Here is a 230,686-nt window from a genome sequence, read left to right on the forward strand (position 1 = left end):
GATAATTTAGAAGCCATTCTTCCGGTTGTAAAACAAATAGCGGAAAAGCATAGAAGCCTTGGAATTTTGCCAGAACACTATCCGATTGTTGGGAAACATCTTTTGCTAGCTATTAAGGATGTACTAGGTGATGCAGCAACAGATGAAATTATTGATGCATGGGCAGAAGCATATAATGTCATTGCCGATGTTTTTATCAGTGTTGAGGCAGAATTATATGATGAAACAGAAAATAAACAAGGAGGCTGGAGTGGCTTCCGCAATTTCATAGTTGATCGAAAAGTAGTGGAAAGTGAAGTGATCACCTCGTTTTACTTAACACCTGAAGATCATAAGGCAATTGCATATTTTTCCCCTGGACAATACATTAGTATCAAATTAGAAATTGCTGGTGAAAAGTTTACTCATATTCGTCAATACAGCCTATCAGATGCTCCGGGTAAGGGATATTACCGAATTAGTGTGAAACGTGAAGCGGGTACACAAAATCCAGATGGTATGGTATCCAACTATTTACATGATGTTGTGAATCTAGGTGACATTTTAAAAGTTAGCGCTCCAGCAGGCGACTTTGTTTTAAATACTGAAAAAAATACTCCTGTCGTGTTACTTAGTGGCGGGGTTGGATTAACACCAATGATGAGTATGTTAAAGACAGTTGTAGAAGTTCAACCAGAACGGAAGGTCACTTTTGTTCATGCTGCTGCTAATGGGAATGTCCATGCTTTAAGAAATGAAGTAGAGGATTTATCGAAATTAGACAATGTCAATTCATATTTCTTCTATGATTCACCTACAGAAGGAGACCGCATAAATAATCTATTTGATGTGGAAGGATATGTAACTCGCGATTGGCTGCAAGAAAAAGTCAATGCAAAGGTTGCAGACTTCTATTTCTGTGGACCTGTTCCATTTATGAAAGCAATTAATCGTTCATTAAAGGAAATTGGTGTAACCGAAGATAGAATTCATTTTGAATTTTTTGGTCCGATGGGGAATTTAGAAGAATAGTAAAGAAAAAAGCTGATTTCTGATGGAAATCAGCTTTTTTTGCCAATATTTTTTCTTAAGTTCCAACTAATTCATGGAAAGTGCTACTAGATTAGAGAAGAATGGATAAAATACCTATATCGATTATTGCCTTTTACTGCCATAAATCCTAAAAGAGAAAGGAGCTTTCATCATTGCATTTTTTAACCACAATTATGAGCGAGTATGGATACCTAGTCCTTTTTCTTTCAATCACGCTAGGGATATTGGCACTTCCAATCCCGATGGAAGCAGTGTTGGCATATGCAGGTTTTCTATCCTTTCTTGAACAACTCAATTGGTTCGGTAGTATACTTTCCTCAGCATTGGGATGTACCTTAGGTATGTTGCTCTCCTATTGGGTGGGATATAAGCTGGGTATGCAATTTTTTGAAAAGCATGGCAAGCGGCTTCATATAGAGTCTGAACGTTTAGCAGCCATTTCAAATTGGATAAGAAAATATGGAAATAAACTATTAATTATCTCATTATTCATCCCAGTATTTAGACATTTCATCGGATATTTTTCTGGGATCACTCGTGTTCCAATCAGGGTCTATATTTTATATACGGGAATTGGATCGACCCTATGGGTTTCAAGTTTCATTTTTTTAGGGAAAATCCTTGGACCTCAATGGGAAATATATTTTGAAGCTATCAAGCGATATGTGATAATTGCAAGTATCGTCCTTTTCTTCCTATTAGGAATCCTTTATGTAATTAAGAAGTTAAGGAATGTTGTTATGGAAGCTGGAACCAAATAAATGATCAAAGCAAAGGAATTCTCAGAGAGATTCCTTTGTTTTTATTGTAAAAGTACTATTAAAAGTTACTAATTATCGACACTTTGGAAAATTTCAGTAATGACAGGTATTGAAAGTTTGATTCAAATCGCAACTATGATTAAATGAAAGAGAGAAATGGCCAGAAAGGATGTTATTTTCATGAATAAGAATGTCATTCGTTCGATCACGGGCATAGCTGTTTTGTTTTGCCTCCTCTGGCTGGTCGGGCTTGTCTGGGCAGTTGGCGAGTATTATGCGGGAAAACCGGAGAAGGTTCCGGAAGTAAAGACCGTTTCCAAAGTAGAAAATAAAAAAGGCTTAACCATCGTGGCCTTAGGTGATTCCTTAACTCGAGGAACTGGAGATGAGACTGGAAAGGGGTATGTCGGTGTCTTGGTCGATGAAATCAAGGAAAAAACAAAACGTTCAGTTCAACTTACCAATCTCGGCATTAATGGCCAAAGGTCTGATTCACTAAGGAAACAAGTCCAGGAGACGGAAGTCGGCCGTCAAATCGGGAAAGCTGATATGGTGCTGGTCACGATTGGCGGGAACGACTTGTTCCGAGGGGGCCAAGCATTAATGGACTTTGAAACTGAAGATATTGCTTCCATTGAAAAGAAATACTTGAACAATTTAAAATTTATTTTAAAACAAATACGAAAAAACAATCCTAATGCTAATGTGTTTTTCATTGGATTGTATAACCCTTTTATTGATTTAGATCAGGGAAAAGAAATGTCAAAGGTGGTTCGCCATTGGAATTATGACAGTGCAGAAGTCAGTGCATCTTTTCCAAAAATAGTGTTTGTCCCAACTTTCGATTTGTTTGAGTTAAAGGTAAATGATTATCTATATTCAGACAAGTTTCATCCAAACTCAAAAGGGTATCGTTTAATTGCCGAACGAGTTGCCTCACTGCTCACCTGGTAAGGAGGGGAAATCGATGGAGAAAAATATTACATTAGCTGTTAAAGATTTAAAAAAGGTGATTGGAAAAAAGGAAATCATTAAAGGATTGACTTTCGATTTACGAGAAGGAGAGGTATTTGGTTTTTTAGGGCCGAATGGAGCAGGAAAAACAACAACCATCCGCATGCTTGTAGGATTAATTAAACCCACATCAGGCAGCATTCATATTTGTGGCTCTAATATTGAGGAGAATTTTCAGGAAGCAATGACCAATCTCGGTTGTATTGTGGAAAACCCAGAATTATATCCCTATTTGTCAGGCTATAATAATCTACTTCATTTTGCCAGAATGATCGAAGGGATCGGAGAAGGACGGATTAAAGAAGTTACCGAACTTGTCGGTCTAACAGAAAGAATCCATGATAAAGTAAAAACCTATTCATTAGGTATGAGACAACGTCTTGGTATTGCTCAAGCATTATTGGGAAATCCAAAAGTGTTGATCCTTGATGAGCCGACCAACGGCTTGGATCCGGCAGGAATTAGGGAAATGCGTCAATTTATTCGTTATCTCGCGGAGGAAGAAGGTTTAAGTGTTTTAGTGTCAAGCCATCTTTTAAGTGAAATCCAACTTTTATGTGATCGAGTCGCGATCATTTCCAAAGGTACAATCATCCGAACAGATACGGTACAACAATTGCTTTCCAATCGGGAACGAGTCATTTGGCATATACAACCACTGGAAAGGGGAAAGGATGTATTACGTTCTCTAACAAAAATTGAAGAAACGGATGATGGCACCATCTTGACGGAATATAATGAACAAAAGATTCCTCAATGGAATAAACAATTAGTTGAAGCTGGTGTTTCTGTCATGGAAATGAATCGAAAAATGCCAGTCTTGGAAGATTTATTCCTCGAACTTACGGGGGGTGACATGATTGAATAAATTAATTCAAAATGAAATGATGAAACTGATTGCCAAGAAACGGCTCATTGTCATTGCTATCATTATTGGTGTTCTTGTCATGTTATTTACATATGCACAATATAAACAAGTGCAAACACAACGTGAAAAACTTGGAACTAGTGATTGGCGAACCATATTACAACAGCAGATTGTTGATACGACGAATCGTTTAAGCAGCAGTCGAATAACAGATGAATGGAAAAAGCAGCTGCAAATCTCTCTTCAGCAGCAGCAATATTATCTTGACCATGATATCAATCCGTCTGAGCCAGGTGCCCCAACATTTATGAGAATCTTCCTGGAAAACTCGATTGATCTGTTTATTCCTTTAATGGTTATGGTAATAGCCAGTGATTTGGTCTCGTCTGAACATAGCTTAGGATCGATCAAGCTGCTGTTGACAAGGCCCGTTAAGAGGTGGAAAGTTCTTCTGAGTAAATATTTTACCCTGTGTTTAGCCATTTCCTTAATTATTGCGATTGCAGGGATTCTTTCCTATTTAATATCTGGCCTCGTTTTTGGTTACAAGGGGTGGGGAGCACCGATCCTAACTGGATTTAATGTGACTGAGACAGGGTTAAATACGTCAGAAGTTAAACTGATGGGTCAGTGGAAATTTTTATTAATGGACTTTGGACTAGTCTGGTTTGTATCCATTGTAGTTGGTACGCTTTCCTTTATGCTGTCAGTATTGATTCGTAGTACCGCAGCTGGCATGGGTGTAATGCTTGCTTCATTAATCTCAGGAGCTATCTTAACAAACATGGTGTCCTCGTGGGAATCCGCCAAGTACTTTTTTATGGTCAATTTGCGGTTAACGGATTATATGAAAGGAACAGCACCGCCAATAGAAGGAATGAACCTGTCATTCTCCATTCAAGTCCTTTTCGCTTGGTGGGCAGTAGCAATCTTCGTCTCATTCTTTGTATTTACCAAAAGAGATGTTTATTAAAAAAAGGCTATTTCCGGATTTGCGGGAATAGCCTTTATTATTTAGCTTTGTCAATCCCTGTGGATTTTGGCACCCTGTTGATTGAGCGAACCACATGGAGCGGAAATCAACAGGCCTTGTTCACTTGCCTATTTTTAAATCTTAATAATGAAATTTTGAACTTGAAAGAAAATTATAAAATTAATAAAATATGAGAGAGGAGAATTGACAAATGGAGGAGTGTTTATGTCATTTGCAATAAAAAAGATCGATCATATCCAACTGGCTGCCCCTAAGGGTTGTGAAGAAGCCGCAAGGGAATTTTTTGGTGGAATACTAGGGTTAATTGAAGTGGAAAAGCCTGCAGAATTAAAGAAACGAGGCGGTGCTTGGTTCGAATTTGGGACCTTTCAACTTCACATTGGTGTAGAAGAACCGTTTTCACCTGCAAAAAAAGCACATCCTGCCTTAGTTGTTGAAAATATTGAAGAATTAAAAGGACATCTCCATGAAAAGGGAGTTACATTTACAGAAGATGACCTACTTCCAGGAGCGAACAGAATTCACCTCCATGACCCCTTCGGCAATCGTCTTGAGATCTTAGAATGGGATTAGGAACCGCCTTTAAATAATAAAAAACCAGCCCCACTCCAAAATATTGGAATGGGGCTGTTTGCCTTTAATTGGGGGATTGAAGGCCATATTACATAGGGATATTCTATTCAAATTCCAGAAAGGGGGGGACCAACTGGAAGGGAAACAAGCAAAAAGTAATCGTTTGTTTATAAATTATTGTTTCGAAGTAACTTTTACTGGTTCACTGCTTACTCCAAAATGCTGTGATAATTCCGCCGTATCCTGCACCTAGGATTACGATTTTTGGTTTCATAACTTCCCACTCCTAACATCTCTCTATAATTATTGTGAATAACTTCACATATGTATGTTAAAAAATAAAACTAAAAGTTTTTATTAATATTGTGAAATGATTCACATATCTTCTATTCATATAATACTTCACTTAAAATAATTTCACAAGAGTATTTTAACTAAAAATTTGTCAAATTGGTAAATTTTTTATGAATTACTGGGAATGATAATTTCGTACCAGACATGAATTTACTAAATATCCAAGTGGAAGGAGATACTTATGAAGTTTAAATTGTTACTTTTATCATTAGGCATATTAATGTCAGTGCCTGGAATGGCAATCGCCGCGCCATCCACACCAGATACCTCCAATGGTGTACAGAGAGAAAAAGCCCCTTGTGATTGTGAGGAGAATGGGCATCGCAACATGATGCATAAAGATTGGCAAGCAAAGATGGAAGAAAGACAGAAAATGCTTTTTTCCTGGGTAGACCAATTTACACCAGAGAAAAAAGCAGAATGGACGGCAGTCCTTGCGGAGAAGAAAACACTAAGGAACCAATGGATGAGTCCTGAGAATGCCGCCAAACGTGAGCAATGGAAAAAAGAAAAAATGGCAAAAATTGTAGAACTAAAAAAACAATTGGATGCTGGAAAGATATCAAAAGAAGAATTTTTTAAACAAGCACATGGCACTAAAGAAATGTCCCATTGGAAAACGTTCCATGAACTAAAGATGGCTGTTGAAAAGAAGGATAACAAACAAGCAGCATTATTGCTAAATCAATTGTTAGAACAAAGTAAACAACATAATCAAAAAATTAAGGAATTACTAAAAAAATAATAAGTTTTAGTCAAAAAAACTAATTCAAACAGGAGAATTAGTTTTTTTATTTTCTAAAAGTAAATAATTACATTTGTTAAAAGGACATAATTAAGGGAACATTTAAGAGTGACAAACACAGAGGAGGTTTTAATATGAAGAGAAAAAATCTAATGATGACAACTGTTGCTCTTGGCGCGGCATATTTACTCCGTAATCCAAAATCCCGGAAAAAATTAATGAATCAAGTTCAATCGTTTACTAGAAAATAATGTCCAAAAAACATCCCCATCAAGTAAATGAAGGGGATGTTTTTTTAGTTTAGAATTACTTTTTTAAATTAACTGAACCTTGTTGTGTTTCTTTGATATCTTCTTTTATTTCTTCCCTTATATCATCCGCAATTCCATCTGTGGCTTTTTTAAATTCACGAATTGATCGGCCAAAGGCACGGCCAATTTCAGGGAGTTTGTTTGGACCAAAGATGACTAAAGCTACGATTAAAATCAAAATTAATCCTGGTACACCAATATTTGAAAACATATTTTCATCTCCTACTGGATTAAATCCGCCTGCACGTAATGATACAGTAGTTTTGCAGTATTTTCAATGGAAGTTTCATGTGTTCTCTCGAACGCATGCGAAGAATCGATACCAGGACCGATTAAGCCATGGACAATATCATGTCCAGAGCGGATGGCAGCTGAAGCATCTGAACCATAGAAAGGATAAATATCCAATTTATAATCGATATTGTTCTCCTCGGCAAGTCGCACTATGTTCTTCCTCAATTCAAAATGATATGGTCCACTTGCATCCTTCACACAGATGGAAACAGTATATTCATCAGTTGATTGCCCGTCGCCCATTGCCCCCATATCGACAGCTAAATATTCCACAGTTTCGGGAGTAATATTGGAGTTACCACCGTATCCGATTTCTTCATTGTTAGAAATTAAGAAATGCGTTGTATGGGGCAGGGGGATATTTTCCAACTTAATTTGTTTTATTAATTGTAGAAGAATAGCCACACTTGCTTTATCATCTAAGTGGCGCGATTTAATATAACCACTTGGTGTGATTTCTACACGGGGGTCAAATGAAACAAAATCACCGACTTCAATTCCAAGTGCACGAACTTCTTCGGCATTATGTACTTTTTCATCGATTCTAATTTCAATATTGTCCTGATTGCGCTCAGCTTTCCCCGCATCTTTATAGACATGGACAGAAGTTTGGTGCATTAAAATGGTTCCTGTGATTTTTTTTCCGCTGCTTGTTTCAATTTGACAGTATTCACCTTCAATGGAGTTAAATTTAAATCCACCAATCAAATCAATCTTTAAGCGTCCATTTGATTTTACTTCCTTTACCATCGCACCGAGTGTATCCACATGAGCTGTAACCATCCGATGTTTACTTGAATCCTTTCCTCCGATTGTCGCAATAAGCCCTCCTTTACGGTTTCTATATGTTTGAATTTGTAATTCAGCTAGGAATTTTTCAACATAGGTAATAACTTCATTTGTATTGCCAGAGGGGCTTGGAATGGATACTAAATCAGCTATTAATTTCATTGTTTCTTTCGCATTTGTTTTTACCACAAGCAACTGCTCCTTTCTAAATAACCCTTGCATCCTATTATACATAATTATGACATTCATGTGATTGTACGCAATTATGGTCAACTATTTTATAGACAATGCATAACTTAACAAATGTTAATTTTTTTCAAATGGATTAAAAAAAATAAGTTTTGGACATTAATAAAGTATTCAAACTATTTGAAAAATTATGTGTTGTATCAACAACAATTGGAGGAGAAAAAATTGACCAGAGCTGAACTATACCACCCCAAGCCGAAGCATTCCTTCATAAAAGGTTTATTTATTATAATAATCATGTGCCTTGTAGTAACTGTCGGTTTCTTTGTATTTCGTCATTATTATCAAAACACAATTAAAATTGAAGCTCCGATCGAAAACCCAGGGCCTAAGGTGGTCATTCATCTGCCAAATGGGCAGAAGGTGTATACCTATGAAAATTTACTTTTCGAAAAAGATGGAAAAACCTTTTATAAAGGTGAGCGGAACACGATTGATTTAACAGGTGGTACCGTCGAATACGAAGAGTGGAAATAATCCAGGCTTAAAAAAGTAAGGACTAGCGGGAGCTAGTCTTTTTCCATGGTTAAAACCTTTATTTAAACCATCCTTTTTTCTTAAACCAAAGAGACATGCCCATCGCAACTAAAACCATTAGAATCAGCGTGAAGAAAAAACCATATTTCGACGATAGTCCAGGCATATAGCGAAAATTCATCCCATACATTCCAGCGATAAAAGAGAGGGGCATGAAAATCGTGGTGATCACGGTTAACACCTTCATGACATGATTGGTTTGATGTGAGTTAAGTGAAATATAGCTGTCGCGGATGTCCGTGGTTAGTTCACGGTTTGCCTCAATCATTTCTGTTAACTTCAGTAAATGGTCATGAATATCAGAATAATATTCTCTTTTCCCCTGAATGGAAGTTAGTCGCTGTGAATTTAGGACTCTGTATATAAGATCACGCATTGGTGAAATGGTGTGTCTCAATGAAAGGAGATGGTGCCTTGTATCAAATAGATCCTCAAGCAATGCCTCCATGGATCTTCCTCTAGAATTCTCGTCAATTTCAGTTAATCGTTCTTCGATTTTAAAGACTTGTGGGAAATAACTATCAACTATTTTATCAAGTACCAGGTATAGAACGTGTGTTGGCTCCCACTTTTCAATGTTAGTCGACTCAGTAAATCGTTTCCATACTTCCTCGATTTCATTTGAAGGGTTAAGATGAAAGGAAACGATATAGTTTTCACCTAGGAAAAAATCAATCTCGTCTCTTGTGAGTGTTTGGTGATTCAGGGACTGTGTAATAAAAAAAGTGTGGTCCTCATAATAATCCAACTTAGGTCTTTGCAAATGATTAATACAATCCTCGATCGCCAAAGGATGAAAATGAAAAGGATCTCGTAGATATTCGATTTCCTCATCAGTTGGTAGATGAAAATCAATCCAATACCATTTATATTCCCCCTTAAGCAAATCTACGATTGCTACATCTTTAACCAATTCATAATTTTTATTTACAGCAATTGTCTTAATCATAATAACTCCTTATCTTGACTGACCATCTTCCTTTATAGGATGGTATACTTTAGGAATAAAATACCATCTAACGAGGAATTTAAAAAGAAAGAAATTGTTGAGAGGTAAAAAAATAAACATTGAGGATGAGGGGGCAGATAAAACAAAAGAGGTATTCTATAGTAGAATGCCTCTTCATAGATCTAAAAATATTACACACTTGGTGATGTTTCTTTATTCCGCATACCTAGTGGAATATAAACGCAGAACGGTTCACTTTCCATATAGTCTCCAGTCACTGCATAGGTACGTGAACGAGAGCCGCCGCACATTTTGTTATATTCACAGACGCCGCATTTTCCTTTGTAGGTATCAGGCTGACGTAGTTCTTTAAACACTTTGGCCTCACGGTAAATTTCAGCGAGCGGGGTATCACGGACGTTTCCACCGACGATTGGGAGTAAGCCGCTAGGCATGACATCTCCAATATGGGAGACAAAGGCAAAGCCGTTGCCATCATTTACACCTTTAGGTGCCCGCTTTAAACCGTCATGCATAGAAGCAAAATCAGTAGTAATTGAATCTTCATAATGAATTTCGCCTTTTTCAATCAATTGTTCTCGTGTTTTTTGTTGCAATACAACTCTGCGGTAATGCTGGGCTGCCGTTGTTTTAATATCATATGGAGCAGTTTTGCTCAATTCATATAACCAACGGAACACTTTTTCATGCTCAGCTGGAGAAATACAAGCGTCCATTTGCCCTCTGCCTGTTGGAACTAGCAAGAAAATATACCACATGACTGCGCCAAGTTCGCCGACAAGCTTTGCCATTTGTTCAAGCGAATCATAATTATAACGAGAAATGACGGTATTGATTTGGAGTGGCATATCTAATTCGTTTAAGTATTTAATTTTTTCAACAGTTAGATCAAAGGATCCAGGAGTCCCACGGAAGTGATCGTGTATCTCTGGGGTTGGACCATCTAAGCTAAAGCCCCAGCGAGAAAGTCCGACATCCTTGAACATTTTCATTTTTTCTTTGGTAACATTCGCAGTAGCACTTGGTGTCATCGAAACACGCATACCTTTTTTGATCGCATAATCAGCAAGCTCATAAAGGTCTTCTCTCATCATACAATCCCCGCCAGTAAATACGAGCATCGGATTATCCATTTCATAGATTTGATCGATTAAATTAATTCCTTCAGCATGCGATAGTTCGCGTGGATCTGGAGTAAGCTGCGCATCAGCCCGGCAGTGAACACATTTAAGTTGGCAGGCTCTTGTTACTTCCCAAATGACAATAAATGGATTCTTGTCATAATCGATTACATTTCGCATTCCATGTGGATGCCCCATAGCATGAGGATGTCCTTTACCTATTCCTTGCATCATTATCACCCAAATCAATATGATTTATAAAACTATAAAGATTGTTTCTATAGGTTTATTATAGGTTTAACAGACCAGAGTGCATGGTAGGATTGTTACAATATTTCTACATTACTCGTATGAATAATCAGATTTATATTAATCTCTTAATCATCTTTTTTATTACATTTGTGTTACAAGGATATTAATAAAAATAAAATTCCAATGCCAATCGTAACATATATAGGATTAAGGAGTAGTCCGTTTGTAATATTAAAGGTCTTCTTTACCAATCCTGTTACTTTTTCCTAAGTAAGCCATATCTTTGGGGATTCAAACAACCCTTAAAATTCGTTTATGATGTTATTACACAAACGAAATGAAAGGGTGCTACGATGAAAAAACATCTATTATCTATCGCAGCAACGGCGGGGATCCTGTTTTCTACATTTGCAGGAACGGCAAGTGCACATGAAAACATCTATACTGTCCATTCAGGGGATACACTTTGGAAAATTTCACAAGCTAATAAAGTCACCGTAGCAGACTTGAAAACTTGGAATCATCTAACATCAGATTCTCTTTCTGTAAATCAGAAGCTAACATTGTTAGCACCACACAGCCATGAAACAGCAACTGTGACCTATACCGTTCAAAAAGGGGATACATTATACCTGATTGCTGTTCGTAACAAACTATCGGTTGCTCAGCTTAAATCACTGAATAATCTTACAACTGATACAATTTATGTTGGACAAGTGTTGAAACTAACTATAAGTGATACCTCTACACCAGTGCCTGCTCCTACAGTATCAAAGGCTCAAATGGTAATGGATGAAGCCAAAAAGTACATAGGGACACCTTATTTATGGGGAGGAAATACGCCTGCTGGTTTTGATTGCAGTGGGTTAACTAGCTACGTGTTTAATAAGGTTGGAGTATCAATTCCACGAACTGCTGCCACTCAATGGTCAGGAATGAAGCCTGTCAGCACCCCAAAATCCGGAGATTTAGTATTCTTTGAAACATATGCTCCAGGTCCTACACATGTAGGGATTTATTTGGGCAACAACCAATTCATTCAAGCAGGCTCAAAAGGCGTATCAATCGCTGATATGACAAATTCCTATTGGAAGCCAAGATACCTTGGTGCGAGAACAGCATTTTAATAGATAAGCAAAAGGGCCTTTTCCACACGAAAGGCTCTTTTATTTTTCCAAAATTAAAAATATAGTATGATAGGATTAATTAAATATGAAGTGAATGGAGATGTCGGATGTTTAAAAGAATATTAAGTATTGGAATTCTATTGTTCATCATAGCACTTGGTTTATTTCAAAAGGATGAATTACTTCACCTTGTTAAACAAGGGGGAGGCTTATCTATTTTAATTAGTATGTTATTAGTAGCGATTTGTGTGTTTTTCCCCGTGATTCCATTTCCAGTTCTTGCAGGAACGATTGGTGCGGTATTTGGAACATCTCAAGGCATGATTATATCTTTAACAGGCGCCATGGCAGGAACTATGGCTTTCTTTTTCCTATCTAGGTATGGTTTTCGTGATTATGCTCAGGAAAAACTAATGAATTATCCAAAGGTTCAAGAATATGATGAGTTTCTAAACAAGAATTCCTTTGTTGCAATCTTAACATGTCGATTAATTCCAATCATACCGGCACCGGTTGTTAATATTGTGTGTGGTTTGAGTCATGTCAAATGGCTTACTTTTTTTACGGCTTCATTCATTGGGAAAATACCAAATATTCTACTGTTGTCGTACGCAGGTGCTCTATTTAGTAGCAACAAGCTCTATTCTTTTGGTTTATATGGAGTATATTTAGTTATTATTTTTATCATTAACTTTATTATTATTTATCGGAAACAAGCAAATAAATCACTGGATTAAACGACTTCTCGAATGTTTAAATCATTTTGTTTTTCAACAGAGATGACTTCCTTAAAGAAGCTTTTTAAGATGAGCCATTTAGCTGGATAACTGTAAATGAAATCTTCTATCACCTGTGAGGAATAATATAAAAAACAATCGATGCTTACTTTTTCCTTTTTTAAGTCGTAAAGAAGCGCATGTGGAATGGTGTAATAGTCATTCAATTGATAAGGATTGAACTTTACGACTTTAATTTTTTGCTCATTGATAAAATTTTTTAAGGATTGTTCTTGAATGACTATACTTTCTTCCTTGCTGAGTCCATCTAAACAAATACGATCATTAATAAAATAAATTCCCTGCAATATTAACACCCCAATTTTTTCATTGATTGGTATTGTTATTGACAGGGTTTAGAAGAAGTATACTTCTTTTTGAAAATACATATGGAGAGATAAAATATGATAAGTGCTGCAATACATGGATTTATTCTAGCTTTTGGGCTCATTCTGCCGCTTGGTGTCCAAAATGTGTTTATTTTTAATCAAGGGGCGATGCAGTCGCGCTGGATCTATGTGCTACCAGTCGTTTTGACGGCTTCTATTTGTGATACACTACTCATTTCATTAGCTGTTTTTGGTGTCTCGGCGGTTGTTTTAGGGATTACTTGGATTAAAATGGCGTTATTGCTTGGGGGAATTCTTTTCTTACTATACATGGGCTATTCTACGTGGAAAAGTGAACCTAAAGACGAGAAAACAACAGGTGATACATTTTCACCCCAAAAACAGATTGTGTTTGCTGCTTCAGTTTCATTATTAAACCCTCATGCAATCATGGATACCATTGGAGTAATTGGTACTAGTTCTTTATCCTATTCGGGCTCAGCCAAAATTACTTTCATGGTGGTATGTATTTTGGTTTCCTGGCTTTGGTTCTTTGGCCTGTCGATCGTAGGGAGATTGGTAGGCAAAGTAGATTCTTCAGGGAGATTTATTCTTATTTTAAATAAAATTTCCGCCATAATTATGTGGGGAACTGCGATTTATCTTATGATTTCTTTTTAACGGAATAGGTATTCTTATTATTATTTGGAAGAGATATTTGCGAATGCTATCGGCGGTTTATGTAGAATCTATTCTTGGGTTGAAAATTCAATCCTAATTTTCCACGATAAATAGTTTTCACATCCAAAATATTGGAGGTAACGCACACATGCAAACCATTCAACATTCGATTACACACATTAATCAATGCCGTCAACTTGCTCAGCAATTAATCCAACAGACACAACAAGCAAATCATCAATACCAACAAATGCTTCAAAATGAACAACAAAATACACAGATGCTAGAGCAAATGATGCAAAAGGAAAGAATGGCAGTTCAAACCATTCAGCAAAGCCTTCAAGGGCATGAGTTAGCAATCCAAAGATGCCAAGAGGTAATTGCGCAGTGTAATCAAATGGAGAGAGAACTATCTGGACAAGCGGGATCAGTTGGATTTCAAACCCAAACGTATATGAACCCTGTTTTCCAAGCACAGCCGTTTCAAAACTATCAGAACCCTTCTTTCCGTCAATAACGAAAGTCTAAACTGCAACAAAAGCACGCATTTAAGTATGAATGCGTGCTTTTTCCATAAGAAAAAAATTACCCAGCTATTGGCTGGGTATGCAAAACTAATCTATATTTTAAGGGGGCGGAGGTTTAAGGTTCTTCCGTGAACCTATTTATATGATAATGGATAAATATTAATAAATTATGAACGAAAGATTAATAGTATAAGAAAGGTGATAAAATGAGAGATTTTCATTGTTGCGCGACATGCAGGCATTTTAAAGCGGAGAAAAGGGCAGAGGGAATGCACTATTATTGTAGTCGTTTAGGCTTTGAAACAAAAACTTCCTATAAATTTAATTGCTGGAGTCCGAAAGAAAACATTAAGAAAATGATTGATAATGATAGAAAGGATATAGATACTCAAGGATGAATTACACTTTTTTCTATAATTAATGACAAATATACATTGTCCTCCTGTTATTATCATGTTATTTTCATCAATATCATTTAAGGTTTGATTATTGGCAGGGAGTGAATTCTAATGGCAGTAACACATGTTTTTTCAAAGAAAGAGGAAATAGCGAATTCGATCACACACGGAATTGGTGTAATGCTTAGTATTGCTGCCTTAGTAATATTAATTGTCTACTCATCCCTTTATGGAAACATTTGGCATATTGTAAGTTTTACAATCTTTGGTGTAACAATGTTTATTCTATATATGTCTTCTACGCTGCTTCATAGCTTCCCGGAAGGAAAGGTAAAGGACATTTTCGAAATTTTTGACCATTCTTCTATTTACTTTTTCATTGCCGGAACCTATACCCCGTTTCTACTAATTGTAATTAAAGGAGCACTGGGCTGGACACTTTTTGGAATTGTTTGGGGACTGGCCATTGCTGGCACCGTCTTTAAATGTTTTTTTGTGAAAAAGTACCTTTTTACCTCCACAGCTCTGTATGTTGTCATGGGTTGGCTAATTGTCTTTGCATGGAAACCTTTAGTTAATAATCTCTCGCCACAGGGTATGACCTATTTAATTATAGGTGGTGCTCTTTATACACTTGGCGCCATATTCTATGTGTGGCGAGGGTTTAAGTACCACCATGCGGTTTGGCACGTGATTGTATTGGCTGCAAGTGCAGCACACTTTTTTTGTGTTTTGTTTTATGTATTGCCAATAAATTAAAAGAAACAGCACTCAAACCTGAGGCTGTTTCCTTTTTTTTGAATGATGACGATCCTTATACATGCCGCATTTTTCTAAAATTCAACGTCTCTCGTGAAAACCATAAGCTCATTAAAAAGCTGATGATTCCTATAACCAGTAAAACCTCCCCGATGATTTTCATACTTTCCGAAGTTATGTTTTCTCCAAAAATTAATCCTAAAATGATGGAAGCTAGAATAGAGCCTAAATATCGGCAAGTTTGAAATAGGCCGGAAGTTGTCCCAATTATCGCATTTGGACTTTCCTTAACCATTGCTACTTGAAGTACCACGTTTCCAATTCCATAGCTTAAGCCCATGATTGATAAAATAATCCCGATACCAAGATAAGAGGATTGAACAAAAAACAACCTAAATGACAGCGCACCTAGGATTGATAGAAATGCCCCTACCATAATCGGCTGGTTTACACCTGAACGATCGATCCATTTTCCAGTGACAGATGAAATTATAATGCTAACACCGGACATAAATAGCATTAACATACCGCTCAATTCAACACTTAAACCCATTCCTTCTTGAAAATAACTAGGCAATCCGAAAAATAAACAATAGAAAAAGATATTCAAAAAGATAAACTGGATATACACCATTGAAAGCTTAGGATGTTTTCTGAAAATACGAATGTCGATAAATGGTTCTTTAATTCGTAATTCCCTCTGAACAAATAAACCGAAAAAGATGATTCCAACAATTCCAGAAAGATAATGAATATTCGCCTCAAAAGATAAAAGGAACCATAAAAAGAAGACCATTCCTGCAGCAAAATATCCGATTCCAAGAAAATCAAGATGGGAAAGTAATCCCTTAATATGAGACTTATCCTGTTTCATATCTTTGGGAAATATAAACCAACCTAACATAAAACTGAGGAGAATAAATGGAAAATTCACCCAAAAGATGGCTGGCCAATTCCCTAAAACGATTAAGAAACCACCGATAGTCGGCCCAAGTGCGACCATCGCAGAGGCAAATATTGATAAAACGGCAAGGGCTGAAGCTTGCCTTTCTTTAATATGGTCTCGAATTAACGCCATTCCGGATGGGTAAATGGCACTAGAGCCTACCGATTGAAGCAGCCTCATGGAAAGTAACATCAAAAAGGAGGATGCAAGCGGAGCACCGAGTGCAGACAAAGCAACTAGGATAAGTCCAGTTAAGAAGGTTTTTTTTCGGCCAAATATATCACCAAGCTTTCCCGTCACTGGCTGTGCTACTGCACTAGCTAAATAGAAACTGGATATTAGCCAGGAAACCGTTGAAAAGGAAAGGTGAAAATCTTTCTGAATGCTGTGTAATGCTAATGCTATCATTGATGAGTTAAGCGGATTTAACATCGTGCCTGTGGCAACCGCTGTTAGAAATAATGTTCGATTTTTCTTCATGACGTCTTCCTTTACTAAAAATAGAATTAATATACTTTTTGCAATATCTGTAACATCATACCAATTAATAGTATATTTCAGTAGACTAAAAAAAGAAATTGTTTGAATTTGTTGATATGTACATTAAATTGATTGATGTTAGGTTTTACACAAAATGGATATTTAGTCAGCAATAAAAAAATATATCATTCTAGGAATAGCCTCTAAATAAATATAAATAGGATAGGTAATCCACTTAAACGTGGGGGGAGGGATGATTTTGGAGGTTATTGGGAAAAGTGTTATTCGCAAAGAGGCTCTTGATAAAGTATCAGGGAGGGCAAAATATACCCATGATTACCATTCCAACCCGATGTTATCTGGCAAAATGGTCATTAGTCCTTATGGCCATGCGAAGATAGTGAAAATTGACACATCCGAAGCTTGGAAGATTAATGGGGTTAGGGCCATTCTTGCTGGAAAGGAGTATCCATTAACAGGGGAGGCCATTCGGGACCGGCCGCCTATCGCCTTTGATAAGGTCCGGTACCACGGTGAAACGGTGGCACTTGTTGTAGCTGATTCACCAGCGCAGGCTAAGATAGCGGCTGACCTGATTAAAGTCCAATATGAATTATTGCCGGTCGTAAACTCCCCTTCCCAAGCATTTGAAAAAGGAGCACCCTTAGTCCATGAAAACTTACGTAAATATAAAAAGGAGGATGACTCTCACCCGGTGCCTGACACCAACATTGCTACCCATATAAAAATTCGTAAGGGTAATATGGATAAAGGGTGGGCTGAGACTAGCACAGTGGTAGAAGCGAGTTATTCTTTTTCTCCTTCTGATCATGCGGCTATGGAAACAAGGTGTGCTTCTGCAGAGATCATGCCATATGGAAATATCTTTATAACCACTTCTTCTCAAGCTCCTTTTATGGTAAAAAGACTGATTGCTGATTACTTTGGGGAGGATATGGGGAAAATTATTGTCCGTACCCCGCTTGTAGGCGGTGCCTATGGGGGTAAGGCTGCCGTTCAATTAGAAGTTCTGGCCTATCTTGCCTCAAAGGCTGTTGGCGGTAAACCTGTAGAGATCTTCAATACGCGAGAAGAAGATATCTTAACGTCTCCCTGTCACATCGGTTTAGATGCAAAAATTAAACTTGGAGCAGACAGCAGTGGCAAAATTAAGGCAGCAGAAATCCGCTTTTTATGGGATGGTGGAGCTTATTCCGATAAAGCGATTGATCTAACAAGAGCAGGGGCTTCCGATTGTACAGGACCATATAACATACCAAATGTCTGGTGTGATTCCTACTGCATGTATACAAACCACCCCTATGCAGCCCCATATAGAGGCTTTAGTCATGCTGAACTTTCCTTTGCTATCGAACGAACATTTGATTTACTAGCCCTAAAATTAAAAATGGACCCGCTTAAACTTCGGCATATAAATGCGATTAAACCGGGGGATACGACTCCGACAAGAGTCCGTTTAAATAAAAGTAATGTCGGTAACTTACAAAAGTGTATTGAGAGAGTAAGAGATTTAATTAAGTGGGATGAAGGTACGATCAAAGAGGTAAACGAGCGGTTTGTGAGAGTAAAGGGCGTTAGCTGCAGCTGGAAAACATCGACGATTGATCCCAATGCCCCTTCGGGAGTGATATTAACATTTAATCGAGATGGAAGTATCAATTTACTTTCTGGTGTAATTGAAATTGGAACTGGAACGAAGACAGTCCTTGCTCAGATGCTAGCAGAAAGGCTGAAGATGAATGTGGATAAGATACATGTTCGGATGGAAGTGGATACACAAACAACACCAGAGCATTGGAAAACTGTCGCTAGCAGAGGAACATTTATGGCAGGAAGGGCACTGCTCGATGCGGCGGATGATGTGATCAGGCAATTAAAGGGAATTGCTTCGACCGTTTTAAGAGCACCGACAGAAGATCTTGTGGTAGCTCATAGTCGAGTCTTTCTGAGAGATGATCCTTCCATCGGAATTCCGATTAAAGACATCTGCTATGGTTATCAATATCCAAATGGTAATTCGATAGGCGGACAAATTATAGGGAGAGGGAATTATATCTTACGTCATCTAACCCATTTGGATCCTGAGACTGGAGCAGGTAAACCAGGACCTGAGTGGACAGTTGCCGCCTATGGTGTAGAAATTGAATTTGATAAAAGAGATTATACCTATCGGTTATTGAAGGCGTGTACGGTGGTCGACCTTGGGCGAGTTTTAAATGAAAAAGCGGCATTGGGCCAGGTAATGGGTGCGATGAGCATGGGATTAGCTTTTGCTGGCAGGGAAACATTTTATTTTGACGAACAAGGCCGGGTTCTTAATCCCCAGCTTCGAACCTATCGGCCACTCCGTTATGGAGAAAATCCAGAATATTTAGTGGGATTCGTTGAAACACCGCTATTAGATGGTCCGTATGGGGCCCGAGGTGTGGGGGAACATGGTTTAATGGGCATGCCTGGTGCACTCGGTAATGCTTTGTCTACGGCTGCTGGGGTTTCACTTCACCATCTGCCTCTTATTCCTGAATTAATTTGGAAAGCAAAGGAGGCGCAAAAAAATGCTTCCCTTTGAGTTTGAATATTTTAAACCAGCCACATTAAAAGAGGCAGTCGATTTATATCAGTCTTTAGATAAAGATGGAAAGAATCCAATGTTCTTTTCAGGCGGCACGGAATTAATAACGCTTGGAAGAATCGATTTAGCATTTACCGAGGCGGTTATTGATATTAAGGATATCCCTGAATCCAAGGTAATGCAGGTAAGCGGTGATCATTTGCTTCTAGGCAGTACCCTTTCACTTACAAAAATTGAAGAGGCAAATCTTTTTCCATTGCTAACTCATACAGCCAGTGAAGTTGCGGACCATACGGCACGCGGGAAAATTACTTTAGGTGGGAATATATGTGCACGAATTTTTTATCGAGAAGCGGTATTACCATTTTTGCTCTCGGACAGCAAAGTATTAATTGTTGGTCCCGAAGGAAAAAAGATGGTGCTAATCAATGAAATATTTCAAGAGCAGCTTCAATTGAAAAAAGGGGAATTACTTGTCCAATTAGCTACAGAATCCCGGTTTATTGCAGCGCCATTTATTAGTATCAAACGCCGTCAACAGTGGGACACTGGCTATCCATTAATTACAGTAGCCGCATTAAAATTGGGGCAGGACGTGCGCGTCGCAATCAGCGGCTTGTGCCCCTTTCCGTTTCGGTCAAAGGAGTTGGAGTCCTCATTAAATAATAAAGAACTGCCGTTGACTGAAAGAATTACTAATGCCCTTTCCAAGTTACCAAAGCCGATTTTAGATGATGTTGAAGGGTCAGCAGAATACAGGCTTTTTGTATTACGGAATGTCTTGTCAGATGTGTTTGCTGCATTGGGTCCTGGTTCTTGAGATTGATAGCTTAATTGGAGGAAGGGAGGAGGGTGTGGGGTGAAATCGCACACGTTTATCCTAAATATAAATGGAGAAAAGCAAAGTGTAATGGTACGGTCAGGCGATACCCTTTTATATGCAATCCGAGGTCTTGGACTGACTGGTGCAAAGCCTGGGTGTTTGAACGGGGATTGCGGCGCTTGTACAGTCAATGTTGATGGGTGGCCGATGAAATCATGTCTAATGCTTGCTGTTGAAGCGGATGGTAAGAAGGTAACAACGATAGAGGGTTTGGAGAATACACCAATCCAGCAGGCTTTTGTCGAAAATTTTGCTTTCCAATGTGGATACTGCACACCTGGGTTTATAATGAACTGTCACTCATTAATCGAGCAGCATCCAGATGCAGATGATAAAATCATCAAGGAATGGTTGGAGTCAAACATTTGTCGATGTACCGGTTATGCAGAAATAGAAAAGGCTGTGAAATCAGTGTTAAAGAGAAATGAATGAAGGGAATAACGGAATAAAAAGGATGCCATTCATTGGCACCCTAAGAATGATTATCTTTTCTTCATCTGAAAATAAGTATCTAAAACGCGGCGTCCTATTTTCAAGTTTGCCCGATTGTCTTTTTTGCCTTGGTAAGCCCATGGTACAATAACTGCCATTGCCACTTCAGGATTCGAACTAGGAGCATAACTTACCAAACTAAGATTCATAACTGGTGGTGGTTCTTTCCCAAATCGGTACCGCTCTGGTCCGTCGTAAAAAGCTTCAGCTGTACCTGTTTTTCCGGCAGGAGAGTATGGTGCATTTCCGAAATATTTATAGGCCGTGCCGCCACGTTCTTGCATAACCTTTCTAAATCCTAATTTGACGCGATACAGCCAATCAGATTTCATATCAATTGTATTTAGGACCGTTGGGGAGATTTCTTTTACAACATGCCCAAGTTCACTTGTTCCTTCTTTTGGTTCGAGCATTTGTTTGACAACATGCGGCTGCATTCGGTAACCGCCGTTTGCGATGGTAGAAACATATTGTGCCAACTGCATAGCAGAATAAGTATCATATTGTCCAATCACCAGGTCAAGCAAATATCCCGGCAGATGACTTTGGCCTTTAAATCCCGATTGCTCATTCGGTAAATCAATTCCAGTCCTGGTTCCAAGACCGAAAGAGGCAAACGAGTTGCGGATGGTATCAAATGCCTTCGCGCTAATATTTAATGGTTGATCGTATTCATAATGCCCTTTTCCAATTCGTATCGCAGTATGGAACATATAAACGTTGGAAGATAATTTTAAGGCATTAATTTCATTTAATTTCCCTAAGTAGGCATAGGATTTTTTTAAAGGAGTGGCCTTGATTTTTAATCCTGTATCATCAAAAACCGTCCCCGGCGCAATTGCGCCTGTTTTATATCCAGTCAAAATAGTTGCACCCTTGACAGTAGAACCAACATTATAGGTGGTGGTAAATGTACCGAGAGCGTCATCTTCCATTTCTACTCTGCCTGTTTGATTATTTCTCACTATTTTTTTACCAGACATGGCTAAGACTTCGCCAGTTTTTGGATTCATTAAGACCACATATGCCCGGTCAGTTAGAAAGGTTCCTGGATATCTTTTCGCAGCCCAAAGTTCCTCTTCAATGATTCGATCAACCTTCCTTTGCAAATCCATATCAATACTTAAGACAAGGTCTTTTCCTTTTTTACCATTAGATACAGGATGGTTTTCGATCACATTTCCTGTTTTATCGGTTACATTTTTTATTTTTGATTTGTAACCATGTAAGACATTTTCATATTGCCACTCAAGTTGACTTTTTCCTACTCTGTCATTGCGGCTGTAATCTCTTGCTAAAAAATATTCCAATTGCTCAGCAGGCAGTCCTTCATCGGATTTAGTTACTTTTCCTAATACCGACTTTAAGGTAGGGTTGAAAGCGTAGGATCTCTCCCAGTCCGTAGTAGTATCTACTCCAGGGAGTGATTGCAGATTTTCACTTACAACAGCCAATTCTTTCGCAGTTACGTTTTCATTTTTAATGATTTGGGTTGTATACTTGTAGCCGCTGTTAAACTCTTTATAAAGTGCAAGGACCTCTAGTCTTTCATTTGTTAATTCCTTTAATTCGCCTGTTGTGATGCGCTCTAATTTAAATTTATAAATATCATTATCTGTTAATTTCTTTGCATAATATAATTCCATTTCCTTTTTCGAGATTTTGGCATTAGCACGTTCTGGATTTGTCATAATCCAGAAATCACGTTTATCCCTTTCTGTTACCTTGTTTGTTTTTTGGGTCATCAGTTTGGCTAATTTTTCAGCTGTTTCAAGCATGATTCCTTGGCTAAACCCTTCATTGGTGTAGGAAATGGCACTTTTAGGTACATTATCAACGATGATGCTGTAATCTCGGTCAAGGATTCTTCCTCTCGGGACAGGACTACTAATTGTGATATCTTCTTTCCTTGCTAAATCTCTTTTGAAATTTTCTCCATAAACAATTTGCACAAAACCAAGCCGGAGGATTAGTATGGAAAATAAGAAAAAAACACTGAAGAATAATATATTTAAACGAAAGGGGAAGTGAGACTTATTCTTTTTCTGTTTTTCCAATTTTCCTGCACATCCTTTTTACTTAAACAAATATGATTTACATACCTATCCTGCCCATTTGTAAATAGCAGTATGATAATTATTCCAATTCATTTTTTATCAATCGACAAATTTCTAGTAAAATAAATTTTTTGTCTATAGAAAAATTTCTAATTTTTCCCCGTATTTGAAATTTTACTTTATAATCAGAAGGGATGTGTTTTTTTAAAACAAACATCTATAGAAACGAGAGATTGATTAGGAGGTCTAGATTATGGAACAGAAAGTCATTGATCCAGTGGTACTTAAGGCATTAGGGCAATTTAAGGCTTTGGATGAAAAAATCACTCATTTTTCAAGCATTATTGGTTTAGCTGACTGGGATCAAAAAGTCATGGCACCGAAAAAAGGGAGAAGTACGTTTGCCAAGGCAACGGGTACCCTACGGACGGAAATTTTTAAGCTTTCTGTTTCTGAGGAAATGGGTGAACTGCTAGCGGAGCTAACTCTTCCTGATAACTTGATATTATTAGATGAAGTAACAAGAGCAAAAGTTAGAGAATATAAAGAGTTTTACCAAAAATCAAAGACCATTCCTACAGACTTATTCCAGGAATATAGCATCTTAACGGCACAGGCCAATGATGCTTGGGAAGAGGCTAGGGAAAACAATGATTTTGGCCGCTTCCTTCCGTACTTAGAGAAAATCGTTGATTACAAGCGAAGATTTGCTGATATCTATGGGTATGAGGACCATCCGTACGATGCCCTCTTGGATGAATTTGAACCAGGTTTAACTGTGAAAAAACTCGATCCGCTCTTTGCAAAATTAAGAGATTCTAGTGTAAAGCTTTTAGAGCGCATTCAACAAAATGGAAAGCGGACACAGGCAGAAATTTTTGAACAATCGTTTTCGATTGAAAAGCAAAAAGAATTTAACCGCTATATCCTTCCTATTATAGGCTTTGACCTTGAAGCGGGTAGATTGGATGAAACGGTTCATCCTTTTGCACAAACCGTTAATACAGGTGACGTGCGATTAACGACTCGTTATTTAGAAGGAAATGTTCGCTCAGCTATATTTGGAACCATTCATGAGGCTGGGCATGGAATTTATGAGCAGCATATCAATCCACAGTTTGAGGAATCTGTTCTACAAAGCGGGGCATCCTTCGGTATCCATGAATCTCAATCGAGATTCCTAGAAAATATGGTCGGCCGCAGTAAGGAATTCTGGAAGTACTTCTACCCTAAAATTCAAGAGTATTTTCCAAAGCAGCTTGAAAATATTACTGTTGACGAATTTTATCGGGCTGTAAATACGGTGCAGCCTTCATTTATCCGTGTTGAAGCGGATGAATTAACCTATAATTTGCATATCATGCTTCGTTATGAAATTGAAAAAGCATTAATCAGTGGAGAGATCGAAGCGAAGAACCTTCCAGAAGTTTGGAATCAAAAAATGCAAGATTATCTCGGTGTAACTCCTAGTACTGACACAGTAGGCGTATTACAGGATGTTCATTGGTCATTTGGAGGCATCGGTTATTTCCCGTCCTATTCATTAGGGAATCTCTATGCAGCTCAAATTCTCCGTACGATTCAAAAAGAACTTCCAGATTTCTATAACCATATTGAAAATGGACGCTTTGATCTTATCCAAGAATGGTTAAAAGAAAAGATTCATCAATATGGAAAGCTTTATACACCTAATGAATTGATCGCTAAGGTAACGGGGGAAGAATTAAACGCGGAATATTTGGTTGAATATCTTGAAAAAAAATATACAGAGGTTTATGGATTGTAAACTGTAAAGCCGTGAAGTAGTAAATATTAAACTCTTAAACTAACATTGACATTTTATTAACAGTATAATATACTATTAATAATTAAATATTTCCTTTTTAAAGGGGAGTAGCTGCTACAATAAAGTCGTCATTCCGAGTATTGATTACTCCGGCTTTATTGGCAACATTTACGTTGTTAGCAAGACCTTTACTTTACTGTAAAGGTCTTTTTGTGTGTTATTTTAGGCCTTTACTGTAATCAGTAAAGGCCTATTTTTATGGCGTAAGGGAGTATTTTTTGAAAAAAACCAACTTTAAGGAGGAAATATTCATGGACTTAACTCTTTTACTGGAATACGGCTGGGTATTATTAATCTTGGTGGCATTAGAAGGTCTCTTAGCCGCTGACAACGCTTTAGTACTTGCGATAATGGTGAAACAATTACCCGAAGAAAAACGTAAGAAGGCATTATTTTATGGTTTGGCAGGAGCATTTGTGTTTCGCTTTGCTTCTTTGTTTGTGATTTCATTCCTTGTGGATGTGTGGCAGGTTCAAGCCATTGGAGCTCTGTATTTGCTGTTTATGGCAGGGAATCATATTTTCCGCAAGGTGGTCATTAAAGGGAAAGAGGAAGATAAAGAGGAGAAGGCAGGATCAAAAAAGAGCAATTTTTGGGTGACGGTATTAAAAGTAGAAGTGGCTGACATTGCTTTTGCCGTTGATTCGATTCTTGCTGCTGTTGCAATGGCCGTTGCTCTGCCAAACACACCGCTTCCAAATATCGGTGGTCTGGATGGTGGTAAATTTTTAGTAATCTTTGCTGGCGGGATTCTTGGATTAATTATTATGCGCTTTGCAGCGAATAAGTTTGTAAATTTACTGGAAAAACGACCAGGATTAGAAATTGCTGCTTTTACAATTGTAGGCTGGGTTGGTGTTAAGCTCGCCGTTTACACATTATCACATCCTATGTTAGCGATTCTAAACGAAGATTTTGCACATTCAACAGTTTGGAAAATAACCTTTTATGTAGTATTAGTAGGGATCGCCGCAGCTGGCTGGTTTTTCTCGAAAGAAAAAAGCGTAGAACCAGTGCGAGAAGAACCAAAGACACTATAATTATTTTTTACCTTCATAAGAAAGGCAGATTCAACCCAATCTGCCTTTCTTATGGTTTTTTACATAGCATTCAGTGGACAGTGAGGTTAGACGTTGTAGAAGATGAAGCAATGAGCATCCTATAAAGTATAATCATAAATCCAATTTTCTAGAGAGGTTTGTATTGATGAAATTAAAAACATATCTTATAATCGCATTTAGCCTAAGTGTTGTTTCCATTATTGGCTTTAGTCTGATATCCTTATTAATAAGTGACCAAAAAATCATTCAATTTGATCGTACCATAATTAACAGTGTTCAAGGAATGGAAACACCACTACTTACATATGTGATGAAATTCTTTACGTATATTGGTTCTGCTCCATTTGTCATTGTTCTGAGCCTTTTTCTTTTATTTTTTCTCTATAAAGTGCTCCATCATCGTTTAGAATTAATCTTGTTTGTTGCGGCAATTGTGGGTTCAGCGATATTAAATGGAATTTTAAAGAATTTTTTTCAACGAGTACGCCCTGAGTTTCATCGCTTAATTGAAATTGAAGGTTATAGTTTCCCAAGTGGGCATGCGATGAATGCTTTTACGGTCTATGTGATTATTTCGTTCTTATTATGGCGGCATATTACAAGCGGGTTAGGAAGATGGACACTAATCATCGTTAGTATGGTGATGATTTTAGCCATTGGAATCAGTCGAATTTATTTAGGTGTCCATTACCCAAGTGATATCATTGGCGGATATTTTGCAAGCGGCTTTTGGCTTACAACAGCTATTTTCTTTTTCCAATATTATCAGGAAAAACGTTATAATAAAAAACAGCAACGTGAAAAGAATATTTCCTAAATTTCTTATCTAGTATGGAGTGATACATATTATCAGAAACAGTATTCCTAATTTATTTACCATCTCTAATTTATTTTTCGGATATTTATCCATCATGTATTCCGCACAGGGGGATTACAAAAATGCAGCTATATTAATATTAATAGGGATGATGCTCGACAGTATGGATGGCAGGATTGCAAGAATGTTACGCGTTGATAGTGAGTTGGGAAAAGAGTTAGATTCGCTGGCAGATGTGGTAACTTTTGGTGTTGCACCGGCAATGATGGCTTATTATTCATATTTCTCTGAGTTTGGTGTGGCAGGGATGGCCATTTCAGGATTATTCCCTTTATTCGGAGCCTACCGATTAGCACGTTTTAATATTAATGCTGTTAAATCTTCAAATCATTATTTTACCGGTGTTCCCATCACGGCAGGTGGGGGATTGTTAACACTGCTAACACTGTTCCAAGGTAAGATGCCAGAGATCATCCTGCCCATTGCCTTTTTTATCATCTGTTACTTAATGGTAAGCACGATAAAAATCCCAAGTTTGAAAGATGTTCCACTGCCTAAATATGGAATTATTGTCACGCTTTTCCTAGGGTACGCGATATTTCTGGTCTTCAAAAAAGAACAGCATCGCTTTCCATATTTCATCTATGTCGCAATCCCGCTTTACATAGCTTTTATCATCTTCCAATTAGTAAGAAGAAAGAGAAAAGGTAACGGAGGAATAAAAAAATAGGAACAAAAAAGGGTGTCAGGTACCATGTGAAGATTTCACATGGTGCCTGACACCTATTTATATAAGATAAGAAAGTATAAAATTTGACTTCGAGAATTGTCCAGCTCCAGCGCCCTAGCGGCTAGTGTCCTTCGCTCTCCGCCCTACGATAAGTCAAGCACGAATGCGCCTCCGGCTCTTCGTGTTTCCTTTATCTCAGTTGAAGCGCTCCAGGCCATACGCCGCTGACCAGGGCGCTTACGCTTTTCTTATTTACATTCCGAAAGACATAACCCAGATCGATCCTGCTACGGTTACGAAAGCGATGAAGAAGCCGTAAGCGACGTTGATGATTTGGGATTTGCCGTCTTCTCCTTCGTTCATGTGCATGAACATATATAATTGAAGGGCAGCTTGGATGACCGCTAATGAACCGATGATCCAAAGTATGGTTTTAAAAGGAAGATTGGTTTTTAGCGCCACACCAAGTGCTGCAAAAGTTAGTACTAATGACATTACAAAGCCTAAAACATGTGTGAGTGGAAATCCTTTTGTATTTTTAGCCATTTATGCCACCATCCTTGCTAAGTACACAAATGTGAAAATAAAAATCCAGACAACATCTAAAAAGTGCCAATATAGTCCGATGATAAAAGTTTTACGAGCAGTTACAGGTGTTAAACCTCGTTTTAAAATTTGGATAATGACCATTGTCGCCCAGCCAATCCCCATGCTCACGTGCAGTCCATGTGTACCAAGTAAGACAAAGAAACTTGATAAGAAAGCACTTGTTTGCATAGTTGCTCCTTCGTGAACATAATGGATAAATTCAGTGATCTCCATGAACACGAACCCAGCACCTAGGAGAAGGGTAATGATGAACCATAACAATAATCCATTTCGGTTATGACGGCGCATCTCATAAATGGCAAGACCGCAAGTAAAACTACTTGTTAATAAGAGAATCGTTTCGACCATAACATCTTTTATTTCAAAAAGGTCCTTTGGAGTTGGACCGCCAGCATATCTCGCACTTAGGACAGAAAATACAGCGAAGAGGGTACCAAAGAGGATAATCTCCGCTCCTAAGAAAATCCAGAAACCGAGAATATTCATCCGGTTCTGTTCTGTTTGATATTCGAGTGGTAAGGCAGTGTTTACATTAGCTGACATTACTGTTCCCCCCTTTACCGACGTTACGCCATGCTTTTTCCGTTTCCTTTATTTCGTCAACATGTACATGGAAGCCATCGTTATAATCGAACGAACGAATGATTAACCCAATGATGATACCTACAGTGGCTACAAGAGCCGCAATTTTCCATTCAAAGACTAGGAAGAAGCCTGCGATTCCAAAGATAGCACCCATATAGATTGGTAAACCAGAATTACTTGGCATATGGATTTCTTCAATTTCGTCGTCCTTTAAAGTTAAATCTTCATTATGCTTTTTCATATACCAGAAGGAATCAACAGATTTTACCTCAGGTAGTTTTGCAAAGTTATAGAATGGAGGCGGTGAAGCTGTAGCCCATTCTAACGTTCTTGCATCCCATGGGTCGTTAGAAATATTGCGGTCTGCATAACGTGCACTCCAATAAATATTATAGCAAAGCGCGCCAAAGCCGATTGCTAAAATGACTGCGCCAATGGTAGATAGCATGAAAAGTGGTGCATACCCTGATTCAGCTGAATACGTGTATGAACGTCGTACTGCTCCGTCAAGTCCTAGGAAGAACATTGGCATAAAGGTTAAGTTAAATCCAATTGTAAAGAACCAGAAATGAATTTTTCCGATTTTTTCATTTAACATATGGCCGAACATTTTTGGCCACCAGTAATAAAGTCCAGCAAATACCGCAAACACAACACCAGGAATTAATACATAGTGGAAGTGAGCGACAAGGAATAGGGTGTTGTGATATTGATAATCGGCCGCACCCATGGCAAGCATAACCCCAGTTACACCACCAATAATAAAGCATGGAATGAACGCAAGTGCCCAAAGCATCGCGGTCGTAAATTGAATACGTCCTTTTCTCATCGTAAATAACCAGTTAAACATTTTGACTCCCGTAGGAATGGCAATCATCATTGTCGTAATGGAGAAAACAGAGTTAACTCCTGGTCCAGCTCCCATTGTAAAGAAGTGGTGAACCCAAACTAGCATACTTAAAAACGCAATTCCCACAATCGAGAATACCATTGATTTATAGCCAAACAGCATTTTTCTAGAAAAGGTTGAAATAACCTCAGAGAACATCCCAAATGCGGGAAGGACAACGATATATACTTCAGGGTGACCCCATAACCAGAAAAGGTTTGCCCACATCATATCCATACCGCCACCCGCTAAGGTGAAGAAGTGAGTTCCAAAGATCCGATCAAACGTCATCAATGCAAGCGCAACTGTGAAAATTGGAAATGAAGCAACAATAATCACTGACGCAATGAATGAAGTCCAAGTAAACATTGGCATTCTCATCAGTGTCATGCCTTTGGTTCTCATTTTTAAGATAGTGACAATAAAATTAATACCCGTCATTAGGGTACCAATCCCAGCAATTTGCAGGGCAATGGCGTAATAGTTATTCCCAATTCCAGGGGTAAATTCTTTACCAGCAAGAGGGAAGTAAGCAGTCCAACCAGCATCCGGTGACCCACCGACAACAAACGAAATATTAAACAGCATCGCACCACTAAAGAACAGCCAGAAGCTTAACGCGTTAAGTTGTGGGAATGCTACGTCACGAGCACCGATTTGCAGTGGGATTACCACGTTCATTAATCCAATTAATAATGGCATCGCAGCAAACAAGATCATAATAACACCGTGTGTAGTAAAAATTTCATTGTAATGCTGTGCATCTAAAAATTTCATCTCTGGACGTGAAGTTTGAGCCTTCATTAAAAGGCCGTCCACACCGCCACGGAAAAACATCAATACACCAGAAAGGATGTACATAATCCCAATCCGTTTATGATCAACGGTTGTTAACCATTCTCTCCAGAGCCATTTCCATTTCTTTAAATAGGTAACTCCAGCTACAATTCCGATCATTGTTAAGAGAATAGCAATCTGGGAACCTAGTATTAATGGGTTGCCAACTATAAAAAAGTCATGCCAATTAATGTTCATCCTTCTCACCTCCAACTGATTGCTCACTCATGTCCATAGAATGACTATTTGTTTCTTTCTCTTCAAAAATCTTTCCTTTAACGCCATGTACTTCGTACAATTCAGGATTTGTATAAGTTTTAGAATTCATATCCGCATGGTTTACCCAGGCGAGATGAGTTCCAAGGAATGTTTCACGTCCTAAGTGTGTAGGCTTAAGAAGTTGATTGTATTTCTTTTCTGTTAACTTAGGAGCAGTTTCTTTAACTTCTTTTACCCATTTTTCAAAGGCTTGTGGGGATTTTGCTTCAACTGTAAATTCCATTTCAGCATAGCCCTTACCGTTAAAGTTGGTATTTCTTCCTAAAAATTCACCAGGTTTGTCAGCTGTAAGGTACAGCTCTGTCTCCATCTTGTTCATGGTATACTTTTGACCACCTAAAGCAGGAACCCAGAAAGATTGCATTGTACCAGCAGAGGTTAACTTAAACTGTACCGGTGTGCCAGCAGGAATATTTACGTAGTTCACTGTTTCAATCCCTTGTTCCGGATAACTGAAAATCCACTTCCAATCGGCAGAAGTCACATTTATGGTAATTGGTTTTTTATTTTCATACCCAGCAGGTACTTTTTCTAGCTTATAGATTGTTTTAACAGTAGGAATCGTTAAAGCAATGACAATAAGAATAGGAATGACAGTCCAAATTATTTCTAATTTTGTGCTTCCATGTTCTTCAGGTGGTTCGTAATCTGCATTTTCAGGTTTAGCACGATATTTCCAGATGATATATCCAAATAAACCAAATACAACGACAACCACTAGTAACATAAAAATAAGTGACCAGTTAATTAAATCTAGAATGTCACGAGCGGCAGGCCCTTTTGGATCAAAGACGACCATATTCGTACATCCGCTTAAAAGCAAAGTTGGTACTAAAGCTAATAGTGGGATTAAGTAGCTTTTTTTAAACATGAATTTTTCTCCCCTCCAAAATGTTCACTTTTACGATTATAATCGTGAAACCTTTCACAAACAAGACTGAATTACTTCTTTTTTTGCTCCAATGTAGTAATTGAGCCTAAATTAAATCAGTTATTATTTAATAGTAATTAGTCTGTTAGTATTTTCTAAACCTATATTAACAATAATGCTGTGATGTTTATACACGTTTTTCGATTAATTTGTGACAAATTTGTTAAGGTTTTAAAATCCCTATCGAGGAAAAATATGTATGTATTTTTTTACCTGGTAATTTAGTCCTTTTTGTTCGAAACTAATAATTGTCTATTTTTGCAAAAAAGTGGGATAATACGAAGGAATACATAAATAGAGGAGAGCAAAAAATGAAGGTAAAAGTGAATCGTAACGCAGCAAAAGCTTTGAAAAAAATGTTAGAACAAGAAGAAGCACAAGGAAAACTATTCCGTGTTTATGTCACAAGTATTCATGGGGACCATGCCCATTATGATTTAAGGCTAGATACCCCAACCGAAAACGATGTGGTAGTCACAAGTGATAAAGAAATTGATTTCATTCTTGATAAAAATGAACCAACTTTAAATAGCATCTGGATCCAATATTTCCAATTACCGAAAGAAGAATGGCTAATTACTAACCCAACCATGGGTGTTCATCACCATCATTAATTTGACCACATGAAAAGCGCTTGTTATTGACAGGCGTTTTATTTATAGAGAAGCAGGATTACCCTTCTATGATCATAGAAGGGTAATCCTTTGCACTAAGCCTTTATGAAATTAGAGTAGAAGATAACTCCAAAGTTCTTATATATCTATAATCAACATTTATTTCGAGGGTATGATAAATGAAGTAGTCCATTATTAATTTGTAAATGTATTAAATAAGCCTGTGTTGGTTCTGGAAGGTCAATTACTCGTTCAAAATCTCCATATACACGCTCTCTCTTCATTTCCATTTCTAATGGTAAAACCGGTTTTATACTGCCATTTATTTTTAATTGTGTGTTTGAAATTAAGCTAAGCGAAACATCTTCTTGATTTACCCCAGGTATTTCAAAAATAATAAAGTTATAATAATCATTTTGATATACGTCAAATTTTGGATTAAACGAAACTTCTCTAAAAAATTCCTCGGGTTGTTTTTGCTTGAGTACACTAGACCAAAAATTGCTTTCTCTATACTCGTTTGTAATCTCTAGCCACTTTCTCATTTTTTCTATATCCATATTACTGCTCCCTTAAAGTTGATTGGCAATAGGCATAGAAGGGTTAGCTATTTGATCCTGATCACTAACATCTGTATCTATATTGCCTGAGTTCATAAGCGAACAAGCTGGTGAAAAATCACCTAAAGAGAAATTTGCTCCAATAAACTTACTATTAGCTGTATGGCTATTATGCACAGTAGGACCTATATCAACATTCCCGTTTTGGGCAGCTCCATTTAACTTGAAATTAAAAATATTTATTTGATATGGCATATCAGAAAACTCCTATAATTTAAATTGGTGGTACAGGTGAAATGGCTCTATTTACATTCGCAACATCAGTAGTTCCAATGGAAGTTTGATCATTCACATCTGGGTCGTTCAATAGGTTTTCCATCATCGCCTCAGTCGGTGATGTATCTCCATATGAAGCATTAATTCCTTGTGATTTAGTATTGGAAGTGGGACTATTATGAGATGCCTCCCCTATAGTTATGGAACCATTGCCCGAAATACTGTTGATTTTTAAATAATATAAATTGATAACAACCGATGGCATCTTTAAACACCTTTCTATTCTTGGCTTATGGGTACTATATGCAATAGAGTGCCTATATGTTACTTAATAAAGGCTCCTACGGAAAATCGCAGGGACCTTGTATTATTATTTATTATAACGATATTATGTAAACTTAAGAGTTTGATTAGTTTTTAGTAATGATGTTAATCTAATAATAGGAAAAGTCGAAGGGAGCATGTGTTTACAAATGGATAAATTTAAAAATGGCATTGAAGTCAAGCTAGTTGCACTCGATATGGACGGTACACTATTAAATAATAAAGGACAGGTTTCGGATGCAAATCGCCAAGCCATCAAAGCTGCTAAGGACAAAGGAATATATGTGGTTCTAAGCACAGGCCGTTCGCTTTTGACAAGCCGTGAGCATGCTGACTCATTGGAGCTAGATTCTTATTTGGTCACCGTTAATGGAAGTGAAATATGGGATGATCAACGTGAATTAGTGGAGAGGAACTTGGTAAAGTCCGACCTTGTAGAATGGATGTGGAAGTTATCGCAGCAGCATAAAACAAAGTTTTGGGCGATTAGCACGGAACGTAATTGGCATAATGAAATGCCAGGGGACTTACATACCTTAGAATGGATGAAATTTGGCTTTAATATCGATGATGACGAAACAAGAGAGATAATCATGAATGAACTAAAGGCAAAGGGTGAATTTGAACTTAGTAATTCCACGTTGAAAAATATCGAAGTGAATTCGGCCGGCATTAATAAAGCGAAGGGTCTGGAGATTGTATGTAACAGGCTCGGATTGGATATGAAAAATGTAATGGCGGTTGGTGATAGTCTAAATGATTTGGCGATGATCAAGGCAGCCGGCCTGGGAGTTGCGATGGGAAATGCTCAAGATCTTGTAAAAGAGTCTGCAGATTGGGTAACTGCCACAAACGAGGAAGACGGAGTTGCAAAAGCAATCTACAAATGGGTTTTATAAACATTGTTCATTTCTAAGTAAAATTTTTGAAATTCTCATGGTATAGGTAAAAAGGAAATGGGTAAAAATAATTATGCAATCAATTTGCAATTTACATGTAATTGTTACATGCTAGGAGGCTACAAAGAATGGAATCAGGTAAAGTAAAATGGTTTAACAGTGAAAAAGGTTTTGGATTCATTGAGCGTGAAGGTGGAGAAGATGTATTTGTTCACTTTTCTGCAATTCAAGGCGAAGGATACAAAACATTAGACGAAGGTCAAGAGGTAACGTTTGAAATTGAAAGTGGCCAACGTGGACCACAAGCAGTAAACGTCCGTAAATCATAATGACCCGCCAATAAACAGACCCAGTCATTTGGGTCTGTTTTTTTATGAATAGAGATTCTTGCGATTTGCTGATAAGGGTAAAAAAATATCCGAACAGTAGATGAAAGGGTGCTTCATTTCCCTTAAAAGGGGAAAAAACTTCTAAGTGGTAAATGAAAGGCTGCTCCATTCCCGATAGGTGGAAAAAATGGTCGGAGTGGTAAATGCAAGTGTACTCCATTTCCCGATAAGTGGAAAAAATGGCCGAAGCGGTAAATGCAAGTGAACTCCATTTCCCGATAGGTGGAAAAAATGGCCGGAGTGGTAAATGCAAGTTTACTCCATTTCCCGATAAGTGAAAAAAATGGTCGGAGTGGTAAATGAAAGTGAGCTTCATTTACTGATTGGAGGAAACCATAATTAGTCATATATGGACTGTGAATCATTGACAGTTGATTTTAAATCATAATACCACTTATTTATGACGGTAACCTATAATTATATAGTAAAAAAAGGTAAAATTCCCTTAACAATAAGGAATTATACCTTTTTTAATTTAAGCCTAAAATAAGAACGTGATGATTGGAGCGGAAGGAGGCGAAGACTCCTGCGGGAGTATGGTGCCGGGGAGATCCTGCAGGCGCTATAGCGCCGAGGAGGCTCCCCGGCACGCCCGCGGAAAGCGAAGCCGCCTGGAGCGGAAATCAACAGCCAATTTAAACACACAACCTTATATTAAGGAACTATTTTAGTGCCCTCATATCTACAGGGGGTTATTGCTATCAACTAATTATTTATTTCCTTAACTCTTCCAACTTGTCCGTCAGTAAGCCTGACCTTTATGCCATGAGGATGAAAGCTGGACTTGGTTAATATATCCTTGACGGTCCCCTCTGTAAGTTTCCCACTTCGTTGATCCGCTTTTAGGACAATTTTGACGAGTGCGCCTGGGGAAATATCTACTCGATTTTGCCCACTAGACACCCATTTTTCTCCGTGAATTACTTACTTTTTTCGTCTGCTGGCTTTGCAGCTTTTTAGTTGCCATCGAGTTGTTTGAACTTGATGTTCCTCCGGCAGATTTGTTCTTCTTATTTTGCAGTTGTTGTTTCATCGCTTCTTGCAGACTTATTTTCTTCTTGGGTTCTTCCTGTGGATTGGTTTGATTTTCATTACTCATAGTAAATCCTCCTATTAATGTGTTAAGTCCATTATAATCTATTTTCATCATAATAATAAAATTTACCTCATAATTTAAATAGACAGTTAATTTCGGGATAGGAAAAGGCCGTTCAATTTCATGGGCGGCTTTTTTGAATGATTTAGTCGAATTATTTTTGCAGGATTTTAATAGTGAGGGTGAGAATTATATTAATATGATAATTCAAAAGGGGGATTAGCATGAGTATCCAAGTAATAGAAAAAGAAGAAATGAAGGTCGTTGGGATTTCATGGAATGGAACTTACTCACAAATTAATACACTTCCAACTCTCTTTAAAAAGATGGTAAATCGACTAGCAGAAGTATCTTATCAAACGAATGAACCTGTTTTAATCGCACCTTTTCATAGCAGGGAAACAGAAATTACTTATTATGTGACAACACCTGTTGAAAAAATTGAGGCAATTCCAGATGGAATGGTTGGTTTTACAATTCCAAGTAAAAATTATGTTTACGCTACACATCGAGGAAGTCATGAAGAAGTGGAAAATACATATAAACAAATTTATTCTTGGATGGAAGAATATGGGTATGAACAGGATTACAATGCATTAAGTATAGAAGTATTTAAAGAAGAGCATAAACATCAAAATGAGAATGGCGAACTTTATTTTGATATTTATTTACCTGTAAAGACTTATAAACAATAACTAAGACGGGAAAATTAAGAGGGTAAATAAGCCTAGAGTATTAATATCGTCTATAGTAAAGACTAGTTAGAGCGAATTACTTTACTATTAGAATGAAATATCATAACATATAGATATATATTCAAATAATTTCCTTCGGGGTCAGGTGAAATTCCTAACCGGCGGTGATGAAGCTAAGCTTCTTAGTCCGTGACCCGGTTAACATAATTATGTTAAGCGGTGGATCTGGTGAAACTCCAGGGCCGACAGTTAAAGTCTGGATGGGAGAAGGAAAAGACAGGATTAACAGTAGGGTGAAGTGTGCCTATTTTTAAGCCTTTATTTTCTATTGCCTTTTTACTGACCCTGATGACTTATTGTTATCAGGGTCTTTCTTTTTTTAGAGTAAGAATTAAAGGGAAACATAGTAAGGAGTAGGAACAATATGTTTACTGGAATTATTGAAGAAATTGGCGTAGTTGCAAACATCCAGCGGACGGGCGAATCGTTTGTATTAACCATTGAAGCGAAAAAAATACTGAACGATGTCCATCTTGGTGACAGTATTGCTGTTAATGGGGTTTGTCTAACCGTTACATCCTTTACTGGAAGACTGTTTACGGTAGATGTTATGCCGGAGACGGTCAGAGCCAGCAGTTTAAACATGGTAAAACGGGGTTCGAAAGTAAATCTTGAACGGGCGATGGCAGCGGGTGGCAGGTTTGGCGGTCATTTCGTTTCAGGTCATATTGACGGAACAGGTGTAATAAAAAGTAAACAATCACTTGAAAATGCGATTTACTATGAGATTGAAGCCGAAGAGGAATTATTGAAATATGTAATCTTAAGAGGGTCAATTGCGGTTGATGGGACAAGCTTAACCGTATTTTCCGTTTCGGAGAATAGTTTTACATTATCCATTATCCCGCATACGTTGTCAGAATCGATTCTAGGGCTTAAGGGTTCAGGGGATATTGTAAACTTAGAATGCGATATGATAGGAAAATATGTTGGTCATTTTATTAATAATTTTTCTAATCAACTTCCGCAAAAAAGCAACAAAGGGATAACCGCTAATTTTTTAGAAGAGAATGGATTTTTTTAAACAATGATCGTTACATAATGATCGAAAGGAGAGATACCCGTGTTTAATTCAATTGATGAAGCACTATCGGATTTAAAGGAAGGTAAGGTGGTCATTGTCTGTGATGACGAGGATAGGGAAAATGAAGGGGACTTTATTTCCCTAGCTGAAAAAGCAACACCCGAGGTCATCAATCTTATGGCCACTCACGGCCGAGGTCTAATCTGTGTGCCTATTGCCGAGGATTTAGCTAAGAAGCTTGACTTACATCCAATGGTTACAAACAACACAGATCCGAAACGAACTGCTTTTACTGTCAGTATTGATCATAAATTCTCGACCACTGGCATTTCTGCATTTGAAAGATCCGCAACCGTTTTGAGTATGGTTGACCCAGAATCAGAAGCCGCTGATTTTTTAAGACCAGGGCATATTTTTCCACTCATTGCTAAACAAGGTGGAGTTCTAAAGAGAAATGGACATACAGAAGCAGCGGTGGATCTTGCCAAATTATGCGGCGCTAAGCCTGCTGGGGTTATTTGTGAAATTATGAATGATGATGGAACGATGGCCCGGGTTCCCGATCTTTTCAAAATTGCTGAGAAAATGAATCTTAAAATGATTACGATTAAAGATTTAGTTGAATACCGAATGAAAAAAGAAAACTTGGTTAAGCGTGAAGTTTAACTAAAAAAATTGCTAATACACAAAACAATCGATGGAGGTATACACATGGGAAATATTTTCGAAGGAAATTTAGTTGGCTCTGGTTTAAAAATTGGAATTGTTGTTGGACGTTTTAATGAATTTATTACCAGTAAGTTATTAAGCGGTGCACAGGATGCACTTAAAAGACATGGCGTTAGCGAGTCAGACGTTGACCTTGCGTGGGTTCCCGGGGCATTTGAGATTTCATTAATCGCCCAAAAAATGGCCAATAGCAATAAATATGATGCGGTAATTACGTTAGGAACAGTCATTCGCGGTTCAACTCCACATTTTGACTTTGTTTGTAATGAAGTAGCAAAAGGTGTTTCTGCAATCAATTTAAAAAGTGGCATTCCTGTTATTTTTGGAGTGTTAACAACGGATTCAATCGAACAAGCAATTGAGCGTGCTGGAACAAAGGCAGGTAATAAAGGTTGGGACGCAGCAACGGCTGCAATTGAAATGGCAAATTTATGCAGAAGTATTGAATCATAAATTATTGTAAAAAAACATATACAATTCATTCCACTTTTTCTATAATTAACGTAACAAAAAATATTCTTAAAATTAGGTGCTAAAATCTCAGATTTTAAGCTTAAAAGGGAAGTTGGTAGAAGCCAACGCGGTCCCGCCACTGTAAATGGGAGCAACCTATAATATGTCACTGTCAATTACGATGGGAAGGCATAGGAAGCGATGATCATGAGCCAGGAAACCTGCCTAATTCTTGTGCGCCAAGTAACCTACGAGGATAGGAAGGTGTTGAAGGCTAGACTCCTTTTACTTTTGCTAGTAATAGAATCTATTCATACCAACATCTCCATTAAACCGTGGAGATGTTTTTTTTGTTATCCAAGCCATTTTGTTTGCACAAGAAAGATTTATTTTTTTGTTACATACAAGATATACCACAGAAAGCAGGGAGAAAAATGAAAAAATTGTATTCATTGCTGTTAGTAGTATTATTGACAGTAGGAGTGTTAGCGGGTTGTGCTGAAAAGAAAGATCAGGTAAAGGAAGAACCAAAAACTAGTGTAGAGAAGAAAACAGCGGAAATAACCTATCCATTAACGCTTACGGATGCAACCAAGGCAAAAGTTACTATTGAAAAGAAACCGGGAAGTATTGTTTCTCTGATCCCAAGTAATACTGAAATTGTTTTTGCCTTAGGTCTTGATAAAGAAGTAGTGGGAGTAACTGATTTCGACAATTATCCAGAAGCGGCAACCAAGAAAGAGAAAATTGGCGGACAAGAAATAAACTTAGAAAAAATCATTTCCTTAAAGCCAGATTTAGTGTTAGCGCATGCCTCTTGGGCTTCTAGTTCTAAAGCAGGGCTTCAGCAATTAAAAGATGCAGGGATTCCTGTTTTAGTCGTTAATGATGCGCAAAACTTTGATCAAGTGTTTGATTCTATAGAATTGATTGGGAAAGCTACTGGTGAAACAGCAAAAGCTGATGAAATCATCACTGGGATGAAAAATAAATTAGCAGAAATTAAAGAAAAGGCTGGAGAGATAAAAGAAAAGAAAAAAGTATTGGTCGAGGTTTCACCAGCTCCAGAAATTTATACGCCTGGGAAGAATACGTTTATGGATCAAATGCTTAGTGTAATAAACGCTGAAAATATTGCTAATGATCAAGAAGGCTGGATTAAAATTGACCAAGAAGCAATGATTAAACGCAATCCAGATGTTATTGTCACAACCTACGGGTACTATGTGAAAAATCCAGCTGAACAAGTGTTAAGCAGAAAGGGCTGGGAAGCAGTCAACGCTGTAAAAAATAAGCAAGTAGTCGATGTAGATTCTGATCGTGTCACTCGCTCAGGACCTAGGATCATTGAAGGAGTAGAAGATCTTGCAAAGGCTGTCTATCCTGAAGTTTTTAAATAACAAGTATTTAGCCTTTTGTATAGCTGGAATTTTCCTAGTTCTTTCTATATTAATAGGTATTTCGATTGGAACGGTTTCGGTTCCAATCATAACCATTATAAAGGTAATAAGTGCAAAATTATTTGGGTTCATTTCCTTGGAGACCTTTGACCCAATGTATACGAGTATTGTCTTAAATATTCGTTTACCTAGAGTAATCTTATCAGGTCTTGTCGGGGCTTCCCTTGCTATTGCAGGGGCAGCCTTTCAAGGTCTGCTTAGAAATCCGTTAGCAGATCCTTATACATTAGGTGTATCCTCGGGAGCGTCTGTGGGGGCAGTTTTGACCCTGTTTTTTCAGCTCTCCATTCCCTTCATAGGATCCTTTACATTACCATTGCTAAGTATCCTATTCTCTTTTTTTACAATCTTCTTAGTACTCATGTTTGCGAGTAAAATCGAACGATCAATGCGAGTAGAAACCATTATCTTAACAGGTATTATTTTCAGTTCCTTTCTAGGAGCCATTATTTCGCTCATGATAGCACTGACAGGGGATGAACTTCGGCAGATCATTGGCTGGCTTTTGGGAAGTGTTTCCATGAGAGGCTGGGATTACATAAAAATCATTTTACCATTTTTCATCATAGGCTCATGTTTGCTTCTTTTCAATGCAAAGGAACTAAATGCGATGTCATTTGGGGAAGAAAGGGCACAACATTTAGGAGTTAATGTACATAAGAGAAAGCTCATAGTTTTGACGGCCGGCTCGATATTAACAGGGGCAGCCGTTGCAGTGTCAGGCACCATTGGTTTTGTTGGTCTGGTCATTCCACATTTGTCGAGATTATTATGGGGGCCCGATCATCGCCATCTTCTTCCTTTGTCGATTATAACGGGGGCAGGTTTTTTAATTTTAGCTGACCTGGTTTCAAGAACGATCATTTCTCCTACAGAATTACCAATTGGTGTCATCACAGCTTTAATTGGTGCTCCGGTATTTGCAATAATCCTGCTACAAAGAAAAAGAGAAAGAAGTGGTTAAAGGATGCTTAGTGTTCAAATGGTTTCTGGTGGATACACGAATGAAGCGGTTCTGGAGGATATTTCTTTTGAAGTGGAAAAGGGAGAACTTTTCGGAATCCTCGGTCCGAATGGAAGTGGAAAAACAACCCTTTTAAAAATGCTAAGCGGCATTTTACCAATTCAAAAAGGTGAGATTCAAATCAACGGAAAACGGCTCCAGCATTACAATGCAAAACAATTGGCCAAAATAATAGCTGTTCTCTCCCAACATTCATCACAGTCTTTTTCTTACTCGGTGAAAGAAACCGTATCGCTCGGACGTTATGCCCATCAAAAGGGGTTGTTTCAATCTTGGGGTCCAGCTGATGAAGAGGTTGTCCAAAGAGTAATGAAACAAATTGGTGTATCCAGTTTTCAAAATAAAAATATTCAGGAGTTATCAGGAGGGGAAAAACAAAGAGTTTTTCTCGCCCAAGCTCTAGCCCAAGAGCCTGAAATCCTTTTATTAGATGAACCTACAAATCATTTAGATTTATCCTACCAGAAGGAATTGTTAGATTTCTTAAAACAATGGACTGCAGAAAATCGGTTAACGGTCATCTCTATTTTTCATGATTTAAACCTTGCTGGGCTTTATTGTGACCGACTGCTTCTCCTTGAAAACGGACGGATTAATATCAATCACATTCCTAATGAGGTGCTTCGTGAAGAACGGATCAGAGACGTGTACCATGCCGACATTCAAAAACACCCTCATCCTAGAGTCGCTGCACCACAGATGGCATTATTACCAAAAGTAATTCACAACGAGGTCATGTTTACAATAGATGAGTCAAGGTTACATATATCAAAAGAAATGATTGAATTAACGTCTCCTATGCCGCTAAGAACCATGTCCTCAGGAGTAATTGGTTCCGGTACAGGATGGCATCAAACGTTTGTGAATCGACATGTCAACAAGGATTACAGATGTAATGACCACCGCAGCGAGATGGCCTTATTTTTGAAATCAAAAGGGTTTGAACCGTCAGAAACTGTGGGCATGATGACAGCAGTCATCTTGGAAGATGTTGTTCACAAAAGATACACCGGTACTGGTTTCTCAATATTTGTGGTGGTAACAGCTGGGGTTGGAAATGCGATTGATGCTTCGAAAAGTGAACTACATTCATTTGAAATGATTCCTGGAACTATCAATACATGGATTTATGTCGAGGGAGAGTTAACAGAAGAAGCCTTTATCCAGAGCATCATGACTGCCACTGAGGCAAAAGTTAAGGCATTGAATGATCTAATGGTAATGGATGAAGTGACAGGAACCTTCGCGACCGGAACATCGACTGATAGTATTTTAATTGCTGCTACACAAACAGGCTCGGTGCTGGAATTTGCAGGAACGATTACTCCGTTAGGAAAGCTCATAAGCAAAGCTGTTTATCAGTGCACCACAGAAGCGATTCAAAAATCAAGCAAAAGGAAACGAAAATGTTAGTTAATCATTTATCTGCGATAACAATTGCGTATATTATCGACATGTTTATTGGTGATCCACCCAACTGGCCTCATCCTGTAAAATGGATTGGTACAATGATTTCATTTTTTGAGAAACGCTTAAATACGGGGAAGTTTAAAAAATGGAAAGGGGTAGGAATGCTCCTTTTTATTTTACTCTTTGTTTATTTCATTGTATTCGTTTTAATTTTGGTCGGTTATCGTGTTCATCCATTTGTAGGTATATTAGTAGAAAGTATCATAATATCAACAACTATTGCTCAAAAGAGTTTAAAGGGAGCGGCCCTAGAGGTTTATCGACCATTAAGAGAAGGGAAACTTTCTGAAGCGAGGAAAAAACTATCCTATATTGTTGGCCGTGATACTGAAAACCTTGATGAAGGTGAAATTGCAAGGGGTGCGATTGAAACGGTGGCTGAAAATACAAGCGATGGGGTGACAGCCCCAATGTTTTGGGCACTCATTGGCGGGGCACCACTGGCGATGGTTTATCGGGCAACGAATACATGTGACTCGATGGTGGGCCACATGAATGATAGATATAAAGAGTTTGGATGGGCATCTGCAAAATGGGATGATGTAATGAATTGGATACCGAGTCGATTAACAGGAATGACGATGCTGATTGGAAAACGACCAGAAAAGACAGGTTTCAGGCGTGCTTGGATGATTTTGTTCCGTGATGCGAAAAAGCATCCCAGTCCAAACAGCGGTTGGGGAGAGGCGGCTGTTGCAGCTATTTTAGGGATCCAGCTAGGCGGTATCAATTATTACAAAGGGATTCAATCGAACCGCGCAAAAATGGGTGATCCAATTCAAATAATCCAAGCAGCGCAGATCCTTGGAGCCAATTCTATTCTTAGCCGAACGGTTTTTCTGTTTTTACTACTATTATGGATAGGGGGAATATTCCTTGAGTTGGCCGTCACATGGATCGAATCCTCAATATTTATATAAAGCTATGGGATTAGCGCTCCCAAAGGAGTTTATCGATTTTAGCGCAAATATTAATCCATTGGGTCCACCAACTGCGCTAAAGGAAAAGTGGGTGGATTTTTTTCGAGAAATTCATGTGTACCCAGATCCGTTTGCCACAAAGCTTACGGACATGATTTCAAACGTAGAACAGATCAAGAGTGATTCCATTTTAATTGGTAATGGCGGAGCAGAACTGATTACACTGCTTGGACGAATGCTTGCTCGCAAAAGGGTCCTCATTGTCGAGCCGACTTTTTCAGAATATGAAGAAGTATGTCGGGCCAATCAATGTGAAATTGTTTATCATCAATTAGCGGAGCCGGACTTTACATTGAATCTAACTGATTTACGCTCTAATTTAGAAGATGTGGATGCTATGTTTTTGTGTAACCCTAATAACCCAACCGGAATTCACTATCCTCCATCAACGATAATCTCTATGGTAGAAGAGTGTGAAAAACGAGGTTGTCTCGTCATCTTAGATGAAGCTTTTTTTGATTTTTTAATCGAATATGAATCATTTGTTCCATACATAAACCGATTTTCAAATTTAATTATTATTCGCTCGCTGACAAAGATGTTTGCGATACCAGGAATTCGCTTGGGATATTTAGTCGCACAACCTGCGATTGTTTCAGAACTGAGCAAGCAGCAATCCCATTGGAGCACCAATACCATTGCGTTACTAGCAGGGGAGCTTTGCCTGCAAAACAAAGGTTTTATTAAAGAGACACAGGAATTTATTGGTTGTGAGCGAAAGAGGCTATTTGCTTTTTTTCATCAAAATAACTATATTGCTTCGTCATCTCATGTGAATTTCTACTTACTACAGGATCCACTTTTACAGGATCAATTCACATTATTTGAGTTTCTTGTTCATCAGGGCATCATCCCACGACATACTTTTAATTTCCCAGGCTTGGAGGGAAGATGGCTGCGATTTGCTATAAAAGGTTATGAAGAAAATAATCGATTAATGGAGGTGTTAACTCAATGGCGGCATCAACACTCATCTTGATAATGGGTGGTGTGAGGAGCGGAAAGAGTAGCTTTGCGGAGAGGACAGCAATAGAAATGGCAAGTAAAACTGGAGGTCGACTTAACTATCTGGCTACGGGTGTTGCTTCAGATCCAGAAATGAAGGAACGAATTGAAAAACACCAACGGGATCGCTTAACAGGAGCCTGTCAATGGCAAACATATGAACAGTCCGTTCAAATAGGGAAGATAGCGGATGAATTTAAATCCGAGGATGTGGTTTTACTAGATTGTCTCACCACACTATTAAATAATGAACTTTTTTCTTCTGATCAAGAGTGGGATGAACGATTCTTAACCACTATTAAAGATACTATTCTCACCGGGATTACTACTATAAAGAAACGTGTCGGAACCATGTTAATCGTTAGTAATGAAGTTTTAAATGAATCTTTACTCGGCAATGAATTGGTGTTTACATATGGCCGTTTACTTGGACAAATCCATCAATACATAGTCAGGGAGGCGGACCAAGTATTTTTAGTGGAAGCAGGGATTCCAATCGTTTTGAAGGGAGCAATAAAATGAAAGGAATCATGATTCAGGGGACAGCTTCAGATGTGGGCAAAAGTTTAATCGTAACAACCCTGTGCCGAATCCTTTCCAACGAGGGAGTAAGGGTCACTCCGTTTAAATCCCAGAACATGTCCAATAATTCTTACGTGACAAGCGACGGAAATGAGATTGGAAGAGCACAAGGAATTCAAGCAGAGGCTGCTAGAATAGAGCCCTCTGTATGGATGAATCCGATTCTATTAAAGCCGCGTTCCGCACAGGACGCTGAAATTGTTTACTTAGGGAAAGCAATCGAGACGCTTTCAGGGAGCGGGTATCGTGATCACTTTTATGAGAAGGGGTTAGCAGTAATTAAGGAATCACTTCAACAACTTGCAACTGAATATGATGTAGTCGTCATTGAGGGAGCAGGCAGCCCAGTTGAAATTAATTTAAAGGACCGCGAACTTGTTAATATGAAGGTGGCCGAATTGGCGGATATACCAGTTGTTTTGGTTGCTGATATTGACCGCGGCGGAGTGTTTGCAAGTATCGTTGGCACGCTTGATTTACTGGAGCCTAACGAAAGGGAAAGAGTAGTTGGTGTAATTATTAATAAGTTTCGTGGCGATCTCAGCTTATTTGAGGATGGAATTCAGTGGCTCGAAGAAAAAACAGGTGTCCCAGTACTAGGTGTATTGCCGTTTGTGGAAAATCATATGATTGATGGCGAGGACTCATTATCGATCAGGACCCAATTTTCCTATCCGAAAAAAGGGACACTAGATATTGCTGTCATCCACCTCCCGTTTATTTCAAATTACAGTGACTTGGAGCCATTCTTATATGAGGAGGATGTAACAATCCGCTGGGTCAAAAATTCAAGTGAATTCGGACAACCGGATGCGATTATCCTACCTGGTACAAAAAGTACGATCAGTGACATGCAAAATTTACGAGATAAACAGTTAGATATTTTAATCAAAAAACATGTGGCCAATGGCGGTTTTATTGTAGGTATCTGTGGTGGGTATCAAATCCTCGGTGAAGAATTGATTGATAAAGAAGGAAGGGACACAAACATTCCTAACTACAAGGTTAAAGGATTAGGAATGATCCCAGCGACGACTACTTTTTATCAAGATAAGGAAACCAATCAAGTCAATGCTCAGTATCACAAAGCTACGGGATTACCTGCATTTCAAGGGCTAGAGGGCTATGAAATTCATTTAGGAAAGACTACCGTTTCTAAAGGTGGTATTCCATTTTTAACCTTTGCTAATGGGGAAGATGATGGGTATTTCGGAAATGACGGACATATCATTGGAACATATCTTCATCATCTTTTTCATAATGATGAGTGGAGAAATCACTGGTTAAACATGATTCGGAAAAAGAAAGGTCTGCCTGTCCAAGAAATTAAATCTATTAGCGAGTATAAAGATAAACGATTTAATATTTTAGCAAATGAGATGAAAAGTCACATAAAATGGGATCTGATGAAAAAGCTCATCCATCAATGGGGTTCAAAATGATGATGTTCTGGAAAGGTTTTTTAATCGATATTCAATTTTTTACAGCAATCCCGATCAGAAGAGAATTGCCTATGGATAAGGAACACCTTAAAAAGGCAGTGCAAACATTCCCGCTCGTAGGATTAATGCAAGGGATTATTTATTCAGCGCTCTTATATCTTTGTCTGGAATTTACTCCTTTTAGCCACCTTGCTTCAGCCTTCTTGCTCTGGCTGGCAACAATTCTCTTGACGGGAGGAATTCATCTCGATGGCTGGATGGATGCGAGTGATGCTTTTTTTTCCTATCAAGATCAGGAGAAAAGGCTTGAAATTATGAAGGATCCTAGAACAGGTGCCTTTGGCGTTCTGTCCATATTGGTTTTATTAAGCTGTCGGTTTCTTTTTATTTATGAAAGTATAGCGAATGTTGAAAACGTCCTATTTATCATTATTGCACTTATTCCTTTTTTAAGTAAAAATGTCATGGGAGTTCTGTTGTTAACTGTGAAGACCGCCAAAAATGAAGGACTCGGCGCATTGTTCCAAAATGCGGCGAAACCGCAGTCACTATGGCTGTATCCCATTTACTTAATCTGTCTGCTCATTTTAGTTAGTTTTTTTAATAAGCAATTCTTCAATATAGGTATATTAATTCTGATTTCCGCATGCTGTATATTTCTGTTTCGCCGAAAAGCTGTGAAATGGTTTGGCGGTATTACTGGGGATGTCTTAGGCGCTGCGGTGGAAGGGACTGAGTTATTACTGTGGATGACCGTGTGGTTATTGCATTATTTCGTCATGGTGTAACCGAAGAGAACAAACGCAAAGCCTATTTGGGCTGGAATGATTCACCCTTATCTCCTGAAATAAAGGATTTAGTCATTTCAAAAAGTTATGAGCAGTATTATTCTAGTGATTTGCAAAGATGTGTTCAAACAGGAGAAAGATTATTTTCAAATGCTCAGTTAAATCTTGTCAAAGAATTACGAGAAATGAATTTCGGTAAATGGGAAGGGAAAACGTACGAAGAATTAAAAGAAAATGTTCACTATCGCAACTGGCTGAAAGCTCCTACTTTACATCTTCCGCCGGAAGGTGAATCATATCATGAATTCACCATAAGGATTGATTCTGGCTGGACTAAAATTGCCGACGAGATATTTATGTCAAACCTTAGGAGCTGTGCGGTAATTACTCATGGAGGAGTTATTCGCTATCTGTTATCAAGGTTTGCTCCGGTCAAAAAAGAATTTTGGGCGTGGGAGGTAAATCATGATCAAGGGTACGAACTCATTTTTGAAAGGGAATCATTAAGGAGAGGTGAACGATGCATTTTATTATTGGAGGTGCCTTTAACGGCAAAAGGGCATGGGTAAAGGATACCTATAACCGTTTCAAGAATAAACATTGGGTTTCAGCTTACGATGGCCACTCTCTCCCGATAAATCTAATTGATTTCGACGAGGGTGTGGTAATTCTTGAGGGACTAGAAATTTGGCTGAAAGATTTAACAGCGACATTTGATGCCGATAAGTGTCGGAAGATCTGGGTCAATTATTTAGAGGAATGGACTACTTGGGAAAATGCGAGCGAACAGCGAAAGTTAGTTGTGATTGGAACTGATATAACAAAAGGAATTGTTCCAATGGAGGTAGAAAATAGACGATGGCGGGATGTAACCGGTTGGGCATATCAAGATATCGCCTCCAAAGCCGAAAAAGTTGACGTCATATGGTACGGATTAAACCAAACTATAAAGTAAAGGGGAATATGACAATGAGAATTTACACAAGAACAGGTGACAAAGGAAAAACAAGCATCATCGGTGGACGGGTAGATAAAGATGACACCCGTGTTGAAGCATACGGTACCGTGGACGAAGTCAATTGCTTTGTCGGTCAGGCCATTCAAGAACTGGACCCAAATTTATTTAAGGACGTTCTGGCAGATCTTGAAAAAATCCAACATGAATTATTTGATTGTGGTGGGGACCTTGCAAATGTGACGGCAAAGCGGGAATTAAAACTTCACCAAGAGTCAATTGATTACCTTGAAAAGAAAATCGACGAGTACATTGAAGAAGCGCCTGAGTTAGAGCGATTTATTTTACCAGGAGGAACCAAACCATCTGCTTCCATTCATATCGCTAGAACGGTGACAAGACGAGCAGAACGATTAGTTGTTAAGTTAGTAAAAGCTGATCCGAAAACATCTGAAATAGCTTTGATGTACCTTAACCGCCTTTCAGACTATTTCTTTGCGCTGGCAAGAGTGATTAACTTCCGCTTACAGGTCAGCGATGTAGAATATGTTCGCAGTGCGAATGTGTTCAGGGATGGGAAGCGTAAGGAGGAAAAGTGAATGAAAGGAAAATGGATTAGCGGACTAGCGATGTTAACGGCATTGTCTGTGGTCGGAGCTATGATTAAGATTCCAGCTATTGTCGGCAGCGTCGCATTGGATGCATTCCCTGCACTTTTGGCAGCAGTCTTGTTTGGGGCAGGGGCAGGTGCATTAGTGGGGGCATTTGGGCATCTATTATCGGCATTGATCGGTGGGTTCCCACTAGGGCCCTTGCACTTTTTAATTGCTGTCGAAATGGCTGTGCTGGTTTGGGTTTTTGGGCACATGTATAAAAATAATAAAATTTTAGCAGGTGTGGTTTTTATCATTGGAAACTCATTGATTGCCCCGTTACCATTTATTTATTTAATGAATGTAGGATTTTATTTGGGAATTATTCCTTCCTTGCTCATTGGTTCCATCATCAATACGGTCTTCGCAATGGTCGCAATTCCACGACTAACATCTCTCGTAAAACATGGATTACCCAATCGGGATGTCAAACAATGAGGGATATCGTAACCATTCCTTTTAGCGGTGGGGACTCCCTCATTATTACTTGTGATAATAGCGGGGCCATTGGAATGAGGGAGCAAGACCATGTTCATGTTCCCTATGAAATCGTAGCTTATTATGCATTCAGAGTTGCCGCGATGGAATGTATCGCAGCAGGAGGGGAGCCTATTTCAGTATTGCTTCATAACTTTTGTGGGAATGAACCATGGGATGAGCTAGTTGAAGGGATCGAACTGGGACTTTCCGAACTAGAGTTATCAGGAGTCAGTATTTCTGGAAGTACAGAAAGTAACTTTCAGCTTCTGCAATCTGCGGTTGGGTTGGTTGTTCTTGGCAAAAAATCAACGGCTCAAATAACCGACCGAACTTTCTCAGAACAATTGAAATTGGCTGTTGTCGGTTTACCTCTAGTTGGAGATGAAGTGATCGAACTAAAGGATCAGGTTGCACCTCTACATATATTCAAAGAGGTCAGCAAGATTAATGATATTATGCTATGGCCGGTTGGTTCTAAAGGGATTCTGTATGAACTCAATCAAATGTTTCCAAATGAAAAGATAACACAAGACAGGGTGAGCACTACTGTTGATATAATCAAATCTGCTGGCCCATCCACCTGTTTCATGGCGTGCTTTCAACCCGAACAGGAAGAAATCCTCCGAAAAATCACAGGGGACTTGTTCCATACCTTAGAAATAAAAAAATAGCACCGACATTGGTGCTATTTTTTATTACTGCTGAATTCTTTCAATGAGAGAATTAACTCCCTTGCCAACCTTATATAAAACTTGATCCAACTTTTCTTTCCAACCTGGAGCATTTTCTTTGATCGTTTGCCCGATTTTCTGAGCATTTTCATTTAATTCCTTGCTAATTTTCTTCGCCTGTTCATTGATACTTATTTTTGTCGAGCGTTTACCAGCTAGTTGGTCATTTATAGAAACCACATCAAAGCTTTGTTTTGGAAGATGTTGCACAGATTTCTTCATAATCTCCTTAAAAATCGGTACAACATTGGCAGAACTTGGACTAGGCAGGTAATGTTCGCGGTCGGTTTGATCAAACCCAATCCAAATGGCGCCGACAAGATTTGGCGTATAACCGACCATCCATTGATCCTTCGTTCCACTAATATCACTATATGGTAACTGGGTTGACCCCGTTTTTCCAGCAATTTGCACATCAGGAATTCTGGCACGCCTAGCAGTACCTGTTTCAACAACGTTTAAAAGCATCGATGTCATTTCATCTGTGACTTCTTCTGACGTTACTTTTGTGGATTTTGCTTCATGCTCCGCAATCACATTTCCAGTTGGGCCGACTATCTTAGTAATTAAATGACTGTCTTCCCGCTTTCCGCCATTCGGGAAAGCTGAAAAGGCGTTAGCCATTTGAAGGGGGGAGACCCCTGTACTCATCCCGCCCAGTGCAATGGCTAGGTTCTTATCTGCTTTTTCCACAGGGATACCGAACCTCTTCAAGGAATCGATCCCCTTATTTAATCCAATCTCATTTAACAACCATACTGCTGGGATATTCAGCGACTTCTCTAGCGCTTTGTACATTTCAACCTTTCCTTCATAGGTCTTTGAAAAATTCTCTGGTTTATAGTTTCCGAAGTTTGTTGGTTTATCAACGAGTTCAGATGAGTATTTATAACCTTCTTCAAGGGCCGGTGTATAAACGGCCAGTGGTTTAATCGACGACCCTGGCTGTGCTCGTAATTGGGTCGCACGGTTAAAGCCGCGGAATATATGCTCACCACGTCCGCCAACTAGAGCACTTACTCCGCCTGTAGCTGGGTCCATCAGAACCGAGCCACTTTGAACAAGTTTTCCCCCTCTACTGCGTGGGAACAAGTAGTCTTCACTATACACTTTTTCAAGATCAGACTGAAGATTTTGATCCATTGCCGTGTAAATTCGATACCCTCTAGTTAGGATTTCTTCTTGTGTTAAACCATATTTATTGATTGCTTCATTCAGGACTGCATCCACATAATATGGATATTTTCGTTCCACATTGCTTCCGCCGCCATCTTTAAGGCGAATTTTTTCTTTTTTAGCTTTGTTATATTGCGAGCTAGTAATCATCCCTAGTTCTTTCATTTTACTTAATACAGTATTTCTTCTTTTCATGGCTAAGTCATAGTTATTGTAGGGATCTAGGTAATTCGGTGAATGGAGCAATCCAGCAAGCATAGCTGCTTCACTGACAGTAACATTTTTGATATTTTTATCAAAGTATTTTTTTGATGCATTGCTGATTCCCCAGGACCCGCTTCCAAAATAAACTTGATTAAGGTACATTTGTAAAATCTCGTTTTTGGAATAAACCTTTTCGATTTTTACCGCTAAAAAAAGTTCCTCCGCTTTTCGCTTATAGGTTCGTTCCGGTGACAAAAGGGCATTCTTCGTTAATTGCTGGGTTAACGTACTGCCGCCGCCTGTTATCCTGCCTGCAAACAAGTTACTGAAAAAGGCACGAGCAATCCCTTTAATATCAAAGCCGCCATGCTCATAGAATCGTTCATCTTCGATTGCCACGACCGCATTGGGGACATACTTTGGCAGCTCCTCGATTTTTATACCTTTGGTCCGATTGGTGGCAACATTACTTGCGATTTTCCCTTTTTTATCATAAATAACGGTCGGTTGACTGAGCCCTTGCTTCAGTGATTCTACATTCGCTCTCATCGCAATCCAGCCAAAGTAGAGAATGGTTGATAAAACAACGACTAGGATTAGTAATAATAATATTTGTGTTAAATGTTTATTTTTCCAGAAACGAACAATCTTTTCCCAATAAGGATGCAATTTCTCCATGTGATCTCCTTACTTTCAATAAGTAATTTTCAATCCATTATAAATATTATCTATTAAAAAGACTAGTAAAAACCCATATAGCAAGTAATATTTCCATATGTAACCAAAAAAACTTAAGAGACGGCTAACCATTTGTAAAAAAAATATATAAACTTTGTAGGGGGTAACCGAGTTTGCTTCGTCTATTATGGTGAAGTGATTGGAAAACAGGAGGATATTATGATAACAATAAAAAACCTAAGCCATGACTTTGTGATTGGAAAAAAAGGGAGACAAACGATCATACCGGTACTTAGAGATATTTCTTTTAGTGTCGAGGAGGGTGAAATCGTCACTATTGTTGGCAGAAGCGGGTCCGGAAAGTCTACGCTCCTTAACTTAGTTAGTGGTTTTATTCATCCGAAAGAGGGTGAAATTTGGATTAGCGGGGAAAAAGTATCAGATTTAAATGAATCAAAATTTTCGGACTTTCGAATCAATTATTTAGGATTTATTTTTCAAAGCTTTCAATTGATACCGAGCATGACCGCTTTTCAAAATGTAGAATTGCCGTTGATATTAAAGGGTGTGCACGAGAAGGAAAGAAAAATGCAGACCGAAGCGATGCTGCAAAAAGTGGGATTGCTAGATTACCAGGATCATTATCCTGGAGAGCTGTCAGGAGGGCAGCAGCAGCGGGTAAGTATCGCCCGGGCCTTAATTGTCAATCCCCCGATTATTCTTGCCGATGAACCAACAGGCAGCCTTGATAGTGAGACAGAGGAAGAGTTATTGAAATTCATTAAAGAATTAAACAGGGATTTGGGCATCACCTTTTTGATTATCACTCATGATGACAAGGTCGCTGATATCGGGAACCGCAAGATTGAGTTAAAAGATGGCCGAATTGTTGAGGAGGTGCTTGTATGAAACTAAGAGACCAATTCCGCTTCGTCCGCCAGAATATGAAGAAAAATAGAACAAGAGTATTTATGACGATTCTTGCAACCGCAATGGGTTGTGCCTTCTTAATTGTGCTCGCCTCTGTAGGGTTTGGTTTACAGAAATCAGTGGTCAAGGAAATTACCGAACGGAGGGTCATTACCCAAATAGATGTTCATGGTAAGGAAACAAAAGATGAAGGGGTGTATCGCCCTTTAAATGATAAAGATGTGAAATTATTTGAAAAGATAAACGATGTAAAAGCGGTGACAAGAAGAAAAATGTTACAACAGGAAGGGGCTTTTACAATTGGGAAATACCAAGAATCGGCGCCAACCTTTGTGGCAAATTTTCCGGCTGAAATAAGAGCTGGTTTTGAATTATCGGAAGGCCATTTGCCAAAGGGAAAAAATGAAGTGGTCGTTGGCTATAATTTCTTAACTAATCTCGCTGACAAGGCTGCGGGGGATGATCTGTATGATGAAAAGGGGCAGATTAAAGCAGAGTATCTTTATAAAGGAGAATTACTTGGAAAAGACATTGTATTAACAGTCCGGCAGTTTAAAGACGGAAAACAAATAGAAAAAACGTTCCCATTAAAAGTAGTGGGTATCTCTAAAAAGCCAACAAAAGAATGGGCACAGGATAGTAGTGTCTTTATTTCCGATGAGATGTTAACTGAAATTGAAAGGTTTACGGGGACACCGAAAGGATACATGTTGGATGTAAATACAAAAGAGGTACCAGATGATCTTGTAACCAATAAAAATATGTATGATGAAGTGAAAATTTACGCAAAAAACATGGAAGCAGTCCAAAGTATTTCTGACCAATTAAAAGAAAAGAATTATGCTACCTATTCTGTTGTCAATGAACTAAAAGAAGTAAACATGGTTTTTATGATTGCCAAGGCAGGATTAATCTTTATTGGGACCATCGCGATACTGATTGCTTCCATTGGTATTTACAATACGATGACGATGGCGGTGACCGAGCGGGCCCCTGATATTGGAATTATGAAAGCAATCGGTGCCAATCCGAAAACCATTAAACGAATCTTTCTGCTTGAAAGCAGTTATATTGGGCTAATCGGTGCCCTTATTGGGACAATCGTTTCTTATGGGATTAGCTATACGGTTAATTTTGCGATTCCATTAATAATCAAACAGGCATTTGGCCAAGAGACAGATTTAAACCTAATTTTTAGTGATATTCCGCTTGTTTTACCAATTATCTGTGTTGTGATTTGTTACGCTGTAACTATCATTTCAGGATTACGCCCAGCACAGCGCGCAACAAAGGTCGATGTCTTAAAAGCTATGAGAAGAGAAGTGTAATGGGTAAAAGATAAAACCCATGATACTAGCGGACAACCATTTCCTCGTCCAAGCATATGTTAATAGAAAGATTGTTTAACAAAAATGGAAGGGGATGGGGAAATGATCAACTGGAAAGTCCGATTAAGAAACAAGAACTGGGTAATCGCATTTGTATCTCAAATTATGATTGTAGCTCAGATGCTGCTAGCGTGTTTAAATTCCTTTGGAATCATTGATTTTCAACTGTCAGATGCCATTCAGAATGGTGTGTTAACCTTTGTTAATGCCGTCTTTGTTGTGTTGTCGATGTTAGGAATTGTACAGGATCCAACCACAAAGGGGTATAAGGATAGTGAACGGGCGTTGACTTACAAAGATCCAAACTAATGTATAAAGGGCAGTTCCAAATTGGAACTGGCTTTTTGTTCTTAGAACAGTGAGAAAATTCTTTACATTAGCCACACAAATTGTTTTACTAGATATGGACTGAAAAATTTTGTGAGAGGCAGTACATATTTATGGTAAAAATAAAAAGCTATATCGGACAATTTCACCCGATCGTGTGGGTTTTATTAATTGGCACCGTTCTATCAAGAGGCGCTTCTTTTATGACGCTTCCTTTCCTTTCCATTTACTTATCTAGGCATATGGATCTGTCGCCAATCGTCATCGGTTTAACCGTTGGGATGAGCCCATTAATGGCAACAGTTGGCGGTTTTATTGGCGGTCATTTATCAGATCGGTTTGGGCGAAAACCTGTTATGCTTATTTCTTTGTTTACAGTCGCATTTGTTTATTATGGATTTACGGTGGCAACTGGTGAGGGCTGGTTTATCCTTTTAAATGCATTAAACGGACTGTGCAATTCATTTTTTGAACCAACCGCTCAAGCCTTAATGGCCGATTTAACCGATAAGGAAAAGCGGATGAAGGTATATTCCTTGCGATATACTGCCATGAATATTGGGGCATCGGCAGGTCCGTTAGTTGGAGCCTACTTAGCTAATACATCAGCAAAGTTATCGTTTGCAATAACTGGAACCACCTATTTATTGTATGCAATGGTGCTGGTAATCCTAATGAAGAGGCTAGTCTTAACTAAGCCCGGACAAAGCAAAAAGGGTGTCTCCTTTGGTGATGCATTTAAAATTATTAGGACTGATAAAGCATTAAGGTATCTAATCATTGGTATTATTTTAGTCAACATGGGCTATGTTCAAATTGATTCCAACTTCCCGCAAATACTTGAAGGTACAGTCGAAAATGGCATTGTCATTTTTTCAACGCTGATCACGATAAATGCTGTGATGGTTGTTTTCCTGCAAATGCCCATTAGTCATGTTGCTGAGAAGTTCCGGTTAATGCAGGTAATGGTTATCGGTGCTGTATTTATGGCAGCAGGATTAGTTGCCTTCAGTTTTGTAAACGGCTGGGTAACTGCCATTCTGGCAATTGTTTTCCTAACAATAGGTGAAATTTTAATTTTCCCATCCAACAGTATGATGATTGATCAATTGGCACCAGAACATTTGCGTGGTACATATTTCGGGGCAGCACAATTTCGGAAAATTGGAAACTTTTTAGGGCCGATTATTGGCGGCTTTTTACTTAGTCAGTTTCAAGGCCAAATCATGTTTTGGGTACTTACGATCACAACCTTGGGTAGTGTGGTTTTCTTCTTAACAGGAAATAAATTTTATAGTATTAACGAAAAAACTCCAAACCTTGAGAAAACAATTTGATGAATATAAAAAATGCCTCTGGATACTAAACCAGAGGCATCATCTTTATCTTAAAATATCTTCAATTCTTACTAGAGTTTCATCGTTCAACTTTACACCCGACGCTTTCACGTTTTCTTCCAATTGCTCGGGACGGCTTGCACCGACAAGTGCACTGGCTACATTCTTTTGCCGCAAGATCCAAGCAAGGGCAAGATTAGCAAGGGAAAGGTTATTGTCTTGGGCAACCTCTTTTAAAAGTTCTACTTTATCAAGGTTCTCATCCGTTAACAAGCCAAAAAGATTGCTGTATTTTTCCTGTGAAGCCCGGCTGCCTGTTGGAGCTTGTTGTCCTTTTTTATATTTTCCAGTCAGCACACCCTGGGCAAGCGGGGACCAGACAACCTGCCCAATTCCATGCTTTTCGCTTATAGGTAGTACTTCTTTTTCAATATAACGCTGCAGCATGCTGTATTGCGGCTGATTGACTACTATGCGGTCCAGCAGCTTTTTATCGGCAAGATGAACTGCTTCGGTAATTTGTTCAGCCGTCCACTCACTCACACCAACATATAAGACTTTCCCTTGACGGACTAAATCATCAAGTGCACGTAAGGTTTCGTCGAGCGGTGTTTGAGGGTCATACCGATGGCAATAATAAATGTCTACGTAATCAGTGTTAAGACGTTTAAGACTGGCATGGCATTGTTCGATGACATGCTTACGAGATAAACCTTTATCATTCGGACCATCACCCATTGGCCAGAATACTTTAGTAGCCAATACATAAGAATCGCGGACATATTTTTTCAGTGCCTTACCTACAACGATTTCAGCTTCCCCACGCATATAAACATTGGCAGTATCAAAAAAGTTGACCCCTAATTCATATGCTTTATCGATTGAAGCAGCAGCATTTTGTTCCTCTACATAGCCTCCATATGTAAGCCAGCTTCCTAAGCTTATTTCACTTACTTTCAAGCCCGTGTTTCCTAAGCGACGATATTCCATATAATTAAATCCCTCCTAAAAATTTCGTAACTCAAAATAAAAATACAACAAAATTTACCTAAAAGTCCACAATTTAGTGAGTATTTTGCTAAAATAAGAATATCCAGATAGTTCCATGGTGAGCTACGCATGATTTTGATCATACTTTTCAGATGTTTTTCGAATATGATTAATCATCTGTTTGAAAAGGAGTCCTTAAAATGTGGTTTTGGATCATTATTTCAGCACTATTGATTGTCCTATTGCTGGTAGTTGAGGAGTTTTTCTATTATTTTTGGAATCGTTATTTGTATGGGCCAAATATAAAAGGGAAAAGGAGATGGTTGAGCAGACTAGTATTAGGTACCATTGTGTTAATCAAAAGGTTGTTCCGTGGAAGAGAAAAAGAAGTACCTAAAACGAAGACAGATAAGGGCCTCCCATTATAGGGGAGGCCCTTATCGTTTTATGTCTAGCTCCAGCGCCTAGGGGCTCGGGGTCATAAGCCAATCCGTCATGAAGGTCAAAAAACAACCTTCACGCCGGCTCGTCTTATGCCTGTCGCCCCTGAACGAGGCGCTTCCGCTTTTCTTAATTAGTAGGATTCTGTTTTTTCTTTTTCTTATTTAAATAACTACCAAAGGTATCGATGACGAAAAACAATAGAAATAAAAAAATAATTACATATTCAGCAGGCTCCATTACTTTAAAAGGGTTTATCGCCTTCCAAATAATTCCTGAAATGCCTATCCCCATCATAAGATCTAGTGAAACAATTAGAATTACGCTAAAAGTCGCCAATAAGCCAGTTACAAAAAATATTTTCAACCTCATCACACCTTTTGGGATCATATTGTCTTTATTCTTTAATTCTTAGCAGTTCCTTATTCCAATTTAAAATGTTTAACATGCTTGATTTAACCGTTTCAATGGGATAAAGTGGTAGCCTTTGGGCAATATATCCAATAATGGATGAAAAGTAATAAATAATCGTAAGCGAGGCGGGTATTGTGTCGATTTTGTCTAAAATGCTCAAAAATAAACAAAAAAAGAGACAGGACGATAATTATAAGCAAAAACAAGATCCGCAAAAACCAGAGGATTTGCCTATTCTAAGGGATTATCAAGAGAATATTTCTCATTTAAAAAAGGAGACTGGCAATAGCAGCGATGTAAACGTCCGCGAGTTTAAGATTGGTTCTCATAAAGGCGGACTTGTTTATATTGATGGATTGGCTAGTGATCAAGCTATAGCCGACTTTATTCTAGAATCCGTGATAGAAAAAGAAGTACCCGTAGGACCAATAGATATTTTTCAATTCATGATGGATGAAACAATGGCACTGGGAAATGTAAAGACCATTGAAAATTGGAATCAAGTATTTGATTCATTATTGTCTGGAAATACCGTCATCTTTTTGCAAGGATGCAACAAAGCGATTAGCGGCGAAACCAAAGGATGGGAAAAGCGGGCCATTTCAGAACCCTCAACCCAATTGTCGATTCGAGGTCCAAAAGATTCGTTTACAGAGACACTCCGGACGAATACTGCTTTAATCCGCCGTCGTGTAAAAAGTCCTAACTTACGGGTAGATTCTATGAAAATAGGTACTGTTTCCCAAACTGATATCGCCATCCTCTATATTGATGGAATTGCCAATGACAAAATTGTTGGTGAAGTTAAAGAAAGGCTTCAACGAATCAATATCGATTCCGTCCTCGGTTCTGGTTATATAGAGCAATTAATTGAGGATCAAACTTGGACAACATTCCCAACAACGTACCATTCCGAAAGACCGGATGTCGTAACATCTCATTTATTGGAGGGGAGAATTGCGATTGTTTGTGATGGCACCCCATTTGTGGTGACGGTTCCAGCTATCTTTATTCAATATTTCCAAGCACCGGATGATTATTATTCACGATTTGACATTTCAACAGGTATACGAATGTTAAGAATTTTAGCCTTCCTTATTGCCGTAATTGGACCATCTGTTTATATTGCAGCGACTACCTTTCATCAAGAAATGATTCCGACGACCATGGCAATCGCTATTGCTGCCCAACGTGAAAGTGTTCCATTTCCAGCCTTTGTTGAGGCATTAATCATGGAAGTAACGTTTGAAATATTAAGGGAAGCGGGTTTAAGACTTCCAAGGGCTGTCGGCCAAGCTGTATCAATTGTAGGGGCTCTCGTTATTGGGCAGGCAGCAGTACAGGCTGGGTTCGTCTCGCCTGTAATGGTTATTGTTGTTTCGATTACAGCAATCGCGAATTTTTCCACACCCGTTTTTGCTATGGCAATTGCAGCAAGATTAGTTCGCTTTGTTCTAATGGGATTAGCGACAGTGTTGGGGTTTTATGGAATCATGTTAGGGCTAATGTTCATGACGATCCATTTATGTTCACTCCGTTCATTTGGAATTCCGTACATGATGCCGCTCGCCCCTTTTAATCTTCATAATCAACAAGATGCGTTTGTTCGTTTTCCTGTCTGGGCTATGAAAAATAGACCCATGTTTATAAGCAAAGGCAATATTAAAAGAACCGGGGAAAATCAAAAGCCTGAACCCCCTAAACAATCGGAAAGTCAATCTAAAAATGGTGAAGAGTAATGAAAAAATGGTTACTAGTTATCTTGGTATTAATAATGTCTATGCCAATACTAAGTGCATGTTGGAATCAGAAAGAGCTCACAGATTTGGCCTTTGTGATGGCACTTGGTATTGATAAGGGTGAAGACGATTTATATCATGTCTCGTTTCAGCTTGTTAATCCCGGGAACGTTTCAACAGGTACAACCGGAGGAGGCCAGGGTCTGCCGATTGCCGTTTATAAAAGCAAAGGGAGGACGATAACTGAAGCAGCCAGGAATGCAACAAAAAAAGTTTCACGACGGTTATATTATGCACATACCAATTTAGTGGTTATAAGTGAAGAGGTAGCTAGGGATAGAACTTTAATGCTTAACATGTTGGATGCCTTTGCAAGGGATCCAGAGTTTAGAACTACTACAGAAATCGTTATTGCAAGAGATTCTAGCGCAGAGGAAATCGTTACTACTCTGACTATTCTTGATAAACTGCCTGTTACCAAAGTTACTAAAGAGTTAAAATTTACAGAAGCAATGAAAGGCGAGAATATGAGTATAAGTATTGATGATTTGATTGACGGGATTGTTGGAAATGGGAAAGAACCGATTTTAAATGGTTACCAACTAATTGGTATGAAAGAAGAAGCCAACAAGGCAACCAATTTGCAAAAAACAACAACCGATGCTTTTCTCTCAGCAGATGGACTAGCGGTCATTAAAGATGGGGCAATGATTGATTGGATTGAAAATAAAAAGGCTCGTGGGGTCATATGGATTTTAAACAAAGCCAAGAGTACCGATATTACGCTTAAATGGAATGGAAAGAAAAATGCCCTTAGTATCGTCCCTATTCGGTCAAAAACCAAGGTTTCACCAGTATTTAAAAACGGAAAACCCGTTATCAATATAAAGATTGAGAACGAGGGCTGGGTGAGTGAAGCAAATACACCTATTGATTTGATGGATCCAAAAACGATTGAAAAAATTGAAAAGTTGACGGAGAAAGCAATTAAGAAGGAAGTACAGTCGACAGTGAAGGAAGTAAAGCGGCTTAAGTGCGATATCTTTGGGTTCGGTGATGTTGTTCATAAAGCCAATCCTGAACTATGGAAAAAGCTAAAGGGAGATTGGAACAATAATTATTTTGCAGACCTTGAAGTGAATGTTAAGGTGGATTCTTACGTCCGGAGGGAAGGGGTTCGGACGAATCCGTTTTGGTCAGATATTAATAAATAATGATAGATATAGAATGAGGGGGGCGCTCGTACATGGAAAAGGCAAAAATAAGTGGATTCCAATTGTTCGTGCTTATTGTATTGTTCGAAATGGGCAGCGCACTTCTCCTTAGTCCCGGGTCAGAAGCGAAACAGGACGCCTGGATCGCTATATTGTTCGGCTTAGCTGGCGGAATCATTGTCTTTTTTATTTATTATCGCCTACATATGTACTATCCTGACCTGCCTTTAACGAGTTATCTTCAAAAAATAATAGGAAAATGGTTTGGAAAGTTAATTGGTTTTTTATATATAGTCTATTTTATTTATATCGCATCAAGAGTTTTACGAGATTTCGGAGAGTTATTAACCACAACGATTTATAATAGTACACCCCTATTTGTTATCAATACTTTAATGGTTGTAACTATTATCTATGGGATCCATAAGGGGTTTGAAGTATTAGCGCGAGTTTGCGAAATTTATTTTGGAATTGTCTACCTTACAGCGATAGTCGGCATGTTTTTAATTACCTTTTCTGGTTTAATTCATTTGGGGAATCTAACCCCAATCTTAGAGGACGGATTGAAACCTGTTATTAAAACATTTTTTAAAACAACCCTCACCTTTCCCTTTGGAGAAATGGTTGTCTTTACGATGCTGCTCCCATTTTTAAATGATAAGAAAAAGGCTAAAATTGTTTGTTTAGGCGGGATGATATTAGCGGGTATTAATATCACCATTACAACTATAGTAAATATTTCTGTTTTGGGCGTGGGTCTCTTTCATCGATCTACGTTTCCCTTATTAACCACAATAGGGAAAATCCAAATTGCCGATTTTCTTGAACGATTAGATGTATTATTTATGCTCTATTTAATTATTGGCGGTTTCTTTAAAATTGCAATTTATTATTATGCTGCGGTGGCCGGTGCTGCTGATATTTTTCATTTTAAAAATCAACGCAAGCTTGTGTTTCCAATTGGGATGATCGTTTTATTTTGTTCGATAACAGTTGCCTCTAATTTTGCAGAATTTATAACAGAGGGTACTGGTGTTGTTCAGGATTTTCTGTCGTGGCCATTTCAAATTATCATTCCCTCCATCTTACTAATCATTGCGTTTTTTCGTAATCGAAAGAAAAAAACTAGCCCAGCATAGGCTGAATTGGTTTTGGAAGAATGTGCATTGCTCAGAAGTAATATATAACCCTTTTTAAGGGGGGGGAACAAACGTACATGGAAAAAGTAAAAATAAGTACAACCCAATTATTTGTCCTAGTTGTATTATTTGAAATGGGTAGTGCTATTCTGGTTGGAATTGCATCAGGTGCCAAACAGGATGCATGGATCGCTGTATTGTTGGGTTTAACCGGTGGATTAATGATCTTCTATGTTTATTATCGATTATTTGTGTACTATCCTGACCTACCCTTAACTAGTTATCTTCAAGAAATTATTGGAAAGTGGCTTGGACGGTTTATTGGGGTATTATATGTAGTCTACTTTTTATATTGTGCATCGAGGGTTTTACGCGATTTTGGAGAGTTATTATCTTCAACCATTTATAACAGTACACCTTTATTTGTGATCAATTCCTTAATGATTCTTACGATAATTTATGCTATCCATAAAGGATTTGAAGTAATATCGAGGGTTGGAGAAATTTTCTTTGGAGTTGTCTATGTGACAGCGATATTAGGTATGCTGTTAATTGTCTTTTCTGGTTTGATTCATTTAGGAAACATAAAGCCAATTTTAGAACATGGGTTGAAACCTGTCATAAAAACATTCTTAACACAAACCATTACCTTTCCATTTGGGGAAATGGTCGTTTTTACGATGCTGCTTCCATTCCTAAGGGATAAAAAGAAGGCTAAGATTGTTTGTTTGAGCGGGATGATCTTAAGTGGAATAAATATTACCATTACAGTAATTGTAAATATTTCTGTATTAGGTGTAGCTCTCTTTTGTCGATCTACTTTCCCACTTTTAACCACAGTAGGGCAAATTCAAATTGCTGATTTTATTGAGCGTTTAGACGTATTATTTATGCTATATCTAATTATTGGAGGTTTCTTCAAAATTGCGATTTACTTTTATGCAGCAGTAGCTGGTGCAGCAGATATTTTTCAAATTCCGAATCAACGCAAAATTGGCTTTCCTTTAGGACTGATTGTCTTATTTGCATCTGTTACTATTGCTTCCAATTATGCAGAACATATAAAGGAAGGTTTAGTTTTAGTTCCGCTATATTTGCATTGGCCATTCCAAATTATCATCCCGTCTTCGTTACTGATTATTGCTTTTATCCGGAATAGGAAGAAAAAGAAAAGCCCGGCATGATCGCGCGGGCCTAAACTATTTGTTATACTTTTTCATTGGCCAATCTGTGGGTATTTTTCAGAGTATCTTGTTTAACAGGCAGGGCTATCTGGACAGATGTCCCTTGATTCTTTTGACTGTCGAAATGAATCGTGCCTTGGTGCGATTGAACAATCTTGAAACTTACCGTTAATCCTAGCCCAGTCCCTTTTTCTTTTGAGGAGTAAAATGGTTCGCCGATTCTCTCTAATCTTTCTTTTGAAATACCGCAGCCATTATCATCAATATTAATTACTACTTTGTTTTCTTCTGTCTTTTTTAAATCAATTGAAACAGTTCCACCATTAGGTGAAGCTTCAATTGAATTTTTAATAAGATTGATGAATAATTGCTTAAGTTGGTTGGGTTCACACTCAATAACGATTTCATTTTCCGGAAAGGAGGATTCGATTTGAACATTATATAAACTGGCTTCTGTGCTTAATAGCGAGATGACATCCTTCAATAACTTTTGAAGGTCTGCACGGGTATATTTTAATATTTGCGGTTTGGCTAACAACAATAGTTCTCCAACAATATGATTTATTCTGTTTAATTCGTCTAACATAATTTGATAATAGTTTTCGTGCTTTCCATCTTCCATTTGTAGAAGCTGTACAAACCCTTTTAAAGATGTCAGTGGATTCCTAATTTCATGTGCTACACTTGCAGATAATTCACCCACAATCGATAACTTTTCCGTCCTTCGAAGGCGCTCTTCAGTTTCTCTTAATTTGGTGACATCACTGCCATAGCCAATAATTCCAGCAATCTTCCCATTAATAATGATTGGGAGGGAGGTACATTGTAATATGATTCGATTCCCGTTTGCATGTGGAATGTTTATCTCATACAAGACAGGTTTAATTTCTTCAACAACCGTGGAAATAAATTTAGGCAGAAATCTGATATACTTTTTCGGTAATAAATTTTTAAGATTTTTTCCAATTATTTCTTCTCGTTTGAAGCCGGTAATGACATCATATTGTGAATTTAAATTGGTAACCGTTCCACTGAGATCCATCATATAAACAATATCTGGACTGTATTCAAACAGTGATTTATATTGTTGCTGACTTTCTGCTAATTTTAACGCCATTTCTTTTTTCTCTGTAATGTCCCGTCCGATGATTACCAAGCCTTCCCGGCTGCCATCACTATTAAATAAAGGCACTTTAATCGTGTCAAATATTCTTGCTGATCCATCTGGGACAGGGAGGACTTCTTCAATACGGGTAATGCCCCGATTATTCCATGCCTCTTCATCAGAAATTTCACAATATCTAAGAGCATCACCATAAAAGTCAGTATAATTTGCTAATTCAGAGTCCTTTTTCCCTCGATAATCCACATTCTCAAGTTGAAACAATTGTAACCCAAATTCATTGGCTTCAATCCATCGACCTTCGCCATCCTTAAAGTTAACAAAATCAACCATTGAATTAATTAATGTCGATAGACGTTTTTGATCTTCCTTAGAAACAGATAATTCCTCTTTTTTACTGATAAAAAAATAAAGAAATCCTCCAGTAACACATATATATAACATCTCTTTTGCCCTCTCAACCACATTAACTATTGAAGAGGGAATAAATTTTTCAATTAAATAATTGGACCCAAAGATCCAGATAATACTTGAAATTAAGTAAAACAGGATCAGCTTTTTTTTATCCATGGAAATCTCCAGTTCTTTTCAATAAATATGGTACATAGTCTATAGTACTAGAAAATCCATTATTTTGGAATAATACAATTGTAGAAATAGTAGAAATCCAATAATTATTGAATTCTTTTTCCAAGAATAAGTAAATCTCTCTCGACACCATCTAATTCAGCTATATTTGGAAGATGGGCCCATTTTTCAAAACCAAAGCCGTTAAAAAGCCTAATACTAGGTTCGTTATGACCAAAAATAAAACCAAGCAGGGTTTTGATGTTCAAACCTGGACAAGCATCCATTGCTTTTTGAATTAAAAATTTACCCAGTTTTCTCCCACGAAAGTCTGGATGAATATAAATACTGATTTCTGCTGTTGCATTATAAGCTGGGCGGCCGTAAAAGGATTGGAAGCTTACCCATGCGCAAATTACACCTTGATCTTCAACAACCCATAATGGACGAAAAGCGGGTGAATGTTCATGAAACCATTGGATCCGGTTCTCCACTGTAATTGGTTCCAAATCAGCTGTAACCATCCTGCTTGCTATGGTTGTATTGTAAATATCAACAATTGCCGTCAAATCACTAATATTTGCATCCCTAATCGTAAAGTCTTCAATCATGTCATTCACCACTCCAGATTTTTTTTATCTAATAGATTTTATATTATCTTTTGGGAGAAACATAAGCAATATTGTCATAACATAATTTTTGTGAAAAAAGAAAAACCTTTTCTCGAAATTGTTTTCCGAGAAAAGGCCTTTTCTTCTAATGACAGTATATCTATAACTGCCATTACTCGTTTCTTTTGCCAAAACCTTACCAGCGGTGGGCCTTGGCATTACTCCTTAAAATGATCTGGTTTTGTGACATTTTTGTTTGCCCATTAACCTGTGCTTTGGTATGCTTCGCTCTCGTTGTACCATAATGAAATAGCTCAGAGTGCGGATCTAATTGATCTTTATAGCTCATCAAATCACCTCATCAAAGGATTTGAAACGAAGATATTCTACTGAATATCATAGTTAGCATTTGTCAAAAAACAGGAAAATAGTCATTAAAACCAAAATAATTAAATCTAAATAAACACTTGTATTATCTGAAAGTTCGGAATAAAATAAAGTTACATACCAACCGGTAGGTATGCTTAATAATGGTTTAGCATATGATTATTTAACGGCATGATCAATTAATCTTAGAATAAGAATGGAGTGAATGATATGTATTTACGTTTGACTGATGAACAAAAAATGGTTCAAAAAACAATTAGGAGATTCGTAGAAAAAGAACTCATTCCACTTGAAAATGATGTCCTTAGAAATGAACGTGAAGGTAAACCAAGTCTTCCTGCCGGTAAACTTAAGGAATTGCAATTAAAAGCTAAGGAAGCTGGATTTTGGGGAATTAATACTCCCGAAGAGTACGGCGGGGCAGACCTGGGCCAAATGATGATGGCGATTGTGTTAATGGAGGTTTCAAAAACATTTGTACCGTTTCAGTTTGGCGGCAGTGCTGATAATATCCTATATTATGGGAATGAAGAACAAAAGAAAAAATATTTAATCCCAACAATTAACGGAGATAAAAAGTCTTGTTTTGCCATGACAGAGCCTGGTGCTGGTTCCGATACAAGAAATATTAAAATGACGGCTGTAAAAGACGGAAATGAATGGGTCCTAAATGGTGAAAAAACATTTATTACTGGCGGAAATGAAGCCGATTTTGTGATGGCAATAGCGATTACTGACAAAGAACTTCATCAATCCACATATGGACGTGAAGGAGTAACATGCTTTATTGTCGACCGAGATATGGGCTGGAAATCAGAGTATATACATACAATGGGAGAATGGGGACCAGCCGGCCTTGTATTCGAAAATGTCCGTGTACCAGAGGAAAATATCCTTGGTGAGTTACACAAAGGCTATAATCTCGGTCTGGAGTGGATCGGTTTTGCGCGCTGGGTCGTAGGGGCAAGAGCTGTCGGAACTGCCGAACGTTTGCTGCAAATGGCGATTGATTATGCGAAGGAACGGGTCACTTTTGGTAAACCAATTGCCGAAAGACAAGCAATCCAATGGCAAATTGCTGATTCAGCAGTTGAAATTGAAGCAGCAAAGTGGCTCGTCTTGAACGCTGCTTTCACCTTAGATAATGGGGAAGATAACCGGCACTTAGCATCGATGGCAAAATTATATGGTGCAAATATGGGAAACAATGTCGTCGACCGTGTCCTTCAGATTCACGGCGGGATGGGTTATACAAGAGAATTACCAATTGAGCGATGGTACCGTGAAGCGCGACTATGGAGAATTTACGATGGCACAGATGAAATTCAACGCATGATTATCGCGCGGAATCTGATTAAAGGCCATGTTAAGATCGGTCAATATGTATAAAAAATGTAAGCGCAATCAACAAATTCATTAAACCGGAGGAGAATAGAAATGGCAGGAAGATTTGCAGGAAAAGTAGCTTTTGTAACGGGTGGAAGCCGTGGAATCGGAAAAGGAATCGTTGAGCTTTTTGCCCAAGAAGGGGCGAAGGTTGCTTTAATTGATTTGAATGAAGAGGCGTTAAGTGAAACAACCAGTGAATTGAAAGAAAAAGGTGTAGACGTGTATTCGAAAGTTGCAAATGTCGTGGATGCGGAGCAGGTTGAAACCGCGATGCAAGAGGTTTATGAGGCATTCGGGTCCATTGATATTCTTGTTAATAATGCAGGAGTGATTCGCGATAATCTGCTTTTTAAAATGACAGATTCAGACTGGCAAATGGTCATGGATGTACACTTAAAAGGATCATTCAATGCGGCCCGTGCTGCCCAAAAATATATGGTCGAAAATAAATACGGGCGTATTATCAATATTTCATCGACTTCTGCACTTGGCAATCGCGGTCAGGCCAATTATGCTGCTGCGAAGGCGGGGTTGCAGGGCTTTACAAAAACACTTGCAATTGAGTTGGGGAGATATGGGATTACCGCGAACTCGGTAGCCCCTGGATTTATTGAAACAGAGATGACTAAAGAAACTGCTGCGAGAATCGGGATTCCATTTGAACAGCTTATTCAAGCAAGTGTCACAGGTATTCCAGTCGGCAGAAGTGGGAAGCCAGAAGATATTGCCAATGCAGTTGCCTTCTTTGCTGATGAAAAATCATCGTTTGTTAATGGTCAAGTGATTTATGTTGCTGGCGGACCAAAATGCTAAATAGATGAGGTGAAGGTGAATTGTTTAAAGAACTGATAGGTAAACAATCGAACAAGGTTAAAAATGTAGTTGAGAGAGGAGCCATTAAGAAATTTGCAGAAGCAATTGGGGACCTTCATCCGATTTATTTTGATGAGGAAACGGGAAGAAAGTCTAGATATCAAACCAATATTGCTCCGCCAACCTTTCCAAGAACATTTGATTATGGTGACATTGAAGGATTAAACCTGCCAAATAAAGGTTTAATCCATGGTGAACAAACGTTTCATTATGAACGTCCTTTAAGAGTAGGAGAGGCGATATTCTGCTATTCCAAAGTGAAGAATTATTTTGAGAAAAAAGGAAACTTCGGTGAGATGGGGTTTCTGATTCTTGAAAGCTTTGGTGAGGAAGCGGAGGGTGGTTTGATATTTAGTTCAACTTCTACGGTTGTCATATCAGAAGCTGTGAGGAAGGTGTTGGTTAAATGAGTACACTCACACAGTTACAAGTCGGCGAGTCTGTAAAAGAAATTCAACTGGATCCTGTCTCAAGGATGGACCTTATTAAATATTCAGGTGCATCTGGAGACTTTAACCCGATCCATACAATTGATGATGAGGCAAAAAATGCGGGATTACCAGGAATCATTGCTCATGGAATGTGGACGATGGGGAATCTTGCCAAGCTTTTTACTGCCTATTATGAAGAAGGCTTTATGAAAGATTACTCAATCCGCTTCAAAGGGATGGTATTTTTAAATGACGTAATCACCTTAAAGGCTACATTGAAAGAAAGGCAGGATAAAAACCTGCGCTTTACGGTCCAGGCTGTGAATCAACAGGGGAATGAAGTGTTAAAAGGGGAAGTTTTGTATCAACAATATTAAGCATGTATGAATTCTGACCCAGCACCAAGAGGACCTCTCTTTATGGTGCTGGGTTTATTGCTATCTATATTATTTTGTCTTACAACTTCAACTGACACAAATAAAGGAAAGTATGGGCCATGCACTATTGTTTGGATAAATGTTTCTAGTATATCAATGAAAAAATTGACGAATAAATGGATGTTGAATATTGCGAAAATTTTGATATCATAATGATTATCTACATACCAACTGGTTAGTATTTAGTCGCTGATTGAAAATTCGAGGGTTTCGTTTTAGGCAGTTCACCAGTTTTGGCTGAAAAAGGGTTCATTAAAAAAGACGCTATTATATTAGGAGGAACCACCAATGAATGTAAAAGAGTTGTTTGATTTAACAGGAAAAGTAGCTATTGTTACTGGCGGAGGCAGAGGACTAGGACAGCAGATCGCTGAGGGCTTCGCGGAAGCGGGTGCTAATGTTGTGGTTTGTTCAAGAAGATTGGAAGCCTGTGTAGAAATTAGTGAAGGGCTAAAAAGAATGGGTGTAGAGAGTATTGCATTAAAATGTGATGTCACAAATCCAGAGGATATTAAAAATGTCGTCGAGCAAACAGTGGAACGTTTTGGGCGAATCGATATTCTTGTTAATAATAGTGGTGCATCCTGGGGTGCACCGGTCGAAGAAATGCCGCTCGAAGCGTGGAAAAAGGTGATGGATGTCAATGTAACAGGAACTTTCTTAATGTCTCAGGCGGTTGGTAAGGTCATGCTTCAACAAAAATCTGGAAAAATAATCAATATTGCTTCAGTAGCTGGTTTAAAAGGCAGTAATCCCAAGTATATGAATGCCATCGGCTATAACTCTAGCAAAGGGGCAGTGATTACTTTTACGAAGGATTTGGCAGTCAAATGGGGGCCAAGTGGTATTTATGTAAATGCGATCGCCCCAGGATTTTTTCCAACGAAAATGTCTAAAGGGTTGCTGGATCATGGGGGAGAGGCCATTCTTGAAGGTACACCCCTAAGGAAGTTTGGTTCTGAAAATGACCTAAAAGGCGTTGCCTTATTCCTAGCCGCTCCAGCGTCTGATTTTGTAACAGGTGATGTCGTAGTGGTCGATGGTGGTGCCCATGCGATGTAGGGGATACGCTCATTTATGTAGAGGATTCTCTCATTGAGGTTGACTATTCGCTCATTGAAATGAGGGAATTCCACAGTTAAACTGGTATTTTCTCGTAGTCATAGTAATTCGCTGATAGAACCGGAGAATACGCCGATTGAACACAGAAATTCGCTGATAGAATAGAAGAATTCTCTACGACCCCCTAATTCCTTTGGACACGAACAGGGTTGAAATTATACACTTGTGACAAGAATAATGTCCAAGGTTAGGGGGTCTTATTAAATGGCAAAAAGAAGGATTGATGCTCTAGAAGACGTCAAAAAGAGTTATGTCCGAATGGCTATTGAAAGTGGAAATAATACTACTGTAGCCCGAAATGCAGGAATCGACCGAAATACGCTGGCTAAGTGGATTAAGGAGTATGGGGATGAAGTTAGGGAACAGATGGATGATCCAACTACTGCAATTCTTTCTGCTGAACCTACAAAAGAGGAATTGAAAGCCAAGTATGAACAGGCCATGAAGTTGCTTGGCGAAAAGGAACTGGAAGTAGCCATGCTTCGAAACCTTTTAAAAAAAAATCATTACCGGCCCTAACGGTCCTAGAAGAGGTTCGGATTTGGGCAGAGGAGGGATTTTACATTAATAGGTTGACTGATGCAGTAGGAATAAACCGGTCTTTGTATTATTACCACGCTGGAGAAGAAGTGATAGAAAGCAAGGGAAAACGTGGGCGCCCTTATCCAGGCTATTCGAAAACAGAATCAGGCAAGTTGGTCCCAGACTCCCAAATTGAAGAGTATTTGATGGAAGCCATTGAAGGTGAAGCCGTGGTATATGGGGTAAAGAACCTGACGCAATTACTTAAGGATGAACATCATTTGGTCATCAATCACAAAAAAGTCCATCGTTTGTGTGCTAATCTGGGAATCCTCTTGCCACAAAGGTCAGGGAAGCCTAAATACCCTAGAAAACTTGTAAGAAATCGGCTAATTACAGCACCAAACCAACTTTGGCAGCTTGATATTAAATATGGGTCGATCGAAGGTAGCCGCAGGTTCTTCTATCTAGCAAGTGCCATTGATGTATTCGACAGAAGCATAGTAGGCTATTATAGGGGATCGAAGTGCCAAGCCCAGGATATTACAGGGATGCTTAAAGAGGCAATTATCAGAAGGGGTCTGGAAGTACCCGAGGAAAATAGTGGGCACTGCATTATCATACGAACCGATAATGGACCACAATTTGTAAGCAACCATTTCGGTGAATTCTGTGAAACAAATAAGGTTTATCATGAAAGAATTCCTCCGAGATCACCAAATTACAATGCCTTTATTGAATCTTTCCACAGTATAATCGAGCGGGACATATTCGGTCGTTACTCATTCGAGTTTTTTGAAGAGGCATACTACCGGATTGACGAGTATATGGAATTCTATAATCAAAGGAGATACCATGGTAGCTTAAGACGTATGTCCCCTCTCAAATTTTATGAGAAATACAAAGATAGCGAGTTCCCCGCCGAAATGGCGATTAGCCTGTAAAGCAGGCATAGGTACTCCTTCTTCACTTGCAGACCAAGCAGATGAAGGAGCGAAAGGGTCAAGCGGTTTGGGCTTGACGCTGTAGTGTAATCATCTATAATGGCGAAAAGTGAAGAAGGATTACCCAAAAATCAAAAACTAAGATAGAGCGAGAAAACAATAGCTAGTGTTAGGAATTAGGGGGTCAAACCGAATTCGCCGATAGAACTAAGAAATTCGCCGATAGCATCCCCGTTTATACTGATAGTGGACCATATAAGGTCCCTGTAAATATAAAAAGACAATAATTTTCCTGAAAATGCTCAACTTTTAATAATAATAGTCAAATTCAAGAGGTGAAAATGCTATGAAAAGAGATGCGGTCATTGTTTCAGCCGTCAGAACGGCGATTGGCAGACAGGGTATTGCTCTTGCTGGGATTCCTGCCCATGTTTTGGGCGCAGAAGTCATTAAAGAAGCAGTTAAACGAGCAAATATTAACCCAGAAACCATTGATGATGTCATTTTTGGAAATGTCCTCTCTGGAGGTGGAAATATTGCTAGATTGACAGCATTACAGACAGGATTATCATTGGATTTACCTGGATTAACGGTTGACCGGCAGTGCGGTTCCGGAATCAATGCTATCAATCTCGCTGCTCAAGCAATTCGTGCTGGTGATGGCGAAATCTATATTGCCGGAGGGACAGAAAGCATGAGCCGTGCTCCATATTTGATGGATCGGCCTGAAAAACCATTTAGTCCAATACCGCCAAGTTTTAGAAAGTCACAGCTATCACCGAAAGAAATTGGGGATCCGCCCATGGGAATTACCGCTGAAAACTTAGTTGAAAAATATCAAATTACAAGAGAAGAACAAGATCAATTAGCCCTTCAAAGTCAACAGCGCATGGCGATCGCGATGAAGGAGGGTCGATTCGATGAGCAAATTGTCCCCATCAAGATTCCCGTCAAAAAGGGAGAACAGCTTATTTTTAAAACGGATGAGCATCCACGGCCACAAACAACCTATGACGCTTTGGCAAAACTGCAGCCAGCTTTTCTTAAAGGCGGAACCGTTACTGCTGGCAATAGCTCGGGCTTAAATGATGCCGCATCAGCCCTTGTGATTATGTCGAGAGAGAAGGCTGAGGAATTAGGCCTAACCCCGCTAGCAGTGATTCGTGCATATGCAGTTGCTGGTGTAGACCCGAACATTATGGGAATCGGACCTGTCCCTGCTGTAAAAAGGGTACTCGAAAAGTCTGGATATTCGTTAAATGATATGGACGTTATTGAAATAAATGAAGCATTTGCAGCGCAGGTATTAGCATGTAATCGCGAACTGGAGATGGACCTTGAAAAAGTAAATGTAAACGGTGGAGCTATCGCCCATGGACATCCACTCGGGGCAACAGGTGCGATCCTAGTCACAAAAGCAGTCTATGAATTAAAACGATCAGCTGGGAAATATGCGCTGATTACTGCCTGTATCGGTGGCGGGCAAGGAATTGCTACAATCATCGAGCGTGAATAATTTGTGGTTTCAGGTACCTAAGGGGAGCGGGAGGGAGACTTTGTCTCCTTCCCGGTTAAAAATGTAAAAAGGTTTTTTTATAAAATGACAGCGTTTACAATAAACTCTACCAATCTATTAAACAAGGAGTGAAGTCCATTGCTAACTCTTCATTTTGAATATTGGCCAAAAATCTCCACATCTTTAAAAGTCCCGTCTACTTCGCTGTATGACAACCTCAGAGTCAGTGCAAGCCGTTACCCAGATCAGGATGCTATTTACTTCTACGGCAACAAATTATCCTATGATCAACTCGATTCCGAAGTAAACGCCTTAGCCGGATATCTCCAACACAAACTAGGTGTCCAAACTGGCGAAAAGGTCTTACTATTTATGCAGAATTCCCCGCAGTTTGTGATTGGCTACTATGCTATTTTACGAGCTAATGCCGTGGTTGTTCCAATTAATCCCATGTTAGTTGCTGATGAATTAGAATTTTATGTTCGTGACTGTGAAATAAAGACTGCTCTCGCCGGGCAGGAACTATATGACCGGATTCAACCATTGTTACAGAAAACTTCGTTAGAGAATTTAGTCATCGCTGCCTATTCGGATTACGCAGGCGGAGGATTTGAAGGAATTCTGCCAAACGAGGTAGCAGCTCCGAGAGTTCCTTTTTCAGGGTCAGGGCACTATCTTTGGAACGAGGCGATTCAGGCAAATCTTTCACCAACGGAACATACGGTCAAGGGCGATGATCTGGCATGCGTTCCGTATACCTCAGGAACAACGGGGCTGCCAAAGGGCTGTATGCATACCAACCGAACGGTCAATGCAAACACAGTTGGTGCTTATCACTGGTCATTAACAACGCCAAATGCTGTTCACTTAATGTCCTTGCCGCTTTTTCACGTAACCGGAATGGTCCACAGTATGCATATGCCAATCTACAGCGGGAGCACTATGGTCATCTTGACAAGATGGAATAGAGACCTCGCAGTAGAAATGATAAAAACACTAAATTGTACCCACTGGGTGACGATTGCCACCATGATTGTTGATTTCCTAGCAAATCCAAAACTGAAAGCAGAGGATATTGCCTCGTTAACATCGATTTCTGGAGGCGGTGCCGCCTTACCTGAAGCGGTTGGCGAGAAATTATTTCAGCTATCTGGGTTGCGTTTTGTCGAAGGATATGGTCTATCCGAAACGATTGCGCAAACCCACTTCAATCCAGCTGAACGCCCGAAAATGCAGTGCCTTGGTATTCCATCATTTGATGTCGATGCTAGAATCATCGAACCTGCAACTGGAAAAGAACTAGGTGTCGGGGAAGTTGGCGAAATTATCGTCAACGGACCGCAGGTGATGGTCGGCTACTATAACCGCGATGACGAAAATAGAAGCTCCTTTATTGACATCGATGGAAAAAAATTCTTCCGGACCGGTGACATCGGTCGCTTTGACGAGGAAGGCTATTTCTTCATCGTCGATCGTGTCAAACGAATGATCAATGCTTCTGGCTACAAGGTTTGGCCAACCGAGATTGAATCTTACCTTTATAAGCATCCAGCCATTCAACAGGCCTGTGTGGTCGGTGTGCCGGATCCAAGAAGGGGAGAAACTGTTAAAGCCTTTGTGATTTTAAACCAAGATTTTGAAGGGAAAGTCAGTGCAGAGGAAATTATCGAATGGTCAAAACAGCATATGGCTGCCTATAAATACCCGAGATTGATTGAATTTAGGAAACAATTCCCAATGACTTCAAGCGGCAAGATATTATGGCGCACGCTACAAGAAGAGGAAAAAGTGAAAGTATCAAATAAGGTTCAGTAAACTTGTTTCACCAAGGGGAACTTGCACATTGGAACGCTCCCTGTTGAAACTGTTTAAAAAATACTTTGACAAAAGTTAAAGGGGGAGACTATGGAGATCCTTATTCAGCAGCTATTTAATGGTTTAACGATCGGAAGCGTATACGCCCTTGTTGCCCTAGGATTAACACTTGTTTATGGGATTCTGCACATTCCAAATTTTGCGCATGGAGCCTTATACATGATGGGTGGATACATAACCTTAACGATGATGACCAAGTTTGGACTTCATTATTGGTTTGCGATTTTCGTTTCCATTATTGTGGTGGGTCTCATCGGCGTATTGATGGAAAGGTTTGTTTTTCACCCACTTAGAGAAGCACCGCCCATCCACGATAAGATTGCTGCAATTGGAATTCTCTTATTCTTAGAAGCTTTCGCTCAATTTTATTGGGGTGCTGAATACCAGACAATGCCAACACCTTACGGAGAGGTTGTCCAGATCCTAGGATTAACATTTACAATGCAGCGAATCCTCATTGTTGTTGCGGCTCTAGTTGTCATGGTCCTTTTATATCTTTTCTTAAAAAAGACCTATACGGGCGCAACGATTATTGCGATGTCCCAAAATCGTGAAGGAGCCAACCTTGTTGGAATTAATACGAACAAGGTAGCAATGGTTACGTTTATGATTTCTGGTGGACTTGCCGCTATTGCCAGTTCTCTCTCTGCACCTATTAATCTAGTATTCCCAGGTATGGGACAGCTTGTTATTTTAAAAGCGTTTGTCATCATTATCCTTGGCGGGATGGGAAGTATTCCTGGAGCCATTGTCGGTGGTTATATTTTAGGATTTAGCGAGAGTTTAGGTGCGACCTATGTGTCTAACGACTATAAGGACATCATTGCCTTCGTTCTGCTAGTCATTATATTAACTGTAAAGCCTACCGGACTGTTTTCTAAGGGGGGCCAGCACTAATGTCAAAGGTAATGAACCAAAGAAATGTCATTTCTCTTTTAATTTTATTGGCTGTCGTATTTCCGTTACTGACCGATAACACCTATTTTGTTCACGTCATGACCCTGTCATTTATTTGGATGATTGGTGTATACGGGTTAAATCTACTTGCGGGTTATACCGGTTATCTATCCTTGGCACATGCAGGCTTCTTTGCGATAGGTGCTTATTCATTAGGCATCCTAACGGTAAAAGCGGAGATGAATTTCTGGCTTGCCTTTATATTTACCTTATTAATTACTAGTCTGATCGGATTTGTTGTGGGCATGATCGCCTTTCGGACGAAGGAGCATTTTTTCGCCATCTATACGTTGTGTTTGGGCTATATCCTTTATCTTGTGATCGATAAATGGGACAGCTTAACAGAGGGGGTACGTGGTCTAATTGGGATTCCTGCACCGACAGGGATTGGTCCAATCAATTTTGAATCTGAAATCTCCCATTATTATCTTGTCTTATTTTTCTTACTTCTTGTGGTATTGGTCATGTATAGAATTGTTCATTCCCTATCAGGGAGAACCTATATCGCGATCCGTAATAGTGAAGATCTAGCGAAAACGATTGGAATTTCGACGATGAAAAATAAATTAACAGTCTTTGTCCTCTCGACCCTGTTCGCTGGTCTTTCGGGCGCCCTTTACGCATCTTTTGTTCGTTTTATTGGACCTGATATTGGTTCGATTTCGATTACCTTTGATTTACTAACCTATTTACTGATCGGTGGAATTGGGACATTGAGTGGTCCGCTGGTGGGGACGCTGCTAATTGTTTGGCTTTCACAGCAACTGCAAGGCTTCCAAGAGTACCGAATGCTCATTTTTGGACCTGTTTTAACCTTGTTGGTCATTTTTTACCCACGCGGAATTGTCGGTGCTGTTTCGAGTACGTTTACAAAACTTAAAGCGAAAAAGGAACAGCATCGGACAAATGTCAGTGGAAAAACTGCTATCAAGGCTGAAATACGCCCTGACAAGCAAGTAAAGGAGGGGTAGAAATGATATTTTTGGAAACGAAGAATTTAACGAAAAGATTTGGTGGGTTAGTGGCTGTGAACAATGTCGATTTCGCGATTGAAAAAGGAAAAATTAATGCCATCATTGGACCGAACGGTGCAGGGAAATCTACCTTTTTTAACCTAATTAGTGGCTTTCATCGTCCGAGCTCAGGTTCGGTCATTTATAATGGCCGAGATATTACCACCTTACCTTCTGATAAAATTGCCAAGCTGGGAATGGCCCGCACGTTTCAAACAACGAATCTGTTTGAGCAATCAACCGTTTTTGATAATGTCATAGTCGGGCATCGGTTACGGACAAAATCCAATCTGCTTGATGCGATCTTTAGGACAACACGTCTTAAATCCGAAGAGGCACAATGCCGTGAAAAAGCAATGGAAGTCCTCGAATTTGTGGATTTAAAAAATGTTGCAACTAAACTAGTTGGCAGTTTAACGCAAGAAGAGAAAAAACGTACGGCATTTGCATTAGCCCTTGCCACCGATCCAAACATTGTCTTTCTTGATGAACCAGCTGCAGGAGTTAATCCTGATGAAACAGAAGGTCTTGCGGAATTAATGAAAAAGATGGTCTCTACGGGGATCACCGTGTGTTTAATCGAGCACAAGATGCAAATGATCATGAAAATTGCCGATAAAATCATGGTTTTGAATTACGGTGAAAAGATTGCCGAAGGAAGTCCACATGAAATTCGAAATAACGAGTTGGTCATTAAAGCATATTTGGGAGGGAGTGCGATTGCTTAATTTAAAGAATGTCTCTGTCAAATATGGAAGCTTTACCGCCATTCATGACGTGAATATCAAAGTAAACGAAGGGGAAATCGTCGTTTTATTAGGCTCAAATGGCGGTGGTAAAAGCACCACCTTTCGTACCATCAGCGGTTTAAGCAAGCCCGCGGCTGGAGAAATCATTTTTCAAGGCAAAAAACTAAACAAACGATCAGCTGATCAAATTGTCCAATTAGGCATAGGTCAATGCCCGGAAGGCCGAAAGCTTTTTCCAGCCATGTCAGTGGAGGAAAACCTGCGAATGGGCGCCTTTATCCATCGCTGCCATAAAACAGAAATCAAACAGTCACTCGAGCATGTATACGAACTTTTTCCGATCTTAAAAGAAAAAAGAAATGATGACGCTGGTTCTCTAAGCGGCGGACAGCAGCAAATGTTGGCCATTGGCAGAGCATTAATGTCAAAGCCAAAACTGATGCTCCTCGATGAACCGTCGGTCGGACTTGCCCCGCTAATTGTGGAGCAAATGTTTGAAGTGATTCAAAAGATCAATCAAGAGGGAACGACCATCTTGTTGGCAGAACAAAACGCTAATGCAGCCCTAAAAATTGCCGATAAAGGCTATGTTTTTGAAAATGGCTCCATCGTTCTTCAGGGCACATCCCAGGAGTTATTTGCTAACGATGAAGTAAGGAAGGCCTACATAGGGGCATAAAAAGCATGCATTTAAGGGGGTGATGAACGGTAGATTCATCACTGTAAGTAACTTGAAATTCAAGGTAAATACAAGGGGGAAAACGAATGGAAAGAATGAAGTCTCTGTTAATGATTGGTTTTATCTTCGTGATGATCTTTAGTTTGGCGGCATGTAATAGTACATCCGAAAAACCTGCTAACACAAAGCCAGCAGCAGGCGGTAATAAAGACGGAGTGGGGACAGTTAACATTGGCTACACTGGTCCATTAAGCGGACCGGCAGCGTTCTATGGAGAGCGGACCTTAAATGGTGTGAAGATGGCTGCTGAGGAAATTAACAGTGCAGGCGGGATTGAAGTTGCCGGGAAAAAATATAACCTAAATATCGTATCCTTAGACGATAAATACTTACCGAATGAGGCAGGAGCAAATGCCAAGCGATTAATTCAGGAAAATAAAACCCCCATTATTTTTACACCTCATAGTGGCGGCGTATTTGCCCTTCAAGTATTCAACCAACAAGATAAATTCATCATTGGTGCCTATACGAGTGAACCAAAAGTTTCAGAGGTAGGTAATAAACTGACCGTTCGTATTCCCCCTCGCTATGATGGGTACTTAGAACCTTTTACTAGCTATGAAATGGAAAAGTTCGGAAAGAAGATTGCCTTCCTGCCAACGGCTTCGCAATATGGAAAGGATTGGTCTGACAAACTAAAGGCTCATTGGGAAAAAGAAGGTGGTAAGGTTGTTTACAATTCGTCCATCGATTTTGCCAAAGAAACTGACTATTTTACCATCGTGACAAACGCTTTAAAGAAGAAGCCAGATGTGTTATTTATTGGCGGCGCCTCTGAACCTACAGCAAAAGTTGCGAAACAAGCAAGAGAACTAGGCTTTAAGGGTGGATTCATTGTTATGGACCAAGCAAAATTCGATGAAATGAAAGCAGTTACCGGATCCTATGATGCCCTAAATGGATCCATTGGTGTCATGCCGTTAGTTGAATCTGGTAGCCCGGCGATTCCTGATTTCACAAAGAAATATAAGGAGAAATATGGGGAAACCCCAGGCTCAGAAGCAGGTCTTAATTATATTGCCACTTATATTTTTGCAGAAGCAATGAAGGCAGCAGGATCTGTCGATGACGCGGAAAAAATCCAAGCACAAATGCAAGCAGGAGTTGAAAATATTCCTGATAATGTAAAGATTTATGACTTTAACAAGTTTGCCGGGGGCGGTTTTGATGGAGAACTGGAAGTGGCAGCTATAGAAGATGGAAAAGTTGTCCCTATAAAATTGAAGAAATAACAGCGTTTATTGCTGAACACCCCCTTGTTATTTTACGTGAAAATCGATTACGTATTTTTTCAAGGGGGTTCTAGTGATTAAAACATTTTTTGAAAAAAATAAAAAGTTTCATTATGGGGATAAAACGTATTCATAATTCTTGTGAATAAGAAATATAGTTTTGATAGTGCTTAGGTCAATCCTCCTGTCAAAAGTGATAGTTAAATAATGTTTTAGGAGGGAGAGGGATCAAATTGTTTAGAATTGTTCCTCTTGAATTAGAAACGCATTTTGCTGAGGGGACGGTTAATGCCTTTTTAGCGATCGGTGATTCAGTTACGTTAATCGACACAGGTAACCCTGGGAAAGCATCATTTCAACAACTTAAAAGCAAACTACATACGCACGGAGTGACATTAAAGGATATTGATCATATTGTCCTTACCCATATCCATATCGATCATGCTGGTGGAATTCCTTACCTTTTGGAGGAAAAAGAGCTTCCTATCTATGTCCATGAACAGGCGAGTGGTTCAATTAATGCCAGTATGGAAGAGTATGAACGAATGCAAGCTTTCTTCCACCAGTTTTTAACAAGTAGTGGTGCAGACCCATTTAAGCACATCATCGAACGACCATTCAAAGAGGAAAAGTGGCGCAATGTTACCTTTATCAATGAAGGCGATGTTATTCAATTAGGTGGGAAGGAGTTTGAAGTCGTTCATGTTCCCGGTCACAGTCAATCTGATATTTTACTATGGAATCAGGAAACTGGAGATACCTTTGCCGGCGATCACCTATTAAAGGCCTTTTCCGTGAATGCCTTTATCGAACCACCGAATCCGGGCGTGGTGAATCGGCCGAGGCCGTTATTGCAATACCGACATTCACTAAACAAAGTAAGCAGACTTCCATTGAAAAGGATCTATCCTGGTCATGGCGAGGCATTTAGCAATCATTTAACATTGATCAAAACGAGATTACTAGAACAGGAAAAACGATGCGAGCAGATTCTCGCCATTCTTGCGACTGGTGGTAAATGTATCTATGAAATTTGCAGAGAAATGTATCCTCGTTTGCATGGGCATACGGTATTCTTAGGCTTATCCCAAATACAAGGCCATCTGGACTTACTTGAAGAAAGGCAGCAGGTGAAATATGAGCAAAAAGATTCAGTTATCATCTATCGTTTGACGTAACAAAAATGTCTAGTAGAGGAGTGATTGTATGAACCTTAAGAACCTGCTAGAAACAAATATTGCTAAATTTGGTGAGTATCCTTTTTTATATTACAAAGAAAAGAAAATCACCAATGTGGAAATGAAGCAATATGCAGATCAATTTGCTTCTGGCTTACGAAAGCTTGGAATTGCTAAGGGTGATAAAGTAATGGTTTGTATGCCTAATTGCCCTGAGGTCCTCTATTCTTATCAAGGGATTACCAGAGCGGGAGCAACGATCGTCCCGGTTATGTTCACATTGCACCCAAAGGAACTTCACTACATTGCTCGGAATTCCGGAGCCAAAGCAGTCATTACCTCCTCCGCTGTACGGAATAATGTTGAACAATCACTAGAAGGATTGCCAATAAACCCCCAGTTGATTGTTGTGGACCAACCCTCCGATGATCTAAATAAAAATTTTTATGATTTGTTAGTTCCCGCCATAAATCCAATGGATGAACAGTGGAACCCTGGTGATACAGCTGTCATTTTGTACACTTCTGGAACCACTGGAAATCCAAAAGGAGTTCTATTAACGCACAAAAACTTATATTCGAATGCCGAGAATTCGGCAAAACATAACGAAACAGAGCGGGGCACAACTCTCGGAGTCCTGCCGCTTGCCCATGTTTATGGACTGACAATCTCAAATATTTGCTTTTTAACAGGCAGCACAATCGTTATTTTTTCAAACTTTCAATTAGAAGGGGTATTTAAGGCAATTGAAACATATAAAGTGAAGACATTCTCAGCGGTTCCTGCGATGATACATGCCATGGTTTCTTATCCAAGAGCTGATCAATATAATACCACCAGTCTTGAATCAGTCGGTTCTGGTTCAGCACCATTGCCTGTTGCATTAATGCGTGCTTTTGAACAAAAATTTGGCGCAAAAGTGTTCGAAGGCTATGGATTATCAGAAGCTGCTCCGGTTGTTACTGCTCACAAGAAAGGCATCGAAATAAAGCCAGGTTCGGTTGGGATTCCGATACCCGGGGTAGAATTGAGAATTGTCGATGAAAATGGTGAGGAAGTTACAGCCGGTGTAGTGGGGGAACTGATTGTCCGTGGTGACAATGTCACACCAGGCTACTATCAAAATACCGATGAAACCAAGCGAGTCTTAAAGGGTTCATGGTTATTTACGGGCGATTTGGCTCGGATCGATGACGAGGGTTATGTCTATATTGTTGATCGAAAAAAAGATTTAATTATTCGCGGTGGCTTTAATGTGTATCCTCGTGATGTCGAAGAAATTCTAAATGCTCACGAACAAGTTTTTGAGGCAGCAGTGGTTGGGGTTCCTGATGAACGAATGGGTGAAGAAATGGTTGCCTGTGTGGTAAAAAAGCAAGATTCAGAAGTAACCGAAAAAGAATTAATCAACTATTGCCAAGACCATTTAGCAAAAAACAAAACACCACGAAGAATTGTTTTTCTAGAGGCACTGCCGAGAAATGGTGTGGGGAAAATATTAAAAACATATCTCCGCAAGCAGGCATTAGAAATTGTCATCAAACCGTAAAGGAAAAAAGGAGGAGAAGTTAGATGGAAAAAAGAACCATATTAACAACAAGCAGTCGAGGTTTACTAGAAGATTCGTTCCCTTATCGTTTATTTCAAAAAGCAAAACGGTTGGGGACATGGAACCCAGCTGATATAGATTTTAGTCAGGATCAAAAGGATTGGAAGGAGATGAATTCGGAGCAGCAAGAGGATATTTTACGGCTAATCTCTCAATTTCAAGCGGGTGAGGAGGCTGTTACATTAGACCTCCTTCCCCTTATTATGGCGATTGCGAAAGAAGGGCGTTTGGAAGAAGAGCTGTTCCTTACGACCTTTTTATACGAGGAAGCAAAACATACGGAATTTTTCCGGCTAGTATTGAATGCGATTGGTGAGCGAGGAGACTTGTCCCATTTTCATACGGAAACCTATCAGAAAATTTTCTATGAAATTCTCCCAACGACAATGGCACGGCTTATTACTGACCAATCCCCCGAAGCCATTGCAGAAGCATCGGTAGTGTACAACATGTTTGTTGAGGGGGTATTAGCAGAAACCGGATATTTTTCCTTTTACAATGCTTTAGAAACAGCCGGGATTATGCCTGGTCTACTTGAAGGAATCGGAAACTTAAAAAAGGATGAGTCTAGGCATATCGGCTATGGAACATTCCTTTTGCAACGCTTAATTTGTGAACATCCACATCTCTTTGATTTTGTTGCAGCCAAGATGAGTGAACTGACCCCGTTAGCGATTAGGCTGAACCAGGAAGGCATCGCGGGAAGGGAGGTAAGTGCTTTTGGCGGGGACCCGGAGGACGTCATGAACTTTACATTAAAACAACTCTCTATTCGAATGGAGATTTTAGCGCGGGCAAAAGGCAAAAAAATCGAAGAGATTTATAGATTTTCAGATAGTGAATTAGGAGTACTTTAATTCGGATAAGGAGGAACTATGATGACGGTAAAGGTAGATGTCCAAACATTTCCCCACTTTATTAATGGAAAGTGGGAACCGGCGAGCAGTCAAGAAACATTTGACGTGCATAACCCGGCCACTGGTGAATTAGTAGCTAGAGTGGCAAAAGGAAATACCGAAGATGTAAACCGTGCAGTAAATGCGGCCCGCATGGCGTTTGACCAAGGGGATTGGAAAAATATGAAGCCGAAAGACCGGGCTCAGATGTTATATGCCATTTCCTATAAAATTGCCGAACATGCCGAGGAGCTCGCATACTTAGAAGCGATTAGTTCAGGTGGAACGGTACGCCGAATTGGCAGCAGTGATATTTTACAAATGGTTGACTTGTTCCAAACATTAGCCAACTTTACGGTAGATTATCCATTCTCTGAAACACTACCTGTTCCGCCATTCCCAGGACCAGCCCACAATTTTGTTTGGCGTGAGCCGATCGGAGTTTGTGCAGCCATCACTCCTTGGAATTTGCCAATGGTAATTGCGACATGGAAAATTGCTCCCGCACTAGCGATGGGGAATACGATTGTCATTAAGCCGGCCAGCTACACACCGCTGTCAACTCTGAAACTAGCTGAAATTATTTCAGCCGTGGTCCCTCCAGGTGTTATTAATGTTGTTTCAGGTCCAGGGGCAGAGGTGGGCGAAGCATTAGTGAACCACCCAAAGGTTGACAAAGTGGCGTTCACTGGTTCGACAGAGGTTGGCAGACGTATTATGGGACTTGCTGCCGGCACGATTAAGAAAACCACGTTGGAGTTAGGTGGTAAATCACCTAATATCCTTTTAGAGGATGCAGATCTTAATATTGCCCTGCCTGGAAGTCTGTTTGGAGTATTTCTCCATTCCGGACAGCTTTGTGAATCAGGGACTCGGCTTTTTGTCCCAGATAAACTTTATGACCAAGTGGTTGCAGGATTGGCCGCACTCACTAAAAAATTAAAGCTCGGTAATCCACTTGAACCTGTCACCGATGTTGGTCCAGTAATCTCAAAAAAGCAAAAGGAAACGATCCTTTCCTACATTGAAACAGGTAAACAAGAAGGAGCTACCCTTTTATGCGGAGGGAAGGAAGTTAAGGTAGCTGGCTGTGAAGAGGGCCATTTTATCGAACCAACGATTTTTACGAATGTCACCAATGATATGAAAATTGCCCAAGAAGAAATTTTTGGACCAGTCCTTTGTGTAATTCGTTATACAGACCTGGACGATGCGATTCGAATGGCGAATGATACAATTTATGGGCTGGCAGCAGGAGTTTGGACACGCGATGTTAATAAAGCGTACGCTGTTGCTAGAAAACTGCAGGCGGGTGTCGTCTGGATAAATGATTGGCATATGCTCCGCAGTGATGCTCCGTTTGGCGGGTACAAGCAAAGCGGTATTGGCAGAGAAATGGGACAGCAATCACTCGATGCCTATACCCAGGTAAAGCATGTACACACATCGATGTCACCGGAGTTAGAGCGGCGTAATTGGTATGGAATTCTGTTTGGCCAAAACTAATGAAGAGGTGGGGATGAAAATGAAAACAACCTTATCACAGTTTATGTTACGTACGGGAATTTACAGCGGCTCAAATTCAAGGGCGATGGTCCCGAGTCTTTTTGCAGGTCTGGGAGCTAAACGCGTACTTCTCTTAAGTGACAGAGGCTTAGAGGCAGCAGGCATTGTAGAAAAAGTCGCTGAGATTTTTACTCTGACAGGGCATGGCTCTGGACCTGAATTGGTTGGGCAATTTTTAGATATCAAGCAGGATGCTGAAAGTCGATGTATCAATGAGGCTGTCCGCTATGCACGAGAAATCGGGGCAGATTCCTTACTAGCCGTTGGCGGGGGCAGTGTGCTTGATACCGTAAAAGGGGTGAAATACGCGCTCCACAAAGGATTGACAGATATAAAAGAGGCTATTCCAGGCGGCTTATTGTATGAGTCCTTTCCAAAAGCCAACTACATGCCAATTCCACATATAGCCATCCCGACTACAGCGGGTACCGGTTCAGAGGTTTCACCGATTGCCGTTATTTTTAACGAAGATATCCAAATGAAGACGAATATCATCAATCCATTTATTAATGCCGATATGGCGATCTTGGACCCGGATTTAACCGTTGGACTTCCACCGATGATAACAGCATATACAGGATTTGATGCTTTAACACATGCCATTGAGGCACTCGCATCGCCAACGGCAACAGGTCTAACCGATGCCTATGCTCTCCATGCCATTCGCCTGATTGAAAAAAATCTGCCAATTGCCGTTGCGGATGGTTCAAACCTTGATGCCCGCATGGATTTATTACAAGCAAGCTTGATGGGGATTACCGCTTTCAGTTTTGCGTTAAACGCAATTCCTGTCCACAATCTGGCACATGCCTATGGAGCCTTGTTCCGGATTCCGCATGGACTCGCAAATGCCGTCTTTTTACCGGTGGTCATGGAGTTGGTACCTGATTTATATCTACCTAAGGCAGTGGAACTAGCCCAGGCCTTAAATGTAGACGTAAAGGGGGATACCCCGCAAACAGCGTTAGCCAAAGTGATTGGAAAAATTAAATTGCTTCAGTATAAGGTAGGATTACCGGCAGATTTCAAGCAATTCAATATTACCGAAGAGGCACTCCTACTGGCAATTCCAGCCGTCATGAAGGATCCAGCGGCGTTGAACTTTCCTATGCCAAAAGAATTGATTGCAGCGATTGGACAAAAGGTGGTTCCGTTAACAGTAAAATAGGATAACAGGAAAAACCATTATGGATGTGTTGTAATTCATAATGGTTTTTCAATGATTATTTAGAGAAATTTTGATATTTTTATAGTTATCAACCATACATATGGGAGTGAAATAAGTGGAGGATAATAGAATTTTGAAAGAAAGTATGAATATCAACTTTAAAAAATTAACAGAATGTACCATCCAAGATATAATTACGGCTTGGAATCGAGGGTTTGAAGGGTACTTTGTGAAATTAGAAATGACAGCTGAAATGTTTTTTAACCGCTTGGTCAATGAGGGATTATCTTTGGAGCACTCATTGGTAGCTTATGACGGTGATAAACCTGTAGCAATCGTTTTAAATGGTTTCCGCGTCATTGAAGGGAAAAAGACATCTTGGAATGGAGGGACCGGAATTGCTCCTGAATACCGGGGGAAGGGTGTTTCCAGGTTGTTAATGGAGGCTGCCTTAAATGTTTATGCAGAAGAGGGAGTCGAAGTTGCCACCCTTGAAGCTATAAAAGAAAATGAACGGGCGATACGGTTATATCAACGATTCGGCTATGAGATAACTGATTCCCTTGTATATCTTAGTGGGAAAGTAGATTTGAAGGACACACCGATTTCTCACAAATCGATTCGGCCCGAACAGCTCCATACCTACCATTTTTACAAAGAAAATCTTCCATGGCAGTGTCAGTGGCAGAGTGTGAAGTCAGGGGAAGCGCAAATTTATTTTGACGAGAACCAGAATCCACTTGGCTACTCTTTATTCAAAAGGGTTTGGAATCAAGAGGGGCAATTGGAGAAGGTATTGCTCTATCAGCTTGAAATATTCGCTGAGTTGAAAGAGGGAACGATTAAATCAATATTGAGTTCGATAACAAGAGCAAATCAGAATCCCATTAATTTCATGACCATAAATTCGTCATTATCTAATCCTGTCACTTTTAGATTACAAGATTTAGGCTTTGTAAAAACAACAGGGCAAGTCCAAATGGTCAAAAAAATAGATCAATAAAAATTTTTTGAATCCTAAATCATATTATTATATAATTTTCGTTAGGGCATTCTCAGGTCGCTTGGGCTTGACCTACATAAAATAATAGGATTAGGAGAAAAACAAATGGAAAAAGTACTTATTTTCGGTCACAAAAATCCTGACACCGATACAATTTGTTCTGCGATTGCCTATGCAGACTTAAAAAAACAATTAGGGATGGATGTTGAACCTGTCCGTTTAGGACAAATCAACGGGGAAACACAATTTGCACTTAACCAATTTAATGCAGAAGTTCCACGTTTGGTTGAAGCCGTTGCAAGTGAAGTGAACTCAGTTATTTTAGTCGATCACAACGAGCGCCAGCAAAGTGCCAATGATATCGCGGATGTTCGAGTCCTGGAAGTTATTGACCATCACCGTATTGCGAACTTCGAAACAAGCGATCCATTGTATTACCGCTGCGAGCCTGTAGGCTGTACAGCAACGATCTTAAATAAAATGTATAAAGAAAACAACAAAGAAATTAGCAAACCAATTGCTGGCCTTATGCTTTCTGCGATTATTTCTGACTCTTTATTATTTAAGTCTCCAACATGTACACCAGAAGATGTTGCAGCAGCACGCGAGTTAGCTGAAATTGCTGGAGTGGACGCTGATACTTATGGACTTGAAATGCTTAAAGCTGGGGCAGATGTTCGCGATAAATCCATATCTGAACTCTTAAGCCTGGATGCAAAAGGATTTGAAATGGGTTCAAGTAAAGTAGAAATCGCTCAAGTGAATGTCGTCGATACTGCCGATGTTCTTGCTCGCCAAGAAGAATTGGAAGCAGCGATCTCTTCCATTATTGAAGAAAAGAACTTAGACTTATTCTTGTTCGTGGTAACAGATATTTTAACAAACGATTCAGTTGGTTTAGCGTTAGGAAGTAAAACAGCTGCGGTTGAAAAAGCTTATAATGTTTCCCTTGTGAATAACACGGCTACACTAAAAGGTGTCGTTTCTCGTAAAAAGCAAATTGTTCCAGTTTTAACAGATATTTTTACTAAAGGTGAGTAGTAAAATAAGCCGTTCATGGAGAATTCCATGGGCGGTTTTTTCTTTTATTTAATCAGTGGAAATGGAAGTAGCAGATAAATTAATGAAAGTGGCAGATAAAATCGTAAAGTGGCAGATAAAATGAAAAAGTGGCAGATAAAGTATTCAAAGTGGCAGATAAAGTATTCAAAGTGGCAGATAAAGTATTCAAAGTGGCAGATAACTCAAAAAGCATTAATAAAGGTGGCTAAAAAGTTGCTTTTGAACAAGGATCCAGTCCGAAAAAATATTAGTTTTTCATAAAAGGCTTAAAACTAAGGCATGGATAGGAAGATTAATGTCTTACGAAGCTGTGTTTTAGATGATAATGTTCCAAAAAATAAATTCCTTCTTTCCATCGGTAAATTTTTATTGTAATCTATTAAATATTTAGAAAACCGAAATTATCTTAAAATTCACCAAGAGGAAGGGAAATTCGCATGCTGTTTTTGTCATTAATCAGTTCTTTTTTTAATGCACTGAATGCGCTTTATGCCAAGAAGATTGTTGGAGAAATGAAGGATAATAATAGTTTCATTGTTACTTCATTTGCCTACATTGGTTTGTTCCTTGGATTAACGCTGCCATGGCTTTATTTATTCAAAGCAAACGCTATCTCGATTTCGTTATTAATTTTGGTTGTTCTGCTGGATATGGTCGGAAATTTGCTTTTCTTTAAAGCAATGAACAAAATCGAGGTATCTGTCCTATCGGTTTATATGGCGTTAACTCCATTGTTCACGTTTATTCCAAACTCCATCCTGTATGGCTTCCATCCATTTGTGCTCGTGTCTGTTTTGTTTATCATGGTGGGCGTCTATTTCCTAAATTTAAAAGGCCGGAACCCGCTGACCCCATTTCTTGAGCTTAGGAAACCAGGGAATTTATTAGGAATTGCATCAGCGATTGTTTTTGGTGTGAGTATGGTGCCGTCTCAGCAATTACTTGTTCATGGCTGGGTTAATCCAGTGACACTTTATTTTTACCGAGCGTGCGGGATTGCTTTGATTACCTATCTGATTTATCGTCCAAAGGTATGGTTTCCGAGCTTGCATAAACATCTAAGTTTACGCGGAATCACCGTCATCATCCAATGGGTCTGCCTGTTTACAGCCTTAAAGTTTGCTGATGGTACACTGGTTGTCTCCTTGGCCTTCACTTCACCATTATTTGCTGTGTTCTTGGCGTGGTATTATTTTAAGGAACGCATTACTCCTGCGAAGCTAACGGCATGTGTGATTACAATTTTAGGAATTATTATTACGGTTGTTTAAGGGGAGTAATATATAAAGGAGGAATGAGCAGTTGAGCCGAAAGCACTCGACCACCATGTTCTTGGCTGGTCTGCAATGGTTATTTTTCATGTTTGCAAATACTGTGGTCATCCCGTTAACGATCGGGGATGCCTTTGATTTATCAGCAGGAGAAGTAGCAAGTTCGATGCAAAGAGCATTTATTTATACAGGGACAGCCTGTATCTTGCAAGCATTGTTTGGGCATAAGTATCCGCTAATGGAGGGACAATCGGGCTTGTGGTGGGGGGCCATCTTAAGTCTGTGTGCATCTGCTTCTTCCGCTGGCATTAGTTTGGAGGAACTAGGCGGCGGACTTGCGCTTGGGATTATTGGTTCAGGTGTTCTCGTTATGATCCTTGGCGTGTTAGGGATGGGAACAGTGTTAAAGCGCTTATTCACACCGGTTGTGATGAGTACGGTCCTTTTTCTCCTCGCGAGCCAGCTGATTGTTATTTTTACAAAAGGAATGCTTGGCTTAAGTACTGGTGAACAGATTGATATTCCAACAGCAGGATTTTCGATCCTGTTAATCATTCTCGTAGTATGGATCAATTTGAAGGGTCCGGGTGTTATTCGCAATTTTTCCATCCTAATTGGAATTGTAACCGGATGGGTGGTTCATGCTGTTTTCTTCCCAGCACCCGCTGCGAATGTAAGTGCGTCTACGGAGTTTTTTGAGTTATTTCCATGGGGGAAACCTAGTTTTAGCTTGGGGCTCATTCTTATGACAGTGATTACTGGTTTAGTTAATACAACGAATACAATGGCTTCGATAAAAGGGGTGGAGCCCATCTTGAAGACTTCAACCACAGATAACCAATATCGCCGCTCATTTGTACTAACGGGAATTAATTCAATCGTTTCTGGACTGTTTGGGATGGTTCCGTATGCTCCTTATATTTCTTCGCTCGGATTTTTACAGTCTACGCTCATATTTGAGCGGGCACCTATTATCATTGGTGGAGCAATGTTTATTGTCCTTGGCTTGGTGCCTGCACTAAGTAACTTGTTTTCCACAATGCCAATTAGTGTAGGGGATGCTGTTTTATTTGTTGCCTATTTGCAACTATTTAGTGGTGCACTCACTAATTTGAATGGAATTCCTTTTAACCAGCGAACGATCTATCGCATCGCGGCTCCAGTGCTGCTTGGAATTGCCATCATGAATATTCCGTCTGAAATGTTTTCCTCGCTGCCAATGTTGGTTCAACCACTGTTATCGAGCGGCTTATTAGTAGGAATTTTGCTAGCAATCATCCTAGAAAATACCATTAACTGGAATAAACTAGAGAACCCCGTGCCAAATGCGGAAAGAAAAATTAGTTAATGAAAAACGGCGCCCCTAAAAAATTAGGGGCGCCTAGTTATTTGATATCAATGTTACACCTGTTGCGTCAGCTTGTCTTTTAAAAAAGGATAAAGACTGACGGCGAGATGGATATTTAAAAATTGTTGGCTATCGGATAAATCTGTGGAAAGAATCTCTTCAATCCGTTTTAAGCGGTACATTAGAGTGTTCGTATGAACATGAATGGACTCCGCTGCTTCTTTTGCATTTTGATTGTGTTCAAGATAGGCGAATAACGAAGGGAGTAGTTCTCCTTTTCGAGATTGGTCGTATTCAAACAGCGGTCCTAGCACTTCGATAATAAAATCGATGAGTTCCTCCTCAGTATTTTGAAGTAGAAGCCGTTGAACCCCAAGTTCCTTATAACTGATAACCTGATTTTTTCCCCCAAAGCTTTGAAGGAATTGTAAGCATTTTGCTGCTTCCTGTATTGATTTCGTGACCTTTAATAAACTGGAATGAATTCTGCCGATTCCAATTGAAACCGTTGTTCCCCAATTTTTTATCTGGATTTCCTGCTGGAATTTTGCCACTAGTTCCTTCACACGCTGATGTGTATAAATAGCGGAAACCTTCTGTTGGAAAGTTAGCAAGATAACGATTTGATCGTGATTCCGTACAGCCATCCCTTTTAAAGGACTTTTTAAAAATACTCGGTTTGCCATTTGGACAAGATGGCGGATGATACTGTTCTTTTTATGATTATTTTCCATATCATCAAGCCGAATCATAACCGCTAAATAATCGCCGAGCGGGTCGAAATCCAACTGTTTTACTTTTTGAAGGATGTTACCATCCATTTTACCGGAAAAAAGAACATCAATGAGTTCGCCGTTAATTGTTTCTTGTGCCTCAAAAATAGCTTGCTCCTTTACTAATTCAAGTGAAATGACCGTACAAGCATGCTCTAAGGCAGCAATATCCACGTCACGCATCTTTTCAGGCGAAACGATAATAAGTGAACCAAATAGAGTCGGTTTTGCTCCAATGGGAAGAATGGTAATACAATGCTTTTCCTCTTCCATGTTTGTTCCAAGCAATGAACGGACATTTCCAGGTGTTCTAATTGACTCCTGTGCCAAATCTCGGATGGTAAATAATTCATCGTCATTTAGCTTGTTCTTAAAAGCAGAGGAGATCAATTCACCGAGGTCATCGAATAACAAAATCCTGTGGCCAGTTGTATCATGCAGATAGGTAATGATGGAATCTAGACCTTCGCCATGTAATACAAGTTCAGCTAATCGATTATGGATATCAACAGAGCGGGATAACATCTCATTTTGTTTTGAAATCGTATTATTTAAATCTTCCAACTGTCTTACTGTCTTTTCTTGCTCGCTGTATAGGTTTGCTTTCTCAAGGGCTACTGCGGCTTGATGGGCAATTGCTGTTAAAAGATTAATATCCTCTGGGATAAAGTGAAGTTCGGGATCAAAAGAGTCAAGCGTAATCACACCGATACATTCTCCTTTTAACAAGATAGGAGCACAAATCGATGAATAAGGGAGTGTGGGAATCGATTGATCCATAAGTGCGTGATTCGTTTTCGATAGGGTAGCTGTTGCTTTTTCGACTTCTGTCCGATTGTGAAAAATCAAACATTTTTGTGCGGAAAAAGCTAAGCCAGTCATCGATTCACCTGGTTTCAACCTTACTCTTGTAATCTCAGATGTGAAGTTACTGTCTGATTTTGGAATAAGCAGATCTTGACTGGGATCATATATGAATAAAACCCCCCCGTGCGCTGCATCGATAACTGAAACAGTTTGAACCATAATCGAATCAATGATTGTATCAATATCTAGTGATGAATTTAACACATTGGAAACATGGATTAATGATTGCAGTTGACGATGGCTAAGTGTTTCTTTCATCATGCACCTCACATTTTAATGATTTAGAATAATATGAAAAACTTATTTCATTTGTTTATTGTAACAAATTTCATAATAAATTGTGTGGTTTTTGTCATGAAATATAAAGTGAATGAAGGTTATTTGTGTTTATTTTGTGTTTTTACACAAATTGTTTGTTAGGAATTTTGTGAAAAATAACATAACAAATTTTCTGATAAGTTTTATAATTATAAATACATTAATAATATACGCCATTCTATTAAAGCATTAAACAAATAGGAATGTGGCAGAGAGGATGGAAGAAGTGATTAACGAAGATAGATTATGGGGTCGTTTGCAACTTCTTAGTGAAATAGGAAAAACCGAATCTAATGGTGTCACTCGTTTATCTTTCACTCCGGAAGAACGAGCAGCTAAAGATCTTGTAGCTACATTTATGAAAGAAGCTGGTTTGCAAGTACGTGAGGATGAAGTCGGAAACCTGATTGGCAGGAAAGAAGGCGTCAACCCTGATGCACCTGTGGTATTAACTGGTTCACATATCGATTCAGTATTTAATGGAGGGAATTTTGATGGACCATTGGGTGTCCTTTCTGCTGTTGAAGCCCTTCAAGTCATGAATGAGCAAGGAATTGAGACAGAACATCCGATTGAAGTAATTGCTTTTACCGATGAAGAAGGGGCAAGATTCAGCTTCGGAATGATTGGCAGCCGGGGGATTGCTGGCACACTAACACAAGAGGAATTGCTTAATAAAGATAAGCAAGGTATATCGATAGCGGAAGCTTTCGTCACAAATGGACTTGAGCCGGAAGCAATCGGCAAGGCAGTCCGAAATCCTGAAGAGGTGAAGGCATATGTCGAACTTCATATTGAACAAGGAAAGGTCCTCGAGGGACAAAATCTTTCAGCCGGAATTGTATCAGGATTAGCTGGTCCATTATGGCTCAAGTTTATTTTAGAAGGGGAAGTTGGTCATGCAGGAGCCACACCGATGTCGATCAGGCATGATGCCTTAACTGCAGCAGCAAGAGTAATGCTTGTTATCGAAGCAGAAGCAGGTAAAACTGGAACTACGGTTGGCACAGTCGGACAAGTTCAGGTGAACCCAGGTGGAATCAACATTATTCCTGGCCGGGTTGAATTCTCATTAGACCTTCGGGATATAATTGAAGCTGTCCGCGATGAGGTAGAGGAGAAGATTAGAGTCCAGGCAGAGCAGATTTGTGTGGCCCAAGGTGTGAAGTTAACGATTGAAGATCTACAGCGTGTCGCACCCGCACCATGTTCGGACATCGTAAAGAATGCAGCGAGAGACGCTTTTGATAAATTAGGTCTAGAAAGCTATTATCTTCCAAGCGGTGCCGGTCATGATGGAATGCAATTGATGGACTTATGTCCGATGGGAATGATCTTTATCCGTTCCAAGAATGGAATAAGTCATGACCCAGCTGAATGGAGTTCAAAAGAGGACTGCAGAGACGGTGCCAATGTCCTCTATCAAACGGTCCTAAATCTAGCGGTTCAAAAAGTAAATGTAATAACAAACTAATAGGAGATGACAAGCATGAGTATTCATACACAAGTTAATCTTAATCAATTAGCAGAAGAAACAAAAGAACAAGTCATTGCCTGGAGAAGGCATTTGCACCAAAATCCGGAACTATCTTTCCATGAGGAAAAAACATCTCAATTTATTTATGATACATTACAATCGTTTGGAAACTTAGAGATTACTCGCCCGACTAAAACAAGTGTGGTGGCACGATTAATCGGAGCTGAACCAGGTAAAACACTTGCGATTCGCGCGGATATGGACGCCCTGCCAATCCAAGAGGAGAACACTTTCGAATTTGCTTCCCAAAATCCTGGAGTGATGCATGCTTGTGGCCATGACGGTCATACGGCGATGCTGCTTGGTACAGCAAAAATCCTTTCAGGTTTAAAGGATCATATTAAAGGCGAAGTTCGTTTCTTATTCCAACATGCGGAAGAGTTATTCCCAGGCGGAGCTGAAGAAATGGTTCAAGCCGGAGTAATGGACGGCGTAGACCTTGTAATTGGTACGCACCTCTGGTCACCAATTGAAAAAGGCAAGGTTGGGGTTGTGTATGGTTCAATGATGGCTTCACCAGACACTTTCTGGATTACAGTGAATGGAAAAGGTGGACATGCCGCACTTCCACACCAAACCATTGATTCAATCGCTGTTGCTGCACAAGTTGTAACCAATCTACAGCATATTGTTTCTAGGAATACAGATCCGCTCGATAGCTTAGTTGTTTCTGTGACCCAATTTATTGGAGGAACCACGCACAATGTCATTCCTGGACAAGTTAAAATTTGGGGAACTGTTCGCAGTTTTGATCCAAAACTTCGTGAATCTGTTCCAGCTAAAATGGAACGAATTGTTAAGGGGATTACTGAAGCACATGAAGCATCTTACGAATTCAAATATGAATTTGGCTATCGCCCTGTCATCAATGATAACGAAGTGACTGCAGTGATTGAAGAAACCGTACGAGAAGTATTTGGTGAAGAGGCACTTGATATGATGAGACCTAATATGGGAGGAGAAGATTTCTCTGCATTTATGGAAAAAGCTCCAGGCTGTTACTTCTATGTAGGAGCGGGTAATGAGGAGCAAGGAATTACTTATCCACATCATCATGAACGTTTCACAATTGATGAAGATGCCCTTGAAATTGGCGTAAAAACCTTCCTTCATGCGACATTTAAATTTTTAGCATAAATTACGGAACAAAGAACCTTCGTGCAAAGTATATAATAAATACTTCACGAAGGTTCAGAGAAATTAATAGAAAGAAGGCATCATTATAATATAAAATTGGGGGTTTATCTATGAAATTACATCAGATTCTTGCGTTCATACCATTTATTGGATTACTAGGTGGGGTTCCTTTCGCCAATAAAGTCACTCCCTACGTATTCGGGATGCCTTTTGTTCTCTTTTACATTGTTCTTTGGGTAGTTATTACTTCTGGAATTATGGCGCTTGTGTTTAAAATGGACCCAGCAAATAAGGAGGAGGAGATCTAATGAATACAGCATTAATTATTATTTTCGGATTTTTAGCTTTATCCATCTTCCTTGGTGTCCAAGCCCAAAAAGGGAAGGACATGAGTCTTGAACAATGGTCTGTTGGGGGCCGCGGTTTTGGCACAATCTTTGTATTCTTATTAATGGCAGGGGAAATTTACACTACGTTTACTTTCTTAGGCGGAAGTGGCTGGGCATATGGTAAAGGTGGGCCAACTTATTATATCTTAGGATACGGCTGTTTAGCTTACATCATGTCCTATTGGTTACTTCCAGCAATTTGGAAATATGCGAAAGATAATAAATTAATGTCTCAATCGGACTTTTTTGTTAGTAAATACAAAAGCCCATTACTCGGTGTTTTTGTCTCTATAGTTGGTGTAGTTGCACTAATTCCATATCTTGTCCTTCAATTAAAAGGTTTAGGGATCATCGTTGCTGAAGCTTCTGGTGGATCTATCTCGTCCACTGCCGCGATTTGGATTGGTGTTATTGCTGTAACGGTTTACGTAATGATATCAGGAATTCACGGTTCTGCATGGACTGCTGTTATAAAGGATATCATGATTTTGGGGATTGTATTATTCTTAGGTATCTATTTACCAATCCACTATTACGGTGGCTTCCAGCCAATGTTTGAAGCAATTGAAGCAGCAAAACCAGGATTCCTTGCTCTTCCTGAAACTGGTTTAAGTGTTTCTTGGTTTATTTCTACGGTCCTATTAACGGCGCTTGGTTTCTATATGTGGCCGCATACTTTCGGTTCGATTTATTCTGCACAAAGTTCAAAAGTTTTCCGTAAAAATGCAATTATTATGCCGCTTTATCAACTCGTGTTATTGTTTGTATTCTTTGTAGGCTTTGCAGCAATCCTTCAGGTGAAAGGGTTAGAGGGCCCGGCTGGTGATCTTGCCTTATTAAAACTTTCAATGCAGACGTTTGATCCATGGGTAGTTGGATTAATCGGAGCAGCTGGCTTGTTAACAGCGATTGTTCCAGGTTCAATGATTATGATGGCAGCTGCTACTTTATTAGCGAAAAACGTTTATAAAGTTTTTGTTCCAAAAGCATCTGATCAGCAAGTATCTAAATTAGCAAAGAACTTAGTTCCTGTTGTTGCAATCATCGCTTTATACTTTACCTTTAAAGGCGGGGATACTTTAGTAACCTTGTTATTAATGGGGTACAGTCTTGTAACACAATTGTTCCCAGCGTTAGTATTCAGTTTAGCTAAAAAGAACGTAGTTACAAAAGCAGGTGCGTTCGCAGGTATCGCAGTTGGAGTATTTACGGTTGCCTACATTACAATCAGTGCTTCTACTGTGGGAACACTTTTCCCTGCACTGCCGCAATTTGTTAAGGATCTAAATGTAGGTGTTATCGCATTAATTATCAATTTAGTGGTGACATTCGCTGTTAGTTTCGTAACAAAATCTGCAACGGCTAATAACACGAATGAGCGTGTGGCTTAATTAAAACCAATAAAAACACCTCCAACGTCGATGTACTTCGATTACTGGAGGTGTTTTTTTAGTAAGTAAATTTAGTCTGTATGATTTTGATTTTCTTCTTTCCTCTGATTCATCAAGAAAAATGTTAATGGCTGCTCCGATCCTGTCATTAATTTGTACACATAGGAAGAAGTGATTTTATAGCCGTCGTCAATTTTAGTGGCTAAATAATTCGTCCGTTCAAACAAAATCGAACGGATATGATTGATTTGACGGGATATTTTGTCCATCAGAGCTTCTTGATTGTCCAAACGTTGTAAAACTCCTCCTTGAAATTCTTCTTGTTTAGACATTTTTTCGGCAACCACTTTTTGTAGTTCCAACTGTTCTTTCATTTGAAGGACAAGTTGATGATTAGCAGCCTCGTGATGCTCCAACCGTTTACGTAAATCATTCAGTTGTTGACCTACATTATTCCAATGTGTTGAATGTGTTTCTTCTTGTATTTGTGTTTGCAAACCTATTTCAGATAACGCTAAATTGAGTGCTGCATTCGCTTTTTGCTGTTCTTTTACAAGTTCGGACAGAAAATCCTGTCTTGAAATCATCTGATTTGTTGTTTGTAGATGTTGTTTATTTTTGTAGACTTCCGGATGATGATTGTTATTTATGAATAATCCCATACCTCTCTCCGCCTTTTATGTTTTTGATTGTGATATTTTATGCTTGAAATTCATAAGAGGGGACATGATTGGGCTAGGCTATATTCTCTCATCTAGGGGATGAAGACCAAATCCCTTTGGAAAAATTGAAGAAGTGGTCATCATCCGGGCGATGAAGACCAAATTCCTTTGAAAAAACAGTGGAAATGGTCGTCATCCGGGCGATGAAGACCAAATCCCTTTGAAAAAATAGAAGAAGTGGTCGTCATCCGGGCGATGAAAACCAAATCCCTTTGAAAAAATAGAAGAAGTGGTCATCATCCAGGAGATGAAGACCAAATCCCTTTGAAAAAACAGTGGAAGTGGTCATCATCCAGGAGATGAAAACCAAATTCCTTTGAAAAAACAGTGGAAATGGTCGTCATCCGGGCGATGAAAACCAAATCCCTTTGAAAAAAGTGAAAATGGTCATCATCCAGGAGATGAAAACCAAATTCCTTTGAAAAAACAGTGGAAATGGTCGTCATCCGGGCGATGAAAACCAAATCCCTTTGAAAAAAGTGAAAATGGTCATCATCCAGGAGATGAAAATCAAATTCCTTTGAAAAAAAAGTGAAAATGGTCATCATACAGGAGATGAAAATCAAATTCCTTTGAAAAAACAGTGGAAATGGTCGTCATCCAGGAGATGAAGACCAAATCCCTTTGAAAAAAAAGTGAAAATGGTCATCATACAGGAGATGAAGACCAAATTCCTTTGCAAAAATAGAAGAAGTGGTCATCATCCAGTCGATGAAGACCACTTCCATCCATTTTAAGTAAAAATTCAAATTACACTAACTGTACGGTTTTCAACACAAACTTTTCAACGACCTTTGCCACACCATCGTTCATATTCGTGTCAGTCACATAATCAGCTTGCTCCTTAATATCTTCTGGTGCATTGCCCATGGCTACACCGAGTCCTGCAAACTCAATCATGGATAAATCATTGTAGCTGTCTCCCATGGCAATAACTTCTTCACGTTCTATTCCAAGTTGTTCAATTAAATGATTGAGGCTTGTACCCTTAGTTACACCAGCCTCGGTAAACTCCAAAAAGAAAGGCTTCGAGCGCATTACACTTAATTGTCCAGCTAACTCCTCTTGAAGCTTTTGTTCCACTATGGCAAGTTTCGATTCATCTTCAAGCATTAATACTTTCACAACTGGTTCCTTGATAGAATCTACTAAGCTGTTAACCTCAAAGATTTCTAATCCAGTAATTTCAGCTTCAATATTGGTAAATTGATTTCCTGCTTCGGTTACAATGGAATCCCCGACATAGGTATGCATCCAAACATTCTCACGACGACTTAATTCGTAGAGATGATGAACTGTTTCTGGGGATAAAGTGCTGCTAAAAAGCTCTTCACCTGTTTGGCAGTTTGTTATTTTTGCACCATTAAAAGAAAGAATAAAACTACCATACTCCTTTAAACGCAGTTCTTCAGCAATATCATACATTGCATAGGTTGGTCGCCCTGATGCTAATACGACTTTAACTCCAACTTCCTGGGCATCCATTAACGCCTTCTTTGTACGTGGAGAAATTGTATGGTCGTCCTGTAGTAACGTATCATCGAGATCTAATACAATCATTTTATATTTCATTCTTACCTGAGTCCTTTCTTCACAATATCTTCTCATCTTACTATAAAAATAGGAAAAAAACTTATTACAATTGAATCCAATTACAAGTTTTTTAAATAAAATATTGTAAAAACCAAAATGCTGAAGGTGAGTATTTATGTCCATTTTTGATATTTTTAAAAGTAAATGTCATGTATGCAACCGGAAAATAAGTCCGTTAAGGAAATATATAAATGATAAGGGAGAAACAGTAAAAGTATGTATCCCTTGCTCAGAGTATGCGGAAAGAAGGGCTTTTCGGAAAAAAACTTAATAAGTTAGCGGACAAGAAAGCAGCCTTTATTAAAGAAAAATATAATTTAAATACTGTGAGAGGTTTTTCTATTTAAGAAAATATGTAATACTTAAGAAACAATCAAAGGAAGTATGGGAGGTATCTTAATAATGAATCGCTGCGGTTGGGTTAATCAGGATCCATTATATATCGATTATCATGATCATGAGTGGGGAGTTTCAGTCTACGATGATCGCCTATTATTTGAATACTTAAATCTTGAAGGGGCCCAGGCAGGCCTTAGTTGGTATACGATCTTAAAGAAGCGGGAGAATTATCGACAAGTATTTGATAACTTTGAAGCTGAAAAAATTATCCACTATGACGAAAAGAAAATCGAGGAACTAATACATAATGAAGGAATTGTCCGAAATAAGCTTAAAATCAATGCTGTCATTACTAACGCACAGGCGTTTTTGAAGGTCGTCGACGAATTTGGCTCATTTAGTAAGTACATATGGTCATTTGTTGGCGGTAAGCCAATTCAAAACCACTATAAAGAAATGAAAGATGTTCCAGCAGTCACGGAAATAAGTGATCAATTAAGTAAGGATTTAAAAAAGCGCGGCTTTAAATTTGTGGGCTCGACCATCTGTTATGCGTTCATGCAAGCTACAGGGATGGTCAATGACCATATTGTCACTTGTGATTGTCATCAAAAAGCAGCTCAATTGACGAAATAAAGGAAAAAAGCGAGTATCTCAAAGTGAGATATAGATTAGAATTTTAGGTTCGATATCAAAATGTTCAGAGACAATCCAGCGGAATTGTGTAAATACTTTTTCCAAATCAGGCAATGCAGGTACGTGTTTAGGTACCCCGAAAATTGGACCAGTCATATTGAAGCTAAATCTGCCGGGTCCTAAAAAGATCCCTGACACATTAATCTGATCATTAATTAATAGGATCGCTTAAAGGATATCTCCAACGTCCAATAATAAGCTCAATGTTTTATTTCCTGATATTCCTTCTAAACGTCCTATTCCGGTTAGCGGCCCATCAACCGAAAGGGCAAATCCTTTTGGTTCTACTATAAGTCTAACAACTGTCACTTGACCTGTTAATAATAAAAAAGCAGTAATAATATCAATATTCCTTTGGATAGATATAATTGTTTGCAAACGTTTTTCTAAGTCACATGTATTATTCAAAGATTTTCACTACCTATTCAAACTTTAAGTCCAATGATCATAACAAGACCAGAAATCTTTGCAGCTAAAACATATCTTTTGTATGGTATGAAGAAAATTGAATGATGCTACTAAATTAACAAAAAAAGCCCATCAAACTTGATGAGCTTTTTTGAAGTCCATTTATAACTAATTACTTCGGTGATTTTTCAATTATAAAATCAGATGTTGAGATAGGTATAATCTTGCCGCCAATTTGCACATGAATCGTATCGTTGAAAATGGCTTTCACAATTCCCTTTAAGGAGATGGTTGAATTAACAGAGATTTTTTTTGATTCAGATTGGTTTGCCACAATATCAACGCCTTTCAAAATGTTAGAAACTAAGAATAATAAATCTATTCAAGTTACATTAAATTATTCGGAATAATATAATGAATTCCTGCAAGGACAAGGGATTATTTATTAAAAATCGGTCATGTTATGATCCAACTATTTTGTAAAGGGGTGTTTATACAATAATAGCGGTTTAACATGAACCGTAGTTCAAGTATGGCATGGATAGAATGGTCTGTCAACGAAAACGTGAACTATGGTTCAAATTTTAAAAAAGTGGTATGATATTAATGAGGTGATAAAATGCCAGACCATGATGACCTAATGATTGGTGAATTCCCTTCTCTCCCAAAACAGGAGAGGGCACAGCAAAAAAGGAATGCACTGCTTGAAAGTGGATTAGATCTATTTGTTTCAAATGGGTACGAGCAAACGACTGCTAAGGAAATTGCAGCCCATGCCGGGGTGGCGACCGGAACCTTTTATCGATATTTCTCCGATAAACGCCAGCTTTTAATGTCGTTATTAGAAGATAAAATCGACAAGCTTCTCCCCCCTGAACCGAGTTGGATGTCAGGGAATCCGGAATCATTGTTAGCATCATTACTAGAAGCGCATAACAAACGACTTAGTGAGTTAGGTCTGCAGCGTGTCCTGCCTGAATTGGTATTGAAAGACCCAGGTCTGGCTGAATTTTTGGGGGATGCACGAAGGAAAATTTATTCAAGAATTCTGTTCGGTTTAAAGCAAGCGAAGGAAAATGGATTGACTTGGAACGATTTGGATTTAGAAGCTGTCGCTTGGGCAATATTAGTTTTAGTGGAGAATAGTCACGGAAACGATAAACTTAGTGGAAAAAGAACAGATTTTCAAGAAATTTCAAAAGTTATTTGCCGGATGGTATTTCCACCAGATGTATTAGAGCAATTACGGGTTTCAGATGAAAAAAATAATCCAAAATTCAATGGTTGAAAGTGGTGTAGACATGATCAATGTACAGGTTAAGGATTTTATGGTGAAAGATGTTATTTCAGCTAGTCCTAGTTCTTCCATTAAAGAGGTAACGACCTTACTTGTGGCGAATAAAATTGGCGGTGTACCCATTATTGACGAGGAAGGCGTCTTGCGCGGATTTGTTACCGATGGAGATATTTTGAGGGCAATCAGTCCAGTGGATCGACGTTTTCATGATTATTTCTCGTTAATTACGTATGTAGCAGAAGAAAAAATGGAGATTCGTCTCAGTGAACTAGCTGAGCGTGAGATCATTCGGATCGCAAAGACACACGGAATTGTAACCATCCATCCTGAAGATGAAATGAAAAAGGTCGTCTCCCTATTGTCCAAGCATCACTTTAAAAAATTACCTGTTGTCGATGATTCCAATCATGTGGTCGGTGTAATCAGCAGGGGAGATGTCATTCGCAGCATTCAAGAAACGCTGATAAAAGATTGGCAATAATTTTTGTCATTTTAACAACCCTTCACCGAAGAAGTGAAGGGCTTTTCTTTAGGAAAACACTATATTCCTATTGCTTTGATATACAAGAAAAAAACTATTGGACTGGCTTTTCAATCAGCAGTTCTGATGCTGGGAGCGTGATAATTTTACCGCCAATCTGAACATGAACGGTATCGTTGAAAATGGCTTTGACAATTCCTTTTAATGAAATTGTTGAATTAACAGAGATTTTTTTCACATCAGCTTTGTTTGCCAAATTTACCAACACCCTTCAAAATAGTTATGAAAATATTATATATGAAGATAAGGAAATAAAGCTAGAATAAATAATCAGAAAAGTTAAAAAATATTTCCGTGGATTGCAGCCAAATATTTTTATATATCATTCATATGTGAAATTAAAATAAATGGTGTATGATATAATCATCTCAAAAAAGGAGGCGGAGTAATGTTAAATGAAGTCGGAAAGGAAAAAGAGCTTATTGATGATCCATGCTGCTCACTTGATGACAGTGATCGTAAGAGTCATCATTCCGATAAAGTTAAAAATAATCTTGTAACAAGATTAAACCGTATTGAGGGTCAAATTCGCGGCATTAAAGGCCTAATTGAAAAAGATACATATTGTGATGATGTCATTAATCAGATATCGGCTACTCAATCCGCCTTAAATAGTGTTGCCAAAATTCTGCTTGAAGGTCATCTGAAGAGCTGTGTGGTTGAAAGAATACAGGAGGGTGATATGGAAGTCTTGGATGAGGTTTTGGTAACAATCCAAAAATTAATGAAAAAATAAAATTTTTGACGAAGAATGTGCCCAAGGTACATTCTTTTTTTATTTCATAGGACAATTGGTCTATATCCGTAGAATAATATATTTTGAAATATTCTGACAAATAGATTATTATTATCTAAAAATCATAGCATTTTCCCAAATTTATGAAACAGCCTAAGAAGATTGAAGGGAGAAGGTAAATCGTATAATTTTAGTAAAAAGTGATGATAACACAATTTGTTGGTATAACTATTGTCAGGAAAACAATCCTGTGGTACTAAAATTAACTGTTAAGAATGTTGCTGGGGCTGAAAATTCTACTGATGTGACAATCACAACCAAGTCAGAAAACATCGCAATTACTGGTGCAGAATATCGGAGTGGGGAATGGAGAATTGATGGTACTTCTGCGGTAAAAGGACCTGGAGTGACGGTCACGATTTACCTTGGCCCTCCTTCAAACAACCAAATGATCGCGAAAGTAGCAGTTGATACACTCGGTGCATGGAGATACCGTGGAACTGGAACAGTCACAAATGTCCCACGTGTCGGAAATGTCACTGCCACATCACCTACAAGTGTAGAAGTTCCAAGTCTTGCATACAGATTTAGATAATTACTAATCTCAAAGCTGGAAAGTTACTAATATTGAGTAGCTTTCCAGCTTTTATTTTTGTGAAGTAATAATAGAACGTCGAATTCCAATTGAGAATATACTGATTACATGGAAGGGTGAGATGTTTATGTTTTTCTTTGTGATATTTCTAATTGGATTGGTCTTACCATTTATATTAATAAAGGTTGAGTTTAGTTGGATTATCTGGATTCCAGCAATGATCTTCTTCTTAGCAGCAATTCTAGCAGTTGTTAAGGCAGTTATTTTTCCAGGGGAAGGAATGGCGGATTTAGCTGAGCGAATCTATGTAATGATTTTTGGTACAGCTGCAATCGGTTCTATTAGTGGCGGAGTAATCGCACATTTTTTAAAAAGTAAAAAATAAATTATAAAATATGAATTTCCTTCAAACCGTTTGGGACTGATCCTCGTTAACTTTAACGAAGCCCAATAAGAATGAAGGAGTTGCATGTAAATGAAAAAACGATTAAAGGTCTCACTTGGATTGGTAATGATGTCTATGTTTTTGTTTGGTGCAGTTGCATTCGCAGCTACAGATTTTACACAGTTTGGATTTTCTAAGGTGGTTGCAGAAAGAGAGATTGAAGCAGGGGAAGCAGCTAAGATTAGTCATAGTGGAATTAAAATTCAAATACCTGAAGGGGCCTTCACTAACGCCGTCACGTTTCAAGTCCTAGAAGGGGATAATAAAACATTCCAAAAGGTTGCTCCTGCAGGTGAAACTGTAATCATGAATTTTGCGTTTAGAGTAATAGATATAGAGACAAATGAAATTATTGGATCATTTAAGAAACCTCTCACGTTTAGCTTTAAAGATAAGGATGTAAACCAGGGAAGTACCTATTACAATTACAAAATTGATGGAACGATTGCTAACAACAATGCAGCTTCAGTAATTGACGGAAGAACGTTAACCCATCCGGTCGGAGGAGCACCTGTAGGCTGGTTTATTACATCACCTACTAAAAGTATTAAAAAATAAGGAAGAATCCATTTATACTTAATGAAAAAAGCCCATGGTTCTCAGTTGTGAGAATCATGGGCTTTCAGCATTTATGTTCCTAATACTTTTTTACCTCGTGGCTGGGTTCCGTTGGCGTCAGGTTCGAGTGAGATCCCAATTGCCTCAAAAGGAATTTCTTCTTTCAACTGGTAGGTAAGGGAGCCATTCCCTTCTTCATCGACATGGAAGGTTCCTGCACTTTTTCGGTTCCCATCATGGATGAGCCACACCTGATATGCCTCAGTCCCCTTGGTATCATCAAGACCATTAATATGAAAAACGAGCTGTTTTTTATCACCTTGTTTATAAAGCAAAGCCTGACCCTTGGCGGAATCAATTCCAGGATTTGCTGTTTTTAAGGTGTAAACTTCGATGACCTCGGGTGGAATATTAACTTGTTCCTTTAATTCTGTTACTTGGTCTCTAAGATTTATATTATTCCAAATGACTCCCCCAAAACTAAAGAGAAAAGCGGCTGCTGCCAATCCATAAAGAGTAAGGTGTACCTTTTTGGTCTTTGTGTTTGGTTTAACCTTTTCAATCGTAGGCTGGGTTGAAGCATCAGCTGAGAAAATGGCATTCATTACTTCATCCTTTAAATCAGCGGGTACCTCGACATCTTCAAATTCATAAGGGAGCATGGACCACGCCTCCTGCATTTCTTGGATGTCTTTCGTGCAAGACGGACAATGTACAAGGTGCCTTTCTATCTTCATCCTATCAACTTCAGATACATCACCAATCAAATAAGAGACCAATTCATTGGAAAATGAACAGCTGCTATTTAGACTCATATTTTCATTCCCCCATCTCCATGACAATGTGTTTCCGCAAAACTTTAAGTGTTTGATGCAGCCGGCTTTTGATGGTGCCAATTGGTTCCTTTTTCATTTCAGCAATTTCACTGAGTGTGTATCCTTCCCAATATAACCATTGGATCAGTTCGATTTGATTTTTTGATAGATATTGGTAGGCTTTCTGTATTTGTTCTCGCACATGCTTCCGTGATAAAATCTCTGCCGGATTGTTGGCTTGAGAACCTGGAATCTGTTCTAATTGCTCCTGGTCAATTGAAACTAATGATGCCTCCTTTTTTTCTTTGCGGTGGTGGTCAATCGTGATATTACGAGTGATGGTAAGGAGCCAATTGACGAATAGTCCTTTTTCAGGGTTATAACCCGTCTCTGTTGTCCATACGCGGGTAAAAACGGCCTGAACAATCACTCTAGCTTTGTCTTGATCCTTCGTTGATTTGATAACAAAGGAGTACACTAGCTTAATGTAACGGTCATATAATTCTTCCAAAGCAGGACGGTGCTTGGCTTTGATTAAGAGCATTAATTCGGCATCGCTCAAGTTTTGCATAAAAAAGGCAGACCCCCTAATCATTTCCGGATCCCTTTATATAAATAAACGAATCTACAAGAAAATCGGTTTGTATAAGTATATAGTAATTTTGAAAGATTATGGTGACAAGCTCCATTTTCATAAAAAAATCGTTATTTTCGCTTCGTTTTAGATCTATATACGATTTAAAATGTTATAAAATTACACCCTATCAGCGAATTTTTAATGTTCTATCAGCGAATTAACGGGATTAATCGGCGAATTTTTGAGTTTAATCAGCGAATCGCAGAAAACAACTCTTTAGAAAAAAATAGACCTCAAATTGAGGTCTAGTAATTTTTATTGCGAAATCGAATTGGATTTTGTGATGGTCGTTGATTCCGGCACACGCAGGAGGATGGCGCCTCCGATAATGAAGAGAAGGATTAAGCTAAACACACCGCTGTTCGTATTGCCAGTAATCTGAGCCGTGAATCCAACTAGGAATGGCCCTAATATTGCTGCAAATTTATAAAATATACTATAAAAGCCGAAGAATTCATTAGCGTTTTCCTTTGGAACGAGTTTGGCAAAATAGGAACGGCTTAGGGCCTGTATCCCACCTTGTGAGGATGCCACCAGCATCGCTAAGATCCAAAAATCTAATGTTGTCTTTAAGAAATAGGCATACGTACAAATGACGATATAAACTATGATTCCAACGAGTAACATTATTTTGCCTTGAAATCTATCGGCAAGTTTCCCATATAAAATGGCAAATGGTGCAGCCACTACTTGTGTAGCAAATAATATAATTAATAGGTTAGTAGATGTAATACCTAGATCAGAACCATATGCTGTCGACATGGTAATAATCGTATTAACGCCATCAATATAAAAGAAATAAGCAATTAAGAACAGAAACAATGGACGGTACAGTTTGATTTTTTTGAAGGTGTCAAACAGTTGTTTAAAGCCATTGGAAATCGGGTTTGGCACAGGTTCTTTATAATAAACCTGCTGGACATTTTTAAGCATTGGAATCGTGAACAACCCCCACCATAGGGCGGTTATCGCAAAAGCCGCTTGACTTGCAACAGTCACAGATAGGGGAATGATATTCTGCTGGGATAATATAATAAGAGCAATACTGAGAATGAAAGGGATCGTGCTGCCAATATAACCCATCGCAAATCCTCGTGAAGATACTTGATTCATTCTGTCCTCGGTTGTTACATCGACTAGAAAGGCATCATAGAAAATATTTGTCCCCCCAAAACCAATCACGGTAACCATATAGCAAATTAATAAAAAAAGCCATTGGTTACTTGGGACCACTGCAAGCAGTAAGGTAAAGACAATTCCTAAGGCAAAGAAAAAGGTAAAAAGGCGTTTCTTTAATCCTTTGAAGTCGGCGATACTTCCCAAAATTGGGGCACATAGAGAAATAAGCAGGGTTGCAAATGAATTAGCATAGCCCCAATAGGCTGTAGAAGTTGAAGCTGCAAGTCCTGCCTCTTTCGCCGCTGCTTTAAAATACAATGGAAAAATGGCTGTGGTGATGAGGATGGAATAAGCAGAGTTTGCCCAATCATAAAGCACCCAGCTCTTTTCTTGCTTTGACATCCGGCTCATAGATTTTCCCCCTTTTAAATTTTCAAAATCTCTTCGATAACCCTTCCATCTGTCTGGCCTAAATCTAATCCAAGAAGACGGGCAAATGTGGGGCCTTCATCAATGAGACGGATCGAAGGCAGGGTATCTGCTTGAATTCCTTTTCCAGCTGCCATAAAAATGGTTCCATATTCTTCTTTCTCCGGTGAATAGCCATGACATGCTAAGGTGTATTTATGATCCCTGTTGACATCCTCCTTCGTAATGGTTTTGATAAATTCCCCCTCGAAGTCTTCTAAAAAGAAATATCCTTTTTTTGCTTCAAGCATAAAGGCACATGCTCCATCTGCTCCTTTTTCTGAAGCTTGTGCACCGGTGAGAGCGGATTCAATTCCGCTTTCTGGATTAATAAGCAATGAATCTACTAATTGCCTTACATCATGTAAGGTTGAGGTATCGTAATGGTCTTTAATGTAAATATATGCAGAGCCATCACAACTTTTACAATACGCCTTCCAATTAATTATTTTCCCTTTACCGTTCGAGGTGATCAAACCTTTTTCATGGAATAAAACATTGAGGTTTATCGCTTTATTTTCATCTAAGGCACTATGGTCACCTAATGCCACTACCGTAGAATTCTCATAAATGCCACTTTCTTTTAATGCATTGATAATTCTGCCAAGCCTGTAATTATGACGTTCAATCGCCGCGAGTGCCTCCTCGGATGAGAACCCATGATAATGGCGCTGTGTATCTAAATCGGTAAAGTGAACCATTAATAGATTTGGTTTCTTTGTTTTAATCGTATCGACAGTTGATTCTAGGACAAAGTCATCCAATTCTGGTTGGTTTAGACCTTTACGGATATGCCCGTATTTTCGATTAAGGTCCCATTGAAAACGGGGACTGCCACTCATCAGCGAAACAAGAATTTGGTTATGCCATGGGCGGTTCGCAAAAATTTCTGGCATATTGTAGTCAATATTTGCTTTGGCCGTAACGGGCCACAATAAGGCGGCCGTCGTCAGATTTGCTTTTTTCGCTTCGTCATACAACGTGGTCCCATGTATACAATTCCGGTACCAATTCCAATCGGGAGAAAGTCTTCCGGGCTGTAAATGAGTATTATTTATAACCCCATGCCGTTTTGGATAATTACCCGTCACAATTGTTGCGTGACAAGGATAGGTGACCGATGGGTAAATCGATTTGACATTTTTGATCAAGGCGCCAGTTCTTAAGATGTTTTGAAAGTGTGGGAGTTCGGATAATATAGGGAAATCTAGAGCTGATAGGCAATCAAATGAAATGATAATTAAATGGTCTGTCAATCGATTCATAAAAACCTCCGAAAAAGTCTAACAGATACTTCCATTGTACTACAGGTGGGCGGAAATGGAAGAATTCGTACGAATTTTTACAAAATTTTCGAAAAACAATAAAATCCTCCCTATTTTATTAAAAGGTTTTTCTAGTATAATGATATTAGCAGAATTTGGATTTAAAGGAGGTAGAGAGATGGCAAGTTTTCGAAGTTTTTTGTTTGAGAAAGGAATTAAACTTTCGGTCGAACGTGCGTTAAGGAAGGGTATTTCAGAAAGGGGAATGGATGAAAAAAGGCAAATGCTGGACACAGTCGCTAGAAAGCTAGCTAAACTGCCGAAAAATTGTAAGGTTCAGAAATTGGAAATTGAAGGATTGTATGCTGAATGGCTTTCCTCCGAAAACAGTTCGGAAGAAAAAGTAATCCTTTATTTACATGGCGGAGGATATGCATTTTGTTCAGCTAATACCCACCGGCCACTTGCAGCTAGTATCGGGAAGGCGGCTGGTATGAAGGTTCTATTTCCAGAATATCGACTTGCACCGGAACATCCTTTTCCTGCTGCCGTCGAAGATGCCGTCATTGTGTACCGCTGGCTCTTGCGTCAAGGGTATGATCCCGCCAATATTATTTTTGCAGGTGATTCAGCAGGAGGGGGCTTAAGTGTAGCAGCCACCTTAGTCTTAAGAGATCAGAATGAGGCGCTGCCGCGGGCGATTGTTTGTTTATCACCATGGGTCGACTTAACAAGCAGCGGAGAAAGTTATCGGAAAAACAAAAAGATTGATCCCTATTTAACGGTCCAAGGTGTTAAAGATGCCGCGTTAATGTATTCAGGGCATAAGACCCCCCTCGACCATCCGCTTATTTCACCTGTCTTTGCAGACCTTACTGGCTTCCCGCCTTTATTTATCCAAGCAGGGAATCATGAAATTTTGCAAAGTGATGCTGAGTTGTTGGCAAAGAAAGCACGACAGGCAGGCGTAGAGGTCACCTTTAAAATATGGGACAAAATGTGGCATGTTTGGCAGATTAGTGGTGATCGATTACCTGAAGCGAGGATGGCTGTCAATGAAATAGGTACCTACTTAAAGAAGTCTTAAAATAAATTTTTAATAAAACCAAGAACTCCTGTATCAAGACCAAGATGCAGGAGTTTTTGGCGTTTTATTCATCACATAGGAACTTCATGAACTTTATGAACAAAATGGGAGTTAAGTTTTTAATGCCGTTTAAATGAATAATCTATGAAATTTTAATAATTTTTGTAAAATTAAGAAAACGTTAAGAAAACGTTTACAAAGGGGGAAATGAAATGTTTTCGATTAAAAGAATTTCGGCAGTCATGTGTGCAGGAGCCTTGGCATTAAGTTTGGGGGCTTGCAGCAGTAAAGAAACAGCGAGCTCAGGTAAAAAAGAGGCAGGAACTGGTTATCCAACAAAAGCGATTAGCGTTGTCGCACCTTCAGGAGCAGGTGGAGGCTGGGATTTAACCGCTCGTTCATTCACAAAAGTACTAAGTGAAACAAAGCTAGTAAAACAGCCATTAACTGTTGAGAACAAGCCTGGCGGTGGTGGAGCTGTATTTATGGCAGAATATGCCACTCAGCAGGCAGAAAATAATGACATGCTGTTTGTCAATTCACCGCCAATTATTATCAACAATTTAAAGAAAGAAGGAAACAGCCCTTACGGTTATAAGAATACCACTCCATTAGCACAGCTAACGAAAGACTATGGCGCGATTGTTGTTAAAACTGATTCCAAATTTAAAGATCTAAAATCAGTTTTGGAAGAGGTTAAAAAGGATCCAGCAAAGTTGACATTTGCAGGAGGATCCGCACCAGGCTCAATGGACCATTTAGTTTCAATTCTACCAGCCTATAAATACGGGGTGGACCCAACTAAAATTAAATATGTTTCCTATGATGGCGGTGGAGAAGCCATTACAGCATTACTAGGCGGAAACGCAGATGTCATTGGAACTGATGCTTCAAGTGTGAAAGAATTCCTTAAAGCGGGTAAGGTTCGCGTGCTGGCAATTACTTCATCCGAACGTTTAGCTGGCGATTTTAAGGATGTTCCAACTGCGAAGGAACAAGGTGTTGACGCAGAATTTACGATTTGGCGTGGAGTTTTTGGACCAGAAAAAATGTCAGCGGAAGCAAAATCATATTGGGAAAAAACGATTGATAAATTAGTCCAATCACCTGAATGGAAGAAGGAAGTCGAAACACAAGGCTGGGAATTAGAATATAAAAACGGTGCAGATTTTAAAAAGTTCTTAGAAGACCAAGAAACACAAGTACAGCAATTATTAGAAGCATTGGGAATGCAGAAGTAATTAAAGAGGGAAGGATGCACTTTCTCCTTCCCTTTCATTTTTTAATGTAAACGGATTGGAGGGATTCAAATGGACATTAAATTTGATCGCATTGCTGCTATTTTGTTTCTAACTGTAGGAACCTTATTTATTATCGGAAGCAGGAATATTGCCAGCTCCTCTTATGGGAGTGTAGTTGGTCCGGATATCTTTCCATTTTTTCTCGGGGGTCTGTTAGTGATCTTAAGTATTCGCTTATTTTATGAAACCTTTAGTGGAAAAAAGCAGGAGAAGGAAAAAGAAAAATTACAGTACAAGCCTTTTATCATCATTTTTATAGCTACTCTCGTTTATATTTTGACGTTAGAATCCGTTGGCTATGTAATCACAACCTTTCTATTTCTTTTTGTCTGCTTTCAAACAATGGAACGAGGAAAATGGCTTACCTCACTACTCATCTCAGGAGGTTTCTCTGCCTTTGTCTATATCATTTTTGTCGAAGTACTAAAAGGAACACTTCCAGGGTGGCCCATTTGGTTTAATTGATTAGATCATGGTGTTGGCACCATATTTTGTATGATGAAAGGGGGATATAGAATGAATACTCTAGATTATTTGTTGCACGGATTTGGTTCTGCACTTATTTGGTATAATTTGATTTTTGCTTTTGTTGGGGTATTAATTGGGACAGCTGTTGGTGTGTTACCAGGGATTGGCCCGATGAGCGGTGTTGCCTTGCTTATTCCTGTTACTGCTTCCATTACGGGAGGTCTACCTCCTGAGCAAGCGGCCACGAGTGCTATTATTCTCCTTGCTGGTGTTTACTACGGAGCTATGTATGGAGGATCGACTACTTCTATTCTATTAAATACTCCTGGAGAGTCATCGTCCGTCGTGACTACATTAGATGGTTACCAAATGGCTAAGAAAGGGAGGGCAGGGAGTGCTTTGTCCATTGCTGCGATTGGGTCGTTTGTGGCGGGAATCGTGACATTAATTGCCCTAATAGTTTTGGCGAAACCATTGTCAAATCTTGCCCTTAAATTTGGACCCGCTGAATATTTCTCGCTTATGCTCTTAGGACTTGGAGCTGTTAGTGGGTTGGCAGGAAAGTCCGTTACGAAAGCATTAATTATGACCGTATGTGGCTTGCTGCTTGCAACGATTGGAATTGATAATGTTTCTGGGATCGGCCGTTTTACTTTTGATTTGCCTTGGTTGTACCAAGGAATTGAATTCTTGACGATTGCGGTAGGTTTATTTGCCCTAGGTGAGGTTTTTAAAACGATCTTAGAAAAAGAAGAAGAAGATACACAAATGGCAAAGATTAATAATTTAATCCCCTCAAAAGAAGAGTTGAAAGAATCAGCTGCACCAATCGTCAGGGGCTCTTTATTAGGATTCTTTATCGGGATTTTACCCGGAGCGGGGGCGACTCTAGCATCCTTTTTTTCCTACATATTAGAAAAGAAGATCGCTAAAGACCCATCTAAATTTGGAAAGGGTGCCATTGCTGGTGTGGCAGCGCCAGAATCGGCTAACAATGCGGCCTCTGGCGGAGCAATGATCCCATTATTAACATTAGGAATTCCAGGCTCTGGTACAACCGCCATTCTAATGGGGGCACTGATGATGTATAATGTTCAGCCAGGTCCGTTATTATTTGAAGATCATCCCCAAGTAGCATGGGGGTTGATTGCAAGTATGTTTATTGGAAATATCATGCTGCTCATTCTTAACCTTCCGCTTGTTAAGGTGTTTGCTAAAATTATTCAGACACCAAAGCGATATTTAATTCCTATTATTATTGCCATCTCTATTTTTGGTGTTTATGCGGTGCAAGTCTCAATAAATGACCTTTTACTATTATTAGCCTGCGGTGTCATTGGCTATTTTTTAAACAAACATGATTATCCGATTGCCCCGTTAGTGTTAGGACTTGTTTTGGGGCCAATGGTTGAGAACAATCTGCGTAGAGCCTTAACGATTTTCAATGGAGATTTTGGACCATTTTTCACTCGTCCGATTTCATTAGGATTCTTAATTATGACGGTTCTTTGGCTGGCTATCCCGGTAGTAATGAAGATGAGAGGAAAGAATGTTGTCATAAACGAGGAAGCTTGACATTCAAAAAGTTCTGATTATTGCAAAAAACTCCTTTTTTTAAGGAGTTTTTTTCTATATGATAGAAGTAGAGGTGCATGTATGCGATTACATACGAAATTAATGGTAGGCATTTTTATAGTAATTATCTTCATTGGCGGGATTTTCGAACTAACTTTTAAAAATATTATGGAATCCAATCTTAAGCATGAAAAAGGAACGAAAGCTTTATCTGTGGCACAGTCCATTTCAAATATGCCAGAGATACAAAAAGCTTTTTCTAATAAAAACCCCTCTGTCATTATTCAACCAATCGCCGAAAAAATTCGCAAACAGGTTGGTGCGGAATTTATTGTTATCGGTAATCGCCAGGAGATTCGCTATTCTCATCCCGATCCTACCCGTTTAGGACAAAAAATGGTGGGTGGAGATAATCAGCGAGTCTTTAAGGGAGAATCAGTTATCTCTGAGTCGATCGGAACTCTTGGTCCATCCTTAAGAGGGAAAGCGCCTATTTTTAGTGACGGCAAAGTAATTGGTGTCGTTTCAGTAGGCTATCTTCAAACGGATATTGAAAAAGAAGTAGCGAAGGTTCGACGGAAAATTTTTATCACTACCATGATTATTTTACTTGGAGGATTACTAGCGGCTTTATTAATCTCTTTAAATATTAAAAGAGCCATTTTTGGCCTTGAACCGAGAGAAATCGCTTGGATGTACCAGGAAAAGCATGCCATATTAGAATCGATCCATGAGGGAATTATCGCCATCGATACAAATGGACGAATAACAGTCGTCAATGAAACTGCACATAAAATTCTCAATGTGCCGAGCGACGTTCTCCTTCGTGGAAAGAAGATTGATGATGTCATTGAAAATACGTCTCTTTATGAAGTGGTTCGGACAGGCCTTGCCGAATATGATCGGGAATTTACGATTTTCGGTGAGATTTTTTTGGTGAATCGTATCCCGATTTTTAATAAAAAAGACGAAGTAATTGGAGCTGTTGCTAGTTTCAGAAACAAGTCAGAGTTATCCAATCTGATTCAGGAATTATCCCATGTCAAAGCTTATGCTGAAGGCCTGCGGGCTCAGACACATGAGTATTCCAACAGGCTTTACACACTTCTTGGTTTGATCCAGCTTGGCTCCTATAAGGAAGCCATTGAATTCATTTCAAGGGAAGTGGATGTTGCACAAGGATTTATTAGTTTCTTAATGAAGGAAATTCCCGATCCAATCATTGCAGGATTTATTTTAGGAAAAGTCAGTTTAGCTAGTGAATTAAAAATTTATTTGACAATCGATCGTGAAAGTAGTTTTAGAGATTTGCCAGTAGAAATCAACAGGGATACATTAGTGACGATTATCGGGAACCTTGTTAACAATGCTTTTGATGCTGTGAGAGAAAATGGGAAGGTAGAAAAAAGAGTTTCTCTGTTTCTTACCGACTTAGGAAAAGATCTGATCATCGAAATTGAAGATAACGGGAAAGGCATAAATAACAGCATCAGTGAACAAATTTTCCAAAATGGCTTTTCTACAAAAAACCGTCAAAGCAATTCCGGGATCGGCTTAAGCCTTGTAAAAGAAGCAATCGCAGGCTTAGGGGGATATATAACTTTTTCCTCGAATGAAGGGGAAGGGACAATTTTCACAGTTGTGATTCCAAAACACAGGGGGTGTTTAAATGAATCTGAAACCCAATATAGAAGTGTTAATAGTTGAGGATGATTTAAGGATTGCAGAAATTCAAAAGCGGTTTATTGAACAGATTCCTGGATTCCAAACAGTAGGAATTGCGGCAAGTTATTTAGAGGCAAAAACGTATATTGATTTATTACAGCCAGACCTACTCTTGTTAGATGTCTATTTTCCGGACATGAATGGACTTGATTTGCTTAAAGAAACAAAGCAGCAAAGGAAGCAAATGGACGTGATCATGATTACCGCAACAAAAGAGATTCATAAAGTGCAAGAGGCAATCAGTATTGGTGTGTTTGATTATATTATTAAACCTGTAGTGTTTGAAAGGTTTAAACAATCGTTGCTGAGGTATCAGGAATATCATACAAAGTTAGTAGAATTGAAAAATGAAAATCTCCATGTCACACAACAACAGGTGGACAAGCTGCTGCGAAAAGAAATAGAAGGATCCAAAAGCGAAAAACCTTATCTGCCAAAGGGAATTGACCCGTTGACGCTGGAAAAGGTCCTCGAGGTTCTGTCGAATGTTGCTGATGGCTTAACGGCAGAGATAGTTGCGAAAGAAATAGGTGTAAGCAGAACGACAGCTAGAAGGTATCTTGAGCATCTCATGTCAGAGGAAAAAATTGATGCGGATTTAGCTTACGGAACGGTCGGGCGCCCAGAACGTGTCTATTTGGTTAAAGGGCCAATCAAACAGCGTAACTACACATAAAGAAGAAGGCTCAAATGGAGCCTTCTTCTTTATGTAAAAGAGTATTGGAAATTTTCTCGGTAAGCCATAAATTTTTTAATTGTACTAATATTGCTAATATTATAACGAAGATGGGTCTTATTTAGTTATATAATGGAAGTGAATCTTCATAGCGTTTTTTGTCATGCAAGATGAAGGAGGGAAGGACATGCAATGTCTAATTGTTTATTGCTCATCCCATGGGACGACAGAGAAAGCAGTAAGGTTTTTAAGTGAAATTCTTAAAGGAGAGGTTCAGACGGTTGATTTGAAACGAGAGAAGGTGAAGTTTGATCTTCGCAATTTCGATACCATCATAATTGGTGGCTCGATTCATGCTGGAAACATTCAAAGGAAAATCAAAAAGTTTATTACTCACAATTATGATACTCTGTTAGAAAAAGAAGTAGGACTTTTCCTTTGCTGTATGCATGATGGCGAGACAGCGATTGAGCAATTTAACCATGCCTTTCCGCAAGAATTACGAAAAAATTCTGCAGCAATGGGGTTATTTGGCGGAGAATTTCTTATGTCGGAAATGAACTTCATTGAAAAACAAATTGTAAAAAAGGTAAGCGGTGCAACGAGAGACCAATTAAATTTAGATTATGAAGCGATTAAGGAATTTGCTTCAAAATTAAATAATATCCAAACCCTAGTACATTAATCGATGTATATCCATTTTTAATTGAACGTTTCTGCAGATGCAGAACGTTTTTTTGTGTTAATAAGGAATTTAAGGGGTATTTTCGATAAGTTGGATTAGAAAGTGAAATTTTTGTCAAATTTTGCTTATAAAAAATGTCGAGAAGGACAATAATGAGTGAGGTCTTATTACAACAAGGAAGAGGATTTTTATGAAGATTTGGTTTAACAGATGGTTTACAACCGTTTCCCATTTCATCGACATGATTCGGGATAACGAAGATAAGCGAAAATTTATTATTTATGGCACCAGTCCGAACAAGGATGCCCTGTATTTACAAAATTGTGATTTTGCTTTCGTCGAGCCGGATATATCTGGTGAGGATTATATTGCTTTTTGTCTTGAATTTTGTCAGAAACACGGGATTAATATTTTTATCCCGCGGAAAGAAAATGTCCTCATTTCTAAACGACTGCATCAATTTGAGAAGTTGGGAGTAAAGGTGCTGGTTTGCCCGGATGCTAACCTCATGGAGACCATGGATAATAAAGCTGAGACGTATCGAATGTTTTTAGGTGGGCCGGCAAATTCTTTAATCCCTGACTATCATGTCGTCAATAATCTCGAAGCGTTTAAATTAGCGTATAAACAACTAAAGGAAAAAGGACATACTGTGTGTTTTAAACCAGTGATTGGTGAAGGCGCCAACGGATTTAGGGTCATTAAAGACCAAATTGATTCGATAACCCAGCTTTTCAATCATGGAACAAGTTATAGAATTCCATACAACTATGCCTGCGAAATTTTAGGTCAGCAAGAAACATTCCCTGACTTAATGGTGTTGGAATTTTTAGAAGGCAGAGAATATAGTATTGATTGCTTATCCTCACAGGATAAACTGTATGCCGCCATACCTCGGATGAAGGGGGATGGCAGAGTTAGAGAGCTTGTGGAGCAGGTTGAACTCATAAAATTGGCTCACGAATTTCATCAAGAATTTAGGTTGCCATATGTGTTTAATATCCAGGTAAAATACAACAGCAATGGTGAACCCAAGCTGTTGGAAGTCAATCCGCGTATGAGCGGGGGCATGCATTTTAGCTGCTTATCTGGGATCAACATCCCGTATCTTGCTCTGAAAATTTTACTCGGTGAAAAAGTGCAATTGGTGAAACCAAAGTTTGGAATTCGGGCAAGTCATATTGAAAAAGAAATGATTCTTAAATATGGTGACATAAGTTAATAAAGAAAGAGCAGGTTTCGTTTTCGAACCTGCTCTTCCCACTATTTGTAGAACACTTTATCAATATTGTATTTTGCATGTAAGGTATTGATGAGGTAGGTTTCGTAAATTTCTCTTTCCATCGGGTCTTCCACAACACATACCGCAATTTTATAGACTTCATCACGGTGTAATTTGATTGGTGAGACAGAATCTTCGAAATGTCTTTTTACGCGAGGACGTAATTTCCTAGCTTTACCGACAAATAGTAATTCATCATTTGCGTTTGAAAAAAGGATAATCCCGCCTTTGTCTCTTGGGATTTTATTGTAATCTGTAAAACCATAAACGCTGCTTAGCGGCGCCTCCACTTTTTCTCCCACTTGGTTTTTTTTCGTAATCACTATATCAGGATTAGGGATTTCAATTTTAATCATGTAGAAAATCGCTCCTTGCCTTGCTTAAAATAAACGGGTTACCCGTTTTGCTAACGGTTCATTATAGCACAACTATTCAATAATAGTTATTTTAACCATAAATCAGGACACAAAACCAGTAGATCTTAGATTTTATAAGGAGAGGTTAAATAAAAGTAGAAAAATATTCCTTATTTTTGTAAACTAAAGGAAGTACTGTGAATTAATTATTTTATTAAATTTGAAAGGGTGTTTCTATGGGTATTTCATTGTCTAAAGGGCAGAAGATTGATTTAACAAAAACAAACCCTGGTTTAACAAAAGTCGTTGTTGGTCTTGGTTGGGATACGAATCGTTATGACGGTGGAAACGATTTCGATTTAGATGCAAGTATTTTCTTATTAGGTGCTAATGGAAAAGTTACTTCTGAAAAAGATTTTGTTTTCTATAACCAACTTGAAGGTGGAAATGGCTCGGTCGTACATACTGGTGATAACCGTACAGGCGAAGGGGACGGAGACGATGAGCAAGTAAAAGTGAATCTCAGCGCGGTCCCTGCTCAAATTGAAAGAATTTCGTTTGTTATCACTATTCATGAAGCTGAATCCCGTGGTCAAAATTTTGGACAGGTTTCCAATGCATTCTGCCGTATCGTTAATGAAGATACGAATCAAGAAATCATTCGTTATGATTTAGGTGAGGATTTTTCAATCGAAACAGCAATCATCGTTGGTGAGTTATACCGACACAATGGCGAGTGGAAATTCTCAGCGGTTGGTTCAGGCTACCAAGGCGGCCTAGCTCGTATCGCAACAGACTTCGGCCTAAACGTGGGCTAAAAATAGTAATATCAAAAGGACAATACAGTCGTGAGAAACTGTTTCTGTCCTTTTTTTGTTTATTGGAAGTGCCTTGAAGTATTTATTTGTGGTAAGGAGATATTTGGGTTATGTTAGATATAAATTATTTGATTTGAGGATGTTATGACAATGAAATTTTTACTGAAAACACAGATTCTTTCTATTATTATTGCGATTTTTTGGATCGTATATCTTAATGTAGTAGCTATTTTTGATCGGCCTAGCCCGATCCTCCAATATTTGAATTGGTTCGTTTATGGATTTGCTTTCCTGTTTGCCTTCATTTATTTACTTTTAACGAAATACATAATAGGTCACAAATGGCTTGCTATTCCATTGGTAATACTACCGTATCTTATGATTTACCAAACTTTTCTTGAAAGAATCCTATTAAGTCTAGTTAATAAGAGTTACAGTATGACAATTAATTTTTTGTCTTTATCAACAGGAGCCACACATTTAATGGCCATAATAATTGGATTAGTTTTCGGGGTTATCATTTCTAATCGATATAATAGGGAACAACAACACTAATAAACATTTTTTACCAAATTGCCATGAAAATGGCTTACCTAATCAAAAGTCTACAAATGAAAGAGGGACATTAGGATGGAAGGAAAGTGGCTGATTGCCGATCGCGATTTGAACGAACGTGAGGGATTAAAATGGTTATTGAAGACCTCCTCCATCCCCGTTACCACTATATTGTCAGCTTCCCATTACCAGGAATTCGTTGTATGGTTTGAACAGGAGAAGCCTGATGTTGTCTTAATAGAACTAGATATGATCACAAAGGAAGATTGGTCCACCTTTCGTGACCTGATGCAGATTTATGACCCCATTTTATTATTAACATCCGCAGAAGGAACCTTCGAAAAAGCACGGCTGGCCATCGATATGCAAGCATTAGATTTAATGATTAAACCTTTTTCGGCAACGAAGGTGAAAACCGCCTTTCAAAAAGCCTCACGTAAACTTGGGACAAAAAGTCAAGCGGTTGGAATTCACCATGCGAATACCTATAAAGATATATCCTATGAAGCGTTATTACTATCGCAAGCTCCAGGTGCAGATATTTACCATGTAGCTGCTTTTCAAACGGAGAGTATCACTGCCATCAGGACTTTGCATTCATTCTTGTCAGAATATCCTTTCAAAGATGTCCACGGTATTTTTGCATTAGACGACATGGTCGTTGTTTTGTTTTCAGAAACGAGTCATACTATCACGGAACAATGCCAAAAAGCGATGAGAAAGTGGGAGGAGGAATTTTCTGAGCCGCTAGCGGTCGTAGTTCATAAAGGAAATTCATCATCCGTTACTTTGAATCAAAAATATCTGCAAACGAGGAAAATGTTAGAATTGACCTATTATAAAGGGTACCGCCAAGTTGTTGAATTTAACCACTCAACTGAATGGGTCCATATTGATCCTTTTTTAGCTCCGCCTGAACAACGAACCTGGGTTGACATGTTGACAAACGTTGATTTGGAGAAAATAAAAATTTGGCTGTATGATGAATTTTTGCAATTGAACGATCCTTTTCCTGACCCAGGATTGGTCCGAATTAGACTAACGAGTATCCTGGCACAAGTTAGAAGATATATGAAGACGTATCATTTAGACGAGAATCAAAGCTATGAACAGGAATACCGCTATATTTTCAATTCGATTTTGTATGATCGTGTCCTTTATCGTACGGTTCAAAATCTCATTTTATTTATTCAAAAATTGTTTTTGGGAACTGAGAGCAGGGATAGAAATCAAATACAAGATCCGATTGAACGCGGCATATCCTTTATGGAGGCTAATTTTTCAAACAGCATGCTCAGGCTGGAGGATGTGGCAGCATATGTGGACCGAAACCCCTCATATTTAAGCCATTTGTTGATTACGAAAATAGGTTCCAGCTTTACGGAATTATTAACAGCGTCTCGAATGAAGGAAGCGAAAAGGTTGCTGATTGAAACCAATAAACCGATCAAAGAAATTTCGATCTTGGTGGGCTATCAAAATGCCAATTATTTCAGTCGGATGTTTAAGGAATTAATGGGTAAGTCGCCTAGAGAATTTCGATTAAATAAAGTGGACGAGGATGGTTGATTTTTAAATTAATTTGAGAGAAGTGGGGATATGAAGACGGTTATCGCATTTTTGGTTATGGTATTCCTTGTTTTTTCATTCCTTAAATTTTATTTCAATCGGAAATGGAAATTGTTTTATACGGCGTTTGGGTCAGATAACTATTTTATGATCGCAGCTAAGTTAAATGCTGCAGGATAAAATTCAAAACAAACACTCCGGTGAATTTGCGTAGTGATGCTAGGTTTAAAGATTTTACTCAATACGATATTTTTGTTAAAGAAGAGGATGAACATAGAGCCCAAGCTGCACTCCAAAGATAAGAAATTGTACATTTTCTTGTAAAGCACGATAAATTAAGTCTAGAAGTGGACCGGTCATCAATATGACTAGGTCTTTTTTAAACACAAGACCCTAAAAATATTATAGATTAATAGAAATATTATTGGTTACATAAACAAACTATCTAAATAAATTCTAGTTACTCCTATAAATATTATCTTATATCTAATGTTCCTCTCGTATTTTTTAGAAGATTTTATTTTTATAATATATATATATTAATAAATAAAGGGAGTGGAATGGATGGAAACAAACACGGCGAAATCAAGAGTGATAAAAAATTATAAAGGAACGGAATTACATGCGAAAGGCTGGATTCAGGAGGCTGCACTTAGGATGTTGATGAACAACCTGGATCAAGAAGTGGCAGAAAGACCAGAGGATCTAGTTGTTTATGGCGGAATAGGTAAGGCTGCTCGGAATTGGGAGTCCTATGATGCGATTGTGAAAACATTGTTAGAATTGGAGAATGACGAAACCTTATTGATTCAATCGGGTAAGCCAGTGGCTGTATGGAAATCCCATAAGGATGCTCCGCGCGTGCTTCTTGCTAACTCCAATCTAGTTCCAGCTTGGGCAAATTGGGAGCACTTCCACGAGTTAGATAAAAAAGGTCTAATGATGTACGGTCAAATGACAGCGGGCAGCTGGATCTATATCGGCAGCCAGGGAATTGTCCAAGGAACCTATGAAACGTTTGCCGAGCTTGCGCGTCAAGCCTACGGTGGTACATTAAAACACACGATTACACTCACTGCTGGACTTGGCGGAATGGGTGGTGCTCAGCCGTTGGCGGTAACGATGAACGATGGAGTGTGTTTAGCGATTGATGTCGATGAGACCAGAATTGACCGTCGTATTGAAACCGCTTATCTTGATGTGAAAACTAAGGATTTAGATGAAGCATTGAGATTAGCTCACGAGGCAAAAGTAGCTGGAAAGGCATTATCGATTGGATTATTAGGAAATGCCGCAGAAATTTTGCCATTGATGATTGAAAAAGGCTTTAATCCAGATGTATTAACCGATCAAACTTCTGCACACGACCCATTAAATGGTTATGTTCCAGTTGGTTTTACATTGGAAGAAGCGGCCGCATTACGAAAAGAAGATCCAACTAAGTATGTAGAACTTTCAAAGCAAAGCATGGCACTGCATGTGAAGGCAATGCTGACGATGCAACAAAAAGGTGCGGTTACCTTTGATTATGGTAACAACATTCGTCAAGTAGCGAAGGATGAGGGAGTGGAAGATGCATTTGATTTCCCTGGTTTCGTACCAGCGTATATCCGTCCATTATTCTGCGAAGGAAAAGGTCCTTTCCGCTGGGCAGCACTTTCAGGTGATCCTGAGGATATCCGCAAAATTGATGAAGCATTGCTTCGTGAGTTCAGAGATGATGAACATTTATGCAAATGGGTAAAAATGGCCCAAGAAAAAATAAGCTTCCAAGGTCTTCCTGCTCGAATTTGCTGGCTTGGATATGGTGATCGTGCTCGTTTTGGTAAAATTATCAATGATATGGTTGCTTCGGGAGAAGTATCGGCACCAATCGTTATTGGTCGTGATCACTTAGATGCTGGTTCTGTAGCATCACCAAATCGTGAAACAGAAGCGATGAGAGACGGAAGTGATGCAGTTTCCGACTGGCCGATTTTAAATGCGATGATCAATGCTGTTGGCGGCGCAAGCTGGGTTTCGTTACACCATGGCGGGGGCGTTGGCATGGGGTATTCACAGCATTCCGGGATGGTAATTGTAGCTGATGGGACGAAGGATGCGGAAGTACGGTTAGAACGTGTATTAACAACGGACCCTGGGATGGGTGTGGTCCGTCATGCTGATGCGGGTTATGAGATTGCAATTAAGACAGCAAAAGAAAAGGGCATCAAAATGCCTATGCTACAACAAGACTAAGACTGAGGGGATGGAAGATTAATGAGTACACCAATTTTTATCAGAAAGGCCTCTCAACTCGTTACATTACAGGGGAGTTCCGAGGCTCCCCGTGTAAAGGGGGAAATGTCTGAGCTTGGTATTATTGAGAATGGCAGTGTTTGGATTGAAGAAGGTGTAATCCAAGCCGTTGGGGCGGATGAGGAACTTGCCCAAAAATATGCGGATCGTTTGGGTGAAGCAGAAGTGGTGGATGCGAGTGGTAAACTCGTAACTCCAGGACTTGTTGACCCACATACACATATTGTTTTTGCAGGCAGCAGGGAAAATGAGTTTAACATGCGTCTACAAGGTGCCACTTATATGGAAATTATGAATAGTGGCGGCGGGATCTATGCAACGACAAGACGGACACAGTCCGCGACACATGAAGAGCTTTTTCAGGAAAGCTTTGAGCGTTTAAATCAATTCCTGCGCCACGGCGTCACAACGGTGGAAGCGAAAAGTGGCTACGGAATGGAATGGGAAACCGAATTAAAGCAGCTGGAAGTAGCTAAACAGCTTAACGACAAGCATGTGATTGATGTGGTTTCAACGTTCATGGGAGCTCATGCTGTTCCGAAGGAGTACAAACAAAATCCAGATGAGTTTGTCCGCCGGTTGATAGAAGAAATGATTCCAAAGGTTGCGGAACTAGAACTTGCGGAATTTAATGATGTTTTCTGTGAACATGGTGTGTTTACTCCGGAACAATCCAGGCAAATTCTTGAAGCGGGTCGGCGCTATGGTTTGATTCCGAAAATTCATGCTGATGAAATAGAGCCATATGAAGGAGCAGAACTGGCAGCCGAGGTAGGGGCCATTTCGGCTGACCACTTATTAAAGGCATCGGAAAAAGGTATGAAAGCGATGGCTGAAAAAGGGGTTGTCGGTGTGTTACTCCCGGGGACAGCTTACTTTTTAATGGCGGAGTCGGCAAATGGGCGCAAAATGGTAGATTTGGGTGTACCAGTGGCACTGTCGACAGATTGTAATCCTGGTTCATCACCTACTGTATCCCTGCCATTCATTATGAATTTAGGCTGTTTAAAAATGGGGATGACACCTGCCGAAGTCATTACTGCAACGACAATTAATGCTGCCCATGCCATTAATCGCGGCAAAGAAATTGGCAGTTTAGAAGTGGGGAAAAAAGCAGATATCACGATTTTTAACGTCGGGAATTATATGAAACTGCAATACTCTTATGGCGTGAACCATACCGATACGGTTGTGAAAAATGGTCAGGTGGTTGTCAGGGGAGGTCAGTTAGTTGAAGAGTTTTCTCTATCCTAAGTTAAATCCTCCTAGTTTTACATGGGTAAGACCAGATGAAGGGACCGAGATTGCAAAGGTGCATGAATGGATCCAGCCACTAACGGCTGAGTCTGATCCTGAAAAAAGCAAGGAGGCAGACTTTGTTGTTGTTGGAGTTCCGCTGTCTCGATCATCCATTAGCGCGTCAGGTGCCTCAGAATTTCCTGAGGCGTTCCGACGCGTGTGGAAGGGGTTTACTACCTATAATCTTGACGAGGATATTGATTTGTCGGAATTGACGGCAATAGATGTTGGTGATGTGCCCATGCATGTTACTGATATTAGGCGCTGCCATGACAATATCATCGCTGCATCTTTTGCTCTCCATCAGCATTTTGGAACTTCCAAAGTCTGTGCAATTGGCGGTGATCATTCGATTACAGCAATGATGGTCAAAGGTTTGCATCAAGCGAAACCGGCGGAGAAAATTGGCATTCTCCAGTTTGATACCCACTTTGATTTACGAGATATGACCGATAACGGTCCGTCCAATGGGACTCCCATGCGGAACTTAATTGAGAGCGGAGTAGTTGAGGGCAGCAATATGTACAATATCGGCCTCCATGGTTTTTTTAACACAAAAGATTTGAAGAGGTATGCTGATGAAAAAGGCGTCAACTATTTCACTCTTCGTGAAACAAGAAAAAAAGGAATTGAAGAAACGGTTTCGGCATGTTTAGAGGAGTTGGCTGGAAAGGTAGATACGATTTATTTAACAGTCGATATGGATGTTCTAGATATTGCCTATGCGCCAGGAGTACCAGCCTCAACGCCGGGAGGCATGACAACGGCGGAACTACTAGATGGGGTATTAACCGCAGCTAAGCATCCAAAAGTCAAAGCCATGGACATCGTCTGCCTTGATCCCCTAAAAGACACCAACGTCCAGCCAACAGTCAAACTCGGGACACACGTATTTCTAACCTTTTTAACTGGGGTAGCACTACGATAAAAACTTTGGTGTCAGACACCACAAAAAGACAATTTAGAGCCAATGTCCATCATTAGTGGACGTTGGCTCTTTTTGTTTTGATCTCTATCAAAAAGTTAATTGATATGAAAATCTCTTATTATACCTGTCCATTCCAAGATTATGTTTCAATCATATACTATTGTAATTCGTTTTCTACGAAGATTTTGGCCGTAATTAAATGGGGTGATTCGCACCTAGGTATCAAAGGGAGAATAATCTAATTAAAGTATCCCCTTAGTTACTGCTCATGGAAGGAGGGGATTGAACATGGCTGCAATCCAAAAGAGTGTGGACTCTTCAAGTTTAGCCGATATCATTGATCGTATCTTGGATAAAGGTTTGGTTATTGATATATATGCTCGTATTAGTTTAGTTGGGATTGAATTAATTGCAATTGATGCTCGTATTGTTATAGCTGGTATTGACAAATGGTTATATTATGCCGAAAAAGTAGGCCTTCTTGACAAACATCATAATCTCGATCAAGGGGAAGAAATCATACTAGGGGAAACACTTTAAAATAATTTGTGCAGGGGGGAGCCAAGGCAGTAAACGCCTTGGTTCCTTTGTTTAAAAAATTTAGTGAATAGAAGGAATGATATTGATGAGTCAGTCAAAGAAAGAAGTCTTTGTAAATACTGCTTTTTTTGAAAAGATTATTTCAAAAACCCTTAAATATATGAAAGCTGGATTTCCAGTACATTTCGTTGGTCCATCAGGTATTGGAAAGACTAGTTTAGCCATATATATTGCCAAACAATTTAACAGGCCAGTTACAATTATCCGTGGACACGAAGAATTATCGAACAAAGAACTGTTGGGCTATCACTATGGCATGGTTAAAAAAGAGGTGATAGACAACTTTATTCACTCAGTCTATAAGACTGAAAAAGAATTTAAACCAATATGGTCCACTGGCCAGCTTATTGACGGTGTAAAAAATGGACATGTGGTTATTTACGATGAGTTTTCACGTTCTCGCCCAGAGACGAATAATATATTTTTAGCACTATTGGAGGAAAGAATTCTTCCTATTTATGGGAAGGGGAAGGAATCCTTCATAAAATGTCATCCTGACTTTTCTATTATTTTTACAAGTAATCCTGATGAATATGCAGGAACATTTCATACACAAGATGCACTGTTGGACCGATTGATTACGATCAGTTTGGAAGGCTGTGACAAAGAAACAGAAATCGAAATTCTTAAGCAAAAAACAGAAATTAACGATCAGGAAGCGGAGAGAATAGTGCAACTTGTTTCTAAATTAAGAAGCTATGGAAAAGGATTTTGTCCAAGTTTACGAGCTTCATTGATGATTGCATCCATTGCGAAAAAAACGAATATACCCATTATTCAGGAGGATAAAAACTATCAAACACTTTGTCTGGATGTGTTAACAAGACCAGTGAAACAAATTTTCCCGGATATGACACGTGATGCGATTCAGGATCTTATTTTAAAAGAAATGAAGAGAAGGGAAGGGACTAAATGAGTATACAAAGTGGGGTGTATGTTTTTTGTGCGATTCGAGAAAAGGAACCACAGCAATTTGGAAAAGTGTTTTTAAACGGACAGGAAAATGAGGTTTATACACTTCATCACCAGAATGTAGCAATGGTAGTTGCAAAGGTTGTTGATGAAGTCATGCCCGTCCGCAACAACTTATTTGCCCACCAGCAAACAATCTCTGAAGTTATGAGGCATTATAGTATTATCCCAATAAGCTTTGGGAATGTATTTAATTCAGAGGAAGATGTTCTTCTCATAGCTAAACACCTAAACGACGATTTGGAAAAATTATTTTTACTTTTAGAAAATAAAATTGAGGTAGGCTTGAAGGTCATCGCCAAAAAGGATTGGATGGAACAGGAAATAAATAATGATCCAGCACTAAGAGAGTGGAAAAACAATAAGATGGATATCTCCGATCCTGCTAATTTCTATGAACAAATACATTTAGGAGAATATGCCAAAAACTTTGTTTTGCGGCTAGAAGAAGCAGTGGCTGAGGAGCTTTATGATCCCTTATTAGAGATTGCTGAGGCGGGAAAACAAAATAATACCATACCGGGAAAAGTACTTTTGAATGCTGCATTCTTAGTAGATCGAAAAAAAGAAGAAGCCTTCGACCAAAAAGTTAATGACCTCTATGAATTATGGAAGGAAAAGGCCGAGTTTAAGTACTCGGGACCATGGCCAGCATATAACTTTGTCAATATTCGTTTAAGGATTGAAGAAAACAAATGATATTTAAATTATTTTCATTGCCAATCCGTACCTTAATCAAAATCGGGGAAAAAATTCAGGAAGAGGCGGATCAGGAACTATACAATATACCGTATATCCAACAGCAGCTTGTAGAATTGCATATGATGTACGAAATGGAAGAAATTGATGAAGAAACCTACGTTGAAAGAGAAGAGGAATTGCTAAATAGATATAAAATAGCCAAGGAACGGGAAAAAAATGAGCTATTAAATGAGTAGTATTAAAGGAGGAGGCAGTATGACTCAAACTAAGGCCACAACAGACTTTTTATATATGTACGGGGTCATTCTTGCAGAGGAACTTCAATCATTAGAGGTCCCTGCTATCATGGGTATTGATCAAAAGACGGTGACTTTGAAAATCTTTAAGAATTTAGCCGCTTTCATTACCCCGGTCAATGCCCAAGATTTTACTCAAGAACAAATTGACCTTCATTTAAAAGATGCAGATTGGCTGAAGGAAAAAGCATTTCATCACCATGAAGTCATTTCTATTATTCACCAGCATTTTACCGTCCTTCCCATGTCTTTTTGTACTATTTTTCAAAATGAGAGCAATTTTGAAAGCTTACTTACCGATCAATACGATGTCATTTATCAAAAACTACTTACCCTTAAGGATAAACAGGAGTGGAATTTGAAGCTGTTTTGTAACAATGAAAAAGCCTTATCCTTCGTTCTACAACATAATGAAGCAGTATTAAATTTAAGGGCTCAATTAGCATCGATGCCAAAAGGAAAGCAATTTTTAATGAAAAAGAAGCTTGAACAGTTGATTAAGACGGAATTGGAGGTAGAGCAATCCCGATGGTGGAATGAAATCAAACAGGACTTAACTTCTGTCGTTTCAGAAATAAATCTCAGGCAAAATTGGGGAAAGGAAGTCACGGAACGAAAGGATGAGATGATTTTTAATTGTGATTTCCTCATTGATCAAAATGTTTCAGAATCGTTTATGCATAAAGTCACCGATATAGAAAAAATATTTGAACCCTTGGGATGTACAATTCAAGTAACCGGACCTTGGCCTCCATATCATTTTTCGAAAATGACAAAGGAGATTTTGTGATGGAAAAGCATCATCTCTATGAAAATAAAGAAATGACATTATTGGATTTATTGGATGGTATCATTGATACGGGTGTAGTCGTGACGGGAGAAATATTAATTTCTGTTGCCAATATTGATTTAATTGTAGTAGATCTTAAATTATTGATTTCTTCGATTGAAAGTGCTTTTGGTACCAATGAACGTAAAAATGTTGGGGAGGCGATTTTAAATGGAACGCTTGCCACTAGACTCGAGTAAGGTAGAGCAAGGATTAGCGAAGTTAGTTTTAACCATTATCGAATTGCTTCGCCAACTCATGGAACGACAGGCGATGCGAAGAGTGGAAAGCGATTCTCTTACCGATGAGCAATTAGAGGAATTAGGTTTAACGTTAATGAGGCTGGAAGAAAAAATGGCAGAGTTAAAAATCATTTTTGGTTTAGAAGCAGAGGACCTTAATATTGAACTGGGGCCACTTGGGAAACTTCTCTAAACCGGCAGGTAAGATAGGAGAGAGATTATGCCAATAAATCACCCTACACAATCATCAAACTTGCTTGAAGTATTAGAAAAAATCCTTGATAAAGGAGTGGTCATTGCAGGTGATATTAAAATATCGTTAGCGGATGTCGACTTGTTAACCATTAAAATAAGGTTGCTAATCGCATCGGTCGACAAGGCCAGGGAAATAGGGATGGATTGGTGGGAACATGATCCATACTATTCTTCTAGAGGTAGAATAGCAGAAAAAGAGAATGCTCAATTACTCGAAAGAATTAATCGCATTGAACAGCTTGTTGAGGCAAAGCCGCTCCCGCTTGAAGAAAGAACAATACTTAAGCCGATTGATGAAAATATTTTACACGAGCCCGTTGAAGAAAAAGCAGCACTACAGCTTGATGAGCTATTAGAAATAACAAAAGTGAAAAAAACTGGTCCAAAAAATGGAAAAAAGGGCCTGGGAAATAAGAACAAGAATCCTGACAAACATTTGGAATAAAAATTAAATGTTTTTTCATTTGGGGAAAGTGGAATGGACACTTTCTTTTTTTATTGTAATATAGGCTTAATTAAAAAAACCCTGATATTCTCAAGGTTCTTATTGTTAGTATCGGGATAAGCAAAAAATTACAATATGACTATATTTTTTTGGTCTTTTTTATATTTTGGAGTAATAAATTAATAAGATTACTATTTTGTACTTTTATGCCTTTTAGTTCTTGTTTCAATTCTGAGAGATCATTAGCGAAATTCTCTAGTTTTTGAGACAAAGAAGATAACTCTGCAGTTTCTTGTCTTAATCCTGAAATATCCTTAGTGATATTCTCTAGTTTTTGAGACAAAGATGCCAGCTCTGAATTTTCTTGTCTTAATTCTGACATATCCTTATTGATATTTTCTAGTTTTTGAGACAAAGATGCGAGCTCTGAACTTTCTTGTCTTAATTCTGACATATCCTTATTGATATTTTCTAGTTTTTGAGACAAAGATGCCAGCTCTGAATGTTCTTGTCTTAATCCTGAAAGATCCTTAGTGATATTTTCTATCTTTTTAAACAAAGACGTCAGTTCTACATTTTCTTGTTTAGAAACCCTAGATTCTGGGAGTGTACGGTTTAGATTTTTATTACTAGGTTCTGTAACAGATTCCATTAACGACTCATTTTTCGTTAGACTGGTTGCCAGGTGCATCAGAGAATTTAAATCAAGCGAATCCTTGTCTACTTTTTTACCCGAATTATTTACGCTATTATAATCCTTGACTTTCTTACGTTTTTTAGTAATTATTGACTCAGGAAGCGAAGGGTTTTGCTTATTTTTACTCATTTCCGTGACAGAATTCATGAGTGAATCGTTTTTTAAAAGAGTAGTTGCCAACTGCATCATAGAATTAAAATCAAGCGAAGACTTGTCTACGTTGTTCCCAGTATTCTGTAAGCTAATATTATTAGCAACTTTCTCCAGTTTTTTTGTACTTTTTGACTCAGAAAGCGAAGGGTTTTGCTTATTTTTAATCATTTCTGTGACGGAATTCATGAGCGAATCGTTTTTTAGAAGAGTGGTTGCCAAAGGCATCATAGAATTAATATCAAGCGAAGACTTGTCTACGTTGTTCCCAGTATTCTGTACGCTAATATCATTAGCTAGTTTCTCCTGATTTGCAGAAGTTTTTGACTCATGTTGGGAACGGTTTTGCTTTTTTTTACTTAAATCCAAAACGGATTTCATGAGCGAATCATTTTTTAGAAAAGTGGTTGCCAGTTGCATTAATGACCCCAATTCAAGCGAACTTTGACTTTTAAGTAAATTATTGGCAATGTTTTGTAAAGTGTCCTTGTCTACTTTGATCCCAGTATTCTGTACATTATTTTCCTTAATGTGTTCATCCATAATTAAACCACCTTTTTATTTTTAAATGATAATTAATTCAGACATTTCCTAATATCCTATGTTTATTAACAGAAAATGAGTGTGTCAATATCATCATAGAAGGGAAATAACCCTTATTTTGTTTTTAGAAAACAATCATTCGTATGAAAGAAAAAACCCTAAAAGATTATTGAGAATAATCTTCTAGAGTTTTTGATCACCTGTTAGGGATTTTTTAATTGTTAATCGTCAGAATTAACAATTTTGAGCAGCTTCACAAATTGCATCTGCAAAAGCTTCTTTAGTATCTTCAGGTACTCCAAGTAAATTAAGAACAAGTAGGATAACAGCACCTAAAATAATTGCAAGAACTGCTCCTAAGCATTCTAACAGACTAGGTTCAAGAGTCATTTAATTTCCCCCCTTTTTAATATACTGTGTTATATAAGAGGCCTCTTACAATAAATATAGTATGTAAGAATAATGGACAAGCATAAACGAATATCTAGAAAAAAAAAAAAAGGGCTACTCAAGTACGTATATTAAAGACCCTCCTAGGCTTTGCTAGGAAGATCCTTAATACAATAGTTATTAGATTATATACCGATAATCTGGATAGGAGTTGCTTCTTGAGGTGAATAGTCTTCCAGAAATTGACGGCTTGCCACTAAAAATAGATTTTGTTTCGTTTTTTTCTTAGAATTTGTAGCAAACACCTTTAGATAAGGAAAGATTTCTGATATCCTCGCGTGTAACGTATGCAAGAATTTATCATTTTTTATCATCCCAATGTAATTTATGATTAAAATTCCTGGGTCTGACAACTTTTCATTGGTAAGAGTAAAAAACTCTTTTGTTGTTAAGTGAGATGGGAGTTCACTGTTACTGTACGCATCCAAAAAAATCAAATCCTGAGAATGAGGCTCCTGATTATTTAAGAGCGCTTGTCCATCACCGACAAACACGTTCTTTCCTGTATGTCCAAAAAACGTCTTTGATACTTCCACAACTATCGGGTCAATCTCTGCAGTTACCATATGTTTATGGGAATAATATGAGCTGACGGTTCCAATCCCGTGACCAATAATAAATCCTTTGTTAAAATCAGATGCATAGTGATTAATTAGATCCACTGTGATTCGACTGTATGATGCAGCTAGTGCTTGCGGCTGTTCCAAATTTATTACACCCTGGATACCATCGAAAGAGAATTGAAGCATTCGAAATTTTCCTTGCGTTCCTTCGTATTTACTCCGCTCCGTAACGTAAATATTTTGATAAGAACTAGAAGTCTTATAAACTAATATTGAACCGTTAAGGGAAATAAATCTTTCAAAAAAATCTTCATTTCTATTAAATTTATTCAAAACTTCACCTCCATTAATTTGTTTACTCCAGAGTATTCATCTGGACGGATAGTTGAGTGAATAAAAAGCATAGGACTGCAATTTATTGTGAGGAAATAAAATGGGATATTTTGAATATTTCATGTGTGAAAAGGATAAAAAGTCGAAAAAGGGAAATTTAAATTTCCCAAAACCTTCATAATTTAATAGTCTAAAAAACCTTAATAAATTAGGCGTTGGCGACCCGTCATTAAGGAAATAAACTTAAAATATTCCTTGGGAAAGCGCATAAACAGACAATTATCGAGTTATATTGTCGGAAAATTGAAAATATAATTAGGATAAGGCTGAACACATTATTATCAGTTGTACTTAAAATGGAGTATGATTATGAGAAGCCAAGAAAAAATTTTATTTGGTGTCATTAATAACTGAGGTCGAGCATTTTTTTAGAAAAGAGTCTACCGAAAAATAAAACAAAAGGGGAACAAAAAAATTGAACAAGCAGGTAATCGTCTATACAACCAAAGACTGCATCGAGTGCACGATGGTAAAAAAAGTCCTTAGCGAGGAAGGAATTCCTTTCGAAACTAGAGATTTATCCGTCAATCCAGAATACCAAAAGGAAGTAGAGAAATACGGTTTTCTTGGTGTTCCAGTGACAGTCGTTGAAAATCGCGCCGTCAAAGGATTTACCAATGAACTGAAAGAGTTAATGGAACTGGCAAAAAGTTAAGAAGGTCCTAGAGTATTCGGTAATGCACCAAAAATCAGGGTATTGATAATTAAAAAAGAAATGGCTTGGAGGAAATCCCCAAGCCATTTTGTTATACCCGATTATGCACTTATTGATTTATCTTCTTTTGCCGTTTGGATTTCACTAGAAGGATGGAACTCATTCTCCATCTTGGAAACAACCACTGTTGCCACACCATTTCCGATTAAGTTTGTAATTGCACGGGCTTCAGACATGAAACGATCGACACCTAGTAATAATGCGATCCCTTCGACTGGAATGACTGGGAAAGCCGATAGTGTAGCAGCAAGGGTAATAAAACCTGAACCAGTTACCCCGGCGGCACCCTTTGATGTTAACATTAAAATCCCTAATAAGGTGATTTGATGCCAAAGTGTAATATCTACATTGTAAGCCTGAGCAATAAAGAGCGCAGCCATCGACAGGTATATAGCCGTACCATCTAAGTTAAAAGAATACCCAGTTGGGACAACAAGACCAACCACTGACTTGGAACAACCGTATTTTTCAAGTCTTTCCATCATTCTTGGCAGGGCAGACTCAGAGGAGGATGTCCCTAAAACCAAGAGAATTTCTTCTTTAATATAAGCGATGAATTTCAAAATATTGAAACCATAAAGCTTTGCGATAGCCCCGAGGATAAACACGATGAAAAGAAACATCGTTGCATACACGCTTCCCATCAATTTTCCAAGAGAGACTAACGAGCCGAGACCAAAATTTCCAATCGTATAGGCCATCGCACCAGATGCTGCGATGGGTGAAAACTTCATGACCATATTAACAATCTTAAAAAATATCTCTGTAAATTGCTCAAACAAAGCAACGACTGGCTTCCCTTTTTGTCCTAAAGAAGCAAGGGCAATTCCGAACAGGACCGCAAAGAATAAGATGGGGAGCAGCTCCCCTTTCGCCATGGCACCAACAAAATTATCGGGAATAATCCCTAAAACAAATTCCACAAATCCATGACTAGTTTCTTTTGCCTGCGTTGTAAATTGTGAAATGTCTCCGCCTTTGACAGAATCTGTATTAAATCCAGATCCAGGTTTGATGATATTAACGAGCAGTAATCCAATTGCCAAGGCAAATGTGGTAACAATTTCAAAATAGAGTAGTGCTTTTCCGCCAATACGTCCTACCTTCTTTAAATCCCCCATGTTCCCAATACCAATGACAATCGTAAAAAATACAATTGGAGCGATCACCATTTTAATTAACTTGATAAAGATGTCTGCCAAAACCTTCAATTCCGTACCGAATTTCGGAAACAGAAATCCGATCACAATCCCAAGTACGATCCCTAATAATACTTGGACGGTCAAATTTTTAAAATTAATTTTCATTTTCCCGTACACCCCTTTGTTTAATTAGATTTGTTAACGCTTTCAGCCCACCCAGTGACAGAATAAATGAAAATTCAGATATTAGTAAGATTTTGGTCATATTGGTCTTATTGTTCCTTTTGTTATAGAAAATTCCCACAATAAAACAATGAAAAAATATTCAGCTATTAATTTACTATTTTGATAAAATAGGCCATGATATTAATATAAAAGTGAGCAATCTAAGGGGGGCTGGGGATGTTTCCGTTAAAAGTAATATTGATAGAAGATGATCCGATGGTTCGGGAAGTTCACCGCCAATTTATTGATCGGGTGGATGGATTTTCGATTATCGGAGTGGCTGCAAATGGGATTGATGGTCTGAGATTAATCGAAGAGCTCCGGCCCAATCTTGCTATTATCGACATTTATATGCCATATATGGGTGGATTGGAGATGCTAAGAGAACTTCGTTCAAAGCCCTATTCCGTTGATGTAATTGCTATAACAGCGGCCAGCGATATTGAAACCATCCATGGAGTTCTTCAACAAGGTGCGTTTGATTATGTCATGAAACCATTTACCTTTGAGCGCATAAAAAAATCACTAGATAACTATAAAACTTATCGAATGAAATTAGGGGAAAAGAAAGCCCTTTTACAAGAGGAACTTGATCAAATCTTATTTAGTGATCAAAAAGAAGAATATGAAAGAGACAACCTGCCAAAGGGATTAAATATGAACACTTTAACGAAAATTACCGACTTTCTTTCGCACGAGAAAGAACCCGTTTCTGCTGAGGAGGTAGCAGAAGGCATAGGAATGGCCCGTGTAACAGCACGAAGATATCTTGATTATTTAGAAAAAGAAGGAAAAGTAAAAATACATATCCATTACGGAGGTGTGGGAAGACCAGTCAACCGATATGGAGTGTGAATAAAAAATACGATGTTTGTGAATTAGGAGGGAGCATAATGGACTGGAAAATCAGGATTGGAAAACCAAAACTCCGTTTACAAACGACGATTACCCTGCTAGTTTGTATTGTAGTTGTGATGGCATTGTTCGTTACTGAGATATTAATCACTAACAGAATTTCACAAGAAACTAAGAAAGGGCAAGAGGAGAAGGCCACAGATATTGCGAGGATTGTTGCCCAATCGCCCCTTGTGATAAATGGGTTACATAATAAAAAAGCAGAGAAGGACATCCAATCATTTGCGAATGATCTCAAACGGTCCACCCATGTTGAGTTCATCGTCGTTATGGACATGCATGGAATAAGAAAATCACATCCTAATCGGAATCTATTAGGCTTGCATTTTGTTGGTGGAGATGAAGGTCCGGTATTAAAAGGGAAAGAGCATATTTCGACTGCCGAAGGAACATTAGGATTATCATTACGCTCTTTCGTCCCTGTTTTTGATGAGAAAAATAAACAAATAGGGGCCGTTGCCGTGGGAATCTCGTTAGAAAAGGTAAATCAGGCAATCGAACAAAGTAGAAGAATCATTCTGATTGGGGTTGGGGTGGGAATTTTAGTAGGAGTTCTAGGTGCTCTATTTTTGGCAAGAAAAATCAAATCAATTCTGTTTGGGATGGAGCCTAGTGAAATAGCCAAACTGTTGGAAGAACGAAGTGCGATGCTGGAATCAACCAAGGAAGGGACGCTGGCGGTTGATCAAGATGGGATAACCACCCTCGTTAATAATGAAGGGGTTAGACTCCTTCACATGGCTGGTATTGAAGGTCCTTTTTTAGGAAAAAGAGTGGACGATTACATGCCAAATACAAAACTTTCTACCGTCCTACAAACTGGAGAAGCACAGTTAGATCAAGAGCAAGAAATCAATCATATTACCATCCTAACCAATCGTGTCCCAGTAATCGTGAAGGGAAGAATTGTTGGAGCAATTGCCACCTTTCGGGAAAAAACTGAAATCAAGGAGTTAGCTGAACAACTGACCGGAGTTAAGTTATACGCAGAGGCACTTAGAACCCAATCGCACGAATTTATGAACAAACTGCATGTAATCTCAGGTTTAGTCCATATGAAGGACTATCATATGGTTTCGTCGTACATCACCAAAATTGTGGATCACCAGCAGTCTGAGGTAGAATTTGTCGTCAGTCGTTTTAAAGATCCTGTATTAGCAGGCTTTATTTTAGGAAAACTTAGCTTTGCAAGGGAAAAAGGCTGTGAACTGATCATTGATGGGGAAGGATCGATACCAGAACCGCACAGGCAGGAAACAACACATGAAGTGGTCACGATTCTTGGGAATTTAATTGATAATGCACTAGATGCTGTAGCGGATCAGCCTCTTAAAAAAGTAACGGTAAGGTTTGATTATTATGATGGAATCCTAGTGTTGGAGGTCCATGATACAGGACAAGGTATCGATGAGGAGATTAGAAATAGCTTGTGTGTGAAGGGGTATTCGACAAAGGGTGAAAATAGAGGAATTGGGTTATTTTTAGTCCAACGAAGCTTGGAAAAATTAGCAGGACAGTTAGAAATTCATTCTCAAAAAGGTAAAGGGAGTACTTTTATTGTAATGTTTCCATATGAAAGTAAACAGTAACTATATTATGTTAACCTATTATTCTTAAAGTGGACAAATAAATATATTATGTAAACTATTGATCGCTTGAAACTATTTCCTTTACATTCTAGTTTCATAGCGTTATTATGTACTTAATTTAATTAACTAATCGATCTACTAGGGGTGCCCTGTTATCAGGCTGAGAGAAAACGCTAATGTTTTTAACCCTTCGGACCTGATCTGGGTAATACCAGCGTAGGAAAGTAGCCAAGTGAATTTTTTATTTTTCTCTGACTAACTAACCAGGTCCGTTTATGGATCTGGTTTTTTTATTTTTATAAAAAGAAACGGGAGAGATGGCAATGGAAAAAATCAGTTTGTTTGAAACGTTGGATAAGGTTAGAGAAGTAAACCCGCTTGTACATAATATCACTAATGTGGTTGTCACGAATTTTACCGCAAATGGGCTTCTCGCATTAGGTGCTTCACCTGTGATGGCATATGCTGCCGAGGAAGTGGCGGAAATGGCCAAAATTGCTAGTGCACTAGTTTTGAATATTGGTACCTTAAACCCGCAAACGGTAGATTCGATGATCATTGCCGGAAAAGCAGCCAATGAATCCAGTGTACCGGTCATTTTTGATCCGGTTGGTGCTGGGGCTACCACATACCGAACGGAAACTGCCCAAAGAATAATGAGTGAAGTAAATGTTTCAGCCATCCGCGGAAACGCAGCTGAAATCGCAAATGTACTTGGTGAAAAGTGGGAAATTAAAGGCGTCGATGCAGGGGCGTCAGCGAATGGGGATATCGTGAGCCTTGCGATTAAAGCAGCAGAAACTTGGAATTGCGTGGTCATCATCACGGGAAAAGTGGATGCCGTCACCGATGGAGTAACTACCTATCTTGTTAACAATGGCCACCCAATCATGACAAAGGTGACTGGTATGGGATGCTTACTAACTTCAGTGATTGGGGCGTTTGCAGGAGTCGAAAAAGATTTACTACAAGCTTCAGTGGCTGCCTTAACATATTACGGCGTTGCTGCGGAAAAAGCTGCGGCACAAACAGTTGAAAAGGGATCAGGAAGTTTCCAAATCGAATTCTTAAACCAATTATCACTTGTTTCAAATGAGGATATCAATCTTTATAGTTCTTTTAAAAAAGTTAATTAAGAGGGGTAATTTTAATGAAAAAAGCATTAACAATTGCAGGTTCAGATAGCGGCGGCGGTGCCGGAATTCAAGCCGATTTAAAAACATTTCAGGAGTTAGATGTATTTGGGATGTCCGCGTTAACAGCAGTAACAGCCCAAAATACATTAGGAGTTCACGGTGTTTATCCAATATCAGTAGAGGCAGTGGTAAAGCAGATTGAAGCGGTTGGCTCAGATATTGGTGCCGATGCTGTGAAAACAGGAATGCTGTTCAATGCGGAAATCATCGAGGCGGTTGCAGCTCAGATCAAGATCTTTGGTTGGGAGAATGTAGTGGTTGATCCAGTCATGATTGCCAAAGGGGGCGCGTCACTGCTGCAAATGGAAGCCATTTCTGCTATGAAAAAATTCTTGTTGCCAGTTTCCAAAGTAATTACGCCGAATATTCCGGAGGCGGAAGTCCTAACGGGTATGCCTATTCTGACCTTAGAGGATAAACAGGTGGCCGCTAGAAGACTCCGTGATTTAGGGGTGAAGAACGTTGTGATTAAAGGCGGTCACGATGAAAACGAATCCGAGTCGACTGATTTATTGTTTGATGGGGAGGAATTCTACACCTTTACGAGTCCACGAATCGAGACGAAGAACACACATGGAACCGGGTGTACTTTTTCCGCTGTCCTAACCGCCGAACTTGCCAAAGGGGCGACAATTTTTGATGCCGTTTTAAAAGCGAAAGATTTTATTCAGGCCGCAATTGAAGATCAATTGGAGATTGGTCAAGGACATGGACCTACCAATCATTGGGCGTATGGAAAAAGAAACCTCGTAAAGGAGCTATCGAGGTCATGATTGATTTGAGAGAGGCTTTACGTGTTTATTTTATTATGGGCAGCACTAACTGTTTAAAAGAACCTGTTGAAGTATTAAATGAAGCAATTTCTGGTGGGATTACGCTTTTTCAATTCCGCGAAAAAGGGGAAAGTGCACTAACTGGTTCTGAAAAATATGCACTGGCTAAAGAACTCCAAACCCTTTGCAGAGACCATCAAATTCCTTTCATTGTGAATGATGATATCGAGTTGGCTGTGGCGATTGATGCAGACGGTGTTCATATCGGGCAAGAAGATGAAACAGTAAAAATGGTACGCGAGAAAATCGGTGCGAACAAAATTCTTGGGGTATCCGTCCATTCTACAGAAGAAGCCATGGCAGCGATCCAAGATGGAGCAGATTATTTTGGAATTGGACCTGTGTTTCCGACAAAGACAAAAGCGGATGCCAAGCCATCGCGAGGGACGACACTGATTGAAAAACTAAGAAAAGATGGGTGTGAGATGCCGATTGTTGGCATCGGCGGGATTACGCTCCAAAATGCTCGGTCCGTGATTGACGCGGGGGCGGATGGAGTTTCCGTGATTACCGCAATAAGCCAGGCAGAATCCCCGTTGGAAGCTGCGAAAGCATTAAGAAAAAGTGTGATTTTTAAAGGAGTGGTCAATTAGTGAAAAAGACTCATAAATTGACGTTGACGGCCATGATGATTGCGATTGGAACACTTTCAAGTAACCTATTCTATATTCCAATCGGTTTTACTAAGGTCTTTCCTGTGCAACATTTTTTGAATGTTTTATCTGCAGTAATATTAGGGCCTTATTATGCTGTCGCACAGGCCTTCGGTGTTTCTTTGCTTAGAAATTTAATGGGAACAGGTTCGCTATTTGCCTTTCCTGGCAGCATGGTCGGAGCCTTGCTCGCCTCACTGCTATTCTGGAAAACTAGAAAACTATATTTTGCTTTTATCGGTGAAGTGATTGGGACAGGAATCCTTGGTGCCATGCTTTCTTACCCTATAGCTACTCTTTTGCTTGGTCAAAAGGCAACATTATTTGGGTTTATTCCATTATTTATTTTCAGCTCGTTTGCAGGAGCACTAATTGGGTTTATTATCTTAACTGTTTTTTTAAGAAAGAAAGTATTGATTGTTAATGAAAATGATACAACCATCAGGAATTAACGATAAGGGCGTGAACATATGAAAGCGGATCTGCTTAGTAAAATCTCAAAAGAAGTAGAAGCGAGAGAGGCGGAATTAATCGAATTATTGTCGACACTCATTGCTTTTCCAACGGTTAGTCCTCCTGCACGGAATACCAATGGGGTGCAAGATTTTATAAAAGGATATTTAGAAGATTTGGGATTTACCACCGATAAGTGGGATGTTTATCCAGGTGATCCGAATGTAGTTGGGGTTTTACCAGGGGAGTCTCCTGATCAGTTTAATAGTTTAATTGTTAATGGTCACGTGGACGTCGCTGAAGTGGGGGATACTTCAGCGTGGAAGGAGTCGCCATTTTCGGCATTTTGCAAAGATGGCCATATTTATGGACGTGGGGTCGCTGATATGAAGGGCGGAATTGCGGCATCACTGATTGCAATTAAACTTTTAAAAGACCTGGGAATTTCGCTGCAAGGTGATCTCCAATTTCAATCGGTTATTGGCGAAGAGGTTGGCGAAGCAGGAACCCTGGCATGCATGGAGAGAGGGTATACAGCTGACTATGCGGTCGTGGTGGATACGAGTGATTTACATATTCAAGGACAGGGCGGCGTAATTACGGGATGGATTACCATTCAAAGCAATGAGACCTACCATGATGGAATCCGGAGGAAGATGATTCATGCAGGTGGTGGCGTGAAAGGGGCCAGCGCGATTGAGAAAATGATGAAGATTATAGCGGGGCTTCAGGAGTTAGAACGGCACTGGGCAATTACGAAAAGTTATGAAGGCTTTCCTCCCGGCACCAATACGATTAATCCTGCGGTGATTGAAGGAGGACGACATGCTGCATTTGTGGCAGATCGATGTGCCCTTTGGGTTACGGTTCATTTTTACCCAGATGAAGATTATGAAGTGGTCATCAGAGAAATAGAAGAGCATATTGGCGCAGTTGCCGCTGCAGACCCATGGCTGCGTGACAATCCTCCGCAATTTGTTTGGGGTGGCAAATCGATGATTGTCGACCGAGGCGAAATTTTCCCATCATTAGAAATAGATTCTGAACATCCAGGAACGAAGCTATTAACGAACTCTTTTGAAAAATTATTATCGGCCAAGCCAACGGTTGGTATGTCCACCACTGTTACGGATGCAGGCTGGCTGGGACGTGCCGGTATACCAACCGCTATTTTTGGACCTGGTAAATTGGAAGACGCGCATGCGGTGAATGAGAAAGTCGAAGTCAGTCAACTATTAGACTTTACAAAAGTGTTAGCTGTATTTATCGCTGAGTGGTGCAACACGAGAAAGGAGCAATAGGGGAATGAGATTTACCCAAAGACTTTTTGAAAAAGTAAGTGATATTTGGGGGCAGACCCATCAGCATCCATTTGTTGTCGGGATGGGCACAGGGGAGTTGCCGGTTGAATCATTTATTCGTTATATGAAACAGGATTATGTGTATTTAATCGATTATTCGAAACTATTTGCTATCGGGGCCGTTAAAGCAACAGACTTGGAGACGATGGCCGCTTTTGCGAAGCTTTTGGATGAAACATTACATGGAGAGATGGACTTGCATCGTCAGTATGCTGAGAGGTTTGGAATTACACTTCAACAGCTGGAGGAAACCAAACCAACGCCGATCAACTTAGCCTATACTCGGTATATGTTAAATGTTGCCCAAAATGGTTCGCTTGCGGAATTAGTATCTGCTCTCTTGCCGTGTATGTGGAGCTATTGGGAGATTAGCAAAGTGCTAGCATCTAACTATCCTGGTGCTATCGAACATCTACTCTATGGGGAATGGGTAAAAATGTACTCTTCTGATGAGTTTGGTTCATTAGCAACCTGGCTTATTGATTTATTAGATCGATTGGCAGAGGGAAAACCGGAGCGGGAGTTAGCCATCTTAGAAGAACATTTTCTGACAACATCTCGGTTTGAATATATGTTCTGGGACATGGTCTACCAGGGAGGCGAGTGGCCTGTCTAACTCGACGATGTTATCCATTCAAGGCCTCGCCTATTCTTTTGAAAAAGAAAAGCCCATTTTTCAAGGACTTACTCTCAATGTGAAGCGAGGAGAGTTTGTTTCCGTCATTGGTGCCAGCGGATCAGGTAAAAGCACTCTTTTTAAATTGGTAACTGGTTTACTTGAACCAAATCAGGGGGACATTCTGATTGATGGAAAGCAGACCGGAAAGAGATTAGGAAGTGTTGGTTATATGCCGCAAAAGGATTTGCTGCTGCCATGGAGGAATGTTTTAGAAAACGTGTTACTTCCTATAGAAGTGACAAGGGAACATAAGCAAACGAAAATTCCTGAAATACGAGAGTGGTTATCTCGGTTTGGCTTGGCTGAATTTGAAAAAGCTTATCCCAATGAACTCTCTGGAGGAATGAAGCAGCGTGTTGCATTTTTAAGAACGCTGATGACCGGAAAGGAACTTCTATTATTAGATGAACCCTTTGGCGCACTTGATTCGATGACAAAACGAAACATGCACAAATGGTTATTAGGGCTGTGGGGGGAATTACAAAAGACGGTCTTATTCATTACACATGATCTTGAAGAAGCGATTCTATTAAGCGACAGAGTTTATGTGCTGCAAGATGAAGGAATTAAAGAACTAAAAGTCAATCTGCCGAGGCCAAGAAGTTCACAGCTAATCTATCAATCAGAGTTTTTAACAATGAGAAAAGAACTGGAGATGCTGATTCACAATGAAAACTAGCTTGAAGAATTGGACAGAGGATTACGGTTTGTTTTTGTTGGTGGTTTTGTTGCTTGTCAGCGGATGGGAATGGGCAGTAAGGCAGGCAATGATTCCGTCATTTATTCTACCTGCTCCTTCTGCCATTTGGAGGGCATTGATAGAAAACAAGCAGCTGTTGTTTGAAGAACATTTGCCTGCTACCCTTAAAGAGGTTTTGATTGGTTTTGGGCTCTCTGTAATCGGCGGATTGATACTTGGAGTTGGAATGCATTTTTCCCGTTCAATCGAAAAAGTCCTTTATCCGTTCCTTGTAATCTCACAAACGGTGCCGCTTATTGCCATTTCACCGATTTTTATTATGTGGTTTGGTTATTCGATTTGGAGCAAAATTGCCGTGACCATTTTAACTGCCTTTTTTCCAATCGTCGTTAGTACGTATGATGGCTTGAAAACAGGTGGAACTGAATATCGTGAATTACTGTTAACGATGGGAGCGAACCGCTGGGCAATTTTTAAAAAAATTCAACTGCCGATGGCATTGCCCGCGATTTTTTCAGGCTTGAAGTTGTCGGTCGTTTATTGCGTCGTTGGAGCGACGATTGGTGAATGGCTGGGTGCAAGTGAAGGGTTAGGATATTTTAGCCGGAGAATGTCTGGTAACTTACAGGCAGATTCTGTATTTGCATCGATATTCCTTTTATCGATGTTGGGAATCGTGTTATTTTTATTAATTGGTTTATTGGAAAAACAGGTATTAAAAAATAAAAATCGTTTCAACTAGAGAGGAAGAACGTAAAGATGAAAAAGAGTTTTTTAATTCTGGCAAGTTTATTGCTACTACTATTAAGTGCATGCGGGAAAGAAACCGATGAGAAAAATGTTGCTTCGAATGAGAAGCTTCAGAAAGTAAGCTTAATGCTGGATTGGTATCCAAATGCGGTCCATTCGTTTCTATTCGTAGCTGAGGAGAAGGGCTATTTTAAAGAACAGGGCTTAGACGTTGATATCCAAATGCCAGCAGATACAAATGATCCGCTTAAACTAGTGGCAGCTAATCAAATCGACATGGCGATGAGCTATCAACCACAGGTGCTCGTGGCACGCAGTGAGGATATCCCTGTTCAATCATTTGGTGCGATTGTCCGTCACCCGCTAAATCAATTAATGGTCCAAGCAGATGGTCCGATTAAATCCCCTAAGGATTTAGCGGGAAAAACGATTGGTTATCCATCGATTCCGTTGGATGAAGCGATAGTAGGAACGATGGTTAAAGCCGATGGTGGAGATGTTAAGAAGGTAAAGATGGTTGATGTTGGCTGGGATCTTATTCCTGCAATGGCTACGAAAAAAACTGATGCCCTGATCGGCGGCTATATAAACCATGAGAAATTATTGTTAGAAAAAGAAGGCCATCCAATGCGTACCCTAAATCCTGCTGATTACGGAGTGCCAGATTACTATGAATTAGTAATGGTCGCAAGTGAGAAGGGATTAAAAGACAAGCCAGAAGTATTTAAAAAGTTCATGGCGGCAATTACAAAGGGGCAAAAATACGTTCAGGATCATCCTGAAGATGGTCTTACGACATTAATGAACCATGAGGATAAAACATCACCACTAGAGAAGGATGTCGAAACAAAAAGCTTAGAAATCCTCCTCCCGCTAATGGACGCCAAAGAAAAACCATTCGGCTACCAAGACCCGCAAACATGGGAGAAAACAGCCCAGTGGCTTAAAGACAACAAAGTCATCAAGGAAACCGTCAAAGCCGAAAATGCCTTTGTTAACTATTGATTTGGTGTAAAAACGTTTGGTGTCAGGCACCACAAAAAGACAATACAAAAAAATGTCCGCCGCAGGCGGACATTTTTTTGTAAAGTTTTCATTAATCGAATGCTAATTCGACTCTAATGTTTGGTAGAATATAGATAAAATCTATTTTGAGGTAAGAAGATGAAAATCTATGTAACGATGAAAAGTTTAGCTAAGAGGAAGGATTTTCTTACTAAACAAGAGATTGATTTAGAAGAAGTTCCACTAACCCTTCGCCAGTTATTGACAGGAATAGTGGCAACTAAAGCCCAAGAATTCAATGCGAAAATATCAGAAGCCATTTTGGTAAGGTTCCTTACAAATGAGGAGCTTCAACAGCAGATCCATGCCGGAAAAGTAGGTTTTGACACTATATATAATGAAGAACCAACCGATTGTCACCAGGCAGTGATGACGGCCATCCAAGCATATGAGGATGGTTTATTCCGAGTATTTATGAATGAACAAGAACTGCCCGACTTAGATGGACCCTTGGAAATAAAAGATGGCGATCAACTTACTTTTATAAAGCTGACAATGTTAGCAGGACGTATGTGGTAACGGGGGAACGATATGAGAACCAAAAATAAGCAATTATATTATGAAGGTTTAGTAGTGAGAGCAAGCCAAGAACTTACTGGTATCGAGCAGCTACTAGCACTCCTAATCCTAAAATTAGAGAATACAACCTATTTGGTAAGAGACTCAAACCAACAAGAAATTAGAAAAATCATCCATCAACAGGAAAGTCTAAGGGATCCTATTATTTACCAGCCGCTTGTGAAAATTGCCCAGACCTTGCTTGGGTCTAATTATGGATCACTTTTTCAATACATCGTGGACCATAAGTGTGAATATCCATATAGCGAAGGATTTGATCGACGACCATATCGGTCGAAAAATCTCGAGTATCACCACAATGGATTGATCGATAGTTTTGTATACCTTGTAGACTTGGCTTTCGAAGAGTTTTCAATTATTGAATATCTAACAACTCAAGACAAATTATCCATTTATAACCCTGTGATTGGTGACGTAATTGCTTATGAAATCGACAAAAAAAATCAACAGGTAATCCAAGCCTTAAGAGAAATTATTTTTGGAGAAAATAATGGTGCTTTGTTAAACTATGAGATGATGAAGGGTATTTTTAAAAGTCATAGTGTTGAAGGATATAAAATGCTTGGCGATTTATTACTCGCCGCCCGTCTCCAAGAGGGCTTGCGTCAAAGTATCGTCGAAAATATGGATGAAGGTACATTAGAAGCTACTAAGTACATGTTAAATATCATTCTCGACCACAATCTTATTCGTTATAGTTCCATCATTCGGGCCCTTGACGTTTGGACAGGACTGGACTTGAATGCTTCTAATACAAGAGTCGCTAAACAATCACTGGAAAATGTGGCTGCTTCATTAAGTAATCCACAGTTACGGGTACAAGGTCTGCGAAGTGAAAATCTAAATACTCTTTATATTAGTCTCTGGGCAACGGCTGCTCATGAAGAGGACGATGTAAAAGATGCGATCCGCTTCCTGATGGAAAATGGAGCAACCTATCAAAAGGTAATGGCCCAATACTTTTTAACACAAAGTCAAAATTGGAGACTGAGATTCGAGTTATCCTTTCCTTATTTACATGAAACGAACTTGGAACTGCAATATTATTTGCTCGCAAACTATGTGTATGAATATATGGTCAATTGGTCGTATGACTCAGAAAATAGTGAAAGCACACTTTCAGTTCATCATGTCCCAGTTTTAGAAAACAAGCATGAACGATCTCGTCATTTTGAGTTGTTTAGAAACATGTTTCTCCAAATGCCCAAAAGAGAGGTTTCCATTGAATCCAAAGCGATCAAAGGGCAAACGATCACCTTCTCAACTAACGATATTGCCAGAAAATTGATGTTTCTGACTGCCTATGACTTGGATAAGGATTGGTTAAATCAAATAATAGAATGGAAGGACAAACTCACTTCGGACATTAGAGAAGATCTCCTTTCCTTTTTTATTAAAGATTACGCTGAGCCCGCCCAACGAAAGTTCATTTTTGCCAGTCTGGCTGATAAAAGTATAAAGAATCGCGAAATCGCCCTTACGCACATAAAAAAAATTGTTCTTCTACCAGATGAGATTGAAAAAGTCGAAGCGATTTTAAAATTAAAAACGGGTGCATTAAGACAAGGGGCCATTCAGATATTATTAGGGCTTTCAAGGGATGAACTAGCTGAATCAGTTGAGCGCTTATTAACCAGTAGAGCGGAGCTGCAACGTGTCGGTGCACTTGAAATCTTAACCGAAACTAATGACCAGGGAGAACGTGAACGACTGGTTACCATGTTTAAAAATAAAATCGTTCAAATGAAAGCTACTTCAAAGGAACAGATATTGATTGATAAGTTGTTTTTAACAGAGGATTTCAACCTTGGAAATGGGTTTGGATTATATGACCCCAATCATCCAGTTAACCTTGAACTCGAGCATCCTAAAATAGAGTTAAACAACCTTTTCCATTCGTCAACAGATACTATCAAACAGTTTCTTCAAGGTTTAGACACTTTAGTTCATGAACATCGTCACGTCGAATATGAAGTCGAGTGGTTTGATGGTTCCAAGGACACATTACATATTGGCGAGGAATTAAGGTGCCCTTACCATGAGGAGGAACAACAGAATCTCGCGGCGTTCCCATTATCCGAAGTTTGGCAGGAGTATTTTAATGGCCAAAATCTATCGGAATCAGTCCTTATTCAGACGGCATTCTACCTCCATTCACACAGGATTTACACCTATTACCACAATATGCTGGATGTCTGGGACGTAATGGATTATCCACGGGTAGAGGGCTGGAGGAAAACATTTTTAGAAGAAATTTTGCCAATCGAAAAAATTGAAAAAATGAATCACTTTATCGATGACCTGAATTATCGATCCCAAGTAGAAACGCTGATCGATGCTTATTTTATCAGTCAGAATTCGAAAAGCACTTTTGAAATTATTAGTTCGGTATTAAATTATCTCGTGCATTCGATTCCAGAAAAGAGAATCAAATCCGAATACAAGCTGCTAGATTTCCTTGCCGAACCTTGGCTGGAATGGGCAGAACAATTTATCAGTGATGATGAGGGTTTTGATGTTTATTTCAAACTTCATTTTCAGTTATATACATTCGCTAATTTTGAGAGTTTTCTCCCTTCGATGGAAGATTTAGCAAAAGCTTTTGATCGGAAACTTATTGAGGAACAAGTTCTGTTTCGAGAGCTGGCTGGTCGAAAGGAAACAAGTAGAGACTATCTTTCAGAATTAACCGATCCCAAGGGTCATGTGATAAGAAAGTATCCATTCATGAAGGCGATAAAAGATCGAGTAGTTCAAAGGATTTTAGAAATAGAGCTTAAAAGAGGGGATCTACAGACAGATGTAACGACCCTCGCGATGGGAATTGAAAAACATGAAGGGATTGAACCTTTTGTTCAAATCCTAGTAGGTCTTGATAAAGAATCGTTTGTACGCGGTTATATTTATGGGTATGACAGTGAACTCTCAAAAAAGGAAGTGTTCTCTCACTTATTAAAAACTAGTTATCCGAAAGAGGGAGAAAGTGAAGAGCAATTCCAGCAATTTTTAAAAGGAAAGAAGATCTCAGAAAAAAGGTTAGTAGAGGCAGCAATGTATGCCCCGCAATGGCTAGACCTTGTGTCTAAGTACTTAAATTGGGATGGTTTGAGGAGTGCCGCCTGGTATTTTCATGCCCATATTAATGAGACTTTTTCTGAAGAAAAAGAAACGATCGTCGCACATTATTCGCCGATTTCGCCGCAAGAATTCCAGGATGGTGCCTTTGATATCGGATGGTTTAAGGATTCTTATCAGCAATTGGGAGAGGAACGTTTTCAAATTCTCTATCAATGTGCAAAATACATCTCGGCAGGTGCCAATCACCGCAGGTCACAACTGTTTGCGGACGCGGCTTTGGGAAAATTGGATCTTGAAGACACGAAAAAAATTGTTCGGGAAAAAAGAACAAAGGACCAAGTATTAAGCTATAGTTTGATTCCTGTGAAAAATGAGCAAGATGTTCTAAACAGGTATGTACTCCTCCAAAAATTTTTACAGGAAAGTAAGAAATTTGGTGCACAACGCCGCGCAAGCGAAGCAAAAACAGTCACGATTGCCCTGGATAACCTCGCTAGAAATGCAGATTTCAAGGATGTGACAAGACTGAAGTGGGCGATGGAAGCAAAAAAAATGGAAGAGATTACGCCATATCTTGAGCCAAAAATGATTGATGATTTAACCATTCAATTAGTGATTGACGCTAATGGACGTGCAGATATCCAAGTTGTGAAAGCTAATAAAGTTCTAAAATCTCTACCAGCTAAGTACAAGAAACACGAATATGTAGCTGTATTAAAAGAAAATAAAGCCGATTTAAGAGAGCAGTATAAACGAGCAAAAGAAGAATTAGAACGTTCGATGGAGCTAGGAAATAGTTTTGTTTTAGATGAAATTGTCACGATGATGCGAAATCCAGTATTGGCACCATTGATGACTTCATTGGTATTAAAGGTAGAGAATCATCTAGGCTATTATGAACACGGTTCCCTCATTGGGTTTGGAAAGGTAAATAAGTATTCGATCCAGGACATTGACGAAATTTTTATCGCTCATCCAGTTCATCTCTATGAAAGCGGGGTCTGGAGTGATTTCCAGCGGGATCTATTCGCACGAAAGGTAAAGCAGCCATTCAAGCAGGTATTTCGAGAACTCTATTTACCGAATCAGGACGAACTAGCTGCTGGAACGGGAACTCGAAGATACGCGGGTCACCAAATACAACCGCAGAAAACAGCAGCCTTATTAAAAAATCGCTTGTGGACGACTAGTTATGAAGTTGGATTGCAAAAAGTCTATTATAAAGAAAATATTATTGTGCAACTTAATGCTTTAGCAGATTGGTTCTCTCCTTCAGATGTCGAGCACCCGACCTTGGAAACAGTGGAATTTTTCGACCGTCTGTCCTATCAGCCGCTTGAATTAAAAAATATTCCGAAGTTGATTTTCTCGGAAACCATGCGAGATATTGATTTAGTTGTCAGTATTGCTCATGTCGGTGGAGTTGACCCTGAAGCGAGCTTAACGACGATTGAAATGAGGCGGGTCATTGTTGCGGAGTCGGCTCGATTAATGAAATTGGAAAATGTAAGAATCGAGGGTAACTTTGCGCTGATCGAAGGAATTCTGGGGGAATATAGCGTTCATTTAGGCAGTGCGAATGTGTATAAACAAGCAACAGGGGCTATTTATATCGTTCCTGTCCACTCGCATCAGCGCGGACGAGTTTTCTTGCCTTACATGGATGAAGATCCTAAAACTGCAGAAATTGTTTCAAAAGTGCTCATGTTAGCGGAGGATAAGAAAATTAAGGATCCGTTTATTTTGGAACAGATAAAAAGCTAGCAAATTTTCGATCAAATAACAGACCGCTGCTTTATTGGCAGCGGTCTTATTTTGGTTGATAAATGTTAGACAAAACGGGTCTGGTAATAAGGTTCATGAGATAGGCAGGGATCCGTGCGTATGGTTTTCTTTTTTTATTAAGGAAGGAAATGATGGTGTCAGCCTTTTTAATACCGACCCCATGGCCGTAGTATTGGTCATCAGCCATGAAAATCACATTTTCGGCACGCCAATGGGATTCATTTGGGTTGACGTCTGGATTATTGAAATGCACGATGTCACCAGGTATGAATTCATCCCCATATTTTTGAGTAAGCCTTAAATCGTTATCAAATTGCCAATCAAATAAGAGAAGCCCATTAAAAAGAAGATCAAATCTTCTGCTTCCAATGGTATAAAGGGCAGCAAGATATAAGACAATTGCAATTCCTGTTGAACAATCAAACGCATAAAGCTTTCCATTCTTTAAGACATCAAGAATGGCCACTGTGGGTCTTACATTTGGCTTTATGAGGAAACCTCCATTGTTTAAACGAGTCCAATAATTTTTATTGCAAAAGGCATACTCAAAGGTTGTAAACTGTACCTTACTATTATTAAGGTCACGTGCAGCCTTAAGTGTCTTTGTTCTGAACAGCAGCTCTAATTCCAGTTGGCGTATAGACTGGTACTCAAATATTTCCTTAGATTTGTCCATTTTAGTAAGAATATCTTTCTGTTCTTTCGTTGTAAGGATGTCACTGAGATCGCCCACGTGAACGGTCTGCTGATTAATTTTAATCATCTATTCACCTGCTTTCCTTAAACAACAACTCCTTATAAAAAGTATGAAACTACCACACTAATGTTTACAACAATCGAAACAATTGATTCAGTTTGGATGTATTTTTAAAAAAAAAATCGTTGTATGTACGCATGTCTTCGTTGTTTTTGCTATTTTAAAATAATTTTTACGGCTTATTTTTCTATAAAAATTTAGAGTTAAATTCAAATTTATGACATAACAAGGAAAAAGGACTAGGGCTGATTACCTGCAATATTTTACAAAATAAATAATAAATTCCTTGAATGCATTTGCATTGTGTATGACCTTCTGTTATAGTTAGGGAGAATTATTTTTGTTTGTCGGTAAGGAATAAAAGGCGTAACTGCTTTTTGTCTGGAAGATTTGAACAAGGGTAGTAATTTTATTGTGTGCACAGCACACAGCAGGAGGATACAACAAATGGAACAAGGTAAAGTTAAATGGTTTAATGCAGAAAAAGGTTTTGGATTCATCGAGCGCGAAGCTGGAGACGACGTATTCGTACACTTCTCTGCTATCCAAGGCGAAGGTTTCAAATCTTTAGACGAAGGTCAATCTGTTACGTTTGAAGTAGAACAAGGCCAACGTGGACCACAAGCTACTAACGTACGTAAAGCATAATCTAAACCACATAAATGTACGGAAAAGGCTCTCTTTTTGGGGCCTTTTTTTATTTTCTTTAAGCTGTGTTAAAGGTTAATGTTGATTTTGGAACTCTGTTGATTGGAGCGGCAGGACCGAAGCGACCTCGAGGGGCTAGGCGCTGCAGCTGGACAGGCTCCCCGGCACGCCTGCGAACCGCTCGTGCCTGGAACGGAAATCAACAGACAAGTTTAACACAGCCTTTCTTTAAAAGAATGGGGAGAAGGAGTGAACAGCCCTTTTCCCTTTTTTATTGTAATACTTTAAAATATAATGAAGCTAAGTACATAACGGAAGGAAGTGGCAGGATGATCATCCAGCGACCTCAATTGGAGAAATCTGAATTAACAAAGTACATTCCACCAAAAGGTGACTATGAAACGTTTCGTGACAACGACCATTATAAGGAGAAATTGAAGGAATGGGGATTATCCTCAGCGCGCGAAGCGAAAAAAGAGTTCTGGTATAAGGATCGAAATTATCAGCGCATGGTGACTATTAAGGGTTATGAAACTTATGGAAATGCGATGGACATTAACACCTTAGTAATTGAGTTCCAAGATGGAAATCTTACCTGTATCCATCCAGCTTATTTAAAAGAAATGCAGCAATCAAGCTTTGGAAAAGAAAGTTTATTAACTTTTGATGAAAAAGAAACGCCTGACAAAGATGGTTCTCCAGCTGAAGCAGGGATACTATCAGAGGGCATGACAGAAGATACAGCTGCAATGACCGAAGAACCAGCTAAAAAGGAGGCAGCGTCGAAGCCTGCAAAAGCGAAGGAACCAAAACCGAAGAAAACAAAGGCTCCTAAACTTGATCTCCCGGTTGATAAGGTGCATTTCACTGCTAGCGTCAAACAGTTCGCGCTCGTTTACAATCCATTTAATGAAGAAAATGATGAAGTGGTGGTCCTCGAAAATGTACAAATCGTCTCAGAGGAAAATCCTCTTGAAATCGGACTAGCTTGGTGCAGCCATAGCAAGACACTTAAAAAGTTTGAACTGGCCATCGGTGATTCCCTTGAATTTGATGGGAAAGTGGCTGCTAAGAAACTAGGAAAAGGAAAAGATGTAGAAGAAGAATTCTTAGTGGATGTTCCTGTTTTGTATAAAGTCAATAACCCATCGAAAATCGTAAAAAAATAGGACTCTCTTCCTAGAGGTCCTATTTTTATTACTTTTCTTTGCTTTTTGTAACAGACTTTGTTAACAGTTTTGACTATAAAGAAAACGTTATTGAAATTGATCTCGACTTTTCAAATGCCCATCTTTGGGATGACTCTGCTGTGGGTGCAATTGATAAAGTTGTCTTTAAGTACCATCAAAATGGAGTGAATGTAATTTAATCGCGCATTGCTCCTGCCTCTCGGGATGTCATTGCACCTTGGCCTTCGCTTATATCTTTTTGAATTTCTTGTTTTACTTTTTGTACATCAGTTCCTGCAAATTCGGGTTGCATAATAGAACCCAAATTCTCTTTCGCTTGTTGGTCCTGTTTCATACAAGTCCTCCTCAATTTTAAGGTTTTCCATCTTATTTTTTACAGCCACACGAATTTTATTAAAGAAATAGGACCATCGCGAATGTGTTTTTTATTGATAGACTCTTTAATGGAACTCCAAATTATATGAGGAATATTCATCCAATATAGGGTATAATGAAGGTTCGGATTTTTATTTTTCAAGGAGAATCTATTTATGAAGCAAACGTTTACTTTAAAGGAAAAAACAAAGCAAATATGTATTTTGTTAGTTCCGATCTTAATTACACAATTAGGCATGTTTTCAATGGTATTTTTTAATACGATTATGTCTGGAAAGTATAACTCAACTGCGTTAGCTGGAGTCGCGATTGGCTCCTCCATTTGGAGTCCCATTTTTACTGGGATAAGCGGAATTCTCCTTGCTGTTTCACCCATTGCCGCCCAACGCTTTGGGGAAAAAAAGAGCCATGAAGTTGCATCCGTTGTGAAGCATGGAATTTATCTTTCAATATTGATTGCGCTAGTGGTTATCCTCTTTGGATTCTTTTTGTTAGATCCTATTTTAGACAAAATGAATTTGAATGCTGGTGTTCGAGATACTGCTTTTCATTATCTAATCGGACTTAGCTATGGAATTCTGCCATTATTTATTTTTAATGTACTCCGATCATTTATCTATGCACTGGGCAAAACACGGGTCATCATGATCATCATGCTTTTGTCGTTGCCATTGAATTTCTTTTTGAACTATGTGCTCATTTTTGGAAACTTAGGCTTTCCAGAACTAGGTGGTGCTGGGGCAGGGTATGCAACATCGATAACCTATTGGGGGATTATGGCGATGACTGTGTTTATCGTCAGAACCCAAGAACCATTCTCATCGTACCCGGTATTTGCCGATTTCAAAGAATTTTCGTGGGATAAATGTAAGGAGATACTAAAGATCGGCGTTCCGATGGGGCTTTCAACGTTCTTTGAAACAAGTATGTTCGCTGTGGTTACGATTCTATTAAGTAAGTTTAATGTCACCACGATTGCTGCCTATCAATCAGCACTAAATATCGTTTCCTTTTTGTATATGATACCAATTAGTATTTCGACGGCACAAACGGTACTTGTTGGGTATGAGGTAGGGGCTCGGCGCTATAAAGATGCAAAACAATACAGCTGGTTGGGGGTTTATCTAGCGATCCTTATTGCTGTTTTCACGGGATTATTTGTCGTGATTTTCCGCTATCAAGTTGCCGGTTTTTACTCGAATGAAACAGAGGTTATTAATTTAACCGCCAATTTCTTAATCTTTGCGCTGTTTTTCCAAATATGTGATGCCATTCAGGCGACGGCGCAAGCAGCCTTAAGAGGCTATAAAGATGTCAACCTAGCCTTTATTATGACCTTAATCGCTTATTGGTTAATCTGTCTTCCAGCAGGATACTTGCTTGCCCACTACACAAGTCTGGGAGCAAGAGGCTACTGGCTCGGTCTAACCATCGGCCTCCTCGCCGCAGGAATAGCCCTTTCCATCAGACTCATCTATATTCAAAAACGAAAATTCGTCAATAAAGCAGTTATGTAGTGGTGCTATATGGAAATGCAAAAAATGTAATGGCGTCTATACTGTTACATTTTTTTCCTTTTTCTTCTACGATATTCTACTAATATACAAAAATAATGACGCCATTCTATGAAGAATGACGTCTGTTAAAATATTAATATAGTTTTTTTAGATTAAATAATTTAGAGAAGAAAGTCTGATTTTTATCCGTTACCTTTAATTCTTCCATGATTAGTTTTTCTTGATTGGTATTAATCCATTTTTGTAATTCTTGTTTGTCTTTACAAAGCGTATAATATGTTTCTCCACCTTTTCCAAGTGCGTTGACAACATATCTACATGTGTTCGCCATAATGTCCACCTTTAAATATAAATTAGTTTCATATATGGATTATAACAGGCTTCAAAAAATAGTCCATCATTATTTTTTCCCATTTTTTTCAAATAAAAAAACACTAAAAAGGATATTAGTGTCTCTTCAGTATTAGAATGAGGTTAAACGTTTTCAATAGGCTTTAACAACAGGTGAATAAAAAATAGAGACTGGCTCCCCAGTCTCTATACAACTCTTTATTGGTTTGTTACTTCACCCCGCCAGGGCCTACCCGACGACTTACTGTATCGGTTTTAGAAGGGTCAGTCTCTGAAGTACTAGTGAAAGTAAGGCTTGTTGGGACTGGCTCAGGGGAGGTTTTACTTGCAGCCGGGATTTTTACAAAAACAGGTACAGTTACGGTTTGACCGGCTTCTACCTCTATTACATTATTCTGGACCCTTAATTCCCAACCTGCGTCTGTTTTGGCATTTAGGCGGATAAGATCGGTCGCTGATCCAGTGTTTGTCACATTGAAATGATAAACAGCAATCCTGCCTGGAGCAGCTTTTTCCATAGTACTAACGGCAGCAGTTACTCCACGTTTAAACGCACCAGCACCATCCATATTTCGTACGGCTACACGATAGGAAAGTGCGCCTTGTTTGTCATATTTCTTTCCTAAAATATAAAAGTGAAGTCGGTTAGCTTCATCTTTGTACTCACTAACAACTCCATCACCAGTTCCAGCTTTGAAAAGAGAGTCGGCTAGCTGTTGGAAATCACCGACAGACATCTTGGCAACGCTACCATCCAGCCGCGTGAAATCAACTTGATTAATATCATCTTTATGTGAATCAATTACCCAGATATTGGGTGCGGACTCGCTGTTCTTGGTCTTGGCTAAAAGGACACCTGAATCAGGGACAAAGGAGTCAAAGCCTACCCGGTCTACCACTTCAACTGTATAGTTATTGTACCATTTTGCACCACGCTGCATATCGGCACGCCAATCGTCATTTAAGGAGTTCACTGGTGTTAGGTCCTCCATACTAATATTAATACCGTGGATCGCGGAACGGCCAAATTCACTGCCAGCTGGTACCTCACGGGCAAGAATATCAGTGAATACTGGACCTGTAGTTGCTAGTTCGTCGCGGTTTAGACTGAGGTACTGATCCTCTGAAAGAAAGCCCTGTTTGATTTTATTACGAAGCATATGATGGGATGGGGCCGATGCACCTAAAGGTGATGGAACCATCCAACGTGTGTGAGGCCCCCCAGGACCATTAAAGCTTCCACGGCTCATTAATTCCCATGGTCCCGAGTAAGACCTCGAAACAGGAATACCATACGGATTATTATAGTTATCCCCAAGACTCATAATATGGCCGAACTCGTGAGCAAACGTACCCATACCATCGTTTTCACCTTGAATAGACGTTCCTCCGCCGGCGCTTGACCAAATGCTCTTGGCAGCATACCAAGATGTCCATGGTACATAACGGGTTTTGGCAGAGTTTGGCATTCCATCAACATTTGGGCCAAATGGTGCAGTTACGGAATCTTGGTTTTGAAACTTCATTTCGCCTAATTCCTGCCAGACACCTGATTCATCATAACCTGCATGGATGACAAACCTGAAGTCAAAGGTTTCACCAGATGCAGCAATATCGGCTGAAGCTTTTTGAACAGCTTCACTCCTTAGATTTCTCGGTGTGGATCCTGGTGGCATATTTACTTGCTGTCCGAACTCATTCAGACCATATTCGTATTCGTTCCCATCCATTTTATAGGGGCCGAATGCTTTAAGCTCAATTTTCCATTTTCCGAACGAATTCTCTCTCCAATACTCATTTACGGTTCGATAGTTATTCAATGCAGAAGGTTTATTGAGGAAGTCTTCCCAGAACTTTGGAATCTGATCGCGTGGAATATTTCCAGTCCCGATCGGGTTACCGGCGATTTCTGATCCTTCGGGCTGGCTTAAAATAAATTCTCTATCTTGGAAGTCCACTATAATTAATGCACCCTTAATAACTCTTTCCGGCTCAATGTCTGAAGTCTGCCAGTCGATTCCCGGTACGGGGCGGTAATCGCTCCATGCCATATCGCGGGGCAGGGTCCAGGATTGTGAATCAACTGGTTCAGGGAATTCCGTTAATCCTGGTTTTTCTGCATACGCGGTTGTTGAAACTGCTAATAGTATTAAACCTACCAAAAAGCTGAGAGACCTTTTAATTTGCCTCACAAAAACCAACCTCCTAAATTGTATTTCTGTACAGGAAAATAATAGCATTATCTGATTATTTCGAATATAGAAATAAATATAATTGTAAAAAAGAGGAATTAAGACATGGCAGATTGGTTTCCTTTTAATAGATTCATAGGAAAATAAGTATAGTGGACCCGACGGTCATGTGGAAATTTTGACCTACATATCAGAAAAGTAAATTGAGAATGATTTTCTTTTGCTTTCTAAAATAGTCAAGTTTATATTAGAAAAGCACAAACATAAAGTAACATTAAATAAAAGAAAATTTTTTACCCCCGTATCTTTTCATCCAGCTTAAAACGTTTAAAGGGTAGAGAGTGCAAAAGGAGTGAAATCAATGTCACACAAGCTAGAAATTGACTGCATAGATGGGGAGCAAGAAATTGGGTTTGGGGAGGAATTTTGGATTGAGAATTATCCAAAACTTCGACGCTATTGTCACTTTATCGCCCAAAATGGTTGGGATGGAGACGAAATCGCACAGGAGACTTTTATCAAAGCTTTAAAATATCGCAGCCACCAGCAAAAGGTGACGACAGCATTAATAAATAAGATCGCCTATAATCATTGGGTGGATATGCTGCGAAAAAGAAAGAATGAAACCGTGGAAGCTGATCTTGATTTTGCCAATGATGCTTTCATTCATAAACCAGATGAGACAAGGGAAGCGGTTGATCAACTGCTGAAAAACTTCACACCTAACCAAGCAATCATCTTTTTGTTAAAAGAGGGCTTTCAATATCAATTAAAAGAAATCGCCTCAATTTTGGACTCGACAGAAATGGCAGTGAAGGCAAATCTTCATCGCGCCAAAAAGCGGCTGGAAAAGGCAAACGAAGAGAGGCAGTTTCATTCAGTGGATTTGTTTTGGAATGAGGAAGAAAGGGAGCATCTCTCAGACCTTTTTTATGAGGCTTTAAAAAATCAAGATCCAACCATCCTCATTCAATCGATTCGTTCACGATCAACTAATAGTCAGGCCCCTAAACTTGATTCTGGAAAAATACGTACCAAACCAACTTTTACTCCTTCAAGCACTCTCTGTATGGCTGCCTAGCCAAATCGCTTTCAAGGAGGGATTGGAATGAGTACCATTCCATATGTAATTGAACAATCGAATCGTGGAGAACGTTCATATGATATTTACTCTAGACTGTTAAAGGACCGAATTATCATCATTGGTGATGAAATAAATGAACATACGGCCAATAGTGTCGTCGCACAATTATTATTTTTAGCAGCAGACGCCCCTGATAAAGAAATTTCCCTCTATATCAATAGTCCAGGAGGTTTAACGACCGCGGGTTTCGCCATCTTTGACACCATGCAATACATTAAGCCTGACGTGAGGACGATCTGTACAGGGATGGCTGCCTCTTTCGGGGCGATGCTACTTCTTGCAGGGAAAAAAGGAAAACGTTATGCTTTGCCAAATAGTGAAATTATGATTCATCAGCCATTAGGAGGAGCAAAAGGGCAGGCAACAGAAATCGAAATATCCGCACGAAGAATTTTAAAGCTTAGAGAGCATATCAACCAAATTATTTCAGAACGGACCGGACAACCGCTTGAAAAAGTAGCAAAGGATACTGATCGAGATTTCTTCATGAGTGCCGAAGAAGCGAAAGAGTATGGAATCATTGATGAGATTCTTTATCCAAAATGAATTTGAAGTTGTTTTCAAAATTAACAAAGCTGCCAATGAAAAAATTAATGGGTTCCGTATTCGGGTGCTATCTTATTAAAAGACACAAGAATTGACGTATGAATTGGCATACGTCTTTTTCTTTATTTATCAAGGTGTTTACGAAATTTCATTTACTTTGACATAGCAATTCCCTCATCTAGGATCAAGATGCTCTGGGCTTTTGGGGGGAATCAAGTTAAGCACACAAGCTGGAAAATAGACGTAATATTCCACTTAATTCGTAATTATTATTAAAAAAGGCTTAAATAAATGGAGAGATTCCGCCTATTGACTCGAAAAATTCGAAAATAGGAGATTTCGCCTTGTAACCGGAAAAACTCCCCTTATTTTCCCCGAAAGAGCTCCATTCTGCATTTAACCGGAAAAACTCCGCTTATTGTACTTTTGCAGATTACAACTTTTCAATACTAATCCTCACTATAAAAAATATAAAATCTGACCGCAATGCATTAAAATGATGTTCTCTTAGATTTTTGAGATTTAAATAAGATGCCTTGGCCTTAACAAGTACAAAAAGATTTTTTTTTCATCAAACCGTTTTAAAACATAGTCCGTTTCCTTTAATGTAAACAACCATATTTGAGGAGGAACTTAAATGAAAAAGTACGCTTATTTCTTTACCATTTTCTTTTTAATCTTTTTGTTAGCTGCTTGCAGTAATGGGACAAAGGAAACTACAAAAGAGGATAAACCAAAAAGTGACACCTCAACTAATGATAAAGGGAGTACAAATGCGAGTTTACAATTGTTAGAGAATGAAAAGGTAGGCAAATACTTAGCAGATTCAAAAGGAATGACATTGTACTATTTTACAAAAGATCAAATGGGCAAGAGTGTATGTAGTGGAGATTGTTTAGTAAATTGGCCGGCGTTTACAGCCACAGATTTCGATGTTCCAGAAGGTTTTAACAAAAGTGATTTTGGTACAATCAAGCGAGAAGATAATGGAGCGGAACAAGTGACGTACAAAGGGTATCCAATTACTGGATAAAAGATAAAGCAAAAGGCGATGTAATAGGTCAGGGTGTAGGAGATGTGTGGTTTATTGTGAATGCAGAAACCACTTTCAAATAGAATTATACTTTTACCAGTATATTTCGTTTAAGAAAGCTGCCAATGGCAGCTTTTTTGTGTGAAACGGAAAATACACTAGCAAAAATCCAGGTAATAGGTTAATATTTTCCAATAAAAGGTCCTAAGGGGGGATGTTGTTTGGAAATAAAACTCGATGATTTAACCGGAGCAGATATTGCAAAATTGATTGGTGAACATCTTCATAATATGACACTGAATTCGCCGCCGGAAAGTATCCATGCCCTAAATCTTAATCAATTGCAAAAACCGGAGATTACTTTTTGGAGTGCATGGGAAGGGAAGGAATTACTTGGGTGCGGGGCATTAAAAGAACTTGATCGGCAACATGGGGAAATCAAATCGATGCGAACCTCATCCTCGCACCTAAGAAAAGGAGTAGCTAAACAGATGCTCCAACATATTGTTGAAGAAGCAAAACAGCGCGGCTACAATAGACTAAGTTTAGAAACGGGTTCAATGAATGCTTTTGAGCCTGCGAGAATGCTCTATGCCAGCTTCGGGTTCCACTATTGCCATCCATTTTCGGATTATACCGAGGACCCCAATAGCGTATTTATGACAATGGAATTATAAGTATGTTGGGAGGAATCGATATTGGATAATGAATTAAAAGAGGTTATCAAAAAATAAATAGAAAAAGGAGTTGGTTATCTGCCAAAGCAGGAATCAACTCCTTTTTTATAAACTAGCACAATTGGGCCCAAATTGTTGATCGGTCTTCCACGTTATTTTCAATGATGGAGTAGGCTGCATTCGTAATGGCTTCTGATAGGGTTTTACCAGTGGCACGGATATCATTGAAGCTAGCTTCAGATTCTCCATTAGATGAAAATGTATAGCCATAATCCTTTAATCTGTCTACAATAAGCATGGCATGGTCAAGATTATGCTCAGGTTGAAAATCCGATTCATGGATGAATGTAGCTTTTTCATAATCATACCACCGATCCCACCGATTTAACTTCCAACCTAGAATTCTCCGTGCAATTGAATCAGTCTTGTTCATATCAATTACCCCTTTTCTCCAATTTTTTAGATTTAGTCTATCTGTTATGTAACAGTATGTTTAATATGGTTATATTGTATAACACGAGAAATAATTTGACTACTATTTATTTGAATTTTTGAAAAATAATTTTCTGTAGGGGAGAGTATTATTTGGCCATCTTATTTGATGATAAATGTTATAATATGGATATTGAAGGGGAGGGATTTAATGGATACTTCTAACAAAGATACAATTCAAGAAACTGCAATAGACAACGATCACCGTTTGGAAGATAGGACTCCTTTTAATGATGTCATCAAGCACGGTGATATTGTACAAGGTTTTCAAGCCCCAAAGAGAGTAGAACAAATGCCAAAATGGTATCGGAATCCCCGCAGAATTCTTATAACCATCAGCCTCATTATTTTCATAGGAGTCGTAATCTATCAATTGATTGATTTTTTTATCTCGATTAACTCTTAGAATCGATTTTTTACACATTTTAATAAAGAAAGAGGTGAACAATGCACCTCTCCATGATTCTGTAGATGGCTACTTTTCACGATGGGGAAACATTTGGTGCCATTGCTGCCACGTACCATGTGGATGTTGATTATGCCACTGCTCCCATGGCATAAATTGGGATTGGGATTGACCATGCCCGTGAGTCATTCATTTCACCTACTATATAATAAATTCTATATTGATTATGCAAAGCATGTTTTGAAGGGGATATTTCTGGGAAATTTAGGCCGGATTAACGAATATTTCAGCGTGTGAGATATAAAACACGGCTGTCCATACTTAGAATATGTAAACATAAAAAGAACGCACATATTAGATTACATCTAACATGTACGTTCTTTTTTAATGTTTATCGCTTTTTCTTTTTGGAATTATCGACAACAAATTTACTTTTTTTATTAACGACCTCTAAGGTAACTTGAACATGAACATGTAGTTCATCAACATTTTTAACACTAGAAACCTTTGCTTTACGTCCTTTAATTTTTAACTCTTCACCTTCGGTTGGAACCCGTTGAAGCAGCTGAGTTAATAAAACATTATTGTTTTCAATAAAATGAACAGCATACATGTTGGTCTCACCTATTTCTTATGGTATGTGATTCATAAAAAATGCTCATATAAAATATATGAGTTAGTTGAAGTACACATTACTAATAAAAAATATTTGAAAACGGCTGTCCGAATCAACGGACGAAATGGGTGAGATTAGAAGTTTACTATTAATATATAATTATGGTAAAAATAGGTATAGATTTATTTGTTAATAATGGGGTGAAATATGGAAAATCAAAATGCATCTTTAAGTAGACAATATGATATCGATTGGATTCGCGTTTTAGCCACAATGGGAGTATTCCTTTATCACTGCTCTATGTTTTTTAATCCATTTCCTTGGCATGTTAAAAATAATCAGTTGGATTCAAGTAGTATTTTAGTATTTTCGCTGTTTGTCGGGGCCTGGATCATGCCGATCTTTTTCGCCATTTCGGGGATCAATGTGTCTTATGCATTAAAAAAGCGGCAAACATCCAATTATCTCAAAGAACGACTGATTAGACTAGGGGTACCCCTTGTGTTCGGAGTATTTATCTTAACTCCTCCGCAAATCTTTATGGAACGTATGGCCAACAACCAGTTTAGTGGTACCTTCCTAGAATTTTTGCCACATTACTTTGATGGCATATATTTAGATTTTGGGGGAACAGGTAATTTCGCTTTCTTTGGATTACATTTATGGTATTTACTCGTGCTACTAGTCTTCTCCTTTATTACGTTACCATTATTTAAAATAGTCCCTAACGGAAGAACATTTGGAATCATGCATCTTTATATACTGCCATTAATTCTAATTATCACTGGATTAATAAAAACACAAGGATTAGGCGGGTGGGACCTCGTTTTCTATCTAGTCATCTTAGTTTTTGGCTATTATTTTTTCTCGAGTTCAGCTTTTAAACCAATATTAAAATCAACCATAAAATTACACTTTATTTTGGCTGCAATAACTTCAGCCCTTTACATTGTGTGGTTTATGATGGCCTTCCCACAACCTGGCTCCGTGCAAGCTCTTATCTTTTATGCCGTAAGAACACTTAATTGTTGGAGCTTGCTATTATGTATCTTCTTTCTGGCAGACAAATATTTATCTTTTTCCAATGGTTTCCTAAAGTATGCAAGTGAAGCTTCTATGCCGTTTTATGTCCTACATCAACCGATAATTGTAATTTTAGGCTATTTCATCCGTGAACTATCCTGGCCAATCCCGGTTAAGCTTATTTTTTTAATTCCTGTTTCTTTCACTTTAATTATGATTTGTTATCATTTTATCATTCGACGAGTTCAGCTTTTAAGATTTTTATTTGGGATGAAGGGACATGAAAATAAAAGTATAACTTTTTCAAAAAATAAAGGAGTAACTATTCATGGAAATCCGGCCAATAAAAATTAGTGATGCCGAGCGATTTGTGCATCTAATAAAAAAAGTGGAGAGTGAATCCCCATTCATGCTCTATGAAGCAGGGGAGAGAATGATTGAACTGAAGCAACAAGAAAAAAGAATAGAAACGATGCAAAAAGAGGGCAATTCTACTATTTTTGTAGCCGAAGTAAATACTGAATTAATAGGATATCTTATTGCGATGGGTGGAAATGCCAAAAGGAACAAACATTCTGTATATGTAGTTATTGGAATCTTAACTCAGTATCAGGGGACTGGAATAGGAACTAAACTGTTTGCATATTTAGAGGACTGGGCAGCGGACCATCATGTGCATCGCCTTGAACTAACCGTCATCTCTAGAAATGAAGCAGGTGTAAGGTTATATAAAAAAATGGGCTTTGAAATTGAAGGCACGAAAAGACATTCGTTGTTCATTGACGGTAAATTTGAGGATGAATACCATATGTCTAAACTTTTATTATACAAGGAATGAAATTTAACAAAGCCTATTTTAAAGGGGATAAGAGTATGTCGGTATCGTTTATTTTTGATATGGATGGAACACTATTTCAAACAAACAAAATATTAGAAATCTCTCTTCAAGAAACGTTTGATTATCTGAGAACTCTGGATTTATGGGAAAAAGAAACACCCATTGAAAAATATCGTGAAATTATGGGTGTGCCCTTACCAGTAGTTTGGGAAACCTTATTACCTGACCACAACCAAATCGTCAGAGAGCTAGCTAATGAATTTTTCCATGAGAAACTAATTGCTAATATTAACGTAGGTCATGGTGCGCTATATCCGTATGTAAAGGAAGTTTTCAGTTTTTTAAAGGATCAGGATTGTTCCATCTACATAGCAAGTAATGGTCAAGTAGAATATCTAAATACGATTGTAAAATATTATAACTTAGAACATTGGGTCACTGAGACATTTAGTATTCAACAAATAGACACTCAAAACAAAGCTGACTTAGTTCAAGCCATCATTAAAAAGTATCATATTGACAAAGGTGCGGTAGTTGGTGATCGATTATCCGATATTAATGCGGCTAAAAGCAATGGATTAATTGCCATCGGATGCAACTTTGACTTTGCTCAAGAGGAAGAGATGTCTCAAGCAGACATAAAGATTGATAGTTTACAGGAATTAATAAGTTTGGAGTACATCTTAAACTAAAAAATTTAATCAGAATAATCCGAGAGGGGAACTTTAATTTGAGTGGGATTGCAATGACGCCAGAACCACCTTATTACGCAGTTATTTTTTCATCACAACGAACAGAAGGGGACAGAGGGTATGGAAGAATGGCGGATAAAATGGTGGAGTTAGCCGCAAAGCAAAAGGGATTCTTAGGTGTGGAGAGTGTGAGGGATGATCAGTTAGGAATTACAGTTTCCTATTGGGATACTTTAGAGTCCATCAAAGAGTGGAAGGAACATGCCGCCCACAAAATAGCACAAGAAAAAGGGAAATCAGAATGGTACAAAAGCTTTTCCCTTAGAGTTTGCCGTGTTGAGAGAGATAATTTTTTTGAAATGTAAAATTGTCGATCAGGTAGGGGAATGAGTAGAAGTTTATTTTTAAAAAGTTTCATCTGCCATAGAAAGCAGGTGAAACTTTTTTTTAGACTAATATCTTCACATCTATAATTCTTACAAAACGTACCAAAGATGAATCAATCTTAAAAGTACCTTGATCATTTTTCACAATAAAGTATTTATTTTGATTCAGCTTTTCAACTACTTCTTGTTCAACCTCTTCTTTTTTGACATTAGATTCTTTAATTAATTTTTCGATAATTATTTCGTGATCAAACGTATAGCAAACTGTATATTCTTTCAAACTAATAACCCTTTCTATAATTAATATGTAGATACTATTTCTTTTCGACTTTAACTAACCCACTGCCTAAATTATTCTTTTCGAAATAACATATGACGACATCATGAACTTGTATCTTATCACCGGAAAGGATGTTCTTAGAAGAAAAAATAATGTCTGTTCCGTCCTCGCTGTTTCCGTAATATTTATTTCCTTTAATTTTGGTAATCTTGTATTCTACTGTAGTGTATTTAGAGGAACTTTGATTTTTAGATATTGAATCACTAACAGGAGCTGAAGTATGATCTTTTACTAATACTAAAGCTAATAATATTGATGAGAGCACCAAAAGGATGATTACTCTTTTTAACATTGGTTCTCAACCTCCTTCTATGTATTTTAAGAGATATGCAGGGAAAGTAAATCCTCCTATTTTCCTTTAGTCTTTAGTCCTATGCCAAAATTCAAGCCCAAAAGAAATTTTAATAATGAGAACAAAACAAGTCTTTGAAAAGTAATAAGCCTCAGCACTAGGCCGAAGCTCATTTTACATTTTTTACATCAACTTCAAATGCTGATCTCCAAAAAAGCCCTTCAATATATAATCTCCATCAGGGACATTCAGTCTTTTAAAACCCAACAAAAACTCCCTATTGTCATAAGGCACTTCTCTGAAAGCAACGGACACTTCTCCCTGATCACCGATTGTCAGCACGGCATAGGCTGCTAATGGCTGATAGTTGCAGCCCAAGGAGCTTGGATTGAGATAAAGTCGCCCATTTGATTTAAAGTGGTGGATGACATGATGGTGTCCAAAACAAACGATATCAGCGGTAGAAGTTCGGTAATGTTCATCAAGCTTCGCTTCGGTGGGTTCTTTATCTAATGGGATAAACACATGTTGGTCACTTAAATGGTAATGAACAAAAAACAATTTTTTATCATTATAAACGGCATCTAGAGTCACAGGAATCTCATCTAAAAACGGGATAAACTTCCGGTCAATGTGTTTTGCAATCCATTGGTGATGGACTTTTTCTTTACCTCTGCTGTAGGGTTCTCTACCAGCAATGATATCCATTATAGCTTCATCATGATTTCCCATAACAAAAGAAATATCAGTACGTGAGGTTAACAGCCGAAGAACCTCGTTCGTTTCATACCCAATCCCGATCAAATCACCTAAACAATAAATATGCTCGGTCGTTTTGTCCTTATCAATATCATTCAAAACAGCCTTTAAGGCTGAAAAATTCCCGTGAATATCAGTTATGATTGCTATTTTATGTTCCATAATCAAATCTCCGTTTTTCATATAGTTTAACTACTTGTATCAAATAAAATACAAATAATTGAAACCATGAATCTAAGGAGTGTTTACGGTCTTCCCGATTCCGACTTTAAAGATCCATCTAAGAATTGGAGGAACGACAAAGTAAATAAAAAGTAGGCGAAAGATTTGAAAGCCGGTAACCATTGATAAATCGGCATGGATGGCATGTGCGAGAATTCCCATCTGATCCATTCCACCAGGAGCTAAGGCTAAAAAACTGGTCGAATGGTTAATATGATAAAAACTAACCAACAGTATACTTAACCCGATGGAGACCAGGATCATGACCATCCCACTAATGAGTGCAAGCGAAATAATTTTTGTTTTATGTTCCAGTTTCTCAGGTTTTAATAGCAGACCAATATAAGCACCAATAAAAAATTGGGAGGCATCCAGTAAAGTTGGAGGTAACGCTGGTCCTTGTAATCCCATTAAATTGAAGATTGCTGTTCCTAATATTGGCCCTAGTAAGTAGGGAGTAGGAAAGTGAAGTTTCCTAGCAAGTAAAGCACAAACCACACAAATTAAACCAAACCAAATAACGTTAGGAAAAAAGGGCCAAGGGGAGATAGCACCTCCAGTAACCAAGTCAGACACTGTGTCGGAAGTATTATTAAAAAATGGTCCGAAGATAAGAAAGGGAACAAAGAATATAATCATAATCAATCGAGCAACTTGAAGAAACGTTACAGTAGTCATGTTAATTCCTTTTAATTCTTCTGCAAAGATTATCATTTGTGAAAGCCCGCCCGGAATACTGCCAATCAGGACGGTCGGATAATCGACCCCTGACAGTTTAGATACCACAAAAGCGATTCCAGCACAAAAACAAACAAGCAATACCGTCATCAATAACATGGAAGGCAGTTTTGCCACGATTTCAAGGAGTGCTTCTTTAGTGAACGATAGACCAATGGAATATCCGACAATCACTAAGCCGGTATCTCGAATCATCTTTGGCCAGTAAAACTGAACTTTTCCGAACCGAGAGCCAATTAAAACTGCTGTCATTGGTCCAAGCAGCCAAGGAATTGGTGAATGGATGATGGAGAATATGAAACCTCCGATTAAGGAGGTTACCAATGTAATACAGAATCGAACCCTTATATCGTCAATAGTAAAATTCATCAAAGAAACCCTTCTGTCTAAAGAAATTGTTTACTGTTCACGCCTTTGACATAATTTTAACATGATGTGGAAAATTAATCTAAACTTAAGTATTTTAGAGTGGGTTTACACATAATAAAGGAGAAAAGTTATCCAATATATTCTTAAAAGGAGAGTAATATATGAAAGCACCACTTATATTAGGACTCGGTATTACCTTCTTCTTTTTCGTCCCTCTAGGAATCTATACGAATATCTTCCCGTTTGTCACGATTGGGTTAACTGGTGCTGGTTTATCCTTTACTTTATATAGTTTAAAAATAAAAAACGACTGGAAAGGCTTTAACAGGTTGCAAAAATTACCCTTTATTGGCTCATCAGTTGTTTGGATCTACCGTTTAGGTATTCTTGGACTTGGTGCCGTAGCCTTATATAGTGCTACTTCATTTTGGGCGGATTCACCTGCTTACATTAAAAAGAATTACGCGAAAATAGAAGGGATTCCATCAAAAATTGTTTATGAGAAAGCTACATTAAAGAGTCAAATAGAAGGAACGATTACAGTTATCATTAATAACAAACGACTAAGCATTGCTCCGAATCCACATTATCCGATCAAAAACAATGTGGAAGGCCGCCATTTCCTGATTAACTATCTGCCAAACACCGAATGGGTCATGGACTATACAATCGAATAAATGAAAAAAACTAGGAAACTCACCGTTCTGTTTCCTAGTTTTTTTTCATTAATTTACTTGTGTCTGGTGAACGACTTCCTTACGTTGTTCAATGATCATTAATCCGCCGAATAATCCCAGAAGGGAGAAAAGAACAGGGATCATAAAACCATAATGGTAGCCTACACTGCTTGTGGATGCATGGAAATGGTCTAATACTTTCCCGAAAATACTTGGTAAAAGGACAGCACTTAAAAATCCGCCCATATTGGCAAAACCGGAAACCACTCCGACCTCTTTGATATCAAAGGATTTTCTGACAATCGCAAAGGTTAAAGCACTCGCCCCATTTCCATACCCAATAATAAAGAAAATAATCGTAAGCATCAGGATTGGCGGCTTTCCGTTCATAATTAAAAATGACATCCAGGATAAAGCTACAATACAGTGAACAAAAACGTAGAGTCGTTTAATTGAGTCAAAGCGGCTGGAAATCCAGCTGGTTAAAGGAGCACCAATAATAGCTCCGATAAGACCAATCATAATCAGCTGACTTGAATCTGAACGTGACAACCCATAAACATGCATCCCATAAGGGACAGCCCACGAACCAATAAATCCTACATACGTACCAACAGCACCAAAGTGACAAAAGAATGCGGCCCATGCTTGACGTGTGGTAAAAATCCGACGTAGCAAAATCAGCGTATTTTCACGTGGTTTTTTGGGTTTATTACTAGCTGTACTTTTCCACGTCATTTTTTTAGGTTTTTGTATGAGCACAATATAAAGTAAGACGCTGCAAAGAATTAATAGGATTCCTGTTGTAAAAAAAGGTGCGCGCCACCCGGATAACGTAATCCATGCAGATAGTGGTACGGTCGCTAACAAAAAGCCAAAGCTTCCTGCCATTCCCGCGATACCTAGTAATCCAACAAATTCTCTTACTTTAAACCACTGACTGAGGATCAACACTAAATTAACCCATATCGCCGCATCACCCATACCTACCAATAATCTAGCCAAAAGAAACACGACTTCATGTGAGGCCGTACTATAAATTAACGTACCTATCCCTGTAAGCAGCGCCCCAATCACTAGAAAGAAATTAGGACCAAATCGATCGGACAAGATCCCTACAGGAATTTGTAAACCAGCATACGCAAAGAATTGAATACTGGCCAGTAATCCAATCGTAGAGGCGGTTATGTTAAAATCTTTCATTAATTGGTCGGAAATCAATCCGGGGGCTGTACGTTGGCTCACAATTAATAAATATGTTAATAAAACTGACACAAAAACGACCCATCGATACTTGCTATTTTGTTTTTCCAATGATCTCTACTCCTGTTAGTAATAATTTTCTTATTATACTACATAAATTTGGATTTTTGTCTTTTTAGGCACTGACTTTTTAGTGCTACTATTATATTGAAATTTTTAATTCTATGATTAAAAAGTCCTATAATACAAACGCACTAACTTTAAATGGGAAAGGCTCATTTTATCATGAAAATGATGTAAACCCATATACTTAGTTTACACCATTATTAAAGGGGGAATTGGTTCATGAATCAACAAACCTTAATATTGGATTTAGATGACACTTTAATTCATTGCAATAAATACTTTGTAGAATCTCGAAACAGATTTGCAAATGTGATGAAGAAATGGTTTAAATTAGTTTCTAAACAAGAAATTCTCGACAAGCAATCTGAAATTGACATAAAAGGTGTGGAAAAAAACGGCTTACATTCTTCCTTATATACGCAATCCTTAGTGGCAACCTATCGGTATTTTTGCTTAAGATTTGGAAGGAAACTGAAGGGATCTGAGATAAATCAAATTGAAAAAATTGGTCAAAGTGTTTTTCAACGAAAGGTAAAACCATTTCCATATATGTATGAAATCCTGGATACCTTACAAGCTGACGGACATCAATTGTTATTATTTACAGGAGGGGATGAAGCAAACCAAAGGAGAAAGATTACTCAATTGAGGTTAACGGATTACTTTGAGGACAGAATCTTTATTTTTGAACATAAAAACACCGATGCACTGCAGCAGATTCTAAATAATATCAACACAGATAAAAAGTGTACTTGGATGATTGGTAATTCACTCAAAACGGACATCAAACCGGCGCTTGAACTGGGAATCAATGCGATCCATATTCCTGCTGAGATCGAGTGGAGCTATAATATTGTCGATATCGAAATCGAACCAAGCGGGACTTACGCTCAATTAAAATCACTTGTACATTTGCCAGAGTTTATCAGGGAACAAGCATATAATACTGCGATAAATAGGGGAAGGAGTTCTGTCAAAGAAATTCTGACAGTATACTTAAATAAAGAGGTTAAAGCCTAAACGAATGAAGTAGAGTGGTTTCCAAATGGGTACCACTCTTTATTTGTTTAAAAAGTTAATTTGTTAGAATAGTAGTTATGGCTTATTTAGAGTATAATAAAGGTATCTATCGTAGTAAGGAGATACCTACATGAGCATTAAACCAAAAAAGTATAATTTTTTTCAACGATTTGGACGTGCTTTTAAGTTAAATATTATTAAACTGCTTAGGTCTCCTGGTGGAGCTAAAAAAGTATCCTTAGGATTCGCCCTTGGCCTTGGCTTAGAAATGTTGGTTCTGTCAACAGGATCACTTATCTATATATTTTTTGTTCCGATTGTCCGTTTAGCGAAAGGCTCATTACCTGCATCAATTATTGGGAATGTAATTGGAAAATTAACACTGCTCCCAGTCATTTTGTTACCTTTTGCAAAAACATTAGGGAAATTTCTTTTTCCAATGAAGGTTCATATCGGGCACCATTCCTCTTTTTCGTTTAAAAAATTAATCCATGGGGATTTCCATACGCTCGTAAGTATCCTTCATGGAGGAATCCATACGTTAATAGGAATGTCGATATTCGGGTTAATCCTTGGGGTTTGTTCTTATTTTATTGTGTATCATTTTTATGAAAAGGAAAAGGCAAAAAGGCAAAAAAGAAGACGGGATAAACGTGAAGTTCCTCTTAATTCAATCAACCAAACTTATATATAAGCAGCCCAGAATAGAAAACGTCTTCAGAGGAAGGTGTTTTCTTTTTTTAGCTTGGATTAATCTTTTCCGAAGAATGTACATATTAATAGTTGAGGTGAAAATTGTGGAAATATTAAATTCCAAATTTGATTTACATACCCATCACGAAAGATGCGGTCATGCTCGTGGGAAAATACGTGATTATATTGAAGCCGCAATTGAAAGAGGATTAAATGTAATCGGTATAGCTGATCATTCCCCATACTTCAGCAGTGAGGAGGATCAACTCCATCCCAATATCGCCATGGCAAAAAGTGCGTTTCCCGAATATGTGAACGAAGTCCTTCAGTTAAAACAAGTCTATAGAGGGAAAATCGACGTGCTGCTCGGGGTAGAGTCGGATTTCTTCCCTGAGTCAGTTGACATTTACCGCTCCTGTTTTGAACCATATCCTTTTGACTACATCATTGGATCTGTTCATTATGTGGACGGAGTAAGTATTTTTAATAAAAAGCGATGGAACGGCCTGACTGATAAAGAAAAGATCAAATCGAAAGAAAATTACTATTCGCTAATTGAGCAATCCGCACGAAGTGGTATGTTTCAAATCCTCGGCCATATTGACGCCATGAAAGGATTTTATCCTGCTTTTTCATCCATTCAGACAGCTGCGGTCGAACATACCCTGAAAGTGATAGGAGAAAATGATATTGCAATTGAAATCAACACCTCTGGAAAAACCAAGGACGTTGGCGGCTGGTATCCGTCAGACGATATTCTTGAAATGGCTCTACACTATGGTGTGAAAGTAACCTTTGGATCCGATGCTCATGATCCGCATCGAGTAGGGGACGATTTTGATCTTGTTCAGCAACGTCTCAAGGAAATTGGATTCAAGGAATGGGTATATTTTAAGAACAAAGAAAGAGTGTTAGTAAGGATTTAGAATATTTCCGTATAATTTTACAAACACTACCTGTAAAAAGGGGTGTAACCATGGACAAAGAAAAAAAGAATGTACCACAGGAATTTCAGAATACTATTAAAGATAATAAAAATAGCAAAACCAGTCTTACAGCAAACTTAGAGGATAATGATATTCAGCCAGAGAGTGCAATTATCATTGGTGGCGGAGATCCAAATTTATCTCCAGATGCCGACCGACCGCTGATATGATTGAAAGGACACCTTTCCACATTTATTTGAATAGTGGAAGGGTGTTTTTTTATTCGTAAATTGTCTGCAATCTTGCTTTCCATTATGATGAATAAGGGGAAATTTTAATGGACTCAATGGAGGAAATAAATGAAGTTCAAAAAAGGATTAAAAAGATTCGGATTATTTCTGATTTTATTAATTGTATTTATGTTCTTTAATAATAGTTCTATATTAACAAAGAATCGTAAGGGAGAACCGCTCTTATTGGCACACCGCGGGCTTGGACAAACTTTTCCGATGAAAGGGATTGAGTGGGATACCTGTACAGCGGAGCGTATTTATAAACCCGAGCATCCCTACTTAGAAAACACGCTGTCGTCTATGAAGGCTGCCTATGATACCGGTGCTGACCTTGTCGAATTAGATATTAAACCAACAAAAGATGGTCAATTTGCCGTGTTTCATGACGAAACCCTTGAGTGCCGCACAAATGTAAAAGGGTCTACTAAAGACTACACAATGGCAGAATTAAAAGAGGTCGATATTGGTTACGGATATACAGCAGATAACGGTAAGACTTTTCCATTTCGGGGAAAAGGAGTGGGATTAATGCCGTCACTAGACGAGGTGATGACGCATTTTGCTGATAAACCATTCCTGATACATATTAAAAACGCAGACCCAAAAGAGGGGACGATGCTTGCTGGATTTCTATCGAAACTACCGAAAAAACGCCTGGATCAGCTTACTGTTTACGGGGATGATCAGCCGATTGCTGCATTAAAAGAACAGCTTCCAGGGCTAAGAATGATGTCAATGGCTACGCTAAAAAGCTGTTTGATCCCGTATTTAGGTGTGGGATGGACAGGTTATATCCCATCTGCCTGTAAGAATACGCAATTACATATACCTGAGAAATATGCACCACTGTTATGGGGCTGGCCGAATAAATTTTTAAACCGTATGGATAATGTTAACACCAGAGTCCTTGTGGTTGCAGGGGATGGAGGCTGGTCTGAAGGCTTTGATTCAGCGGATGACCTAAAACGACTTCCAGATCACTTTACAGGAGGAATATGGACCAATCGAATTGATAGAATTGCCCCGTTAGTTAAGGAGGAAGGGCAATAGTGATAATCTTGTCATAAGGACCAACCGAATGGGATCGGTCCTTATGAATTTATTTTTACCTCCTAAATGCGAACCACACGACCCTTAAACACGTTTTTCCAATATCCTTTTGTCATATCGGCGACCGCAACACCTGTTGAACTTTGGGAACCAATAAATTTCCCATTGCCAAGGTAAATTCCAACATGGCCGTCTTTTTTGTAGGTATCAAAGAAAACAAGGTCACCTGGCCGAATATCTTCGGGAGAAACTTGCCTGCCATCATTTTTAATGGTCGACGTCGAGGTGCCGATTTCAATGCCAGCTTGCGCAAATGCCCAATGGACAAAGCCAGAGCAATCAAATCTTCCACGGGCAATATCATCTTTATTTCTTCCGCCGCCCAACACATAAACAGAGTTACCAACATACTTATGTCCAGCATTAATGACAGTCCCTATATAGTCACTTACATTTTCCGAGGCTACATTTATGTATGTTTCACCCTTTTTATTATCCTTCTCCTTACTATTAATCTTAACCTTTTCTTTGTTTCTTATTTTCTTTTTATGTTGTTCTCTAAGCATCTCGTATTCAATTTCTTGTTTTTTTAGATTAGAACTTACTGTTTCTATTTTTCTCTTCATAGTTTTGAGGTCGGTTAGTTTTTTTTCTAAAGAGATCTTTTTGCGGTTGTATTCCTGTTGTTGTGTTTCCTGCTGTTCGAGTAGATCTTGATCTGCCTCAGCAATGGCTGCAACCGCACCAACACGATCCACAAAATCACTTAAACTTGTTGCCCCTAGGAGTACATCGAGATAGGCAATATGCTTGTCAGTTTGTTGATAGGATCGAGCACGTTCTCGTAAGATACTTTTTCGCTTATCCATATCCTTTGTTAAACTCCGAAGCTCTTTTTCGAGCTGTTTGACTTCTGTTTTGGCTTGTTTTCGTTCGGACTTAATATTTTTTATTTCTAGGTCATTTGCTTGTATGGTCTTGGAAACCCGATTTAATTGGCTAGTTATGCTTAAAAAATTTCCTTGAAGTGTAGGATAGTCATGTTGAGTTGTATGAGGAGTTTGTATGTCAGTTACAGATTCCGCCTGAACCTTTTGTATCCAATTCCCAGCAACAGTAAACATAATGGCAAAACAAACCATAGTAAGTATCTTTTTGATCACCTTACACCACTACTTTCCACTCTATTGTTTTCTAAATGTTCGCACTATTAAATCTATAAAAATTGTAGCAAAACATTCTATCAATAGTGTTATAGGGCTATTACATTTAAATAACAAATAATAGTAGAAAGGTAGGATAAAATAACCGAAGGAAATGAGTCTTCCTTCGGTTTTATACTGAACTTTTTCTAAATTGATGTTTAAATTGATCAATCATTTGCTCTGAAATGGCGGTATAACCAGCCACATTTGGATGGACACCATCAGGGGAAAGATTTTGCAGATGGTCACCGTTAATGACCTTCGTGGTTTCAACGACTATCGACCCTGGGACTTTGTTCGCAGCTTCATAAATATTAAGATTCCATTTCGGCAGCATTTTATCTGCCAGTGGATACAATTGGTCATCAGGTGATAATGGATTGTACAATTCTAAGAATACAATCGTGGCGTTCGGATTAAGCATGGTAATTTTCTTCGTGATGTTGGTTAAATTTTTCGAGAAATTGTTCTTTAATTGGTCGTAGCCTTGAATCACCGAACGAATATCTTGCCCGTTAGCCATTTGTAAGATATCATTTCCGCCCACATTAATCGTGACAATGTCTGACTGCTTGATTGCTTCATCATAACGACCTTCCTGAACCAGTTCGTTTAATTCATTACTGGTAATTCCGTTGATCCCTTCGTTTTGTGTGACTATTTTTTTTGAAGTTTGTGTTGCCAATTTTTTAGAAAATAGACTAACAAAGTTCTCGTCCTTTGGTGCACCGACTCCGCGAATGATAGAATCGCCAATAGCCAGATGGTGAATTTGAGCCTTTTGTGTATTTCGATAATAATTAATAAAAGAGGTTTGGTTCGAACTTTTGCTCACCACAACCGCGTGTTTTTTCATTTGATGTATTTGATACTGAGGATAATAAATCCATGCAGAAATACCAAGTCCAATGAGCATTACAAAAACAAACAGATATTTTACTAATTTCATACCATCCACTCCTTGAATATTCTATTATATCAAGAATAACAAGTGAAATAAGTAGGATGTGTTTTCCAGTTAGAAGGAGGATGAAAGTCAAATCTCTTTTAAGGGGCAATAGAAAAGGTGATCATACGGATGATGATGACCAAACGTCTACGGAAGACCAAAGAAAAAGGTCATCATCCAGTCGATGATGACCAAACGTCTTTGAAGACCATATAAAAAAGGTCGTCATGCAGTCGATGATGACTAAATCTCTTTTGAAGGGCCATAGAAAATGTCGTCATACGGGTGATGATGACCTGACGTCTACGGAAGACCAAAGAAAAAGGTCATCATCCAGTCGATGATGACCAAATCTCTTTTGAAAACCAAAGAAAAAGGTCATCAAACAGGCGATGATGACCAAATCTCTTTAGAAAACCAAAGAAAAAAGTCATCAAACAGGCGATGATGACCAAACGTCTACGGAAGACTATAGAAAAAAGTCATCATACGTGTGATGATGACCAAACGTTTATGCAAGACCAAAGAAAAAAGTCATCATACGGGCGATGATGACCAGACGTCTACGGAAGACCAAAGAAAAAGGTCATCATCCAGTCGATGATGACCTATTCTCTTCGAAAAATCATAGAGATAGTTCATCATACCGATGATGACCAGACCTCTTCGGAAAATCAGCAGCTATATTACCCTATCTAAACATCCTGTTTACGGAATTAGTAAAGTCATTCCACAGGCCATCTCTGTTAGTTCCAGTACGAATGTCATTGGAATAGTTTGTCATTTGACCGAAAGTATCGGTATCGTAAGAAATATATACATTGTCGATGCTGCGATCAGCTGCACGAACTTGGTTTATTATTTTTTGATCTAATGTATTGTTCCCGCGTGCATTTAGATCATTGGCACGGTTAATACGAGCGTTTGTTCTTGTTCCAGTGGTTCCAGTAATGGTAGCGTTGTTGCGATTACCGGTTGTAGCATGCAAATTGGCAGAACCGTTAGTACCTGTTGTACCGGAATTATAGCCATTTCCATAAGTGGCGTTCATATTTGGACCAGTCCCTGTAGTACCACCACGTGCACGAGCGCCATTTTGAGTCCCCTCTAATCGTACAGCCACATATGCATCATTGTTGCGAATGATCACATTTGCTTGATCAACTTCATTTAAACTTTCCACGTTCCGAATCGCACGGGCTGAAACACGTAAATTTTGGTTAGAAACATTCCTTACATTCACCCCATTAATTGCATTGTTTCTAACGTTATTAACGCCTAAATCGTTGGAATTATTATTGACCGCATTATCATTGTCATTTGCACAGCCAGTTAAACCCAATAAGGTTGTTGCTAAAACAAAAGTCATCCAGCTTTTTCTTACCACAAAAGTCACTCCCTTAAAAAAGTCTTACAAATTTATCGTGACCTGTTTAAGTGAATGTATTCGTGGGTAAATGCAGGTAAATTTTGAGCAGAAACTGGTCAAATGACTGTTTCACCAAGTAGCAGTACTTTTAATTGTTCTTTAGGAAGTTGCTGCTCTTCCCATTCACGGAGTAGACGATCTAAAGCTTCCGGGCCAGTGTCATCGGCTAATCGATATGTACCATAATGCATGGGAACGAAGGACTTTGCCTTTAATTCAATGAAAGCTTTTACACTGTCCTCTGGTGAAATATGTGCAGGGGCCATGAACCATTCCGGTTCAAAGGCGCCAATTGGCATAAACACCGTATCAATGGAATTAAAACGCTCCGCGATTTGTTTGAACCCACTAAAATAACCGGTATCACCGACAAAATACAACGTTTCTAGGGGTGTTTGAAAAATCCACCCTCCCCAATGAGAGGTATTCATATCGGTCAATGATCTTCTTGTCCAATGCTGTGCCGGGACAAAATGAATCGTTATTCCTCCAAGTTCAACACTTTCCCACCAATTCAATTCACTCACCTTCTGATACCCTTTTCTGTTAAAAAGAGCCTTCAAACCAGCAGGGACAAAGTATTGGGGGTTTCCTTTTAGTTTTTTTAAGGTAGGGAAATCCAAATGGTCGTAATGGCCATGAGAAATAACGACCACATCAATTTCTGGCAGGTCTGCTAATGAGATGCCAGGTTCTGTTAATCTTTTTTCTAACCCCATCCGCCTAGCCCAGACAGGGTCAGTAAGTATATTGATTCCATTTAGTTGGATCAAAAAAGTGGAGTGTCCCACCCATGTATAGGATGTCTTACTTTTATTTTCCTGAAGTTCATGTACCTTTTTTAAAGAAGATTGTTCAATGTTAATTGATAAGTCTTTCACTTTCTTTTTCCGTTCTCTTTGCCATTTCCTTAGGTCTTTAAACGATTTGTAACTAGTCACATTATCTAAATTTGAATATATCTTCATTTTTCGTCTCCCCAAATTTCCAACTTTTTTGGTAAGTATAGGATATCACGCTTCATTATAAATTTCCTAAGGAAACAGTCAAGACTTGACCAGAATCATTTTGCAGTGCCAAGTAAATAATACCTTTATGTAACTTACAAAATAATCGGTATAGGAGTACAAAATCAATGGAGAAAACGCGTAGAGGATTGTCCGCATGGCAACTGACTATGATGGCCTTAGGAAGTGTAATTGGGGGGTCCTTTTTTCTGGGATCTTCCGTTGCTATTCATGCAGCTGGACCGTCCATTTTACTTTCATATATTCTAGCGGGTGTATTGGTGTATCTCATCCTTTATGCCTTATCAGAGATGACAGTGGCAAACCCAACGGAAGGATCCTTTAGTACTTTTGCCACTCGAGAGCTAGGTGAGGGGACAGGATTTGTAGTTGGTTGGCTATATTGGACGGGAACGGTTTTATCTATGTCAAGTGAAGCAACAGCCATTTCTATCTTAATCCGCAAATGGGTTCCTAATGTTTCCATTGGTTTGCTGGGTAGTTCGATTATCATCGGTGTTACGCTACTAAACCTATTAGGTGCAGATAAGATAGGTAAACTAGCAAGCGGTCTGTCAGGTATAAAAATATTCGCGATTATTTTTTTCATCATCACAGCAATCGTATTAATCCTCGGATTGCTCCCAGGAACTCCAACCATCGGTGTGGGTGAGTTAAGATCAGAGCCGATTATGCCTGGAGGGGTAAAGGGAATTGCAGGGAGTATGTTGCTGGTGATTTTTGCCTATGCAGGTTTTGAAATCATAGGACTTGCGGCAACGGAGGCTGAAAATCCAAGGGATACCATTCCTAAGGCGATTCGATACACGGTAATTTCTCTTGTCGGTTTATACATTCTCTATGCTGCTGTACTATTACCACTCATTCCGACGGCAACTTTGAACGAAAACATAAGTCCAATGGTCGCTTCATTGGAAAGATGGGGGATTAACTGGGCAGGCAGGGCAATTAATATCGTGTTAATTTCAGCTATTCTCTCAGCGATGCTGGCGTGTATATTTGGTCTTGGAAGAATGATCAGGTCTCTTGGCGATGAAGGACATGCCCCAAATATACTAAGGGATAAAAGCGATGTACCTTACCGCGGGATTTTATTTTCCGGTTTTGCGATGCTTGTCGGCCTAGGATTTGGCCTCTTGTTTCCAAGAGTGTACTTGGTCCTCATTACCACGGGGGGTTTTGCATTAATTTTTACTTATACCGTAATTATGGCAAGTCATATTCGTTTCCGAAAAAGAAATGGATGTCCTCCCGAAGGTATTTGTCAAATGCGCGGGTATCCGTATACTTCTTGGATTGCCTTAATTAGCATGATTATTGTTCTTGTATGTATGCCGTTTATTCCTGGGCAAGGAGTAGGTCTCGTCGCAGGGATTGTCATGGTGGTGGTATATGCCTTAATTTATTATTTAATGAGACTTTACAAGCGATCTAGAGTGGAAACTACCTCGAAAGAAGGGACTTCGATTTTGAAAAAGCAACCAACTCTTTTAACAGAATTTTCGGAGGAATTGAACGGAACAACCGAATCACAAGTCAAATTGAACAGCAGCCAAACAAAAAAGGATAATAAGGAAATGTTTGAGGAAGAAGAACGCGAGCGAGAACACTACGATGGGTGAAGGTTTTTAAAAATAACGCGATGCTTCTGCCAATGAAGCATCGCATTTATTTTTAAATAGGTTCAGTGTGCTATCAAGTAGTAGCTTATTTACTTACAATTAACTTGGATCGTTCTCATCTAGGGATAATGTAGTCACACTTGTTGATTCCCCGTTTTCAATTTCTTCTTGTGTAGCATCTTTATTTAAAACATCCTCTGTGTCAATACCCTCTGCAATAGTCGGTTCGGCCTTTGAATACGTACCTTTTTTCATAGTAGAAAAGCTCCTTTCTATTTCTTTTAAGTTATTGTATGCCAAAATAGCTAAGTTTATTTTTAAAGGGATTAAGGCTAATAAAAAAAGAAAGCACCCATAGAGTGCTTTCCATTATATCGCTACTTACTGAACAAACCTTTTACGCCTTTGTAAATTAAGACGAGTGAGAAGACGAGAACAGTTAGTATGCCAATGATATCAGTAACGGGGGAAACGCTTTCGAGAAATGAATCGGCTAAAGGAACTCTAATAAGTGCAAAACCAGACAGGATCGAAACGAAAAATAATAAAATTCGATTATCCATGGGTTCACCCTCCTTCCTATGCGATTGATAAAATATATGTCAATCTCGTTACGAATATGTCAATTATGTAAAAACAAATATAAAAAAATAAGTGTCCAAAAGTTTAAGGAATGGACATATCTTAGTGCTAGCTACCATATGCTAACGTGTTTATGAGAATAATTAACTTGAGTAATGACATAATATGAACAATGTTGATAATGGATTCTCTTTAGGAGTTTGATGTTATTATGGTATACATCTGTGCCATACTTGTAGTACTTATTATTGCAATTATATTTATGCCGAAAAGGTTAACGTTAAAAGAAAATATTATTATTGTCCCAACTGTAGGTTATTTTGCTTGGATTAGCCATATTATTGTAGGATTGATTTTAGACCTCTATGATATGGGGACTACAAAGAAAATTGATATGTCCGATTGGACACTTGTCACGTTTGTCCTATCATTCATGGCAGTTGTTTTTTTAAACTTCAAGAAAACGAATAAACTTTTTGTTTATACATTGTTTTGGACAGTGTTGTCTGCGTTGGCTGAATTTGTTCTAACAAAATCAGGATATATGAAATATCATGGGTGGAGTATTTTTGTATTCACTTCCGATCTATTACCTATCTTTTATAATCCTAACTTGGTATTACAAACTAATAGTTAAAAAATAACACTTTTTATTAATTATCTAGAATTCTTTGATGGAGTTGAAATCAATGGAACACCATAACCCTAAGATAACATCGGCTGACATATCAATGTTATGGAGTACATACGTTGGTGATTCGATGGGAGTTTGTATTTTAAGTCATTTTTTACAAACGACCGAAGACCAAACCATTAAGCCTATTATCGAATTCGCACTAAATTCTTCTCATGACCATCTCCATCAAATATCAGAATTATTTACAACAGAAGGTATTCCCTTGCCAAATGGCTTTGGAAAACAGGATGTGAATTTACAAGCAAAAAAGCTCTTTTCTGATGTAACGTATATGCGTTACCTGCACCATATGGGAAGAACAGGCTTGAATACATATAGTTTAGCTAAATCAATTTCCTCTAGAGAAGATATTCGATACTTGTTCAAAAGGTTTTATGACCAAACGGAAACCCTTTATGACAGAAATACAAAAATGATGCAGGAAAAGGGTGTGTTTATCCGGTCTCCATATATTTCCTATCCAGAAAAAGTAGAATATATTACGGAGAAATCCTTTCTGGGAGGTTTAATAGGTCACCGACGCCCACTTCTTGCTATGGAAATTGCCCATTGTGGGGTAAACATTGAGGTAGCAAACGTAGCTAAAACCATGCTTTTAGGATTTAGCCAAGTGGCTCAGTCGAAAAAAATTAGCGACTATTTTAAAGAAGGGTATGATTTAGGTAAGAAAATGGTGGAAGATTTTATGATAAAATTAAAAGAGGACGACAATTCTTATCCTTCCACATGGGACTCAACGATTACAGCAAGCACGGAAGCTCCTTTTTCAGATAAACTAATGCTATTTCATACCAATACGCAGAGTGCGATTGGAATTGGGGACTTCGGACTTGCCATAGCTGCCTCACTTCGTAAGGATTTAGCCCTATTGTATGAGAAATACCTTTTGAAGGTTGGAGCTTATGCGGAGGATGGGGCAAAAATAATGATTGATCATGGTTGGTTTGAAAAACCGCCTCAGTCGTTAGATAGAGAGGCCATCCGGAACCAAAATAAGTAATAGGAATCTCCTTAACACATAAAAAAGAAGGATTATTTTACAGAAATAATCCTTCTTTTTTATGTAGCTTTTATTATAAGCTTTGGGTAAAAAAACACCATTATATTGACAGATTAACAAAAAATATGATATTTAAATATATGGAATTAGCACTCGGTAAGGTAGAGTGCTAATTGATCTGATTTCCGTTTTGATAAACTAAATCAGGGACTACATAATCGCATTTTTTAAGTGGAAAGGGGATTTTTCTATGTCGAAGAAACAGTTTAAAGCAGAATCGAAACGATTACTAGAAATGATGATTAACTCCATCTATACCCACAAAGAGGTATTTTTAAGAGAGTTACTATCCAATGCAAGTGATGCGATTGATAAAATCTATTACAAAGCATTGACTGACGATACTTTACGTTTCGACAAAGATAACTATTTCATTAAATTGATTCCGGACCAAGAGAACCGAACATTGAAGATCCTAGACACTGGGATTGGAATGTCAAAGGAAGACTTGGAAACTAACCTTGGGACGATTGCAAAAAGTGGTTCCCTAGCCTTTAAAAAAGAAAACGAAATTAAAGACGGCTACGACATTATTGGTCAATTCGGGGTAGGTTTTTATGCTGCATTCATGGTAGCTGACGTTGTAACTGTTATTAGTAAAGCATTAGGCAGTGATGAGGCCTATAAGTGGGAATCCACAGGTGCGGATGGGTATACAATAGAGCAGGTTGAAAAAGATTCAGTCGGTACAGAGATTATTTTAAAGATTAAAGAAAATACAGAAGATGAAAATTATGATGAGTATCTTCAGGAATATCGCTTAAAATCAATTATTAAGAAATACTCTGATTTCATCCGTTATCCTATTAAAATGGATGTTACCAGCAGAAAACTTAAGGATGGCAGCGAGTCTGAATACGAAGATTACCAAGAAGAACAAATCATCAATAGTATGGTTCCGATTTGGAAAAAGAATAAAAGCGAGCTTACCGATGAGGATTACGAAAACTTCTATGCAGAAAAACGCTACGGTTTTGATAAACCGATTAAACATATTCATATCAGCGTAGAAGGGTCCATCAGGTACAATGCGATTCTTTATATCCCTGAAAAAACGCCGTTCGATTTCTATTCCAAAGAATATGAAAAGGGCTTAGAACTTTATTCTAATGGCGTTCTCATCATGGATAAATGTGCAGACCTGCTTCCAGACCATTTTAGTTTTGTTAAAGGGATGGTTGATTCCGAGGATTTATCGCTTAACATTTCAAGGGAAATGCTACAGCATGACCGCCAGTTGAAACTGATTGCGAAAAATATTAATAAGAATATCAAGAACGAATTACTAAGCTTGCAAAGAAAAGAAAGAGAAAAATACGAAGAATTTTATCAATCGTTCGGTCGTCAATTAAAGTACGGAGTGTACAGTGACTTTGGTGCCAATAAAGAACTATTACAAGACCTGATTATGTTCTACTCATCCAAAGAGAAGAAACTCGTTACATTGGATGAATATGTTTCAAGAATGCTTGAAGATCAAAAGTATATTTACTACGCGTCCGGTGAATCGATTGATCGTATTGAAAAATTACCACAAGCAGAATTTGTGTCAGAAAAAGGCTATGAAATTCTTTACTTCACTGAAGATATCGATGAATTTGCGATCAAAATGTTAATGAACTACAAAGAGAAAGAATTCAAATCGATCTCAAGTGGTGACCTAGGAATCGAAGGGGAAGATACCAAAGACGATTCCGAATCAAAAGAGGAGGAAAGCAAAGAACTCTTCGATTATATGAAAAACATTTTAGCGGATAAAGTGAAAGATGTAAGGATCTCCAAAAGACTGAAGTCGCACCCAGTCTGCTTGGCGACAGAAGGGGATATTTCGATTGAAATGGAAAAAATTCTCGCAGCCATGCCTGATAATCAAAATATCAAAGCAGACAAAGTGTTAGAAATTAATAAAAACCATGAAGTATTCCAATCATTAAAAGAAGCCTTTGAAAATGATAAAGGTAGATTAGACTTGTATACCAAGTTATTATACAACCAGGCACTTTTAATTGAAGGATTACCAATCAGTGATCCAGTAGAATTTACAAATGATATTTGTAAAATAATGGTGTAACTAATTTTGATACTCTTTAAAGCCGTCTTCACGATAAAGTGAGGGCGGTATTTTGTATCAAACTGGTGGCATTCCAAATTTAATTAACCCGTTACAGAAATTACCTTCATAGGGATTAGGTACTTGGCCAACCTTATTATTGAAAAGGAAAGGGGTCCGTAAATATGCCTATAACAAAAATTGAACAAAAGAATTCTTGGCAAGAAGTGCTTAAGGTAGTAAAAGCACTTGATCCGAAAAAACTTGAGATTATTAAGTCAACTTTACCCGTCAAAGAGCACGGTGAGGCTATTAGACGCTGACATCTAAAATATAAAATGAACACAATCAAAACCCCCTTCTTAATTAAGAAGGGAGTTTTGATTTAGAATGATTTATCCGATCTAACTCAATAGGCTTTACATAAAGTGAAATATCTGCTTAAAATAATGAAGGACAAAAAATAGGTTATCAATATTTTTCTGGTAGTTGTGACAACAAGAAAGGCTGATTAGATGTTATTTGATTTAGATCCATCGTTATTACTTATTTTAGTTGTTTTTGGCTTTTTAGCCGCATTTATCGATTCCGTGGTTGGCGGCGGGGGGCTGATTGCTTTGCCGGCATTATTGTTTACAGGTCTGACCCCAGCGGCTGCCGTAGCAACGAATAAACTTGCTGGAACAATTGGTTCGTTAACAAGCACAGTTATGTTTTATCGTTCAGGGGAGCTTAATTTAAGATCGGTCTATAAATTGTTTCCACTTACGTTTATTGGTTCGATGATTGGTGCGTGGACGGTTCATTTAATGAATCCCGAATTGTTAAAGCCATTGATGCTAATCATGCTCGCAGTGGTTGCGATTTATACGATTTTTAAAAAAGATTGGGGCAGTATTTCAACGGATAAAAAATTCGCCATCCACCATCAGATTATTTTTATGTTGGTCATCTTTGCAATCGGATTCTATGATGGCTTTATAGGTCCTGGTACAGGTTCATTTTTAATCTTTGCCTTTTTAATGATGGGCTTTAATTTTTTAAAGGCTGCAGGGAATGCCAAGTTTTTAAACTTTGGAAGTAATGTTTCTGCGTTGTTGATGTTCATTTATTTAGGACAAGTAAATTACGCTTACGGGATTCCGATGGGTCTGGCACAAGTGGCTGGGGCAATTGTAGGTTCGAAATTTGCGATTAAACGCGGCAGCGGCTATGTTCGTGCCCTGTTTATCGTCGTTACCTTTTTATTGTTAGCGAAAAATACCTATGATTATTTTCAATAGTAGAGAATAAAAAAAGTTAGAATCGTGGTAGTATAAAAATTCTTTATTAGTTGGTAAACAAAATTTCTTAATTTTTTCTTTTAATACCCATAATCTACATTTGATAATAAGCTATAGTTTTAGTAATCTGTTAAAAGATTACTAAACTTGGAGAGAACTGGCTTTGAAAACTCAGAGAAGATATACGAAATGGTCTTTTAAAATTATTTTGATTTTAATGGGGTTACTTTTTTTAAAAGTTTTTGAAGTATTCGTATTACAACGATTAATTCATTGGATTTGGAATATACCTCTTAATGGATTGGAAGAGTTCATTGACATACTTATTACTATATTGATCTTCGTACCATTCCTATTTATTGTGATGCATCAGAGGATTACTTTAGAGAGAGCGGAAGAAAAGTACAAAGAGTTAGCATATTATGACTCAATAACAGGACTATCGAATCGTAGATTTTTTGATAGGGAATTGAAGCATTCATTAGTGAAGCAACGTGTAGATAGAAATACTGGAGCGGTCCTGTTTTTAGACATTGACGGATTTAAACAGGTAAATGATACGTTTGGGCATGATGTTGGTGACCTTTTATTAAAGGAAATTGGAAGGCGACTTCTGAATTGTGTTGGTAAAGAGGGTACTGTTTCACGTTTTGCAGGTGATGAATTTATCATCTTATTTCCGAACACTGCCAAGCCACTAGTTTTAGAATATGTGAGAAGAATCATCAAAGAGATAAATATGCCTTTTACGATTATCGAAAATCAAATTTTCACTTCAACAAGTGTTGGTATTGCTTTTTTCCCAGACCACGGAGATCATGCAGCCAATTTAATAAAAAATGCTGATATCGCAATGTATAAAGCAAAATTACAAGGAAAAAACACATATGAAATTTTTTCCTAATATTGAATGTAAGTGTTAAAGTACCTGTCGCCATCTTGGCGGCTTTTTTTATGTGCTGTCATACGGATATAAAATAAAATCCTAGAATATGACTTTTAATAAAGGAAAATACTAGAGGGAAATGTAGGTTAAGGGAGTATTTATGAAAACAATAAAGCCGATTAAATTAAACTCATATAAAATCGACACAAATGAAAATTTAACTTCAGCAGAAATGGGTAAACTGTGGGCTACATATATGGGAAATAGCATGGGAAAGAGCATTTTAAGTTATTATCTCCAACACGTTGAGGATAATGATATTAAAACCTTGTTAGAAAATGCTTTAAAGTTAAGCGAAGAATTTATGAAAATCACTGAAGGAATTTTCCAAAAGGAGAATTTCCCTATTCCAAAAGGATTTTCCGAGGAAGACGTAAACCTAGGTGCTCCGCGATTATTTCAAGATGAATTCTATGTCCATTATCTAAAATATGCTTCGAAAGCAGGGATGAGTATTTATAACGTCGGTATCCCTCTTGTTTATCGAAAAGATGTAAATGAATTTTTCAGGTATTGTATGGATTGCACTATGGATTTAATGGACCAAATCAAAGAAATATTAATGAATAAAGGTCTAATTATTAAGCCACCATTAATTCCAATTCCAGACAAGGTGGAATTTGTTCATCAGGATTTTTTAAATGGTTTCTTTGGACATGTACGACCTTTACACGCATTAGAAATCGCCCACTTTTACGATAATATTGAAAATAATGTAACCAGTAAGGCTTTAATTATGGCTTTTGCCCAAGTAGCAAAGGATGAAAAGATTCGGAAATTGTTTGAAAAAGGCAGAGATCTTACAACAACAAATATTCAAAACTATATGCAAAAACTACATGATGAAAATTTGCCTGCACCCCCATTTCTTGATGATTTAGTGACAACATCTACTTTTTCTCCTTTTTCGGATAAGTTAATGCTATTTCATAAAATGGATATGTTTTCAATGAAAATACGGGCATTTGGAAATTCACTAGCAGTAAATGGTAGACATGATGTGGGGCTAGCTTATACTAAATCGTTTACGAAAATTGCTGCTTTTGTTGAAAGTGCAGCAAAAATCTTTATTGAGAAGGGCTGGATGGAACAACCACCACATGCACCAGAAAGAGAAAAATTAGCTTCCAATTAGTCGTTGTTTTATTCTTTTATTATAAGGTTAATCTGAAAAGAGTTATTTTGATCTAGTTCAAAATAACTCTTCTTTATAAATACTATTTATCTTCTCTAATTAAATAATCATTTCCATCCTGGTCTTTAAAGTTGAACATGTTACCGAACGGCAGTCGTAACATTTCCTCTACTACTACACCATTTTGCTTCATTTTTTCATATGTAGCTTCTATATCCGAGGTGCTGAATAAAATGGATGGATGTGCAACTTTTGAAGATTGATGCTGCTCCATTGCGGACTTTGAATAAAGTACTAAAGTAGTAAATTCGTTTTCACTTGGGCCGACTTCGATCCAAAATGCGTCTGGTCCCATCGGTTGTTCCACTTTTAATACAAAACCGACTTTATTAATCCAAAAATCTTTTGCCTCTTCTTGGTCTTGTACATATACAGTTATTTTTCCAATTTTGTTAATCAAAGCGTAAATCTCCTTTTGTCATTATGTATTCAAAAAATAGTTTAGCAACGACAATCAACAAAAGCAATTATTAATAGGGAAAACGATATTTGGGAGAAATTTTAAAAAAAGAATAGCTAGTTTTCGTAAACACTTATTTTGTGTAAAATTACACTATGATTTATTGGTATTGAAGATTTATTAAACGTCTTGTCCCTAAAATGGAGAATTTTTGAGTTTTTGAGCGGATTTTAGGCTCCAATGGGCGAATTTTAGAAAGGACGTAAAAAGGGATTTTTAAATAGAGAGAATCATTTGAGGTGAGGTGTTTATGGGAATTATTTCGTTAATTAAACCTTTAAAGAAGTATCAAGATTATTTTTATAAGGCGAATACCTATGAAAATTTATATTTAAGAAAAAAAGCAATTGATATAATGAAGACAGCCATTCAACAAAAACACTTTAACAAACGAGAAATATCAAGTGGTTTATTTTATTTAGGTATTTTATATTCCAAGTCAAAGGAATACAACTTAGCATCTGACTCTTATCATAATGGGCTTGAAATGGTGATAAATGAGAATTTTTATTACAGTAGTAATTTTAAGAATGCAATTGAAACCTTTTTAAAAAATAACGATACTGAAAGAGCAAAATTCTGGCTAAATAATCTCTTAGAACGACAAAGTTATGACAAAAATTTCAAGAAATTAAATAAATTAAAAAACATAGTAGAATAAGTTTAGTGAATGTAAAAAAAGCCCAACTCGATTAAGTTGGGCTTATTTGTGTTTCGAGTTGTGTAGAAAATTATTCTTCTCAGACTTTACGTTATCTTAAAATTCGGTCAGACTCTACCTTCAAGAATATGCTTTCGATACTGAACGGCTGTCAGTAATTTATAACCTCTAAGCTTTGGAATCAAACTATCGAGCAGCCTAACCGCCTCTTCCTTTTTCCCAACATACACGGCTTGATCGACTTCCAGCATGTTTAAAAAAAATGTGTCTGTTATTTTCGCTTTATATTGTTTGAATGCATCCACATCACCTTCATTAATGGCGATATCCGACAAAGCGTACCACTTTGTCTTATGTCCAGCCATTTCTCTAAGAAGTTCTTTTGCTTTTCCGTATTGTTTTCGCTCCATTAAAAGCATCAATTCAGAGCTTCGTTTTGATTTTTTGGAACGGATTTTCCCCCTTACTTGTTCAGCCGCCGACAGGTTTCCATTAAGAAAATGGTAAAGGAATTGTATATACGGCGCTTTGGATTTTTTTAGATATGCCATGATCTTTTCGGCATCTTTCCCAAATATTAGCGGGTTTCTATATAGGATAAGAATAAGAACAACTACCAATACACCATACATAATCCAGATAGGAACTTGAAAAAATCCCATCAAAAAAGCAAACAGAACGACAAGCAGTAAAAACCAAATCATAAAATCCTCCATTAATAGGTTTTATTACCTTATTACACCATATGACTCCATTGTTTTGGGTCAGTTTATATGATATAGTATCAACATCACTTATTAAAGATATTTAATAAGTTTTTTGTTTGATACTTATTAAAGTTCTTTAATAAGTTTATATTAAAAGGCGGTGAACCTTATGAAGATGACTCCTAAATCGTTGAAAACGGAAATCCTTCGAGGTATTCGTAAATCTCTTTTAGAACATGGAAGTGCAACAAAAGTTGAACTGAGCGATAAATTAGGAATTAGTTTTCCTACAATAAGTAAGTTCTTAACCCAGATGGAAAAGGAAGGGGAACTTATCTCAGTCGGTCTTGATGATTCGAGTGGTGGAAGAAGGGCAAAAAGATATACATACAATCCAGAGTATATGTTAGGGCTAGCAATCTTTTTGGAGAGAACAGAGACAAATTATATTGTTTTTAACTGTTTAGGAGAAGTCAAGGATGCAGGGAAAACCTCAAGTGTATTAGCTGAAGATGATTTACCATTATTAACCGAGTGTGTTGAAGAAATAATAGAAAAATATCCGAAAATCAGTTCGATAGCCATTGGTGTACCAGGTTCCGTAGATAATGGACGGATTTTTTATATACCAGGTTATGAACATCTTCAAAACTTTGATTTAAAGGGATACATGGAGAATCATTTCTCTATCCCCGTTGTCATAGAGAACGACATGAACGCTGCAGTGCTTGGCTATCATGATAGTAGGAGTACCATGGAAAATAAATCGCTTATCTATTTATATTCAGGTCATAATGGTCCAGGAGCTGGAATTATGGTGAATGGAGTTGTGGTGCGGGGCAGCACTAATTTTTCAGGTGAGATTTCATTCGTTCCGCAGTATGATAACCGAAATTTTCAGCAGGCTCTAGAAAATGGGAACGGGACTAAAAAAGCATTTATGTGTGAGGAAAATGAGATCGATGCCATTAGTAGGTTAATCGCTTCAATTGTAGCAATCATTAACCCACATGCATTTATTTTTTGCGATGATGAAGTCAATCAATTGTTCATAGAACAGATTGTAAAACGAAGCTCAAAGTATATTCCAGCAGAACATTTGCCAGAACTTAAAATCAGTGATTGGAAACAAGATTATCTATTGGGATTACAAAGTCTTGGTCGGGAAATCATGATCAATGGAATTAACAACTAGGAGATATTTAAGGAGGGGTAGAATGGCAACATTCTTTTTAGTAATTATCTACTTGGCTTTTATTAGCTTAGGTCTACCAGATTCATTGTTGGGCGTGTCATGGTCTTTGATGCAAACGGAATTTGGGGCACCGCTTGAGATGGCCGGATTGCTTTTTATGACAATCGCTGGTGGAACGATCATTTCCAGTTTTGCTAGCGGAGTTGTGCTAAAACGTTTCGGAACTGGCATGGTCACAGTTTTCAGTTGTTTAATGACTGCTAGCGGACTGCTTGGGTTTTATTTTTCTCCTTCGCTTGTTTGGTTATTTATTTGTGCCATTCCACTCGGATTAGGTGCAGGCGCAGTTGATTCGGGATTAAACAATTATGTAGCTTCACATTACAAAGCACATCACATGAGTTGGCTTCATTGTTTTTGGGGAGTGGGGGCTACACTCGGTCCTGTCATTATGTCGCAGTTTATTTCAGGGCAACATTCTTGGAGAAACGGGTATCTTACCATCGCTGGTCTGCAGTTTGCTTTAGTTATCATTCTTTTCTTCACTTTGCCTTTATGGAAGAAAGTTGGAGGAAGCAGTAATGTAAACGCAACTAATGAGTTAGAAAACATAGATGTTGTATTGTCTGGAGAAAATGTTGAAAATCAAAAACCCTTGCAAATTAGAGGTGTTAAACTTTCTTTAATCTCTTTCTTGTTTTATTGCGGCGCAGAAGCAACGATGGGGCTTTGGGGAAGTAGTTTCCTAGTAAATGTGAAAGGTTTATCAGTAGAGGCAGCAGCAAAATGGGTCTCCTTGTATTACGCAGGTATAACAATCGGAAGATTTATAACAGGCTTTATTACCTTAAAGATTGGTAACCGGACTCTGATTCGGATGGGGCAAGTAATTGCATTAGTTGGTGCTGCACTATTATTCCTGCCATTGCCGACCACTTTCTCGCTTATCGGTTTTATTATGGTTGGATTAGGATTGGCGCCGATCTTTCCGTGTATGTTGCATGAAACGCCCACACGATTTGGGCAGGCACAATCCCAGACAATCATGGGGTATCAAATGGCTGTAGCTTATATAGGGAGTACGTTCCTGCCGCCTCTTCTTGGTTTCGTTGCGGCACATTCAACCATAGGAATCTTTCCATTTGTCATTGCAGGTTTCATTGCAATCATGCTCCTAGGTTCTGAAAAATTAAATACCATATTGAATAGGAACAAATTAATTAGGATAGAAAATAACAACTCCACAGTCATCTAAAAGGATGGTAGAGGAATAACTGAAAATATTAAATAAATAGAAGAATAGAATACAAGTTTAGGAGGAAACAATATGATTAAGTTAGTGTTAACTGATATGGACGGAACGTTTTTGAATAATAGAGGTGATTTTAATAGGGAACTGTACCAGGATGTAAAAAAGATTATGAAAGAAAAAGGCGTTGTTTTTGCGCCTGTTACAGGCAAGCAATGTGAACGTGTAGAAGAGTTATTTGGTGATGATTCAGAAGATTTATGGATTTTAGGGGATAGCGCAACTCGAATCAAGCATAACGGAGAATTTGTGTATGAATCACTGTTAAGTAATAAATTAGGACTGGAAATTATTCGCTTGCTTGAGGAAATTAGCTCAGAACATACCATCATTGCGTGTACAAGAAACGGTGCGGTCATAAAAGGAAACATCCCGCAAAAGGAAGCAGCGATTGTCAGAGGGTCCTATGCGCAAGTAAGACAAGTCACTGATTTTAATGAAATAACAGATGACTTTGTTAAAATCACAATTCACGACCCTTTGTTAAGGTGTATGGAAACCAGAGAAAAACTAAATCCTTTTTTTGAGTCAGCATATATTGTTGCTTCTGAAGCAGCTTGGATTGACATTGCAAATGCTAATGTTCATAAGGGAACTACCGTTGAACACTTGCAGCGCTTATTGAATGTTACTCCTGAAGAAACAATGGCATTCGGAGACGGTTACAATGATTTAGAACTCATGACTCGTGCTAGTTATAGCTTTGCTGTTCGAAATGCAGTCCAAGAATTAAAAGATGCAGCGAATTTTATAACCCGTTCAAATGAAGAAGATGCGGTTATGAAAACAATTATTCAAATGTTGTCTTTACAATAAAATGGGAAACTAGGGATTGATAACGGGTTAGGAGAAAACTGGTATGGCAATAAAACTTATAGCTGTAGATATGGATGGAACTTTTCTTAATGGACAAATGAAATATGATGTTGAGAGATTTTCTAAACAATATGTAAAAATGAAAGAGTTAGGAATTCGTTTTGTTGTTGCTAGTGAAAATCAATATTACCAATTGAAATCATTCTTTGGTGTGATGCAAGAAGAAATCAGTTATGTTTCTGAAAATGGTGCTTTTATTGTGGATCAAGGACAGGAAGTATTCTCTGTTGATATTCCTAAGTAGGATGTAAAACTTATTCTAGAAGAGTTGGTAACACATAATAAATTTTCTATTGTGTTATGTGGAAAAGAAAGTGCCTATGCACTTGAGAGTGTATCTAATCAATTTTTTGACACGATGAATAAGTATTATCATCGATTAAAGAGGGTACCCAGTTTCGATGTTGTTGATGACCAAATTTTAAAATTCGCATTATCCTGTCCAGAGGAAGAAACTCTTCAATTAAGAGATTTACTTCATAATAGAATAGGAGATTTAATAAGGCCTGTCTCTATTGGACATGGGAGTATAGATTTAAAGCGGTGTGTTGGAAATAATTGATCAATATTTTGAAAACAAAGGTCCATTCAAAGATTAAAAAAATAACGGGGTTAAGAGCTATCATTCAGTGAATGAAAACCAAAACTATTGAAGAAAGAAGAAGAAAAGGTCATCATCAAGCTAATGAAGACCAAAACGTGACCGAGAGAAACAAGAAAAAGTCATCATCAAGCTAATGAAGACCAAAACGTGACCGAGAGCAACAAGAAAAGGTCATCATCAAGCTAATGAAGACCAGAACTTGACCGAGAGCAACAAGAAAAGGTTATCATCAAGCTAATGAAGACCAAAACTTGACCGAGAGCAACAAGAAAAAGTCATCATCAAGCTAATGAAGACCAAAACTTGACCGAGAGCAACAAGAAAAGGTTATCATCAAGCTAATGAAGACCAAAACTTGACCGAGAGCAACAAGAAAAAGTCATCATCAAGCTAATGAAGACCAAAACTTGACCGAGAGCAACAAGAAAAGGTTATCATCAAGCTAATGAAGACCAAAACTTGACCGAGAGCAACAAGAAAAAGTCATCATCAAGGTAATGAAGACCAGAACTTGACCGAGTGCAACAAGAAAAAGTCATCATCAAGCTAATGAAGACCAAAACGTGACCGAGAGCAACAAGAAAAGGTTATCATCAAGCTAATGAAGACCAAAACTTGACCGAGAGCAACAAGAAAAAGTCATCATCAAGGTAATGAAGACCAGAACTTGACCGAGAGCAACAAGGAAAAGTCATCATTAAGGGATTGGACTTACCAAAAAAGCGAAACACGCCAATTATAAAACGGCGAGTTTCGCTTTTTTAGCCATAAGCAATGCTAATTTACCTGTCATTTCATCTTTTCCAACCCAACTCTATAAGATGGATTTTTTATGGTACCAAGTATAAAAAGTTTCGGCTTCTTCCTTCGAAATTCCATATATTTTAGTTTCATGTGTTGGTTTAGCCTTATTTGTGAAAAGGAGGGTTGCTACACTAAAGCGCCGCTGCAGCCATGTATGTTTCACCGTGATCTGTTGAATCCGTTCACGATGGGTGACAAAGGTTTCATTTGTTAAGCCACCTTTCCTGATTTGGACGGTATTTCCTTCACGCAGATAACTGGTAAACCAGTAGTCTAGGATCCGAAGTAAAACGGAAAGAACAAAGACAATCGCAGCGATCCATAGCCATCCCGGTTTAAAGATCCACAGTCCTATGACCGCTAGAATGGTTAAATAATAGGGATGGAGGAGTTTAAGCCAAAGGACTTTCAGCGGGAAAAGCTCCATCTGTTCTTCAATCCGGTAATCAGGCAGGATCGAGTGTAATACCTGATAAGCTTCCTGCTTAGGCATAAAGGGATATAAAGAACTGGTTTCCTGATTTTCTTCTTCGAAGCCACCTGCACTGATAAGTTTTATGGAAGCTATTCCGAGCATCCTCTTAAGGATGGTTTGCTCAACGATTATAGCTTGTACCTTATGTTTCGGGATGGAAAAGCTGATAGTATTGCCAACACCTTTTTCAATATAAATTCGTTCAGAATCATCACTAATAACATAGTTTCCATATTTCCATGTGGTTTTGATAAAACCAATTCCTACTGATAATCCAAGTGCTAAGACGAAGAGGACAATTATCATCCACCAATGAATCAGCAAGTAATCAAGGGCACTTTCCGCGGTCTCTTCAATTTGAAAGTAATCTGCGAGATTGGTATATATCGCTCCTAATAAAGGAAAAATAGCCAGGAAACTAAGCGAAGTGAAAGACGCTTTGATAATATCTTTCTTGGTTGAACGGAAGTGTATCTTTCGTTCCCCGATTTGAATGACTAATCCTCCTTCTCTAGCCTCAATAGAATCCTGTTTTTGCTGCAAAAGGGTAATAATTCGTTCTTTTTCTTCGTTTGTAATCACGGGAAACTCAGCCGAGGCATTTTCTCCACTTGTCCCGGTATCAAGAGTGAGTGAAGTAAGACCAAACCATTGATGTACAAAAGTGGTGCTCGAAGTTTGGTTATGTACTCGATCTAAAGCAAAAGTTCGTTGTTTTTTAACAAAAACACCTTCATAGAGAACAATGGAATCTCTACCAATCTCATAGCGATGAGAGTACCATCTTAAGAAAATCGAAATCAATCCCCATAATGTAGCTAGTAAAAAGAGATAACGGCCCCAGATCACCCAGTTGGCTGTGGAAGAGCCTTTAAGTACAAATAAAAAGAGAAAGAACCAAATCGAATTTTTTATTAATTTGACCATTTCTACAACGATGATGGCAGGGTGATACCTTTTAGTTGCTTGGATCATGCTCTTTCTCCTTCGATAACATCTGAATCCTGGATTTTTGCATAAACTGCAATTTCTGCTTTAAGTTTTTTTGCTTCATTTGATGCAATGGCAGGAATGACATGACTGGAAGTAGTGGTGCCAATTTCTATTTTGTACAGATTATAGCGCCGCATGATTGGTCCTTGTTCAGTACGAACGTATTCTACCTTTTCCATCGGGATTAACATGTGTTGAATTTGCCATTTCCCTTGTTTCAATTGAACAAATTGGGGATCAATTTTATAACGCCACGTCTTTTGCAGAAAGACTGGTTCGATCAGTATGGAATAGACCGAGGATATCACGGTTAATACACCAATTAAATAAAGAACAATCCCAATCCACCTATACCAGTCCAATGTCTCTGTGCAAACAATCAAAACAGCAATAATAAGAAAGGTAATCCCGTGACCAACTGAATTTGATATCCTCCACATTTTCACCGCATCAGCCGAAATGGTTTCTGTCGGTTCCTCTATTTGTATGTACATATATTTCACCTCAATTATCGTATACGTTTCTTTCTATCAAAGAGTTTCATCAAATACATGATAGATTTATCTAGATTTTTAAAAATTGACGCCAATTTTCCTATTGTTTTAGCTTACTTCATATTATGATACGATGGAAAGGAAAAGAAATATTGAATCATTAAAACGGGGGCACGATCATGTATAGCTTTAAGAATGATTATAGCGAAGGCGCACATCCTAGAATTTTGAATGCTTTAATAGAATCCAACCTGGTTCAGGACTATGGATATGGGGAGGATCAATTTTCTAGAAAAGCTGTTGAACTCCTTAAGGAACGGATGGGAGGGTCAGAAGTAGATGTTCATCTCTTATCTGGCGGCACACAAACAAATTTAATCGCGATTTCTGCGTTCTTACGACCACACGAAGCGGCCATGGCAGCTAGTACTGGTCACATCCTGGGACATGAAACAGGGGCCATTGAAGCAACTGGCCATAAAATCCTCTCGATTGAAGCGAAAAATGGGAAATTAACTCCTGAACACGTACAAGCAGTTCTCGACGGTCATTCTGATGAGCATATGGTCAAGCCGAAATTAGTATACATATCTAATTCTACTGAAATAGGCTCTATTTATAGCCGAAGTGAATTGGAGCAGTTAAGTGATTTTTGTAAAAATAACCATCTCATTTTGTATATGGATGGAGCTCGACTAGGCTCGGCTCTCTGTTCAGAGGAAAATGACCTGCAGTTAAGCGACCTTCCTAGGCTTGTCGATGCTTTCTATATCGGAGGAACAAAGAATGGGGCACTTCTTGGTGAGGCGTTAGTTATCTGCCGTGATGCATTGAAGGAAGATTTTCGTTACCATATGAAGCAAAAAGGAGCGCTGCTAGCTAAAGGGAGACTATTGGGCATTCAATTTCTTGAACTGTTCCGGGACGATTTGTTCTTTGAATTAGCCACGCATGCGAATCAGATGGCAGCAACGCTTAGAGAAGGAATCTGCAAAGCGAATATTCCGTTTCTAACCCATTCTCCATCGAATCAAATCTTTCCCATTTTACCTAATGCGCTGATTGCAGAATTAGAGAAAAACTATGCGTTTCATATTTGGGAAAAGATAGATGGAAATCACTCGGCTATTCGCCTTGTGACATCCTGGGCAACAAAAGAAGAAGAGGTAGCTGCCTTTCTTGAGGATTTTACGGCGTTATTTATCCAAAGAATTAATAGGGAATCTTAATAACTTAGCTGTAAGTCAATTAGTTTTTATAAAAAAAAATAAATTTTAAAAACTGCAAAATGCTTGAATATTCTTAGAAAATTTGTTATTTTTAGAGAAATAAAAAAGACGATGTGTAACTGGCGAAACACGGATTACCGTGAGGGAGCACATATAAGTCGTAGCCGTTCGCCTGGGCAGAGGTAAGGAAACAAATCCTTGCCTCTTTCTGTATATTAAGGGGGGATAGAACCGGCTAGAAAGACTGTTAAATTTCTTCGTTCTAATAGAAATTAATTCTTATAGAAAAAGAGAGCTTGAAAACTATAACAGAAAAGTAGAGGAGAAAACAAAATGAGCACAACAATCCTAGACAAAAAGCAAACAATCAAAACGTTAAATAATATTGCGGAAAGCGGGCTAAAGGTATTTAATCAAGATAATTTCACGATCGATAATGAAAGTGAAAATCCCGATGCCATTGTAGTTCGTAGTTTTAATATGCATTCTCTTGAATTAGGCAAAGATTTAAAGGCCATTGCGCGTGCTGGAGCAGGTGTAAATAATATTCCGGTCACTAAATGTACGGAGCAAGGGATTGTTGTGTTTAATACTCCTGGTGCAAATGCCAATGCTGTAAAAGAAATGGTTCTTACCACATTAATGGCTTCATCCCGTAACCTTTTTGACGGGATCGCTTGGACTAAGAATTTAGCAGGCGAAGGGGAACAAGTTCCGAAACTTGTCGAAGCAGGTAAGAAACAATTCGTTGGTAAAGAGATTAAAGGAAAAACACTTGGGGTCATTGGATTAGGTGCAATCGGTGCGCTTGTAGCCAATGATGCTCTTGATTTAGACATGGATGTCGTTGGTTTTGACCCGTTCATCTCAGTTGATACGGCTTGGAATTTGTCCCGTAATGTTCAGCGTGCAATGACAATTGAACAGCTGTTTGCAAATTGTGATTATATAACAGTTCATGTGCCACTAACTGATGACACAAGAGAAATGTTTAACGAAGCAACGTTTAGTATTATGAAGCCTGGCGTTCATATCTTAAACTTCTCACGTGGAGAGCTTGTGAATGAAACGGATATGGCTGCAGCTCTTGAAAGCGGTCAGGTAGGTAAGTATATTACAGATTTCCCGAATGAAAATGTCTTGAAGATGAAAAATGCGATTCCGATCCCGCATCTTGGTGCTTCTACTCAAGAATCTGAGGAAAACTGTGCCATTATGGCAGCGCGTCAGGTTAAGGACTTTTTAGAAACAGGAAATATCAAAAACTCAGTGAATTTCCCGAACGCATCCCTTGATTATACAGGAAAGCGTCGTGTGGCAGTATTCCACAAAAACGTACCAAACATGGTAGGTCAGTTGACGCTAGCGATCTCAACCTATAATCTAAACATCGCTGACATGATTAATAGAAGTCGAGGAGAATACGCCTATACAATGATCGACATTGACAATAAAGTTAATGGTGATGTCATTCCTGGCTTGCAAGAAAAAATTAATCAAATCGAAGGTATTGTTACAGCACGGATCATCTAAACATCTTCCGCGTTATTAAACAAAAGGGAATAAGAGGGAAACTCGAGTCATGCCCAACTACTCATGAAGAGTAGAGGGCATGACTTTTTTTATTTATCGACAGGTGCCGATCAACAGGAAAACATATATTTTTCATTCATGGTGATAATAATACCTAAAATGGGAAAAATCGGTGAACTTAATGCAAAACTTAACGAAAATCCTCCTTCCACGACAATTATTATTGCTTTTGATCCTTTCTACAGGATTACTTAACCATGTCATTCTTATCCCGAACTTGCTAACAGCTGCCGGAAGAGATAGCTGGTTAAGTGTGATTGTGGCATATCCGATTTCTCTTTTCTTTCTATGGCTGGTCTATTATATAGTGAAAAACAGTCCGAATGAAGGTTACTTTACTTTGATTAGAAATCGACTTGGCAGGACTTTCTCTACTTTACTTTCAATTCCCGTTATTCTATTTCTATTCACGAGCTCCTATGTCACTTTTAGAGACTTAATGACCTGGTTAAAGGCTTATTTTCTCGCGGATGCATCTGTTTTTATGATTAATTGCGTTTTAATTTTTGTCTGTTTCCTTATCACACTTGCTGGGGTCAAAAGCATGGCAATTTCTAGTGGGTTTTTACTACCGCTTGTTGTGATATTTGGAATATTTATTGCTATTTCAAATACGAGTTTAAAGGAACCGAGTTTTTTATTTCCTTTGTTTGCAGACGGTTATTCTCCACTTATTAGAGGGGTAATCTATGTTTTATCTGGACTTCTTGAAATTTATATAGTGATTTTGTTGCAGCCATTCTCGCAGGAACCGATTAAATTTAAACAGTTGTTTTTATTAATGACATTCTTAACAGGCTTAATCTTTGGGCCACTTTCTGCATCAATCATGGAGTTTGGGGCAACTGAAGCTGTCTATTTCCGGTATCCTGCTTATGAGCAGTGGCGTGTATTAAGCATTGGTGAATATATATCACATTTAGATTTTTTCGCTTTATATCAATGGTTGAGTGGAGCGTTGATTCGGATCGGTTTATTCATGTATCTTTTAGGTACTTTTTTTACGAATAAAAAGAAACATTATCGACTGAACCCAAAGCTTGTTGGCGGTTTGTATCTCTTTTTGTTCGGTCTGATGACAATAAAAGTAGAGACATATTATTTCAATCGGGTTATCTATAAATACTTTCTTCCTGCTTGTATGGCCTTTTTCCTTTTTCAAATTTTGTTATCAGCCATCATTCTAAAAGTATTAAAGAAAAGGGATGAAAAACATGGTAAGAAAAATATTCACGAATCCACTTAGCAATGAGAGTTTTAAGGAAAAAGCCGAAAATCTAAAAACACAATTTAGAAAAAGTCAAGATCTACGAGTGATTGAGCACCATACACATATGGAAACATATGAAATCATCTATTTTGAAAGCTTAGTTGATGCCCATTATTTAGATCAATATATTTTACCCAAACTCAGTGATGATAAAGAAGATTCCGTCAAATATAAACTCAAAAGCTTTTATAAAGCAGAAGATGTAAGTTCAAAATCCTTAGACGATTTATCCATTTTACTATTTGATGGGAATGTCATATTTTATATCGCTGATTCTTTTTTTAGTATTCAGGCATGTTTCCTTCCTAAGCGTCTTCCTGAAGAGTCCGCACTTGAGACGTCAATAAGGGGTCCTAAAGATGGATTTGTAGAGGACATCCAAACAAATATATCCTTAATTAGGCGAAGGCTTAACACCTCTTCATTATGTTTAGAGAAATACACGATTGGTAAAAGAAGTAGAACAAAGGTAGCAATCATGTACATAGATGATATTATTGATCAGCGGGTTCTGGATGAAATCCATCAAAGGATAGATAAATTAGACTTGGATATATTAACGAGTATTCATGAACTTGAATCACTTGTACGTGACCGACCGTTTTCCATCTTCCCGAGTATGGATTATACCGGTAGACCTGACTTTATTGTTCAGGCATTGAACCAGGGGCGGTTTGCTCTTATTGTTGATGGAAATCCTACAGTCTCTATTGCACCAGTCAATATATTATTGCAAATTAAATCACCCGAGGACACTTACATTAGTTATGCTTATGTATCTATAGAAAGAACTATTAGGATATTAGGGTTAATCATATCAGCGTTTTTACCCGGTGCCTGGATCGCATTTTCTGCCTATAATATTGAACAGGTTCCCTATTTACTTGTTGCGACGATCACAATCTCGCGTTTTGGGCTGCCATTATCCTCTCCGCTTGAAATGTTTATTGTTCTATTTTTATTTGAACTTTTTAATGAAGCAGGGGTACGCTTGCCACGAGCAATTGGACAAACCGTAGCTGTATTAGGAGGCTTAATCGTAGGGGATGCTGCTATTCGCGCTGGGTTAACATCACCAACCATGCTTGTAGTAGCAGCCATTACATATATTTCATCATTTACGTTAGTGAATCAAACTCTAAGTACGGCAGTTACCATTTTAAGATTTGCAATTATCTTAATGAGCACCTTTTTTGGAATATTCGGAGTCATTATTGGCTTTATTCTAACTGTTTTTTACTTTTCCACCCTTTCTTCTTTTGGGTCTCCATACTTAGGTTCACTGTCGCCCATCAGTCTAAAGGGAATGATTAAGTCATTCTTTAGGGCACCAAGCCAATTTTATAAAGAGAGAACCACCTTAACTAGTCCAGATGATCCAACAAGGGGAGATAATCAATCATGAATGGGAAATGGCTGGTTTCTTTATTTGTCGGTTGTCTGATGCTTTCCGGTTGTTCAGGTTTAAAAAATATTCAAGATGTAACCTATGTTGTGGCCATTGGTATGGATTATGATGAAAAAAAGAAGGAGTATATTGCGTATCTACAATCCCTAAATTTCGCGAATGTGGCAAAAGTAGAAGGAAGTAAGCCTGCTGAACCCATCCCGAATTTTATTGCATCAGCAAGGGGAGAAACACTAAATTTAGCCGTTGGTAATCTATATAAAAAGTCGGAGCCTCCGTTATTTTTTGGCCATGTAGAAACACTTGTACTAAGTCAGAGAATAGTGAAGAATCATTTTAAAGAAGTAATTGTAGAAATGGGAAGGAATCGTTCGCTTCGGCATACCTTACGAATATTGACTACAGATGAGGATATTAAAGAAATTTTTAATATCAAGGCTTTATTTGATTATCCAGCCGTATACACGGTTCTTTTTAGAAAGGAAAAGAACGAATTGTATCAAGATGAACTAAAGCCTATGACCCTAATGCACTTTTTGAAAGAATATTATGAGCCGATGGGTGTGGCGAAATTGCCTTTGGTAAGGATCGATCCTCAAAGTTGGAAGGCTGATGAAAAATACCCAATCGTATTTTTGGATGGATATGCCATTTTTCAACAGCAAAAATTTATAAAAGTCCTTCCTTTCAAAAACGCTGTATATATTAATTGGTTGTTAGAGAAAAAGGTTTCTTTAGATCAAAGAGTTGATAAAGAGGGAAAACTTGTAGCTGTCGTGAAACTAGGTACTCCCAAAATGAAGGTAAAATATGAGAAGGGGACTACTAGCCCAATGTTTTCGATAGAATTGTCAGTACAAGCAGACTTGGTAGAAAAAATCAAAGATATTCCCGAACCGGATTTAGTGGAATTAATTGAAGAAGATATAAAAAGAAAGGTCACTTCCATTTATAAAAATGGTGTAAAAAATAAAACAGATATACTGAATGTGGGTGAAAAGTGGTATAGAAAACACGCGAAACCATATAGCGACTTACAAAAAACTAAAGTCTTTTATTTAGATAATGACTCTTTAACGGATCTAAAGGTTAAGGTGCAAATTTTTCATTTTAACAGCTATAAATATGAATAGGGTCAGGTATCAGCAAAATCAAAAGTGATGGTTAGACATTACCAAATAGGATGATGAAAAAATGCAGAATCATATTGTTTACCTGTTAGAACATTATGGGTACTTCGGAATCATATTTGCCTTAATTGGCGGTATTGTAGGACTTCCTCTACCCGATGAGGTTCTTCTAACCTATATTGGTTACAATGTGTTTAAGGGGGAATTATCCTATATAATTTCTATTGTAAGTGCTTTTATTGGGGCATCGGCAGGGATTTCACTTAGCTACTATATTGGTTATAGATTTGGGCTGCCTTTAATCACAAAATATGGACCGAAATTTCACATTACCGAACAAAAAATGAATAAAACCATGAAATTATTCCGGAAATTCGGACCATTTCTTTTATTGTTTGGATATTTTATACCCGGGGTACGGCATCTTACCGCTTATATTGGAGCTGTCAACCGCTTTCCCTTTAAAAAATTTACTGTTTACGCCTATACTGGTGCACTCATATGGAGTTTTGCTTTTATCACACTAGGAAGGATATTAGGCGAAAATTGGCATACCGTTGAACGATATATGTCAACATACAGTATTTATATAATTACCTTCTTCTTGGCCCTATTAATAATCATATATTTTTTTCGGAAGAGAAGAAATCGATTAAAGCAACGGGGTTTAGCATGAGACTGTAAATATAAACTAAGCTTTCATAAAGGCTTCCAGCGCCAATACATTAAAAAATATCTAAAAATTCAAAGTAATGGATTGACAACACCCTATTTAAGTTTTATAGTAAATTCAACAGTTTTTTTAATACCAAGTAAACCTGTAGGTGAAATAAGAATATACTTATTTTTTACTTCTAGTTTAAAAGCCGATTGGACTACCAAAGGCTCCTGTTCATTACAGGAGTCTTTTTTATTGGTTTTGGATCGGAGAATATTAAAAAGAAATCTTCTTGAAAGGCCATCATCATAATTAAAAAGGAGGATATTCATGGTGCATACCCAAAACTCTCATACTGTCGAGATTACCTTAAAATTGAAAAAACAGAATTCCTTAGAAAAAAGTGAATATCTTAATTTGCCTGATTTACAGTTTTTTCAATGGTGTCATTCACAATATGGGTTAAACAAGGGTGTTTATAATACGATTGATCAGTGGTTTTATGGAATTGGAATTGAACGTATTCAATATCGTCGGATCTTCATTCTGAAATTTTTGGATTTTAGTAAAGATTGTGGGGCGGTGAAGGAGCACCAGAAATTTATACGATTTGGAAATGGAGGTCTCATTAGAAGGCTCCAGGGATTTATGTGGGATATTAATCTTAGATGAAGGCGAGAATTGTATACCGTAATTTCTCCTATGCAAATATTACGTAAGATTAGTTAACAAAAATGGAGAAACACAAAGATTATTGTATTAAAATATCTAGATAAAAATATTGGGGAGGTCTTCTTATGAGCACTAATGACAAAGTTCTTTTCGCTGGAGATGTTTATACGATAATATACGACTATAAAAATGGTCAATACGAAATTAAAAAAGAAGATGAACGGGGAAAAGTAGTATTGGTTACTGAAAATGACATAAATAAGTTGCTTTAATTTTGGCTGTGTTAAAGGGGATTGTTGATTTAATCACTCTGTTGATTGGAGCGGAATTCAACAGACAAGTTTAACACAGCCCTTAATTTTTAATAACAGGTGCTTTCGATGTCTATTTCCTTTAAGGAAATAGACTCTTTTTAATCCGTAAGGCAACTCTCAATTGCATGGTTGTTTCTGAATCCTTTAAGCTTTTTCCGAGAATTTCTTCACACTTTTCAATTCGATAAATGACTGTGTTCCGATGAACATATAACCGTTTGGCTGTTTCGGAGATTTGGCAGTGTGTCTCTAAATAGACAGACAATGTGTCTAGCAGTGTCTGATCATCTTCAACATTTGTGTCTGCCAATCGACTTAGGACAATTGTATAAAAATTCTTTAATTCATCATGAGGGACCATTCGCAATAATTCCATGACATCCTTGGTATGATATGTTTGGATATAGGCAATTTTCTTTGAAAACTGCCCCTGTGCTAAGGCGTCTACAGCGTCTTTGTAAGCTTTTTTAACATCAAGAAACGTATGGGTTATATGACTCACACCAAAGGAAATCGTATTCCCGAAGTAAGTAGAGACTTTTTCCTGAAGGTGAAGTAAGGTCGATTCACAGTAAGCACTTGGCGCCCCGAGTGTTTCTTGAATTTCAAATAAAAGAATACAAGTTTCACCTTTTGTGAAAAAGTGGATGCAGGGAGTTATAACAGAGACTTCCCCTTCCATAAAATCATAAATATCATCTGCTTTTTCAAGGCGCTCGGTAAAGCTAGGGTGATGGTTGTCCCTGTCGATTTTACCAACTGCACAAATATACCTCTGGTCATTTTGTAAAGAAAACTCCGCTGCTCGACCAATAATTTCCTCATGAGAAGAAAATGTACCATCTGAAAAATGAAGGAAGAAATCATTTCGTTTACTTCGTTCTTGCTGTCGTAGTGCATGTTCCTTCATAATTGCAAACGAGATTACATTGGCAGCTTGTTCTATCGTTAATGATATCAGATGATCGGTTTTCTCAATTTCCCCTATAATCATAAGAAATCCTTTTTTCCTTTCACTGATGTGTACAGGGAATAAAGTACAGGTCTGTTTAGTGGATCGGACTGACAATGAAATGGGAGTAGTCATTATAGAAGGAATGTGAAGACCATCCAGAATTAAAGGGAAGTCTAGGTTCGTGATCGGTTGATAAATCGGCTTGAAATGCTGATCAATTAATTGAACAGGCCTCCTGATCACTTGAGATAAATCTTGAAGTAAGAATTTAATCCCTTTCCCTTCCATAATGATTTTGGTAAATTGCTTGTGGGTCTCTAATGCAAGTGTCAATTCAGCAGCCCGTTGATCCAATATTGCTCGTAATGTATGATTGACAATTTCGCCAAGTGATAATTCTAATGGTAGTTCAATTATGGGGAAAGCTAGCTCGTTTGCCAAATTTATAACTTCTGGTGGTACTTTTTCTAGAAAGCGTTTCGTCTTGATCGCTAGTCCAGCACAACTTTGTTCAGCCATCGCTTGTATTAGCTCGATTAGCTTATAGGGCTGGTCTTTGAAATGATAAGCGGTTGTGATAAGAAATTCATTTGCATGTAAGAATGGAATAATATCGGGTGCATCCATCATATTGACGGATTCCACTTCACGTCCTGTTCCAGATTCTCCGGCGATAATCGTCATTCCTGCTAAATGTGAAATCGTTAAGACTTCATTTACTTTCATGGAAAACACTCCTTGTGAAAAATCAAAACACTGAAAATATTTCATTTATTTTATCATGATTTAGTTAATTTGCATAAAAATTTACGATAATTTTTACGTTTTCTCTAATGATGTTCATTTAATATGATTATAAACTAGGAATATAAGAATTTATGGTGAGGAGTGAAGTGGATGGCCATTCAAGTAGACAACTTGGAAAAAGGTCAGGTGGGAGCAATGATTGAATGGCTTGCTTCGATTGGAGCAACGGAGAACGGGGGAGTAACAAGACTTTTGTATTCTCCATCCTGGCTGGAGGCGCAGCAGGCATTAAAAAATATAATGGACCAAGCGAAACTGCATACGTACTTTGACAGTGTCGGGAATTTATTTGGAAGATTACCAGGAACAGATTTAAATGGGAAGACAATCTTGACCGGCTCTCACGTTGATACGGTCATCGATGGCGGGAAATATGATGGTGCCTATGGAATTCTTGCCAGTTTCATTGCAGTAATGAGGCTTTTTCAAGCATATGGATACCCAAAGAAAACGATCGAAGTGGTCTCTCTGAGTGAAGAAGAAGGGAGTCGTTTTCCCCTTACCTTTTGGGGATCAAGAAATATCTGTGGTACATATACCCTTGACTGGGTAACAGAGGTGAATGACACCGCGGGAATTCCATTTTTGGAAGCGATGAAAGAAGTGGGATTTGATCCTGAAAAGTATTCGTCTCCCTTTCGCGATGATGTGGAACGTTTTGTTGAGATTCATATAGAACAAGGGATGGTTCTTGAGAAAAATCAGAAACAGGTGGGGATCGTGACACATATTGTAGGTCAACGCCGGTATACCATTCGCATCAAGGGAGAAAGTAACCACGCAGGGACGACCCCGATGTCATATCGGAAGGATGCGCTTACTACCGCTTCCTATTTTATTTCCTATTTAACAGAAAAAGCGAAAGCGGCGAACCCGCAATTAGTGGCAACGGTGGGAAGATTACAGGTAAAACCGAATGTACCGAATGTAGTCGCGGGTGAGGTAGAGTTTAGCCTGGATATTCGCCATCATCAGGAAGAGGTTATTGATCTATATTGTAACGAGATTCTCACAGAGTTTAAACGATATACTGAAAGCTTAAGTATGGAAATTGCAATCTCCCAATGGATGGATGTAAAGCCAGTTAAGATGGACGCGGAGATGTGTGAGTGGGCTCGCGAAATCGCCGAACGGAAAAACTACCGTTATCAAGACATGATCTCGGGCGCAGGGCATGATTCCCAAGTATTTGGTATGAAATGCCCCACATCTTTATTATTTGTCCCAAGTCAAAAAGGTATCAGTCATTCACCAAAAGAATTTACGAGCTTGGAAGATTTAGAAACAGGAATTGATCTATTAACTGAAGTTTTATATAAACTAGCATATTAAGGAGTGGTTAGAGATGGCATTTTCTGAGTTGCATACCCCAATGAGAACGATAATGACTCCAGGGCCCGTGGAAGTCGACCCTAGAGTATTGCGTGCGATGAGCACACCTATCTTAGGTCAATTCGATCCTGCTTTTACAAATATTATGAACCAAGTCATGGAAATGCTTCGGCAAGTTTTCCAAACGAAAAATCGCTGGGCATTTCCCATCGATGGCACATCCCGTTCCGGAAATGAAGCCATCCTTTGCAGTATCATCGAACCGGGAGACAGGGTGCTTGTACCGATTTTTGGGAGATTCGGCCATTTATTAGTAGAGATTTGTGAAAGATACGGTGCGGAAGTGTATACGATGGAGTGTCAGTGGGGAGAAGTTTTTGATCCGCAAGCTGTCATTGATGAAATGGAGCGGGTAGAGCCGAAAATTTTAGCGATTGTGCATGGCGAAACATCTACGGGTCGAATGCAGCCGCTGAAAGAGATTGGGCAAGCCTGTCGTGAACAGGACGTATTGCTCGTGGTGGATGCGGTCGCTTCCATTGGTGGTGTTGATGTCAAAACCGATGAATGGTGTATTGACGGTTTAATTGGCGGTACGCAAAAATGCTTATCCGTTCCATCTGGGATGGCACCAATTACCTTTAATGAACGAATTGAAAGCATTCTAAAGGCCCGTAAAAAGGTCGAACGCGGAATCGCGACTGAAGAGGACCTTCTCTATTCCCGAAGCAGTTATCCGATAGCAAGCAACTATTTTGATTTAAGCATGCTCCAGGATTATTGGGGCCCAAGAAGACTCAACCATCATACCGAGGCCACTTCAATGATTTATGCTCTGTATGAGGGGCTTCGATTAGTGTTAGAGGAGGGACTTGAACAGCGATTTGAACGTCATAAGTACCACGAAACCGCGTTAGTTGCAGGGCTGGAGGCAATGGGTTTGCAGCAATTTGGCGAAGCCGAGCATAAACTGCCATGTGTTACCTGCGTAGAAATTCCAAACGGGGTAGACGGAGAATCCGTCCGGAAAATGCTGCTCGATGCCTTCAGTATCGAAATAGCTTCCTCCTTTGGACCACTCCACGGAAAGATATGGAGAATTGGAACGATGGGATATAGCTGCCGACAGGAAAATGTGTTGTCTGTTCTAAGTGGATTAGAAGCGGTATTGATTCGTCATGGAGTAAACGTAAATCGTGGACAAGCATTACAGGCTGCGCTTGATGTCTATGCTGTAGAGAATCGTATGGCAGTGTTGAAATAGAGAAAATACTAGGGTGCCGGTCCTTATTTGTTCAGAAAATGGGGATCGGTACCTTTTTTTCTTAATGCTAGGTTACCTATCGCTTTAATTACCGCTGCCTAATTAACACATGTGAATCGCAGCGTTCTAGTGTCAAAAAAAAATGATCGCCCTGGCGGATTTTTGCGGAAATTACGCTGAATGGTGAAGAATTGTATTTAAACTATAAGGGTGCTTGAGTTTAAGAATCAGCTGTCATCCAGCTGGATTTTTCATTGTCCAACTTAAAGATGCAGTTTAGTACTACAATAAGAAAAGGGAAAAAGAGACCTATCGACGAATTGATAATATTAGTAAATTAATGTCATATATATTGGAGGTATTTATGAATCCTATACTAAATCAAATCGGGACAGTTTTTATTCCTGTACGTAATATTGAAGAGGCACGTAATTGGTATTGTGACATACTTGGTTTAGCAGCAGAAGGCGAAATATTATTTGGTCATTTGTTTATAGTACCTATGAATGGAACAGGGATTGTATTAGATAGCAAAATTTATTCAGTTGAAAATATATTCAAAGTCCCACTATTTCATTTCAATACGAATAATATAGAAGATGCTTACGAGTTTATGAGGGAAAAGAATGTAGAAATAACAACAGGAATAGAGCATAACCAATGGTTTAATTTTAAAGACCCTGATGGCAATCATTTGATGGTGTGCAAGTGTTAAAACCTTTTTTAGCTTAACCAGTTAATAGTTTGTCGTATAACTCTTTGTAGTCTTCTATTACCTGGAATGATCTCATCAGTCGTTTTCTTTTTACGGGAATTCCGAATATCATTTTGAACAGCCATTTACAAGGCGTGGCGAAGCTAACACGAGCCACGTTTTGTAATACGGTTTACCGATGCAGGAAACTTACCTGAAGAGTCTACACACTGGCTACCTTATATTACGATCGGGTGCTTTTCCGGAATTTTTTAATGGGTTTTATGCAATTGATAAAATCTTTGATCTTTACTTTGGTTATACTCATTGATAAGCATGTAAAGATAGGGGGCTATTTTATCTATGGAAAGAATAATATTGTGGTCACTGCTAATAATCGGGATCGCCCTTTTGTTTTCTAGTTTAAGAAAACCACCAATCAAAAATTGGATTTTAATTTTTTCATTGTCCTCTTATTTTTCAACGTTTTTTGGTGTTCTTGTGGTAGAAGAGAACATGCTCGAATATCCAGTGAGATTTCTTAGTCACTATTTTAGTTCCAGCCTTCTTTATGAATATCTTCTATTTCCAGTTGTTTGTATTTACTTTTATCAAACGACTTATCGTTCAAGCTATCTCAACATTGTTCTACAATGTATTTTGTACACCACTGTTTTAACGATAATTGAGATTTTTTTTGAAAGATATACCGAGTTAATTAAATACCATACATGGACATGGAAATACACATATATCAGCACCTTTCTTCTAATAATGTTTATCCGTTTTTTTATGCAATTGATAAACAGGAAGGAAAGAGATATTTAAGTAATCTAGGCTGATTTTTTTGATTAAATAAAAGGCACCGTAAATACGGTGCGAATTTATATGCATTTTACTTTACATATTTAACTGTATATTCAAGTTTTGTGATAGGAAAAATGTCTCCCTCTATTTTTTAAAGACATGTCGCCCAATAACCATTGTTGTTTTTCTTGAATCGAGCCACCGACTTTTTGCTATCGCGGGGTTATAGAAAAATAAAGCTCCTGGTGCTAGTTGGCGTTGCTCAGATAATGCTGCTTTAACAGCTTTAATTGATTCCTTATCAGCTGGCTTGTTGATTTCACCATTACTAACAGGTTGAAATTGACCAGGGTCATATATGACTTCTTTTATGGTGTCCGGAAATTTTTTGCTTTCAACTCTATTAAGCACCACGCAAGCCACCGCAATCTTTCCTTCGTAAGGTTCCGTCTGTGCCTCCGCACGAACTAACCTAGCGAGTAGGTCTATTTCCTTGTTTGAAAGACGTAATTTAACGGATTCTTTTTTGGGGGATTCACTAGAAGTATGATGTTTTGTAGTAGAAGCTTTTACACGAATAGAATGTAGGTCAAGTTCATCATTTTGTAGAGTGACAGCTTTCATCTCTTGTTGATTTAATTTATGTACTATTAAACTATTAGACAGCGTGTCCCCATGTTTCATCGGAAAAGCAAAAGCAGGGGAAGCAAATAATAGTGACACGAGTAATAGAAATACCATAGTAAGATTTTTCATTTTTCTAGTCCTCCTAGTTAGCTTTCGATAAATCTATTACTATGAATGGAAATAATAGAATAGTATTACAATTAGGAGAGTTTAGTTTTACAGTTTAGTTACATAGAAATGAAATCTTCTGTCTAAGAACAAAAACGGCTTCGAAATGCCCGATGTCGTTTTTTATTTGTATTTTTGAGATTATTTTTTAACAATCCTGCTTTTCTTTGAATATAAATAAATAATTGCCATTTTAGTTGCAACTGTTTGGCATGGTCAGAGGAGGGGAAACTTTGAAAATTGAGCACGAGTATACGTTCGGATTGCCAAGGAACATTGTATGGAAGTATATAAAGGATGAAAAAGTTCTAAGGAACGCCATCCCTGGGTGTAAGTCTTTTATTGAAACATCAAAGGGTGTATATCAGGCGGAGTTGGAAATCAAGATGGGTCCGATTCAAGATCTCTTTACTCTTGAGATTCGGCTCGAGGAGAAGAAGTCCGCTTCCTTGTACCGGCTGCATGTGAAAGGTACAGGTAATATTGGTGAAATCGCAGGTAAAGCCGATCTGTATATAAAAGACTTCGAGCGGGCGGCTAAATTGCACTGTCAAGCTGAGGCAGAAGTAACCGGGGCAATTGCCATAGCAGGTCAGCGCTTTTTAGAGAGCGGGGCTAACAAGAATATGGAAACATTTTTTCAAAAAGTTGAAAAAGAAATAAAAAGAACTCTATATTATGTGAAACGAAGGAGCAGGTGACTTGGGTAGGCTAGTCACTTGCTTTTTTTTATTCATAGGCCTTGTATACTTTTTATTATTTTGAAATGGAATAAAGAGAAACATAAGAAACTTAAAGTAAGTGTAATAAAAAATTAACCAATAATTTAGAGCAAATTAATACTGCATTTACATTGGACCCTTATTATGAAGTAGTACAAAGATCAAATCATTTTTTGAAATCTACTATAATCCATAAGGAGTGGTTAATATGTTCTCGAAGATTATTAATTGGTTCAAAAAAAGTTGGTTTAACAATATAGAAAATGATACAGATTATTATGGTGAAGATAAAGATTTTGAAGGATTGGAAGGATTTTGAATAAATTAATATCAATAATATGCTTTGTATTAAAGAGTCCTTCCAGGGCTTTTTTTATGCATTTCTTTCTCAAACCCTTTAGACACTAGATTCGAAGTGGAGATCGTGTGTTAATTATTTCATTCGAATTGGTGCAAATTAAGGAAAAGGAGTGATTGCTGCATGCATACTAATGAAGTACATAACTGGGTGTCCAAGCTAGGACTTACGCCACATCCAGAAGGAGGCTATTACAAAAGGACATTCGAGTCAGATGAACAAATCACAGATAAAGAATTATCAGTGACATTTGAGGGGCAGCGCAAATTATATACAAGTATCTACTTTCTATTAACTTCAGTTGATGTTTCCCATTTTCACCGCTCAAGTCGGACGAACTATGGTACTTTCACGCGGGAAGTCCGTTGACGATCCATGTGATCGATGAAAATGGCGAATATCATGAATTGAAATTAGGATTGAATTTGGAAAAAGGAGAAGCACCTCAAATCCTAGTGAAAAAGAATTCAATCTTTGGATCTTCTGTGATGGAAGAGGATACATTCTCCCTTGTAGGGTGTATGGTTTCTCCCGGATTCGAATTTCGAGACTTTGAATTGTTTACACAAGATGAACTCATCCAAAAATATCCGCATCATGATGAAATTATTATGAAATTAGCTTACCAGCAGCTTCCAGAGTAAATTTGTATTTAGAGAATTGTCTGGTGTGATATTGGGATATTTTCCTTTTGGAATGACTTAGTCGAGTGGAGAGAATAGGGAAGAATAGTAGTAGGGATGAGCAGAAAAGAGTAAAGAAAGAAAATCGACACTACATTAAAATACAAATGGGAATCAAGATAACAATTCTAATCATGAACTCGAGCATGCAGCCCACTCCTCTCAAAATCATCCTTGTTACCAACATTATAGAAGAGTTTTATTAAAAATTAGTTGATGAAATGTAAATTTATTGTAAAAACCCCTTAGTTGCCTGATGTCAAAAAAAGACTCAGGCTGTTTATATTTTTAACTGAATGAGGTGTTCTACAGTCGTACCTATATGATGATATTTAGTTGACCAAGTCAACTAAATATCATATACTATTGTTAATATTAAATATTCTGAAGATTGAGGTGGTAAAAAGATGGAAAAACTTCAATATGTAGAAAAAATTCGGAGTTTCAATCGGTATTATGCCAATGTCCTAGGTAAAATTGATCAAGAAATTTATAATAAACCTTTTCCTTTAACAGAAGCACGTGTGATAACTGAAATTAATTTTAGAAACGGTTGTACTGCAACGGAGGTTAGAGAAAATCTAGGAATAGACCGTGGGCAAATGAGCAGAATCGTTCAAAAATTTGAGGAAGAAAAAATTATTAGTAAAAAGCAGGCATCAGACGATAAACGCCAATACTTACTATATCTCACTGACAATGGTAAGGAAATTTTTAATGATTTAGTTGAAAATGCAAATCGTGAAGTGGGAAAAATGATTCAAGAAATAACTAACCGTGATTTGACCAAGTTAATCAGTTCCATGGAAACGATAGAATCCATCTTCACTAAAGTACATTCATCTCAATCAGAGGTATCCATTCGAACGTTTCAACCTGGAGATGTTGGTTTCGTTGCACATCTTCATGGAACTTTGTACGAAAATACATATAAGTTTGGACGAATGTTTGAATATTACGTGATGAAGGGCTTGACTGAATTTATGTTCAATTCAGATGGTGGAGAACTGTGGGTTGCTGAAGTAAATGGTAAAATGGCAGGTTCGATTGCGATTACTAAATCCACTGAACATGTCGCCCAATTAAGATGGTTTATTTTGGATGAAAGTTATCATGGGTTGGGTATTGGTAAGAAACTTATGGAGACCGCTATCGATTTCTGTAAAGAACAAGGATACAAGCATGTTTTCCTATGGACTGTAAGTGTTTTAGGTGCTGCTCGACATCTATACCATAAATATAATTTTGGATTAACAGAAGAAAAACAAAATTATGAGTGGACTGGTTCGAAATTAGTAGAAGAACGATGGGACTTAGAGCTAACCGATGAAAAATAGTTGGGTGGTATAACCTAGTTGCTAGTGATTTCAGGTGTTTGTTTAAAGTAAACTTCCTGCATGAAAAATATACCTTCAGGAAAAATTAAATGAAAGAAGGAAGGTGAATTATGTCCCCAGATGTTTTAGAGGCTATTAAAAATGTAGTACATTCGTTTATAGATGAAGAGCCCAAATCGCCCCTACATGTTGGTGAAGTTATGTCTTGCTGGTTATTTTTAGCTTTATGCGTAGAGACACAGGTACAGACGGAAGCAGGAATAAATAGCACAACCGATCCTGAATTGAGAAGAGCACTTCATGAAGCAGTAGAGATGTTCAAATCGCAAAAAGAAAAGCTTACAGAATTTTTACGGTTAGAAGGAGTACCCTTACCACCCACAAGTGAATCGAAACCAATCTCAGATCCAAACAGCGTACCGTTAGGGGTCAAGTTAACGGATAAAGAACTTGCAAACAGTCTTAAGAAAAAAATATCGATGGCGATTACAAACTGTGCGAATGCATCAGCTCAAATCATTCGTAACGATGTTGGTATGATGTGGGCTAAATTTCTGCAGGAACATATAACCTTTTTAACAATCTTTAAATCAAAAATGCGAAAACGAGGATGGCTTAAAGCCCCTCCACCGTATAATCCAGCAGGTTCACCGAATACAGGAAGGTGAGATATGTGCCAGACATATTAGAAGCTGTTAAAAATGTTTTGCAATCGTTGATGGACGATGAGCCTAAATCAACCTTACATGTTGGTGAGGTAATGTCTTTCTGGTCATTCCTTTCTGAAATGGCGGAGGAACAAGTGCATTCAGAAGCAGGTATTAATAGTACAACAGACCCCGAATTGAAGAAAGCTTTTCAAGCGTCCATAAAAATGTTCAAATCTCAGATAGAACGGCTGACAGAATTTATGCGTTTAGAAGGCGTACCTTTACCCCCTTTAAGTGAATCGAAACCAATCTCTGACCCAAATAAGGTCCCGTTAGGCGTTAAGTTGACGGATGATGAACTGGCAAACAGCATTGGTATTAAAATATATCTAGGTATTTCATTTTGTGCTACCGCTATAATTGAGTCCATTCGTACCGATGTTAGTTTATTATGGATTGAATTTTTACAGGAATACATGACTTTTGGAGTAATTATAAAAACACTTATGAAAAAACGAGGTTGGCTTAAAGTGCCACCGTTCTATTATCCGCCCGGTGCACCCAGTCTATGACTGAGAAAAGAAAAGTAATAGTGACCGCAATTAAAGAATAGGCAATACATAAGGTTGATATAGCCAAACAACCGTTGTATTTGGAAATAAGCCGATTTTCCCAATTTGGTAATCGGCTTATTTTATCATTTTGTGAACTTTCGTACTTAAAGACTATTTTTATGGTTTTAACAGAACCGATAACATGCGTCCTTGCAATGTGGGGTTTGATTTAGAATTCACCAAGTGGCTAACCTCTTGGCAAAAATTAGCAAGGAGTTCTTCGCCGATATTTGTATGTGTGATTTCTCTTCCGCGAAACCGAACGCTTACCTTAACATGAAAACCTTTTGATAAAAAGGCAATTGCGCTTTTTATCTTTGTTTGAAGGTCATTTTCGTCAATCGTAATGGTCATACGGATTTCCTTTGTTTCGATTGTTTTCTGATTCTGCTTGTTCTGCTTTTCTTTTTTCTGTAATTCAAATTTGTATTTTCCGCCATCTAAAATCTTACAAACTGGCGGATCCGATTCACTTATTAGGATAAGGTCTAATCCCATTTCAATCGCCATATCAAGCGCTTGAACAGTGGGAAACACTTGTTGACCGCTTTCTGATACGAGTCGCACTTCTTTTGCCTGAATAGCCTCATTCATAATAATTTTTTTTATAAAAAAATCCCTCCAATTAATATTCATTCAATATAATTTATGTAAAAAATCAGGGGGTGGAAGGGCTCTTAAACTAGAATCTCTATCAAGATTTTTATTTACTGACTGTGATAAAAATTTTCTCCTGCAAACTTTTCACTTCCTCTTTCTATATGATAAATATTCTAAAAATTTCTTGGATGCAAGTGAAAGTGATTTATGCTCTCTCATAGCAATACCAATATTTCGAAAAGCAGGAACTTCAAGCTCTTTTGCTAAAACTTGGTAAGGAATACGGTGTAAAATCAATTCTGGTAATATACTGATTCCCAGCCCATTTTCAACCATAGACATAATGGCATAGTCATCCCATGTTGTAAATTGGATTTGTGGTGAAATTTGGTGCCTCTCAAAAATTTCAGAGATTTCTGCTTTAGCTCCTTTTTCCAATAGAATAAATGGATTGTTCATTAATTCGTTGATTGGAAACTTATCGCAATTAGCAAGCGGATGATCCAGAGGAATTACAACCAGCAATCGGTCTTGCTCCAAAAAGATAGTTTCAATTTCTGCTTTTGTCGGCAGCCGTAAAAATCCAAAGTCAACACGTCCCTCTATAATCCAGTTTTCAATTTCTGTATAATCTCCTAACAGAAGTTCAAAATCAATATTTGGATGATCCTTCTTAAAGAATTTAATAATAATAGGCAGCCAATGGGTTGCCACGCTTGAAAATGTACCAATACGGATCATCCCAGATTGAATATTGTTTAATTCCTCTACCTGCATCATTAAATTTTCCTGTTCATTACATATTCGTTTTAAATGAGGCAGTAACTTTAAGCCATCAGATGTTAAACTGATACCGGCGCGTCCTCTTTCAAAAAGGAAAACTCCCCATTCCGTTTCTAAATCGCTAATCATACGGCTGATGCCAGACTGTGTATAGTTTAATGCATCAGCAGCTCTTGTAAAGCTCCCGTATTCTACTGCTTTGACAAAAGCCATATATTTTTGGACATTCATAATTTTTCCTCTTTTACATTCGTTTTTATCATATCTAACATGAGAAACATTCAATTTTGTAATACATATGAGTATGTTATGCTAATCCCAATAAGATATCAAGTTTGAAAGGGATGGGTATCTATAGATGTTTTATGTGAGTGATATGATGGAAAAAGCACCTGACAGAGTAGGAGTATACGATGAAATCTAAAATTCAGTTTATATTATCAATGATTATTTTCAGTACAATTGGTTTGGTTGTTCGATTCATTGATCTATCATCGAGTGAAAGAGCTTTATTAAGCAGTTTCCTAGGATGTTTATTTTTACTGCTAATATTCTTGTTGATGAAGAAAAAAATTTCATGGAAGTTAGTAAAATCTAATGCTTTATTTTTGATTCTTTCAGGTATTGCATTGGGTGGAAATTGGATTTTTCTTTATCAATCGTATGACTATACGACAATTGCCAATGCAACGCTAGGGTATTACTTTGCACCGGTGTTTGTAATGATTCTTTCTCCCTTTGTACTTCGGGAAAATCTATCCATTAAAAAAATTGTGTGTATTGGAGTAGCAATCGTAGGTATGTTATTGATTGTAGGAGAAGGCGTGAGTGCATCCAAATCAGATGATATACTGGGACTTTCTTTTGGATTAATCGCAGGTGCATTTTATGCTGCGTTGTTGCTTTTAAATAAATTTATTAAGGATACGGGAAAGTTAGAGCTGACCATCATTCAGCTTGGAACAACCACTTTACTGCTAATGCCATATGTTTTCTTGACTTCCGGCTTTGGTATCTTTGAAGTATCAGGTTCTTCCATTCCTTTTATTATCATTTTAGGGATTGTTAATACAGGGATTGGATTTTGGTTGTTTTTCTCTGGTATGGAAAAATTAAAAGGGCAGAGTATAGCTATGTTAAGTTATGTTGACCCATTTGTAGCTATATTGATTTCTGCAATGATTCTCCAAGAACAAATAACTACTATTCAAATGCTGGGTGGTGCACTTCTGTTGGGTTCTACATTTGTAAGTGAAACTAAATTTATTAGATTAACCAAACAGAGCGGAAAAATTCTATCGAAATAGTGAAAAGAGCAGTAGGTATTTTTCAATACTGCACTTTTTTTAACTTCTTGACATACTATAGGGGGGTATAGTAAATTTAAAATATAGAGGAGAGGATAAATGGAAGAAAATATGAACGATGTTTGTCATCTTTTTAATCAAAGAAAGAGTCATCATTCCGATAAAGTAAAGAAAAATCTGGTTACTCGTTTAAATCGAATTGAAGGTCAAATTCGCGGGATTAAAGGATTAATTGAAAAAGACACTTATTGTGATGATGTTATTACGCAAATTTCAGCTACACAATCTGCTTTAAACAGTGTGGCAAAAATTCTTCTAGATGGACATTTAAAAACGTGTGTATTGGAACGAATAAACGAGGGTGATACAGAAGTTTTAGATGAAGTTCTTTTAACTATAGAAAAATTAATGAAAAAATAAATGGGAGAGTGATTATTAATGGAAAAGATTACTTTAAATGTTAATGGAATGTCTTGTGGTCATTGTGTAAATTCAATTGAAGGTAGTGTTGGAAAACTTGATGGTGTTCATTTCGTTAAGGTTAATTTAGCTAAAGGAACAGTCGATGTTGAATTTACCCCTGCTGAAGTCACCTTAAGCAAGATCAAAGAAACAATTGATGACCAGGGCTATGAAGTTGAATAGGATGTTAGAGATAACGTGCCCCGAAATGCACGTTATCTTTAGCAAGAAAATATACCCCCTACCTGTATAGAAGAGGTGAATATCAATGAGTAATGAAATAAACGAAACAACCTTACAGATAACAGGAATGACCTGTGCAGCTTGTGCTACAAGAATTGAAAAAAGACTAAACAAATTAGAGGGCGTTGAAAAAGCTCCTGTCAATTTCGCGTTAGAAACCGTCCTTGTTGAGTATAATCCTGAACAGGTCTCTGTCTCTGAGATGAAAGAGGCTATTAAAAAGCTAGGGTATACCCTAGAACAAAAGATAGAAAATGCAGGAGAACAGGTTGACCATCGTCAAAAAGAAATTGAAAAGCAGCAAGGGAAGTTTATTTTTTCTCTGATCTTGTCATTCCCATTATTGTGGGCGATGGTTAGCCACTTTGAATTTACACGGTTTATTTGGTTGCCAGATATGTTAATGAATCCTTGGGTTCAGTTAGCTTTGGCAACACCAGTACAATTCATCGTTGGTAAACAGTTTTATGTGGGAGCTTATAAAGCGTTAAGAAATAAGAGTGCAAATATGGATGTGCTTGTTGCATTGGGGACATCAGCAGCATATTTCTATAGTTTATATTTAAGTATTAGCTCGATTCGCTCCGGTGCACATATGGTAGAACTCTATTATGAAACAAGCGCTGTTCTTATTACCTTAATTCTATTAGGGAAACTGTTTGAAGCAAAGGCTAAAGGACGTTCGTCTGAGGCGATTAAAAAATTAATGGGACTGCAGGCGAAAAATGCAACAGTCGTTCGTGATGGTCAAGAGATGATAATCCCAATTGAGGAAGTCTTAGAAGGGGATATAGTTTTTGTGAAACCAGGTGAAAAAGTCCCGGTTGATGGCGAAATTGTGGAAGGCAGGTCAGCCCTTGATGAATCAATGTTAACGGGTGAAAGTATTCCAATAGATAAAACAGTTGGAGATACCGTTATTGGTTCAACGATTAATAAAAATGGTTTCTTGAAAATTAAAGCAACTAAAGTTGGAAAAGATACAGCACTAGCTCAAATTATTAAGGTGGTTGAAGAAGCACAAGGTTCTAAAGCTCCAATTCAGCGGTTAGCTGACGTGATTTCAGGAATTTTTGTGCCGATCGTTGTAGGAATAGCAATGATTACTTTCCTAGTATGGTATTTCGGTGTAAATCCTGGCGATTTTGCGGATGCTCTTGAGAAATTTATTGCGGTATTAGTGATTGCTTGTCCTTGTGCATTGGGATTAGCTACACCAACTTCAATTATGGCTGGCTCAGGACGTGCAGCCGAATTTGGGATTTTATTTAAAGGTGGGGAACACCTTGAAACAACTCATCGCTTAGATACGATCATTCTCGATAAAACAGGTACAGTGACAAACGGAAAACCGTCTTTAACCGATGTTATTTTAGCAGAAGGCGTGAACGAAAATGAATTACTAACGCTGGTTGGTACGGCGGAAAAAAACTCTGAACATCCACTTGCGGAAGCAATTGTGGAAGGTATAAAGGAAAAAGGAATAAACCTTGGTTCGTCTGATAGTTTCGAAGCTATTCCTGGTTTCGGTATTCAGTCAACGGTGAATGGTAAGCAGTTATTAATCGGGACACGCAGACTCATGGCAAAATATAGCGTCAATGTTCAAGCTGTACTGGCCAATATGGAGAACTTGGAAAAGCAAGGGAAAACAGCGATGTTAGTAGCCATCGATGGGCACTATGCAGGTTTAGTTGCCGTGGCGGATACCATTAAGGATACATCGAAGGAAGCCATTTCCCGTTTGCATAGCATGGGTTTAGACGTAGTAATGATTACAGGTGATAATGCCCAAACCGCGCAAGCAATTGCGGAACAAGTAGGAATTAAGAAAGTCATAGCGGAAGTTTTACCTGAAGGGAAGGCAGAAGAAGTGAAAAAGCTTCAACAAGCTGGTAAAAAAGCAGCCATGGTCGGAGATGGAATTAATGATGCTCCGGCACTTGCGACAGCTGATATCGGTATGGCAATTGGTACAGGTACCGATGTGGCAATGGAAGCAGCCGATATTACCCTAATTCGTGGCGATTTAACTGGTATTGCCGACGCGATTTTTATGAGTAAAAAGACGATCACAAATATTAAGCAAAATCTTTTCTGGGCGCTTGCATATAACGTCATAGGAATTCCAATCGCAGCATCAGGTTTCTTAGCACCTTGGTTAGCTGGTGCAGCAATGGCATTTAGTTCTGTATCGGTTGTTCTCAACGCACTCAGACTTCAGAGAATTAAGGTAAAAGCTTAATGTAGAAAAGGAGGAGGTCTGTATGAAAAAAAGCATAATGATTTAGGCTGATTCAGCTATCGCTTATCTTGGGATCGTCATTGCTGGTTAAAGTGTGTATGCTAGTTCATAGACAAAGGTAAAAAGCAGGAGAAATTCTATAAATTTTTAAAACGTGATAATAATTTATGAATTGGAAAACAATAGTACTTAAGAAAGGAGGGGATTGGAGTGTATTTGAAAAAGTGGTTAACTGGATGGGTCGTTTTATTTGCAACGATTATCGTGATGTCAACTATTGGTTCACATTATGTATTCGCCGAATCTGGTCTAACAACAAAGCCTGTTGAGACAGCAAAAGCGATAGCGGTCGGATTGAATGATAATTACTTTAATCCGAAGGACATCACTATTCCGAATGGACAAACGACAACATTGATTTTGAAGAACCAAGGTAAGAAACCGCACACATTCACCGTGGAAAAGCTCGGAATTAACACCGAAGTCCAGCCAGGAAAAGAAACAACTATTACTGTGACACCGAAAAATCCCGGTACATATGAACTAATCTGCCGGTACCATTTCCAGGAAGGAATGGTTGGGAAAGTAATCGTGAAATAACAAGCAGGGCCAATTGGGGCCTTGCTTTTTTAAGTTACGAAGAATTACCAGCCAAATTCATTTCTAAATAAAGTGGTCCTTTTCCTCCAAAAAAAGGACCCCATCATTGGCAGGGGATTCAAGCATTAATCGTTTCGTCATCGTTTTCCACATAGGGACCCTGAAATGGTGAAATGGATTGCTACCCGTAAACTTGAAATCTAAGGTGATTTTTACTTCTTGATTTTTGAATACAAAACAGACAGAAAAATGTTTTTCTGTCTGTTCTGGTTTCTTAAAAGGAGTATGATTCTCCGTCATCTGGCACTAATACATTGGAGGAGATTCCTTTATAATGAATGAAACTTTTCAATTCTACTCTCGATAAAGTCCAATGATTGACAGCTTCCATATGAATAGAAATTATTTTAGCGTGAGGAGCAGACTTGTAAACTTCATAAATGTCTTCTTTTCCCATAACTAGAGAGCCACCTTGAAGGAATTGATTATCACCACCATTTACAACAATGATTTCTGGTTGATGTGTTTCGATAACTTCTTGAACCGCTTTATACCAAACGGTATCTCCAGCTACATATAAAGTTTTCTCACTTGAGTGTTTGAAGACAACCCCACACACTAGACCAAGAAGTTTTAAAATTTCTCCACGTCCGTGCTCACCTTTTGTTTTGATTAATTGGATCCCATCAAAAACGGTATCTTCTTGTAGAACTTCAACATTTTTAAAACCATCGTTTCTAACTTTTCCAGCATCCTCTTCATTTTGCACAAACATTCTTATCTGTTTTGGCAAAACATCTTTGGCAGTATCATCGTAATGATCTAGGTGAAGATGAGTTACTATAACAGCATCTACATCATTAATAATCTCCTCAATGGAGTTTGGTAAACTGACTAAAGGATTCTTTTGATCTTGCCTTAATGAATTGCGAAAGGGCGGGTACGTACCCTTCTCAGACAAAAATGGATCGATTAAAAACTTCTTCCCTGCATATTGGACAACAATGGTTGCATTTCGAATGTGTTGTATATTCATATTCTTATGCTCCTTTTCAATAATGTACATATAGTTTATAATAGGACCGCAATTTACTACATAGATAAAATCAAGTCTTTTTACGCTTTCACTTGATTATTGAAAGGAGTTGATTTGATAAATGTTAGATAGTACAGATAGGCGAATCCTTGATGAACTTTCAAAGAACAGCCGGATTACGATGAAGGAATTAGGTGAAAAAGTCCATTTGACCGGACAGGCAGCTTCAGCCAGAGTGGCGAAGTTAGAGGATCATGGAATAATTGAAGGGTATAGCATTAAAGTCAATCAAGCAAAAATGGGATATGCCGTTCACGCTATTATACATATCTATACAAAAAGCACGAACCATCAACCTTATTTGTCCTTTGTTAAAACACAACAACAGTTTGTCATGAATAACTACAAAATCAGTGGGGAAAGTTGTTATCTTCTCGAGTGTAAATTTCCATCCAATGAAATATTAGATGAATTTTTAACAAGCCTAAGTAATTATGTGAGTTATAAATTATCGATTGTTATAAGTAAATAATAAATTAATAGAAATGAATGATTGTGAAGATATCTGGTAAGCCCCCCAAATCAACTAACTCTGAGGGGCTCTTCATTTTTAGGTGGCAGGCTTGATCGGGATGAAGACTCTTTATTCATCGCCAACAAGAATATCAATCCAATAATACAAGCAGTACCCACCCATTGGAATAGACCAAACGGTTCTTTTAACCAAAAGACTGTTGTTAAAACGGCAGCAAGCGGCTCTATACTACCTAAAAGACTTGATTCTTTCGGTTGAAGACTTTGTAAACTTTCTATATAAAACCAAAATGCAATCATCGTACCAAAGATGATCACGAAGAATAAATAAAAATAAGCTTCAAACGTTAAGCCAGTAAAGCTCATTTGCCAAGGGGGATGGATAAAACTTAAGGCAAAACCACCGATCAACATAGCCCAACCGACAATGACAAGTGAGTCGAATTGCGCAAGGAGTGGTACGGCATATAGAGTATAAAAGGCTAAAGCGATTCCAGATAAAACACCCCATACGATTGCAGGTGTAGACACAGATAATTGAGAGATGGAGCCATTTGTTAATAAGAAAAAACAACCTACTAATGCGAGAATAACAGTTAACAAATCTCTTTTTGTTAGAACTGTTTGTTTGCGGAAAATGAGGTATACGATAATCATAACAGGTGCTAAATACTGTAGAAGTGTTGCAACAGCGGCATTTCCATGTTTAATGGAAGCCATGTATGTGTATTGAACCGCAAGCATACCCACTAATCCGAAAATAATCAATTGAATGGCGGTCCTTCGAGTTCTCCAAACACCTAATATCTGGGAACGGTCTTTTCGCAAAAATTGAACGGTTAAGAGTAAAAAACCAGCTATAAGTAAGCGGATCGTTACCAGCCAATCAACATCGATTTGATACTGTTGAAAAAGCTTCTTTGCCACTGTGCCACCAATTCCCCAAAATATTGCTCCCGTTATAACAAGAATGATTCCCTTTTGTCGATTCATGTTCGATTCTCCACCTTAAAATATAAAAATAGTGTTATAATATTCTAAATAATAAGTGGAGAACTTCAAAAATAATACTCAAATCGAATGATAAAATATAAGAATATTGAGGTGGGGTATGCAAATTAAAGATTTTATGGTGGATCATAGTTTAAAAGAATTAACAGAGCATCGTACCGTTGTGTTACCTATTGCCTGTTACGAAACCACGATTAACCAAAATATTAATGGATATATCCCACTTCATTGGCATGATGAATTTCAGTTTGTGCTCGTTGTAAAAGGAGAGGCCAGCTTTAAAATTAATGAAGAAAAAATGGCTGTTCAAGAAGGAGAGGGGCTTTTTATTAATAGCGGCTGCCTGCACATGGCAAAAGATAATAAGGATTCGGGCTGCATCTATATTTGTTTAAATGTTTCTCCGAACTTCGTTTTATCACAAGAACTTTATCCAACCTATGTACACCCTTATATTGAAGCGACTAATATTCCTTGTTTACCCTTAGTTCCAAAGAAGTCTTGGGCGAATAATATTTTGGTCTCTATTATGAAAATTAATCAGTTGATAAAAGAAAATCCACCATTCAATGAAATCGACATCAGCTTACATCTCACATTAATTTGGAAGAACCTCATCATGAATGGAATTCAATTAGAGTACGAACAACCGGAAATGGTTAAGAGTCAACGAATGAAGCAAATGTTAAATTGGATCCACCTACATTATGGTGAGAAAATCCTTTTAGACGATATTGCACGAGCTGGTCAATTAAGCCGTTCCGAATGCTGTCGATATTTCAAACGGATTTTAAAGACATCACCTTTGAACTATGTAACCGATTATCGTATTCAAAAAAGTTTAATTTTGCTACAACAACCAGAATCCAATGTCACAGATGTTGCCTATCAGGTAGGATTTAACAGCACGAGCTATTTCATTGATAAATTTCGAAAGTCGATGAATATGACACCATTAGCCTACAAAAAAATAAAAATTACTGATCACTTGTGAAATGTTATATACAATAGCTTGTCTTCATAACTATGTATAAAAGGCATAGGGTGTGAAGAATTCATGCGAATATTAAAGAATGTATCATTATTTTTTCTAGCCTCTTTATTATTAATGCTAACAATTATGTTTTTGAACGATTGGTTTCATTTAGGTATTTCTGATAACGATATAGATATTTTCCTTGGACCTACAATTATGTTAATTTTCTTCTGGATTGCTTCACCGGACCTAAGGAAGCACTTCTTTGCACAATTTATTAGAGTCAAAGCTTTTGATAGAGTGATATTGCTGCCCGTTTTATTAGCAATATTGGTGCTTTTTTTCATGTATTCCTATTTCTACTTTCCAGCATTATTTAATAAAGAGCCATTAACGGTTGGTAAAGCTCAATATTTAGGTCATCATGAACTTACTACTGCCGGCGAGATTTTATTGTTAGGGATCATAGGACCTTTTAGTGAAGAATTTCTATTCCGCTTTTTTCTTATTGTTTATTTGCCGTATCTAGCCCTCTATCATACGTTCATTAAACAGCCTCTTATAGCAAAGAAAAATGTGAATAAAAGTATTTCAAAACCTTTTATATTCTTAGGAAATATAGCGAATAAGGTTTACTACCGAGTATTTGAAATGAAAGATAAAAAACTAATAAGTGGCTGGGTGATACTAGTTTCATTTTTCTTCGCTCTCGTTCATGGACCTGACCTTTATTCATTTCCTGTCTATTTCTTACCTGGGATACTATTTAGCTTTGTCTATTTAAAGTACGGGTTTTTAGCAAGTTGGATATGTCATGGAGCTGCTAATTCCTTTTCAGGGATTGTTAATTCGATATTTATCTCATTTCTTAATGGGACATGAAAAGAGGAAACTACAAGAGTCGAAACTTATTATAAACTATTCCGTCATATACATTAATAGGGGGAATGTGTATGAAGAAATGTTTTTTAGTATTAATAGCTCTTTTTGGACTTACCATATTAGGTTGTTCAAAAAATGGATTGTCAGGAGGAAAGCCTCCTAAAGCATTTATAGAAATTAATAATAAAAGATTTGAAACTACACTTGGTACTTATTGTTGGCAAGAGAATGGAAAAGGTAAATGCGTCGATTCTATCGGACCAATTGAGCTATTAAAAGGTAAAAAGCCAATAGAAGTAAAATCTGGAGAGAATATAACTTTCGTGATGGATTATGAACCAAAACCAAATAAATTCCATGTTATACAGATAAGTAATAACAAAGAAACTGAAATCGTTGTTAAGGATAATAATTTTTCAGCACCTATACAAAAAGGGCTTTATTATTTCTCTTATGGAGTATGGTGGATGGATGAAAAGGAAGAAAATTTGTCTCATGGCGATGCTTTTTACTCCTTCTCCTTAGAAGTAAAATAAATCCTCTTATCGTAATGATAAGAGGATTTTCAATTTAGATGTTCCTAATTTCATCTCCTTTGGCATGCCATGAATATCATCGGCAGTTCCTAAATCGGGATAATAGACCTAATACACTTGTTGTAATATTAACTGTTTTGATTTGGGATACTAAGCATGATAAAGGGGGTGAAGTGGTTGGAAAAACTAAAAATGAACTTGGAGGGGAAAAACACGGCTCTCATCGTCGTGGATGTGCAAAACGATTATTGCCATCCCGATGGAGCGATTGCCAAAAGTGGAAATGACGTTAGTTCGGTCAAAAAAATGATGCCGAACTTATGCAACTTGTTGGATGCGGCAAGAGAGCACTCAGTTCCAATCATATTCCTACAGACGAATCATGATAAGACAACTGATTCTGAGGTTTGGCTTTCCCGATTTCCGGATGGTGTAAATCCGATTTGCAAGACGGGGAGCTGGGGAGCGGAATTTTACGAAGTTGAGCCACAGTCTATTGACATCATCGTTAAGAAACACCGTTACAGTGGGTTCATTCATACTATGTTAGAATCCATATTGCGAACTCTTAAGATCGAAACCCTAATTATAACTGGTGTGAGTACGAATCTTTGCGTGGAATCAACTGCAAGAGACGGGTTTATGCTGGATTATCGAATCGTGCTCATGAACGATGCTTGCGCGGCTTTTTCGAAGGAAGAACACGAAATGACCTTAAAAACCGTGGATACCTATTTTGGGATGGTGGCAGATACGGAACAGGTTGTTTCCTTTTGGAGGATGAACGCAACCAAATCTCCCCAGTTTGTAACATAATCGGTTTGATGAAAAACGACTATACTTTTAGAGACAGCACCAACAATACAAACAGTGGGGGACTAGGATGTATAATAAATGTATGTCCTAGCTTTCGCTGTTTTTTTCTAACGTCCCGGTTAGTTCCATCATTGTTCAGATACATGGTATCAATGTTTTCCTCTTAACAACTTAATTAGTTTATATGTCCAATTATAAGTGAATAAAAAAAGGGGTGTTTTATATAAACGGATAAAATTAAAGGAAAGCCACTGAGGCTCTCCCTATATCATTATTTTATCCTTCATCTCAGTCTGGACCTTAGTCTATGATTAAAGTAATGTACTTTCTTGAATTTCAATTGAGCTGTTCATGAACATTTCCAGGTCGTCTTTAGTATTTGAAATGCCGCCTACACCAAAATTCTCAATTAGGAAGTTCGTTACGTTTGGTGATAAGAAAGCTGGTAATGTTGGTCCAACGTGAATATTTTTCACACCTAAGTAAAGTAAAGATAAGAAAACGATCACTGCTTTTTGCTCATACCAAGCGATATTGTAAGATAATGGTAATTCATTTACACTTTCCAATCCGAATGCATCTTTCAACTTCAATGCAGTCATGACTAGAGAGTAGGAATCGTTACATTGACCGGCATCAAGTACCCTTGGAATACCGTTGATATCACCTAAATCTAGTTTATTGTACCGATATTTTGCACAACCGGCGGTTAAAATGATCGTATCTTTTGGAAGCTCTTCGGCAAACTCTTTATAGTACGTTCTGCTCTTATGGCGGCCATCACAACCAGCCATGACAAAGAATCGTTTAATATCACCATTTTTCACCGCTTCTACCACTTGATCAGCTACTTGAGCCACTTGATTATGTGCAAATCCTCCAATAATTTCACCTTTTTCAATTTCTACTGGTGGTTGGCATTTCATTGCATGCTCAATAATAACGGAGAAATCTTTTGAACCATCTTCATTTTTAGGAATATGTGTTACACCCTCAACAGCCGTTGCCCCAGTGGTATACATTCTTCCTATATAAGATTCTTTTGGTGGTACAATACAATTTGTTGTCATTAAAATCGGGCCGTTAAAGCTCTCGAATTCACGAGTTTGTTCCCACCATGCATTTCCGTAATTACCGACAAAATGATCATATTTTTTGAATGCAGGATAATAGTTCGCTGGAAGCATTTCACTATGTGTATATACATCTACTCCCGTGCCCTCTGTTTGTTTTAATAACTGTTCCATGTCCTTTAGGTCATGACCGCTGACTAAAATACCCGGATTTTGACGTACACCAATGTTTACTTTTGTCATTTCAGGATGACCATATGTTGATGTATTTGCAGTATCTAAAAGCTCCATGGCATGAACGCCGTACTTTCCACATTCCATTGAAAGTTCAATCAATTGTTCCATACCTACAGAGTCATCTGTGATCATTGCAAGTGCTTTTTGCATAAACGCATCTAGCTCTTCATTTTCATAGCTAAGATTTGCCGCGTGCTCTAAATAGGCAGCCATTCCTTTCAAACCGTAAGTCACTAACTCTCTTAATGAACGAATATCTTCATCTTTGGTCGCTAAAATACTAACTTCTTGAGAAGCAGATTTCATTTCAAGCTGAAGATTTGTTTCACCATACCAAGTGACAAAATCACTATTGTTGTCTAAAGTATACCCTGCATTTAGTATTGCCGCTTTAATTTCTTCCCGGAGCTTTAAACCTTCTCTTACTGTATTAAAAAATTCATTTTTATCCCAATTTGCATTAGTAATCGTCATAAAAAGACCATTAACGATAAACTGATCTGTTTTCTTTTGATTAATCCCGATTTCACGAGCCATTGTATTCACAATCGCTACTCCCTTAATCGTGTAAATCAATAAATCTTGCATATTTGCTAAATCATCTTTTTTTCCACAAACTCCTACAACTGTACAACCCGTTCCTTTTGCGGTTTCTTGACATTGAAAACAAAACATACTCATTAATAAATAACCTCCAGTGAATGATTTTTGATTTCTATTTTTCTACAATTTACACTTTCTCATATTTAGTATGAATGATTGAATAAGTATCATAAGCTAT

The 230,686-nt window shown here is 38.3% G+C and carries 236 protein-coding genes, 7 pseudogenes and 4 riboswitches (1 of these 247 running past the window's edge); of the genes and pseudogenes, 178 read left to right on the forward strand and 65 right to left on the reverse strand.

Annotated elements, in window-relative coordinates; genetic code table 11:
* The 7 genes from hmpA to QNH17_RS11355 all read left to right on the forward strand — a co-directional run.
* Positions 1-1,011 carry the 3' portion of an NO-inducible flavohemoprotein gene (gene hmpA / locus QNH17_RS11325; RefSeq protein ID WP_283878772.1) on the forward strand. 204 nt of this gene lie to the left of the window's left edge, so 1,011 of the gene's 1,215 nt are visible here — the last part of the coding sequence; the start codon falls outside the window, past its left edge; the stop codon is at positions 1,009-1,011.
* A gap of 173 nt (positions 1,012-1,184) precedes the next feature.
* Positions 1,185-1,793 carry a DedA family protein gene (locus tag QNH17_RS11330; protein ID WP_283878773.1) on the forward strand — a complete coding sequence of 203 codons (609 nt, stop codon included), beginning with the start codon at positions 1,185-1,187 and terminating at the stop codon, positions 1,791-1,793.
* A 180-nt stretch (positions 1,794-1,973) separates the two neighbouring features.
* Positions 1,974-2,747 (forward strand): SGNH/GDSL hydrolase family protein, encoded by a 774-nt coding sequence (locus tag QNH17_RS11335; RefSeq protein ID WP_283878774.1) that lies wholly within the window; start codon positions 1,974-1,976, stop codon positions 2,745-2,747.
* Between the two features lie 13 nt (positions 2,748-2,760).
* Positions 2,761-3,675, forward strand: a complete 915-nt coding sequence (locus tag QNH17_RS11340) for an ABC transporter ATP-binding protein (RefSeq protein WP_283878775.1) — start codon at positions 2,761-2,763, stop codon at positions 3,673-3,675.
* Positions 3,668-4,648 carry an ABC transporter permease gene (locus QNH17_RS11345; protein WP_026566923.1) on the forward strand — a complete coding sequence of 327 codons (981 nt, stop codon included), beginning with the start codon at positions 3,668-3,670 and terminating at the stop codon, positions 4,646-4,648. The genes QNH17_RS11340 and QNH17_RS11345 overlap by 8 nt, the downstream gene beginning before the upstream one ends.
* 225 nt (positions 4,649-4,873) lie before the next feature.
* Positions 4,874-5,242, forward strand: a complete 369-nt coding sequence (locus QNH17_RS11350) for a VOC family protein (protein ID WP_283878776.1) — start codon at positions 4,874-4,876, stop codon at positions 5,240-5,242.
* A 535-nt stretch (positions 5,243-5,777) separates the two neighbouring features.
* Positions 5,778-6,341 carry a hypothetical protein gene (locus QNH17_RS11355; RefSeq protein ID WP_283878777.1) on the forward strand — a complete coding sequence of 188 codons (564 nt, stop codon included), beginning with the start codon at positions 5,778-5,780 and terminating at the stop codon, positions 6,339-6,341.
* Positions 6,342-6,647: 306 nt separating this feature from the next.
* On the opposite strand, the gene QNH17_RS11360 is transcribed toward QNH17_RS11355, so the two are convergent.
* Both QNH17_RS11360 and QNH17_RS11365 read right to left on the reverse strand, forming a co-directional pair.
* Complete coding sequence (locus QNH17_RS11360; RefSeq protein WP_283878778.1) at positions 6,648-6,863, reverse strand: twin-arginine translocase TatA/TatE family subunit; 216 nt, start codon at positions 6,861-6,863, stop codon at positions 6,648-6,650.
* An 11-nt stretch (positions 6,864-6,874) separates the two neighbouring features.
* Positions 6,875-7,897 (reverse strand): M42 family metallopeptidase, encoded by a 1,023-nt coding sequence (locus tag QNH17_RS11365; RefSeq protein ID WP_481858618.1) that lies wholly within the window; start codon positions 7,895-7,897, stop codon positions 6,875-6,877.
* Between the two features lie 252 nt (positions 7,898-8,149).
* On the opposite strand from QNH17_RS11365, the gene QNH17_RS11370 reads away from it, so the two are divergent.
* Positions 8,150-8,461 carry a hypothetical protein gene (locus tag QNH17_RS11370; RefSeq protein ID WP_283878779.1) on the forward strand — a complete coding sequence of 104 codons (312 nt, stop codon included), beginning with the start codon at positions 8,150-8,152 and terminating at the stop codon, positions 8,459-8,461.
* Positions 8,462-8,519: 58 nt separating this feature from the next.
* Here the strand turns inward: QNH17_RS11370 and corA are convergent, their stop codons facing one another.
* Both corA and QNH17_RS11380 read right to left on the reverse strand, forming a co-directional pair.
* Positions 8,520-9,470 (reverse strand): magnesium/cobalt transporter CorA, encoded by a 951-nt coding sequence (gene corA, locus QNH17_RS11375; RefSeq protein WP_283878780.1) that lies wholly within the window; start codon positions 9,468-9,470, stop codon positions 8,520-8,522.
* Between the two features lie 191 nt (positions 9,471-9,661).
* Positions 9,662-10,843, reverse strand: coding sequence for a TIGR04053 family radical SAM/SPASM domain-containing protein (locus tag QNH17_RS11380; RefSeq protein ID WP_481858619.1), 1,182 nt, complete (start codon positions 10,841-10,843; stop codon positions 9,662-9,664).
* A 374-nt stretch (positions 10,844-11,217) separates the two neighbouring features.
* Between QNH17_RS11380 and QNH17_RS11385 the strand changes: the two genes are divergently transcribed.
* Both QNH17_RS11385 and QNH17_RS11390 read left to right on the forward strand, forming a co-directional pair.
* Positions 11,218-11,991 carry a C40 family peptidase gene (locus tag QNH17_RS11385; RefSeq protein ID WP_283878781.1) on the forward strand — a complete coding sequence of 258 codons (774 nt, stop codon included), beginning with the start codon at positions 11,218-11,220 and terminating at the stop codon, positions 11,989-11,991.
* 107 nt (positions 11,992-12,098) lie between these two features.
* Positions 12,099-12,728 (forward strand): TVP38/TMEM64 family protein, encoded by a 630-nt coding sequence (locus tag QNH17_RS11390; protein ID WP_283878782.1) that lies wholly within the window; start codon positions 12,099-12,101, stop codon positions 12,726-12,728.
* Here QNH17_RS11390 and QNH17_RS11395 read toward each other — a convergent pair.
* Positions 12,725-13,075 carry a hypothetical protein gene (locus QNH17_RS11395; protein ID WP_283878783.1) on the reverse strand — a complete coding sequence of 117 codons (351 nt, stop codon included), beginning with the start codon at positions 13,073-13,075 and terminating at the stop codon, positions 12,725-12,727. The two genes, QNH17_RS11390 and QNH17_RS11395, sit on opposite strands and share 4 nt — an antisense overlap.
* A gap of 96 nt (positions 13,076-13,171) precedes the next feature.
* Between QNH17_RS11395 and QNH17_RS11400 the strand changes: the two genes are divergently transcribed.
* From QNH17_RS11400 to trhA, 3 genes are all read left to right on the forward strand, one after another.
* The gene (locus QNH17_RS11400) at positions 13,172-13,777 is read left to right on the forward strand and encodes a LysE/ArgO family amino acid transporter (protein WP_283878784.1); all 606 of its coding nucleotides are present in this window, start codon (positions 13,172-13,174) and stop codon (positions 13,775-13,777) included.
* Between the two features lie 148 nt (positions 13,778-13,925).
* Entirely contained in the window at positions 13,926-14,294 is a 369-nt protein-coding gene (locus QNH17_RS11405) for a hypothetical protein (RefSeq protein ID WP_098575290.1), read from the forward strand.
* Between the two features lie 519 nt (positions 14,295-14,813).
* A complete protein-coding gene (trhA, locus tag QNH17_RS11415) occupies positions 14,814-15,461 on the forward strand; it encodes a PAQR family membrane homeostasis protein TrhA (protein WP_283878786.1) in 648 nt (215 codons plus the stop codon).
* A 55-nt stretch (positions 15,462-15,516) separates the two neighbouring features.
* On the opposite strand, the gene QNH17_RS11420 is transcribed toward trhA, so the two are convergent.
* Positions 15,517-16,995: an MFS transporter gene (locus QNH17_RS11420; RefSeq protein WP_349632587.1), complete on the reverse strand. Its 1,479-nt coding sequence runs from the start codon at positions 16,993-16,995 to the stop codon at positions 15,517-15,519.
* Positions 16,996-17,146: 151 nt separating this feature from the next.
* Between QNH17_RS11420 and QNH17_RS11425 the strand changes: the two genes are divergently transcribed.
* Genes QNH17_RS11425 through QNH17_RS11435 form a run of 3 tightly spaced genes read left to right on the forward strand, consistent with a single transcriptional unit; the run spans position 17,147 to position 20,795 of the window.
* Complete coding sequence (locus QNH17_RS11425) at positions 17,147-19,477, forward strand: xanthine dehydrogenase family protein molybdopterin-binding subunit (protein WP_481858595.1); 2,331 nt, start codon at positions 17,147-17,149, stop codon at positions 19,475-19,477.
* Positions 19,464-20,300 carry an FAD binding domain-containing protein gene (locus QNH17_RS11430; protein ID WP_283878788.1) on the forward strand — a complete coding sequence of 279 codons (837 nt, stop codon included), beginning with the start codon at positions 19,464-19,466 and terminating at the stop codon, positions 20,298-20,300. Before QNH17_RS11425 ends, QNH17_RS11430 begins: the two co-directional genes overlap by 14 nt.
* A gap of 39 nt (positions 20,301-20,339) precedes the next feature.
* On the forward strand, positions 20,340-20,795 hold the full coding sequence (locus QNH17_RS11435; RefSeq protein ID WP_283878789.1) for a (2Fe-2S)-binding protein: 456 nt from the start codon (positions 20,340-20,342) through the stop codon (positions 20,793-20,795).
* 50 nt (positions 20,796-20,845) lie between these two features.
* Here the strand turns inward: QNH17_RS11435 and QNH17_RS11440 are convergent, their stop codons facing one another.
* Positions 20,846-22,912, reverse strand: a complete 2,067-nt coding sequence (locus tag QNH17_RS11440) for a peptidoglycan D,D-transpeptidase FtsI family protein (protein ID WP_283878790.1) — start codon at positions 22,910-22,912, stop codon at positions 20,846-20,848.
* Between the two features lie 253 nt (positions 22,913-23,165).
* On the opposite strand from QNH17_RS11440, the gene QNH17_RS11445 reads away from it, so the two are divergent.
* From QNH17_RS11445 to pssA, 4 genes are all read left to right on the forward strand, one after another.
* Positions 23,166-24,698, forward strand: coding sequence for a carboxypeptidase M32 (locus QNH17_RS11445; protein WP_283878791.1), 1,533 nt, complete (start codon positions 23,166-23,168; stop codon positions 24,696-24,698).
* A gap of 311 nt (positions 24,699-25,009) precedes the next feature.
* Positions 25,010-25,798 (forward strand): TerC family protein, encoded by a 789-nt coding sequence (locus tag QNH17_RS11450; protein ID WP_283878792.1) that lies wholly within the window; start codon positions 25,010-25,012, stop codon positions 25,796-25,798.
* Between the two features lie 166 nt (positions 25,799-25,964).
* Positions 25,965-26,636, forward strand: a complete 672-nt coding sequence (locus tag QNH17_RS11455; RefSeq protein WP_283878793.1) for a phosphatase PAP2 family protein — start codon at positions 25,965-25,967, stop codon at positions 26,634-26,636.
* Between the two features lie 19 nt (positions 26,637-26,655).
* Positions 26,656-27,366: a CDP-diacylglycerol--serine O-phosphatidyltransferase gene (pssA, locus tag QNH17_RS11460; RefSeq protein WP_283878794.1), complete on the forward strand. Its 711-nt coding sequence runs from the start codon at positions 26,656-26,658 to the stop codon at positions 27,364-27,366.
* A gap of 252 nt (positions 27,367-27,618) precedes the next feature.
* Here the strand turns inward: pssA and qoxD are convergent, their stop codons facing one another.
* From qoxD to qoxA, 4 genes are read right to left on the reverse strand one after another with little or no spacing between them, the layout of a single operon-like run.
* Complete coding sequence (qoxD, locus tag QNH17_RS11465; RefSeq protein WP_283878795.1) at positions 27,619-27,912, reverse strand: cytochrome aa3 quinol oxidase subunit IV; 294 nt, start codon at positions 27,910-27,912, stop codon at positions 27,619-27,621.
* Complete coding sequence (gene qoxC / locus QNH17_RS11470) at positions 27,913-28,518, reverse strand: cytochrome aa3 quinol oxidase subunit III (RefSeq protein WP_026566947.1); 606 nt, start codon at positions 28,516-28,518, stop codon at positions 27,913-27,915. It lies immediately after the preceding gene.
* Entirely contained in the window at positions 28,508-30,484 is a 1,977-nt protein-coding gene (gene qoxB / locus QNH17_RS11475) for a cytochrome aa3 quinol oxidase subunit I (RefSeq protein WP_283878796.1), read from the reverse strand. Before qoxB ends, qoxC begins: the two co-directional genes overlap by 11 nt.
* Entirely contained in the window at positions 30,474-31,436 is a 963-nt protein-coding gene (gene qoxA / locus QNH17_RS11480; protein ID WP_283878797.1) for a cytochrome aa3 quinol oxidase subunit II, read from the reverse strand. The genes qoxB and qoxA overlap by 11 nt, the downstream gene beginning before the upstream one ends.
* A 371-nt stretch (positions 31,437-31,807) precedes the next feature.
* On the opposite strand from qoxA, the gene QNH17_RS11485 reads away from it, so the two are divergent.
* Positions 31,808-32,110, forward strand: a complete 303-nt coding sequence (locus QNH17_RS11485; protein WP_283878798.1) for an iron-sulfur cluster assembly accessory protein — start codon at positions 31,808-31,810, stop codon at positions 32,108-32,110.
* Positions 32,111-32,262: 152 nt separating this feature from the next.
* On the opposite strand, the gene QNH17_RS11490 is transcribed toward QNH17_RS11485, so the two are convergent.
* The 3 genes from QNH17_RS11490 to QNH17_RS11500 are packed head-to-tail and all read right to left on the reverse strand — an operon-like array spanning position 32,263 to position 33,211.
* The gene (locus QNH17_RS11490) at positions 32,263-32,670 is read right to left on the reverse strand and encodes an Hsp20/alpha crystallin family protein (RefSeq protein WP_283878799.1); all 408 of its coding nucleotides are present in this window, start codon (positions 32,668-32,670) and stop codon (positions 32,263-32,265) included.
* A gap of 12 nt (positions 32,671-32,682) precedes the next feature.
* Positions 32,683-32,925, reverse strand: a complete 243-nt coding sequence (locus QNH17_RS11495) for a spore germination protein (RefSeq protein ID WP_283878800.1) — start codon at positions 32,923-32,925, stop codon at positions 32,683-32,685.
* 19 nt (positions 32,926-32,944) lie between these two features.
* Positions 32,945-33,211: a spore germination protein gene (locus QNH17_RS11500; protein WP_283878801.1), complete on the reverse strand. Its 267-nt coding sequence runs from the start codon at positions 33,209-33,211 to the stop codon at positions 32,945-32,947.
* 208 nt (positions 33,212-33,419) lie between these two features.
* Here QNH17_RS11500 and QNH17_RS11505 point away from each other — a divergent pair, with 208 nt between their 5' ends.
* Positions 33,420-34,169, forward strand: a complete 750-nt coding sequence (locus QNH17_RS11505; protein ID WP_283878802.1) for a Cof-type HAD-IIB family hydrolase — start codon at positions 33,420-33,422, stop codon at positions 34,167-34,169.
* Positions 34,170-34,297: 128 nt separating this feature from the next.
* Positions 34,298-34,498, forward strand: a complete 201-nt coding sequence (locus QNH17_RS11510) for a cold-shock protein (protein WP_026566955.1) — start codon at positions 34,298-34,300, stop codon at positions 34,496-34,498.
* Between the two features lie 765 nt (positions 34,499-35,263).
* Here the strand turns inward: QNH17_RS11510 and QNH17_RS11515 are convergent.
* Positions 35,264-35,461: a YwbE family protein gene (locus QNH17_RS11515; protein WP_283878803.1), complete on the reverse strand. Its 198-nt coding sequence runs from the start codon at positions 35,459-35,461 to the stop codon at positions 35,264-35,266.
* Positions 35,454-35,657, reverse strand: coding sequence for a hypothetical protein (locus QNH17_RS11520; RefSeq protein WP_098575308.1), 204 nt, complete (start codon positions 35,655-35,657; stop codon positions 35,454-35,456). The genes QNH17_RS11515 and QNH17_RS11520 overlap by 8 nt, the downstream gene beginning before the upstream one ends.
* A gap of 221 nt (positions 35,658-35,878) precedes the next feature.
* On the opposite strand from QNH17_RS11520, the gene QNH17_RS11525 reads away from it, so the two are divergent.
* The 17 genes and pseudogenes from QNH17_RS11525 to QNH17_RS11605 all read left to right on the forward strand — a co-directional run bounded on the left by QNH17_RS11525 (position 35,879) and on the right by QNH17_RS11605 (position 50,125).
* On the forward strand, positions 35,879-36,349 hold the full coding sequence (locus QNH17_RS11525) for a GyrI-like domain-containing protein (RefSeq protein WP_283878804.1): 471 nt from the start codon (positions 35,879-35,881) through the stop codon (positions 36,347-36,349).
* A 127-nt stretch (positions 36,350-36,476) separates the two neighbouring features.
* Positions 36,477-36,625, forward strand: a riboswitch (FMN riboswitch).
* A 148-nt stretch (positions 36,626-36,773) separates the two neighbouring features.
* Positions 36,774-37,433: a riboflavin synthase gene (gene ribE / locus QNH17_RS11530; protein WP_283878805.1), complete on the forward strand. Its 660-nt coding sequence runs from the start codon at positions 36,774-36,776 to the stop codon at positions 37,431-37,433.
* A 39-nt stretch (positions 37,434-37,472) separates the two neighbouring features.
* Positions 37,473-38,096: pseudogene (ribB, locus tag QNH17_RS11535) on the forward strand (3,4-dihydroxy-2-butanone-4-phosphate synthase); the annotation flags it as partial.
* A 48-nt stretch (positions 38,097-38,144) separates the two neighbouring features.
* Positions 38,145-38,615, forward strand: coding sequence for a 6,7-dimethyl-8-ribityllumazine synthase (gene ribH / locus QNH17_RS11540; protein WP_026566960.1), 471 nt, complete (start codon positions 38,145-38,147; stop codon positions 38,613-38,615).
* A gap of 57 nt (positions 38,616-38,672) precedes the next feature.
* Positions 38,673-38,858: riboswitch (cobalamin riboswitch) on the forward strand.
* 191 nt (positions 38,859-39,049) lie between these two features.
* On the forward strand, positions 39,050-40,015 hold the full coding sequence (locus QNH17_RS11545; protein WP_283878806.1) for an ABC transporter substrate-binding protein: 966 nt from the start codon (positions 39,050-39,052) through the stop codon (positions 40,013-40,015).
* Positions 39,981-41,039, forward strand: coding sequence for a FecCD family ABC transporter permease (locus tag QNH17_RS11550; RefSeq protein ID WP_283878807.1), 1,059 nt, complete (start codon positions 39,981-39,983; stop codon positions 41,037-41,039). The genes QNH17_RS11545 and QNH17_RS11550 overlap by 35 nt, the downstream gene beginning before the upstream one ends.
* A gap of 3 nt (positions 41,040-41,042) precedes the next feature.
* Positions 41,043-42,512, forward strand: a complete 1,470-nt coding sequence (locus QNH17_RS11555; RefSeq protein WP_283878808.1) for an adenosylcobinamide amidohydrolase — start codon at positions 41,043-41,045, stop codon at positions 42,510-42,512.
* Positions 42,506-43,489, forward strand: a complete 984-nt coding sequence (cbiB, locus tag QNH17_RS11560) for an adenosylcobinamide-phosphate synthase CbiB (RefSeq protein ID WP_283878809.1) — start codon at positions 42,506-42,508, stop codon at positions 43,487-43,489. The genes QNH17_RS11555 and cbiB overlap by 7 nt, the downstream gene beginning before the upstream one ends.
* Positions 43,446-44,528, forward strand: a complete 1,083-nt coding sequence (gene cobD, locus QNH17_RS11565; RefSeq protein ID WP_283878810.1) for a threonine-phosphate decarboxylase CobD — start codon at positions 43,446-43,448, stop codon at positions 44,526-44,528. Before cbiB ends, cobD begins: the two co-directional genes overlap by 44 nt.
* The gene (locus QNH17_RS11570) at positions 44,504-45,076 is read left to right on the forward strand and encodes a bifunctional adenosylcobinamide kinase/adenosylcobinamide-phosphate guanylyltransferase (RefSeq protein WP_283878811.1); all 573 of its coding nucleotides are present in this window, start codon (positions 44,504-44,506) and stop codon (positions 45,074-45,076) included. The genes cobD and QNH17_RS11570 overlap by 25 nt, the downstream gene beginning before the upstream one ends.
* Positions 45,073-46,578, forward strand: coding sequence for a cobyric acid synthase (locus tag QNH17_RS11575; RefSeq protein WP_283878812.1), 1,506 nt, complete (start codon positions 45,073-45,075; stop codon positions 46,576-46,578). Before QNH17_RS11570 ends, QNH17_RS11575 begins: the two co-directional genes overlap by 4 nt.
* Positions 46,578-47,366, forward strand: a complete 789-nt coding sequence (cobS, locus tag QNH17_RS11580; RefSeq protein WP_283878813.1) for an adenosylcobinamide-GDP ribazoletransferase — start codon at positions 46,578-46,580, stop codon at positions 47,364-47,366. The genes QNH17_RS11575 and cobS overlap by 1 nt, the downstream gene beginning before the upstream one ends.
* Complete coding sequence (locus QNH17_RS11585; RefSeq protein ID WP_283878814.1) at positions 47,336-47,935, forward strand: histidine phosphatase family protein; 600 nt, start codon at positions 47,336-47,338, stop codon at positions 47,933-47,935. The genes cobS and QNH17_RS11585 overlap by 31 nt, the downstream gene beginning before the upstream one ends.
* Positions 47,887-48,321, forward strand: coding sequence for a bifunctional adenosylcobinamide kinase/adenosylcobinamide-phosphate guanylyltransferase (locus tag QNH17_RS11590; protein ID WP_283878815.1), 435 nt, complete (start codon positions 47,887-47,889; stop codon positions 48,319-48,321). The genes QNH17_RS11585 and QNH17_RS11590 overlap by 49 nt, the downstream gene beginning before the upstream one ends.
* 14 nt (positions 48,322-48,335) lie before the next feature.
* Positions 48,336-48,920, forward strand: a complete 585-nt coding sequence (locus tag QNH17_RS11595; RefSeq protein ID WP_026566971.1) for a cob(I)yrinic acid a,c-diamide adenosyltransferase — start codon at positions 48,336-48,338, stop codon at positions 48,918-48,920.
* Positions 48,921-49,412: an ECF transporter S component gene (locus tag QNH17_RS11600; protein WP_283878816.1), complete on the forward strand. Its 492-nt coding sequence runs from the start codon at positions 48,921-48,923 to the stop codon at positions 49,410-49,412.
* Positions 49,409-50,125, forward strand: a complete 717-nt coding sequence (locus QNH17_RS11605; protein ID WP_283878817.1) for an ATP-binding protein — start codon at positions 49,409-49,411, stop codon at positions 50,123-50,125. Before QNH17_RS11600 ends, QNH17_RS11605 begins: the two co-directional genes overlap by 4 nt.
* A 24-nt stretch (positions 50,126-50,149) precedes the next feature.
* Here QNH17_RS11605 and QNH17_RS11610 read toward each other — a convergent pair whose 3' ends face one another.
* A complete protein-coding gene (locus QNH17_RS11610; protein WP_283878818.1) occupies positions 50,150-52,243 on the reverse strand; it encodes a transglycosylase domain-containing protein in 2,094 nt (697 codons plus the stop codon).
* Between the two features lie 219 nt (positions 52,244-52,462).
* Here QNH17_RS11610 and QNH17_RS11615 point away from each other — a divergent pair, with 219 nt between their 5' ends.
* The 4 genes from QNH17_RS11615 to QNH17_RS11630 all read left to right on the forward strand — a co-directional run bounded on the left by QNH17_RS11615 (position 52,463) and on the right by QNH17_RS11630 (position 56,225).
* Positions 52,463-53,152 (forward strand): ABC transporter ATP-binding protein, encoded by a 690-nt coding sequence (locus QNH17_RS11615; RefSeq protein ID WP_283878819.1) that lies wholly within the window; start codon positions 52,463-52,465, stop codon positions 53,150-53,152.
* Positions 53,149-54,501 carry an ABC transporter permease gene (locus QNH17_RS11620; protein WP_283878820.1) on the forward strand — a complete coding sequence of 451 codons (1,353 nt, stop codon included), beginning with the start codon at positions 53,149-53,151 and terminating at the stop codon, positions 54,499-54,501. The genes QNH17_RS11615 and QNH17_RS11620 overlap by 4 nt, the downstream gene beginning before the upstream one ends.
* 102 nt (positions 54,502-54,603) lie before the next feature.
* Positions 54,604-54,870 (forward strand): phage holin, encoded by a 267-nt coding sequence (locus QNH17_RS11625; RefSeq protein WP_283878821.1) that lies wholly within the window; start codon positions 54,604-54,606, stop codon positions 54,868-54,870.
* A gap of 131 nt (positions 54,871-55,001) precedes the next feature.
* Positions 55,002-56,225: an MDR family MFS transporter gene (locus tag QNH17_RS11630; protein WP_283878822.1), complete on the forward strand. Its 1,224-nt coding sequence runs from the start codon at positions 55,002-55,004 to the stop codon at positions 56,223-56,225.
* A 45-nt stretch (positions 56,226-56,270) separates the two neighbouring features.
* On the opposite strand, the gene QNH17_RS11635 is transcribed toward QNH17_RS11630, so the two are convergent.
* Positions 56,271-57,215, reverse strand: coding sequence for an aldo/keto reductase family protein (locus tag QNH17_RS11635; RefSeq protein WP_283878823.1), 945 nt, complete (start codon positions 57,213-57,215; stop codon positions 56,271-56,273).
* 200 nt (positions 57,216-57,415) lie between these two features.
* Here QNH17_RS11635 and QNH17_RS11640 point away from each other — a divergent pair, with 200 nt between their 5' ends.
* Complete coding sequence (locus QNH17_RS11640; protein ID WP_283878824.1) at positions 57,416-57,643, forward strand: hypothetical protein; 228 nt, start codon at positions 57,416-57,418, stop codon at positions 57,641-57,643.
* Positions 57,644-57,785: 142 nt separating this feature from the next.
* Here the strand turns inward: QNH17_RS11640 and QNH17_RS11645 are convergent, their stop codons facing one another.
* Positions 57,786-58,022 carry a YczF family membrane protein gene (locus QNH17_RS11645; protein ID WP_283878825.1) on the reverse strand — a complete coding sequence of 79 codons (237 nt, stop codon included), beginning with the start codon at positions 58,020-58,022 and terminating at the stop codon, positions 57,786-57,788.
* A 200-nt stretch (positions 58,023-58,222) separates the two neighbouring features.
* Here QNH17_RS11645 and QNH17_RS11650 point away from each other — a divergent pair, with 200 nt between their 5' ends.
* The 4 genes from QNH17_RS11650 to QNH17_RS11665 all read left to right on the forward strand — a co-directional run bounded on the left by QNH17_RS11650 (position 58,223) and on the right by QNH17_RS11665 (position 63,346).
* A complete protein-coding gene (locus QNH17_RS11650) occupies positions 58,223-59,809 on the forward strand; it encodes a spore germination protein (protein WP_481858620.1) in 1,587 nt (528 codons plus the stop codon).
* Positions 59,809-61,023: a Ger(x)C family spore germination protein gene (locus QNH17_RS11655; protein ID WP_283878827.1), complete on the forward strand. Its 1,215-nt coding sequence runs from the start codon at positions 59,809-59,811 to the stop codon at positions 61,021-61,023. The genes QNH17_RS11650 and QNH17_RS11655 overlap by 1 nt, the downstream gene beginning before the upstream one ends.
* 32 nt (positions 61,024-61,055) lie before the next feature.
* The gene (locus tag QNH17_RS11660) at positions 61,056-62,162 is read left to right on the forward strand and encodes a GerAB/ArcD/ProY family transporter (RefSeq protein ID WP_283878828.1); all 1,107 of its coding nucleotides are present in this window, start codon (positions 61,056-61,058) and stop codon (positions 62,160-62,162) included.
* Between the two features lie 77 nt (positions 62,163-62,239).
* Positions 62,240-63,346, forward strand: a complete 1,107-nt coding sequence (locus tag QNH17_RS11665; RefSeq protein ID WP_283878829.1) for a GerAB/ArcD/ProY family transporter — start codon at positions 62,240-62,242, stop codon at positions 63,344-63,346.
* A 22-nt stretch (positions 63,347-63,368) separates the two neighbouring features.
* Here the strand turns inward: QNH17_RS11665 and QNH17_RS11670 are convergent, their stop codons facing one another.
* The 3 genes from QNH17_RS11670 to QNH17_RS11680 form a co-directional block, all read right to left on the reverse strand.
* Entirely contained in the window at positions 63,369-65,039 is a 1,671-nt protein-coding gene (locus tag QNH17_RS11670) for a PAS domain-containing sensor histidine kinase (RefSeq protein WP_283878830.1), read from the reverse strand.
* Between the two features lie 104 nt (positions 65,040-65,143).
* On the reverse strand, positions 65,144-65,647 hold the full coding sequence (locus tag QNH17_RS11675) for a GNAT family N-acetyltransferase (protein ID WP_283878831.1): 504 nt from the start codon (positions 65,645-65,647) through the stop codon (positions 65,144-65,146).
* 196 nt (positions 65,648-65,843) lie between these two features.
* Positions 65,844-65,996 carry a YpzG family protein gene (locus QNH17_RS11680; RefSeq protein ID WP_098575339.1) on the reverse strand — a complete coding sequence of 51 codons (153 nt, stop codon included), beginning with the start codon at positions 65,994-65,996 and terminating at the stop codon, positions 65,844-65,846.
* A gap of 248 nt (positions 65,997-66,244) precedes the next feature.
* Between QNH17_RS11680 and QNH17_RS11685 the strand changes: the two genes are divergently transcribed.
* From QNH17_RS11685 to QNH17_RS11795, 23 genes are all read left to right on the forward strand, one after another.
* Positions 66,245-67,423, forward strand: coding sequence for an acyl-CoA dehydrogenase family protein (locus QNH17_RS11685; RefSeq protein ID WP_283878832.1), 1,179 nt, complete (start codon positions 66,245-66,247; stop codon positions 67,421-67,423).
* A gap of 48 nt (positions 67,424-67,471) precedes the next feature.
* Entirely contained in the window at positions 67,472-68,236 is a 765-nt protein-coding gene (fabG, locus tag QNH17_RS11690; RefSeq protein WP_283878833.1) for a 3-oxoacyl-ACP reductase FabG, read from the forward strand.
* 20 nt (positions 68,237-68,256) lie between these two features.
* Complete coding sequence (locus tag QNH17_RS11695; protein WP_283878834.1) at positions 68,257-68,706, forward strand: MaoC family dehydratase N-terminal domain-containing protein; 450 nt, start codon at positions 68,257-68,259, stop codon at positions 68,704-68,706.
* A complete protein-coding gene (locus QNH17_RS11700; protein WP_283878835.1) occupies positions 68,703-69,104 on the forward strand; it encodes a MaoC/PaaZ C-terminal domain-containing protein in 402 nt (133 codons plus the stop codon). The genes QNH17_RS11695 and QNH17_RS11700 overlap by 4 nt, the downstream gene beginning before the upstream one ends.
* Positions 69,105-69,452: 348 nt before the next feature.
* Positions 69,453-70,226, forward strand: a complete 774-nt coding sequence (locus QNH17_RS11705) for an SDR family oxidoreductase (protein WP_283878836.1) — start codon at positions 69,453-69,455, stop codon at positions 70,224-70,226.
* A 264-nt stretch (positions 70,227-70,490) separates the two neighbouring features.
* Positions 70,491-70,805 (forward strand): hypothetical protein, encoded by a 315-nt coding sequence (locus QNH17_RS11710; RefSeq protein ID WP_283878837.1) that lies wholly within the window; start codon positions 70,491-70,493, stop codon positions 70,803-70,805.
* Positions 70,806-70,825: 20 nt separating this feature from the next.
* A complete protein-coding gene (locus QNH17_RS11715) occupies positions 70,826-71,752 on the forward strand; it encodes an IS3 family transposase (RefSeq protein WP_283879490.1) in 927 nt (308 codons plus the stop codon).
* Between the two features lie 346 nt (positions 71,753-72,098).
* Positions 72,099-73,268: a thiolase family protein gene (locus QNH17_RS11720; protein WP_283878838.1), complete on the forward strand. Its 1,170-nt coding sequence runs from the start codon at positions 72,099-72,101 to the stop codon at positions 73,266-73,268.
* A gap of 138 nt (positions 73,269-73,406) precedes the next feature.
* On the forward strand, positions 73,407-75,083 hold the full coding sequence (locus QNH17_RS11725; protein WP_283878839.1) for a long-chain fatty acid--CoA ligase: 1,677 nt from the start codon (positions 73,407-73,409) through the stop codon (positions 75,081-75,083).
* 90 nt (positions 75,084-75,173) lie between these two features.
* Positions 75,174-76,040 (forward strand): branched-chain amino acid ABC transporter permease, encoded by an 867-nt coding sequence (locus tag QNH17_RS11730; RefSeq protein WP_283878840.1) that lies wholly within the window; start codon positions 75,174-75,176, stop codon positions 76,038-76,040.
* Complete coding sequence (locus tag QNH17_RS11735; protein WP_283878841.1) at positions 76,040-77,071, forward strand: branched-chain amino acid ABC transporter permease; 1,032 nt, start codon at positions 76,040-76,042, stop codon at positions 77,069-77,071. Before QNH17_RS11730 ends, QNH17_RS11735 begins: the two co-directional genes overlap by 1 nt.
* Positions 77,072-77,073: 2 nt before the next feature.
* A complete protein-coding gene (locus QNH17_RS11740; RefSeq protein WP_283878842.1) occupies positions 77,074-77,841 on the forward strand; it encodes an ABC transporter ATP-binding protein in 768 nt (255 codons plus the stop codon).
* On the forward strand, positions 77,834-78,541 hold the full coding sequence (locus QNH17_RS11745) for an ABC transporter ATP-binding protein (protein WP_283878843.1): 708 nt from the start codon (positions 77,834-77,836) through the stop codon (positions 78,539-78,541). Before QNH17_RS11740 ends, QNH17_RS11745 begins: the two co-directional genes overlap by 8 nt.
* 86 nt (positions 78,542-78,627) lie before the next feature.
* Entirely contained in the window at positions 78,628-79,833 is a 1,206-nt protein-coding gene (locus QNH17_RS11750; protein WP_283878844.1) for an ABC transporter substrate-binding protein, read from the forward strand.
* 233 nt (positions 79,834-80,066) lie between these two features.
* Positions 80,067-81,011, forward strand: coding sequence for an MBL fold metallo-hydrolase (locus QNH17_RS11755; protein ID WP_283878845.1), 945 nt, complete (start codon positions 80,067-80,069; stop codon positions 81,009-81,011).
* Between the two features lie 28 nt (positions 81,012-81,039).
* The gene (locus tag QNH17_RS11760; protein WP_283878846.1) at positions 81,040-82,560 is read left to right on the forward strand and encodes a class I adenylate-forming enzyme family protein; all 1,521 of its coding nucleotides are present in this window, start codon (positions 81,040-81,042) and stop codon (positions 82,558-82,560) included.
* Between the two features lie 23 nt (positions 82,561-82,583).
* The gene (locus QNH17_RS11765) at positions 82,584-83,477 is read left to right on the forward strand and encodes a R2-like ligand-binding oxidase (protein ID WP_283878847.1); all 894 of its coding nucleotides are present in this window, start codon (positions 82,584-82,586) and stop codon (positions 83,475-83,477) included.
* A gap of 21 nt (positions 83,478-83,498) precedes the next feature.
* Positions 83,499-85,022 carry an aldehyde dehydrogenase family protein gene (locus tag QNH17_RS11770; RefSeq protein WP_283878848.1) on the forward strand — a complete coding sequence of 508 codons (1,524 nt, stop codon included), beginning with the start codon at positions 83,499-83,501 and terminating at the stop codon, positions 85,020-85,022.
* A gap of 19 nt (positions 85,023-85,041) precedes the next feature.
* The gene (locus QNH17_RS11775) at positions 85,042-86,250 is read left to right on the forward strand and encodes an iron-containing alcohol dehydrogenase (protein WP_283878849.1); all 1,209 of its coding nucleotides are present in this window, start codon (positions 85,042-85,044) and stop codon (positions 86,248-86,250) included.
* A 115-nt stretch (positions 86,251-86,365) separates the two neighbouring features.
* The gene (locus tag QNH17_RS11780) at positions 86,366-87,253 is read left to right on the forward strand and encodes a GNAT family N-acetyltransferase (protein WP_283878850.1); all 888 of its coding nucleotides are present in this window, start codon (positions 86,366-86,368) and stop codon (positions 87,251-87,253) included.
* A 105-nt stretch (positions 87,254-87,358) separates the two neighbouring features.
* Positions 87,359-88,294: a manganese-dependent inorganic pyrophosphatase gene (locus QNH17_RS11785; RefSeq protein WP_283878851.1), complete on the forward strand. Its 936-nt coding sequence runs from the start codon at positions 87,359-87,361 to the stop codon at positions 88,292-88,294.
* A gap of 458 nt (positions 88,295-88,752) precedes the next feature.
* Positions 88,753-89,586, forward strand: a complete 834-nt coding sequence (locus QNH17_RS11790) for a DMT family transporter (protein ID WP_283878852.1) — start codon at positions 88,753-88,755, stop codon at positions 89,584-89,586.
* 31 nt (positions 89,587-89,617) lie between these two features.
* Entirely contained in the window at positions 89,618-90,934 is a 1,317-nt protein-coding gene (locus QNH17_RS11795; RefSeq protein WP_283878853.1) for a uracil/xanthine transporter, read from the forward strand.
* 53 nt (positions 90,935-90,987) lie between these two features.
* Here the strand turns inward: QNH17_RS11795 and QNH17_RS11800 are convergent, their stop codons facing one another.
* Positions 90,988-92,832, reverse strand: coding sequence for a helix-turn-helix domain-containing protein (locus QNH17_RS11800; RefSeq protein ID WP_283878854.1), 1,845 nt, complete (start codon positions 92,830-92,832; stop codon positions 90,988-90,990).
* A gap of 286 nt (positions 92,833-93,118) precedes the next feature.
* Here QNH17_RS11800 and QNH17_RS11805 point away from each other — a divergent pair, with 286 nt between their 5' ends.
* The 4 genes from QNH17_RS11805 to QNH17_RS11820 all read left to right on the forward strand — a co-directional run bounded on the left by QNH17_RS11805 (position 93,119) and on the right by QNH17_RS11820 (position 97,346).
* Complete coding sequence (locus tag QNH17_RS11805; RefSeq protein ID WP_283878855.1) at positions 93,119-94,366, forward strand: Zn-dependent hydrolase; 1,248 nt, start codon at positions 93,119-93,121, stop codon at positions 94,364-94,366.
* 15 nt (positions 94,367-94,381) lie between these two features.
* Positions 94,382-95,566 (forward strand): M20 family metallopeptidase, encoded by a 1,185-nt coding sequence (locus QNH17_RS11810; RefSeq protein ID WP_283878856.1) that lies wholly within the window; start codon positions 94,382-94,384, stop codon positions 95,564-95,566.
* Between the two features lie 110 nt (positions 95,567-95,676).
* Complete coding sequence (locus QNH17_RS11815) at positions 95,677-95,874, forward strand: DUF3311 domain-containing protein (RefSeq protein ID WP_283878857.1); 198 nt, start codon at positions 95,677-95,679, stop codon at positions 95,872-95,874.
* A complete protein-coding gene (locus QNH17_RS11820) occupies positions 95,874-97,346 on the forward strand; it encodes a sodium:solute symporter family protein (protein WP_283878858.1) in 1,473 nt (490 codons plus the stop codon). The genes QNH17_RS11815 and QNH17_RS11820 overlap by 1 nt, the downstream gene beginning before the upstream one ends.
* Before the next feature lie 71 nt (positions 97,347-97,417).
* On the opposite strand, the gene QNH17_RS11825 is transcribed toward QNH17_RS11820, so the two are convergent.
* Both QNH17_RS11825 and QNH17_RS11830 read right to left on the reverse strand, forming a co-directional pair.
* Positions 97,418-98,008 carry a hypothetical protein gene (locus tag QNH17_RS11825; RefSeq protein ID WP_283878859.1) on the reverse strand — a complete coding sequence of 197 codons (591 nt, stop codon included), beginning with the start codon at positions 98,006-98,008 and terminating at the stop codon, positions 97,418-97,420.
* Positions 98,009-98,818: 810 nt separating this feature from the next.
* Positions 98,819-99,640, reverse strand: coding sequence for a Cof-type HAD-IIB family hydrolase (locus QNH17_RS11830; protein ID WP_283878860.1), 822 nt, complete (start codon positions 99,638-99,640; stop codon positions 98,819-98,821).
* Between the two features lie 423 nt (positions 99,641-100,063).
* Between QNH17_RS11830 and QNH17_RS11835 the strand changes: the two genes are divergently transcribed.
* Positions 100,064-100,636 (forward strand): DNA-3-methyladenine glycosylase I, encoded by a 573-nt coding sequence (locus QNH17_RS11835; protein ID WP_283878861.1) that lies wholly within the window; start codon positions 100,064-100,066, stop codon positions 100,634-100,636.
* A 228-nt stretch (positions 100,637-100,864) separates the two neighbouring features.
* Here QNH17_RS11835 and QNH17_RS11840 read toward each other — a convergent pair whose 3' ends face one another.
* Together QNH17_RS11840 and QNH17_RS11845 are read right to left on the reverse strand one after the other, a co-directional pair.
* Entirely contained in the window at positions 100,865-101,104 is a 240-nt protein-coding gene (locus QNH17_RS11840; RefSeq protein ID WP_283878862.1) for a hypothetical protein, read from the reverse strand.
* Between the two features lie 172 nt (positions 101,105-101,276).
* A complete protein-coding gene (locus tag QNH17_RS11845) occupies positions 101,277-101,438 on the reverse strand; it encodes a hypothetical protein (RefSeq protein WP_283878863.1) in 162 nt (53 codons plus the stop codon).
* Positions 101,439-101,723: 285 nt separating this feature from the next.
* On the opposite strand from QNH17_RS11845, the gene QNH17_RS11850 reads away from it, so the two are divergent.
* Together QNH17_RS11850 and QNH17_RS11855 are read left to right on the forward strand one after the other, a co-directional pair.
* Positions 101,724-102,392: a TetR/AcrR family transcriptional regulator gene (locus tag QNH17_RS11850; protein WP_283878864.1), complete on the forward strand. Its 669-nt coding sequence runs from the start codon at positions 101,724-101,726 to the stop codon at positions 102,390-102,392.
* A 13-nt stretch (positions 102,393-102,405) separates the two neighbouring features.
* On the forward strand, positions 102,406-102,882 hold the full coding sequence (locus QNH17_RS11855; RefSeq protein ID WP_283878865.1) for a CBS domain-containing protein: 477 nt from the start codon (positions 102,406-102,408) through the stop codon (positions 102,880-102,882).
* Between the two features lie 94 nt (positions 102,883-102,976).
* Here the strand turns inward: QNH17_RS11855 and QNH17_RS11860 are convergent, their stop codons facing one another.
* Positions 102,977-103,138: a hypothetical protein gene (locus QNH17_RS11860; RefSeq protein ID WP_180230179.1), complete on the reverse strand. Its 162-nt coding sequence runs from the start codon at positions 103,136-103,138 to the stop codon at positions 102,977-102,979.
* 192 nt (positions 103,139-103,330) lie between these two features.
* Between QNH17_RS11860 and QNH17_RS11865 the strand changes: the two genes are divergently transcribed.
* From QNH17_RS11865 to QNH17_RS11880, 4 genes are all read left to right on the forward strand, one after another.
* Positions 103,331-103,678: a metal-sensitive transcriptional regulator gene (locus tag QNH17_RS11865; protein ID WP_283878866.1), complete on the forward strand. Its 348-nt coding sequence runs from the start codon at positions 103,331-103,333 to the stop codon at positions 103,676-103,678.
* A gap of 250 nt (positions 103,679-103,928) precedes the next feature.
* Complete coding sequence (locus tag QNH17_RS11870) at positions 103,929-104,273, forward strand: hypothetical protein (RefSeq protein ID WP_283878867.1); 345 nt, start codon at positions 103,929-103,931, stop codon at positions 104,271-104,273.
* Positions 104,274-104,400: 127 nt separating this feature from the next.
* Positions 104,401-104,658, forward strand: coding sequence for a hypothetical protein (locus tag QNH17_RS11875; protein WP_283878868.1), 258 nt, complete (start codon positions 104,401-104,403; stop codon positions 104,656-104,658).
* A gap of 90 nt (positions 104,659-104,748) precedes the next feature.
* A complete protein-coding gene (locus QNH17_RS11880; protein ID WP_283878869.1) occupies positions 104,749-105,276 on the forward strand; it encodes a hypothetical protein in 528 nt (175 codons plus the stop codon).
* Between the two features lie 71 nt (positions 105,277-105,347).
* Here QNH17_RS11880 and QNH17_RS11885 read toward each other — a convergent pair whose 3' ends face one another.
* The 4 genes from QNH17_RS11885 to QNH17_RS11900 all read right to left on the reverse strand — a co-directional run bounded on the left by QNH17_RS11885 (position 105,348) and on the right by QNH17_RS11900 (position 109,580).
* On the reverse strand, positions 105,348-106,091 hold the full coding sequence (locus tag QNH17_RS11885) for an anti-sigma factor (RefSeq protein WP_283878870.1): 744 nt from the start codon (positions 106,089-106,091) through the stop codon (positions 105,348-105,350).
* Positions 106,092-106,095: 4 nt separating this feature from the next.
* Entirely contained in the window at positions 106,096-106,662 is a 567-nt protein-coding gene (locus tag QNH17_RS11890; protein ID WP_283878871.1) for an RNA polymerase sigma factor, read from the reverse strand.
* Between the two features lie 321 nt (positions 106,663-106,983).
* The gene (locus QNH17_RS11895; RefSeq protein ID WP_283878872.1) at positions 106,984-108,258 is read right to left on the reverse strand and encodes an MFS transporter; all 1,275 of its coding nucleotides are present in this window, start codon (positions 108,256-108,258) and stop codon (positions 106,984-106,986) included.
* 14 nt (positions 108,259-108,272) lie between these two features.
* Positions 108,273-109,580, reverse strand: a complete 1,308-nt coding sequence (locus QNH17_RS11900) for an alkaline phosphatase family protein (protein WP_283878873.1) — start codon at positions 109,578-109,580, stop codon at positions 108,273-108,275.
* Between the two features lie 178 nt (positions 109,581-109,758).
* On the opposite strand from QNH17_RS11900, the gene QNH17_RS11905 reads away from it, so the two are divergent.
* The 8 genes from QNH17_RS11905 (at position 109,759) to QNH17_RS11940 (ending at position 118,319) form a co-directional block, all read left to right on the forward strand.
* On the forward strand, positions 109,759-110,667 hold the full coding sequence (locus QNH17_RS11905) for an alpha/beta hydrolase (RefSeq protein ID WP_283878874.1): 909 nt from the start codon (positions 109,759-109,761) through the stop codon (positions 110,665-110,667).
* 212 nt (positions 110,668-110,879) lie between these two features.
* Complete coding sequence (locus QNH17_RS11910) at positions 110,880-111,908, forward strand: Bug family tripartite tricarboxylate transporter substrate binding protein (protein WP_283878875.1); 1,029 nt, start codon at positions 110,880-110,882, stop codon at positions 111,906-111,908.
* A 69-nt stretch (positions 111,909-111,977) separates the two neighbouring features.
* Complete coding sequence (locus tag QNH17_RS11915) at positions 111,978-112,433, forward strand: tripartite tricarboxylate transporter TctB family protein (protein WP_283878876.1); 456 nt, start codon at positions 111,978-111,980, stop codon at positions 112,431-112,433.
* 51 nt (positions 112,434-112,484) lie between these two features.
* Positions 112,485-114,011, forward strand: a complete 1,527-nt coding sequence (locus QNH17_RS11920) for a tripartite tricarboxylate transporter permease (RefSeq protein WP_283878877.1) — start codon at positions 112,485-112,487, stop codon at positions 114,009-114,011.
* Between the two features lie 81 nt (positions 114,012-114,092).
* On the forward strand, positions 114,093-115,718 hold the full coding sequence (locus tag QNH17_RS11925; protein WP_283878878.1) for an ATP-binding protein: 1,626 nt from the start codon (positions 114,093-114,095) through the stop codon (positions 115,716-115,718).
* The gene (locus QNH17_RS11930) at positions 115,681-116,412 is read left to right on the forward strand and encodes a response regulator (protein WP_283878879.1); all 732 of its coding nucleotides are present in this window, start codon (positions 115,681-115,683) and stop codon (positions 116,410-116,412) included. Before QNH17_RS11925 ends, QNH17_RS11930 begins: the two co-directional genes overlap by 38 nt.
* Positions 116,413-116,599: 187 nt before the next feature.
* Positions 116,600-117,097, forward strand: a complete 498-nt coding sequence (locus QNH17_RS11935; protein WP_283878880.1) for a flavodoxin domain-containing protein — start codon at positions 116,600-116,602, stop codon at positions 117,095-117,097.
* A 190-nt stretch (positions 117,098-117,287) separates the two neighbouring features.
* Complete coding sequence (locus QNH17_RS11940) at positions 117,288-118,319, forward strand: ATP-grasp domain-containing protein (RefSeq protein WP_283878881.1); 1,032 nt, start codon at positions 117,288-117,290, stop codon at positions 118,317-118,319.
* 41 nt (positions 118,320-118,360) lie between these two features.
* Here the strand turns inward: QNH17_RS11940 and QNH17_RS11945 are convergent, their stop codons facing one another.
* Positions 118,361-118,735, reverse strand: a complete 375-nt coding sequence (locus QNH17_RS11945; protein WP_026567028.1) for a nucleotide excision repair endonuclease — start codon at positions 118,733-118,735, stop codon at positions 118,361-118,363.
* Positions 118,736-118,971: 236 nt separating this feature from the next.
* Here QNH17_RS11945 and QNH17_RS11950 point away from each other — a divergent pair, with 236 nt between their 5' ends.
* The 14 genes and pseudogenes from QNH17_RS11950 to QNH17_RS12015 form a co-directional block, all read left to right on the forward strand.
* A complete protein-coding gene (locus QNH17_RS11950) occupies positions 118,972-119,553 on the forward strand; it encodes a TerD family protein (RefSeq protein ID WP_283878882.1) in 582 nt (193 codons plus the stop codon).
* Positions 119,554-119,703: 150 nt separating this feature from the next.
* A complete protein-coding gene (locus tag QNH17_RS11955; RefSeq protein WP_283878883.1) occupies positions 119,704-120,108 on the forward strand; it encodes a hypothetical protein in 405 nt (134 codons plus the stop codon).
* 75 nt (positions 120,109-120,183) lie between these two features.
* Positions 120,184-121,677, forward strand: a complete 1,494-nt coding sequence (locus tag QNH17_RS11960) for a helix-turn-helix domain-containing protein (RefSeq protein WP_283878884.1) — start codon at positions 120,184-120,186, stop codon at positions 121,675-121,677.
* 564 nt (positions 121,678-122,241) lie between these two features.
* Positions 122,242-123,915: a urocanate hydratase gene (gene hutU, locus QNH17_RS11965; RefSeq protein WP_283878885.1), complete on the forward strand. Its 1,674-nt coding sequence runs from the start codon at positions 122,242-122,244 to the stop codon at positions 123,913-123,915.
* A 21-nt stretch (positions 123,916-123,936) separates the two neighbouring features.
* Positions 123,937-125,229 carry an imidazolonepropionase gene (gene hutI, locus QNH17_RS11970; protein ID WP_283878886.1) on the forward strand — a complete coding sequence of 431 codons (1,293 nt, stop codon included), beginning with the start codon at positions 123,937-123,939 and terminating at the stop codon, positions 125,227-125,229.
* Positions 125,207-126,202, forward strand: a complete 996-nt coding sequence (locus QNH17_RS11975) for an agmatinase family protein (RefSeq protein ID WP_283878887.1) — start codon at positions 125,207-125,209, stop codon at positions 126,200-126,202. The genes hutI and QNH17_RS11975 overlap by 23 nt, the downstream gene beginning before the upstream one ends.
* A gap of 288 nt (positions 126,203-126,490) precedes the next feature.
* Positions 126,491-126,742 carry a gas vesicle protein GvpJ gene (gvpJ, locus tag QNH17_RS11980; RefSeq protein WP_283878888.1) on the forward strand — a complete coding sequence of 84 codons (252 nt, stop codon included), beginning with the start codon at positions 126,491-126,493 and terminating at the stop codon, positions 126,740-126,742.
* Between the two features lie 85 nt (positions 126,743-126,827).
* The gene (gene gvpN / locus QNH17_RS11985; protein ID WP_283878889.1) at positions 126,828-127,718 is read left to right on the forward strand and encodes a gas vesicle protein GvpN; all 891 of its coding nucleotides are present in this window, start codon (positions 126,828-126,830) and stop codon (positions 127,716-127,718) included.
* Positions 127,715-128,473, forward strand: a complete 759-nt coding sequence (locus QNH17_RS11990; protein ID WP_283878890.1) for a GvpL/GvpF family gas vesicle protein — start codon at positions 127,715-127,717, stop codon at positions 128,471-128,473. Before gvpN ends, QNH17_RS11990 begins: the two co-directional genes overlap by 4 nt.
* Complete coding sequence (locus QNH17_RS11995; RefSeq protein ID WP_283878891.1) at positions 128,470-128,712, forward strand: gas vesicle protein GvpG; 243 nt, start codon at positions 128,470-128,472, stop codon at positions 128,710-128,712. Before QNH17_RS11990 ends, QNH17_RS11995 begins: the two co-directional genes overlap by 4 nt.
* A 19-nt stretch (positions 128,713-128,731) precedes the next feature.
* The gene (locus QNH17_RS12000; protein WP_283878892.1) at positions 128,732-129,562 is read left to right on the forward strand and encodes a GvpL/GvpF family gas vesicle protein; all 831 of its coding nucleotides are present in this window, start codon (positions 128,732-128,734) and stop codon (positions 129,560-129,562) included.
* Complete coding sequence (locus QNH17_RS12005) at positions 129,562-129,801, forward strand: gas vesicle protein (RefSeq protein WP_283878893.1); 240 nt, start codon at positions 129,562-129,564, stop codon at positions 129,799-129,801. Before QNH17_RS12000 ends, QNH17_RS12005 begins: the two co-directional genes overlap by 1 nt.
* Positions 129,773-130,036 carry a gas vesicle protein K gene (locus QNH17_RS12010; RefSeq protein WP_283878894.1) on the forward strand — a complete coding sequence of 88 codons (264 nt, stop codon included), beginning with the start codon at positions 129,773-129,775 and terminating at the stop codon, positions 130,034-130,036. The genes QNH17_RS12005 and QNH17_RS12010 overlap by 29 nt, the downstream gene beginning before the upstream one ends.
* 27 nt (positions 130,037-130,063) lie before the next feature.
* A pseudogene (locus QNH17_RS12015) lies at positions 130,064-130,351 on the forward strand (gas vesicle protein); the annotation flags it as partial.
* 331 nt (positions 130,352-130,682) lie between these two features.
* Here QNH17_RS12015 and QNH17_RS12020 read toward each other — a convergent pair.
* From QNH17_RS12020 to QNH17_RS12030, 3 genes are all read right to left on the reverse strand, one after another.
* Positions 130,683-131,933 carry a ring-infected erythrocyte surface antigen domain-containing protein gene (locus QNH17_RS12020; RefSeq protein ID WP_283878895.1) on the reverse strand — a complete coding sequence of 417 codons (1,251 nt, stop codon included), beginning with the start codon at positions 131,931-131,933 and terminating at the stop codon, positions 130,683-130,685.
* Between the two features lie 234 nt (positions 131,934-132,167).
* Positions 132,168-132,323, reverse strand: coding sequence for a hypothetical protein (locus QNH17_RS12025; RefSeq protein ID WP_283878896.1), 156 nt, complete (start codon positions 132,321-132,323; stop codon positions 132,168-132,170).
* Positions 132,324-132,508: 185 nt separating this feature from the next.
* Positions 132,509-133,279 carry a spermidine synthase gene (locus QNH17_RS12030; RefSeq protein WP_283878897.1) on the reverse strand — a complete coding sequence of 257 codons (771 nt, stop codon included), beginning with the start codon at positions 133,277-133,279 and terminating at the stop codon, positions 132,509-132,511.
* A gap of 475 nt (positions 133,280-133,754) precedes the next feature.
* Between QNH17_RS12030 and QNH17_RS12035 the strand changes: the two genes are divergently transcribed.
* Positions 133,755-133,994, forward strand: a complete 240-nt coding sequence (locus tag QNH17_RS12035; RefSeq protein ID WP_098575382.1) for a glutaredoxin family protein — start codon at positions 133,755-133,757, stop codon at positions 133,992-133,994.
* Between the two features lie 101 nt (positions 133,995-134,095).
* Here the strand turns inward: QNH17_RS12035 and QNH17_RS12040 are convergent, their stop codons facing one another.
* Positions 134,096-135,361, reverse strand: a complete 1,266-nt coding sequence (locus QNH17_RS12040) for a dicarboxylate/amino acid:cation symporter (RefSeq protein ID WP_283878898.1) — start codon at positions 135,359-135,361, stop codon at positions 134,096-134,098.
* 237 nt (positions 135,362-135,598) lie between these two features.
* Here QNH17_RS12040 and QNH17_RS12045 point away from each other — a divergent pair, with 237 nt between their 5' ends.
* From QNH17_RS12045 to QNH17_RS12105, 13 genes are all read left to right on the forward strand, one after another.
* Positions 135,599-136,276 (forward strand): response regulator, encoded by a 678-nt coding sequence (locus tag QNH17_RS12045; protein ID WP_283878899.1) that lies wholly within the window; start codon positions 135,599-135,601, stop codon positions 136,274-136,276.
* 38 nt (positions 136,277-136,314) lie between these two features.
* Positions 136,315-137,925: a DcuS/MalK family sensor histidine kinase gene (gene dcuS, locus QNH17_RS12050; RefSeq protein ID WP_283878900.1), complete on the forward strand. Its 1,611-nt coding sequence runs from the start codon at positions 136,315-136,317 to the stop codon at positions 137,923-137,925.
* A 130-nt stretch (positions 137,926-138,055) separates the two neighbouring features.
* Positions 138,056-138,165, forward strand: a riboswitch (TPP riboswitch).
* A gap of 77 nt (positions 138,166-138,242) precedes the next feature.
* The gene (gene thiM / locus QNH17_RS12055; protein WP_283878901.1) at positions 138,243-139,061 is read left to right on the forward strand and encodes a hydroxyethylthiazole kinase; all 819 of its coding nucleotides are present in this window, start codon (positions 138,243-138,245) and stop codon (positions 139,059-139,061) included.
* Positions 139,062-139,075: 14 nt separating this feature from the next.
* Complete coding sequence (gene thiD, locus QNH17_RS12060) at positions 139,076-139,894, forward strand: bifunctional hydroxymethylpyrimidine kinase/phosphomethylpyrimidine kinase (RefSeq protein WP_283878902.1); 819 nt, start codon at positions 139,076-139,078, stop codon at positions 139,892-139,894.
* Positions 139,891-140,547 carry a thiamine phosphate synthase gene (gene thiE / locus QNH17_RS12065; protein WP_283878903.1) on the forward strand — a complete coding sequence of 219 codons (657 nt, stop codon included), beginning with the start codon at positions 139,891-139,893 and terminating at the stop codon, positions 140,545-140,547. Before thiD ends, thiE begins: the two co-directional genes overlap by 4 nt.
* Positions 140,547-141,059, forward strand: a complete 513-nt coding sequence (thiW, locus tag QNH17_RS12070) for an energy coupling factor transporter S component ThiW (RefSeq protein ID WP_283878904.1) — start codon at positions 140,547-140,549, stop codon at positions 141,057-141,059. The genes thiE and thiW overlap by 1 nt, the downstream gene beginning before the upstream one ends.
* 18 nt (positions 141,060-141,077) lie before the next feature.
* Complete coding sequence (locus tag QNH17_RS12075) at positions 141,078-142,361, forward strand: acetylornithine deacetylase (protein ID WP_283878905.1); 1,284 nt, start codon at positions 141,078-141,080, stop codon at positions 142,359-142,361.
* A 4-nt stretch (positions 142,362-142,365) separates the two neighbouring features.
* On the forward strand, positions 142,366-143,037 hold the full coding sequence (gene tenA, locus QNH17_RS12080; RefSeq protein WP_283878906.1) for a thiaminase II: 672 nt from the start codon (positions 142,366-142,368) through the stop codon (positions 143,035-143,037).
* Between the two features lie 7 nt (positions 143,038-143,044).
* Positions 143,045-143,779: an ABC transporter ATP-binding protein gene (locus tag QNH17_RS12085; protein WP_283878907.1), complete on the forward strand. Its 735-nt coding sequence runs from the start codon at positions 143,045-143,047 to the stop codon at positions 143,777-143,779.
* Positions 143,769-144,542 carry an ABC transporter permease gene (locus QNH17_RS12090; RefSeq protein ID WP_283878908.1) on the forward strand — a complete coding sequence of 258 codons (774 nt, stop codon included), beginning with the start codon at positions 143,769-143,771 and terminating at the stop codon, positions 144,540-144,542. Before QNH17_RS12085 ends, QNH17_RS12090 begins: the two co-directional genes overlap by 11 nt.
* Before the next feature lie 17 nt (positions 144,543-144,559).
* Complete coding sequence (locus QNH17_RS12095) at positions 144,560-145,555, forward strand: ABC transporter substrate-binding protein (protein WP_283878909.1); 996 nt, start codon at positions 144,560-144,562, stop codon at positions 145,553-145,555.
* Positions 145,556-145,714: 159 nt separating this feature from the next.
* Positions 145,715-146,134 (forward strand): hypothetical protein, encoded by a 420-nt coding sequence (locus tag QNH17_RS12100; protein ID WP_283878910.1) that lies wholly within the window; start codon positions 145,715-145,717, stop codon positions 146,132-146,134.
* A 12-nt stretch (positions 146,135-146,146) separates the two neighbouring features.
* Complete coding sequence (locus tag QNH17_RS12105) at positions 146,147-151,036, forward strand: DUF4132 domain-containing protein (protein ID WP_283878911.1); 4,890 nt, start codon at positions 146,147-146,149, stop codon at positions 151,034-151,036.
* 46 nt (positions 151,037-151,082) lie between these two features.
* On the opposite strand, the gene QNH17_RS12110 is transcribed toward QNH17_RS12105, so the two are convergent.
* Entirely contained in the window at positions 151,083-151,820 is a 738-nt protein-coding gene (locus QNH17_RS12110) for a protein-glutamine gamma-glutamyltransferase (protein WP_283878912.1), read from the reverse strand.
* Positions 151,821-152,261: 441 nt separating this feature from the next.
* Between QNH17_RS12110 and QNH17_RS12115 the strand changes: the two genes are divergently transcribed.
* The 3 genes and pseudogenes from QNH17_RS12115 to QNH17_RS12125 all read left to right on the forward strand — a co-directional run.
* The gene (locus QNH17_RS12115; RefSeq protein ID WP_026567057.1) at positions 152,262-152,462 is read left to right on the forward strand and encodes a cold-shock protein; all 201 of its coding nucleotides are present in this window, start codon (positions 152,262-152,264) and stop codon (positions 152,460-152,462) included.
* 329 nt (positions 152,463-152,791) lie between these two features.
* Complete coding sequence (locus QNH17_RS12120; protein WP_283878913.1) at positions 152,792-153,631, forward strand: hypothetical protein; 840 nt, start codon at positions 152,792-152,794, stop codon at positions 153,629-153,631.
* A gap of 50 nt (positions 153,632-153,681) precedes the next feature.
* A pseudogene (locus QNH17_RS12125) lies at positions 153,682-153,825 on the forward strand (sodium-independent anion transporter); the annotation flags it as partial.
* A 2-nt stretch (positions 153,826-153,827) separates the two neighbouring features.
* Here the strand turns inward: QNH17_RS12125 and QNH17_RS12130 are convergent.
* Positions 153,828-153,986, reverse strand: coding sequence for a hypothetical protein (locus tag QNH17_RS12130; RefSeq protein ID WP_283878914.1), 159 nt, complete (start codon positions 153,984-153,986; stop codon positions 153,828-153,830).
* 196 nt (positions 153,987-154,182) lie between these two features.
* On the opposite strand from QNH17_RS12130, the gene QNH17_RS12135 reads away from it, so the two are divergent.
* Entirely contained in the window at positions 154,183-155,544 is a 1,362-nt protein-coding gene (locus QNH17_RS12135; protein ID WP_283878915.1) for an MATE family efflux transporter, read from the forward strand.
* Positions 155,545-155,677: 133 nt separating this feature from the next.
* Here QNH17_RS12135 and QNH17_RS12140 read toward each other — a convergent pair whose 3' ends face one another.
* Both QNH17_RS12140 and QNH17_RS12145 read right to left on the reverse strand, forming a co-directional pair.
* Positions 155,678-155,875: a hypothetical protein gene (locus QNH17_RS12140; protein WP_283878916.1), complete on the reverse strand. Its 198-nt coding sequence runs from the start codon at positions 155,873-155,875 to the stop codon at positions 155,678-155,680.
* 229 nt (positions 155,876-156,104) lie between these two features.
* Positions 156,105-158,087, reverse strand: a complete 1,983-nt coding sequence (locus QNH17_RS12145; RefSeq protein ID WP_283878917.1) for a M6 family metalloprotease domain-containing protein — start codon at positions 158,085-158,087, stop codon at positions 156,105-156,107.
* A gap of 361 nt (positions 158,088-158,448) precedes the next feature.
* Here QNH17_RS12145 and QNH17_RS12150 point away from each other — a divergent pair, with 361 nt between their 5' ends.
* The 4 genes and pseudogenes from QNH17_RS12150 (at position 158,449) to QNH17_RS12165 (ending at position 161,487) form a co-directional block, all read left to right on the forward strand.
* Positions 158,449-159,168: a sigma-70 family RNA polymerase sigma factor gene (locus QNH17_RS12150; protein ID WP_283878918.1), complete on the forward strand. Its 720-nt coding sequence runs from the start codon at positions 158,449-158,451 to the stop codon at positions 159,166-159,168.
* Between the two features lie 27 nt (positions 159,169-159,195).
* Positions 159,196-159,777 (forward strand): ATP-dependent Clp endopeptidase proteolytic subunit ClpP, encoded by a 582-nt coding sequence (gene clpP / locus QNH17_RS12155; protein WP_283878919.1) that lies wholly within the window; start codon positions 159,196-159,198, stop codon positions 159,775-159,777.
* Between the two features lie 637 nt (positions 159,778-160,414).
* Positions 160,415-160,893, forward strand: a pseudogene (locus QNH17_RS12160) (COG4315 family predicted lipoprotein).
* 138 nt (positions 160,894-161,031) lie between these two features.
* Positions 161,032-161,487: a GNAT family N-acetyltransferase gene (locus QNH17_RS12165; RefSeq protein WP_283878920.1), complete on the forward strand. Its 456-nt coding sequence runs from the start codon at positions 161,032-161,034 to the stop codon at positions 161,485-161,487.
* Positions 161,488-161,599: 112 nt separating this feature from the next.
* Here QNH17_RS12165 and QNH17_RS12170 read toward each other — a convergent pair whose 3' ends face one another.
* A complete protein-coding gene (locus tag QNH17_RS12170; RefSeq protein ID WP_283878921.1) occupies positions 161,600-161,920 on the reverse strand; it encodes a BC1872 family protein in 321 nt (106 codons plus the stop codon).
* 210 nt (positions 161,921-162,130) lie between these two features.
* On the opposite strand from QNH17_RS12170, the gene QNH17_RS12175 reads away from it, so the two are divergent.
* Positions 162,131-162,385: a hypothetical protein gene (locus QNH17_RS12175; protein WP_283878922.1), complete on the forward strand. Its 255-nt coding sequence runs from the start codon at positions 162,131-162,133 to the stop codon at positions 162,383-162,385.
* 391 nt (positions 162,386-162,776) lie between these two features.
* Here the strand turns inward: QNH17_RS12175 and QNH17_RS12180 are convergent, their stop codons facing one another.
* Complete coding sequence (locus QNH17_RS12180) at positions 162,777-162,998, reverse strand: hypothetical protein (protein ID WP_283878923.1); 222 nt, start codon at positions 162,996-162,998, stop codon at positions 162,777-162,779.
* Between the two features lie 210 nt (positions 162,999-163,208).
* Between QNH17_RS12180 and QNH17_RS12185 the strand changes: the two genes are divergently transcribed.
* From QNH17_RS12185 to QNH17_RS12200, 4 genes and pseudogenes are all read left to right on the forward strand, one after another.
* The gene (locus QNH17_RS12185) at positions 163,209-164,378 is read left to right on the forward strand and encodes an acyltransferase family protein (RefSeq protein ID WP_283878924.1); all 1,170 of its coding nucleotides are present in this window, start codon (positions 163,209-163,211) and stop codon (positions 164,376-164,378) included.
* On the forward strand, positions 164,353-164,862 hold the full coding sequence (locus tag QNH17_RS12190; protein WP_283878925.1) for a GNAT family N-acetyltransferase: 510 nt from the start codon (positions 164,353-164,355) through the stop codon (positions 164,860-164,862). Before QNH17_RS12185 ends, QNH17_RS12190 begins: the two co-directional genes overlap by 26 nt.
* A gap of 20 nt (positions 164,863-164,882) precedes the next feature.
* Positions 164,883-165,554, forward strand: a pseudogene (locus tag QNH17_RS12195) (HAD hydrolase-like protein); the annotation flags it as partial.
* 38 nt (positions 165,555-165,592) lie between these two features.
* On the forward strand, positions 165,593-165,919 hold the full coding sequence (locus tag QNH17_RS12200; protein WP_283878926.1) for an antibiotic biosynthesis monooxygenase family protein: 327 nt from the start codon (positions 165,593-165,595) through the stop codon (positions 165,917-165,919).
* An 82-nt stretch (positions 165,920-166,001) separates the two neighbouring features.
* Here QNH17_RS12200 and QNH17_RS12205 read toward each other — a convergent pair whose 3' ends face one another.
* The 4 genes from QNH17_RS12205 to QNH17_RS12220 form a co-directional block, all read right to left on the reverse strand.
* Complete coding sequence (locus QNH17_RS12205; RefSeq protein WP_283878927.1) at positions 166,002-166,220, reverse strand: hypothetical protein; 219 nt, start codon at positions 166,218-166,220, stop codon at positions 166,002-166,004.
* A 34-nt stretch (positions 166,221-166,254) separates the two neighbouring features.
* A complete protein-coding gene (locus tag QNH17_RS12210) occupies positions 166,255-166,572 on the reverse strand; it encodes a hypothetical protein (protein WP_283878928.1) in 318 nt (105 codons plus the stop codon).
* Between the two features lie 183 nt (positions 166,573-166,755).
* Positions 166,756-167,493, reverse strand: a complete 738-nt coding sequence (locus tag QNH17_RS12215; protein ID WP_283878929.1) for a metallophosphoesterase family protein — start codon at positions 167,491-167,493, stop codon at positions 166,756-166,758.
* Positions 167,494-167,565: 72 nt separating this feature from the next.
* Positions 167,566-168,660, reverse strand: coding sequence for an AbrB family transcriptional regulator (locus tag QNH17_RS12220; protein WP_283878930.1), 1,095 nt, complete (start codon positions 168,658-168,660; stop codon positions 167,566-167,568).
* A 161-nt stretch (positions 168,661-168,821) separates the two neighbouring features.
* Here QNH17_RS12220 and QNH17_RS12225 point away from each other — a divergent pair, with 161 nt between their 5' ends.
* Positions 168,822-169,337, forward strand: a complete 516-nt coding sequence (locus QNH17_RS12225) for a hypothetical protein (protein ID WP_283878931.1) — start codon at positions 168,822-168,824, stop codon at positions 169,335-169,337.
* 48 nt (positions 169,338-169,385) lie between these two features.
* Here QNH17_RS12225 and QNH17_RS12230 read toward each other — a convergent pair whose 3' ends face one another.
* Positions 169,386-170,651: an MFS transporter gene (locus QNH17_RS12230; protein ID WP_283878932.1), complete on the reverse strand. Its 1,266-nt coding sequence runs from the start codon at positions 170,649-170,651 to the stop codon at positions 169,386-169,388.
* Between the two features lie 234 nt (positions 170,652-170,885).
* Between QNH17_RS12230 and QNH17_RS12235 the strand changes: the two genes are divergently transcribed.
* The 5 genes from QNH17_RS12235 (at position 170,886) to QNH17_RS12255 (ending at position 174,648) form a co-directional block, all read left to right on the forward strand.
* On the forward strand, positions 170,886-171,686 hold the full coding sequence (locus tag QNH17_RS12235; RefSeq protein ID WP_283878933.1) for an HAD family hydrolase: 801 nt from the start codon (positions 170,886-170,888) through the stop codon (positions 171,684-171,686).
* A gap of 130 nt (positions 171,687-171,816) precedes the next feature.
* Positions 171,817-172,380 carry a DUF2062 domain-containing protein gene (locus QNH17_RS12240; RefSeq protein ID WP_283878934.1) on the forward strand — a complete coding sequence of 188 codons (564 nt, stop codon included), beginning with the start codon at positions 171,817-171,819 and terminating at the stop codon, positions 172,378-172,380.
* 103 nt (positions 172,381-172,483) lie between these two features.
* Positions 172,484-173,305, forward strand: coding sequence for a histidinol-phosphatase (locus tag QNH17_RS12245; protein ID WP_283878935.1), 822 nt, complete (start codon positions 172,484-172,486; stop codon positions 173,303-173,305).
* Positions 173,306-173,355: 50 nt separating this feature from the next.
* A complete protein-coding gene (locus QNH17_RS12250) occupies positions 173,356-173,535 on the forward strand; it encodes a hypothetical protein (protein WP_283878936.1) in 180 nt (59 codons plus the stop codon).
* A gap of 129 nt (positions 173,536-173,664) precedes the next feature.
* Positions 173,665-174,648, forward strand: a complete 984-nt coding sequence (locus QNH17_RS12255; RefSeq protein WP_283878937.1) for a glycerophosphodiester phosphodiesterase family protein — start codon at positions 173,665-173,667, stop codon at positions 174,646-174,648.
* Positions 174,649-174,710: 62 nt separating this feature from the next.
* Here QNH17_RS12255 and QNH17_RS12260 read toward each other — a convergent pair whose 3' ends face one another.
* From QNH17_RS12260 to QNH17_RS12275, 4 genes are all read right to left on the reverse strand, one after another.
* Positions 174,711-175,811: a C40 family peptidase gene (locus QNH17_RS12260; RefSeq protein WP_283878938.1), complete on the reverse strand. Its 1,101-nt coding sequence runs from the start codon at positions 175,809-175,811 to the stop codon at positions 174,711-174,713.
* 172 nt (positions 175,812-175,983) lie between these two features.
* A complete protein-coding gene (locus QNH17_RS12265) occupies positions 175,984-176,802 on the reverse strand; it encodes an SGNH/GDSL hydrolase family protein (protein ID WP_283878939.1) in 819 nt (272 codons plus the stop codon).
* Between the two features lie 691 nt (positions 176,803-177,493).
* On the reverse strand, positions 177,494-178,189 hold the full coding sequence (locus tag QNH17_RS12270; RefSeq protein ID WP_283878940.1) for a YhcN/YlaJ family sporulation lipoprotein: 696 nt from the start codon (positions 178,187-178,189) through the stop codon (positions 177,494-177,496).
* A gap of 98 nt (positions 178,190-178,287) precedes the next feature.
* On the reverse strand, positions 178,288-179,199 hold the full coding sequence (locus QNH17_RS12275; RefSeq protein WP_283878941.1) for an MBL fold metallo-hydrolase: 912 nt from the start codon (positions 179,197-179,199) through the stop codon (positions 178,288-178,290).
* Between the two features lie 167 nt (positions 179,200-179,366).
* Between QNH17_RS12275 and QNH17_RS12280 the strand changes: the two genes are divergently transcribed.
* The gene (locus QNH17_RS12280; RefSeq protein WP_283878942.1) at positions 179,367-180,881 is read left to right on the forward strand and encodes an amino acid permease; all 1,515 of its coding nucleotides are present in this window, start codon (positions 179,367-179,369) and stop codon (positions 180,879-180,881) included.
* A 99-nt stretch (positions 180,882-180,980) separates the two neighbouring features.
* On the opposite strand, the gene QNH17_RS12285 is transcribed toward QNH17_RS12280, so the two are convergent.
* Complete coding sequence (locus QNH17_RS12285; protein WP_283878943.1) at positions 180,981-181,136, reverse strand: hypothetical protein; 156 nt, start codon at positions 181,134-181,136, stop codon at positions 180,981-180,983.
* Between the two features lie 122 nt (positions 181,137-181,258).
* On the reverse strand, positions 181,259-181,444 hold the full coding sequence (locus QNH17_RS12290; RefSeq protein ID WP_144549708.1) for a hypothetical protein: 186 nt from the start codon (positions 181,442-181,444) through the stop codon (positions 181,259-181,261).
* A gap of 230 nt (positions 181,445-181,674) precedes the next feature.
* Between QNH17_RS12290 and QNH17_RS12295 the strand changes: the two genes are divergently transcribed.
* The 7 genes from QNH17_RS12295 to QNH17_RS12325 all read left to right on the forward strand — a co-directional run bounded on the left by QNH17_RS12295 (position 181,675) and on the right by QNH17_RS12325 (position 188,634).
* Positions 181,675-182,100, forward strand: a complete 426-nt coding sequence (locus tag QNH17_RS12295; RefSeq protein ID WP_283878944.1) for a hypothetical protein — start codon at positions 181,675-181,677, stop codon at positions 182,098-182,100.
* Between the two features lie 52 nt (positions 182,101-182,152).
* Complete coding sequence (locus QNH17_RS12300) at positions 182,153-183,160, forward strand: DUF3231 family protein (protein WP_283878945.1); 1,008 nt, start codon at positions 182,153-182,155, stop codon at positions 183,158-183,160.
* 250 nt (positions 183,161-183,410) lie between these two features.
* Positions 183,411-185,291 carry a molecular chaperone HtpG gene (gene htpG / locus QNH17_RS12305; protein WP_283878946.1) on the forward strand — a complete coding sequence of 627 codons (1,881 nt, stop codon included), beginning with the start codon at positions 183,411-183,413 and terminating at the stop codon, positions 185,289-185,291.
* A gap of 164 nt (positions 185,292-185,455) precedes the next feature.
* On the forward strand, positions 185,456-185,593 hold the full coding sequence (locus tag QNH17_RS12310) for a hypothetical protein (protein WP_283878947.1): 138 nt from the start codon (positions 185,456-185,458) through the stop codon (positions 185,591-185,593).
* Positions 185,594-185,785: 192 nt separating this feature from the next.
* On the forward strand, positions 185,786-186,553 hold the full coding sequence (locus QNH17_RS12315) for a TSUP family transporter (RefSeq protein ID WP_283878948.1): 768 nt from the start codon (positions 185,786-185,788) through the stop codon (positions 186,551-186,553).
* Positions 186,554-186,716: 163 nt separating this feature from the next.
* Positions 186,717-187,457, forward strand: a complete 741-nt coding sequence (locus tag QNH17_RS12320) for a GGDEF domain-containing protein (protein WP_283878949.1) — start codon at positions 186,717-186,719, stop codon at positions 187,455-187,457.
* 142 nt (positions 187,458-187,599) lie between these two features.
* A complete protein-coding gene (locus QNH17_RS12325) occupies positions 187,600-188,634 on the forward strand; it encodes a DUF3231 family protein (protein WP_283878950.1) in 1,035 nt (344 codons plus the stop codon).
* A gap of 82 nt (positions 188,635-188,716) precedes the next feature.
* Here the strand turns inward: QNH17_RS12325 and QNH17_RS12330 are convergent, their stop codons facing one another.
* Entirely contained in the window at positions 188,717-189,094 is a 378-nt protein-coding gene (locus tag QNH17_RS12330) for a VOC family protein (RefSeq protein WP_283878951.1), read from the reverse strand.
* A gap of 310 nt (positions 189,095-189,404) precedes the next feature.
* Between QNH17_RS12330 and QNH17_RS12335 the strand changes: the two genes are divergently transcribed.
* Positions 189,405-189,815 (forward strand): hypothetical protein, encoded by a 411-nt coding sequence (locus QNH17_RS12335; protein ID WP_283878952.1) that lies wholly within the window; start codon positions 189,405-189,407, stop codon positions 189,813-189,815.
* Positions 189,816-189,922: 107 nt separating this feature from the next.
* Here QNH17_RS12335 and QNH17_RS12340 read toward each other — a convergent pair whose 3' ends face one another.
* The gene (locus QNH17_RS12340; RefSeq protein WP_283878953.1) at positions 189,923-190,519 is read right to left on the reverse strand and encodes a hypothetical protein; all 597 of its coding nucleotides are present in this window, start codon (positions 190,517-190,519) and stop codon (positions 189,923-189,925) included.
* A 172-nt stretch (positions 190,520-190,691) separates the two neighbouring features.
* Here QNH17_RS12340 and QNH17_RS12345 point away from each other — a divergent pair, with 172 nt between their 5' ends.
* From QNH17_RS12345 to QNH17_RS29995, 4 genes are all read left to right on the forward strand, one after another.
* Positions 190,692-191,717, forward strand: a complete 1,026-nt coding sequence (locus QNH17_RS12345) for an ROK family transcriptional regulator (RefSeq protein WP_481858596.1) — start codon at positions 190,692-190,694, stop codon at positions 191,715-191,717.
* A 22-nt stretch (positions 191,718-191,739) separates the two neighbouring features.
* The gene (locus tag QNH17_RS12350) at positions 191,740-192,972 is read left to right on the forward strand and encodes an MFS transporter (RefSeq protein WP_283878955.1); all 1,233 of its coding nucleotides are present in this window, start codon (positions 191,740-191,742) and stop codon (positions 192,970-192,972) included.
* Positions 192,973-193,044: 72 nt separating this feature from the next.
* Positions 193,045-193,842, forward strand: coding sequence for an HAD family hydrolase (locus QNH17_RS12355; protein ID WP_283878956.1), 798 nt, complete (start codon positions 193,045-193,047; stop codon positions 193,840-193,842).
* Between the two features lie 43 nt (positions 193,843-193,885).
* Complete coding sequence (locus QNH17_RS29995) at positions 193,886-194,146, forward strand: HAD hydrolase family protein (protein WP_283878957.1); 261 nt, start codon at positions 193,886-193,888, stop codon at positions 194,144-194,146.
* Between the two features lie 1,174 nt (positions 194,147-195,320).
* On the opposite strand, the gene QNH17_RS12365 is transcribed toward QNH17_RS29995, so the two are convergent.
* Positions 195,321-196,760, reverse strand: coding sequence for a PH domain-containing protein (locus QNH17_RS12365; protein ID WP_283878958.1), 1,440 nt, complete (start codon positions 196,758-196,760; stop codon positions 195,321-195,323).
* Positions 196,757-197,272 carry a PH domain-containing protein gene (locus QNH17_RS12370; protein WP_283878959.1) on the reverse strand — a complete coding sequence of 172 codons (516 nt, stop codon included), beginning with the start codon at positions 197,270-197,272 and terminating at the stop codon, positions 196,757-196,759. The genes QNH17_RS12365 and QNH17_RS12370 overlap by 4 nt, the downstream gene beginning before the upstream one ends.
* Positions 197,273-197,451: 179 nt before the next feature.
* Here QNH17_RS12370 and QNH17_RS12375 point away from each other — a divergent pair, with 179 nt between their 5' ends.
* From QNH17_RS12375 to QNH17_RS12410, 8 genes are all read left to right on the forward strand, one after another.
* Positions 197,452-198,501, forward strand: coding sequence for a threonine aldolase family protein (locus QNH17_RS12375; RefSeq protein ID WP_283878960.1), 1,050 nt, complete (start codon positions 197,452-197,454; stop codon positions 198,499-198,501).
* A gap of 105 nt (positions 198,502-198,606) precedes the next feature.
* A riboswitch (ZMP/ZTP riboswitch) is annotated at positions 198,607-198,686 on the forward strand.
* A 148-nt stretch (positions 198,687-198,834) separates the two neighbouring features.
* Positions 198,835-200,034, forward strand: a complete 1,200-nt coding sequence (locus QNH17_RS12380; RefSeq protein ID WP_283878961.1) for a phosphoglycerate dehydrogenase — start codon at positions 198,835-198,837, stop codon at positions 200,032-200,034.
* A gap of 181 nt (positions 200,035-200,215) precedes the next feature.
* A complete protein-coding gene (locus QNH17_RS12385; RefSeq protein ID WP_283878962.1) occupies positions 200,216-201,340 on the forward strand; it encodes a GerAB/ArcD/ProY family transporter in 1,125 nt (374 codons plus the stop codon).
* Positions 201,309-202,769 (forward strand): spore germination protein, encoded by a 1,461-nt coding sequence (locus tag QNH17_RS12390; RefSeq protein WP_283878963.1) that lies wholly within the window; start codon positions 201,309-201,311, stop codon positions 202,767-202,769. Before QNH17_RS12385 ends, QNH17_RS12390 begins: the two co-directional genes overlap by 32 nt.
* Positions 202,766-203,905 carry a Ger(x)C family spore germination protein gene (locus QNH17_RS12395; protein ID WP_283878964.1) on the forward strand — a complete coding sequence of 380 codons (1,140 nt, stop codon included), beginning with the start codon at positions 202,766-202,768 and terminating at the stop codon, positions 203,903-203,905. The genes QNH17_RS12390 and QNH17_RS12395 overlap by 4 nt, the downstream gene beginning before the upstream one ends.
* A 61-nt stretch (positions 203,906-203,966) precedes the next feature.
* Positions 203,967-204,578 (forward strand): DedA family protein, encoded by a 612-nt coding sequence (locus QNH17_RS12400; RefSeq protein ID WP_283878965.1) that lies wholly within the window; start codon positions 203,967-203,969, stop codon positions 204,576-204,578.
* A gap of 312 nt (positions 204,579-204,890) precedes the next feature.
* On the forward strand, positions 204,891-205,232 hold the full coding sequence (locus QNH17_RS12405; protein ID WP_283878966.1) for a hypothetical protein: 342 nt from the start codon (positions 204,891-204,893) through the stop codon (positions 205,230-205,232).
* Positions 205,233-205,357: 125 nt separating this feature from the next.
* Complete coding sequence (locus QNH17_RS12410) at positions 205,358-205,504, forward strand: hypothetical protein (RefSeq protein WP_283878967.1); 147 nt, start codon at positions 205,358-205,360, stop codon at positions 205,502-205,504.
* 121 nt (positions 205,505-205,625) lie between these two features.
* On the opposite strand, the gene QNH17_RS12415 is transcribed toward QNH17_RS12410, so the two are convergent.
* Entirely contained in the window at positions 205,626-207,227 is a 1,602-nt protein-coding gene (locus tag QNH17_RS12415; RefSeq protein ID WP_283878968.1) for a PucR family transcriptional regulator, read from the reverse strand.
* Between the two features lie 171 nt (positions 207,228-207,398).
* Here QNH17_RS12415 and allC point away from each other — a divergent pair, with 171 nt between their 5' ends.
* The 4 genes from allC to QNH17_RS12435 all read left to right on the forward strand — a co-directional run bounded on the left by allC (position 207,399) and on the right by QNH17_RS12435 (position 211,426).
* Positions 207,399-208,640: an allantoate deiminase gene (gene allC / locus QNH17_RS12420; protein WP_283878969.1), complete on the forward strand. Its 1,242-nt coding sequence runs from the start codon at positions 207,399-207,401 to the stop codon at positions 208,638-208,640.
* Between the two features lie 13 nt (positions 208,641-208,653).
* Positions 208,654-209,904: a pyridoxal-phosphate-dependent aminotransferase family protein gene (locus QNH17_RS12425; protein ID WP_283878970.1), complete on the forward strand. Its 1,251-nt coding sequence runs from the start codon at positions 208,654-208,656 to the stop codon at positions 209,902-209,904.
* Between the two features lie 364 nt (positions 209,905-210,268).
* A complete protein-coding gene (locus tag QNH17_RS12430) occupies positions 210,269-210,619 on the forward strand; it encodes a VOC family protein (protein ID WP_283878971.1) in 351 nt (116 codons plus the stop codon).
* Between the two features lie 342 nt (positions 210,620-210,961).
* Positions 210,962-211,426 carry a CBO0543 family protein gene (locus QNH17_RS12435; protein ID WP_283878972.1) on the forward strand — a complete coding sequence of 155 codons (465 nt, stop codon included), beginning with the start codon at positions 210,962-210,964 and terminating at the stop codon, positions 211,424-211,426.
* Positions 211,427-211,549: 123 nt separating this feature from the next.
* On the opposite strand, the gene QNH17_RS12440 is transcribed toward QNH17_RS12435, so the two are convergent.
* Positions 211,550-212,161, reverse strand: a complete 612-nt coding sequence (locus tag QNH17_RS12440) for a cell wall hydrolase (RefSeq protein WP_283878973.1) — start codon at positions 212,159-212,161, stop codon at positions 211,550-211,552.
* A 272-nt stretch (positions 212,162-212,433) separates the two neighbouring features.
* On the opposite strand from QNH17_RS12440, the gene QNH17_RS12445 reads away from it, so the two are divergent.
* From QNH17_RS12445 to QNH17_RS12465, 5 genes and pseudogenes are all read left to right on the forward strand, one after another.
* Positions 212,434-212,901 (forward strand): SRPBCC family protein, encoded by a 468-nt coding sequence (locus QNH17_RS12445; protein WP_283878974.1) that lies wholly within the window; start codon positions 212,434-212,436, stop codon positions 212,899-212,901.
* 502 nt (positions 212,902-213,403) lie between these two features.
* Positions 213,404-213,924: pseudogene (locus QNH17_RS12450) on the forward strand (cupin domain-containing protein).
* 446 nt (positions 213,925-214,370) lie between these two features.
* On the forward strand, positions 214,371-215,300 hold the full coding sequence (locus QNH17_RS12455) for a bifunctional helix-turn-helix transcriptional regulator/GNAT family N-acetyltransferase (RefSeq protein WP_283878975.1): 930 nt from the start codon (positions 214,371-214,373) through the stop codon (positions 215,298-215,300).
* Positions 215,301-215,410: 110 nt separating this feature from the next.
* Complete coding sequence (locus QNH17_RS12460) at positions 215,411-215,968, forward strand: DUF3231 family protein (RefSeq protein WP_283878976.1); 558 nt, start codon at positions 215,411-215,413, stop codon at positions 215,966-215,968.
* 5 nt (positions 215,969-215,973) lie between these two features.
* Positions 215,974-216,522, forward strand: a complete 549-nt coding sequence (locus tag QNH17_RS12465) for a DUF3231 family protein (protein ID WP_283878977.1) — start codon at positions 215,974-215,976, stop codon at positions 216,520-216,522.
* A gap of 159 nt (positions 216,523-216,681) precedes the next feature.
* Here QNH17_RS12465 and infC read toward each other — a convergent pair whose 3' ends face one another.
* Both infC and QNH17_RS12475 read right to left on the reverse strand, forming a co-directional pair.
* Entirely contained in the window at positions 216,682-217,158 is a 477-nt protein-coding gene (gene infC / locus QNH17_RS12470) for a translation initiation factor IF-3 (RefSeq protein WP_283878978.1), read from the reverse strand.
* 150 nt (positions 217,159-217,308) lie between these two features.
* Positions 217,309-218,178, reverse strand: a complete 870-nt coding sequence (locus tag QNH17_RS12475; protein ID WP_283878979.1) for a LysR family transcriptional regulator — start codon at positions 218,176-218,178, stop codon at positions 217,309-217,311.
* Positions 218,179-218,360: 182 nt separating this feature from the next.
* On the opposite strand from QNH17_RS12475, the gene QNH17_RS12480 reads away from it, so the two are divergent.
* From QNH17_RS12480 to QNH17_RS12500, 5 genes and pseudogenes are all read left to right on the forward strand, one after another.
* Positions 218,361-219,254 (forward strand): DMT family transporter, encoded by an 894-nt coding sequence (locus tag QNH17_RS12480; protein ID WP_283878980.1) that lies wholly within the window; start codon positions 218,361-218,363, stop codon positions 219,252-219,254.
* 99 nt (positions 219,255-219,353) lie between these two features.
* The gene (locus QNH17_RS12485) at positions 219,354-219,674 is read left to right on the forward strand and encodes a metal-sensitive transcriptional regulator (RefSeq protein ID WP_283878981.1); all 321 of its coding nucleotides are present in this window, start codon (positions 219,354-219,356) and stop codon (positions 219,672-219,674) included.
* Between the two features lie 18 nt (positions 219,675-219,692).
* Positions 219,693-219,899, forward strand: coding sequence for a copper chaperone CopZ (gene copZ / locus QNH17_RS12490; protein WP_283878982.1), 207 nt, complete (start codon positions 219,693-219,695; stop codon positions 219,897-219,899).
* A gap of 118 nt (positions 219,900-220,017) precedes the next feature.
* Positions 220,018-222,204, forward strand: a pseudogene (locus QNH17_RS12495) (heavy metal translocating P-type ATPase); the annotation flags it as partial.
* Between the two features lie 210 nt (positions 222,205-222,414).
* The gene (locus QNH17_RS12500) at positions 222,415-222,804 is read left to right on the forward strand and encodes a cupredoxin domain-containing protein (RefSeq protein ID WP_283878983.1); all 390 of its coding nucleotides are present in this window, start codon (positions 222,415-222,417) and stop codon (positions 222,802-222,804) included.
* A gap of 274 nt (positions 222,805-223,078) precedes the next feature.
* Here the strand turns inward: QNH17_RS12500 and QNH17_RS12505 are convergent, their stop codons facing one another.
* A complete protein-coding gene (locus QNH17_RS12505; protein ID WP_283878984.1) occupies positions 223,079-223,840 on the reverse strand; it encodes an MBL fold metallo-hydrolase in 762 nt (253 codons plus the stop codon).
* Between the two features lie 121 nt (positions 223,841-223,961).
* Between QNH17_RS12505 and QNH17_RS12510 the strand changes: the two genes are divergently transcribed.
* Positions 223,962-224,372, forward strand: coding sequence for an Lrp/AsnC family transcriptional regulator (locus QNH17_RS12510; RefSeq protein WP_283878985.1), 411 nt, complete (start codon positions 223,962-223,964; stop codon positions 224,370-224,372).
* 50 nt (positions 224,373-224,422) lie between these two features.
* On the opposite strand, the gene QNH17_RS12515 is transcribed toward QNH17_RS12510, so the two are convergent.
* Complete coding sequence (locus QNH17_RS12515; RefSeq protein WP_283878986.1) at positions 224,423-225,367, reverse strand: EamA family transporter; 945 nt, start codon at positions 225,365-225,367, stop codon at positions 224,423-224,425.
* A 118-nt stretch (positions 225,368-225,485) separates the two neighbouring features.
* Here QNH17_RS12515 and QNH17_RS12520 point away from each other — a divergent pair, with 118 nt between their 5' ends.
* The 4 genes from QNH17_RS12520 (at position 225,486) to QNH17_RS12535 (ending at position 228,595) form a co-directional block, all read left to right on the forward strand.
* Positions 225,486-226,379, forward strand: a complete 894-nt coding sequence (locus QNH17_RS12520; protein ID WP_283878987.1) for an AraC family transcriptional regulator — start codon at positions 225,486-225,488, stop codon at positions 226,377-226,379.
* Between the two features lie 63 nt (positions 226,380-226,442).
* Positions 226,443-227,243 (forward strand): CPBP family intramembrane glutamic endopeptidase, encoded by an 801-nt coding sequence (locus tag QNH17_RS12525; protein WP_283878988.1) that lies wholly within the window; start codon positions 226,443-226,445, stop codon positions 227,241-227,243.
* Between the two features lie 71 nt (positions 227,244-227,314).
* Entirely contained in the window at positions 227,315-227,779 is a 465-nt protein-coding gene (locus tag QNH17_RS12530; RefSeq protein ID WP_283878989.1) for a hypothetical protein, read from the forward strand.
* Positions 227,780-227,956: 177 nt separating this feature from the next.
* Positions 227,957-228,595 carry a cysteine hydrolase family protein gene (locus QNH17_RS12535; protein WP_283878990.1) on the forward strand — a complete coding sequence of 213 codons (639 nt, stop codon included), beginning with the start codon at positions 227,957-227,959 and terminating at the stop codon, positions 228,593-228,595.
* Between the two features lie 311 nt (positions 228,596-228,906).
* On the opposite strand, the gene hcp is transcribed toward QNH17_RS12535, so the two are convergent.
* Positions 228,907-230,580 (reverse strand): hydroxylamine reductase, encoded by a 1,674-nt coding sequence (gene hcp / locus QNH17_RS12540; RefSeq protein WP_481858621.1) that lies wholly within the window; start codon positions 230,578-230,580, stop codon positions 228,907-228,909.
* Between the last annotated feature and the right edge of the window lie 106 nt (positions 230,581-230,686).

The sequence above is a fragment of the Neobacillus sp. SuZ13 genome, from assembly GCF_030123365.1.
Lineage (GTDB): Bacteria > Bacillota > Bacilli > Bacillales > Cytobacillaceae > Neobacillus.

Bases quoted from the DNA above. Each gene is read 5' to 3' on its own strand.
- QNH17_RS11335 (WP_283878774.1), top strand. From the start codon at position 1,974: ATGAATAAGAATGTCATTCGTTCGATCACGGGCATAGCTGTTTTGTTT.
- QNH17_RS11340 (WP_283878775.1), top strand. From the start codon at position 2,761: ATGGAGAAAAATATTACATTAGCTGTTAAAGATTTAAAAAAGGTGATT.
- QNH17_RS11350 (WP_283878776.1), top strand. From the start codon at position 4,874: ATGTCATTTGCAATAAAAAAGATCGATCATATCCAACTGGCTGCCCCT.
- QNH17_RS11355 (WP_283878777.1), top strand. From the start codon at position 5,778: ATGAAGTTTAAATTGTTACTTTTATCATTAGGCATATTAATGTCAGTG.
- QNH17_RS11360 (WP_283878778.1), bottom strand. From the start codon at position 6,863: ATGTTTTCAAATATTGGTGTACCAGGATTAATTTTGATTTTAATCGTA.
- QNH17_RS11365 (WP_481858618.1), bottom strand. From the start codon at position 7,897: ATGAAATTAATAGCTGATTTAGTATCCATTCCAAGCCCCTCTGGCAAT.
- corA (WP_283878780.1), bottom strand. From the start codon at position 9,470: ATGATTAAGACAATTGCTGTAAATAAAAATTATGAATTGGTTAAAGAT.
- QNH17_RS11380 (WP_481858619.1), bottom strand. From the start codon at position 10,843: ATGCAAGGAATAGGTAAAGGACATCCTCATGCTATGGGGCATCCACAT.
- QNH17_RS11385 (WP_283878781.1), top strand. From the start codon at position 11,218: ATGAAAAAACATCTATTATCTATCGCAGCAACGGCGGGGATCCTGTTT.
- QNH17_RS11390 (WP_283878782.1), top strand. From the start codon at position 12,099: ATGTTTAAAAGAATATTAAGTATTGGAATTCTATTGTTCATCATAGCA.
- QNH17_RS11400 (WP_283878784.1), top strand. From the start codon at position 13,172: ATGATAAGTGCTGCAATACATGGATTTATTCTAGCTTTTGGGCTCATT.
- QNH17_RS11405 (WP_098575290.1), top strand. From the start codon at position 13,926: ATGCAAACCATTCAACATTCGATTACACACATTAATCAATGCCGTCAA.
- trhA (WP_283878786.1), top strand. From the start codon at position 14,814: ATGGCAGTAACACATGTTTTTTCAAAGAAAGAGGAAATAGCGAATTCG.
- QNH17_RS11430 (WP_283878788.1), top strand. From the start codon at position 19,464: ATGCTTCCCTTTGAGTTTGAATATTTTAAACCAGCCACATTAAAAGAG.
- QNH17_RS11445 (WP_283878791.1), top strand. From the start codon at position 23,166: ATGGAACAGAAAGTCATTGATCCAGTGGTACTTAAGGCATTAGGGCAA.
- QNH17_RS11450 (WP_283878792.1), top strand. From the start codon at position 25,010: ATGGACTTAACTCTTTTACTGGAATACGGCTGGGTATTATTAATCTTG.
- QNH17_RS11455 (WP_283878793.1), top strand. From the start codon at position 25,965: ATGAAATTAAAAACATATCTTATAATCGCATTTAGCCTAAGTGTTGTT.
- qoxD (WP_283878795.1), bottom strand. From the start codon at position 27,912: ATGGCTAAAAATACAAAAGGATTTCCACTCACACATGTTTTAGGCTTT.
- qoxC (WP_026566947.1), bottom strand. From the start codon at position 28,518: ATGTCAGCTAATGTAAACACTGCCTTACCACTCGAATATCAAACAGAA.
- qoxB (WP_283878796.1), bottom strand. From the start codon at position 30,484: ATGAACATTAATTGGCATGACTTTTTTATAGTTGGCAACCCATTAATA.
- qoxA (WP_283878797.1), bottom strand. From the start codon at position 31,436: ATGTTTAAAAAAAGCTACTTAATCCCACTATTAGCTTTAGTACCAACT.
- QNH17_RS11485 (WP_283878798.1), top strand. From the start codon at position 31,808: ATGAAGGTAAAAGTGAATCGTAACGCAGCAAAAGCTTTGAAAAAAATG.
- QNH17_RS11490 (WP_283878799.1), bottom strand. From the start codon at position 32,670: ATGGATATAGAAAAAATGAGAAAGTGGCTAGAGATTACAAACGAGTAT.
- QNH17_RS11495 (WP_283878800.1), bottom strand. From the start codon at position 32,925: ATGCCATATCAAATAAATATTTTTAATTTCAAGTTAAATGGAGCTGCC.
- QNH17_RS11500 (WP_283878801.1), bottom strand. From the start codon at position 33,211: ATGCCATCGGTTGTTATCAATTTATATTATTTAAAAATCAACAGTATT.
- QNH17_RS11505 (WP_283878802.1), top strand. From the start codon at position 33,420: ATGGATAAATTTAAAAATGGCATTGAAGTCAAGCTAGTTGCACTCGAT.
- QNH17_RS11510 (WP_026566955.1), top strand. From the start codon at position 34,298: ATGGAATCAGGTAAAGTAAAATGGTTTAACAGTGAAAAAGGTTTTGGA.
- QNH17_RS11520 (WP_098575308.1), bottom strand. From the start codon at position 35,657: ATGAGTAATGAAAATCAAACCAATCCACAGGAAGAACCCAAGAAGAAA.
- QNH17_RS11525 (WP_283878804.1), top strand. From the start codon at position 35,879: ATGAGTATCCAAGTAATAGAAAAAGAAGAAATGAAGGTCGTTGGGATT.
- ribE (WP_283878805.1), top strand. From the start codon at position 36,774: ATGTTTACTGGAATTATTGAAGAAATTGGCGTAGTTGCAAACATCCAG.
- ribH (WP_026566960.1), top strand. From the start codon at position 38,145: ATGGGAAATATTTTCGAAGGAAATTTAGTTGGCTCTGGTTTAAAAATT.
- QNH17_RS11545 (WP_283878806.1), top strand. From the start codon at position 39,050: ATGAAAAAATTGTATTCATTGCTGTTAGTAGTATTATTGACAGTAGGA.
- QNH17_RS11555 (WP_283878808.1), top strand. From the start codon at position 41,043: ATGCTTAGTGTTCAAATGGTTTCTGGTGGATACACGAATGAAGCGGTT.
- cbiB (WP_283878809.1), top strand. From the start codon at position 42,506: ATGTTAGTTAATCATTTATCTGCGATAACAATTGCGTATATTATCGAC.
- QNH17_RS11570 (WP_283878811.1), top strand. From the start codon at position 44,504: ATGGCGGCATCAACACTCATCTTGATAATGGGTGGTGTGAGGAGCGGA.
- QNH17_RS11575 (WP_283878812.1), top strand. From the start codon at position 45,073: ATGAAAGGAATCATGATTCAGGGGACAGCTTCAGATGTGGGCAAAAGT.
- cobS (WP_283878813.1), top strand. From the start codon at position 46,578: ATGATGTTCTGGAAAGGTTTTTTAATCGATATTCAATTTTTTACAGCA.
- QNH17_RS11590 (WP_283878815.1), top strand. From the start codon at position 47,887: ATGCATTTTATTATTGGAGGTGCCTTTAACGGCAAAAGGGCATGGGTA.
- QNH17_RS11595 (WP_026566971.1), top strand. From the start codon at position 48,336: ATGAGAATTTACACAAGAACAGGTGACAAAGGAAAAACAAGCATCATC.
- QNH17_RS11600 (WP_283878816.1), top strand. From the start codon at position 48,921: ATGAAAGGAAAATGGATTAGCGGACTAGCGATGTTAACGGCATTGTCT.
- QNH17_RS11605 (WP_283878817.1), top strand. From the start codon at position 49,409: ATGAGGGATATCGTAACCATTCCTTTTAGCGGTGGGGACTCCCTCATT.
- QNH17_RS11610 (WP_283878818.1), bottom strand. From the start codon at position 52,243: ATGGAGAAATTGCATCCTTATTGGGAAAAGATTGTTCGTTTCTGGAAA.
- QNH17_RS11615 (WP_283878819.1), top strand. From the start codon at position 52,463: ATGATAACAATAAAAAACCTAAGCCATGACTTTGTGATTGGAAAAAAA.
- QNH17_RS11620 (WP_283878820.1), top strand. From the start codon at position 53,149: ATGAAACTAAGAGACCAATTCCGCTTCGTCCGCCAGAATATGAAGAAA.
- QNH17_RS11625 (WP_283878821.1), top strand. From the start codon at position 54,604: ATGATCAACTGGAAAGTCCGATTAAGAAACAAGAACTGGGTAATCGCA.
- QNH17_RS11630 (WP_283878822.1), top strand. From the start codon at position 55,002: ATGGTAAAAATAAAAAGCTATATCGGACAATTTCACCCGATCGTGTGG.
- QNH17_RS11635 (WP_283878823.1), bottom strand. From the start codon at position 57,215: ATGGAATATCGTCGCTTAGGAAACACGGGCTTGAAAGTAAGTGAAATA.
- QNH17_RS11640 (WP_283878824.1), top strand. From the start codon at position 57,416: ATGTGGTTTTGGATCATTATTTCAGCACTATTGATTGTCCTATTGCTG.
- QNH17_RS11650 (WP_481858620.1), top strand. From the start codon at position 58,223: ATGCTCAAAAATAAACAAAAAAAGAGACAGGACGATAATTATAAGCAA.
- QNH17_RS11655 (WP_283878827.1), top strand. From the start codon at position 59,809: ATGAAAAAATGGTTACTAGTTATCTTGGTATTAATAATGTCTATGCCA.
- QNH17_RS11660 (WP_283878828.1), top strand. From the start codon at position 61,056: ATGGAAAAGGCAAAAATAAGTGGATTCCAATTGTTCGTGCTTATTGTA.
- QNH17_RS11665 (WP_283878829.1), top strand. From the start codon at position 62,240: ATGGAAAAAGTAAAAATAAGTACAACCCAATTATTTGTCCTAGTTGTA.
- QNH17_RS11670 (WP_283878830.1), bottom strand. From the start codon at position 65,039: ATGGATAAAAAAAAGCTGATCCTGTTTTACTTAATTTCAAGTATTATC.
- QNH17_RS11675 (WP_283878831.1), bottom strand. From the start codon at position 65,647: ATGATTGAAGACTTTACGATTAGGGATGCAAATATTAGTGATTTGACG.
- QNH17_RS11680 (WP_098575339.1), bottom strand. From the start codon at position 65,996: ATGAGCTATAAAGATCAATTAGATCCGCACTCTGAGCTATTTCATTAT.
- QNH17_RS11685 (WP_283878832.1), top strand. From the start codon at position 66,245: ATGTATTTACGTTTGACTGATGAACAAAAAATGGTTCAAAAAACAATT.
- fabG (WP_283878833.1), top strand. From the start codon at position 67,472: ATGGCAGGAAGATTTGCAGGAAAAGTAGCTTTTGTAACGGGTGGAAGC.
- QNH17_RS11700 (WP_283878835.1), top strand. From the start codon at position 68,703: ATGAGTACACTCACACAGTTACAAGTCGGCGAGTCTGTAAAAGAAATT.
- QNH17_RS11705 (WP_283878836.1), top strand. From the start codon at position 69,453: ATGAATGTAAAAGAGTTGTTTGATTTAACAGGAAAAGTAGCTATTGTT.
- QNH17_RS11710 (WP_283878837.1), top strand. From the start codon at position 70,491: ATGGCAAAAAGAAGGATTGATGCTCTAGAAGACGTCAAAAAGAGTTAT.
- QNH17_RS11720 (WP_283878838.1), top strand. From the start codon at position 72,099: ATGAAAAGAGATGCGGTCATTGTTTCAGCCGTCAGAACGGCGATTGGC.
- QNH17_RS11730 (WP_283878840.1), top strand. From the start codon at position 75,174: ATGGAGATCCTTATTCAGCAGCTATTTAATGGTTTAACGATCGGAAGC.
- QNH17_RS11735 (WP_283878841.1), top strand. From the start codon at position 76,040: ATGTCAAAGGTAATGAACCAAAGAAATGTCATTTCTCTTTTAATTTTA.
- QNH17_RS11740 (WP_283878842.1), top strand. From the start codon at position 77,074: ATGATATTTTTGGAAACGAAGAATTTAACGAAAAGATTTGGTGGGTTA.
- QNH17_RS11750 (WP_283878844.1), top strand. From the start codon at position 78,628: ATGGAAAGAATGAAGTCTCTGTTAATGATTGGTTTTATCTTCGTGATG.
- QNH17_RS11760 (WP_283878846.1), top strand. From the start codon at position 81,040: ATGAACCTTAAGAACCTGCTAGAAACAAATATTGCTAAATTTGGTGAG.
- QNH17_RS11765 (WP_283878847.1), top strand. From the start codon at position 82,584: ATGGAAAAAAGAACCATATTAACAACAAGCAGTCGAGGTTTACTAGAA.
- QNH17_RS11770 (WP_283878848.1), top strand. From the start codon at position 83,499: ATGACGGTAAAGGTAGATGTCCAAACATTTCCCCACTTTATTAATGGA.
- QNH17_RS11775 (WP_283878849.1), top strand. From the start codon at position 85,042: ATGAAAACAACCTTATCACAGTTTATGTTACGTACGGGAATTTACAGC.
- QNH17_RS11785 (WP_283878851.1), top strand. From the start codon at position 87,359: ATGGAAAAAGTACTTATTTTCGGTCACAAAAATCCTGACACCGATACA.
- QNH17_RS11790 (WP_283878852.1), top strand. From the start codon at position 88,753: ATGCTGTTTTTGTCATTAATCAGTTCTTTTTTTAATGCACTGAATGCG.
- QNH17_RS11800 (WP_283878854.1), bottom strand. From the start codon at position 92,832: ATGAAAGAAACACTTAGCCATCGTCAACTGCAATCATTAATCCATGTT.
- QNH17_RS11810 (WP_283878856.1), top strand. From the start codon at position 94,382: ATGAGTATTCATACACAAGTTAATCTTAATCAATTAGCAGAAGAAACA.
- QNH17_RS11815 (WP_283878857.1), top strand. From the start codon at position 95,677: ATGAAATTACATCAGATTCTTGCGTTCATACCATTTATTGGATTACTA.
- QNH17_RS11820 (WP_283878858.1), top strand. From the start codon at position 95,874: ATGAATACAGCATTAATTATTATTTTCGGATTTTTAGCTTTATCCATC.
- QNH17_RS11825 (WP_283878859.1), bottom strand. From the start codon at position 98,008: ATGGGATTATTCATAAATAACAATCATCATCCGGAAGTCTACAAAAAT.
- QNH17_RS11830 (WP_283878860.1), bottom strand. From the start codon at position 99,640: ATGAAATATAAAATGATTGTATTAGATCTCGATGATACGTTACTACAG.
- QNH17_RS11835 (WP_283878861.1), top strand. From the start codon at position 100,064: ATGAATCGCTGCGGTTGGGTTAATCAGGATCCATTATATATCGATTAT.
- QNH17_RS11850 (WP_283878864.1), top strand. From the start codon at position 101,724: ATGCCAGACCATGATGACCTAATGATTGGTGAATTCCCTTCTCTCCCA.
- QNH17_RS11855 (WP_283878865.1), top strand. From the start codon at position 102,406: ATGATCAATGTACAGGTTAAGGATTTTATGGTGAAAGATGTTATTTCA.
- QNH17_RS11865 (WP_283878866.1), top strand. From the start codon at position 103,331: ATGTTAAATGAAGTCGGAAAGGAAAAAGAGCTTATTGATGATCCATGC.
- QNH17_RS11875 (WP_283878868.1), top strand. From the start codon at position 104,401: ATGTTTTTCTTTGTGATATTTCTAATTGGATTGGTCTTACCATTTATA.
- QNH17_RS11880 (WP_283878869.1), top strand. From the start codon at position 104,749: ATGAAAAAACGATTAAAGGTCTCACTTGGATTGGTAATGATGTCTATG.
- QNH17_RS11885 (WP_283878870.1), bottom strand. From the start codon at position 106,091: ATGAGTCTAAATAGCAGCTGTTCATTTTCCAATGAATTGGTCTCTTAT.
- QNH17_RS11890 (WP_283878871.1), bottom strand. From the start codon at position 106,662: ATGCAAAACTTGAGCGATGCCGAATTAATGCTCTTAATCAAAGCCAAG.
- QNH17_RS11895 (WP_283878872.1), bottom strand. From the start codon at position 108,258: ATGAGCCGGATGTCAAAGCAAGAAAAGAGCTGGGTGCTTTATGATTGG.
- QNH17_RS11900 (WP_283878873.1), bottom strand. From the start codon at position 109,580: ATGAATCGATTGACAGACCATTTAATTATCATTTCATTTGATTGCCTA.
- QNH17_RS11905 (WP_283878874.1), top strand. From the start codon at position 109,759: ATGGCAAGTTTTCGAAGTTTTTTGTTTGAGAAAGGAATTAAACTTTCG.
- QNH17_RS11910 (WP_283878875.1), top strand. From the start codon at position 110,880: ATGTTTTCGATTAAAAGAATTTCGGCAGTCATGTGTGCAGGAGCCTTG.
- QNH17_RS11915 (WP_283878876.1), top strand. From the start codon at position 111,978: ATGGACATTAAATTTGATCGCATTGCTGCTATTTTGTTTCTAACTGTA.
- QNH17_RS11920 (WP_283878877.1), top strand. From the start codon at position 112,485: ATGAATACTCTAGATTATTTGTTGCACGGATTTGGTTCTGCACTTATT.
- QNH17_RS11925 (WP_283878878.1), top strand. From the start codon at position 114,093: ATGCGATTACATACGAAATTAATGGTAGGCATTTTTATAGTAATTATC.
- QNH17_RS11930 (WP_283878879.1), top strand. From the start codon at position 115,681: ATGAATCTGAAACCCAATATAGAAGTGTTAATAGTTGAGGATGATTTA.
- QNH17_RS11935 (WP_283878880.1), top strand. From the start codon at position 116,600: ATGCAATGTCTAATTGTTTATTGCTCATCCCATGGGACGACAGAGAAA.
- QNH17_RS11940 (WP_283878881.1), top strand. From the start codon at position 117,288: ATGAAGATTTGGTTTAACAGATGGTTTACAACCGTTTCCCATTTCATC.
- QNH17_RS11945 (WP_026567028.1), bottom strand. From the start codon at position 118,735: ATGATTAAAATTGAAATCCCTAATCCTGATATAGTGATTACGAAAAAA.
- QNH17_RS11950 (WP_283878882.1), top strand. From the start codon at position 118,972: ATGGGTATTTCATTGTCTAAAGGGCAGAAGATTGATTTAACAAAAACA.
- QNH17_RS11955 (WP_283878883.1), top strand. From the start codon at position 119,704: ATGAAATTTTTACTGAAAACACAGATTCTTTCTATTATTATTGCGATT.
- QNH17_RS11960 (WP_283878884.1), top strand. From the start codon at position 120,184: ATGGAAGGAAAGTGGCTGATTGCCGATCGCGATTTGAACGAACGTGAG.
- hutU (WP_283878885.1), top strand. From the start codon at position 122,242: ATGGAAACAAACACGGCGAAATCAAGAGTGATAAAAAATTATAAAGGA.
- hutI (WP_283878886.1), top strand. From the start codon at position 123,937: ATGAGTACACCAATTTTTATCAGAAAGGCCTCTCAACTCGTTACATTA.
- gvpJ (WP_283878888.1), top strand. From the start codon at position 126,491: ATGGCTGCAATCCAAAAGAGTGTGGACTCTTCAAGTTTAGCCGATATC.
- gvpN (WP_283878889.1), top strand. From the start codon at position 126,828: ATGAGTCAGTCAAAGAAAGAAGTCTTTGTAAATACTGCTTTTTTTGAA.
- QNH17_RS11990 (WP_283878890.1), top strand. From the start codon at position 127,715: ATGAGTATACAAAGTGGGGTGTATGTTTTTTGTGCGATTCGAGAAAAG.
- QNH17_RS11995 (WP_283878891.1), top strand. From the start codon at position 128,470: ATGATATTTAAATTATTTTCATTGCCAATCCGTACCTTAATCAAAATC.
- QNH17_RS12000 (WP_283878892.1), top strand. From the start codon at position 128,732: ATGACTCAAACTAAGGCCACAACAGACTTTTTATATATGTACGGGGTC.
- QNH17_RS12005 (WP_283878893.1), top strand. From the start codon at position 129,562: ATGGAAAAGCATCATCTCTATGAAAATAAAGAAATGACATTATTGGAT.
- QNH17_RS12010 (WP_283878894.1), top strand. From the start codon at position 129,773: ATGGAACGCTTGCCACTAGACTCGAGTAAGGTAGAGCAAGGATTAGCG.
- QNH17_RS12020 (WP_283878895.1), bottom strand. From the start codon at position 131,933: ATGGATGAACACATTAAGGAAAATAATGTACAGAATACTGGGATCAAA.
- QNH17_RS12025 (WP_283878896.1), bottom strand. From the start codon at position 132,323: ATGACTCTTGAACCTAGTCTGTTAGAATGCTTAGGAGCAGTTCTTGCA.
- QNH17_RS12040 (WP_283878898.1), bottom strand. From the start codon at position 135,361: ATGAAAATTAATTTTAAAAATTTGACCGTCCAAGTATTATTAGGGATC.
- QNH17_RS12045 (WP_283878899.1), top strand. From the start codon at position 135,599: ATGTTTCCGTTAAAAGTAATATTGATAGAAGATGATCCGATGGTTCGG.
- dcuS (WP_283878900.1), top strand. From the start codon at position 136,315: ATGGACTGGAAAATCAGGATTGGAAAACCAAAACTCCGTTTACAAACG.
- thiM (WP_283878901.1), top strand. From the start codon at position 138,243: ATGGCAATGGAAAAAATCAGTTTGTTTGAAACGTTGGATAAGGTTAGA.
- thiD (WP_283878902.1), top strand. From the start codon at position 139,076: ATGAAAAAAGCATTAACAATTGCAGGTTCAGATAGCGGCGGCGGTGCC.
- thiE (WP_283878903.1), top strand. From the start codon at position 139,891: ATGATTGATTTGAGAGAGGCTTTACGTGTTTATTTTATTATGGGCAGC.
- QNH17_RS12075 (WP_283878905.1), top strand. From the start codon at position 141,078: ATGAAAGCGGATCTGCTTAGTAAAATCTCAAAAGAAGTAGAAGCGAGA.
- tenA (WP_283878906.1), top strand. From the start codon at position 142,366: ATGAGATTTACCCAAAGACTTTTTGAAAAAGTAAGTGATATTTGGGGG.
- QNH17_RS12085 (WP_283878907.1), top strand. From the start codon at position 143,045: ATGTTATCCATTCAAGGCCTCGCCTATTCTTTTGAAAAAGAAAAGCCC.
- QNH17_RS12090 (WP_283878908.1), top strand. From the start codon at position 143,769: ATGAAAACTAGCTTGAAGAATTGGACAGAGGATTACGGTTTGTTTTTG.
- QNH17_RS12095 (WP_283878909.1), top strand. From the start codon at position 144,560: ATGAAAAAGAGTTTTTTAATTCTGGCAAGTTTATTGCTACTACTATTA.
- QNH17_RS12100 (WP_283878910.1), top strand. From the start codon at position 145,715: ATGAAAATCTATGTAACGATGAAAAGTTTAGCTAAGAGGAAGGATTTT.
- QNH17_RS12105 (WP_283878911.1), top strand. From the start codon at position 146,147: ATGAGAACCAAAAATAAGCAATTATATTATGAAGGTTTAGTAGTGAGA.
- QNH17_RS12110 (WP_283878912.1), bottom strand. From the start codon at position 151,820: ATGATTAAAATTAATCAGCAGACCGTTCACGTGGGCGATCTCAGTGAC.
- QNH17_RS12115 (WP_026567057.1), top strand. From the start codon at position 152,262: ATGGAACAAGGTAAAGTTAAATGGTTTAATGCAGAAAAAGGTTTTGGA.
- QNH17_RS12120 (WP_283878913.1), top strand. From the start codon at position 152,792: ATGATCATCCAGCGACCTCAATTGGAGAAATCTGAATTAACAAAGTAC.
- QNH17_RS12130 (WP_283878914.1), bottom strand. From the start codon at position 153,986: ATGAAACAGGACCAACAAGCGAAAGAGAATTTGGGTTCTATTATGCAA.
- QNH17_RS12135 (WP_283878915.1), top strand. From the start codon at position 154,183: ATGAAGCAAACGTTTACTTTAAAGGAAAAAACAAAGCAAATATGTATT.
- QNH17_RS12140 (WP_283878916.1), bottom strand. From the start codon at position 155,875: ATGGCGAACACATGTAGATATGTTGTCAACGCACTTGGAAAAGGTGGA.
- QNH17_RS12150 (WP_283878918.1), top strand. From the start codon at position 158,449: ATGTCACACAAGCTAGAAATTGACTGCATAGATGGGGAGCAAGAAATT.
- clpP (WP_283878919.1), top strand. From the start codon at position 159,196: ATGAGTACCATTCCATATGTAATTGAACAATCGAATCGTGGAGAACGT.
- QNH17_RS12170 (WP_283878921.1), bottom strand. From the start codon at position 161,920: ATGAACAAGACTGATTCAATTGCACGGAGAATTCTAGGTTGGAAGTTA.
- QNH17_RS12175 (WP_283878922.1), top strand. From the start codon at position 162,131: ATGGATACTTCTAACAAAGATACAATTCAAGAAACTGCAATAGACAAC.
- QNH17_RS12180 (WP_283878923.1), bottom strand. From the start codon at position 162,998: ATGTATGCTGTTCATTTTATTGAAAACAATAATGTTTTATTAACTCAG.
- QNH17_RS12185 (WP_283878924.1), top strand. From the start codon at position 163,209: ATGGAAAATCAAAATGCATCTTTAAGTAGACAATATGATATCGATTGG.
- QNH17_RS12190 (WP_283878925.1), top strand. From the start codon at position 164,353: ATGGAAATCCGGCCAATAAAAATTAGTGATGCCGAGCGATTTGTGCAT.
- QNH17_RS12210 (WP_283878928.1), bottom strand. From the start codon at position 166,572: ATGTTAAAAAGAGTAATCATCCTTTTGGTGCTCTCATCAATATTATTA.
- QNH17_RS12215 (WP_283878929.1), bottom strand. From the start codon at position 167,493: ATGGAACATAAAATAGCAATCATAACTGATATTCACGGGAATTTTTCA.
- QNH17_RS12220 (WP_283878930.1), bottom strand. From the start codon at position 168,660: ATGAATTTTACTATTGACGATATAAGGGTTCGATTCTGTATTACATTG.
- QNH17_RS12225 (WP_283878931.1), top strand. From the start codon at position 168,822: ATGAAAGCACCACTTATATTAGGACTCGGTATTACCTTCTTCTTTTTC.
- QNH17_RS12235 (WP_283878933.1), top strand. From the start codon at position 170,886: ATGAATCAACAAACCTTAATATTGGATTTAGATGACACTTTAATTCAT.
- QNH17_RS12240 (WP_283878934.1), top strand. From the start codon at position 171,817: ATGAGCATTAAACCAAAAAAGTATAATTTTTTTCAACGATTTGGACGT.
- QNH17_RS12250 (WP_283878936.1), top strand. From the start codon at position 173,356: ATGGACAAAGAAAAAAAGAATGTACCACAGGAATTTCAGAATACTATT.
- QNH17_RS12255 (WP_283878937.1), top strand. From the start codon at position 173,665: ATGAAGTTCAAAAAAGGATTAAAAAGATTCGGATTATTTCTGATTTTA.
- QNH17_RS12265 (WP_283878939.1), bottom strand. From the start codon at position 176,802: ATGAAATTAGTAAAATATCTGTTTGTTTTTGTAATGCTCATTGGACTT.
- QNH17_RS12275 (WP_283878941.1), bottom strand. From the start codon at position 179,199: ATGAAGATATATTCAAATTTAGATAATGTGACTAGTTACAAATCGTTT.
- QNH17_RS12280 (WP_283878942.1), top strand. From the start codon at position 179,367: ATGGAGAAAACGCGTAGAGGATTGTCCGCATGGCAACTGACTATGATG.
- QNH17_RS12285 (WP_283878943.1), bottom strand. From the start codon at position 181,136: ATGAAAAAAGGTACGTATTCAAAGGCCGAACCGACTATTGCAGAGGGT.
- QNH17_RS12290 (WP_144549708.1), bottom strand. From the start codon at position 181,444: ATGGATAATCGAATTTTATTATTTTTCGTTTCGATCCTGTCTGGTTTT.
- QNH17_RS12295 (WP_283878944.1), top strand. From the start codon at position 181,675: ATGGTATACATCTGTGCCATACTTGTAGTACTTATTATTGCAATTATA.
- QNH17_RS12300 (WP_283878945.1), top strand. From the start codon at position 182,153: ATGGAACACCATAACCCTAAGATAACATCGGCTGACATATCAATGTTA.
- htpG (WP_283878946.1), top strand. From the start codon at position 183,411: ATGTCGAAGAAACAGTTTAAAGCAGAATCGAAACGATTACTAGAAATG.
- QNH17_RS12310 (WP_283878947.1), top strand. From the start codon at position 185,456: ATGCCTATAACAAAAATTGAACAAAAGAATTCTTGGCAAGAAGTGCTT.
- QNH17_RS12315 (WP_283878948.1), top strand. From the start codon at position 185,786: ATGTTATTTGATTTAGATCCATCGTTATTACTTATTTTAGTTGTTTTT.
- QNH17_RS12325 (WP_283878950.1), top strand. From the start codon at position 187,600: ATGAAAACAATAAAGCCGATTAAATTAAACTCATATAAAATCGACACA.
- QNH17_RS12335 (WP_283878952.1), top strand. From the start codon at position 189,405: ATGGGAATTATTTCGTTAATTAAACCTTTAAAGAAGTATCAAGATTAT.
- QNH17_RS12340 (WP_283878953.1), bottom strand. From the start codon at position 190,519: ATGATTTGGTTTTTACTGCTTGTCGTTCTGTTTGCTTTTTTGATGGGA.
- QNH17_RS12345 (WP_481858596.1), top strand. From the start codon at position 190,692: ATGAAGATGACTCCTAAATCGTTGAAAACGGAAATCCTTCGAGGTATT.
- QNH17_RS12350 (WP_283878955.1), top strand. From the start codon at position 191,740: ATGGCAACATTCTTTTTAGTAATTATCTACTTGGCTTTTATTAGCTTA.
- QNH17_RS12355 (WP_283878956.1), top strand. From the start codon at position 193,045: ATGATTAAGTTAGTGTTAACTGATATGGACGGAACGTTTTTGAATAAT.
- QNH17_RS29995 (WP_283878957.1), top strand. From the start codon at position 193,886: ATGGCAATAAAACTTATAGCTGTAGATATGGATGGAACTTTTCTTAAT.
- QNH17_RS12365 (WP_283878958.1), bottom strand. From the start codon at position 196,760: ATGATCCAAGCAACTAAAAGGTATCACCCTGCCATCATCGTTGTAGAA.
- QNH17_RS12370 (WP_283878959.1), bottom strand. From the start codon at position 197,272: ATGTACATACAAATAGAGGAACCGACAGAAACCATTTCGGCTGATGCG.
- QNH17_RS12375 (WP_283878960.1), top strand. From the start codon at position 197,452: ATGTATAGCTTTAAGAATGATTATAGCGAAGGCGCACATCCTAGAATT.
- QNH17_RS12380 (WP_283878961.1), top strand. From the start codon at position 198,835: ATGAGCACAACAATCCTAGACAAAAAGCAAACAATCAAAACGTTAAAT.
- QNH17_RS12385 (WP_283878962.1), top strand. From the start codon at position 200,216: ATGCAAAACTTAACGAAAATCCTCCTTCCACGACAATTATTATTGCTT.
- QNH17_RS12390 (WP_283878963.1), top strand. From the start codon at position 201,309: ATGGTAAGAAAAATATTCACGAATCCACTTAGCAATGAGAGTTTTAAG.
- QNH17_RS12395 (WP_283878964.1), top strand. From the start codon at position 202,766: ATGAATGGGAAATGGCTGGTTTCTTTATTTGTCGGTTGTCTGATGCTT.
- QNH17_RS12400 (WP_283878965.1), top strand. From the start codon at position 203,967: ATGCAGAATCATATTGTTTACCTGTTAGAACATTATGGGTACTTCGGA.
- QNH17_RS12405 (WP_283878966.1), top strand. From the start codon at position 204,891: ATGGTGCATACCCAAAACTCTCATACTGTCGAGATTACCTTAAAATTG.
- QNH17_RS12410 (WP_283878967.1), top strand. From the start codon at position 205,358: ATGAGCACTAATGACAAAGTTCTTTTCGCTGGAGATGTTTATACGATA.
- QNH17_RS12415 (WP_283878968.1), bottom strand. From the start codon at position 207,227: ATGAAAGTAAATGAAGTCTTAACGATTTCACATTTAGCAGGAATGACG.
- allC (WP_283878969.1), top strand. From the start codon at position 207,399: ATGGCCATTCAAGTAGACAACTTGGAAAAAGGTCAGGTGGGAGCAATG.
- QNH17_RS12425 (WP_283878970.1), top strand. From the start codon at position 208,654: ATGGCATTTTCTGAGTTGCATACCCCAATGAGAACGATAATGACTCCA.
- QNH17_RS12430 (WP_283878971.1), top strand. From the start codon at position 210,269: ATGAATCCTATACTAAATCAAATCGGGACAGTTTTTATTCCTGTACGT.
- QNH17_RS12435 (WP_283878972.1), top strand. From the start codon at position 210,962: ATGGAAAGAATAATATTGTGGTCACTGCTAATAATCGGGATCGCCCTT.
- QNH17_RS12440 (WP_283878973.1), bottom strand. From the start codon at position 212,161: ATGAAAAATCTTACTATGGTATTTCTATTACTCGTGTCACTATTATTT.
- QNH17_RS12455 (WP_283878975.1), top strand. From the start codon at position 214,371: ATGGAAAAACTTCAATATGTAGAAAAAATTCGGAGTTTCAATCGGTAT.
- QNH17_RS12460 (WP_283878976.1), top strand. From the start codon at position 215,411: ATGTCCCCAGATGTTTTAGAGGCTATTAAAAATGTAGTACATTCGTTT.
- infC (WP_283878978.1), bottom strand. From the start codon at position 217,158: ATGAATGAGGCTATTCAGGCAAAAGAAGTGCGACTCGTATCAGAAAGC.
- QNH17_RS12475 (WP_283878979.1), bottom strand. From the start codon at position 218,178: ATGAATGTCCAAAAATATATGGCTTTTGTCAAAGCAGTAGAATACGGG.
- QNH17_RS12480 (WP_283878980.1), top strand. From the start codon at position 218,361: ATGAAATCTAAAATTCAGTTTATATTATCAATGATTATTTTCAGTACA.
- QNH17_RS12485 (WP_283878981.1), top strand. From the start codon at position 219,354: ATGGAAGAAAATATGAACGATGTTTGTCATCTTTTTAATCAAAGAAAG.
- copZ (WP_283878982.1), top strand. From the start codon at position 219,693: ATGGAAAAGATTACTTTAAATGTTAATGGAATGTCTTGTGGTCATTGT.
- QNH17_RS12505 (WP_283878984.1), bottom strand. From the start codon at position 223,840: ATGAATATACAACACATTCGAAATGCAACCATTGTTGTCCAATATGCA.
- QNH17_RS12510 (WP_283878985.1), top strand. From the start codon at position 223,962: ATGTTAGATAGTACAGATAGGCGAATCCTTGATGAACTTTCAAAGAAC.
- QNH17_RS12515 (WP_283878986.1), bottom strand. From the start codon at position 225,367: ATGAATCGACAAAAGGGAATCATTCTTGTTATAACGGGAGCAATATTT.
- QNH17_RS12520 (WP_283878987.1), top strand. From the start codon at position 225,486: ATGCAAATTAAAGATTTTATGGTGGATCATAGTTTAAAAGAATTAACA.
- QNH17_RS12525 (WP_283878988.1), top strand. From the start codon at position 226,443: ATGCGAATATTAAAGAATGTATCATTATTTTTTCTAGCCTCTTTATTA.
- QNH17_RS12530 (WP_283878989.1), top strand. From the start codon at position 227,315: ATGAAGAAATGTTTTTTAGTATTAATAGCTCTTTTTGGACTTACCATA.
- hcp (WP_481858621.1), bottom strand. From the start codon at position 230,580: ATGTTTTGTTTTCAATGTCAAGAAACCGCAAAAGGAACGGGTTGTACA.